Annotated in this window: 169 protein-coding genes, 3 tRNA genes and 2 other annotated features; of the genes, 59 read left to right on the forward strand and 113 right to left on the reverse strand. The window is 34.9% G+C overall.

The features are described 5' to 3' along the window. The 14 genes from T513_RS0101030 to T513_RS0101095 all read left to right on the forward strand — a co-directional run. The coding region (locus tag T513_RS0101030; protein ID WP_202961733.1) for a transposase at positions 1-210 on the forward strand (210 nt) is incomplete at its 5' end. Positions 211-422: 212 nt separating this feature from the next. Beyond that, complete coding sequence (locus T513_RS0101035) at positions 423-857, forward strand: cell division protein SepF (protein ID WP_029071179.1); 435 nt, start codon at positions 423-425, stop codon at positions 855-857. 35 nt (positions 858-892) lie between these two features. Continuing rightward, positions 893-1,639 (forward strand): YlmH family RNA-binding protein, encoded by a 747-nt coding sequence (locus tag T513_RS0101040; protein ID WP_029071180.1) that lies wholly within the window; start codon positions 893-895, stop codon positions 1,637-1,639. A 14-nt stretch (positions 1,640-1,653) separates the two neighbouring features. After that, on the forward strand, positions 1,654-2,100 hold the full coding sequence (locus tag T513_RS0101045; RefSeq protein ID WP_029071181.1) for a DivIVA domain-containing protein: 447 nt from the start codon (positions 1,654-1,656) through the stop codon (positions 2,098-2,100). Next, positions 2,068-2,269, forward strand: a binding site (T-box leader). Its footprint overlaps the gene before it by 33 nt. 39 nt (positions 2,270-2,308) lie before the next feature. Further along, on the forward strand, positions 2,309-5,047 hold the full coding sequence (gene ileS / locus T513_RS0101050; protein ID WP_031588563.1) for an isoleucine--tRNA ligase: 2,739 nt from the start codon (positions 2,309-2,311) through the stop codon (positions 5,045-5,047). A gap of 89 nt (positions 5,048-5,136) precedes the next feature. After that, positions 5,137-5,919, forward strand: a complete 783-nt coding sequence (locus tag T513_RS0101055) for a PhzF family phenazine biosynthesis protein (protein ID WP_031588564.1) — start codon at positions 5,137-5,139, stop codon at positions 5,917-5,919. Positions 5,920-6,071: 152 nt separating this feature from the next. Then, on the forward strand, positions 6,072-7,361 hold the full coding sequence (locus tag T513_RS11610; protein ID WP_051654339.1) for a D-alanyl-D-alanine carboxypeptidase family protein: 1,290 nt from the start codon (positions 6,072-6,074) through the stop codon (positions 7,359-7,361). Beyond that, the gene (locus T513_RS0101065; RefSeq protein ID WP_143452133.1) at positions 7,362-7,880 is read left to right on the forward strand and encodes a hypothetical protein; all 519 of its coding nucleotides are present in this window, start codon (positions 7,362-7,364) and stop codon (positions 7,878-7,880) included. 78 nt (positions 7,881-7,958) lie between these two features. Then, the gene (locus T513_RS0101070; protein WP_031588568.1) at positions 7,959-9,269 is read left to right on the forward strand and encodes an alpha-amylase family glycosyl hydrolase; all 1,311 of its coding nucleotides are present in this window, start codon (positions 7,959-7,961) and stop codon (positions 9,267-9,269) included. Positions 9,270-9,341: 72 nt separating this feature from the next. Further along, complete coding sequence (locus tag T513_RS0101075) at positions 9,342-10,211, forward strand: DMT family transporter (protein WP_031588569.1); 870 nt, start codon at positions 9,342-9,344, stop codon at positions 10,209-10,211. Between the two features lie 114 nt (positions 10,212-10,325). Further along, the gene (gene trhA, locus T513_RS0101080) at positions 10,326-10,997 is read left to right on the forward strand and encodes a PAQR family membrane homeostasis protein TrhA (protein WP_031588570.1); all 672 of its coding nucleotides are present in this window, start codon (positions 10,326-10,328) and stop codon (positions 10,995-10,997) included. 67 nt (positions 10,998-11,064) lie between these two features. Continuing rightward, a complete protein-coding gene (gene lspA, locus T513_RS0101085; RefSeq protein WP_029071188.1) occupies positions 11,065-11,556 on the forward strand; it encodes a signal peptidase II in 492 nt (163 codons plus the stop codon). Beyond that, positions 11,526-12,449, forward strand: a complete 924-nt coding sequence (locus tag T513_RS0101090; protein ID WP_031588571.1) for an RluA family pseudouridine synthase — start codon at positions 11,526-11,528, stop codon at positions 12,447-12,449. Before lspA ends, T513_RS0101090 begins: the two co-directional genes overlap by 31 nt. Next, positions 12,439-12,903, forward strand: coding sequence for a deoxycytidylate deaminase (locus tag T513_RS0101095; RefSeq protein ID WP_029071190.1), 465 nt, complete (start codon positions 12,439-12,441; stop codon positions 12,901-12,903). The genes T513_RS0101090 and T513_RS0101095 overlap by 11 nt, the downstream gene beginning before the upstream one ends. A 30-nt stretch (positions 12,904-12,933) precedes the next feature. On the opposite strand, the gene T513_RS0101100 is transcribed toward T513_RS0101095, so the two are convergent. Further along, the gene (locus tag T513_RS0101100) at positions 12,934-13,839 is read right to left on the reverse strand and encodes a ribonuclease HIII (protein ID WP_029073076.1); all 906 of its coding nucleotides are present in this window, start codon (positions 13,837-13,839) and stop codon (positions 12,934-12,936) included. Positions 13,840-13,930: 91 nt separating this feature from the next. On the opposite strand from T513_RS0101100, the gene T513_RS0101105 reads away from it, so the two are divergent. The 8 genes from T513_RS0101105 (at position 13,931) to T513_RS0101140 (ending at position 20,979) form a co-directional block, all read left to right on the forward strand. Beyond that, positions 13,931-14,509 (forward strand): CvpA family protein, encoded by a 579-nt coding sequence (locus T513_RS0101105; protein WP_031588572.1) that lies wholly within the window; start codon positions 13,931-13,933, stop codon positions 14,507-14,509. Positions 14,510-14,522: 13 nt separating this feature from the next. Beyond that, the gene (locus T513_RS0101110) at positions 14,523-16,820 is read left to right on the forward strand and encodes an endonuclease MutS2 (RefSeq protein ID WP_031588573.1); all 2,298 of its coding nucleotides are present in this window, start codon (positions 14,523-14,525) and stop codon (positions 16,818-16,820) included. After that, on the forward strand, positions 16,820-18,604 hold the full coding sequence (uvrC, locus tag T513_RS0101115) for an excinuclease ABC subunit UvrC (RefSeq protein ID WP_029071194.1): 1,785 nt from the start codon (positions 16,820-16,822) through the stop codon (positions 18,602-18,604). Before T513_RS0101110 ends, uvrC begins: the two co-directional genes overlap by 1 nt. 32 nt (positions 18,605-18,636) lie before the next feature. Further along, positions 18,637-19,785, forward strand: a complete 1,149-nt coding sequence (locus T513_RS11615) for a M15 family metallopeptidase (RefSeq protein ID WP_162176410.1) — start codon at positions 18,637-18,639, stop codon at positions 19,783-19,785. A 2-nt stretch (positions 19,786-19,787) separates the two neighbouring features. Next, positions 19,788-20,252, forward strand: coding sequence for a metallophosphoesterase family protein (locus T513_RS0101125; RefSeq protein WP_029071195.1), 465 nt, complete (start codon positions 19,788-19,790; stop codon positions 20,250-20,252). Positions 20,253-20,318: 66 nt separating this feature from the next. Beyond that, positions 20,319-20,395, forward strand: a tRNA-Arg gene (locus T513_RS0101130). A 215-nt stretch (positions 20,396-20,610) separates the two neighbouring features. After that, positions 20,611-20,687, forward strand: a tRNA-Arg gene (locus T513_RS0101135). A gap of 215 nt (positions 20,688-20,902) precedes the next feature. After that, positions 20,903-20,979 (forward strand) — tRNA-Arg (locus T513_RS0101140). 54 nt (positions 20,980-21,033) lie between these two features. On the opposite strand, the gene T513_RS0101145 is transcribed toward T513_RS0101140, so the two are convergent. After that, positions 21,034-21,549: a hypothetical protein gene (locus T513_RS0101145; protein WP_029070755.1), complete on the reverse strand. Its 516-nt coding sequence runs from the start codon at positions 21,547-21,549 to the stop codon at positions 21,034-21,036. A 151-nt stretch (positions 21,550-21,700) separates the two neighbouring features. Between T513_RS0101145 and T513_RS0101150 the strand changes: the two genes are divergently transcribed. The 10 genes from T513_RS0101150 to T513_RS0101200 all read left to right on the forward strand — a co-directional run bounded on the left by T513_RS0101150 (position 21,701) and on the right by T513_RS0101200 (position 34,334). Then, positions 21,701-23,395: a ribonuclease J gene (locus T513_RS0101150; protein WP_029070756.1), complete on the forward strand. Its 1,695-nt coding sequence runs from the start codon at positions 21,701-21,703 to the stop codon at positions 23,393-23,395. Positions 23,396-23,460: 65 nt separating this feature from the next. Continuing rightward, a complete protein-coding gene (locus T513_RS0101155; protein WP_031588576.1) occupies positions 23,461-25,761 on the forward strand; it encodes a DNA translocase FtsK in 2,301 nt (766 codons plus the stop codon). A gap of 129 nt (positions 25,762-25,890) precedes the next feature. After that, on the forward strand, positions 25,891-26,973 hold the full coding sequence (locus tag T513_RS0101160; protein WP_029070758.1) for a BMP family lipoprotein: 1,083 nt from the start codon (positions 25,891-25,893) through the stop codon (positions 26,971-26,973). 105 nt (positions 26,974-27,078) lie between these two features. Beyond that, the gene (locus T513_RS0101165; RefSeq protein WP_031588577.1) at positions 27,079-28,614 is read left to right on the forward strand and encodes an ABC transporter ATP-binding protein; all 1,536 of its coding nucleotides are present in this window, start codon (positions 27,079-27,081) and stop codon (positions 28,612-28,614) included. Then, positions 28,604-29,722: an ABC transporter permease gene (locus tag T513_RS0101170; protein WP_029070760.1), complete on the forward strand. Its 1,119-nt coding sequence runs from the start codon at positions 28,604-28,606 to the stop codon at positions 29,720-29,722. The genes T513_RS0101165 and T513_RS0101170 overlap by 11 nt, the downstream gene beginning before the upstream one ends. Then, positions 29,722-30,684: an ABC transporter permease gene (locus tag T513_RS0101175; RefSeq protein WP_029070761.1), complete on the forward strand. Its 963-nt coding sequence runs from the start codon at positions 29,722-29,724 to the stop codon at positions 30,682-30,684. Before T513_RS0101170 ends, T513_RS0101175 begins: the two co-directional genes overlap by 1 nt. Before the next feature lie 434 nt (positions 30,685-31,118). Continuing rightward, positions 31,119-31,340: a DUF896 domain-containing protein gene (locus T513_RS0101185; RefSeq protein ID WP_029070762.1), complete on the forward strand. Its 222-nt coding sequence runs from the start codon at positions 31,119-31,121 to the stop codon at positions 31,338-31,340. A gap of 63 nt (positions 31,341-31,403) precedes the next feature. Next, complete coding sequence (tkt, locus tag T513_RS0101190; protein WP_031588578.1) at positions 31,404-33,377, forward strand: transketolase; 1,974 nt, start codon at positions 31,404-31,406, stop codon at positions 33,375-33,377. A 92-nt stretch (positions 33,378-33,469) separates the two neighbouring features. Next, positions 33,470-33,679, forward strand: a complete 210-nt coding sequence (locus tag T513_RS0101195; protein WP_031588579.1) for a YneF family protein — start codon at positions 33,470-33,472, stop codon at positions 33,677-33,679. Beyond that, entirely contained in the window at positions 33,663-34,334 is a 672-nt protein-coding gene (locus T513_RS0101200; protein ID WP_238551710.1) for a histidine phosphatase family protein, read from the forward strand. Before T513_RS0101195 ends, T513_RS0101200 begins: the two co-directional genes overlap by 17 nt. Before the next feature lie 9 nt (positions 34,335-34,343). Here the strand turns inward: T513_RS0101200 and T513_RS12370 are convergent, their stop codons facing one another. The 3 genes from T513_RS12370 to plsY are packed head-to-tail and all read right to left on the reverse strand — an operon-like array spanning position 34,344 to position 35,552. Next, on the reverse strand, positions 34,344-34,493 hold the full coding sequence (locus tag T513_RS12370; RefSeq protein ID WP_201783580.1) for a hypothetical protein: 150 nt from the start codon (positions 34,491-34,493) through the stop codon (positions 34,344-34,346). Beyond that, entirely contained in the window at positions 34,490-34,954 is a 465-nt protein-coding gene (locus T513_RS11360; RefSeq protein WP_056995129.1) for a DNA alkylation repair protein, read from the reverse strand. The genes T513_RS12370 and T513_RS11360 overlap by 4 nt, the downstream gene beginning before the upstream one ends. Next, on the reverse strand, positions 34,923-35,552 hold the full coding sequence (plsY, locus tag T513_RS0101210) for a glycerol-3-phosphate 1-O-acyltransferase PlsY (RefSeq protein ID WP_031588581.1): 630 nt from the start codon (positions 35,550-35,552) through the stop codon (positions 34,923-34,925). The genes T513_RS11360 and plsY overlap by 32 nt, the downstream gene beginning before the upstream one ends. Before the next feature lie 111 nt (positions 35,553-35,663). Between plsY and parE the strand changes: the two genes are divergently transcribed. The 10 genes from parE to T513_RS0101260 all read left to right on the forward strand — a co-directional run bounded on the left by parE (position 35,664) and on the right by T513_RS0101260 (position 47,261). Next, positions 35,664-37,637 (forward strand): DNA topoisomerase IV subunit B, encoded by a 1,974-nt coding sequence (parE, locus tag T513_RS0101215; protein ID WP_035876436.1) that lies wholly within the window; start codon positions 35,664-35,666, stop codon positions 37,635-37,637. After that, complete coding sequence (parC, locus tag T513_RS0101220) at positions 37,627-40,194, forward strand: DNA topoisomerase IV subunit A (RefSeq protein ID WP_031588583.1); 2,568 nt, start codon at positions 37,627-37,629, stop codon at positions 40,192-40,194. Before parE ends, parC begins: the two co-directional genes overlap by 11 nt. Before the next feature lie 123 nt (positions 40,195-40,317). Continuing rightward, entirely contained in the window at positions 40,318-41,409 is a 1,092-nt protein-coding gene (gene yqeH / locus T513_RS0101225; RefSeq protein WP_031588584.1) for a ribosome biogenesis GTPase YqeH, read from the forward strand. Between the two features lie 9 nt (positions 41,410-41,418). Beyond that, positions 41,419-41,703 (forward strand): ribosome assembly RNA-binding protein YhbY, encoded by a 285-nt coding sequence (yhbY, locus tag T513_RS0101230; protein WP_029070770.1) that lies wholly within the window; start codon positions 41,419-41,421, stop codon positions 41,701-41,703. Then, positions 41,703-42,803: a nicotinate-nucleotide adenylyltransferase gene (locus T513_RS0101235; protein WP_031588585.1), complete on the forward strand. Its 1,101-nt coding sequence runs from the start codon at positions 41,703-41,705 to the stop codon at positions 42,801-42,803. Before yhbY ends, T513_RS0101235 begins: the two co-directional genes overlap by 1 nt. Beyond that, positions 42,796-43,140 (forward strand): ribosome silencing factor, encoded by a 345-nt coding sequence (gene rsfS / locus T513_RS0101240; RefSeq protein WP_029070772.1) that lies wholly within the window; start codon positions 42,796-42,798, stop codon positions 43,138-43,140. Before T513_RS0101235 ends, rsfS begins: the two co-directional genes overlap by 8 nt. After that, on the forward strand, positions 43,140-43,856 hold the full coding sequence (locus tag T513_RS0101245; RefSeq protein ID WP_029073088.1) for a class I SAM-dependent DNA methyltransferase: 717 nt from the start codon (positions 43,140-43,142) through the stop codon (positions 43,854-43,856). The genes rsfS and T513_RS0101245 overlap by 1 nt, the downstream gene beginning before the upstream one ends. A 1-nt stretch (position 43,857) precedes the next feature. Then, positions 43,858-44,550 carry a 5'-methylthioadenosine/adenosylhomocysteine nucleosidase gene (locus T513_RS0101250; RefSeq protein WP_029073089.1) on the forward strand — a complete coding sequence of 231 codons (693 nt, stop codon included), beginning with the start codon at positions 43,858-43,860 and terminating at the stop codon, positions 44,548-44,550. Beyond that, the gene (locus T513_RS0101255) at positions 44,550-46,841 is read left to right on the forward strand and encodes a U32 family peptidase (RefSeq protein ID WP_031588586.1); all 2,292 of its coding nucleotides are present in this window, start codon (positions 44,550-44,552) and stop codon (positions 46,839-46,841) included. Before T513_RS0101250 ends, T513_RS0101255 begins: the two co-directional genes overlap by 1 nt. An 84-nt stretch (positions 46,842-46,925) precedes the next feature. Continuing rightward, on the forward strand, positions 46,926-47,261 hold the full coding sequence (locus tag T513_RS0101260) for a helix-turn-helix domain-containing protein (RefSeq protein ID WP_029070776.1): 336 nt from the start codon (positions 46,926-46,928) through the stop codon (positions 47,259-47,261). A gap of 15 nt (positions 47,262-47,276) precedes the next feature. Here T513_RS0101260 and T513_RS0101265 read toward each other — a convergent pair whose 3' ends face one another. Further along, positions 47,277-47,837: a metallophosphoesterase family protein gene (locus tag T513_RS0101265; protein WP_031588587.1), complete on the reverse strand. Its 561-nt coding sequence runs from the start codon at positions 47,835-47,837 to the stop codon at positions 47,277-47,279. Positions 47,838-48,007: 170 nt separating this feature from the next. Here T513_RS0101265 and T513_RS0101270 point away from each other — a divergent pair, with 170 nt between their 5' ends. The 10 genes from T513_RS0101270 to T513_RS11620 all read left to right on the forward strand — a co-directional run bounded on the left by T513_RS0101270 (position 48,008) and on the right by T513_RS11620 (position 60,657). Continuing rightward, positions 48,008-48,322, forward strand: coding sequence for a PTS sugar transporter subunit IIB (locus T513_RS0101270; RefSeq protein WP_029070778.1), 315 nt, complete (start codon positions 48,008-48,010; stop codon positions 48,320-48,322). Between the two features lie 108 nt (positions 48,323-48,430). After that, positions 48,431-48,703 carry an ACT domain-containing protein gene (locus T513_RS0101275; protein ID WP_029073092.1) on the forward strand — a complete coding sequence of 91 codons (273 nt, stop codon included), beginning with the start codon at positions 48,431-48,433 and terminating at the stop codon, positions 48,701-48,703. Positions 48,704-48,713: 10 nt separating this feature from the next. Continuing rightward, complete coding sequence (locus T513_RS0101280) at positions 48,714-50,078, forward strand: PFL family protein (protein WP_031588588.1); 1,365 nt, start codon at positions 48,714-48,716, stop codon at positions 50,076-50,078. Between the two features lie 45 nt (positions 50,079-50,123). Beyond that, positions 50,124-51,347: an ATP-binding protein gene (locus tag T513_RS0101285; RefSeq protein ID WP_029073093.1), complete on the forward strand. Its 1,224-nt coding sequence runs from the start codon at positions 50,124-50,126 to the stop codon at positions 51,345-51,347. Between the two features lies 1 nt (position 51,348). Then, on the forward strand, positions 51,349-53,061 hold the full coding sequence (locus T513_RS0101290) for a GNAT family N-acetyltransferase (RefSeq protein WP_035876437.1): 1,713 nt from the start codon (positions 51,349-51,351) through the stop codon (positions 53,059-53,061). Between the two features lie 628 nt (positions 53,062-53,689). Beyond that, on the forward strand, positions 53,690-54,811 hold the full coding sequence (locus tag T513_RS0101300) for a DUF5050 domain-containing protein (RefSeq protein WP_031588591.1): 1,122 nt from the start codon (positions 53,690-53,692) through the stop codon (positions 54,809-54,811). A gap of 62 nt (positions 54,812-54,873) precedes the next feature. Further along, positions 54,874-56,973: a hypothetical protein gene (locus T513_RS0101305; RefSeq protein WP_155266049.1), complete on the forward strand. Its 2,100-nt coding sequence runs from the start codon at positions 54,874-54,876 to the stop codon at positions 56,971-56,973. Then, positions 56,958-57,821 (forward strand): ATP-binding cassette domain-containing protein, encoded by an 864-nt coding sequence (locus T513_RS0101310; RefSeq protein WP_031588593.1) that lies wholly within the window; start codon positions 56,958-56,960, stop codon positions 57,819-57,821. Before T513_RS0101305 ends, T513_RS0101310 begins: the two co-directional genes overlap by 16 nt. 131 nt (positions 57,822-57,952) lie before the next feature. Further along, entirely contained in the window at positions 57,953-58,654 is a 702-nt protein-coding gene (locus T513_RS0101315) for a response regulator transcription factor (protein ID WP_029070786.1), read from the forward strand. An 8-nt stretch (positions 58,655-58,662) separates the two neighbouring features. Continuing rightward, on the forward strand, positions 58,663-60,657 hold the full coding sequence (locus T513_RS11620) for a sensor histidine kinase (RefSeq protein ID WP_080703071.1): 1,995 nt from the start codon (positions 58,663-58,665) through the stop codon (positions 60,655-60,657). 109 nt (positions 60,658-60,766) lie between these two features. On the opposite strand, the gene T513_RS0101325 is transcribed toward T513_RS11620, so the two are convergent. From T513_RS0101325 to T513_RS0101425, 21 genes are all read right to left on the reverse strand, one after another. After that, a complete protein-coding gene (locus tag T513_RS0101325) occupies positions 60,767-61,657 on the reverse strand; it encodes a DUF5688 family protein (protein ID WP_031588595.1) in 891 nt (296 codons plus the stop codon). 59 nt (positions 61,658-61,716) lie between these two features. Next, positions 61,717-61,989: a hypothetical protein gene (locus T513_RS0101330; protein WP_031588596.1), complete on the reverse strand. Its 273-nt coding sequence runs from the start codon at positions 61,987-61,989 to the stop codon at positions 61,717-61,719. A 1-nt stretch (position 61,990) separates the two neighbouring features. Continuing rightward, positions 61,991-63,181, reverse strand: a complete 1,191-nt coding sequence (locus tag T513_RS0101335) for a phosphopentomutase (protein WP_029070788.1) — start codon at positions 63,179-63,181, stop codon at positions 61,991-61,993. Position 63,182: 1 nt separating this feature from the next. Beyond that, positions 63,183-64,076, reverse strand: coding sequence for a site-specific tyrosine recombinase/integron integrase (gene xerA, locus T513_RS0101340; RefSeq protein ID WP_031588598.1), 894 nt, complete (start codon positions 64,074-64,076; stop codon positions 63,183-63,185). Positions 64,077-64,097: 21 nt separating this feature from the next. Next, the gene (dinB, locus tag T513_RS0101345; protein WP_031588599.1) at positions 64,098-65,285 is read right to left on the reverse strand and encodes a DNA polymerase IV; all 1,188 of its coding nucleotides are present in this window, start codon (positions 65,283-65,285) and stop codon (positions 64,098-64,100) included. A gap of 40 nt (positions 65,286-65,325) precedes the next feature. Next, a complete protein-coding gene (gene recN / locus T513_RS0101350) occupies positions 65,326-66,975 on the reverse strand; it encodes a DNA repair protein RecN (RefSeq protein ID WP_031588600.1) in 1,650 nt (549 codons plus the stop codon). A gap of 15 nt (positions 66,976-66,990) precedes the next feature. Beyond that, on the reverse strand, positions 66,991-67,788 hold the full coding sequence (locus T513_RS0101355) for a TlyA family RNA methyltransferase (protein ID WP_031588601.1): 798 nt from the start codon (positions 67,786-67,788) through the stop codon (positions 66,991-66,993). Further along, on the reverse strand, positions 67,769-69,637 hold the full coding sequence (gene dxs, locus T513_RS0101360) for a 1-deoxy-D-xylulose-5-phosphate synthase (protein WP_031588602.1): 1,869 nt from the start codon (positions 69,635-69,637) through the stop codon (positions 67,769-67,771). Before dxs ends, T513_RS0101355 begins: the two co-directional genes overlap by 20 nt. Beyond that, positions 69,638-70,486 (reverse strand): polyprenyl synthetase family protein, encoded by an 849-nt coding sequence (locus T513_RS0101365; protein WP_031588603.1) that lies wholly within the window; start codon positions 70,484-70,486, stop codon positions 69,638-69,640. A 1-nt stretch (position 70,487) separates the two neighbouring features. After that, a complete protein-coding gene (xseB, locus tag T513_RS0101370; RefSeq protein WP_031588604.1) occupies positions 70,488-70,700 on the reverse strand; it encodes an exodeoxyribonuclease VII small subunit in 213 nt (70 codons plus the stop codon). Positions 70,701-70,709: 9 nt separating this feature from the next. Continuing rightward, positions 70,710-71,960, reverse strand: coding sequence for an exodeoxyribonuclease VII large subunit (xseA, locus tag T513_RS0101375; RefSeq protein ID WP_031588605.1), 1,251 nt, complete (start codon positions 71,958-71,960; stop codon positions 70,710-70,712). Then, positions 71,960-72,367 carry a transcription antitermination factor NusB gene (gene nusB, locus T513_RS0101380; RefSeq protein ID WP_031588606.1) on the reverse strand — a complete coding sequence of 136 codons (408 nt, stop codon included), beginning with the start codon at positions 72,365-72,367 and terminating at the stop codon, positions 71,960-71,962. Before nusB ends, xseA begins: the two co-directional genes overlap by 1 nt. Positions 72,368-72,465: 98 nt before the next feature. Beyond that, positions 72,466-72,810 (reverse strand): Asp23/Gls24 family envelope stress response protein, encoded by a 345-nt coding sequence (locus T513_RS0101385; RefSeq protein WP_029070798.1) that lies wholly within the window; start codon positions 72,808-72,810, stop codon positions 72,466-72,468. Between the two features lie 87 nt (positions 72,811-72,897). Then, the gene (gene efp / locus T513_RS0101390) at positions 72,898-73,455 is read right to left on the reverse strand and encodes an elongation factor P (protein ID WP_029070799.1); all 558 of its coding nucleotides are present in this window, start codon (positions 73,453-73,455) and stop codon (positions 72,898-72,900) included. A 97-nt stretch (positions 73,456-73,552) separates the two neighbouring features. Then, complete coding sequence (locus T513_RS0101395; RefSeq protein ID WP_051654343.1) at positions 73,553-73,840, reverse strand: hypothetical protein; 288 nt, start codon at positions 73,838-73,840, stop codon at positions 73,553-73,555. Then, a complete protein-coding gene (locus tag T513_RS0101400) occupies positions 73,827-74,186 on the reverse strand; it encodes a ComGF family competence protein (protein WP_238551712.1) in 360 nt (119 codons plus the stop codon). Before T513_RS0101400 ends, T513_RS0101395 begins: the two co-directional genes overlap by 14 nt. 122 nt (positions 74,187-74,308) lie before the next feature. Then, a complete protein-coding gene (locus T513_RS0101405) occupies positions 74,309-74,518 on the reverse strand; it encodes a hypothetical protein (protein WP_143452006.1) in 210 nt (69 codons plus the stop codon). Further along, complete coding sequence (locus T513_RS0101410) at positions 74,502-74,906, reverse strand: prepilin-type N-terminal cleavage/methylation domain-containing protein (protein ID WP_029070801.1); 405 nt, start codon at positions 74,904-74,906, stop codon at positions 74,502-74,504. The genes T513_RS0101405 and T513_RS0101410 overlap by 17 nt, the downstream gene beginning before the upstream one ends. After that, a complete protein-coding gene (locus T513_RS0101415) occupies positions 74,896-75,201 on the reverse strand; it encodes a competence type IV pilus major pilin ComGC (protein WP_029070802.1) in 306 nt (101 codons plus the stop codon). Before T513_RS0101415 ends, T513_RS0101410 begins: the two co-directional genes overlap by 11 nt. A 14-nt stretch (positions 75,202-75,215) precedes the next feature. Then, positions 75,216-76,214 (reverse strand): type II secretion system F family protein, encoded by a 999-nt coding sequence (locus T513_RS0101420; RefSeq protein ID WP_029073114.1) that lies wholly within the window; start codon positions 76,212-76,214, stop codon positions 75,216-75,218. Beyond that, the gene (locus T513_RS0101425) at positions 76,207-77,193 is read right to left on the reverse strand and encodes an ATPase, T2SS/T4P/T4SS family (RefSeq protein WP_031588609.1); all 987 of its coding nucleotides are present in this window, start codon (positions 77,191-77,193) and stop codon (positions 76,207-76,209) included. The genes T513_RS0101420 and T513_RS0101425 overlap by 8 nt, the downstream gene beginning before the upstream one ends. Positions 77,194-77,454: 261 nt before the next feature. Here T513_RS0101425 and T513_RS0101430 point away from each other — a divergent pair, with 261 nt between their 5' ends. Genes T513_RS0101430 through T513_RS0101440 form a run of 4 tightly spaced genes read left to right on the forward strand, consistent with a single transcriptional unit; the run spans position 77,455 to position 79,003 of the window. Further along, a complete protein-coding gene (locus T513_RS0101430) occupies positions 77,455-78,081 on the forward strand; it encodes an ABC-three component system protein (RefSeq protein WP_031588610.1) in 627 nt (208 codons plus the stop codon). Then, positions 78,035-78,151, forward strand: a complete 117-nt coding sequence (locus T513_RS12620; RefSeq protein ID WP_422723610.1) for an ABC-three component system protein — start codon at positions 78,035-78,037, stop codon at positions 78,149-78,151. The genes T513_RS0101430 and T513_RS12620 overlap by 47 nt, the downstream gene beginning before the upstream one ends. Further along, positions 78,144-78,584 carry an ABC-three component system middle component 2 gene (locus T513_RS0101435; RefSeq protein ID WP_031588611.1) on the forward strand — a complete coding sequence of 147 codons (441 nt, stop codon included), beginning with the start codon at positions 78,144-78,146 and terminating at the stop codon, positions 78,582-78,584. The genes T513_RS12620 and T513_RS0101435 overlap by 8 nt, the downstream gene beginning before the upstream one ends. Before the next feature lie 2 nt (positions 78,585-78,586). Next, complete coding sequence (locus T513_RS0101440; RefSeq protein WP_031588612.1) at positions 78,587-79,003, forward strand: ATP-binding protein; 417 nt, start codon at positions 78,587-78,589, stop codon at positions 79,001-79,003. A gap of 60 nt (positions 79,004-79,063) precedes the next feature. Here T513_RS0101440 and T513_RS0101445 read toward each other — a convergent pair whose 3' ends face one another. The 5 genes from T513_RS0101445 to T513_RS12625 all read right to left on the reverse strand — a co-directional run bounded on the left by T513_RS0101445 (position 79,064) and on the right by T513_RS12625 (position 86,376). Beyond that, a complete protein-coding gene (locus T513_RS0101445) occupies positions 79,064-79,759 on the reverse strand; it encodes a GIY-YIG nuclease family protein (RefSeq protein WP_031588613.1) in 696 nt (231 codons plus the stop codon). Between the two features lie 21 nt (positions 79,760-79,780). Beyond that, the gene (locus T513_RS0101450) at positions 79,781-79,996 is read right to left on the reverse strand and encodes a type I restriction enzyme endonuclease domain-containing protein (protein WP_031588614.1); all 216 of its coding nucleotides are present in this window, start codon (positions 79,994-79,996) and stop codon (positions 79,781-79,783) included. A gap of 1 nt (position 79,997) precedes the next feature. Next, positions 79,998-82,040 (reverse strand): protease Lon-related BREX system protein BrxL, encoded by a 2,043-nt coding sequence (gene brxL / locus T513_RS0101455; protein ID WP_031588615.1) that lies wholly within the window; start codon positions 82,038-82,040, stop codon positions 79,998-80,000. 12 nt (positions 82,041-82,052) lie between these two features. Beyond that, positions 82,053-85,739 (reverse strand): hypothetical protein, encoded by a 3,687-nt coding sequence (locus T513_RS0101460; protein ID WP_155266051.1) that lies wholly within the window; start codon positions 85,737-85,739, stop codon positions 82,053-82,055. 439 nt (positions 85,740-86,178) lie between these two features. After that, complete coding sequence (locus T513_RS12625; protein WP_080703073.1) at positions 86,179-86,376, reverse strand: protein NO VEIN domain-containing protein; 198 nt, start codon at positions 86,374-86,376, stop codon at positions 86,179-86,181. Here T513_RS12625 and T513_RS0101465 point away from each other — a divergent pair. Then, the gene (locus T513_RS0101465) at positions 86,362-86,802 is read left to right on the forward strand and encodes a transposase (protein WP_269082090.1); all 441 of its coding nucleotides are present in this window, start codon (positions 86,362-86,364) and stop codon (positions 86,800-86,802) included. The genes T513_RS12625 and T513_RS0101465 overlap by 15 nt on opposite strands. On the opposite strand, the gene T513_RS0101470 is transcribed toward T513_RS0101465, so the two are convergent. The 54 genes from T513_RS0101470 to gmk form a co-directional block, all read right to left on the reverse strand. Beyond that, positions 86,774-87,403: an MBL fold metallo-hydrolase gene (locus T513_RS0101470; RefSeq protein ID WP_029073116.1), complete on the reverse strand. Its 630-nt coding sequence runs from the start codon at positions 87,401-87,403 to the stop codon at positions 86,774-86,776. The two genes, T513_RS0101465 and T513_RS0101470, sit on opposite strands and share 29 nt — an antisense overlap. Before the next feature lie 35 nt (positions 87,404-87,438). Further along, positions 87,439-87,588, reverse strand: a complete 150-nt coding sequence (gene rpmG / locus T513_RS0101475; protein ID WP_029070498.1) for a 50S ribosomal protein L33 — start codon at positions 87,586-87,588, stop codon at positions 87,439-87,441. A gap of 197 nt (positions 87,589-87,785) precedes the next feature. Next, on the reverse strand, positions 87,786-89,840 hold the full coding sequence (locus T513_RS0101480) for a penicillin-binding transpeptidase domain-containing protein (RefSeq protein WP_031588618.1): 2,055 nt from the start codon (positions 89,838-89,840) through the stop codon (positions 87,786-87,788). A gap of 93 nt (positions 89,841-89,933) precedes the next feature. Next, positions 89,934-91,739 (reverse strand): translation elongation factor 4, encoded by a 1,806-nt coding sequence (gene lepA / locus T513_RS0101485; protein ID WP_031588619.1) that lies wholly within the window; start codon positions 91,737-91,739, stop codon positions 89,934-89,936. A 12-nt stretch (positions 91,740-91,751) separates the two neighbouring features. Then, a complete protein-coding gene (locus T513_RS0101490) occupies positions 91,752-92,090 on the reverse strand; it encodes a single-stranded DNA-binding protein (protein WP_029070495.1) in 339 nt (112 codons plus the stop codon). Positions 92,091-92,158: 68 nt separating this feature from the next. Further along, on the reverse strand, positions 92,159-92,494 hold the full coding sequence (gene acpS / locus T513_RS0101495; RefSeq protein WP_035876438.1) for a holo-ACP synthase: 336 nt from the start codon (positions 92,492-92,494) through the stop codon (positions 92,159-92,161). Next, positions 92,494-93,246, reverse strand: a complete 753-nt coding sequence (locus T513_RS0101500; protein ID WP_051550748.1) for a hypothetical protein — start codon at positions 93,244-93,246, stop codon at positions 92,494-92,496. The genes acpS and T513_RS0101500 overlap by 1 nt, the downstream gene beginning before the upstream one ends. Continuing rightward, a complete protein-coding gene (gene ytpR / locus T513_RS0101505; protein ID WP_031588621.1) occupies positions 93,243-93,848 on the reverse strand; it encodes a YtpR family tRNA-binding protein in 606 nt (201 codons plus the stop codon). The genes T513_RS0101500 and ytpR overlap by 4 nt, the downstream gene beginning before the upstream one ends. Before the next feature lies 1 nt (position 93,849). Further along, entirely contained in the window at positions 93,850-94,176 is a 327-nt protein-coding gene (locus T513_RS0101510; protein ID WP_029073119.1) for a thioredoxin family protein, read from the reverse strand. Next, complete coding sequence (trmB, locus tag T513_RS0101515; RefSeq protein ID WP_031588622.1) at positions 94,169-94,828, reverse strand: tRNA (guanosine(46)-N7)-methyltransferase TrmB; 660 nt, start codon at positions 94,826-94,828, stop codon at positions 94,169-94,171. Before trmB ends, T513_RS0101510 begins: the two co-directional genes overlap by 8 nt. A gap of 23 nt (positions 94,829-94,851) precedes the next feature. Continuing rightward, entirely contained in the window at positions 94,852-95,562 is a 711-nt protein-coding gene (locus tag T513_RS0101520) for a pseudouridine synthase (protein ID WP_031588623.1), read from the reverse strand. Then, entirely contained in the window at positions 95,552-96,031 is a 480-nt protein-coding gene (locus T513_RS0101525; RefSeq protein ID WP_031588624.1) for a hypothetical protein, read from the reverse strand. Before T513_RS0101525 ends, T513_RS0101520 begins: the two co-directional genes overlap by 11 nt. Before the next feature lie 62 nt (positions 96,032-96,093). Further along, positions 96,094-96,972, reverse strand: a complete 879-nt coding sequence (locus tag T513_RS0101530; protein WP_029070488.1) for an aldose 1-epimerase family protein — start codon at positions 96,970-96,972, stop codon at positions 96,094-96,096. 2 nt (positions 96,973-96,974) lie between these two features. Further along, positions 96,975-98,099: an N-acetylglucosamine-6-phosphate deacetylase gene (gene nagA, locus T513_RS0101535; protein ID WP_031588625.1), complete on the reverse strand. Its 1,125-nt coding sequence runs from the start codon at positions 98,097-98,099 to the stop codon at positions 96,975-96,977. Between the two features lie 110 nt (positions 98,100-98,209). Next, on the reverse strand, positions 98,210-98,545 hold the full coding sequence (rbfA, locus tag T513_RS0101540; protein WP_029070486.1) for a 30S ribosome-binding factor RbfA: 336 nt from the start codon (positions 98,543-98,545) through the stop codon (positions 98,210-98,212). Further along, a complete protein-coding gene (infB, locus tag T513_RS0101545; RefSeq protein ID WP_029070485.1) occupies positions 98,545-100,395 on the reverse strand; it encodes a translation initiation factor IF-2 in 1,851 nt (616 codons plus the stop codon). The genes rbfA and infB overlap by 1 nt, the downstream gene beginning before the upstream one ends. A 2-nt stretch (positions 100,396-100,397) precedes the next feature. Beyond that, a complete protein-coding gene (locus T513_RS0101550; protein WP_029070484.1) occupies positions 100,398-100,703 on the reverse strand; it encodes a L7Ae/L30e/S12e/Gadd45 family ribosomal protein in 306 nt (101 codons plus the stop codon). Continuing rightward, positions 100,693-100,947: an RNase P modulator RnpM gene (gene rnpM, locus T513_RS0101555; protein ID WP_029070483.1), complete on the reverse strand. Its 255-nt coding sequence runs from the start codon at positions 100,945-100,947 to the stop codon at positions 100,693-100,695. The genes T513_RS0101550 and rnpM overlap by 11 nt, the downstream gene beginning before the upstream one ends. Before the next feature lie 11 nt (positions 100,948-100,958). Further along, the gene (gene nusA / locus T513_RS0101560) at positions 100,959-102,320 is read right to left on the reverse strand and encodes a transcription termination factor NusA (protein ID WP_031588626.1); all 1,362 of its coding nucleotides are present in this window, start codon (positions 102,318-102,320) and stop codon (positions 100,959-100,961) included. Positions 102,321-102,336: 16 nt separating this feature from the next. Beyond that, the gene (locus tag T513_RS0101565) at positions 102,337-102,798 is read right to left on the reverse strand and encodes a ribosome maturation factor RimP (RefSeq protein WP_029070481.1); all 462 of its coding nucleotides are present in this window, start codon (positions 102,796-102,798) and stop codon (positions 102,337-102,339) included. A gap of 82 nt (positions 102,799-102,880) precedes the next feature. Next, positions 102,881-107,203: a PolC-type DNA polymerase III gene (locus tag T513_RS0101570; RefSeq protein WP_031588627.1), complete on the reverse strand. Its 4,323-nt coding sequence runs from the start codon at positions 107,201-107,203 to the stop codon at positions 102,881-102,883. A gap of 12 nt (positions 107,204-107,215) precedes the next feature. Continuing rightward, entirely contained in the window at positions 107,216-108,301 is a 1,086-nt protein-coding gene (locus tag T513_RS0101575) for a M50 family metallopeptidase (protein WP_031588628.1), read from the reverse strand. 1 nt (position 108,302) lies between these two features. Beyond that, positions 108,303-109,451 (reverse strand): 1-deoxy-D-xylulose-5-phosphate reductoisomerase, encoded by a 1,149-nt coding sequence (locus tag T513_RS0101580; RefSeq protein ID WP_029070478.1) that lies wholly within the window; start codon positions 109,449-109,451, stop codon positions 108,303-108,305. A 49-nt stretch (positions 109,452-109,500) separates the two neighbouring features. After that, positions 109,501-110,277, reverse strand: a complete 777-nt coding sequence (locus T513_RS0101585; RefSeq protein WP_031588629.1) for a phosphatidate cytidylyltransferase — start codon at positions 110,275-110,277, stop codon at positions 109,501-109,503. Further along, complete coding sequence (locus T513_RS0101590) at positions 110,274-111,020, reverse strand: isoprenyl transferase (protein ID WP_031588630.1); 747 nt, start codon at positions 111,018-111,020, stop codon at positions 110,274-110,276. The genes T513_RS0101585 and T513_RS0101590 overlap by 4 nt, the downstream gene beginning before the upstream one ends. A 115-nt stretch (positions 111,021-111,135) precedes the next feature. Continuing rightward, on the reverse strand, positions 111,136-112,470 hold the full coding sequence (locus T513_RS0101595) for an MATE family efflux transporter (protein ID WP_031588631.1): 1,335 nt from the start codon (positions 112,468-112,470) through the stop codon (positions 111,136-111,138). Then, positions 112,467-113,273: an MBL fold metallo-hydrolase gene (locus T513_RS0101600; RefSeq protein ID WP_029070474.1), complete on the reverse strand. Its 807-nt coding sequence runs from the start codon at positions 113,271-113,273 to the stop codon at positions 112,467-112,469. Before T513_RS0101600 ends, T513_RS0101595 begins: the two co-directional genes overlap by 4 nt. Positions 113,274-113,493: 220 nt before the next feature. Beyond that, entirely contained in the window at positions 113,494-114,039 is a 546-nt protein-coding gene (gene frr / locus T513_RS0101605; RefSeq protein WP_029070473.1) for a ribosome recycling factor, read from the reverse strand. 6 nt (positions 114,040-114,045) lie between these two features. Next, positions 114,046-114,762, reverse strand: coding sequence for a UMP kinase (pyrH, locus tag T513_RS0101610; protein ID WP_029070472.1), 717 nt, complete (start codon positions 114,760-114,762; stop codon positions 114,046-114,048). Between the two features lie 135 nt (positions 114,763-114,897). After that, positions 114,898-115,785: a translation elongation factor Ts gene (tsf, locus tag T513_RS0101615; protein ID WP_029070471.1), complete on the reverse strand. Its 888-nt coding sequence runs from the start codon at positions 115,783-115,785 to the stop codon at positions 114,898-114,900. Positions 115,786-115,846: 61 nt separating this feature from the next. Further along, the gene (rpsB, locus tag T513_RS0101620; RefSeq protein WP_029070470.1) at positions 115,847-116,671 is read right to left on the reverse strand and encodes a 30S ribosomal protein S2; all 825 of its coding nucleotides are present in this window, start codon (positions 116,669-116,671) and stop codon (positions 115,847-115,849) included. Between the two features lie 175 nt (positions 116,672-116,846). Then, complete coding sequence (locus T513_RS0101625; RefSeq protein ID WP_051654345.1) at positions 116,847-117,380, reverse strand: rod shape-determining protein MreD; 534 nt, start codon at positions 117,378-117,380, stop codon at positions 116,847-116,849. After that, the gene (gene mreC, locus T513_RS0101630; RefSeq protein WP_029070468.1) at positions 117,380-118,222 is read right to left on the reverse strand and encodes a rod shape-determining protein MreC; all 843 of its coding nucleotides are present in this window, start codon (positions 118,220-118,222) and stop codon (positions 117,380-117,382) included. Before mreC ends, T513_RS0101625 begins: the two co-directional genes overlap by 1 nt. A gap of 38 nt (positions 118,223-118,260) precedes the next feature. Further along, positions 118,261-118,980, reverse strand: coding sequence for a RadC family protein (gene radC / locus T513_RS0101635; RefSeq protein ID WP_238551714.1), 720 nt, complete (start codon positions 118,978-118,980; stop codon positions 118,261-118,263). Next, positions 118,980-119,144 (reverse strand): hypothetical protein, encoded by a 165-nt coding sequence (locus T513_RS12345; RefSeq protein ID WP_164474014.1) that lies wholly within the window; start codon positions 119,142-119,144, stop codon positions 118,980-118,982. The genes radC and T513_RS12345 overlap by 1 nt, the downstream gene beginning before the upstream one ends. Before the next feature lie 245 nt (positions 119,145-119,389). Next, positions 119,390-119,551 (reverse strand): hypothetical protein, encoded by a 162-nt coding sequence (locus T513_RS0101645; protein WP_155266052.1) that lies wholly within the window; start codon positions 119,549-119,551, stop codon positions 119,390-119,392. A gap of 159 nt (positions 119,552-119,710) precedes the next feature. Then, complete coding sequence (locus T513_RS0101650; RefSeq protein WP_029070466.1) at positions 119,711-122,332, reverse strand: valine--tRNA ligase; 2,622 nt, start codon at positions 122,330-122,332, stop codon at positions 119,711-119,713. Further along, complete coding sequence (locus tag T513_RS0101655) at positions 122,329-122,985, reverse strand: DMP19 family protein (protein WP_031588636.1); 657 nt, start codon at positions 122,983-122,985, stop codon at positions 122,329-122,331. The genes T513_RS0101650 and T513_RS0101655 overlap by 4 nt, the downstream gene beginning before the upstream one ends. Positions 122,986-123,016: 31 nt before the next feature. Then, positions 123,017-123,222 (reverse strand) — a binding site (T-box leader). A 35-nt stretch (positions 123,223-123,257) separates the two neighbouring features. Then, on the reverse strand, positions 123,258-123,557 hold the full coding sequence (locus T513_RS0101660) for a PTS sugar transporter subunit IIB (RefSeq protein ID WP_029070465.1): 300 nt from the start codon (positions 123,555-123,557) through the stop codon (positions 123,258-123,260). Positions 123,558-123,618: 61 nt separating this feature from the next. Further along, positions 123,619-124,206 (reverse strand): ribosome biogenesis GTP-binding protein YihA/YsxC, encoded by a 588-nt coding sequence (gene yihA, locus T513_RS0101665; RefSeq protein ID WP_029070464.1) that lies wholly within the window; start codon positions 124,204-124,206, stop codon positions 123,619-123,621. Between the two features lie 11 nt (positions 124,207-124,217). Then, on the reverse strand, positions 124,218-126,533 hold the full coding sequence (gene lon / locus T513_RS0101670) for an endopeptidase La (protein WP_031588637.1): 2,316 nt from the start codon (positions 126,531-126,533) through the stop codon (positions 124,218-124,220). 76 nt (positions 126,534-126,609) lie between these two features. Beyond that, positions 126,610-127,893, reverse strand: coding sequence for a trigger factor (gene tig, locus T513_RS0101675; RefSeq protein WP_029070462.1), 1,284 nt, complete (start codon positions 127,891-127,893; stop codon positions 126,610-126,612). Positions 127,894-127,965: 72 nt separating this feature from the next. Next, on the reverse strand, positions 127,966-128,886 hold the full coding sequence (locus tag T513_RS0101680) for a hypothetical protein (RefSeq protein WP_031588638.1): 921 nt from the start codon (positions 128,884-128,886) through the stop codon (positions 127,966-127,968). A gap of 89 nt (positions 128,887-128,975) precedes the next feature. Beyond that, on the reverse strand, positions 128,976-130,094 hold the full coding sequence (locus T513_RS0101685; RefSeq protein ID WP_029070460.1) for a 6-phosphofructokinase: 1,119 nt from the start codon (positions 130,092-130,094) through the stop codon (positions 128,976-128,978). 170 nt (positions 130,095-130,264) lie between these two features. Next, entirely contained in the window at positions 130,265-131,008 is a 744-nt protein-coding gene (locus T513_RS0101690) for a tRNA threonylcarbamoyladenosine dehydratase (RefSeq protein WP_031588639.1), read from the reverse strand. A gap of 3 nt (positions 131,009-131,011) precedes the next feature. After that, positions 131,012-131,605: a thiamine diphosphokinase gene (locus T513_RS0101695; RefSeq protein WP_031588641.1), complete on the reverse strand. Its 594-nt coding sequence runs from the start codon at positions 131,603-131,605 to the stop codon at positions 131,012-131,014. Then, positions 131,596-132,240, reverse strand: a complete 645-nt coding sequence (rpe, locus tag T513_RS0101700; protein ID WP_031588642.1) for a ribulose-phosphate 3-epimerase — start codon at positions 132,238-132,240, stop codon at positions 131,596-131,598. Before rpe ends, T513_RS0101695 begins: the two co-directional genes overlap by 10 nt. Further along, complete coding sequence (gene rsgA / locus T513_RS0101705; protein ID WP_031588643.1) at positions 132,233-133,099, reverse strand: ribosome small subunit-dependent GTPase A; 867 nt, start codon at positions 133,097-133,099, stop codon at positions 132,233-132,235. Before rsgA ends, rpe begins: the two co-directional genes overlap by 8 nt. A 42-nt stretch (positions 133,100-133,141) precedes the next feature. After that, positions 133,142-135,007: a Stk1 family PASTA domain-containing Ser/Thr kinase gene (pknB, locus tag T513_RS0101710; protein ID WP_051654346.1), complete on the reverse strand. Its 1,866-nt coding sequence runs from the start codon at positions 135,005-135,007 to the stop codon at positions 133,142-133,144. A gap of 1 nt (position 135,008) precedes the next feature. Then, positions 135,009-135,734: a Stp1/IreP family PP2C-type Ser/Thr phosphatase gene (locus T513_RS0101715; protein ID WP_031588645.1), complete on the reverse strand. Its 726-nt coding sequence runs from the start codon at positions 135,732-135,734 to the stop codon at positions 135,009-135,011. Between the two features lies 1 nt (position 135,735). Then, entirely contained in the window at positions 135,736-136,764 is a 1,029-nt protein-coding gene (gene rlmN, locus T513_RS0101720) for a dual-specificity RNA methyltransferase RlmN (RefSeq protein WP_031588646.1), read from the reverse strand. A 1-nt stretch (position 136,765) separates the two neighbouring features. Then, on the reverse strand, positions 136,766-138,007 hold the full coding sequence (gene rsmB, locus T513_RS0101725) for a 16S rRNA (cytosine(967)-C(5))-methyltransferase RsmB (RefSeq protein WP_031588647.1): 1,242 nt from the start codon (positions 138,005-138,007) through the stop codon (positions 136,766-136,768). A 2-nt stretch (positions 138,008-138,009) separates the two neighbouring features. Beyond that, the gene (gene priA / locus T513_RS0101730; protein WP_031588648.1) at positions 138,010-140,196 is read right to left on the reverse strand and encodes a replication restart helicase PriA; all 2,187 of its coding nucleotides are present in this window, start codon (positions 140,194-140,196) and stop codon (positions 138,010-138,012) included. Between the two features lie 58 nt (positions 140,197-140,254). Further along, the gene (gene gmk / locus T513_RS0101735) at positions 140,255-140,824 is read right to left on the reverse strand and encodes a guanylate kinase (protein ID WP_029070451.1); all 570 of its coding nucleotides are present in this window, start codon (positions 140,822-140,824) and stop codon (positions 140,255-140,257) included. 95 nt (positions 140,825-140,919) lie between these two features. Here gmk and T513_RS0101740 point away from each other — a divergent pair, with 95 nt between their 5' ends. Together T513_RS0101740 and pgeF are read left to right on the forward strand one after the other, a co-directional pair. Further along, positions 140,920-142,566 (forward strand): Rqc2 family fibronectin-binding protein, encoded by a 1,647-nt coding sequence (locus tag T513_RS0101740; protein ID WP_031588649.1) that lies wholly within the window; start codon positions 140,920-140,922, stop codon positions 142,564-142,566. Continuing rightward, complete coding sequence (gene pgeF / locus T513_RS0101745) at positions 142,566-143,324, forward strand: peptidoglycan editing factor PgeF (RefSeq protein WP_031588650.1); 759 nt, start codon at positions 142,566-142,568, stop codon at positions 143,322-143,324. The genes T513_RS0101740 and pgeF overlap by 1 nt, the downstream gene beginning before the upstream one ends. A 27-nt stretch (positions 143,325-143,351) precedes the next feature. Here pgeF and T513_RS0101750 read toward each other — a convergent pair whose 3' ends face one another. The 27 genes from T513_RS0101750 to T513_RS0101880 all read right to left on the reverse strand — a co-directional run. After that, a complete protein-coding gene (locus T513_RS0101750; protein ID WP_031588651.1) occupies positions 143,352-144,827 on the reverse strand; it encodes a bifunctional ADP-dependent NAD(P)H-hydrate dehydratase/NAD(P)H-hydrate epimerase in 1,476 nt (491 codons plus the stop codon). 66 nt (positions 144,828-144,893) lie between these two features. Then, on the reverse strand, positions 144,894-145,886 hold the full coding sequence (locus T513_RS11625) for a C39 family peptidase (protein ID WP_080703074.1): 993 nt from the start codon (positions 145,884-145,886) through the stop codon (positions 144,894-144,896). Between the two features lie 101 nt (positions 145,887-145,987). Further along, positions 145,988-147,259: an O-acetylhomoserine aminocarboxypropyltransferase/cysteine synthase family protein gene (locus T513_RS0101760; protein ID WP_031588653.1), complete on the reverse strand. Its 1,272-nt coding sequence runs from the start codon at positions 147,257-147,259 to the stop codon at positions 145,988-145,990. Positions 147,260-147,415: 156 nt separating this feature from the next. After that, positions 147,416-147,637 (reverse strand): DUF6465 family protein, encoded by a 222-nt coding sequence (locus T513_RS0101765; protein WP_029070446.1) that lies wholly within the window; start codon positions 147,635-147,637, stop codon positions 147,416-147,418. Positions 147,638-147,766: 129 nt separating this feature from the next. Continuing rightward, on the reverse strand, positions 147,767-148,810 hold the full coding sequence (locus T513_RS0101770) for a type IV pilus twitching motility protein PilT (RefSeq protein ID WP_029070445.1): 1,044 nt from the start codon (positions 148,808-148,810) through the stop codon (positions 147,767-147,769). 4 nt (positions 148,811-148,814) lie between these two features. Beyond that, a complete protein-coding gene (locus tag T513_RS0101775) occupies positions 148,815-150,491 on the reverse strand; it encodes a GspE/PulE family protein (protein ID WP_031588654.1) in 1,677 nt (558 codons plus the stop codon). Between the two features lie 6 nt (positions 150,492-150,497). Beyond that, on the reverse strand, positions 150,498-151,022 hold the full coding sequence (locus T513_RS0101780) for a hypothetical protein (RefSeq protein WP_031588655.1): 525 nt from the start codon (positions 151,020-151,022) through the stop codon (positions 150,498-150,500). 18 nt (positions 151,023-151,040) lie between these two features. Next, complete coding sequence (gene gspM / locus T513_RS0101785) at positions 151,041-151,634, reverse strand: type II secretion system protein GspM (RefSeq protein ID WP_031588656.1); 594 nt, start codon at positions 151,632-151,634, stop codon at positions 151,041-151,043. 1 nt (position 151,635) lies between these two features. Further along, the gene (locus tag T513_RS0101790) at positions 151,636-152,298 is read right to left on the reverse strand and encodes a hypothetical protein (RefSeq protein WP_031588657.1); all 663 of its coding nucleotides are present in this window, start codon (positions 152,296-152,298) and stop codon (positions 151,636-151,638) included. 3 nt (positions 152,299-152,301) lie between these two features. Beyond that, positions 152,302-153,204, reverse strand: a complete 903-nt coding sequence (locus tag T513_RS0101795; RefSeq protein WP_031588658.1) for a type IV pilus biogenesis protein PilM — start codon at positions 153,202-153,204, stop codon at positions 152,302-152,304. A 9-nt stretch (positions 153,205-153,213) separates the two neighbouring features. After that, positions 153,214-154,401 (reverse strand): type II secretion system F family protein, encoded by a 1,188-nt coding sequence (locus T513_RS0101800; protein ID WP_031588659.1) that lies wholly within the window; start codon positions 154,399-154,401, stop codon positions 153,214-153,216. Between the two features lie 116 nt (positions 154,402-154,517). Then, entirely contained in the window at positions 154,518-154,712 is a 195-nt protein-coding gene (locus T513_RS0101805) for a hypothetical protein (RefSeq protein ID WP_031588660.1), read from the reverse strand. Between the two features lie 12 nt (positions 154,713-154,724). Then, the gene (locus tag T513_RS0101810; protein WP_031588661.1) at positions 154,725-155,483 is read right to left on the reverse strand and encodes a prepilin peptidase; all 759 of its coding nucleotides are present in this window, start codon (positions 155,481-155,483) and stop codon (positions 154,725-154,727) included. Positions 155,484-155,488: 5 nt separating this feature from the next. Continuing rightward, positions 155,489-156,373: a pilus assembly FimT family protein gene (locus T513_RS0101815; protein ID WP_031588662.1), complete on the reverse strand. Its 885-nt coding sequence runs from the start codon at positions 156,371-156,373 to the stop codon at positions 155,489-155,491. Positions 156,374-156,376: 3 nt separating this feature from the next. Further along, positions 156,377-156,856: a hypothetical protein gene (locus tag T513_RS0101820; RefSeq protein ID WP_031588663.1), complete on the reverse strand. Its 480-nt coding sequence runs from the start codon at positions 156,854-156,856 to the stop codon at positions 156,377-156,379. A gap of 19 nt (positions 156,857-156,875) precedes the next feature. Further along, complete coding sequence (locus tag T513_RS0101825; protein ID WP_031588664.1) at positions 156,876-158,804, reverse strand: PulJ/GspJ family protein; 1,929 nt, start codon at positions 158,802-158,804, stop codon at positions 156,876-156,878. Between the two features lie 150 nt (positions 158,805-158,954). Beyond that, positions 158,955-159,383 carry a prepilin-type N-terminal cleavage/methylation domain-containing protein gene (locus tag T513_RS11875; RefSeq protein WP_080703075.1) on the reverse strand — a complete coding sequence of 143 codons (429 nt, stop codon included), beginning with the start codon at positions 159,381-159,383 and terminating at the stop codon, positions 158,955-158,957. A gap of 92 nt (positions 159,384-159,475) precedes the next feature. Continuing rightward, positions 159,476-159,991, reverse strand: a complete 516-nt coding sequence (locus T513_RS12550) for a prepilin-type N-terminal cleavage/methylation domain-containing protein (protein WP_051654348.1) — start codon at positions 159,989-159,991, stop codon at positions 159,476-159,478. A 94-nt stretch (positions 159,992-160,085) separates the two neighbouring features. Next, entirely contained in the window at positions 160,086-161,795 is a 1,710-nt protein-coding gene (dnaK, locus tag T513_RS0101840) for a molecular chaperone DnaK (RefSeq protein ID WP_031588667.1), read from the reverse strand. A gap of 21 nt (positions 161,796-161,816) precedes the next feature. Continuing rightward, positions 161,817-162,416, reverse strand: coding sequence for a J domain-containing protein (locus tag T513_RS0101845; protein ID WP_031588669.1), 600 nt, complete (start codon positions 162,414-162,416; stop codon positions 161,817-161,819). Continuing rightward, on the reverse strand, positions 162,403-163,239 hold the full coding sequence (locus T513_RS0101850; RefSeq protein ID WP_031588670.1) for a DUF5685 family protein: 837 nt from the start codon (positions 163,237-163,239) through the stop codon (positions 162,403-162,405). Before T513_RS0101850 ends, T513_RS0101845 begins: the two co-directional genes overlap by 14 nt. A gap of 2 nt (positions 163,240-163,241) precedes the next feature. After that, positions 163,242-163,634 (reverse strand): hypothetical protein, encoded by a 393-nt coding sequence (locus T513_RS0101855; RefSeq protein ID WP_031588671.1) that lies wholly within the window; start codon positions 163,632-163,634, stop codon positions 163,242-163,244. A 146-nt stretch (positions 163,635-163,780) separates the two neighbouring features. Continuing rightward, on the reverse strand, positions 163,781-164,866 hold the full coding sequence (locus T513_RS0101860; protein ID WP_236700943.1) for a S1C family serine protease: 1,086 nt from the start codon (positions 164,864-164,866) through the stop codon (positions 163,781-163,783). Positions 164,867-165,022: 156 nt separating this feature from the next. Next, positions 165,023-166,660, reverse strand: a complete 1,638-nt coding sequence (locus T513_RS0101865; RefSeq protein WP_162176412.1) for a diguanylate cyclase — start codon at positions 166,658-166,660, stop codon at positions 165,023-165,025. A gap of 92 nt (positions 166,661-166,752) precedes the next feature. Further along, positions 166,753-167,661 carry a LysR family transcriptional regulator gene (locus T513_RS0101870; RefSeq protein WP_029071325.1) on the reverse strand — a complete coding sequence of 303 codons (909 nt, stop codon included), beginning with the start codon at positions 167,659-167,661 and terminating at the stop codon, positions 166,753-166,755. After that, on the reverse strand, positions 167,661-168,428 hold the full coding sequence (gene murI / locus T513_RS0101875) for a glutamate racemase (protein WP_029071324.1): 768 nt from the start codon (positions 168,426-168,428) through the stop codon (positions 167,661-167,663). Before murI ends, T513_RS0101870 begins: the two co-directional genes overlap by 1 nt. Positions 168,429-168,710: 282 nt before the next feature. Beyond that, positions 168,711-168,966, reverse strand: a 256-nt coding sequence (locus T513_RS0101880) for a transposase (RefSeq protein WP_238551716.1), incomplete at its 5' end; no start/stop codon positions are given.

Consider the following 168,966-nt stretch of genomic DNA (forward strand, 5'->3'; position numbering starts at 1 on the left):
ATTCCTGTTTACAATGCTGATAATCCAAGAGAATATCAGTTTAGCGGCAAAAGAATACACAGAGGGCAATATAAAACCGCAAGCGGGAAAATAATCAATGCGGATGTTAATGGCGCATTGAACATCATGCGTAAAAGTAGCGTTGTGGATGTTAACATCCTATACGGTAGAGGCGAAGTGGACACGCCTGTAAGAATAAGGATTGCCTGACTTGTCGGGTGGAAACTTAAATATCAAACTTCTTAAATAGAACCGTCAGGTTCTTAGAAGCCACCTACCTTTAGGTGGGTGGTAGTTCACGTAATAGGGAATTATTTGATAGAGAAATCAAGAAGGAAGTAAAACATCAATATGTGACATAATATTTGAAACTAGGTAAAATTATGATATAATTATTAAAGAATATTTAAGGAGGAACCTTCATGGACAAAGTAAGAAAGTGGTTTTTTGAAGACGAATATGAAGATTTTGATGATTTCGATGAAGAAATGGTAGAAGACGAAGAAGAAGAAAATAAAACAAGTCTTTTTGAAAAAGCAAAATCTGCACGTACAAGTGAAGTTGTCAATAAATTAAATGCCAATAAAGACAGCAACCTCGTTCTTTTTGAACCAAGATCATATAGTGAAACACAGGACATCGCTTTATATTTAAAACAGAAGAAAGCTGCTGTTGTAAATTTACATCGTTTACAGAAAGAACAGTCTAAGAGAGTTATTGATTTCTTAAGCGGAGTAATTTACGCTATTGACGGAGATATTCAGCAGATTGGTCCAAAGATTTTCTTATGTACACCAAAGAATATTGCGGTTAGCGGCAATATTTCACTTGATGACGAAGAAGTCTCAAATAACTAAAGTATTAGCTGATTTATGCTAATACTTTCCTTTTTATGTTAGAACATTTCAAGGGAGACGAGGAATTTGTTCGTAAAGTACTAGATTATAAAACACAGGCTGTCGATAAATATAAGATAGTACTGACAAAGTTCCTCGATCCACATCTTCAGAATGTTGTGAAATCAGTAATTGGTGCTGATGCTGCAGTATATGAAGAAGGTGGATTTATAAACTGTGAAAACAAAAGACTAATTATCTGTCCATCTTTTTATGAGATTGAACCAGATGATTTCAAGATTAAGGTTTTTAGGGTTGAATATCCTGAAAAGTTTGGTGTATTGGAACATAAGGATGTCCTTGGGGCATTGATGAATCTTGGACTTGAAAGAGAATGCATTGGGGATATATGCAAGAACCCATTAGCTTTTAGCTGCGCAAGTGAGAATGCGGAGTATATTAGGCAAAATCTTAAGAAGATAAAAAGATTTACAGTTAATCTTGTAGAAGAAGATTTTTCTATAGCCATAGAAAACACGTTTAGAAAAAAAGAGTTTGTAGTTTCAAGCTTAAGACTCGATAAAATAATAAGTGCATTGTTTCATCTTTCAAGGCAAAAAGCCGCTGATGCCATTAGAGCTGGAGAGGTGAAAGTCAACCACAAAAATATTGAACTTATCGACTATTTATGTAATAATAGCGATATAATCTCGTTTAGAAGACATGGGCGAGTTAAACTTGTTGTTACAGATCGTGTAACAAGACAAAATAATCAAGTTGTAGAAGGATTATTTTATTTGTGAGAGGTGAGAAAAGAGTGGCTTATAGCAAACAATTTAGGGGATATAATATTGATGAAGTCAATGAAGACATTGAAAGCTTAACAACTGAACTTGAAGAAAAAGAACATGAAATCGATGATCTTCATAAACAGATTGAAGCGCTCAAAGAAGAAAATAATAAACTGATTTCACAAAATACTATTACCGAGAAAACAAATGAAGAAATTGCCAGACTTGCCTTGAAAGAGGCTAGTGATCTGATTACTAAAGCAAAGAAAAATGCGAATATGATTCTTAAGGAATCTATGGAATATGTCAGAGGTCTTGATAAAGAAGTGAATGGTTTCAAGGATGATGCCATTGATTTCCGTGCTGAAGTTGTAAACTTAAGCAAAGAATTGATTGATACTATTGACAAATCAGAAATTTTTAGTTTAATTAAGGAAGAAGAAAATACGAAGACAGAGACAGGTCTTGAATAGAGCTTACAGAGAAGCCGTGGTTGGTGAAAACGGTGAAGTGACTATTTTAGACGAATCACTCTTGAGTAGCCTCCTGAGTAGTTAGGGAGAGCCGTTGATCGCGTTAAGATTTTAAGCGCATATCTTTTGATATGAATAAAGGTGGTACCGCGTTAAGAACGTCCTTTTCTAGAAAAGGACTTTTTTATTTATAAGAAGGAGAAGGAAAATGGATTACAAGAACACATTATTAATGCCAAAGACTGACTTTGAAATGCGTGGTAAATTGCCAACTAAAGAACCTAAGTATGTTCAAAGATGGCAAGATACAAACATGTATGAAAAAGTTGTTAAAATGAACGAAGGAAAAGAACACTTTGTGTTCCATGATGGCCCTCCTTATGCAAATGGAAATATGCATGTTGGTCATATGCTTAATAAGATTATTAAGGATATTATCTTAAGACATAAAGGAATGGAAGGATACTATGTTCCTTATATTCCAGGTTGGGATACACATGGTCTTCCAATTGAAAATGCTATTCAGAAATTAGGGGTAGATCGTAAATCTATGTCTACTGCTGCATTTAGAGAAAAATGTTATGAATATGCATTAAAACAGGTAGAAAAGCAGATGGAACAGTGTTACCGTGTTGGTACATTTGCTGACTACAAGCATCCATATTTAACTTTAAATAAAGAATTTGAAGCAAGACAGATCGAAGTATTTGGAAAGATGGCTTTAGATGGATTAATTTTTAAAGGATTAAAGCCAGTTTACTGGTCTCCATCTTCAGAATCAGCTTTAGCTGAAGCAGAAGTTGAATATCATGATGTTAAATCTCCAACTATCTATGTTAAATTTAAAGTTAAAGATTCTAAGGGATTATTAGAAGGAGATGATAACTATTTCGTTATCTGGACAACTACTCCTTGGACAATTCCTGCTAACTTAGCAATCTGCTTAAACCCAGATTATACTTATGCATTAGTTAAGTCTGAAAAGGGTAATTTGATTGTTCTTGAAGAATTAGTAGATAGTCTTTGGGAAACATTCAAGTTAGAAGAAAAAGAAGTACTTAAGACATTTACTGGTAAAGAATTAGAATACATGACATGTGTTCACCCACTTTATCCTGAAAGAGAATCATTGGTTATCAATGGTGATCATGTAACAACTGAATCAGGTACTGGATGTGTTCATACAGCTTCTGGTTTCGGGGAAGACGATTTTAATATCTGTAAGAAATATAATCTTCCAGTTTACGTCAATGTTGATGCACATGGTCGTATGATGGAAGACTGTGGTGAATGGCTTGCTGGTCAGTATGTAGATGATGCCAACAAGACAGTTACTATGAAATTGGATGAATTAGGAATGTTATTAAACTTAACATTCATTACACATAGTTATCCTCATGATTGGAGAACTAAGAAACCTATTATCTTTAGAGCAACTGATCAGTGGTTCTGTTCAATTGATAAAATCAGAGATAAGTTATTAGATGAAATCGACAACAAGGTTGAATGGTTAAATGAATGGGGTCAGGTAAGAATCCATAACATGATCAGAGATCGTCAGGACTGGTGTATTTCTAGACAGAGAACTTGGGGTGTACCAATTCCTATCTTCTATTGTGAAGATGGTACGCCAATCATGGAAAAAGAAGTCTTTGATCATATCTCAGAATTATTCAGAGAATATGGTTCAAACGTTTGGTTTGAAAGAGATGAAAAAGACTTATTACCTGAAGGCTACACAAATGAACATTCTCCAAATGGTATCTTCAAGAAAGAAAAAGATATCATGGATGTATGGTTCGATTCAGGATCATCACATACAGGTGTGTTAATTGAAAGAGGATTAGGATATCCAGCTGATCTTTATTTTGAAGGATCTGACCAGTATAGAGGCTGGTTCAACTCTTCATTAATTGTTGGAACAGCTGCTCATGGACAGGCTCCATATAAGACAGTTCTTTCTCATGGTTTCGTATTAGATGGCAAGGGAAATAAGATGTCTAAATCTTTAGGTAACACAGTTGATCCAGTTAAGGTTGTTAACCAATATGGTGCAGATATCCTTAGATTATGGGCTGCATCAGTAGATTATCAGTCAGATGTACGTATCTCTAAAGAAATCATGAAAGGTATCTCTGATAACTATAGAAAAATCAGAAATACAATGCGTTTCTTATTAGGTAACTTAAATGACTTCACATCAGCTGATGTTGTAGCTATTAAGGATTTAGAAGAAGTAGATCAGTTCATGCTTGCTAAATTAAATGAATTGATGAAAGACTATAAAGTTGCAATGGATCATTACAACTTTGCAGATGCTGTACAGTCTATCACAAACTACTTCACTAACTTATTAAGTTCTTATTACATGGACTTCACTAAAGATGTGCTTTACTGTAATAAGTTCAATGATACAAGAAGAAGACAGATTCAGACTGTTCTTTATCATCATGCTAAGACAATGATGAAATTAATTTCACCAATCCTTGTCTTTACTGCAGAAGAACTTCATGATCATTGGAACTGTGATGATCACAAGGAAGAATCTATCTTCCTAGAAGCAGCACCTACTTTATTTGAAGTAGAAAACGAAGAAGCAATCGTAGAAAAATTCACTCGTTTCTTAGCTCTTAGAGATGATGTTATGAAAGCATTAGAAACATTAAGAGCTGATAAGATTATCAAGTCTAACATGGAAGCTAAAGTGACAATTGCTCTTAAAGATGAATATAAGGATCTAGTATCTTTACAGGATTCTATGAAACAGTTCTTCATCGTTGCTCGTGTTGTATTGACTGTAGATACTGAAGGCTTAGATGAATATGAAACTTCATTTGTTAAAGCTGAAAAATTTGCTGGTACACAGTGTCCAAGATGCTGGAACTACTATGAAGAAGATGAATTAGTAGATGGATTATGTCCACGTTGTGCTGAAGCAATGAAATAATGTTGAAAGCAGCTATTCTTTATGAATGGCTGCTTTTTATGTTATATTAAATAAAATAAATAATCTATTAAGATAGGGATGGTAATACGATGAAACAATATATTGTTGATGCATTTACAAATAAACCTTTTTCAGGAAATCCTGCAGCCGTTTGTGTGATGAAGTGCTGGCCTGATGAAGTGTTTATGAAGAAATTGGCCAGGGAAAATAATCTTTCAGAGACAGCTTTTATTGTGAGGGAATCAGAGGGGTATCATCTTAGATGGTTTACACCAGAAACAGAAGTTGAGCTTTGTGGCCATGCCACATTGGCATCTTCTTTTGTGATCTTAAATTATTATGAGAAAGAAAGCAGTGAAGTACGTTTTAATACTTTGAGTGGTGAACTGATTGTTCGTCGTAAGGGTGATCTTTTTGAAATGGATTTTCCTACCTATGAGTTGAAGAGTATCCCAGTGAATGATGAGATGGAAGCTGCTTTTGGAGTTAGACCGATTAAGGCTGTACTTGGACTTGACCTGGTTTGTGTATTTGAAAATGAAGATATCATAAGAACCATGAAACCTGATTTCCAATTGCTTATGAAACTTGAAGGGAGAATTCAGAATGTGACAGCTGCTGGTCGCGAGGTCGATTGTGTATCGAGAAGTTTTGCACCTAAACTCGGGATAGCTGAAGATCCGGTCTGTGGGTCGGCACATTGCCAGATTGCAGATTATTGGGCAAGACAATTGGACAAGAAGGAAATTGATGCTTATCAGGCTTCAAAGCGTGGGGGATTTCTTCACTGCGAACTGTTTGGTAATGGCAGAATAGCGATCAGCGGAGAAGCGAGTGTTGTGGCTGTATCTGAAATTTTGGCAAAGATGTAGTGTATTTTTAATTATATACAAAAAAGTGGCTTACCATTTAAGTATGGAGAAAATTACTATTTTATGATATAGTAATTTTTAGGGTGTTAAGCCACTTTTTTATTAATAAAAGGGGAACAAAAAAGAGAATCACATTTAAGGAGATAGTGAACATGAAATATAAATTTATTGGGCTATTCACATCGTTGCTGATGGTGGTGGGATGTATCATTCCTGTAAATGCCAAAGTGAATGTGAATACAAATAATCTATATTCGGAATATGCGTATGTTTATGATAATACGGGCGATAAGGTGCTCTATGATCATAAGGGAGAGGAGCGCATGTTTCCAGCATCAATGACAAAGGTACTTACAGTCTATTCTGCTTGTAAGCGAATAAAAGATATCAATGAATCAGTCACAATTGATCAGGAAGATGTAGCTCATGTCTATGAGCAGGATGCTTCTAGTGCTGGCTTTGTCGCTGGAGAAAAACTGACATATAAGGATCTGTTATATGGTGCGCTATATCCATCGGGAGCGGATGCATGCTGGGCGCTTGGAAGATTAATTGCTGGTTCTGAAAAGAATTTTGTCAAATTGATGAATCAGGATGCTAAGGCACTTGGCATGAAGGATTCTCATTTTGTTACTTCTACAGGGTTGCATGATGATAAGCATTATACAACATGTAAAGATATTTCTATGCTTTTGAAAGCAGCACTTCAAAATAAGATCTTCAGAAGTATCTTTACAGGAGATAATTACTATACGACAACAGATAAGCGTATTCGTATGATGAATACGTTGACACGTACAAGAGTCAAGGCTCACGCTGCTGCGCGATCTGAACTTTTAGGAGCTAAGAGCGGTTATACAAGCATCGCTGGACATTGTCTTGTGTCATTGGCTAAGGTTAATGGTCATGAGATCATCACAACTACTGCTAAGGCGTTCTCTACAAAATTTGGAGTTGCCCGTTTCTCTGCAGGTTGCGCTGTTCTTGATCATAATGTACTCGTTGGCAATGTGAAAGATCAGACTAAGAATGTCAAGATCATGAAAAAGAATGAACTTGTTAATACAATAAAAATCCGTTTTGGTGAAATCACATCATATAAGATTAAGACAAGTCGTGATGTAAGTCTGTTATTGGATAAGAATTTTGCTGGTGCGGTTAAGGTTTCCTTTAAAGGAAAGAATGTATTACAGGCACCAGTCAATAAGGGCGATGTTCTTGGCAAGATCATTGTTTCTTCTGATGGGCAGACATTATATAGTGAAACAGTAAAAGCTGATCGTACTATTCTCTTTGATTATAAGACATTATTCATTTATGTCCTCAAACGTGTACTTGTCGTCTTGGCTATACTTATTGTACTTGCAATATTATTAAGAATAAGAAATCATAAAAGAAAGAAAAAATATCAAAAATATAGAGAGAGGAGAAAAGGAGCGTAGTTGATACTACCTCCTTTTATAGAAATTATGGAATTATTACGTAATGGACAGATTCTATTGTGTATCGTGTTGGCATTTATTATGCTTACATATGAACTTATAAAAAGAAAGATCCCCAAGATTTATATCTATCCACTGTTTTTATTTGATAGCATACTGACATGTGCAAGTGTATATGTATTCTTATCCTTCTTTTCAAAACAGTTTATGGCTAGTGCCTTCATCTTATCGGGAGTTGTTCTTTTAGCAGGTTTTATAGGATTTATTTATGCGATCATGAAGAAGAAAAAGAATCCCTATCTGCTTTTATCATGGAGTATATTGTTATTTATTGAATTAGCAGGACTTTCTTATGTACCTATGTCCATCTATTCGTTATCATTGCTTCGTCTTGCAGGGGTAATGATTGCTAGTTATGGGTATTATGCTTATTTCAAGTCTGAAGAACGCGATGTTCGTCAATTGTTAATTCTTACAATCATATATGCATTAGTCTATTTATTAATGCTTTATCTATAGAAAAGTCCCTAAAGGGGACTTTTCATTTACCCTCGTTTCAAAATGTCTTATAATGATATTATTGAAGGAGGAAAACTTATGTGGTTTGAAGAAACAGTGTTTTATCAGATGTATACTTTAAATATGGTGGGAGCACCTTCATCTAATGATGGATTAGAAGAGGGAGAACATCGTATCTTAAAGCTCAATACTTTCGCCCCTTATCTTGAAAAGCTTGGTATCAAGGGTGTCTATCTTAATCCACTTTGTTCAAGTGATCGACATGGATATGATACTCGTGATTATAAATTGTTGGATGAACGTCTTGGAACAAATGAAGATTTTAAGGCCGTTGTAGAAAACTATCATAAACACGGTATTCGTGTAGTGTTGGATGGCGTTTTTAATCATGTCGGAAGAGGGTTCTTTGCCTTTAAGGATGTGCTTGAACATCGTGAAAACAGTCGTTATAAAGACTGGTTCCACATTGATTTTAATGGCAATTCAGCTTATGGTGATAACCTTTATTATGAAGGATGGGAAGGTCATTATGAATTAGTTAAGCTTAATCTTGATAATCCTGAAGTACAGGATTATATCAAAGATGTCATTCATTATTGGATTACTTATTATGATATAGATGGCATCAGACTTGATGTTGCTTATTTATTGCCAAGATGGTTTATGGGCATGATTTCAGATTATGCACGTTCTCTTAAAGATGATTTCTTTATGCTAGGAGAAGTGCTAGGTGATAATGCTGGGGACATGTTTACAGAAGGTAAGCTTGACAGCATTACTGACTATCCTGGATATAAGGGATTATGGTCTTCATTTAATTCATTGAATATGTTTGAAATTGCGCATACATTAAAGAGAAATATGTTTGAGATGTATCGCGGATACTCATTATGGACATTCCTAGATAATCACGATGTTGATCGTATTGCCTCTAAGCTAGAAGATGCACGAAAGATTCCATTAGCATTTGGTTTGCAGCTTGCAATTCCTGGTATTCCTTGTATCTACTATGGCTCTGAATGGGGCATTGAAGGAAAGAAGATTCCAGGTCAGCCTGATGATGATCTGAGACCGGCTATTGATGAGCCTGTTTCTAATGAATTAAGTGAAACAATTGCTAAAATGATTGCTGTTAGAAGTACGCATCCTGCTTTACAGAAGGGGACTTTTAAAGAGCTTCTATTAACGAATAAGCAGTATGTGTTTGAAAGAGAGGCAGAAGGAGAACGTATCATTGTCGCATTGAATATTGATGATGCACCTTTCACTGCACATTTCAATGCTAACAGCGGTACTGGAAAAGATCTTCTGACTGGAGATATTCATGATTTTGGTGCTGGTAGTGAACTTCCACCATTAAGTATTTCATACTGGTTAACTGAACATTAAGAGTCAAGGCCCGTAATCGGGTCTTGATTTTTTTTTAATATATATGTTACCATGTCCTAACTGGAGGTTAATATGGTACAAAAAGGTATATTCTACATTATTATTTCTTCCGTTTTATTTGGCATGATGCCACTGCTTGCTAGGATTGCTTACTCACATAATAGTAATGCCTATATGGTTGCTTTTCTTCGTTTTGCATTTGGTAGTCTTTTTCTTTTATTATGGGGAAGAAAGAAACTGTTTGTCATAAAAAGAAATGAACTATATACTTTTATGAAACTTAGTGTACCTTATGCATTGACACCGATATTCTTATATTTATCTTATAACTACATTGATGGTGGTACTGCAACAACATTGCATTTTACTTATCCGATCATTGTCATGTTAATGATGTTTCTTATTAAAAAGACAATAACAATTAGACAGCTGATATGCGCTAGTTTAGCTGGTGGGGGACTTGTCCTGCTTTATTCTCCTTCTTCTCATTCTTCATTATTAGGAAATGGTATAGCAATCTTTTCAGGATTTATCTACGCTATTTACATTGTTATGTTAGGAAGAAGCCATTTGAAGCATCTGTCTTCGCTTGTCACTGCCTTCTGGGTTTCCTTGTTTTCTGCTATTGAGATTGGAGGCATTGCCTTTATGCAAGGTCAATTTACTTTATCTTTTAATCTAGAAGGTTGGCTTGTACAGATTCTTATGGGACTTCTTGCGACTACATTGGCATTGATGCTCTTTCAGAAAGGACTTCTTCTTTGTGGAGAAATCAAGGCGTCTATGTTTAGTACCTTTGAACCTATTACCGGTTTATTGATTGGGGCGTTTTTCCAAGGTGAAGTACTATCTTTAGTAGAAATGTGTGGTATTTTGCTGATATTGCTTTCGGTCATTGTTTTAGTAATGCCTTTGCCTCAATATATAAGAAAGAGTGCTTAATTCTTATGGAAATAAGCGCTCTTTTTATTTTAAATATGATAATATCTAGTTTTTAATACTAGATAAATTGACATTGATATGCTTATATGATACCTTATTGATGGGGTGATAAATATGAAACGTACAAAACTACTCGATCGTGAATTGCCTTTCTATACGAGAGGTGAGGAAATTTTTAATATGGTAACGCATATCGTTGGTGCAGTGTTTGCTATCGGCGTGCTTGTCCTTTGTCTTGTGAAGTCAGCACTATATGGGGATGGCTATGGCATTGCTTCAAGTCTTGTCTATGGTATCTCTATGATTCTTCTTTATACAATGAGTTCCATCTATCATGGCCTTTCACCAAATCTCAAGATTGCTAAACGCGTTTTTCAGATCATGGACCATTGTTCAATCTTTGTACTGATTGCAGGAACTTATACACCAGTACTTCTTTGTGCTATTCGTTTGGCTTCACCAATGTGGGCCTGGATTCTTTTTGGAATCGTCTGGTCAGTAACGGTGCTAGGCATTACGTTAAATTCCATTGATATTAAAAGTTTCGAAAAATTTAGTATGGCATGTTATCTGATATTAGGATGGTGTATTGTCTTTAAGTTTAATCTTCTTCCTTCAACAGTAGGAATGAACGGTATTTATCTATTGGTACTAGGTGGTCTTTCTTATACTATTGGTACGGTGTTCTACAAGATGAGAAAGAAGTACATGCACAGCATCTGGCATCTATGGATTTTGCTTGGATCTTTACTTCATTTCTTATGTATTATTCTATATGTTCTTTAAACTCGATTCATTGAATTGAGTTTTTTCGTTTTTATAGGTATAATATGGCAGTGAAAGGAATGTCATAATGAAGAAAAGAATATTATTGATACACGCCACACTGCTCGTTCTTGTATTGGCGTTAGATCTTTATACCAAAAGTTTTATTCAGCATGCGATGAAACAAGGAGAAAGCCATGTACTCATCAAGAATTTTTTCTCGATAACTTATGTTAAGAATACTGGAGCAGCATGGGGAATTTTTTCTGGGCATACAGAAATCTTCTATCCTATCACTCTTATTGCCGCAATCGCTATTATCTATTATTTCGTAAAAAGCAAAAGTGCTCTTTCTCGTTGGGGACTTACACTTGTTTTTGCGGGATTGTTAGGCAACCTGTTTGATCGTGTGACATTGTTTTACGTAAGAGATTTCCTGGATTTCATTATTTTCGGATATGACTTTCCAGTATTCAATGTAGCCGATATGGGGGTTGTCATTGGTATGGGATGTCTCTTGCTGGAGATTATTATTGAGGAGTTTAAATTATGGAAATACAAACAATCAAAACAAGTCTAGAAGAAGTAAAGACGCGTCTAGATAAGGTTCTTATGTCCCATCTTGAAGATGTTTCTCGTACGAATGTACAGAACTGGATCAAGAATGGTAATGTGCTAGTCAATGGTGAAGCTGTTAAGGCTAGCTACAAGATTGAAGAAGGGGATGTTATTGAAGTTACTATCCCTGATCCTGTAGATACTGAAATCAAGGCTGAAGATATTCCATTGGATATTGTTTATGAAGACCATGATGTAATCGTGGTAAATAAGCCATCTGGAATGATTGTTCATCCTTCTGCAGGAATCTATAGCGGAACTTTAGTCAATGCACTTTTATATCATTGCAAAGATTTATCTGGCATCAATGGTGTCAATAGACCAGGTATTGTGCATCGTATTGACAAGGAGACAAGTGGTCTTTTGATGGTTGCTAAAAATGATGCTTCACATCAGGAATTATCTGCTCAGCTTCAGGAACATAGCGTGACAAGACGTTACGTGGCATTGGTTCATGGTGTCATCAACCATAACAAGGGACGTATTGTAGCACCAATTGGACGTGATCCAAAAGATCGTCAGAGCATGTGTGTTACTGCACATAACTCTAAGGATGCTATTACAAACTTTAGAGTACTTGAACGTTTTGATGATATGACGCTTGTAGAGTGCCGTCTTGAAACAGGACGTACACATCAGATTCGTGTACATATGCAATATATTGGTCATCCTGTCTATGGTGATCCAAAATATGGCTATCGTCATGATGATCAGAGTCATGGTCAGTTCTTGCATGCCAAGATTTTAGGTTTTACACATCCAATTACTAAAGAAGAACTTTATTTTGAAAGTGAATTACCTGATTATTTTAAAGAAAAAATCAATGAATTAAGAGGTGGAGGATATGAGTCATAGAATTATCAGCTGGGATGAATATTTCATGGGAGTAGCCAAGCTCTCTGCATATCGATCAAAAGATCCTAATACTCAGGTAGGAGCTTGCATTGTCAATGAAGACAACCGTATTGTCGGTGTCGGCTACAATGGTTTGCCTCGTGGCTGTGAAGATGATCTTTTTCCATGGGAAAGCAGAGAAGGGCATCTCTACGATACGAAATATCCTTATGTTGTTCATGCTGAACTTAATGCTATTCTAAACTCTATTCAAAAGCTAAAGGGATGCCGCATCTATGTGTCACTTTTCCCTTGTCATGAATGTACAAAAGCAATCATTCAAAGTGGAATCAAGGAAATCATCTATGAAGATGATAAATACAGCGGCAGTGAAAGTGACCGTGCTGCTAAGCGTATGTTAGAAGTAGCGCATGTCACTTATCGCAAGATTGATAAATTTGATGTTAAAATATAAAAGAAAACACCTATGCTTTGCGCATAGGTGTTATTTGTTTTCAAGAATTGCTTTTACTCGTTTAGTATTGGCAAAGTTCTGTTTAACAACTTTAGTCAGAATCTTTTCTCCATATTTGTTGGCAATCTGAGCAACAATCTGATCAACGTTTGTACCGCTTCCTCTTTCAAGAGGGATCTTAAGACTATTTGCCATACTTGCAAAATATTGAAGATAGGCATATCTAGAAATAATCTCTGCAGCCAGCACTGCAGCATATTTACAATCAGCATCTGTTTCAAACATAAGATCCTTAACAACGATGACTTCATTCTTTAAATAATTGAAGTATGTCTTAGGAGAAACAAATTGATTGATAACCTTAAACTCAACATTAGTTTTAGCTTTCTGTAATACATTAACAATGGACTGGTTAAAGAGACGGGATCTAATATTAGCTTGATTAATACCACTCTTGATCATTTTATTATAATGAGAATTATCTAAAACAAGTAATGAAGAGATAATATGCCCCTTGATTGTTTTTGCATAGTCGATGATTTCTTGATTTGATAAGGCGTTTACATCATCAATACCGAAATCATTAATAGTCTTAACATATTCCTGAGGAACATAACATGCAACTACGCATAATGGTCCGATATAATCTGCCGATCCGGTTTCTGCAGCGCCAATATGATGGACTTGACAAAGAGCATCGGAATTTTTTGCTTTTTCAATTCTTTGAGCAATCTTCTTGTTCCATCGTTTTGCTTCATGAATTGCATTCTGGCCTGTAAAAGTTGCGTTCAACTGATCATCAACCGCAATCTCACAGCCAATTGCCTGGGCATTTAAGAGTATGTGTTCATCCGCGTTCGAAATCATCTGACTATCATAATATTTATTCATTTTTTTTAAAGTACTTTTTGTTATTCCGAAACATATTGGTTCCACACAATCTCACCTCAACAATAATTCTAGCACAAATTTTCATTTTTTGACAGTATAAATTTAGTTTGATATAATAATTTCTGGTGATAAAGATATGAATAGATTAAGTACATCTTATATTGTAGATTTTTGTATTTTATTAGTATTTATTGTTGCAGTAATAAGAGGGTATAGACAGGGTTTCTTCGCAAGATTATATGATTTTATCAGTACAATTCTTGTTCTCATCCTGTCCTTTATTTTATCTGGAACATTGAGTGAAAAGGTGGCATTGTATAAAGGAGAAGCTAATCTTATTTTTTCATTTACTACGCCTGTCATCAATCGTATTGTCTGGTTCTTTATATTATTGCTGATTCTTTTTATCCTAAAAAAGATTATTGGTGGCGTCTTAAAACCATTCTTTAAGAAATTAGGAGAAAAGTTTACAATCACAAAAGTAACGAGTGGCATTATTGGAGCAGCCTTAAGTTTTGTAAAGACATTTGTGCTTGCTTATCTTGTATTGACATCATTGTTTGCTTTTTCTTCTTATAAGGATGTTTTAAACAATACGATGCTTGCTAAGGGGATTGTAGAAATATATCCGCTTTACAAACAAGATTTCGAAGGATATGTGCGTCATCTTGTAGAAAAGAACACACATTCTTTCATTGATCAATATAAAAAATAGAAAGTGAAGTTTTATGAAAGATAATTATGAAACATTAGAATATCCTGTTATTCTTGATCTTTTAAAGTCTTACTGCGTCAGCGAAGATGCGAAACTCAGAGTAAAAGATTTAAGAATGTATGAGGATCATGCTGAACTTAAGGAAGAACTTGAAAGAGTGCAAGAGGCGATGTTGGTACATCGTCTTTTAGGTCGTCTTCCTTTATCACATACACGAAATATTACTATGGCTTTAAAGAAAGCTGAAATGGATGGGACACTTTCAAGTGAAGAGTTATGGGATGTCTTCCTGGTACTTCGCAATGTGAGATCTCTCCATAGCTATTTCTCATCTTATGAGGATGAGTATGTCTATTTAAGAGATTTAGTAGAAGGTCTTCATGGTGATGATCATTTAGCAGATGAAATAGAACGCTGTATTGAACCTGATTTAAGCATCAGTGATCATGCAAGTCCTGAACTTTATCGTATTAGAAGACAGATACATTCATTAAATGATCGTATTCGTAAACAGATGGAAAGCTATCTTAAAGATAATAAAGATGTCTTAAGCATGGATAATCTGACTACGAAAAACAATCATCTCGTTTTGCCAGTCAAGGCGAATCAGAGTCATCAGTTTAAAGGTATTGTACATGCGACAAGTGCAACAGGGCAGACACATTTCATTGAACCTGAACGTGTTGTGGCAATGAACAATGAATTAAATGTATTAAAGAGTGATGAACAGGAAGAAATCCATCGTATTCTTTATTCTCTTTCACGTTATGTAAGAAGAGTAAAGATTCATCTTTCCTATGATCAGGAGATTATGAACACATTGGATTTCATCTTTGCAAAAGCACGCTTTGGTGTGGAATATGATTGTGTTAAACCAGAAGTTGGCAGTGCGACTTTAATGCTTAAGGGCGCACGTCATCCGCTTATCGATCAAGAGAAAGTTGTTGCCAATGATATCATCTTGGACAATCAGATGCTGATGATTACAGGTTCAAATACCGGTGGTAAGACAGTTACATTAAAGACAGCAGGTCTTTTATCATTAATGGCACTATCAGGTATGATGGTTCCTTGTATAGATGCACAAGTTCCGTTCTATGATGAAGTCTATGTGGATGTTGGCGATGAACAGTCCATAGAACAGTCGTTATCGACATATTCTTCTCATATGAAACGTCTTATTGAAATCACAAGACAGGCTGGTTCCCATTCACTTGTTCTTATTGATGAAATTGGTTCAGGTACCGATCCAAGAGAAGGGGCAGCATTAGCTAAGGCAATTATTTCAGCGCTTCTTAAGAAAGGCTGTACAATTCTTATCAGTACCCATTATGGAGAATTGAAGACATTTGGAGAACTTCATCCTGATATTGATCTTGCCTCTGTAGGCTTTGATCTAGAAAGTATGAAACCGACTTATAAGTTGAAGCTTCATACATTAGGGTTAAGCTACGCATTTGAAATTGCACAGTCATTAGGTCTTGACGAAGATATTATTCAGGAAGGTCAACGCTATAAGGAAGAATCTATCAGCAAAGAAGAACGTCTGATGGAAGATCTTCAAAAGCGAGAAAGTGCTATTAAAGAAAAAGAAGAACAGCTATTAAAAGATGAAGAAGAAACTAAGCTTCTTCTTGATAAATATGAAAGACAATTGGCAGGTGCTAAAAAAGAGAAGGAACAGATTCTCAAGAAGGCTAGAGATGATGCCAATAAAGTATTAGATGAATCTAAAGCTATGATTGATGAAGTGGTTAAGGAACTTCGTCAAAAAGGAACACTCAAGGATCATGAAGTTATTGCAGCTAAACATGATCTAGAAGAGCTTAAGTTCAAAGAAAAGAAGAAAGAAAAAGTACAAACGCATGTCTTTGCAATCGGTGATCAGGTACGTGTGGATTCAATGAACAGAGAAGGGGAAGTTGTCCGTATTGGCAAGAATGGAGAAGTGACTGTCTCCTTAAGTGGATTGCCTATCAAGATTAAGAATACGGAACTTACTTATCTTCACGGCAAAAAGAAGCCAGTAAAGAAGAAAGCTTCTACAAGAACACATGTGAAAAAGACAGGTTCATATGAAGTAAACGTTATTGGCATGCGCTATAATGAAGCGATGGAAACCGTGGATAAATTTATTGATGATGCTCTTATGCTCGGTTATCCTTCTATTCGTATCATTCACGGTATGGGTACTGGTGCATTAAGAAAAGGTGTTAGACAATTATTAAAACGAAAATCATTTGTGGATCATTTTACTGATGGTGGACTTAATGAGGGTGGATTAGGTGCTACGCTGGTACATTTTAAATAATGAATCCTAATATCGATTATATTAAGAAGAAACTCGCTTTATTGCCGCTTTCTCCTGGTTGTTATCTTATGAAAGACAAGAAGGGAAAAGTCATCTATGTTGGAAAAGCAAAGAAACTAAAGAACAGGGTTTCTTCTTATTTTACAGGGGTACATAATTACAAGACGACCAAACTGGTTGAACACATTCATGACTTTGATTACATTGTCACTGAAAGTGAAAAAGAAGCACTGCTTCTAGAAATCAATCTTATTAAAGATTATGCTCCTGAATATAACATCATGTTTATGGATAATACATATTATCCATATATCAAGCTCACAAATGAGAAACACCCTCGTTTAATGATTGTACGAAATGCAAAGGATAAAAAAGCTAAACATTTTGGACCTTACCCTGATGCCACTGCAGCTAGAAATACTTATAAATTATTGCAGCGACTTTATCCATTAAGAAAATGCAAGCATATTCCTAGTGAGCCGTGTCTTTATTATTCATTAGGACAATGTCTTGCACCTTGCATCAATGAGGTTACCGATGAAATGAATGATGCTTTACGTAAAGAAGTCATTGATTTTATGCAGGGTCATGTAGAAGACAAGATCAATGAATTAACTGAAAAGATGACTGTCGCAAGTGAAGCACTGAAGTTTGAACAGGCTCTTGAATACCGTAATCTGATAGAGTCAATCAAGTATGTCCTAAGTTCACAAAATGTCATGATGAACGATCACAAGGATCGAGATATTCTTGGCTACTATGTCAATAAGGGGTATTTGAGTGTAAATCTATTCTTTATGAGAGAAGGCAAACTGCTTTCTAGAGAGTTTGATCTTGTTCCTGCAAGTGAAGATATACAAGAAGATCTGATTCGTTTTCTTGTTACATATTATCAATCCAATAATCTTCCTAAAGAGTTACTGTTGCCAAGTGAAATGGATATTTCTTTAGTACAAGATATTCTTGAATGCAAGATTCTTCAGCCTCAGAGAGGAAATAAGAAGAAACTTGTAGAGATGGCTAATAAGAATGCTAAGGAAACATTGGATAAGAAGTTTATTTTAAAAGAACGCAATGAAGAAAAGACTATTCGTGCTGTTGAAGAGCTAGGACGTCTGTTAAATATCAATACGCCACATATGATTGAGCTTTACGATAACTCCAATATCCAGGGAGCCTATGCGGTTGCTGGGATGGTTGTCTTTAGAGATGGATTGCCATCTAAGAAAGACTATCGTAAATTCAAGATCAAGACAGTGGAAGGTGCAGATGACTACAAGTCCATGAAAGAAGTTATCTATCGTCGTTATTACCGCAATCTTATGGAAGGCAAGGAAATGGCGGATATGATCATTGTCGATGGGGGCATTGGTCAGATTCATGCGGCCAAGGAAGTTATTGATGCCTTGCATGTCCCCGTCACAATTTGTGGACTCCAGAAAGATGATAAACATTCTACTGCCATGCTGATTGATGAAAATGGCACACGTGTTCCTATTGACCGCAAAAGTCAGTTGTTCTTCCTGTTAACGAGAATGCAGGATGAAGTCCATCGTTATGCGATTACTTTCCATAGACAGGTGAGATCTAAATCATTATTTACATCAATTCTAGATCAGGTAGAAGGTATCGGAGAAGTTCGTCGAAAGAAACTGCTCAATCGTTTCAAGAGTGTCAAGAAAATGAGAGAAGCAACACTCGCACAGCTTGAAGAAGTTGTTCCAACTCAAGTCGCAAAGTCTCTTTATGATGTATTGCATCAAGAGGAAGACATTGAAAAATGATAAAGGTGCTATATAATAAAGTAGGTGATTTCATGAAAAAAACATTTCAGACAAGTTTGCTTTTTATTTTTATCATTGCTTTATTTATAGGCGCCTTTTTTACAATCAATCGGAAGTATGACCGTTTTTATCGTGTAAAAGGCATTGATAATGATAAGAGAGCGATAATTGAACAGTATTTATCTGAAAGTGAACAGAATTACCTGGTTCAAAATCAGATTCCGCTTACTGCTTTTTTTGATTATGTAGAATATGATCAGTTTGATCTAAGAAACTATCGTATTTATAATCTTCTGAAAGATACAGGTAGATACAATGACAATAATACTTTATTGACAATAGGAAATGATCTTCAAAAAAAGATAGCTAAAAATTTTAGTTCTAATAATTATGCGATTGCGCAGACGCTGATTGAAGATGATTTGGAATATGGCTATATAAACAATGATGATTTCAATAGTGAAGATATCAATCTATATGCTTTATTAAGACCGCTATATGGCAACGATGATGCTTCGTATGTAGATGATCTTAACAATTATAAAGAGGCTCTTACAAAACGTGGTCTTAATGAAAGTGATATTGTTTCATTTATGACTGATGTTGTTTCAGTCTATAAGAAAAACAGTCTTAAGCAGCTGATGACACAGGCAGAAAATACAGGCATGACATTAATAAGAAAGCCTAATGCACTTTCTATGTATCTTAATGCATCACGCTATATTGGTTCCTATGTACCAGATGATCTTGTGCTAATTCAGGATATCAAGCGTTATAGATATGCCATGTATCTTCGCTCTGATGCGTATAAAAAGCTTACAGAAATGTGCAAAGCTGATAAGACTATCAACAGTCGTCTGGTTATTTATAAAGCTTATACAAAATATGCAAGTCTCTCAGATGAAGAGAAGGGGCACAGTGAATATCAGCTGGGATTGACGCTGTCATTTACTGATCGCTATGTTGATTATGGAAGCTTTGATGAAACCAAAGTTTCATCATGGCTAAAAGAGAATGCCTATAAATATGGTTTTGTATTGCGTTATCCAAGTGAGCACGCTGATAAGACAGGGCATGCTTATGATGCGCATGTTTATCGTTTTGTAGGAGTGAAGCTTGCTAAAAAGCTTCATGAACAAAATAAGGTACTTGAGAATTACCAAGAGGAAAGTGAGGAGTAGTTATGAAAAAAATAGTCGTCATGTCTGATAATCATGGTGATGATTACGCTATGGAATGGATCAGGGAGTTAGAAAGTGATGCTGATTACTATGTTCATTGTGGAGATAGCGAAACAAGTGATAAAAGATTTTTAAATGGCTATATTTGTGTACAGGGCAATAATGACTGGACACTTGATCTTCCTCGCTTTGCGAAGTTCAAGGCTGAAGGATTGACATTCCTTGTGACACATGGTCAGTTCTATGGCTATTTTAAAAGAGAAAACTTGATGATGGTCGATCTTAAGAAATATAGATGTGATGTCATGTTGTCAGGACATTCTCATATTCCTCACTATGCCAAGATTGGTGATTATCAATTCTTGAATCCAGGTTCTACTACATTGCCTAGAGGCGGTTCTGCCCGTGGGTATGCTGTGATTTATGTAGATGGAAAAAATCTTTCTTATGAATTCAAAGAACTTTAAAAAAGTTCTTGCATTATGATGGCGCCTATGTTATATTATGTGAGCAGTCCGGGAAGGACATAAGAAGTCTACTTAGCTCAGCTGGATAGAGCACACGCCTTCTAAGCGTGCGGTCGGGGGTTCGAATCCCTCAGTGGACGCCATCTGAAAGCTACACCCTTCGGGGTGTTTTTTTCTTTTTGTAATATTATAGAGGAGAGCGGGTATTACTTTACATTGAGTGTGTTGTTACGCTTGATCTATTAAATTAGGCATACTTAAAGTAGAATATATTTTTGACAAAATATTTACAATTTCTACTTGCAATGTAGATGCGGTGGTGTTATTATATGTGAGCAGTCCGGGAAGGACGTAAGAAGTCTACTTAGCTCAGCTGGATAGAGCACACGCCTTCTAAGCGTGCGGTCGGGGGTTCGAATCCCTCAGTGGACGCCATCTGAAAGCTACACCCTTCGGGGTGTTTTTTTCTTTTTGTAATATTATAGAGGAGAGCGGGTATTACTTTACATTGAGTGTGTTGTTACGCTTGATCTATTAAATTAGGCATACTTAAAGTAGAATATATTTTTGACAAAATATTTACAATTTCTACTTGCAATGTAGATGCGGTGGTGTTATTATATGTGAGCAGTCCGGGAAGGACGTAAGAAGTCTACTTAGCTCAGCTGGATAGAGCACACGCCTTCTAAGCGTGCGGTCGGGGGTTCGAATCCCTCAGTGGACGCCATCTGAAATATACACCCTTCGGGGTGTTTTTTTCTTATATGTAAAAAGCGTTCAATCATAAGATTGAACGTACTTTTTTATTGAATGAGAAGATATAGATGAGTGTGACTATTTCACTTAAGCCATTGATGCAGGCAAATGTACATAGGATGATTGTCATTAGGCTTATATAGACCATAAATCTTTTGATCAGCTCAATGCATAATGGCATCATCTTGTTTTTAAGAAGATTGAGTATGCTTATCTGCAATAAGAAGATAATGACAATTGGAAATAAAGATGTATAGACATGAATGCGTGAGGCAAGATCCGCATTGTCTTTATAGATGATAAGTGATGATATACTTAAGGAGAGGGCACATAGTAATGAAATAAGAAGAAAAGTTTTCTTATGAGATACGATCTTTAGAAAGCTTAACTGCTGGTAGAATAAATACAATGCGATGAGGCATGTATAGATGAGGACAATAAGATGATACTTAGGTGAAGCTGATACAGAAGAGATATTCTTGAATAAAAGGCTCTGCCTTGAGGCAATGTAGATTGTCAATAATATAAAGATGTAATCCATGCGTTACTCCTTTCATTGTGATTTTACTATAAAAAGATGTAAACGGGAAGACTGTCTAGAAATTCATGAAACCCATAGGCTTAATACATTGAGATAAAGCTAAAATGTGCTATAATGTGTAAAAAGAAATTACATGAGAAAGGATTATTAGATGAAAGATATAATAAAGTTTTTGGCGTTAGGAGGACAGGCTGAAAACGGAAAAAGCAATTATTGTATTGAAATCAACGATAAGATTTTTATTGTAGATTCAGGTTTCCGTTTTCCAGACTCAGATAAATTGGGAGTTGATGTCATTATTCCTAGCTTTGAATATCTAGTTGAAAATAAAGAGAAGATTGCGGCAATCATAATTACGCATGGCCATGATGATGTAATGGCCAGTCTTCCATATTTGTTGAGGGATATTCATGATGTACCTGTATATGCTCCAAATCTTACTGCTGATTTAATTGAAGAAATGATTGGCCGTTATGAAAGGCATAATAGAGTAAAACTTAACATGGATTTGCGTCGTGTTAAGAGAGATGCAACTATCAAGATCAAAGGTGTTGAGGTTGCGTTCTTCCCAGTGACACATTCCATTCCTGGGAGTGTTGGCGTTGCTTTCTGGACAGATGCTGGCTATATTGTCTATGCGTCAGAATTCATTATTGATTTTGGTGCACCATTGGAATTTAGCTGCAATCTGCAGAAGATGATGGAAATCGGGAAACGTGGTGTCTTGGCGCTTCTTGTTGAGTCATCTTATGCAAATAGATCAGGATATACTTCACCTAAGCATAAGTTGACTGATAAGATTGAACATATTTTTGAAGATGCAAAGGGACGCATCATCATTACGTCTTATGCTCAAAATATTTTCAGAACAAGAGAAATTGTTGAATTGACTAAGAAGTATGGTCGTAAGATTGTCTTTTATGGACGTGATAAATATGATCCTACCAACAGTATCTTAAGACTTGAGAAGAAGAGTCATAAGACTGGTATCAAGGTTGATCGTAAGGTGCTTGGCAAGAAGGAAAACATTGGCAAGTTCCCTAGAGATAATGGATATGTTATCTTGTTATCGGGCAGACCTCAGTCAATCTATAGTGATATTGATGATATTCTTGATGGTGGAGATGATCTTCTTAAGATAAGAAAGGGAGATACTTTCATTGTTGCTTCACCAGTTCTTCCTGGTACTGAAAAGATTGCTACGAGAGCAAGAAATAATCTTTATCGTACTGAAGCTAATGTGGAAATTCTTAAGAGCAAGGAACTGTTATCAATGCATGCTTCTGAAGAAGATATCAAGGTTGTTATTCAGATCTTTAAGCCTAAGTACTATATTCCAATCAAGGGTGATTATCGTGCCTTTGTCAACAATGCGATGGTTGCAAGGGATATGATGATTGATGAAGATAATATTATCATTGCTGATAATGGTGAAACTCTTACTTTTAAAGGTGGAGAATTACAGAGCGGCAGAGGAAAAGTTGAAGTCAATGATGTCATGATTGACGGTAGCGGTATTGGTGATGTAGGAGCCAAGGTTATCGATGATCGTATTCAGCTTTCTAATGATGGTGTTGTCGTAGTTGGTGTCACTATTGATAAGAAGACAAAGAAAATCATTGCACAGACTGACTGTCAGACACGTGGTTTTGTCTACTTGAAGGATGCAAGCTATGTGATCAGAGAAGTCGTCAACATCTGTGAAAAGGCTGTTGCTACTTTAGAAAATGAACCTGAAACGGATATTCAGGATATTAGAAACATGATGCGTGAACAGAGCATGCGTTATATTGTAAAAGAAACAGGCAAGAAACCAGTATTTATTGGGGTCGTTGTTGAAGTTTAAAATAGAAGATGTGGGATGATCCACATCTTCTATTCATTTGGTTTTATTATAGAAGGGGGAAAATCATGGCTGCGAAAAAGAAAACGAATGCACGTAGAAAGTCGAATAAGAAAAAGACGACAAAGAAAAAAGCTCAGCCGATGTTGTCTGCATCATTAAAGCTGAGACTGACAGCTTTGATTTTAGGATTTTTAACAGTTGTTGCTTATTTGAAGCTAGGCATTATTGGTGTGCTTTTGCATAGTGTTTTTGCCTTTTTCTTTGGCAATGTACTTATTACGACAGCGTATATTCTGATACTTTTGATATTGCTTTATCTTTTGATAAATGCTCGTCTTCCTAAGATGAGTTCTCCTGAGGCGGTAGGAATCATGATGATTTTCTTTTCCTCATTGATGATTTCTTGTTATGGCAAGAATGATCAGGGAATAAAGCTTATTATGACTTATCTTCAATCAGGTCATTATATTCGAGGAGGCTTTATCGGTTATATCTTCTATGGTATTTTCTCAGCTCTTTTTGCACCGACTGGTGCTTTATGGGCTGGTATTCTCTTTATTATGATTGGTCTTGTTCTTTCTACTTTAAAGCTGTTTTTTAAGTATAAGGAATATAGCGAAAGAGAAAGTGAGATTATGGAGGAGGAAGAGGAAGAAAGTGCTCCTGGCAAGTTCTTTGATTTTCTTCATCGTGAAAAGAAGGAACGTGTCCTTTTCCCGGATCAGGCTTTTGAGGAGAAAGAAGAGAAGCCAGTTAAGGAATCAGTTATGGATGCCTTTATTTTTGATGAGGAAGAGGAAGAAAAACCAGCATTGGAATTTGATGAGCCTTCAATGAGACTTGATATTAAAGATGATGTCAAGAAAGAAGAAAAGCCGATTATTCATAATGAGCCCGTCAAGACAAAGAAGGGCGATTATCAGCTTCCTTCTTATAAGCTTTTAAATCCTGTCAAGAATCAAAAGCAGGGCAATGATGAAATGCGTAATGCCAAGATTGTCGGTAAAAATCTAGAGGAATTGCTTAAACAGTTTGGCGTTAATGTTCACGTAGAAGATCTGATGATTGGTCCTACTGTCACAAAGTATGAGCTAAAGCTTGAAATTGGAACACGTGTCAATAAGATTCTTTCATTGCAGGATGATATCCAGTTGGCTTTAGCAGCCAAGGATATTCGTATTGAAGCACCGATTCCAGGTAAGCCATATGTTGGTATTGAAGTACCAAACAAGAATGCGGCGATGGTGCCTTATAATGAAATATTCCAGCAGTCCATGCATGACAAGAGCTGGGAAAACAAGACAGCTGTACCGTTAGGAAAAGATGTTTCTGGACAGCTTATCGTAGCGGAATTAAATAAGCTTCCTCATTTGCTTGTTGCTGGGGCAACAGGTTCAGGGAAGTCGGTATGTGTAAACTCAATTATCACATCCATTCTTATGAAGGCGACACCTGATGAAGTTAAGCTAATTCTTGTCGATCCAAAGAAAGTAGAACTTTCTAACTACAATGGAGTGCCTCATCTTTTAGCACCGGTTGTCACTGATCCAAAGAAAGCAGCAGGGGTTCTTCAGGAAGTTGTTTCTGAGATGGAAAGACGTTATGAAGTGTTTGCGGCAAACAATAAGAGAAATATGGCAAGCTATAATAAGTTTGCCAAGGAACAAAATGAAGCCAATGGCGATGATGCTATGGAGGTTATGCCTTATATCATTGTAATCTTGGATGAGGTGGCAGATCTTATGATGGTTGCCAGCAAGACGGTTGAAGACTGTATCATGCGTATTTCACAGATGGCGCGTGCTGCTGGTATTCATATGATTGTTGCAACACAGCGTCCTTCTACTGATATTATTACTGGTGTTATCAAGGCTAACATTCCTTCAAGAATTGCTTTTGCGGTTTCTTCTAGTATCGATTCACGTACTATTCTTGATACAAGCGGTGCCGAAAAACTTTTAGGAAAAGGGGATATGCTCTTTTCTCCTATGGGTTCTTCATCACCGATTCGAGTACAAGGTGCTTTTGTGGATGATGCAGAAGTGGCTAGAGTTGTTGATTTTGTATCTAACCAGATGGAAGCTGATTATGATGACAAGTATGTCAATGCTAAAGAGGCATCCAATGGTTCTAGCGGCAGTGAGTCCGGTGATGATCTTGATGAAGAATATGAAGAATGTCGTGCTTTTGTTATTCAGATGCAAAAGGCAAGTACGTCTCTTCTTCAAAGAAAATTCAGAATTGGTTATAATAAAGCAGCAAGAATTATTGATGAACTTGAGGCTAACGGAGTCATTGGTCCACAGATGGGATCTAAGCCTAGAGAGGTTTATATTAAGAGTTATAGTGAAGAAGATGAAAATTAATTTCATCTTCTTTTTCCGCTTTATTCGATAATTTTTTATAGATTTTTTTAAATGGTAAAAAAATACTCTTTTAAATCTAAATATGAGGTGGTATTATGTGTATAGATCATTCGAAAGGGGAAAGAGTTTATGAAAAAATTGATTGCATCTTTGATGGTACTTTCAATGGTACTTGTGGGATGTAGCGGTTCTAACAAGAAAACAGAAATCGCACTTATTACTGATTCAGGAGGAATTAATGACAAGTCATTCAACCAGTCTGCTTGGGAAGCTGTAAAAGAATACGGCGAAAAGAATGACAAAGGCTATAAGTACTATAAGCCAGCATCATTCGATGATGAAGGTTATAAGAAACAGATCAAGAGCGCTGTAAAGAATGGTGCTAAGATCGTAGTTTTACCTGGTTTCAAATTTGCAAATGCAATGGGAGATATCCAGGAAGATAAGACTTATAAAGATGTAAAGTTTGTATGTATCGATTTCACTCCAACTAAGAAGGATGCAGCAGTTGATCCTGCAGAAAATGTATACTGCGCTTCTTATAAGGAACAGCAGCCAGGTTACTTAGCTGGATATGCCGCTGTAAAAGATGGTTATACTAAGCTTGGTTTCATGGGTGGTATCTCATTACCAGCAGTAATCAACTATGGTTATGGTTACTTACAGGGTGCAAATGATGCAGCTAAAGAATTAAACAAAAAAATTACTGTTAACTATACTTACACTGGTACATTCAACGAATCTCCATCAATTAAGACTCAGGCTACTGCTTGGTACAATGGTGGAACAGAAATTATCTTCTCTTGTGGTGGACAGATCTGTAACTCAGTATTTGCGGCTGCTGAAGATACTAAGAAATTCTCAATTGGTGTCGACAGTGACCAGAAAGATGATTCTAAGACAGTTGTTACATCTGCATTAAAGAACGTTAAACAGACTGTTGCTGATCAGATTACAGCAGTTTATGATAATAAGTTCAAAGGTGGGGCTTATGTTCTTGATGCTTCTGGAAGCTATATTGGTTTATCTTCTGATTTCTCAAGATTTAAGACTTTCAAAAAAGCTGACTACGAAGCTGAATATGCTAAGATTAAAGATGGTACTACAAAGATCTTAACTCATTCTGATGATGAATCAGCAAAAGGTAACCCAAATAAAACTGTTAAATTAAAAGCTGCTTTAACTAATGTAACAGTTAAATTTGAAGGATAAGAACAAGTGGAAAAGAACGTGTAAGCGTTCTTTTCTTTTTTTAATAAAAATTTCTTTATTTTAAAGCTATTTCATGTATAATTGTTTGGAAGAGGTGAAGGAAGAGTGGACTATGCTATTGAAATGCTTAATATCACAAAGGAGTTCCCTGGGATAAAAGCGAATGACAACATAACTCTTCAAGTCAAAGAAGGAGAAATACATGCTTTGCTTGGAGAAAATGGTGCCGGCAAATCTACCCTTATGAGTATCTTGTTTGGACTCTATCAGCCAGATGAAGGTAAGATCAAGATTCATGGTAAAGAAGTCTTGATTAATGATCCAAATGATGCAAATAAGTATAAGATTGGAATGGTACATCAACATTTTAAGCTTGTTCATAATTTTACAGTACTTGAAAATATTATTTTAGGTATTGAAGAAACAGGATTATTTGGCAAATTGAAGAATAGTGAAGCCAGAAAGAAAGTAATGGATCTTTCTCAAAGATATCACTTGAATGTCGATCCTGATGCAAAGATTGAAGACATTACTGTAGGTATGCAGCAGCGTGTTGAAATTCTTAAGATGTTATTTAGAGATAATGAGATCTTAATTTTCGATGAACCTACTGCCGTATTGACACCGCAGGAAATTGATGAATTGATGCATATTATGAAAGAATTGATTAGTGAAGGAAAGTCTATTATTTTCATTACGCATAAGCTAAATGAAATTAAGGCTGTTGCTGATCGTTGTACAATCATTAGAAAGGGTCGTTATGTAGATACAGTTAATGTGGCTGATGTCTCTAAGGATGTCTTATCTGAAAAGATGGTTGGACATAAGGTAAACTTTATTGTTGATAAGGATGAAGCAAAACCAACTGATACTGTATTGAAGGTTGATGGCTTGACTTATCAGCCAAAGGGTGCCAATAAGCCGCTATTAAATAATGTTTCATTTGAAGTCAAGAAGGGTGAAATTGTCTGCATCGCTGGTATTGATGGAAATGGACAAAGTGAGCTTGTTTATAATATTTCTGGTATCGAAAAGCCTACTGCTGGGCATGTTTATTTGAATGGTCAGGATATTACAACAACTTCTATTAGAGAAAGAAATGATTCTGGTATGGCTGTTATCCCTGAAGATAGACATAAACATGGTCTTGTATTGGATTATAGCGTTGCTGAAAATATGATTTTAAAGAGCTATTATAAACCAGAATTTGAAAAGCATGGCTTTATTGATTTTGATGCCATGAATGCTTATTCTGATAAGCTTATTGAACAATATGATGTAAGATCAGGTGAAGGTTCTAAATCTATTGCTCGTGGTATGTCTGGTGGTAACCAGCAGAAAGCCATTGTCGCAAGAGAAATTGAATCTGATAGTGATCTATTGATTGCAGTTCAGCCTACTCGTGGATTGGATGTTGGGGCAATTGAATTTATTCATAAGCAGATTGTCAAACATCGTGATAGCGAACATGCTGTATTGCTTGTTTCCCTTGAATTAGATGAAGTCATAACAGTGAGTGATCGTATTCTTGTCATGTATGAAGGTGAAATTGTTGCTGATGTAAATCCTAAAGACATTGATGTCAAGGAATTAGGATTATATATGGCAGGTTCTAAGAGGGGGATAGGTTATGAAAAATAAATCTGCAGGATTTTTTGAAAAAGATAGCACAAAGTCGGTTATCTCATCACTTATCGCTATCTTGATTGGTCTTCTTGTTGGTTTGGTTATCATCCTGATTGCCAATCCAGCTGATGCATTAGAAGGATTCTTGATCATGCTTACTGGTGGATTCCAGGAAGGTATGCTTTCTTTAGGTGATGTTCTTGCGTATTCTGTTCCAGTTATGATGACTGGTCTTTCGATTGCGTTTGCCTATAAGACTGGAGAATTCAATATCGGAGTACCTGGTCAGTATTATGTAGGTGCTTTTGTTGCATTGTTGATTGGTGTTAAGGCAACATTCTTGCCTGATGCTATTGCATGGCTTATCGCTATTATCTGTGGTGGTCTTGCTGGTGCTTTATGGGCATTTGTGCCTGGTATTCTTAAGGCTAAGAGAAATGTCAATGTTGTTATCTCTGGTATCATGATGAACTATGTGGGCTTATTGCTAGTTATTCGTGGTGTTAAGACTTTCATCTATGAATCAACTGGGGCTCAGTCGTTGACTGTTTCTACTGAAAGAGCTATTCCTAAGTTTGGTCTTGATGTGATCTTTGAAGGAAGCTCAATCAACTTTGGATTTGTGATTGCTGTGGCATTATGTATTGTGGCATGGATTATCATGAATAAGACTACATTTGGTTATGAGTTAAAGGCTACTGGATTTAATAAGGATGCTGCTAAATATGCTGGTATGAATGAAACTAAGGCTGTTATCATGTCACTTGTTATTGCTGGTTTATTTGCTGGTGTAGGTGGCGCTATCGCTTATTTAGGTGGTACTGGTAAAGCTATTCAGATCAGTGAAGTGCTTCCTCCAGAAGGATTCAATGGTATTCCAGTTGCATTATTAGGTTTCTCTAATCCAATCGGATGTATCTTTGCATCATTATTTATCGCTTATATCAATGTTGGTGGTAACTACATGCAGTCATTAAATATTGCGATTGAAGTTATCGACATCATTGTTGCAGTTATTGTTTATTTTGCTTCATTTACACTATTCATTAAGCTTATGCTTGATAAGTTTAGAAATTCAAAGAAACATAAAACGTTAGCTGCAAAAGAGGGAGGTAACAAATAATGAACATTGTCTATTTCTTATTTGCTCAGACATTATTATTTGCGATTCCACTTATGATTGTTGCGCTTGGCGGTATGTTTTCTGAACGTTCAGGTGTTGTCAACTTGGCGTTAGAAGGGATTATGATTATTGGTGGATTTAGTGGTATTTTCTATATGAACTTCATGCAGACTAATGATATCATGCATGGTATGCCACTGTTATTTACAGCGTTATTGGTATCAGCAGCAGTGGGATGTTTATTCTCTATGCTACATGCCTTTGCGGCTGTTAACTTAAGAGCGGATCAGACAATTTCTGGTACTGCCCTTAACATGTTAGGTCCTGCACTTGGTATCTTTATTGCCAAGACTTTACAGGATGGTCAGCAGAATATCGGCTTTACAAATGAGTTCAGAATTTCTTCTGTTCCTGTATTATCTGATATTCCTGTTCTTGGAGACTTGTTCTTTAAGAATTTCTATATTACTACATTTATTGCGATTGCTATTTTGATCATTAGCTATTTCTTCTTGATGAAGACTAAGACTGGTCTAAGAATTCGTTCATGTGGGGAAAACCCACAGGCTGCTGATGCTGCCGGTATTAGCGTCTATAAGATCAGATATCTTGGTGTTGGTTTATCAGGAATTCTTGGGGGAATGGGTGGATTAATCTACATTCTTCCAATCTCAACTGAATTTACTTGCTCAGTTGATGGTTATGGGTTCCTTGCTTTAGCAGTATTGATCTTTGGTAACTGGGCACCATTAAGAATTGCTGGTGCAGCATTCTTCTTTGGTATCACTAAGACATTAGCTTATGCTTATGGTTCAGTGCCATTCTTAGCTCATTTAGCTTTACCTGATACTGTTTATAAGCTAATTCCATATGTTGCTACATTGATTTTATTAGCATTCACATCAAAGAATTCTGCAGCACCACGTGCTGATGGGGTTCCATATGATAAATCTAAGAGATAAGAGGATGAAAATCCTCTTATTTTTTTATAATGAAAATATCCTTGTTTCACAATTGCATCTTTTATGAATTTCATGTTCTTTTAAAAAGTAAAGCGCTTTTATCCTTTATTTTGTTTAAAAATTTAGTATTTTATTAATTATTTTATTTTAATAGGTGGTAAAATTGTGACATAAAAAATGATGTTTATTACATTGCAATTTTGTTTCTTTCATCAAATGAAAAAGGATTATTGACAGGCAAAGGGACTATGTTATAATGTTCTTGACCTAAGAGCATATATGAATTTCCTACATATATTATAAGGGAACCTGATTGCTGACAGTGGTGTTGAAGACCTTCTTTAAGTAGGGATCCTAAAGCTTGTCACAAGGTGCCCACCTGTACTTAACAGGGATAATCCTAACTCTCTTAGGTCCTTTTATAAGGAGATTTTATGTCTAAAGATATGGATATGTTAATCAAAGAAATTAATGCTTTAGCAAAGAAAAGCAAAGAAGAAGGATTAACAGAGGAAGAAAAAAAGAAGCAGCATACTTTACGTCAAAAGTATTTGGAAATTTTTAGAGGGAATTTTAGAAATCAACTTGCTTCAATTAAAGTTGTAGACCCTAACGGGAACGATGTAACACCTCATAGAAAACATAAGATTCATTAATAGGAAAACGCGATTATTGTAAATATAACATTGAATGAGTAGAATTGGGGGACAAACGTACACATGAATTCGCAACTATCTATTGCAACGATTAGATCGTTAAACATTGATATGATCAACAAGGCTAAGTCTGGACATCCAGGTATGGCAATTGGATCAGCACCAGCATTATACACATTATTTACTAAGGAATTGAAAGTATTCCCAGAAGTTTCAAAATGGCAGAATAGAGACCGTTTTGTTTTAGCAAGTGGGCATGCAAGTGCTTTATTATACAGCTTATTGCATTTATCTGGTTATGATTTAACTATGGATGATTTAAAGCAGTTCAGACAGTGGAACTCACGTACACCAGGGCATCCTGAAATTAATGTTACTGATGGTGTTGATGCTTCATCTGGGCCATTAGGACAGGGTATTCCTATGGCAATTGGTATGGCTATGGCTGAAAAGTTCTTAGCTGAAAAGTTTAACAAGGAAGACGCTGATATCGTTGATCATTATACATATGCATTATGTGGCGATGGTGATATGCAGGAAGGTGTAACTTACGAAGCATCTTCATTAGCAGGACATCTTTCTTTAGGAAAGCTTATTGTTATTTATGATGCAAATAATGTCACATTGGATGGTCCTCTATCATACTCATTTAGTGAAGATGTTAAGAAAAGATATGAAGCCATGAACTGGCAGGTTATTGAAGTCAGCGATGGTGAAGATACAGTATCTCTTCATAAGGCTATTAAAAAAGCTAAGCGTGAAACATTTAAACCTTCTATTATTATCATGAAGACAGTTATTGGTAGAGGTTCTAAGAACGAAGGAACTAATGCTGTTCATGGCGCACCATTAGGTAGTGAAGATGGTAAGAATGCTAAATTATCTTATGGATTTGATCATGATGAATTCTTTGTACCTGAAGAAGTTTATGATGACTTCAAGGACAATGTGTTCAACAGAGGTAAACGTGCTTATAGTAAATGGGAAAGTACTTTAGAAGAATATAAAGAAAAGTATCCTGAAGATTATAAGCTTTATAATGATGCTATTGAAGGACGTTTCACATTAGCATATGATGAATTGTTAAAACAGTTCCCATATGGTTCTGCTGAAGCAACAAGAAATGTATCATTGAAGATTATTCAGGAAGTAGCTGCACAGAATCCTACATTCTTGTCAGGAACTGCTGATTTGGCTTCTTCTACTAAAACTACAATTGCTAATGAAAATAGATATTCATGTGAAGACTATAGCGGAAGAAACTTATACTTTGGTATCAGAGAATTCGCAATGGTTGCTATCATGAATGGTATGACTTTACACAAGGGTGTGAAGATTGCAGCCGGTGGTTTCTTAGTATTCAGTGATTATTTCAAGGCTGCTGCACGTATGGCATGTTTAATGGAATTGCCAATCATACTTCCATTATCACATGACAGTATTGCTGTTGGTGAAGATGGTCCAACACATCAGCCAGTGGAACAGTTAGCAATGCTTAGATCAATGGTAGGAATGAGAGTCTTAAGACCTGCTGATGCTAATGAAATGTGTGCAGCATGGAAACTTGCAATTGAATCTACTAAGAATCCTACAGCATTGATTCTTACAAGACAGGGTGTTGATAATATTACTAATGCGACTTTTGAAAATGTATCAAAGGGTGCTTATGTTGTTTCTAAGGAAGAAACTGAATTATCTGGTATTATCATTGCTTCTGGTTCTGAAGTTGGATTAGCTGTTAAAGCTCAGAAAGCATTATTTGAACAGGGTGATCGTGGGGTAAGAGTTGTTTCTATGCCTTCACAGGAATTATTCGATGCACAAAGCGTTGAATATAAAGAATCTGTATTGCCAAATGCTACTAGAAAGAGATTAGCTGTAGAAATGGCATCTCCATTTGGATGGCATAAATATGTTGGCTTAGATGGTAAAGTATTATCTGTCAATACATTTGGTGCAAGTGCTCCAGCAAGCAAGGTCATTGAAGAATATGGCTTTACAGTAGATAATGTTGTTGAAACTTATCGTTCATTATAAAATAGACTAAGATGAATCTAATATTAGATTCATCTTTTGTTTTACAAACGGTTTCAACAATGATATAATTAAAACACTCATGGAGGTGTATTATGTCAACTTTTATTACGACTTTTATAGCGTGTATTATAACAGCAGTTGTTGTATTCTTCTTTTCTAGATGGATGTTCAAGAATGAACTTAAGAAAAATCCACCTATCAATGAAAAGATGATCCGTGCTATGTTTAGAGAAATGGGACGTAAACCTAACGAAGCACAGATTAGACGTATTATGAAAAACATTAATGACTCATATAAATAAGGGGAATCCCTTATTTTTATTTGGTATGAAGATTTATATTACAAGACATTCCCGTACAAAGTGGAATGAAGAAAAACGTCTTCAGGGAAGAGAAGATTCTCCTTTAACTGAAGATGGTATCAAGAATATTTACGCATTAAAAGATCACATTAAAGATCTACATGTTGATCGTATTTATTCTAGTCCCATTAAAAGAGCATTAACAACAGCCCAAATGCTGTTCCCTGAAAGAGAAATCACTGTAGATGATCGTATTCAGGAAATGTGTTTTGGTATTTATGAAGGTATTCATTTTAATGAAATGCCTGAAGATATGAAACATGATTATGATGTTCTTTGGAATCATCCAGAAATTTCATCGGGCTTACCTGGTGGAGAATCATATGATGAAATTGAAAACAGATTACATTCTTTTATTGATGATATCAAAAAGAAAGATGGAGATATCTTCATCGTCACTCATGGTTTCTGTTTTACTGTTCTTGTTTCATTGCTTTTAGGTTATGAGAGAAAGGATTATGTAAAGATCAATAAACAGATTGTCAATGGCTGTTCATTAACGATATTTGATTATGATGGATCATTCCACATGGAAGCATACGGGCAAAATGATTTTCTTCCTGTAGTTTCAAAAGAAGCTTTTATTAAACAGTAAAGAAATCCCCTAATTGGGGATTTCTTTTAGTTTCTTAGGTTCTTCTTTTTGTTTAATTGCTTTCTGAATGTTTTTATTATCTCCCCAATGATCTAGCTTACGTTCTTTGATAAAAGGCAAGATAGCATCATACTGTGTTGCAAAATGCCAGGCAATCATAATGTTGATGAGGCTACGAGTTTAGGGTATTTAATGTTAAAGTCTTCATCTAGAAAATAGCACATAAGACAAGCAATGGAAAAGCGAAGAGTATGGACTTCATTGGAATTGAGCCATTCTTTAATATAAGGCAGAAGTTCATTTTTATATTTCTTGAATGCTTTTATATTAAGCTGATTACAGGTTGTCCAGTTGTTTACATAGGGAAGGAAGATATTGGCTTGTCTGATGGCTTCATGAAAGTCTTTTGTTTCTGATATCATGAAGGCATGAAGCTGATTTTCATCGTAATAGTGATGTGGCAGATGTGTTAGGAATAAACTGTGTTCATCACTTTTAAGCGGTTTTGCATGAAGATCTTGCAGCTTAAAGAGTTCATCATGTATATTTTGGCATAAAAAAATGACTCCTATAGGAGTCAAATTTATTTTAAAGCCATTGCACTTTACTTTCCGTTCCATTCTTGATTCGACTGATATTGGCATGATGCTTGTAGACAATAAGCGCCGAAATGACAAAGTTGGTAATGATTCCAACTGTACTATAATGCCAATGTGGTGGAATAAGTCCGATGAATGGTGCAATAATAGCAACAGACACAGAACCGATGATGGATGAAAGTGAGACATACTTAGTTGTTTTTAATGTAAACATGAAGACACATACAGCGAAAATAAATGCGTAGATGTTAGTCATCAATGTATAGGCGATAGCGGAAGACACGCCTTTGCCGCCTTTAAATCCTGCAAATATTGGGTAGCAGTGACCGATGATACATGCGAGTGCAGAAAAGTAGAATAAGTCATCAGATAGGTTGAAATGCGCAGCTAACAATCTTGTAATAAGAATTGCGACGATACATTTTGTACCATCAAGAAGAATGACTGCAGCTCCTGCTTTTTTTCCAAGCACTCTTCCTGCATTTGTTCCTCCTAGATTTCCTGAACCTTTTGTACGGACGTCGGTATTGTAGAATACTTTACCAATGACAAGCGCAAAGGGTACAGAACCATACAAGTATGCCATAATAAGACATAAAACGGATATTAAGATATTCATAGTGTCACCTCAAGAAAACATTATACATATATTAAATAGAAATGCAAAGTAGAATATGCAAATAGATTTCGTTTATGATATAATAGAGCAGTTAATGGAGGAGGTTTAATGATGCCTAATACACATTATGATGAATCTGATATTCAAATCCTCAAGGGATTGGAAGCTGTCAGAAAAAGACCTGGTATGTATATTGGGTCTACAGATGCAAGAGGGTTGCACCATCTTGTATGGGAAATTGTGGATAACTCAATCGATGAAGCCCTAGCTGGTTTTGGGAAAAAGATTGTAGTGACAATTCATAAAGATAATAGCATTACTGTAGAAGATGAAGGACGTGGTATGCCTACTGGTATTAATAAAGAAACAGGTCGTCCTACAACTGAAGTCATTCTGACTGTTCTTCATGCAGGTGGCAAGTTTTCTAGCGATGGCGGATATAAGACATCCGGTGGTCTTCATGGTGTAGGTTCTTCGGTTGTTAACGCGTTAAGTGAATATTTAGAATTAACTGTTTATCGTGATGGTTATACTTATACACAGAAGTTTGAAAATGGTGGATCAGTTATACATGATCTAAAAAAAGGAAAAAAGACAACGAAGACAGGTACTACAATTCATTTTATGCCTGATTCTAAGATTTTTAAGAAAATCAATTTTAATTTTTCTACTATCAGTGAACGTTTAAGGGAAGATGCGTTCTTATTAAAGGGCATTGAAATGGAGCTTCATGATGAACGTACTGATCGTCATGAAAACTACTATTATGAAAATGGGCTAGAAGAATTTATCAATTGGCTAAATAGCGGTAAGCATAAAAGCATATCGAAGGTATTGAGCTTTGATGATGATTCAAAAGAAATTGAAGTAGAAGTGGCCTTACAGTTTACTGATGGCTATCAGGAGAACATTGTTTCATTTGTCAATCTCGTAAGAACAAGTGATGGCGGTACCCATGAAATGGGCTTTAAGTCAGGTCTTACAAAGGTCTTTAATGAATATGCAAGAAAGTATGATTTATTGAAAAAGAAAGATAAGAATCTTGAAGGTACTGATGTAAGAGAAGGATTAACAGCTATTCTTTCAGTAAAGATTCCAGAAGAATATTTACAGTTTGAAGGACAGACTAAAGCAAAGCTTGGTACACCTATTGCTAGAAATATACTTGAACAGGTGACTCAGGAGTATTTGACTTATTATCTTGAAGAAAATAAAGATGAAGCTGATGCTCTTGTTGCTAAAATGATTAAAGCTGCAAGTGCTAGAAATGCAGCTAGAAAAGCAAGAGAAGCCGCCAGAGGGAATAAGGCGAAGAGAGAAAAGCAGATCTTAAGTGGGAAGCTTGCGCCTGCTCAGTCAAAGAATAAGAAAAAGAATGAGCTTTATCTTGTCGAAGGGGATTCAGCCGGTGGTAGTGCCAAACAGGGACGTGATCGTAAGTTCCAGGCTATTCTTCCTTTAAGAGGTAAGGTTGTCAATACTGAAAGAGCAAGCATTACTGATGTCTTGAAGAATGAAGAAATTGCGACAATGATCAATACAATCAATGCAGGATACGGCAGTGATTTCAATGTAGAAGATTCAGCATATGATAAGATTATTATCATGACCGATGCGGATACCGATGGGGCTCATATTCAGATCTTATTGCTGACATTCTTCTATCGTTATATGAAAGGATTGATTCAGGCAGGAAAGGTCTATATCGCTATGCCACCTTTATATAAGGTATCAAAGAAGAATGGCAAGAAGGAAAAGGTTGAATACTGCTGGGATGAGAAAGATCTTGAAGAGGCTAAGAAGATTGTCGGAAGAGGATACAATGTACAGCGTTACAAAGGTCTTGGTGAAATGAATGCAGATCAGCTTTGGGAAACAACCATGAATCCTGAAACCCGTACACTTATTCAGGTCAATATTGAAGATGCTGCATTAGTAGAACGTCGTGTTTCTGTTTTGATGGGTGATAAGGTTGAACCAAGACGAGAATGGATTGAAGATAATGTACAGTTCTCTATGGCCGATGATTTTGATGCCTTTACAATGGATCAAAAAGAATTAATAGGAGGTCACAATGGAAGATAATAAGATATTAAGAATGTCCCTTGATGATATTATGGGAGATCGTTTTGGACGTTATTCAAAATATATTATCCAAGATCGTGCGCTTCCAGATGTCAGAGATGGTTTAAAACCAGTTCAAAGACGTATTCTATATGCGATGTTTAAGGAAGGAAATCTTCCTACTAAAGCTTATCGTAAATCTGCTAAAACAGTCGGTAACGTTATTGGGAACTATCATCCTCACGGCGATTCATCTGTCTATGATGCCATGGTGCGTCTATCACAGGATTGGAAGATGAGAATTCCTCTTGTAGATATGCAAGGAAACAACGGGTCTATCGATAATGACCCAGCAGCAGCCATGCGTTATACTGAAGCAAGATTAGCGCCAATCTCTATGGAACTTTTAAAGGATCTTGATAAAGAAACAGTAGAGATGGCCTTAAACTTCGATGATACAGAATATGAACCAACAGTTCTTCCTGCTAAATATCCAAACTTGCTCGTCAATGGTGCAACAGGTATTTCTGCAGGTTATGCGACAGATATTCCTCCTCATAATTTAGGAGAAGTCATCGATGCGACTATTTATCGTATCAAGCATCCACAATGTCATTTTGATGATTTACATCAGTTTATCAAAGGTCCAGATTTTCCTACTGGTGCCATTGTAGAAGGGGCAAGCGATATTGCGAAAGCTCTTCGATGCGGTCGTGGAAAAGTCGTTGTCAGATCACGTTATGAATTTGTGGAAAAGAAGAACATGAATCAGATTGTCATAAGTGAAATTCCTTATGAAGTCAATAAGGCAGATCTTGTCAGAAAGATTGATGAAATTCGTTTTAACAAAGACATCGATGGTGTTCTTGAAGTAAGAGATGAGTCAGATCGTAATGGGTTAAGCATTGTCATTGATTTAAAGAAAGATGTAGATGTACAAAATACGCTTAATTATTTCTTCAAGAATACCGATTTACAGAAGAACTACAATTATAATATGGTCGCTATCAAGGATAAACGACCTGAACAGATGGGGATTGTTTCTATTATTGATGGGTATATCAATCATGAAATAGATGTTGTAACAAAACGATCAACATTTGATTTAAATAAGGCTAGTGCTCGTGAACATATTGTAGAAGGATTAATCAAGGCTGTTTCTATTCTTGATGATGTTGTACATACAATTAGACAATCAAAAGATAAGAAAGATGCCAAACTTAATCTGATGGATCAGTATGATTTTTCTGAAGTACAGGCTGAAGCTATTGTCATGTTACAGCTGTATAGATTAACAAATACGGATATAGTGGCATTAGAGGAAGAATTAGCATCTTTACATGAAGAAATAGAAAAATTAAAAGAAATTCTTGGCAGTGAAAAGGTTTTAAGACAGGTTATTATCAGTGAATTAAGAGAAATCAAGAAGAAATATCCTTCTCCTCGTTTAACAACAATCAAGGATGAAATCATGGATACTTCAATTAATGCACAGGCTATGATTGTATCTGAAGATTGCTATGTCTCAGTTACAAGAGATGGCTATATCAAGAAGATTTCTTTAAGATCATATAAGGCCAGTCAGAATACCGCCTTTGGCAAGAAAGACGATGATCGTCTTGTTTCACTTTGTCAAACAAATACGTTGCATACACTTTTAGTCTTTACTAATCGTGGTAATTATTGTTTTGTACCAATTCATAAGCTAGAAGAGTTCAAGTGGAAAGATCTTGGTAAGCATATCAGTTATCTTATTAAGCTTAATAATGATGAAAAGATTATCGCAACTGTGCTTGTCAAAGATTTCAAATCACCACAGTATGTGATGATGGCTTCACGAGATGGTGCAATCAAGAAAGTAGCTATTGCGGACTTTGAAGTATCACGTTTCTCTAGACCTATGAAATGTATGAATCTTAAAGCTGATGATGAGATGGTTTCAGTTCAGCTTTCTAGTGGTCATGATGGTGTCATTCTTGCCAGCAAGGCAGGATATGCTGCTTTATACAGTGAAGAAGAGATTTCAGTCGTTGGTATTAAGGCCGGTGGGGTCAAGGGTATTCGCTTGACTCATGATTCGCTCGCATTTATGCGTGTCTTTAATCCAGCCAATCCACAATCACTTGTGATTTTTACTAATCCAGTTGGTATCAAGCGTATTCATGTTTCTGATATTCCTGCATGCAAACGTGCCAATAAAGGAAACTTGATTTTTAAATCGCCTAAATCACGTCAGATTACACTTTATGATGGCTATATTATGGACACATATGATACACTGACACTCTATGGTGAATCTGGTTCGATTGAGGTCTGTGCTAAGGACTTTAATTTCACCGGATTAATTAATAGACCTGGTGGTATCAAGGCGTTTGAAGATAAGTCAATTGATTTTATCTATGATTCACGTCTGCTTATTGCCGATGGAAAGGTAGAAGAGGAAGGTTCTTTCAAGGAATTCTTCCAGGTAGAAAAGGAAAAGACTTTATTTGAAGAGGAAACTCCAATAAAGAAGAAAGAAGAGAATAAATTCAAGCCGATCTCGTTTGATGATCTGTTTGAAAATGATGATTTCTAATAAGGCTACATCCCATAAAGAAAGCATTTATGGGATGCCTTTTTTCTTGTAAATTTGTCAATGGACATTCTCTTTTCATGAGGAAAAAAATAGTGTACAATGAAGGGCGAAAAGGGTGATGAAATGAGTGAATTAAGATGTGGTGGCTGCGGAGCAGTCATTCAAAGTGAAGATAAAAATAAGCCTGGTTATCTGCCAGAAAACGCATTAAATAAAGATAAGCCTTTATGTCAAAGATGTTTCAAGCTTATGCATTATCATCAGAAGATGGAATCTCATCTTTCTAAAGAAGATTTTCTTAAGATCATTGCATCCATAGGAGACAAGGATTGTCTTGTAGTGTATATTGTGGATCTTTTTGATTTTAACGGAAGTCTTATCAGCGGCTTGACACGTCACGTAGGTTTTAATGATATTCTTGTATTAGGAAATAAGAGAGATGTTCTTCCTAAGTCATTAAAAGATCATCGTTTAAATATGTGGGTGAGAAGACAGCTTAAAAATGAAGGTATCAAGCCTGTAGATGTCATCTTGACAAGCGGAAAGAAGAAACTTAATTTTGATGAAATCTTTGATGCGATTGAAGAATACAGAAAAGGTCGAGATGTTTATGTGGTCGGTATGACCAATGTTGGGAAGTCAACTTTTATTAATGCATTATTAAAGCATTATAGTGATGTTGAACAGACAATTACGACAAGTGAGTTCCCTGGAACAACTTTGGATCTTATTCGTATTCCATTTGATGAAAAGAGTGCTTTATATGATTCACCAGGAATCATGAATGAAGCGCAGATGACTTCTCATGTGGCAGAAAAAGATCTTAAGACTATTGTGCCACAGTCGGAATTAAGACCAATGTCTTTCCAGCTGAATGCGAAGCAGACTTTATATATGAGCGGTTTAGCAAGAATGGATTATCTTGAAGGAGAGAAAGCAGGCTTTGTTTGCTACTTTAGTAGACAATTAAAGATCCATCGTACAAAGATGGCTAATGCGGATGCACTTTTTGATAATCATAAGGAACTCAAGCTTTATCCGCTTAGTGTAGATAAGATTTCACAGATGAAATCTTATGAGTTCTCATTTAAGAAAGGTGACAAGAAAGAAGTCTTTATTTCAGGTTTAGGCTTTATTAGTGTCAATACAAAAGGTAAATTACGTATCAGTGTTCCTGAAGGCGTTGATGTCTTTGTTAGGGAATGTTTAATTTAAGGAGATTATATGTTAACAAGTAAACAGAAGAAATATTTAAAAAGTGAAGCACATGCGTTAAAACCAATTTTCCAGGTTGGAAAAGATGGTGTTGGCATGAAGCAGGCTAACAGCATTAATGATGCTTTAAAGGCAAAAGAATTAATTAAGGTGAAATTATTAGATACATGTCCTCAGACTGTCAATGAAGCAGCATTAGAGATTTCAAGATTAACAAAAGCTGAAGTTGTTCATATTATTGGACATACTATTATTCTTTATAAGGCAAGCGAAAAAGGAATCTATCAGATCTAATGAAAGTGGGGTTGCTTGGGGGAAGCTTTGACCCTATCCATAAAGGACATGTAAGTATTGTTAAAGAGGCTATCAAGCACTTTGATCTTGACTGTTTCTATTTTATTCCAACGAAGAATAATCCTTGGAAGGATCATACTGTTGCAAGTGGAGAAGAACGTTATGAGATGATCGAAATTGCGACAAGTGATGAAGAGAAAATCAAGATTGATCGTATTGAGCTTGATGCTAGTGAAAATGGTAAGAATTATACTATTGATACATTAAGAGCATTGGTTAAGATGCACCCTGATGTGAGTTATTATTATTTAATGGGAATGGATCAGGCTGCTTCTTTTGATAAATGGGTAGAAGCAGAAAATATTTCTAAGCTTGTACAGCTGGTTGCATTTAATAGAGCAGATTATCCTAGTGATCATGAAAATTTAGATCGTTACCATTTTATTAAGATGAACAACGTGGAAATGAAAGCGTCTAGTTCTGAAATTAAAGAAGGGCATCTTGAGATGCTTGATGAACGTGTGCTTGCTTATATTTCAAGAAAAGGTCTTTATCTTGAAACGATGATTAAGCCTTATCTTTCTTTAAAGAGATATAATCACTCTCTTTCTGTTGCCAAGCTTACAAGAGAGTTTGCCAAGTGCAATGGAATTGATCCACAAAAAGGATATATTGCCGGATTGATGCATGATATTGCTAAAGAGATGGATCATAAGAAGGCTTCTTTAATTATGTCGCAGGAGTTTGCGCAGTTTATGGATAAGCCAGTACCAGTATGGCATCAATGGCTTTCTGCTTATTTATGCAAGAAGGATTTTCTTCTTGATGACAAGGAGATTCTTAAGGCTATTGAAGATCATACAACAGCATCTACAAGCATGAGTGTCCTTGGTAAATGTCTGTATTGTGCAGATAAGCTTGATCCACTACGTGGATATGATTCAAGCAAGGAAATTGAAATTTGTAAAGAAAACATACATGTAGGTTTTTCAAGACAGCTTAAGCAGTTCTATGATTTCTCTAAAGCTAAGAATAGAGAAATTGATCCACTGTTCTTTGAGGTTTATAAGACTTACGGTGAAGGAGATATTTATGACTAAATTAGAATGTATTGTTAAAGCTATGGATGATAAGTTAGCAACAAACATCGTAGCTATCGATATGCGTGAAGCTAGTCCTATCTTTGATACTTTTGTATTGGCCACTGCCAGCAATGCACGTTTGTTGCATGCGATCAAGGATAGCGTTGAAGATGCATTAGCTGAAAACGGATATGAAGTAAAAGGTATAGAAGGATTAAGAGATTCTAAATGGATCTTAATCGACTGTGGAGATATTGTGTGCCATATCTTTGAAAATGATGAAAGAGATGCCTATAATCTAGAAAAATTATGGAGTGATATGCCACGTTTAGACGTAGCATCAATGATTGACTAATGAGTTATCAGGAATTTGCTTATTATTATGATAGCTTGATGGATCCTGCTTTTTATGATGAATATGTTCATTTCTTAAATGAACATATTCATTTTCAGGTAGGATTGGAACTTGGCTGTGGGACTGGTGAAATGACCCTTCGTCTTATTGAAGAAGGAAAACAGATTACGGCGACTGATCTTTCTAATGATATGCTTGAAGTGCTTTTTGAGAAAGCCGCATTTAAGCAATATCATTTTCCTATTTATCGTATGGATATGTGTGACTTTAGTGGTCATGACGATTTTGAAGCAGTGCTTTGCTTTGTGGATTCTCTTAATTACATCATTGAACAAGAAAAAGTGCAGAGTGTCTTTAATAATGTTTATGAATCATTAAAGATGGGCGGTGCTTTTGTTTTTGATGTCAATAGTCTTTACAAGCATAATGTTATACTTGATGGCTATAAGGAAGAAAACGATGATGAAGATTTCTATTTTGAATGGGATGTTTCTTCTGATCATCAGGGTAACATTACTCATCATGTAGTCATTGAAGATAAGGAAAGCAAAGAGAGAGTAGAAGAGATTCATCATCAGAGAACTTTCTCTATGGAAACTTATCAGGAAATGCTGAAGAAGGCAGGCTTTTTAGATATTGAAGTCTACAGTGATTTTGAGGATTACCATGAGAAATGTGAACGTTTGATTTTTATTTGTAAGAAGGAGGCACACTAATATGCTAGGAATTATTGGAGCGATGGAAGAAGAAGTTAATGAGTTATTAGCTTTGATGGATGTCAAGGAGACTAAAGAAGATCTTGGCTATACTTTTCATATTGGTACATTAGGCAATAAGGAAACTGTTGTTGTACAGGGTGGTATTGGCAAAGTGAATGCGACTGTCTCTTGTACACTTATGATCAAGAACTTTAATATTGATCATCTTATCAATATTGGAACTGCTGGTGGTCTTTGTCAGGAAGAAGAAGTTGGAGATATTGTCATTGGTGAAAGAGTATGCCATCATGATTTCGACTTGACAGGCTTTGGTAGACCGATGGGACGTATTCCTAATCTTCCTGAAGTTTATATTCATGCCAATGAGGACATGGTACGTGTGGCTCAGGAAGTCTTAAAAGATAATGATGTAAGAGCGCATACAGGTATTATCGCATCAGGTGATCAGTTTGTTCATACAAAAGAACAGGTAGATAAGATCTTGACTCATTTCCCAGAAGCGATGTGTGCTGAAATGGAAGCTGCCAGCATTGGACAGACTTGTTACTTGTTCCAGGTTCCTTTTATCATCACTCGCGGCTTAAGTGATATTTTTAATAAAGGAAATAACTCAATACAGTTTGATGAATACTTAAAGAAAGCTTCTAAAGTATCTGCCAAGATGTGTTATGAGTTAGCGCAGAAATTATAATGAAAAGAATTGAATTATTGGCACCAGCAGGTGATTTTGAATCTTTGAAGGCCGCTATTGCCAATGGTGCTAATGCTATTTACTTAGGTGGCAATGCTTTTTCGGCACGTGCTTTTGCAAAGAACTTTGATCGTGATGAATTAGAAGAAGCTGTAAAATATGCGCATCTTCGTGGTGTTAAGATTCATGTGACAATCAATATTCTTTATAAAGATGAAGAGTTCACGCATCTGTTTGACTATATTGATTTTCTTTATAAGATACAGGTAGATGCTCTCTTGATTCAGGATATTGGATTATTGAAAGCAGTAAGAGCACGCTATCCTGATTTTGAAGTTCATGTCTCAACGCAGATGACTGTCAATACGCTTGAAGCGTTACGTTACTTTGAAGAATTAGGAGTAAAACGTGTCGTTCTTTCTAGAGAGAATACAATTGAACAGATGAAATATATCTGTGATCATACTTCTCTTGAAGTAGAAGTCTTTGCTCATGGCGCCATCTGTGTAGCTTATTCAGGACAGTGTCTTATGAGCAGCATGATTGGCAAGAGAAGCGGTAATAGAGGGGCTTGTGCCCAGCCTTGTCGTCTTCCTTATCGTCTTGAAGAAGATGGAAAGATTTTAGATGAAGAGCAGTTCCTCATGTCTCCTAGGGATTTATGTACCATTGAAAATGTGGAGGAATTCATAAAGGCAGGTATTACTTCTTTAAAGATAGAAGGGCGTATGAAAAAGCCTGAATATGTTGCTGCGGTGGTGCATGCCTATAAGAAAGCTATTGATCATGTATATGATCATCATCTAGAAGATATTGATAGTGATGACATCGATAACATGAAACGCATGTTTAATCGTCATTATACAAAAGGGTATGCTTTTCATGATCATAAGATTGTAGATCAGGATTATTCTGGTAATAGAGGAATGCATCTTGGCTATGTTAAAGGATATTCTAAAAAGAAGAAATGTGTTTCTATTATGTTAGAGGATACTTTATCCCAGCTTGACAGCATTGTTTTTGAAGCTATTGATAAAGGAAGACCTGTCAATAAGATTTATAAGGATGGGATGCTTGTCAATGAGGCACACAAAGGTGACGTTGTAGAAATTGAATTTAACACACCGGTCTATGAAGGAGCTGTCAATAAGACAGTATCAGTGAAAACAATAGAGGCATTAAGAAAGACCTTCATGAAGGAAGGAAAGTTCCGCTATGTAAGTTTCTCATTCTATGCTTATTTGAATTCACCAATGATGCTCATGGCTGAATGTGATGGTGAACATTTCGAGGTTATCAGTGAGTATACATGTGAAAAGGCCCTTCATACACCAACTGATGAAATGCGTATTGAAAAGCAGTTAAGAAAGCTTGGTGGCACAATCTATGAAGTAGATAGTGTCAGTGTGGATATTGCTGAAGAGATCAATATACCTATTTCTATTCTTAATAAGATGAGAAGAGAAATGGTAGATAAGATGAATGAACATTTCTCATCACGTGTTATTCATCATGAAGGAATCAAAACTTATGAAGTAAACAAAAAAGAAAATGTAAGTGGAAACTTTTATGTTTGTGTACGTACATTATCACAGCTTAAGTGTGCACTAGACTATTTTGATCATGTCTACTACTATTATCAAAGCAACTTGGATGAAGCTTTGAATCTCTTTGATCAATATGAAAAGGAAGCGGGTATCTATCTTCCACGTATTACTACTGATAAAGAAATAAAGGAAATTGTTCAATCGATACCAGCGACAATTAAGCATTTTATTGTTAATGATTATGGTTTTTATCGTCAATATAAGGATAAAGATGTTATCTTGGGAACAGGGTTAAATATCTTTAATCATTATAGTGCCTCTTCATTTGATGAATCTTTAATTGTCAGCTATGAAACAACATCAAAACAGATTGAGACTATTAAGGATTATGCAAAAGAGACCATTGTTCCAATCTATGGATATATAGAAAACATGATCTCTGACCATTGTGTCATTTCCCAAAGATATTTCGGGAAAAAGGTACCACATTGCTCATTGTGTAAAAAGCATTCTTATCGCTTGATTGACCGTAAGGATGTAGCTTTTTCAGTATTTACTGATGATGCTTGTCGCAATCATATTTTAAATGCTTATCCACTATATTATTCTCATTATCGTAAGTTTAATACATCATATTTTATGATGTTTACAATTGAAGAGGATATTCAGGATATTATTGAATCTATTCTTAAAGGGCAATCGCTTTCAAAATATATACAAACAACGACAGGGTATCTTTCTTGATATCCTGTTTTTTTATTTTTTCTAAATTCCTGATTTGAAAAAGGAAATATTTTGTGTTATAATACTAAACAAGGAGTGAGTCAAATGTCGTTAGATTTAGAATTAGCACAAAGATTGAAAGCATATCGTAATTTTAAGCATTTAACCCAAAAAGAAGTTGCTGCGCATCTTAATGTACCTCATTCTGCTATCTCAGATATCGAAAATGGCAAGAGAGATGTTACAGTAGGAGAGCTTAAGGTTTTATCACATCTATATGGGCGTAGTGTAGAAGAAATTATGAGCGGTAAGAAATATGACTATTATAATATCGCAAATATTGCAAGATTATTATCAGAATTACCTGATGAAGATCTTAAAGAAGTCATGTTTATCATTGAGTACAAACGTAAAAGAATTGAAGAAAAGAATTCATTATAAAAGAGAAGACCGAGACTATTGTCTTAGGGTCTTCTCTTTTTCTATTTGTGCAACCAGTTTTTTGAATTCTTCTAGAAGAGTTAAGCCTTCTTCAAGAACATAATCTACACACTCATGCGTTGTATGATGATAGAAATGACAGCTGAAATGATTTTTGTCTATTTCAACAATCGCGTATGTACCATAGCCGTATGATCCTCTGTTGATCATGGTGCTTCCTGGATTGATAAAGGTAATGCCTTCATGAATCTGTAATGTAGGTACATGTGTATGACCATGAAAACAGTAGTGTACATTGTTTTCTTTGCAGAGTCTTATGAGTTCATCATAGTTTTTGTAGACATTATAGAGGTGTCCATGGGTAATGAGATAGTCATCATGTGTTATGAAGGTTGGATAGCTTTCATCATAATCATGGTTTCCTTTTACTATATAGTCTATTTTTTTATAACGTGTTTTATAGGGAAGAGAAGTGTCTCCACAATGAACAATGAGATCACATTCTTTTCTGTAGGCTAAAATGTCTTCTAATATTCCATTTTCCATATGTGTATCACTTAGTATTAAAATTTTCATAGTAAATAGCCTTTCATGTAGGTAAAGATATTATCGATATATTCATATTAATTCTGATTTTGTGATTTCGTCAATATGTAAGGTAAAAAAAATTGAAACAGTAAGGGTTTACATTAGGGCATATTTGTTTTAAAATAGTCTTATAGATATAGGAAAAGGAGTAATTTATAATGAAAACAATTTTATTAGTTTGTTCAGCTGGTATGTCTACTAGTTTATTAGTTACAAAAATGGAAGCAGCTGCTAAAGAAAAAGGTGTAGAAACAAAGATCTTCGCATTACCTTTCTCTGATGCACCAAGAGTATTAGAAGAAGTTGATTGTATCTTACTTGGCCCACAGGTTAGATTCCAGAAAGCTTCAATCGAAAAATTAGCAGCTTCAAGAAAAGCAGGTCAGATTCCTGTTGATGTAATCGATATGAGAGATTACGGTACTATGAACGGTAAGGCTGTATTAGAAAAAGCTTTAAGCATGTTAGACTAATAATGAATAATACTGCGATATATGTGCTATCATATATCGCTTTTTTTTTGTAGCATTTGTACTTCTGTTTTGTTATAATGAGAAAAAAATAGGGGGAAAGATACGATTATGGAAAAAAGTATTATCACAGTTGTTGGAAAAGACCAGGTAGGAATTATTGCTAAGGTCTGCACATATTTAGCAGATTCTAACGTCAATATTTTGGATATTTCCCAGACCATTTTGGATGGTTACTTTAATATGATGATGATCGTGGATACACACGGTGCAAATAGAGAGTTCTCTGTTTTAGTAGAAGAATTATCACAGTTAGGGGATAGCATTGGTACAAAGATTAAGCTTCAGCATGAACAGATCTTTGATATGATGCATAGAATTTAAGGAGAGCACTATGATAAATTTATTTGAAGTTTCTGAAACAAATAAAATGATTGAACAGGAGAATCTTGATGTTCGTACAATTACAATCGGGATTAGTCTGTTTGATTGCATTGATGCTAATGTAGATACATTATGTGACAATATTTATAAGAAAATTATGACAGTTGCTAAGGATCATGTTCCTACAGCTGAAAGAATTGAAAAGAAATATGGTATTCCTATTGTCAATAAGCGTATTTCAGTTACGCCTATTGGTACAATTGGAGCTTCAGCATGTCATTCCATTGAAGATTTTGTGAAAATCGCAAAAACATTGGATAAATGTGCTCATGAATTAGGCGTTAACTTTATCGGAGGATACAGTGCTATTGTATCTAAAGGGATGTCTAAATCTGAACGTCTATTGATTGAATCTATTCCATCAGCAATGAAGGAAACTGAGCTTGTATGTTCAAGTGTAAACGTAGGTTCTACAAAGACTGGTATTAATATGGATGCTGTGAAATTATTGGGTGAAATAGTTTTAAAGACAGCTGACATTACTAAAGAAAATGATTCGATTGGATGTGCTAAGCTTGTTATCTTCTGTAATGCACCAGATGATAACCCATTTATGGCAGGGGCTTTCCATGGTATCACTGAAACTGATGCTATCATCAATGTTGGGGTAAGTGGTCCTGGGGTAATGAACAAGGCTATTGCACAGGCTAAAGGAAAGTCTTTTGGTGAACTTTGTGAAACTATCAAGAAGACTGCTTTCAAGATTACTCGTGTTGGTCAGCTTGTTGCTAGAGAAGCATCTGAAGCATTAGGTATTCCTTTTGGTATTATCGATTTATCATTAGCACCAACACCTGCTATGGGAGATAGTATTTCTGACTGTCTTGAAGGTATGGGACTTGAACGTACTGGTGCACCAGGAACAACTGCTGCATTGGCAATCTTAAATGACCAGGTTAAGAAAGGTGGCGTTATGGCTTCTTCTTATGTTGGTGGTTTATCAGGTGCCTTTATTCCAGTCAGTGAAGACCAGGGAATGATTGATGCTGTTAATGCTGGTTCATTAACATTAGAAAAGCTTGAAGCTATGACTTGTGTATGTTCAGTAGGTCTTGATATGATTGCCATTCCAGGTAATACAAAAGCGACAACTATTTCAGGTATTATCGCTGATGAAATGGCTATTGGTATGATTAACCAGAAAACAACAGCTGTCAGATTGATTCCAGTTATTGGTAAAGATGTAGGGGATACTGTTGAATTCGGCGGTTTATTAGGATATGCACCAATCATGCCTGTAAACAATTTCTCATGTGATGATTTTGTTAACCGTGGTGGACGTATTCCAGCACCAATTCACAGCTTTAAAAACTAATGAAAAGACGAGTTTCTCGTCTTTTTTTAACAGGGAGAATATATTATGAAACTAAATGATCTTATCGTATATGATCGCATTTCAGATGATCAGGATGTTCTTTATGTACTAAAGAGCATTGAACATCTTCATCATGAAGATATCCAGCATGAGTTTATGACTCATATGTTAAGACTTGCAGAGCGTTATGATCTTCATGATCATCTAATGCAGGGATTGATTACTTATTTACTCGCAATGCATGAAAATGCCTTTACATTATCATTAGAAAGAAATGTTACTGTAGAAGATAATCTTAAATATCTTGTCATGGAAGATCTTCATTATTTCTTTGATTTGATGCATGAAAGCTATCAGGAATTAGCTGAAGGAAGTCTTAATTTATTAAAGAACTATAAGCATTCTAGACCAATCATCAATAAAGAAATTTATGAACTATTATCTGATCTACAGGAAAAATTAGCACAAAGCAAATCAGTTGAAGAATTTTATGAGATTCTCTATAATCATTATATGCACTACGGTGTGGGGAAATATGGCTTAAATAAAGCATTCCGCTACCGTGATGACAAAATCGTATCTATAGATCATATCGATGATCATACACTAGAACAGCTTATTGGTTATGAACGACAAAAAAAGAAGCTCATTGCCAATACTGAAGCATTTATTAATGGCAAAAAAGCTAATAATGTTCTTCTTTATGGTGATAATGGAACCGGTAAATCTTCAAGTGTAAAGGCGTTATTGAATCGCTATTATAAGCAAGGATTACGTATGGTTGAAGTGTATAAACATCAGTTTATCCAGTTGCCTCAGATCATAGGAGAACTTCAGAATCGTCATTATAAGTTCATTATCTTCATGGATGATCTTTCCTTTGAAGAATTTGAGACAGAATATAAATATCTCAAGGCTGTCATTGAAGGTGGATTAGAAAAGAAACCGGATAATATTCTTATTTATGCTACAAGCAACAGAAGACATCTTATCAAGGAAACTTGGGAAGATAGAGAAGGTTCTGAAATCAATATTAATGATGCAAAACAGGAGAAGCTTTCTCTTGTGGCAAGATTTGGTGTACAGATTCTTTATACGCATCCAAACAAGAAAGAATATCTTGAAATCGTGGATGGTCTTGCAAAAGAACACGGTCTTAATGTGGATGAAAAAGAGCTTCATCGATTGGCTATGGAATGGGAACTTAGAAATGGAGGCTATTCCGGGCGTACTGCAAAGCAGTTTATAAACATGATGCTTGGACAATAACATGCAACCCTTACAACTTACCGATTATGATCGTATAAAACCATATTTAGAATTAGGAGATTATGAAGGCTATAATTCTAACTTTGTAACAATGATGATGTGGAATCATGAATATCATATCGAATATGAAATTCATGATCATTTCCTTATCATGTTACATAATTACAAAGGTACAAAATATTTTGCGATGCCTTTTACATCAAAAGAATATTATCAGGAAGCAATGGACTATATGATAGATTATGCTAAAATGAATCATTTTCCATTTATGATTGACTGTGCTGTTCCTGCCTTTGTAGATGAAGTCAAGAAACTTTACAAAGGTCGTCTTATATTTGAAAGAACAAGAGATTATGATGATTATGTCTACGAAAGAGAAGCCCTGGTTTCTTTATCAGGGAAGAAAATGCAGAAGAGAAGAAATCATTATAATCAGTTTGTGAAGAGTTATCCTGATTATGAATATCGTTCTTTATCTCTTAATGATGATTTTGACTTAATTATAAAATGTCTTGCGGAATGGGAAAGCGATCAATCTGCAAGTGAATCACTTACTTCAGAGATTTATGGTATTTTATTTCTTTTATCAAGTAATCATCTTCTGAATATTAAGATGGGTGGTATTTTCATTAATAATGAATTAAAGGCCTTTACCATTGCTTCTCCATTGTTGCACAATACTATTCAGATTCATGTAGAAAAGGCTGATAAGTCAATTAGAGGATTATATCCTGCGATTGCTAAAGAATTCCTTGAACACGAATTTACTGATTATGCTTATGTCAATCGTGAAGAAGATATGGGATTAGTGGGATTAAGACAATCAAAGATGCGTCTTCATCCTGTACATATGGTAGAAAAGACCCGTATTTTTATAGATGATACTTATATAAGAATAGCTAAACAAGAAGATGAAGAAGCTATCAGGGCATTATGGCTTGATCGTTTTGAAGATGAGGATGAACAGTCAACATCGTTCTATTTTGATCATATTTACCCTCATGCGAAAACATATGTTCTTTGTTTTCATGACCGCATTATTTCAGCTATTTCTGTTGAACAATTTGTCGTTAACGGATATGAAGAGTCCTATTATGTGATGGGCGTATTGACAGATCGCAGTTTCGAAGGGCAGGGCTTCATGAAAAGGCTATTCAATGTAGTCTTAAATGACTATAAAGAAAAAAGATTATATCTTACGGCTTATCATCCTGAAGTCTATAAGAGTTTAGGATTTTTACCCTCACACTTTATGAATAAAGTGAAGATTGATAAGAAATATTATAAAACAATGGAAACTGACTATTCATTATCTCATGAAGTGAATGCTGAAGTGATGTCATCATTATATGATAACTATGTCTCTTCCTGTTTAGAATACAGAATAAGAGATATCAAAAGCTTTGAATTGCTTCTTGATAGAACAAGAGCTTTTCATCAGGAATGTGTCATTCTGATGAAAGATAATCAGCCATCTGGTTATATGATTTATGAAATATCAAATGACAATGTTGATATTGTAGAAATCATTTACAAGAGAGAAGATATTGATGCCATTGTATCTTGTATTGTTCAATCATTTAAAGGTAAGTCTATCAATATCATTATTGATAAAGAGGCCCATATAGAAGGAAAAACATCTTCCCACATCAGCATGCTTTGTAACAAGGAAGATGGTCATGATCATGGAATTATGATCAATGAAGTCTATTAACTACTATAGCGAGGAGCATTTTGCTCTTCGCTTTTTTATAAAAAGCATTTTCAATATTTAACATACGATTTGGTCTTTTTTTACTCGTTCATTCTATAGAGTTCGCTGATTATATTGAGTATTTTAAAAAAACACTTTTAAAATATATTCTTTATAAAATTTATACCAACTTTTACAAAATACTTTAATATCTAAATTAATAATGATATCATTTAGATATAGATTAGGCACGGAAAATTGAAAGGAGATTTTTATGAAAAAGTAATCTATTCTATTTTTGGAAAACTGAGTTCAGATGAAAAGAAATGTTACATTTCACAATATGTAAATGGTGCTGGTAAAATCACAACATATATTAAGTGCTACGAAAAAAATGTTGTGACTGGTTATCATTTACATAAAGATGATTCTACTGTATATAGTGGTGCTGGTCGAAAATTCCATTTTAATGCATCTCCAGGATACAAATTTGTTTTATCGTATAAAAAGGTTAATGGTAAAGTCTGGATTACTAGAAACAATACTACAAAACTTGCTGAATCATTAATATCTTATTAATCATAAATTTTATGAAGTTATAAGATACTATTTATCAATTGAATTACTATTGATGTGAGAGGAGAAGTTTATGAAGAAGTTTTTTTCTTTGTTATTGTTAAGTACATTACTTGTAAGTGGTTGCAATGCTAATAATAGTTCTTCTAAAAAGAAGAGTGTGTCGCAGCGTACTAGTTCAGCTAAAAATGAAGTTATTAACTACACATTCAACTATGAAACAGATGCCCAACCTGATATTGGACAGACACCTGATGAAGCTTATACAAAAAATGGTGTTTATCATGTTAAATATGTGAATGATGATGATTATTATCAGATTACTTTTACTGATAAGAAAAGCAAGAAGACGGTACCTTTATGTACGAAACCTAACTGTTCTCATAAGACAATTGAATGTGATGCCAATTTACCTTCGGATGATTCAGAGTTAAGTAATGGTGAATCGTATGTAGGAAACGGATATATTCAATATTATAAAGGGTCTTTATATGCACCTTTTAAATATGGTGATTACGTCTATCTAGAAAAGATGAGTGCTGATGGATCTACAAGAAGCAGATATATGAAGTTATGCCGTTTTTTACAGGTTAAGAGCATTCAAGATGGTGCTGAGAATAATTCAACTTATTATCCAACAATTACTATTCATCGGGGATATGTCTATTTTACCAATGATGAAATTCATGGTACGTCAGCTACACTGTATAGAATGAAGCTTGGATCGGATAAATTAGAGGTTATTAAAGCTATGAAAAAAGGACATCCTCAAATTATTCGCATTCATCCCTATGGAGATAGTGTCTACTTCATTGCGGGAGAAATGAGCGAAGATGGCTATAAGTATACAGGCAATCTATATAGATATAATACTAACTCAAATAAAGTAAGTGTTGCTGGTCAATCTGTTATTCGCAATTATACAGTAATGAATGGGTATATTTATTATGAAGATAAAAAAGGAGACGGTACTATCTATAGAAAGAAAGCAGAAGATGGTAAATCAGAGCGTATTGTTTCAGTTTCATATAATCAAGAGGATCAGACTCTATTAATGTGGCAGTATGATGGTGATCTAATTTTATCCATTGAAGATGATACAAGTGGAAATATTATAAAACAAATTCGCATACATGATAGTAAGAAGATTGAGACTGTTAATAAAAAGAAATATAGTCCCTATACTAAGTTATGATGGAATTAAGAAAAATACTTTTTAATAAACGGTCGTTTATTTCATTTTTTTTGATAACTATTATGACCTGTTTTGTATTTGCAATACAAAACAGGTCTTCTTATTCGAATAGTGCAATTGAAACCTTCAATAGAAATGAACTTGCTTACCAAAAACAATATAAGACTTATGTACAGAAAATCATGGCTGTCAGTGAGTCTTATTCGGGAATAAGTATTTTCGAAAAAACGAATACGTTTGCGAAAAAGAGGGGAGAAATCACTAGCAGAAGATATAAGCGTATTGCAGGTGTGCAGTTGAAACAGACACATGGTGCAGGATTGGTTTCAGTATTTAAGTTTATGTTAGTGAATGTGCTGATCTTAGTATTTATGATAATGATTGTTTTCTCATATACGGATTATGAGCATCTGTCTTTAAGGTTGATTATTGCCACGACACCAAAGGGACGCACGCGTCTTGTCATAAGAAGAATTTTCCTTCTGACATTTATCAGCATTCTTATGCATGTTTTTCTCTATACATTGTTGCTGATGGAATCATGTGTATTATTTAAAGAGATTCCTTCCTTTTTTGTAAGTGTACAATCCTTATCTTACTTTAAAGATTTTACATTTCCTATGTCTATCGGGAATGCTTTTATTCTTTACATTTTAATGAGTGCAATCTTGAAGGTAATGGTCGTAATGGTATTATGGATGATTCTTGTATTATGTTCTCACAAAAGTATAGCTAGCGCTATTTTTAGTGGATTGGTGGCTATTGAATATTTAGTATATGTGACATTATCTCAATCTCATCCTTTTTCTTTATTGAAATATAATAATCTTTATCTCTGCTTAAATAGCATTGATCTATTGAGAAGCTATAGAACTTATTCTTTTATGAATCAGGTTATAGAAGCACAGCGCATGTTTTTGTGTCTTTTTATCATAGTATTTATGATATTAATTGGAATTCTTTTATTTAAAGGGCATACTCAAAGAACATTTCATCAATCTTATATTATGACAAGTATTGAGAGGATACTTGAGAGTATTCATTCATATATAAAATTGATAATAACTAAGTTTCCTTTAGTCTTTCATGAATTTTATAAAGTTATTATTACTCAAAAGGGGTGGATATTTTTTTTATGCTTTATTGTTCTGTTTATCAAGATGCAAGATACTTCTCCTTATTTAACGCAAGGATCAATAGAACAACAGAAAGCTATTTATTCAAAATATGGTGGTGTTTATAGTAAACGCATTTTCGTGGAATATATTGATCCATGTAAGAAGAACTATGCTAAAGAAGTAAAGAGATATAAAGATGTTTTAAAACGTTATGAAGAAAAGAAGATAAACAAAGATGAACTGTTTGATGCACAAATGAGAATGGATAATATTCAAAATGAATATAATTTAGTAAAAAGTATAGAGGTTCATGTTAATAAAGTTAAGAAGAATAAGAAAGCCTGGTTAATTGATCAGAATGGATGGAAGATGCTTTTAAGTAAAGATGGTCATTATGCTGGTGAAGGGTTTCTTACAATGGAGAAAGAAGCGATGCTTATTGTTGCTTTTATATGTTTCTTCTTTTCAAGTATATGGGATTATGATCAAAGAAGCGAGATGAACCTTATCTTGAGAGCGACTGCCAAGGGAAGAACATATCTCTACAATAAGCGTATATTGATGTATTTTATTGTCTCTGTTCTATTGACAATTGTTTGGACAGTAGTTGATTTTTATGTACAGGCAAAAGTATATCCTTTAACATTTTTTAGTGCGCCTCTCGATAGCTTGCTTTTCTTCAAGAATGTTCCCATTTCTTTATCTATTAATGTCTTTATTGTATTATTAGCAATCTATAGAACGTTGTCTCTTTTTGCATTATCAATGATCATCAATTTTATTTTAATGAAGATAGGTAGCTTTAAAGGAGGCTTTCTAACTTTGATATTGTTTGTAGTGCCACAGTTTATTTCGATGTTTAATATTGATGTACATTATTTATCATTAATACAGCCAGTCATGATACTTCCTCTTATTCATGAAGTAGGATTCGTCTACACAAGCTGGATCTTGATGATATTCTATCTGATTGGATTTATAGCATATAAAGCAGGAAAAAAATTATGGAGTGGGAAGGGGATGAATTTATGGAAATCAAAATAGAAGATTTAACAAAAGTCTATGGCAGTCATGTCGCTTTAAATCATGTCAGCTTGACACTGAATGAAGGCATTTATGGCATTCTTGGTGAAAATGGAGCAGGTAAGTCTACGCTTCTTAATTTATTGACAGATAATTTAAAAAGGAGCAGCGGCAGCATTCTTCTGGATGGGAAAGACATCTTAAAGATGGGAAAAGACTATCGAAAGATGATAGGCTATATGCCACAGCAGCAAGGTTTCTATGAGGATTTTTCTGCATTGCAGTTTCTTTTATATATTGGAGAATTAAAAGGAATCAGCAGAAAACAATGCAATAAGCAGGCTCTTAAGTTATTAAAAATGGTGAATCTCTATGATGTCAGACATCACTCAATTCGTTCTTATTCTGGTGGAATGAGACAAAGAATATTGCTGGCACAGGCCTTATTGGGGAATCCTGATATTATTATTTTAGATGAACCATCGGTTGGTCTTGATCCAAGAGAACGTACGCACATGCGTAATATTATTTCTCATTTAGGAAGAGAGAAGATTGTGCTTATTTCTACACATATTGTATCTGATGTAGAAAGCATTGCTAGTGATATATTATTGATGAAGAAAGGAAAGATTATCAAGAATGATACACCAACGTCATTGATTCATTCTATAAAAGGCTATGTGAAAGAGATTCCTATTGATGATCTCTACTATAAGAAAATAAAGAATCATTATAAAGACGGTGTTTTTATGCAGCGTTCAGGTGGTCTTCAATATCGCATTGTCACTGATGATAAAATGGATTCTCAATTTACACTGGATGAAGAACACATCAACCTTGAAGATGTTTATCTTTATTATGTTCAATAAAGCAATCCCAAAAGGATTGCTTGTATTTATTTACAGGAACGAATATAATTTTTTTGTTTAGATTTTTTTAAGATTTATATCTACATTTTCTTAATTTTTATTTCCTATACTAATAGACGAGGAGGGATGATATGAGTAAAGATAAAGTTCTTGTAGTAGAAGATGAAGAAGGAATCAGAAATACCTTGAAGATATTTTTGAAATCACAGGGATATGAAGTTGTAGAAGCAACCAATGGCAAGGAAGGTCTGTCATTATTGAATGATGATATTTATCTTGCCATAGTGGATATTATGATGCCCATCATGGATGGCATAAGCATGGTCACAATATTACGTAAGCAGTTTGATCTGCCTGTTATATTCCTTACTGCCAAGACAGAAGAAATTGATAAGATCACTGGTCTAAATTTAGGTGCTGATGATTATGTAACTAAGCCATTTGAACCAATGGAACTTATGGCAAGAGTCAATGCGCATATTAGACGTTACAAAAGAATGCTAGAGCGTATTGAGAATCATGAATCTAGTGATCATATTATTAAAGTAGGAAGTCTTTCACTGGATCTTCATACGAGAGAAGTATGTGTGAGAAATGAATTTGTACGGCTTACGAAGAAGGAATATGAGATTCTTGAACTATTGATGAAATCACCAGGAAGAATCTACTCAGCTGAGCAGATCTATGAAAGCGTATGGAAACAGGAAGCAATCAATACTGAAACAATTATGGTTCATATTAGAAAATTAAGAGAAAAAATTGAGTTAAATTCTAAAAAACCAGAATATTTAAAAGTAGTCTGGGGTCTAGGATACAAAATTGAGAAAATGTAGGTGAGAAAATGATGAAAAAAAAGTTGATTGTATCATTTTTAATAATTGCGATTTTAACTGTGCTATCTTCATTATCAGTACATGTCTATAAAACAGTTGCATATAGTGGCAATAGTATAGATTTAACTGATTCTAATCTTGCTTTTAGTTTACAGCAATTAGTTCTTTACGGTGATTCACGAATGCATCCTGAACATTCGCAATTGGTATTTCCTGATAAGATGACTGAAGATAAAAGAAATGAAATAAGTCAGCAATATAAAGACATACTTGATAGTAAAAGTTATTTATTTGATGAAGTGTATTATAAATTTACAAATACACAGAATGGTTCTGTTGAAGATAAACTCAATATAAACAAAAAGAATAAGAGATTTCACTTAGAATTAACATATGATCATAATGGAACACTACATATTAATAAATCTGAGTATTATGATTTATTCACAAATCAACTTATTGACGGTGCTTTAGAAAATATTGATAACGATGGCGATATTAAGATTGATAACCCAAAAAATTTAAAAGTAGAAATTCAGATTCCTAAAGTAATTACAGATAGAAAATTGTTAGCTCAAGTTTCTGATTTGGAGGCAGTGCTTGGATTCTTCTCTATGACCTTATTTTGTGGAAGTATTCTTATTATTATATTTATGTGTTTTATTCCTATTGAAATACTTAAAGAACTTAATCCATATAAGACAATGAAAGATTGGTTCTTCATCGTTAATGCTGTTATCATATCTTTAGCCTTAGGTATTGCCGGTAGTGCAATGATTGCAATGATACAAGGTGATTTAAGTAATCAAGTACCATTATATTTCATTAAAACGAATACGCAGTTTAATTTAAATATCGCATTATTCACCTTATTCATGATCTTCTATCTCTTCGCATCTATTATTGGATTTGGCTTGAAGTATATTGTTAGTGAAGGCGTATTAAACTATTTTAGTGAACATACATTCATTCATTTGTTCTATAAGTATGTTAAAGAAAAAAATGAACAGCTGTCAGAAATGGCAATTAGTGAGATTGAAAAGAAGAATCTTGCATTGACTTGTTTTGTTTCTATTCTTTTCTTAAGTTTATTATCATTTGTTCCTTATATTGGTATTCCTCTAATGGTTGTCTATGGTGTATTTTTATATCTCCATTTAAATAACAAGTTGATTGATATAAAACAGCATTATCAGCAGCTTATTGATCAGACCAACCGTATGATAGAAGGGGAGTTTAAAGAAATCACTGAAGATTTGGGAAGCTTCAATGATTTAAGAGACTCATTAAATAAGGTCAAAGATGGATTTGAAAAAGCGGTTGATAAAGAAGTCAGTGCTTCTAAGATGAAGACTGAACTGATCAGTAATGTATCACATGACCTAAAAACACCATTAACTTGTATCAAGAATTATGTTGTTCTTCTTCAAAATACAAAAGATGAGCAGGAGAGAGAAGCATATTTAAAGGAATTAAACCATTATACAAACAGAATGACGCAGCTGATTGAAGATCTCTTTGATGTAGCAAGAGTCAATTCCGGTGAAATGAATATTAAGAAAACAGAGTTGGATATTGTATCCTTATTAAACCAGGCCTTGATTGAATCAGATGAAATTCTTTCATCAAAGAAATTACAGATTATCAAGAACAGCAATGTTGATAAACAGATGGTCATGCTTGATGGAGAAAAGACATATCGTGTTTTTGAAAACCTCATCAATAACATCGGAAAATACGCTTTAGATAATACAAGAGTCTATATCGACTTGAACGTCGATGAAGATATTACAATTTCATTCAAGAACATTTCCAAAGAAGAAATGAATTTCACATCAGAAGAAATTGTCGAAAGATTTAAACGTGGTGATAAATCCAGACATCAAAGTGGCTCAGGTTTAGGTTTAGCAATTGCTAAAAGCTTTACTGAAGTCCAAGAGGGAAAATTTGATTTAACAATAGATGGTGATATGTTTAAAGTAGTTCTTCATTTTAAAAAATAGAACTGAATAATATGAAAAAGGACAGAACAATGATTGCTCTGTCCTTTAATATATAATATATATTCTACTTCGCATAATGTATATTATGTAAAATTAATATATGAGAATATTAGGTATTTAATCGTTGAAGATACTTCTCACCAAGCTCAAATAGCTGTTCTTTATGATCATAATGATAAACACTGTCAGTTAATTGATCAATTTCATCAACTTCATTCTCATTGACTTCCTTAACCATCACTTGAAGATCTTCTAGACGAAAATGTCCATTGTCAGGAACAATTAATACTTCATGTATACTTGATGGCAATAAATAAAAATCTCCACCAGCTTTTAATGATGCCTGTTCCATAAATCCTTTATAAGCTATAACGCATGCTCCATGTATCTTATCAGCAACACTTGCTATAAAGATTCTTTCTTTTGTAGAATAATCTTCATTCATCATTTCAGATAACACTTCACTTAAATCATTGATGATCATAGGATTAATGATTTGAGCATTCTTGATAGCATCATTATGAAGTGTATTTTCATCAATATTTAATGTATGCAGAATCTGATTTGTAATTAAGATGGATGCACGTCCATTATCATTATTTAATAAAAATCGATATACGATGGCCATATCTTCAATTTGTTTATATGGAACACTTTCAAGAAGATCTATATTGCTTTTAATTGAAATAATTTCTATAAAAAGCTTATTCTTCATGACATTATAATCATATAGTTCTTTCATATCAATATTTGGCTTATTCCTAAATCCTTCTTCAATGATATGAATAGCCCTCTGATAAGCATAATCATAAGAATTATCAAGATACATTCTATATTGTTTATTCAGGTTAATATTGATACCAATATTGTCTTTGCTGATGGTCATGGCATCATAACTTTCATTGATCTTATAAATCTTATTAAATGAGATATCAAATTCATTGTTTAGCTTATTTTCTAGATCATCGATAAGCTTTGTCTTAAATTCATTGTAGTTCATATACATCAATCCTTTCTTTTTTTATAGTTGAATACAAAAAAGTCAGCGTTTGCTGACTTTTAGAAATGATTGTTAATCATATAGATTGATGTTAAAAGAATAAATGCGATATCTACAATAATCAGAAATACAAATAATATTTTCTTATATTGTTTATAGGTCTTTATACATGATAATAGTGTTGTAATGAGCAATAATATTGAGATGCCATAATAGATGCTATCTACTATGATATTGTTATGTGAGATGGTAATACCAAACATAAACAATAAGGTACTCATCAATAGCCCACCAAGTGTTACGACTAATCTTCTTTTTAGTTGCTGATCCATATTAATCTCTTTCTAATTGATTCAAGATTGATGTACCAATACCAGGATTTTCTACACCAAAGTTTTCAGCAATTGTAGCACCGATAACACCATAGCTTTCTAATAATCCAAGGTTTCTTGGATTTGTAAGATTTTTAGCATACATGATAAGTGGTACATGTTCTCTTGTATGATCTGTTCCTGTCCAAGTTGGATCATTACCGTGATCTGCAGTAATCATGATTAGATCATCATCATTGATATACCCCATTAATTCCTGAAGCTGTTTGTCAAATGCTTCAATAGCATCTCCATAGCCAATCGCATTTCTTCTATGTCCATAAACAGCGTCAAAGTCCACTAGATTTACGAAAATAAGACCATTCTGTTGCTGTTTTGCTAATTCGATTGTTTTATTCATACCATCTTCATTTGAGACTGTATGAATGCCCTTAGTAATTCCTTTATTGACAAAGATATCTGGGATCTTACCAACACCATAGACATCAAATCCATTTTCTTTAAGACTGTCTAATACAGTCTTTCCAAATGGTTCTAATGCATAATCATGTCTGTTGGATGTTCTTTTAAATTCACCCTTCTTCTTGCCAACAAAAGGTCTAGCGATAACACGACCGACTTTCCATTCATCTCTCATTAGAAGTTCTCTGGCAATTTCGCATGCCTTATATAATTCCTCTAAAGGAATGATGTCTTCATTAGCAGCAATCTGGAAAACGGAATCTGCAGATGTATAGACAATCCAATCCCCTGTCTCAATCTGATGTTCTCCCCAGTCATCAAGGATGACAGTTCCGCTTTCAGCATAGTTACCAACACATTTTCTTCCTGTTTTTTCTTCAAATAAAGAAATAAACTCCTGAGGGAATCCTGTTTCTGTAAAAGTCTTAAAAGGCTTTTCTACCTTTAATCCCATCATTTCCCAGTGACCAGTCATGGTATCTTTTCCGTTAGAAACTTCTTTTAAGCTAGCTGTAGTACCCAACTGACAGTTATGAGGATGAATACCTTTAAAATCTCCAAGATTTCCTAATCCAAGACCTTCCATATTGCTGACATGCAAACCGCCTTTTGCTTCACAGATATGTCCAATTGTATTGGCACCTTTATCTCCAAATCTTTCAGCATCTTCTGCATTGCCAATACCCATAGAGTCACAAACAATGACAAATATTCTTTTGTATGGTTTCATATTATTCTCCTTCTTTCTTCCTATCTGGAAAAAATCTTTCATAGTCATTTTGTATTTTTTTATTATTAACATGTGTATAAATCGTTGTTGTAGAAATATCACTATGTCCTAATAATTCCTGGATGCTACGAAGATCAGCATGTCCTTCAAGCATCGTTGTGGCATAAGTATGTCTTAACTTATGGGGAGTAAAATGCGCTTTTACTCCTGCTTTTTTAGCATATTTATTTAATATCTGATAGAAGTTCTCTCTCGTGACAGGTTTCCCTCTTTGCGTTAAAAATAAAAGATTCATACCTTCCTTATTAAAAGACCTTCTAGCTTCATACATGTAATCCTTGATAATATCACAAGTCATATCGTCAATTGGAATCAATCGTTCTTTATCCCCTTTTCCTCTAACAAGAATGTTTCTTGCATGAAGATTGATCTGCTTTACTGTCAGATTAACCATTTCACTTACACGCATGCCCGAATTCAGCAATAAAGTAATCATGCAGTAATCTCTTTGTCCAACCATCTTATTACGATCAATACAGGATAACAGCTTGCTTGCTTCATTGAGTGACACAGTCTGGGGCAAAGTTCTTCGCTGTTTAGGAAGATCAAATTGTTCCATGATGTTATGGTCAATGACCTTTTCTTTTAAAAGAAATAAAAAGTATTGTCTTAATGAAATAATCTTTCTTTGTATAGATGTCGTTGCATAATGATCATCAAGAAAACAAAGATATTCATTAATATCATCAGCATCAATATCTTTGTTATGTGATTTACGGACATGAACAAAGAAATCATCTAGATCTCTAAGATAGTTTTCAACAGTATTCTTGCTTAATCCTTTTTCTACTATCAAATACATTTTATAGTCTTTCAAAGTATCTTGTATTTCCATGTAATCACCTTATTCATTATATCACGAAGATGTCTTTTTTAATAGTGAACTTGCTTTCATCAAATGCGTATTGTTATTCTTGTTAAGCTGTTTAATAATATCATCAACTTGAACTTCTCTGCTTTCACGATCTGATTTTATTTCAGTGAAGAAAGAAAGCTGCTCATTGATCTGACCTTCTTTTTTTAGATTATTGATAGATAACCCAATAAGGCGAATAGGCTTATAGTCATAATGTTTTCTTAATAACATCATGGCATAGCTGTAGATTTCTTCATAACTGTTTGTATAATGATCAATGTTCATCTGCCTATTGATTGATTTAAAATTACTATATTTTAAAGTAATGACAATCGTGTTTGTCAGCAGTCTGCTTTTGATGGCACGCTGATGTACAGTCATTGCCAATGGTCTAAACTCTTCTTCTAGTGAAGAAAGATCATTAATATCATTTAAAAATGTTGTTGAATTGCTGATGGATTTCAAATCATAGTCTTCATAGATGACCTTAGAATCATCTTTTCCATTTGCTTTATAATAATAAAGAAGAGCATGTCTTCCAAGAATGCTTCTTAATGTCTGATAATTATCATAGTTGGCAACATCGCCAATAGTTTGTATGCCAGCTTCTTTTAGATAAGGCGCTGTTTTTTTGCCAATACCAAACATCTCATCAACTGGCAGTGGCCAGAGCTTTTCTCTAATATTTGATTTTGTCAGCATCACAATGCCCAATGGTTTTTTCATGTCACTTGCCATCTTTGATAAAAACTTGTTTGGTGAAATACCAATAGAACAAGGCAAGTGAATCTGTCTTAAAACTTTATTTTGAATTTCTAATGCTAAATCAGCCGGATGAATATGATGCGTTGTAATGTAGTCGCTCATATCAATATATCCTTCATCAATGCTCGCAATTTCCAATTTTTGACTATAGCTCAATAGAATATTAAAGAACTGATGGGATAGCTTTTTATATAGATCATAATGTGGCTCTACAATGATAAGATGTTTACATTTTCTTTTTGCTTCATAGACCGGCATGGCAGAATGAATCCCATAGGCACGTGCTTCATAAGAGGCTGTTGAGCATACACTTCTTTTGCTGTCATGAGCAATGACAATGGGTTTATTAGCTAATTCCGGATGACGCGATATTTCTGCATTGGCAAAGAAAGCATTGAGATCTATATGAAATATGACTCGCATAAAAACTCCTCCTAAAAAAGCATATAGGATCACTATATGCTTATCTCTTTAATAATGTACGCGCATTATCCAACGCTTCTTTTGTAATATGATCACCAGAAAGCATTGTCGCAATTTCATTGATACGTTCTTCTTCATCAAGAAGTTTCGTATTTGAATAAGTCTGTCCATCTTTATCCTGTTTAAGAATAGAGAAATGATGGGATGCATGTACTGCAACCTGTGGAAGATGGGTAATACAGATAACCTGCTTTTCCTGTGCAAGCTGTTCCATCTTAGAGCCAATAGCATCAGCGACCTTGCCGCTAACACCGGTATCGACTTCATCAAATATGATAGTATCTAGTGACGAATGTTTTAATGTGATTGTCTTGATGGCAAGCATCAGCCTTGAAAGCTCCCCTCCACTCGCTGATTCATTAAGTGGAGCAAATGACTGTCCGGTGTTCATTCTGATCATAAAGATGACATCATAGCCGCCAGCTTTAGTGTATGCTGCTTTTTCAAAGTGTACTTTGAAAGCTGCATGAGGAAGATAAAGATCATCAAGTTCCTTCTTGATATCCTTTTCAAATTGTTTCGCAGCTTGCTGACGCATATTTTGAAGAAGCATTGCATCTTCTTCTACTTTCTTTTTAGCACTCTTTAATGACTGTTTTAATTTCATCAAGACATCATCTCTATTTTTAGCAGTATCAATCTTTTGTTTTAAAGTATCTCTTGCTTCATAGATATCATCTAGACTATAGCCATATTTGTTTTTAAGTCTAGATATTTCATAGAGTTCTTCTTGTACTTCATTAAAACGATATTCATCAAATTCATAACGTCCAAAGGTATCAATGATGTGATTATGTACATCCATTAATGAATAGTAAAGATTATAGAGGTTATTATAATCTTCTTCATATTCATCCATATCCTTGATTTCATCTAATTCATGTAATGTTGCGTCAATCTTTTCAAATGCACCATCTGATGAAGAAAGCAGCTGATCAATTGCATGAACATGTGTATGAAGCTGCTCATAGTTCTTTAAGATGTCAGCTTCATTTTCTAGTTCCTGTAAGGACTCTTCAGTATAGGAGAAATCTTTGATTTCATTATACTGTTTTTCATAATATTCAATCTGTTCATCACTGAATTCTTCTTCTTCAATTCTTCTGATTTCTTTTTCAATAGACTTCATTTCTTTATAAGAATGCAAATACTGCTCTTTTAAAGGAAGAATGTCCTTGCCGATATATTCATCTAGAAGAACGATATGATTTTTCAAGGAAAATAATGATTGCGTCTCAAACTGTGAATGAATATGCAACAAGTAAGGTGCAAGCATCTTAAGTGCTGCATTAGTAAGTGGGCGATAGTTCATCTTGATAGTAGATTTACCCTGAGAAGAAATCTCTTTTGTAATGATGATTTCATCATCTACATCCATGCCAAGTTCTGATAAAACATTTGCGATCTTCTCATTGTCAGTTAGAGAAAACACACCTTCGATTATCGCCTTGTTTTCCCCTTTTCTCACTAATGATGCAGAAGAACGATTTCCACATAATTGTCCTAGTGCATCTACAATGATTGATTTACCTGCACCTGTTTCACCTGTCAGTACAGACATGTGATCATCGAAGTCTATTGAGACTTTATCAATAATCACAAATGACTGTATATAAAGACTTTTTAGCATGAATGTCACCTCTTTCTAGAAATGATTATGAGCCTGATCAACAATCTCATCAATGTCTATTTTAGCATTTTCTTTATTGTCGAAGAGGAAATATCCTAAAAATTCGATATTGCCTTCTCCTCCAGTAATTGGAGAATATGTTAAACCTTGTATAGAGAATCCTGATTCATTGGCATAAGAAATGACATTTTCAATGACTTTCTTATGAACTTCTGGATCTCTGATGATACCATGTTTACCAACTTCTTCCCTTCCTGCTTCAAACTGCGGTTTGATCAATGCAGCAACTTGACCATTTTCTACAATCAAGTCAGCTAAAGCCTTGAAGATATGTGAAAGAGAAATAAACGAAACATCAATGCTGGCAAACTGAATATCTCCTCTTTTAAAATCTTCTTTTTTTGCATAGCGGAAATTATATTTTTCCATGACTTCTACACGTTCATCATTTCTTAATTTCCATACTAGCTGATTAGTTCCTACATCAACCGCATAAACCATCTTAGCGCCATTCTGTAAGGCACAGTCAGTAAAGCCACCAGTAGAGGAACCGATGTCTATCATAATCTTATCATGAAGATCAATAGGAAAACACTGTAATGCTTTCTCTAATTTCAATCCTCCACGAGAAACGTACTTTAGTTTTTCACCTTTGATAGCTAATTTTGTATCACGTGGAATCTTCATGCCAGGCTTATCTAGACGATCGTGTTCGTCGTGAACAAGACCGGCCATAATCGCTCTTTTTGCTTTTTCACGTGATTCAAATAATCCTTGTTCTACACAAAGAATATCAACTCTCTCTTTTTTCATTATTTAACTCCTGAATACGTAATTCGACATCATCCATGGATAGCTTTTCTTGCTTAAGAAGATTTTCAATATCTCCATGAGTCACATAATGTTCACCAATGCCCATAAGAGAAATATTTACATTCAGATGATGTTTAGCATAATGTAAAACAATTGCACTTCCCAATGAACTATTTACCATGCATGTTTCATACACAATAATATTCTTATCTACAATAGAATTGAGCATCTCTTCATCCATTGGATTAATAAAACGTGCATTGATCAGATCACAAGATAGATTGTGAGATCTGATTCTTTCTTCAATTTCATTGACATGATCACCATAAGTAATAACGACAGTTTTGGCATCACTATGAATGCGATATTCCCATGATCCAATTTCAAGACGTTCATCATTATGCAATGAAGTCTTAGAAATACTGTTTTTAGAATAACGAATAACATAGGGATGATCATGATTATAGTAAGCTGTATTAATCATAGCTTCAGCTTCTTTTTGAGAAGAAGGAGCCATCAATATAAGATTTGGAATACCTCTCATAAAGCTAATATCAAATACCCCATGATGAGTAGAGCCATCGCTTCCTACTAAATCAGAACGATCGATGCCAATAAGACATGGAAGATCCATTCTTGCTACATCATGATTAAGCTGATCATAAGCGCGTTGTGCGAATGATGAATATATACTTAAGAATGGGAATTTCCCTCCAACAGATAATCCTGCTAAAAATGTCATAGCATGCTCTTCAGCAATACCGACATCAAAGCTACGATTTGGATAGGACTTAAAGATATGATTTAATTGACTGCCACTAATCATCGCAGGGGTAATGACACATATGTCATCATGTTTACCCATCATATATTCGATATGATTAGCAATCGCTTCACTCCATTTTTGTGAGTGAGTGTTTGTTTTATTTAAAATGCCCTTCTTTAAATCAAAAGGAGGAACACCGTGATAAAGCCCTATTTTATCCTGTTCAGCACGAGGATAGCCTTTTCCTTTTATAGTTTTAACATGAAGAATAACACTATGATCCAGCTTCTTCGCAGTTGTTAAGGCATTAATCAATTCTCCCATATCATGCCCATCGACAGGTCCAAGGTAATCAATGCCAAACTGCTGGAACAAGGAATCAATCATGACTCTATGTTTGATTTTATCTTTAACTTTTTTTGTAGCTTTATAAATTTCCTTACCAGTCTTTGTTTTCATCATAAACTGCGTATAATTATCTTTTACTTCATTATACTGCTTTGAAACACGAATATCTGATAAGGCTTTAGAAAGACCACCGACATTTTTTGATATAGACATATCATTATCATTTAAGATAACGATAACTTTCGTATTAGAACTTCCTAAATAGTTTAATGCTTCTAAAGATTCACCACTTAATATAGCAGCATCTCCAATGATCGCAATAACCTGAAAATCTTCTTTGTTGAGATCTCTTGCTATCGCAATACCAGTAGCACCTGAAATAGAAGTAGATGAATGTCCTGCTTCCCATGGATCATGTTCACTTTCATGGCGACGCTGGAATCCACTTAATCCATTATATTGTCTTAATGTAGAAAAATCCTTAGCTCTTCCTGTTAATATTTTATGTACATAAGATTGATGTCCTACATCAAAGATAAATTTATCTTTAGGAGAATCAAAAACATAATGCAAAGCGACAGTTAAATCAGTAATACCCAAATTACTAGAAAAATGCCCTCCTGTTTTTGAGACATTTTCCATAATAAAAGTACGTATATCTTGAGATAGATGCTCTAGCTCATTGATACTTAACTGCTTAATCTGTTTTGGATTGTCTATCTCTTTGATATTCATTTATTTCACTCTTTTCATAACTTTTTCAATAATCTCAATCATTAGTCCATGATTAAGTGTTAAAGCATATATCTTCTCTAGACAGGATTTAAATAGCTTATTGGCATAATCCTGTGACTGTTCAATTCCAAGTAGAGTGACATATGTTGATTTGTGATTATCAATATCACTACCTACTGGCTTTCCTAATGTTTCTGTATCACTTGTCACATCAAGAATATCATCCTGAATCTGGAAAGCTAAACCAATGGTAAAACCTAAATCTTTTAGTGCTGGCACTTCGTTTTTGTTGGCAATAAGTCCAGCTAGAATTAGTGGTGCACTAAGGAGACATCCAGTTTTATAATGATGAACATCTTCAAGCTCTTTTAAATTTGCCTGATGATCTTCAAAATAAATATCCTGCTGCTGACCATAGATCATCCCATTAACACCAGAATGATCATATAGAACTTTCATCATATCTACTTTTAATGACGAATCAATATCCATATTTAATATGACATTCATGCTTTCATTTAATAAGCCATCACCGGCTAAAATAGCAGTGGCTTCATCAAATTGAATATGACAAGTTGGTCTTCCTCTACGTAAATCATCATTATCCATGCCAGGAAGATCATCATGAATCAATGAGTAAGTATGAATCATCTCAATTGCACAGGCAACATCAATGTAGTCATGATAATCTACACCGTAGCTTTTTAACGTATAACAAAATAACAATGGTCTTAAACGTTTACCACCAGCCATCAATGAATAAGTCATTGCCTCTTTCACATTGCCATCTTTTAATGAGGACATAACTTCTGTTAATCGTTCATTGATTTCATTGATTATTGTATCCATATTATTCACCTTCATAGTCTTTTAATTGCTGATCTTCATAGATCTTAGTGACTTGATTTTCAATTGATTTTAGTTTCGCATCGCAATAGCTTGCAAGCTCTACTCCTTCTTGATAAAGAGCTATGCTGTCATCTAAGGATACTTTATTATTTTCAAGCAAATTGATGATTTCATCAAGTCTAGCCATTGCTCCTTCATATGTTTTCTTTTCCATGTCTTTCACCTACTTTATTTCCGCTTCCACATGACCATCTTTTAATGTCAGTTCAACCTTGTCTCCTTTAGAAAGCATATTGACTGAATCTACAAGCTTATCATCTTTTTTTACAAGAGCATATCCCCTTGCAAGAGTCTTTAAAGGACTCACAAGATCAAGCTTTTCAACTTTCTTCATATAAGAAAATTGTTCTTTGGCCATTGTCTGGTTCATGAGATAGCTTAGTGTCTGTAATTTTTTCTTGATGATTGATTGATGTGAAATCATAAATTTATCATGGAAAGCATCAAGTTTATTTTTATATTGCATCATCTTTAATAGATCATTTTCAATAAGACGATGTGGATCCTTAAAGAAATAATGACTTCTTAAATGATTAAGATGCTGACGTTCAATTTCAAGACGTCTTGTTAATAGCGTCTGTAGCTGTACTTTCTTATGTACTACACTTTCTGTAAGTTCATCGACATGCGGTGTCGCAGCGACAGCTGCAGCCGTAGGCGTAGCACAACGCAAGTCACTGACAAAATCGACAAGCGTAAAGTCTGTTTCATGCCCAACACCAGTTATGATTGGTGTCTTAAGTTCATAGATGCAGCGCACTAATGCTTCTTCATTGAAGTTCCACAGATCTTCAATGCTGCCACCTCCACGTACGAGCAGTATTGTTGAGAAGTTGAGCTGATCAATGCCTTTTAATGTTTCTATGATTTTAATAAATGCCCCTTTTCCTTGTACAGGAATAGGGAAAATGATTATTCTTGCTGCGGGAAAACGTCCCTTTATTGTTCTAAGTACATCCTGTAAGGCTGCTCCCTGCTTAGCAGAAAGGACTGCAATCCTTTGAGGGATAGTAGGAATTGGTTTTTTATGTTCTTCATTAAAAAGGCCTTCACTTGAGAGCTTCTTCTTAAGTTCTTCAAATTGAATAAAAAGGTTTCCTAATCCATCACGTGACATTTCACGAATATAGAGCTGATATTGTCCTGTCTTTTCATAGACAGATACATATCCTCTTACAAGTACTTTATCCCCGTTATTGGCATGAAACGCCATCCTTTTTGCATTAGAAGCAAACATGATGGCGTTTACACTTGCATTTTCATCTTTCAATGTAAAATACATATGTCCGCTTGGATGTGGTCGATAATTAGAGATTTCTCCTTTAATCATAACATCCTGCAGCTGATAATCACTATCCATTCTTGCTTTAATATATTTATTGAGGGCAAAGACGGATAAATATTTTTCGTCCATTAACTTACGACCTTATGTAAGATCCCATTGATGAATTTGTAAGAACCTTCATCACAGAAAGATTTTGCATTGATGACAGCTTCGTTGATGACAACTCTTTCATCAGTTTCAGTATCAAGGATTTCAGCAGTAGCTACTAGTAAAATAGCCTGTTCCATTTTGCTTAGACGATCAAAAGTCCAACCTCTCTTTAAATACTTTTCAATAAGTTTGATATATGATTCTTTATTTTTTAATACAATATCAATAAGAGATTCACAGAATGTCATGGCTGATAACCCTTCTTTTAGTACATCATCATGTTTTACATAATTCATGATATCCTGTTTATCAGCACCAACTGCTAAATTCTGATATATACCAATAATTGCTTTTTCTCTTGCAACTTGTCTAACTGTTTTTTTCATATTTTCAAAGACCTCCGTAAACATTGATATTCTATCATAGTCTTATAAAAAAAGGAATGAAAGATAAAAAAGAAAAGCAAGAAAATGACTCGCTTTTCTTAGAATTCAATATTAACAACTACAATATCAATTGTTTTTACACTTACGTTTGTATAATTCTTAATTGATGATGCAATTTTTCTCTGAATTTCTTTAGTTTTTTCAGAGACATTTGTGCCATATTTTACACTGATATGAACTGTAATATAAACTTCATTATGATCAATACGACAGCTGACAAGATTTTTTGTTCCTGAAATTGAAAAGCCCTTTGTCTTATCCAAGCTTACATCTGGATCTTCTTCAAAGACCTGTTTAACAATGATATCGAAGACCTGTACGCTCATCATGATATCGCCATTAATTGGACTTTCCTTGTATGTGTAATATTCGATATTAGCCATATGATATACCTCTCTTTACCTTTTTATTGTATAAGAAAATGAAACTGATTACAAGACTCTTTAATGATACAAAAAAAGAGCTTATGATTAAGCTCTTCCTACATATTTACCGTCAGTTGTGTTAACAATAACAGTTTCACCTTCACTGATGAATAAAGGAACTCTGATAGAGAATCCAGTTTCAATTACAGCGTTCTTAGTAGCACCTGTTGCAGTATCACCTTTAACTGCAGGTTCTGCTTCAATGATCTTGAATGGAACATTGACTGGTAAAGCTACACCTAATACTTCACCTTCGAACTGAGTAATTTCAACTTCATCAGATTCTTTCATGAAGTTCATTTCCCAAGTTAAGTTTTCAGATGAAATTTCAATCTGATCATATGTTTCAGTATCCATGAATACTAACATGCCACCATTGTCATATAAGTACTGCATTTTTCTCTTTTCGATATGTGCTCTTGCAACTTTTTCACTGTTACCGAAAGTAGTTTCAGTAGTTGTTCCAGTTCTCATATTCTTCATTTTAACACGAATATTTGCAGCTGCTCTTGCAGTCTTGTTATGAGAGTATTCTAATACTACAAATAAATTTCCGTCAAGCTGGAAAGTCATTCCAGGTCTTAAATCACCAACATTAATCATCGTAATGATCTCCTTTCAAGTTTTTACCGTAGACATTATAGCAAAATAATGCCTTAATGTAAAAGCCTTATTCAAGAAAGATGAAGAATATAATCAATTAGGCCTTATACTTCAGTTTTCTTACTCTTTGATCATCCACATAGATTTCAAGATAAAGCGAGTATTGACCTGATTTAAGCTTAATCTGTGATTCAATGAGATAGTAATCTCCCATATTATCAACTGTATAATGAATAGATTCTTCATTATTTCGTATTGTTCCAGATAAAAGCATATCTGTAGCCATTGTTTTCTTAAAGAAATAAACAAGTTCAATTTCTACTAATCTTCTTTGATTTAAAATCTTTTCTTGTCCATAAAGAAGAATCGTACTACGAACAATCATTGATATGGAAAGAATAAAATGTAGCAGTACTAAAAAGATGATCAATACAATCTGTAGAATACTGCCATTGTTGTTGCGTAGTTTCTTCATCGCTTTTCTCTCCATGATACAAGTTGCCGATAAGATAAGTATAAGAATGATGATTTCTTTCTAGTCCTAAATAGATATAGTTGTTTTTAACATAGAAGTTAGCACAATCAATATTGGTAATCAGTGTTTCATAGCCCGGTCTTTTTACAAGTCGATGATTGTCATATTCGATGATGTTTTTCTCTTTATCTTCATCTTCATAGATCAGCTGATCATTTACTTCTTTAATATCCCCTGCAAGCAGGTACTCACTCACCTGTTTTACACCAATGGAAATATCAAAGTCATGATCAGCTTTCTTTATTTTTACAAGATGCAAGATGGAAGTCATATTGACGACTATCAATAATGTTATTGATAAAGAAAGGAGCACTTCGATTAACGTAAATCCTCTACGAGATCTGATTTTGGATCATCTCCCCTGCTTTTTAATTCAATTTTCTGATTTTCTTTCCTGTTTTCTTTGATCTTATACATACTTCTATTTTGAATGGTCAATAATGACACAAAGAAGATAATCAAAGTAACATAGATAGAAAAAGCAAACAATGCTTCAATAAGTGTCATTCCCCTATTGTTCTTCCACATAAAAAGTACCTGATCCTAATTGAAAAATAAAATCATAGCGCTTATGAGGCGTTTCTAGCTTTATGGTTTTGGCATGCTTGATTCTTCCGGTATTATTGTAGCTGAAATGATGACATGCTAAAAAGCGATAGCCCTGTCCTAAATGAATTTCACGGTTCATATGTTCACTATAGATATGCAGTGATTTATCTGAAACATCTACATCGGTGGTTTCTTTTTTTGTGCTTGCATGCATCCTCGCGTAGGTAAGTACATTGACAATCAAGTTCAGCTCTTCATCATCGCTTACCTTTGGAAGTCGACAAGTAAAGCCAAATGCTGATAGGATTAGTATTACTGATAAACTCAGCAGCATTTCTACAAGGGTAAACCCTTTTCTATTTAACATAGGCCTGTCCATCACTTATATAGATTGATTTGCCATTAGGACAAGTCGCCTGTTTTTCTGTTAGATAAGGCTTGCTGCCAGATGTCAATTGACTGATGCTTGTTGGCAACTGTTCATGTTCTATTTCATATAAGATAATCTGCGAGTTGACAACTTCGATCTGTGCCTTGCAGCTCTTATTTTTAACAATATCATTTTTGCTTGTTACATAAGGTATAACCAGCAATAAGATAACAAGGATTATCGATAAACAAAAAATCAGTTCAATAAGTGTAAAGCCCATATTTCTTTTCATAAAAGCTTCCTCCTTTAAAGATCTCCAATTATATTCATAAGTGGCAATACAGCCGCAAGATAGATTGAAATCACAAATATCGCAACGAAACTATAGACTGCTGGAACAACAATTTTGACCATTTTATTGATACGTACATGAACCCATTCCAAAGTTAAATCTATATACCCCTGCAGTGATTTTACATCTTGAGGACTCTGTAAAAAAAGCTTATACATAAGTATAAACAGTGGATCAAAATATTCGAGATTGTACATTCCTTCTTCAAACGATAGACCATTGTTCATTTTCGTATAAATTTCATAGATCATAATCTTAATATCACTGTGATTCATCTTCTCATTAAGCAATTTCATAATTGAATGTGCATCAATATGATCCTTTAATAACTCATTAAAATACACCGCAAACTTTAATGTAAAATACTTCTGCAAAAGAACCTTGATGCCTTTGACTTTAAGATACTTTTCAATGATCAGATACTTCTTATTCTTCAAGGCATAAAGAAGATAAAGAAACAGAAACGTTATCACAATAAATGAAACTATAAATAGAATAGGAATCATTTTCATGATATAGATCATTACAATTAACAAGAAAGGACGTTCAACTGAAAAAGAATCAAAAAGCATTGATACTTTTGGAAACAGAATAGTTGTCGCAAAGATAGAAAAACCAATCATAAATACAATTAACATCAATGGATAAGTCATATCCTTGCGTAGCTGCTTCTTTATTTCTTTTACATGATCACAAATATCAAGACTGTTCTTAATTGCTAAAGCAAGAGTAAAACGTTCTGAGAAGAAGTCAAAGAATTCAAGAAACAGTGTAGGCAGTGGTGCTTCCATAATAATCTCTTTGACATCCATTCCTATTTTCATTTGATCTATCATTGTATCTACATAAGGAAAACGTGTGATATCCTCACAGATCAGTAAGGTTTCTTCTAGTCCATAACCCTGTTTTAATAACATATAAAAGGTTCTTAAAAAGAAATAATCTTTATCCATTCAGTTCTTCCTCAAAAAGATAACGATCATAATGTTTCTTATTAACAAGCATCAAAGCATTCTCTTTGAAAGTATGATAGTTTACTTCACGATTATGAAGAAAGACATCTATTTCTTTTTTCGTTAATATCTCTGGTAAAAGAATGACCTTGTGCTGTTTTTCATCATATTTGATTTTTTGAGAAGCAATACCAATCAGAATATCCTGCAGGTCTGAAAGACTCACTTTCATATTTAATAATCGCTTAATGACAAGCAATGCGGATGAAGCGTGGATTGTACTTAATACAAGATGTCCCGTTAATGCGCATGTCACTGCTAATGCAGCAGTCTTTTCATCACGAATTTCTCCAATCATGATAACATCAGGATCATGTCTTAATATTTGTCTTAGTGTATCAAAGTACGTAATGCCTAATGATTCATTAATTTGAATCTGTAGACAGTGATCCTTGATCATTTCAATAGGATCTTCAAGCGTAATGACATTTTTTCCACCCATTTCAATAATACGATCAAGAAGTGCATAAAGCGTTGTCGATTTCCCGCTTCCAGTAGCTCCACTTACAAGAAATAGACCAGATTGCTTATGACATATTTCATTGAGAAATCTTGAATAATCTCCTACTTCTGATAATTCATTGATTGTTATTTTTTCATGATTATTCAATATTCTTATAACTATGCTTTCAAAATCAATGCCTGGAAGATAAGAAACACGAAGAAAGTAGATATGATCACTAATATAATAATTAAAAGAACCTGTCTGAGGCATCAGACGATAGTTTACGTTGATAAAGGACTTATATTTTATATAATTCATGATCCTTTCTCCTAATTGTTTATCATAAGTCTGATAGTGCCTTAACTGTCCATAAATACGATAATAAATCGCTAAGTCTTTCTTTAATTTCATATGAATATCTGTTGCTTCATTTTTCAATGCCTTATAGATCAGAGTTTCAAATAATTCATCCATAAAATCATCTCCTATTATTATATTCTTGATAATGGATTTTTTTTCTCATAAAAAATAAAAACAATTCAGATTTTTTTGAATTGTTTTATCAGTAGATAGTAATGTAATTCTCTAAATAAAAATGGATATAACCCCTTTTCATTTGGAGCTATAGCAAGTAATACAATAGATAAGATATGTAGAGGAACTGATGAATTCCCAAAAAAGCATGCTCAAGCTATAGTTAAAAACTTAAGATCCCCTCTAGCTTTTGCAGACTTGTTGAATGAGCATATTAATGATGATCGTTTAGACGATTTAGTAGCACAGTTGAATATAATAGAAAATAAACTAATAGATCCCATGCTTGCATTTAATTATCTACAAGATTGGTTCATTTCATTTCTAAAGAATCGTGCTCTTATTAATTCTCAAAATCAAACCCTCGTAAATATTGTAAAAATACGTGAAGTCTCTGAGTATAATGGAATGATTTATGTAGATGGAAAAGAATTAAAAATTTCTAAAGATTTATCTAGCCAAGAGGTTGATACTGATATGCTTCCATATAAACATGAACTATTAAGAGCGTACGGAGATGCAGAAAATACAACTGTCAAAACTGAAAGTGAACTTAATAATATACCTGAAATGTATTTGATGGATTACAAAGAGCAAAGACATAATTTTTTAAATGCTGAATATGTACGAAGATCTTTCAGAGAAATATTTGTTGATGCTGATGCAAACTTCGATATTTTGAAGAATGAGCTTATTAAAAACCTTAATAAAGTAAGAGGACCTTTTGAAAATGGATACGATAAGGAGTGCAAAGTTTTAGATAGAGCAACATTAGCACCGCTTGATAAATCACTATTATTTAAAAAAAACAAATCTTATTGGTTATGACGAACGCTTAGGTCTCTGTCATATGTTAGTTAACGATGGAAAGTTAAAATGGGTAGAAGAACATGAGTAACGTACTTTTTAATATGCCTTTTGAATATGCAATGCGACTTTTAATGATATTAGGAGCAGATTATCAATCTGAATTCAGTTCATCAAGACTAGCTTCACTGGATTTTATGATTACATATTCCAAGTATTTTAAAATAAATGAAATAAATTTGCACCCGGATAGTCAATACAAGTTTAGTGAGTATGCTGCAAGATTACAAATTCTCTCTTCAGCAATTAATTATCTCGTTGTAAATAACTTAATTAATGTTCAAGATTCACAAGAAGGTTTTCTATATAAAATTAATGAAAGAGGATTAACAATATATTTCCAAGTTGAATCCGAATACTATGATACCTATGCTCTTATTGCATCGGATACTATTGAAAAAATGAAACGCTTTACTAATCAATTACTTGTCGAACACATCAGAGAGCGAAGATACGGAAGGTAACAATGATGAGTTTTTATTTTAAAAAATTAACTATTTCAGGTATAGGAAAGCCTGAGCCTGTTATTGAATTTAATGAAAATTTGAATATCATCCATGGTCGATCAAATACAGGTAAAACTAGAATGTTAAAATGCCTAGATTATGTAATGGAATCTAAGGACTTTCCTCTAGATGAAAGATTGGGATATAACACTATAACAGTTGATGTTTGTACATCTACCAATGAAATAATTACATTTATGCGCATCGACACTGATAACCTTATAAATCATAGAAATGAAGGACAAGTCATTATTGTTGAAAATACTAAAAATTTACCAACTTTAAATTACGATCAAGAAGGTATAAATATTCTCTCTTTTACACATGACAAAGAAAAAGGTCGTTATGGATTACTCCCAGACGTATTTGAAGATTAAATTTGCAAAAAAAGCTCTCCAAACACTGAATCGTCAGTGCTTAGAGAGCTTTTTATATTATTATTTTCTTACATATCCACGTGATTCTTCTTCAAGACGTGTTCTTAAATTATCTAAAATTTCCCCATTATATGAGAAACACGCTGGGCCCTGTACTGGAGAATTAATACCTTTTAAACTTCTTAACTCCTGTGCTAAAGCAGACAGTGAAGTTGTTTTGCCTTTCCACTCGATATGACGATCATCAACAACCTCAGGTGTTATTGAAGGGTCATCGATATAGACAACCTTTTCTCCTGGTTTAATATTTACAAGACTAAATCTAAATGGAGCACGCTTTGATTCTTTTTTAGCTTCTTCTGCTTTTTCTTCATCTTGAATCTCAGTAGCTGTTGGATTTACCAAATGTAATCTATCCTCAGTACCACTTATTTCAGCTATAGCTTGTAAAATAAGATATGCCTTCTCTTTTGTCATTTCGTAGAACTCTTTAGTACGTTTCTTACCATCGAAAGTTTCTATGGTTCTTAGATCAGGATCCAGAGTATCTATTAACATATGAAGTTTTTTATCTGTTAATTTATGCGTAACTTCATATACGGCGTATGCTCTAAATGCATATGGAACAGAAGCTGAACGATTTAATTGTTTTAAACGCTGATTAACATTCTTAGCGTATCCAATCTTCACATACTCAGGGAAAGATGGATTTGTAAGAATATAGATATAACCAACACTCTCTTCTTTATTTGTCATTAATATTCTCCAATACTCATATTAATATACATCATTAACGTACATAACATTATCAGTCCAAAGCTCGCACTGACTGATTACAGTTTCTAAAGCATCCTTTGTTTCTTCAGGGGGATAGTCATATTTCTTTAGTAATCGTTTAATCATTCGTCGCATTTGAGCTCTAGCTGACTTTTTCTTTTGCCAATCTATAGTTTGATTCTTTCTTAATGTTTCCGTAAACTTTTGTTCATTCATATTAAATATTCATAGCAATTTTTGCAGCATCAATTGGTGAAGAATAGAACATAGGCTGTACTGATTTACGAATATTCTCAGGTATATTTTTCATATCAATTACAGCTGATCTAGGAAGCAATAGTTTCGTAGCGCCAGCATTAGCACATGTTCTAAAGATTTCCTCGAGATCCTTCAATTCATCAAGTGTACCCGATAATTTAATATCTCCGACAATCACAAGAGATTCAGTTACAGATATTCTTATTGCTGCAGAGCACAATCCTACAAATTCAGCTACTGACACCTGTGAACTTAACCCTTTATTTTGTAAATCAGCATAATATAAAAGATAATCTTTATTACTATATGATTCCCAATCAGCAACTTTTTTAGAATTATTCTGGAAGTACATCCATGCTGATTCAATAGATTCTCGAACAGCTTTAGTTGTAACACCTTGTTTTTCAAATCTACCACTACCACGTATAGCTTTGTTTTCTAATCTATATACACACATTTCACCCGATGATTGACTTCTTCCCATTGTAAACACATGACCAAATGGAAGTGTTGCATTAGTTATTAGATCACCAGATTTTTGCTCTGGAACTGAAACAACATATTCTTTATGTTCATCATCATAATAACCTAAGTTAACATCAGCAAATTCATTTCCAGCAATTAGCTTAAGCTGTTCTTTTACTCGTCTTCTTCCTTCAATTGCATAATCAAGAAGAATCTTTGTTTCTTCTTTGTTAATAATCCCATTAGGGAACAACACTTTACATAATCCTGAAAATGTTTTTCTAACCGCATCTTCATCACGTTTATTGAAGTCTCTGTTTAGATGATAATAATTATCTAGTAATGCAGTAAAATCTTGTTTTCGCATTTCTTTACAGAACTCTGATAAGCAGTCAGTTATTAAGCCATAATGCTTTGTGATAATATCCGATCGCATTTTTGGTACTTCCCATCCAGGCAAGTAATAATGCATACGGTCAAAGAATGCTGTATCCTTATTGAACTCTGGAGGAAATGGTTCAAATAAATTACTTCTTTTAAGTAAATTCGAAACAGAATCATTAATATTTCCTACGTATACCATAGAAGCATCTGCATTTATCTCCTCTTTCCCACGCGCGAATGATCCTGAAGCCATGTAATCTTTTAAAATCTGAATTGCATTCTTATCCTTAAAATGCATACCTGCAACTTCATCAAAAGCAACAGTATCCCAATGTCCAACTAATCCAACTCTATGATTTGACAAGTTATAAAACAGGTTAGCCGTTGTAGTTTGACCACCGGACATAAGGATTGAGTATGGTGAAATTTCTTTGTAAACATGCGATTTGCCTGTCCCTCTAGGTCCTAATTCACAGAAATTATAATTACGTTCAACAAGTGGAACTAACCTTTCTATGAAATGAAACTTTTGTTTATTATCTAACTGATCAGGTTCATATCCTGACGATCTAAGAATTAGATCCATCCATTCTTGATAGTTAAAATATTTTCGTTTTGAAATTAAATCATCTAAATTTAACGATGGCATCTGTATTGGTTTTACACCTACAAGTTTAAACGGAGATTCACGCCTCTTTCGTTTACCTTCAAAATCTTCACCTTGTGGTACATATGCAATTTTTGCCATACACCACATACCACCAGTCAGAATTTTTGAATACTGTGTTACATAATCTGATGATAACTCTAAAGGAGAAAATTCTAAATTAGAGAATCTTGAATAGTATTTATCCACTGTTTCATCTAACCATCCAGTTAATTTGTCAATAACAGTATATTGTCCTCTTTCCCTAATTCTAGATTTAATTTTTTCTGATTCATCAGGTCTAACATAATTCTCAGTAAGAATTGTCTTAATCTTTTCAATTCCTGCTGCAATAACATCTTCATCATCTGATGAACAATACATTCCTAATAAATATTCAAGTACAAATGTAGGTACATTAGCACCTCTTTTAAGAAGACTCGTAAGATCCTTTCTTACAACTCTTCCTGGAAAATTTTGTATTAACGCTCTATCTAAATTATCCATTATTATCTCCTGTTAAAAATCAAAATCTGATGTAAATACAATATCGATTTTACACTTCTTTTCTTGTAGCACTTTACCATTATTCTTGTTTATAAGAACAATCTTGTAATCTTTTGTTTTATCGAATGTTGTCCCTGCTTTAAGTGTAAGTGTTACTTTACGATTAGCATCATTTGTATTAATTTCTTTGGTATCACTCATTGTAGAACCAAACTCATCTTTGATTGCTATTGTATAAATACAGTCATCTAAACTTGTATCAGTAATTGAATAATTAATCGTAAAGATACTATTAGTAATGAGTTTATGATCTTCTTCAATTTCTACTTTCTTCTTGTCATGATTATCATTCAACACTTCTGAAGTATTACTCATATCTTCTTTTTCTATGATTTTTGTCTGACGCATTGCTAAGATAGCCTGTATTTCTTCATCAGATAATGGGCCAAGTCCATTATCTTTAAATATGTTATCTGACTTATTTGTTTTTTCTGCATATAACTCTCTTAAACGCTGTATCTCTTTATTGATAGAATCCAAATAGAACTGAGAATCATTATATCCATGTAAAGCACTAAAGAGATCCTGTACTTTTAAGTAATCCTGAACAGTCCTTGATTTCTTATACATGTCTCTTGCTGTCTGATATTTCTTTTCTTTTCTATCTTTTATTGCATTCATAGAATCAATATGTTTTTTACATTGATTCATATACTTATAAGCATCTTTATATCCATCTAATTCTTTAAATGCGTAATATAATTTGTCATATATTTCTAATGTATTTGCATTAGTGTACTGATTAACGAGATATTCATATAAACCTATACGTTTATCATTGTTGTCTCTTAATACATTAATTTTCTTTCGAAGATCATTTACATTTGTATAAGATGATATTGACTCACAAACTATTAACGCTTCTTCAAACTTATGGGCATTAGCCAAATCAACTGCATGATTATATTCTTTAGAAATCATGCTCTTCTTCTTTTGTTCGTGAGCTACTATATATTGATATATGTCTTTATAACCACTTAATTCTTTAAGTAACAACAGATTATCATCCAGTTCCTTGATTGATACTGAATCTTCATAACGTTTTAACGCAACCTCATAAAGCTCCTTAAGATCATGTACACCTACAAGATTATATTTACGAAGCTTATTATTAACAGCTTTCTTGATATTCTCTTGATGTGCTTTTACCGACGCATAACCTTCAGCATTTAAAAATTCATCATATGCTAAGTTTAACGTATATAGAGTATTTCTTAATTCATGTTTTAAAGCGGATTCATAATAACTTTTACTTTGGTCAGCATTACTAAGCCCTTTTGAAGAATCTTTAATATGAAAATTATACTTAGTATCCTCTTTTTCAGAATCATATATTGACCATTTTCCATCAGTGCATGAATTTGCAACATCTAAATAGTCAGTCTGATGATTAAAGAAATCATTATAAATTTTTTCAGGATCTCCATCAATTGAACTTGTAAGTTCCATTGCAGTTTTATGTTTTTTAGTTCTCAAATACTTATATACTTCATTATTACAAATATTTGCGTTTTTCTGTGTATCTAAATCCGAATTTTCATATGCGTCAACGTTATCGTACAATTCCAATAATTCTTTATGGTTTTCATAAAACAAAAGAAAGGAATCATAATATTCTTTGATATGATCATAATATTTCATCTCTTCTCTATAATGATATATTGCTTTGATTATTTGATTATCCCCCACAAAACCATCATAGAAATCAACTTTCGGCTCAATTGAATACTCTAACTGAGATTCACTCAAGTTTGCTTTGAATTCTTCAGCCTCATTCATGATTGTGTGCGATACATTACCACGAATACAAAATCTTTTCGCTAATGTATTTTCATCATATCGAGATAAAAGATCATCTACACTTTCTACACCTTCATTACTCATCTCTTCAAACAATTTACTTGAAACACTCTTTAACTGTTCTAATGAAGTATCTTCTAAGATTTCGTCAATCTTATTGTCTTTGATAAATTGATATTCATAATCAAGGTCATCTTTTGCATTTTCCTTTGCAGTTGCAAGATATTTCTGTAGATCCTCTTTATCATATGTAAGAATATCAAAATATGACTCTCTGTCTCTCCTAACCACTTCTTTAACAGCTGGTTCTTTAGCTTTTATTTGACTTTTTTCTTTATCAGCTTCAAAGTTAAATGGCGAATTCTTTATATACCAATACTCACCAGTAATATTAGTTGCTAATTTTAAGTATTCATCAAGATGATCTTTAAAATCCAGATATATCTCCTGCATATTATTATTTGGATCATATGCGAGTATATGGGCATTTAACTTGAATTCCTCACTATGTAAATAATCAGTCACTTCGTCATTTACCTGTATAACGCGTTTTTTATCTTCGTCATTCAGTAAACTGAACTTCACGTCATCTTCATAGAATTCAACTTCGTTAATATGTTCCTTATAGTAATCAGAAAATACCTTATAGAAATCATTTAATGCATTTCCTTTTTCAATAAATTCCCTATATCCATAAATAGCTTCAATCATCCCATTATCATCAAAGAATCCATTTTCATAATCAACATTATAATCCATGAAATATTTCATGTTTGCATTCTTTAATTGATGAATTATAGAATTGTAAAATTCGAATAATTTCTTTGCATCTGAAAAACTAATATTACAAGAACGAGCCAAGTCATTCTCATTTTCATATTTCTTTAAATCATATAATGTGTAAACATTATTTTTAGAAAGTCTTGAAGTCACCTTAGCATCAGGAATAAATGGCTTAAGATCCATTCCCTTTAATGCTATACTAATCTTATCATCTTTAATGATATTAAAGATATCTAATACTGAATCTTCGCCTTGTAATTCTAAATCAGTTAACTGATTAGCCATGTCTGTTTTAGCATTTCTAAACTCTTGACAGATAGACGGTTTGACTCTTTCAAATTCATCTTCAAATATTGTATCTTTCCTTTCTAAGATTTTATGTAATGTTTCGATACCATCATTTAAAGGTACAAATAAAAGTATAAATAATATTAAGGGTGCAAAACTAACTTTGCTATAGGTAGTTAAAAAGATGTACGTAATGATGTACGTAATAAAGAAAATAAATATTAAATCTAGTAGCAACATAAACCATTTAAAACTACGGTCTTCTTTATTTGCATGAATATCATTTCTTATTTTTTTTCTATTCTCACCAAATATCATTCTCTTAATAAAAAAGAAATCTACTATACCAAACACAATATGCCATCCCATCGTCAACCCTAAAAAAGAAGATAATCCATTTTTGCTTTGAATGTTTGAAATATGTATTGAGTTATCATTACATATAGTAATCACCTTAGCAATCCATGCTTCCGTAATAAAAGATATTACCATAAAATATGACATCTTATTCAATGTTGATATACAAATTTTTTCTCGCTTTTCTTTATCTATAGAAAATAATTTAGAGAATTGGTCAACTGCAACACAAACAGGTAAATAACTTACAATTACAGTTACCATAAGTTCACTAGAAACATGTAAATTTCGATAGGCATTACCATAATCTAATAAAACTGGATTGATTCGATGATAGCATCCATCGAAAATTGCATACAAAATATAGACATCAATAGTCAAAATAATTAAATTTGCAAACTTACTTTTCATATACTTTCCCATATCTTCCATAAAAATTCTTGTATTATTATACAATATTTGGTACCGAAACACTATGCATATCTATTTCAAGATACAAAAAAAGAACAGATATCAGGGAACCAACCATCATCTCATTGCACAAAGGAACCAACAAAGTGCAATATAAGAGCGTCGCTGAGTCGGATAATCACTCAACAATCTTTATTATAAATATAAATTTAGTAAATATCTATTTTATGGATTATATAACAATAAATAAATTTCTTTAGGTTCATTTAAGTTTAAAAATAAAAACACAGCATATGGGAGTTTGCTGCGTTAAATAATGAGACTTATCTATGTTAATTGGGATATGGGAGTTGATAAGTCTCTAGAATGGTGGATCCCTGGGAATTGGGAACGTTAAAATTATAACTCTTTTTAATCTGCAAATGTAAGTATAAAGCTTTTATTTTGTATATACCTTATATGACACTGGTACTACTCTAAACTCATCATCTGTTAACGGTGTTTTGTAAATCTTCAATTTTGCTGTCTTCTTTTCTTTATTAAGATCGTACACACGATAAATATAATATTCTGAATCTGTTCTCTTTGAAGTTTCTAATTCATTAGATGATAAGTAAAAACCATCGATACGAAGTATGGTCCAATCACAATCAAGATGCCAAGAGACAGACTTGGACTTTTTGCGTCATCGCTGATTCCTGCATATGTGAGACGTACAGAAGGTACGGAAAGATCCGTCATCGACCTTTTTGACCTGGGACTCACAAACAGTGAGATCACTGAGGCAGTTGATAGAATGTTTGGCGCCAAGGTCTCAAAGGGTACTGTCTCTAACATCACAAACAGAATCATATCCAACATCGATTCATTCAAGAATCGTACTATGGCAAGCGAATATGCCGTAATCTATATTGATGCGACTATGATGCCTCTTAGACGTGATACGGTGCAGAAGGAAGCAGTGCATATCGCATTAGGAATTCGTACCGATGGAACCAAGGAAAATGTAATTCTCAAAATAAAAAGGAATGCCATCAATAGCCATTCCAATCTACGTTTTTAATATAATAATTATGTTCACGTTCATAAGATAACGTTGTCTTTTCTCCATGACCAGGATAAATATCTGCATCAAATGGAAGATCTCTTATTCTCCTGATTGTCTTCTTTAAAAAGCCCAAGGAAGATGTTGGAAAGTCATGGCGGCCTACACAGCCCTTAAACAATGCATCACCGGTAAATAACGCATTTTCACTTTTAATATAGAATGCTTCATCTCCAAATGTATGACCAGAAGCATCAATAACATCTATTTCAAATGAACCCAAACTCATATGAGGTGTCGTTGTCGTTAAAGGTGCCTCAGGTACAAACGGAGAAGTCATCATATCTGAAAGATTCAATTCTGAATTATGTATGATGATCTTATTACGAGCTGATGTGTAGACAGGCACATTATAACGTTCTACTAATGGATCAATTCCTGCAATATGATCAAAATGTCCATGTGTAATAAGAATACCAATAAAAGTAAGTTGAGAGTTGTCAATAATCTCTGAAATAAGATCCACCTGTTCCCCTGGATCAATAACAATCAATTCTTTATCATTGGATACAATGTACGTATTGACATCCATAATACCATTTTGAAGTGTTTGAATCATTTTGCTTTACCCTATAAAAAAATAAGCCATTAGGCTTATTTCTTTTCCTTGTGAACTGTTTTCTTCTGACATCTTGGACAATACTTTTTGATTTCCTGTCTTTCAGGATGTTCTCTCTTATTCTTAGTACCAATATAGTTTTCTTCACCACATACTGTACATTTATAAGTTACGTTTTCTCTCATTTTAACACCTCCTGTTAAACTTGCTTTTATATACTAACATATCACTTAAGAAATTGCTAGTCCTTTTTACGTGTTTTTATCTTAATGAAGACATAATACACATGCATATTATAAATTGAAGATAGCCGTTAAACAAGAGTAAATTACATGTTCAAGTAAATATTTTTAAAAAGAAAGAAGACCTTTAAAAAGGTCTTCTATTTCTTATAGCCATATTTCTCAAAATACTGTGATACCGCATATTTCCATACCGATGGTGCAGAGTTGTTATTCTTCTGTCTTTCTACCATAACTGTACATACAATCTGTGGATTATCAACACTTGAATAACCAATCAACAAGTGGTTTGGATAATCGGTATTGCCTGAATGTGTATAGTCTTCGGCAGTACCTGTCTTAGCCGCAACCTGATATGGGAAACCTTTGAATTGACCAGATACAGTACCATAATCAATGACAGCTTTCATACCAGCTCTAATCTGTTTAAAGGCTGTCTTTTGATCACTCATGTCATCGACAATCTTCTTCTGATATGTATCCAAGGTAACAATGTTGCCATCGTCATCATAAGTAAATGAGCTCTTATATAGATGAGGTGTAATTTTAACCCCCATATTGGCTAATGTAGTAGCATAAGTTGCTAACTGCATATTTGTATAGGTATCATACTGCCCGATTGAGAAATCAAGCAGATTACCAGCATTCTGAGCATTACCACGATATCCTAATGCTTCACTATCGACATCGATGCCAGTCTTGACACCAAGTCCTAATTCACCAGCACCATTACGTAATTTTGTAAAGGCATCCTTATTGATCTTCAATGGCTTATTGTATTGATACTTGCCACCAGCTAATTTAATGATGACCTGCATCATCCAGATATTTGATGAATAAGCCAATGCTGAAACTTCATTAAGATGACCCAATCCTTTTTTCCAAGAATACTTTGTCTTAGTACCAGCAATCTTTAAACCTTGTGGTGTATCATCTTCATAATGGTTAGCTTTAATAACTTTATTCTTGAAGGCAGTATAAATAACTGCAGACTTCATTGTAGAACCAATACGATAAGCACTTAAATAGTTACCAGCTGAATAGTCAGTAATCTTTCCTGTCTTCTGATCAATTTCTCTACCAACCATGGCGATAATATCACCCGTTGTTGGATCTTCTAGAATACAGTAGATATGATCATTAAATGGTTCACTACGATGAGCAAGAAGTTCTTTATCAATAAAATCAGAAATCTTTTTCTGTAGATCCCAATCAATTGTCAGCTGAATATTGGCACCGTTGGTACCTTCCTGACTTAGTTTGACTGTAGGTGTTCCATTGGAGTCATAAGATATAGAATATGTTGAGCTGACCCCCTTAAGAATATCTTCATATTGACCTTCAATACCTGAAGTCCCTACTCTTGCATCATTGGTATAATCAAGGGCAATCAGTTCATCCTTTTTAGTAGAAGGAAGCCCCTGTTTACGTGTTGTAAGATTACCAAGAGTTCTCTTTAAAATCTTATCTGTTGTCTTACGTTCCCAATCACTTGTTACCTGAATTCCTCTTAACAGATCACTGTGTTCTCCAATGATACTTGCTTCCTTGATAGAAATATCAGATAGCACAACTGAAGACCCAGAAGTACAAGACTTAATCGCATAGAATATCTTATAGTACTTGATATCATCATCAGATAATTTCTTCTTTAGAATATCATCTGTAATATAATGCAGCTGCAAACGAGTTAAGTCACTCTTTTCACTATCTAATCCTTTGATAGCATTGAGTTCTTTCTTTGGAATCAATGATGTAACATATTTCTCATCTTTCATTATAAGAAAGTCTTTCTTCTGTCTTGTAGTGACTTCAGAAATATCTACATTCACATTTTTCATCAAGAACTTTGTCATTGCATCAATCTCTTCATCCTTGATGCCTTTAACAGCATAATAAGTCGCACAAATGACAGTCTTGTTTTGTACAAGCGGCTTATAATTACGATCCATTATTTCACCACGCTGGGCATCTACCTGAAAAGTATTGGTATTGTACTGCGTCAGTTTAGCATCATAATAGTCCTTTTGCCTGATCTGCGTAGAAAAAAGCTTCAAACTGAAGATAAGACCAATGACAATAATGACAATCATCATAATCTTTAAACGCTTCTGCATCAGCTGTTCTAGATTTTTTCGTTTTTCTAATTTAATTTCACGTTGTCCATGAAAATGAATGGGTGTTTTATTAAACAAACCTACCACCTCGCTCTTATCTATTATACCTAAGTTTGGTATGAAATCAATCTTTAAGAAAAGACAAAAGACAGAGTCAATACTCTGTCTTTATTAATCATCATCAACAGAAAGAATAGCCATGAACGCTTCCTGAGGAATTTCAACACTTCCTACAGCCTTCATACGTTTCTTTCCTTCCTTCTGTTTTTCAAGAAGTTTCTTCTTACGAGAAATATCTCCACCGTAGCATTTAGCTAATACGTTCTTTCTGACAGCTTTAATATTAGTTCTAGCGATAATCTTTCCATTAAATGCTGCCTGAACAGGAATTTCAAACTGCTGTCTTGGAATAATTTCTTTTAGTTTATTACAGATGATCTTTCCTCGATCATAAGCAAAATCTTTATGAACAATGGTACTTAAAGCATCTACGACTTCACCATTAAGCATAATATCCATCTTCTGCAGACGACTTGTACGATATCCTTCTAATTCATAATCAAATGAAGCATATCCCTTTGTACATGATTTCAATTTATCAAAGAAATCATAAACAATTTCAGATAAAGGAATAGAATAAATAACATTTCTTCTTGTATCATCAAGATATTCGATATTTACATATTCCCCTCGTTTATTTTGACAAAGCTCCATGATCGGACCAATAAACTCTTCTGGTGTCATAATAGAGGCTTTGACATAAGGTTCTTCTATATGATGAAGTTCAGTTGGATCAGGCATATCTGCTGGGTTATCAATGGCGACCATAGTCCCATCAGTACGATAAGTGTGATAAATAACAGATGGTGCAGTGGCAATAAGATCAAGATTAAATTCACGTTCTAATCTTTCCTCGATAACATCCATATGTAATAGACCTAAGAAACCACATCTAAAGCCAAATCCTAAGGCCTGTGATGTTTCTGGTTCAAAGACAAGTGAAGAGTCGCTTAAAACAATCTTTTCCAATGCTTCTCTTAAATCACCATAACGGGCATTATCTACTGGATAAAGACCGCAGTAAACCATTGGATTCATGCGCTTATAACCTGGCAATGGATCAGCAGATTGATTTTCTACTGTAGTGATTGTATCACCAACGTGAACATCCTTGATTGTCTTAATGCTTGCAGCAATCCATCCAACTTCACCCGTAACAAGTTCATCCTGTTTCACTTCTTTTGGCGTATTGACACCAAGTTCAGTTACTTCATAAGTAGCACCAGTAGCCATAAACTGAATGTGATCACCAACTTTGATCTTACCTTCCTTGACACAGACAATAATGATTACACCACGATATGAATCATAATATGAATCAAAGATCAAAGCCTGCGTAGGATTGTCAATTGAACCTGTAGGTGCAGGTACATTCTTGACGATATCTTCTAAGACATCTTTAACATTAAGACCAGTCTTAGCAGAGATTCTAGGTGCATCTTCAGCAGGTAATCCAATATCATCTTCAATTTCCTTGATGACACGATCTGGATCAGCACTAGGTAAATCAATTTTATTGATAACTGGAAGAATTTCAAGATCATTATCTAGTGCCAGATAGACATTCGCTAAAGTCTGAGCTTCAACACCCTGTGCTGCATCTACAACTAAAATGGCACCTTCACAAGCAGCTAAGCTTCGTGAGACTTCATAAGAAAAATCGACATGACCCGGTGTATCAATCAAATGAAATAAATATGTTTTCCCATCATCGGCCTTATAGCGCAACTGTACAGCATTTAGCTTGATGGTAATGCCTCTTTCTCTTTCAAGTTCCATATTGTCTAACAGCTGATCTTTCATTTCACGATCACTTACAGTATCCGTTAACTGAAGAATACGATCAGCTAATGTACTCTTTCCATGATCGATATGGGCAATAATGGAAAAGTTTCTAATCAATGATTGATCTATCATATCGTAACTCCTTTACTTCAAAAAATAACTTTTTAGTTCCTCATCAAGAACACGAATTGTTTCAGCTTTAATATAAGTAATATACATATGCTCATATAAAGGCTGACCCTTCATATTCATCAATCTTCCCTTTACAGAGATAAAGCTTCCAGGCTGACAGATGTCTTTGATCATCTCAGCTAAAGAATGCCAGCAAACGATTGAAACAATCTCTTCAGGCTTGCTATTGAGGTCCATATCATAAGGCAAACCTACCTTGAGATGAAACAATGCATCTCCATGGGGACTCTGTAAAATCTTAAAATCAGGAACATCGACTAATCTTCCTATAAGAAATACTTCGTTAAACATAAAAACACCTCCACTAACATCATAGAATATTTTTATGTTAACGAATAAAATTTGTAGAAATTGACAGCCTATTTGCAGGAATTGACAACAACCATCGCTACAGCGTAGTCTTTTTCATGAGAAATAGAAATCATGGCGTTCTCATCATTTAGGTAAGGACTGCCATCTTCATGATTAAGAATCTCAATATCATGAAAAGCAATACCGCCAATTCCTTTATGATAAGCTTTCAGATAAGCTTCCTTCCCTGCAAAGCGGCCACCAAGAAATTCTCTTTTTCTTTTTTCTGAGTCTAGTTTCATAAAACAAGCATATTCTTTGCTTGAAAGAATATGCTTAATAAATCTCTCGTTTTTTAAATCAAAACGATTAAGATCGACAATATCTACACCAATGCCATTCATTATTCTTTGAATTTCTTTTCATATAGATTCATCAATTCGTCTAGACTCATATTATCATCAATTTCATCGATCAAGGAATCTTCCTCAGTCTTGAAATCTAATTTAAATTTACCAGTACGTTCTTCAATGATCTTAAGATCATCCTGAGTTTCTTCAGTTAAGGAAGCAATATTACGTAAACGATTTTCTACTGAATCGATAACTTCATCATTTTTCTTTTCTTTCTTTTCTTCCTTAACAACTGGAACTTCCTGTGTTTCATCAACTGCTGGTTTAGAAACAGCAGGTTCTTCAAACTTTTTATATTCCTTAGTTTCCTCTAAGTCCTTCTTTTCATTTTCTTCTTCATCAGGACCGTAGAATGGAGAAATAACGGGAATCAATTCATCATTATTAGTTCTGAATTTCTTTTTTCTAATCGCTTTTTTCTTAACGATAGGTGCTTCTTCTTCACTGACACGCAAACCACTAAAAGGAGAAATAATCTGTGTCATAACATATTCTTCACTTTTATCTTGAGCAGGTGCAGGTTTAGCCTTAGGCTTTTCAACTTCCTTGACAACCTTTTTAGGTTCTTCTTTTACTGCCTTAGGCGCAGGTTCTTTCTTTTCTTCAAATTCACTGTTATAAATCAGTGGTTCACTAAACTTTTCTTTTCTTCTTTTTTCAACGATAGGATCTAGAATAGGATCTAAATCTTCATCTTCGTCAAAATCATCGGATCCAAAAAGCCATTCTTTTAAAAAACTCATCCTTTCATCACCTCGAAATAGTGATCACCTTCATGGTAATCGTCTTCATCTAAATACAGTAAACCAGTCTTATCGCTAAGACCTAAATCTTTTCTGGAGCAAAGCATTCCTTCAGAAGGAACTCCCATCAATTCAGATGCTTCAATGACAGTACCATCTGGCATAACAGCTCCAGGCAATGCTACAACGGCTAGCTTTTCTTCTTTAAGATTACGAGAGCCACAGACAATCTGTACTTCCTGATCACCTAAATCTACCTGTGCAATATGAAGATTCATAGCTTCAGGATGCATCATAACTTCAGTAATATATCCAACTACAAAGTGATCATCGTAGTCACTTGAAACGCTGTCTTCTTTATAAGTTGAAAGATACTGATTAAGTCTTTCTACAAACGCTTCATTAATCTTAACTTTGCCTTCTTCAAGATGATCAAAATGCATTGATGCATTAAGAACATTATAACCAATAACTTTTTCATCATCCTTCAAGATTACAAGATCATCTTTCTTCTCATAAGAAACAGTAGTTCCTTCATTAAATAATCTTACAAGTAAAATATCTCCAACGCTTTCTTTTCTATAAAAAGCATGTAAATTCATGTTATTCTCCCCTTACTTCATTCACAAATTTTTGCACTTGTTCACGTGTCTTTCTTAACTTATCAACATATCTGGCAACCTCTTTACCATCCTTATAGGCAATAAACGAAGGAATACCAAGGATATTAAGATCAATGCATAAATCTATCATCTGATCACGATCAACATAATACCAAGTGAAATCTTTATTTTCATCTACAATATCATTCATAAATGTTTTTGCAAAAATACAATCAGGACACCAGTCAGCACTAAACATGATAATTGACTGATTCTTTATTGCTTCTTCAAACGCTTCTAATGATGTAATCGCAATTAATTTATCCACGAATCTTCTCCTTATCTACCACCACATCAGCTCTATAGATAGGTCCACGTGGTGAAAATTTTCTTTCATATTCAGTCTGAATATTATCATCGTATCCTTCAGAATGATGAAGATCCAGACAGATATCTTCAAAAGTTAAACCGTAGTTCGCAAATGAAGATAAAGAATATTCAAACAAGCCACGATTATCTGTCTTAAAAACAAGATGACCCTGATCTTTAATAAGCTTCTTATAGACATCCAAGAAACTCTTATAAGTCAAACGTCTCTTTGTATGTCTCTTCTTAGGCCAAGGATCACTGAAATTCAAGAAGATTCCATCGATTTCTTCATCATCAAATACTTCATTCAATCTCACCGCATCTTCTTTAAGATAACGTAGATTGCTTGGAATTTCATCATTCTTAGCTTTCTTGACCGCAATCGTTAAAACTGTTGAATATTTTTCAATCCCGATAAAGTTCTTATCAGGATATCTTTTTGCATTTTCTAAAATGAAATCTCCTTTTCCCATACCAATTTCAATGAAAATAGGATTATCATTACCAAAAATCTCATGCCACTTCCCTTTCACGTCAGTGGGATTTATATATACTAGTCCTTCCTGGGATAATAAATAGTCTAATGCTTCAGGATTATTTCTTAATCTCATGAGTACCTCCAAATACTTTCCTATTATAACATAGTTTTACCATATAAGCTATTGATTTCATCCGTAGTTAAAGGTCTATATTCCCCTTTCTTTAAAGATGAATCAAGTTTTACATCCCCCATCTGGATACGCTTAAGAGAAAGGACAGGTTTTTTAATATAGACAAACATTCTTTTGACCTGATGAAACTTGCCTTCGTGGATTGTCACATGACATTTCGTCTTATTCTCTTTAACTTCTATAATACGTAAATCACTTGATTGTGTCGTAAAATCCTTAAGAGGAATTCCTTTTTTAAAGACTTCCTGATCTTCTTCATTGACAATACCATCTGCAAGAACCTCATAGACTTTAGGAATATGTTTCTTTGGTGCCGTCAAAAGATGACCAAGTTCACCATCATTAGTCATAATCAAAAGTCCCGTTGTATCAATATCCAATCTTCCTACTGGAAAAAGTTCATGAATTGAAGGAATAAGTTCACATACAACCGGATGACTATCATCCTTTGTCGCACTAATATAACCTTCAGGCTTATAGAGCATATAGTATTCAAATTGACTATAATGGATCACTTCACCATCGAAAGCGATGATATCCTTTAACGGATCAATCTGTGTCTTATCTTTCTTGATGATTTCACCATTCACACTCACTCTTCCCTTCTTCAGGAAAGTCTTGACTTCCTTTCGAGAGCCAATCTTAGTGTTCGCTAAAAACTTATCAATTCTCATTTACAATCTCCTTATATGAAGTTTTCATCTTCTTATGATCCTTATCTTCATAATAGCGAATAAAAACTCTAATGCTCGTTTTCTTATACACCCTACCAGAAATCGCAATTCCTTTATAGAAATACTGCTTTTTATCTATCTTATTTAAAACAAGATGATAAGGATGACTATCAAAGAACCCAATCGATGGATGATATTCATCCTTGATTTCAGGACTATACGATAAAGCTTGGATATTATACATACTCTCTTTAGGATTATCGATAATAACATTATAACTGTAATAATTACCAAGCTTATAGTACTTCACTTTAATATCACAAGGACATTCTGTATCAGCATGCCCTTTTTTTAGTGTCTTCACAACACTATTGTATCTATCTAGCTGTTTTTGATTAACATCGGATGATGATTTCGTACATCCTGTACATAGAATAATAGACAAAAAGAATAGCAGTAGTTTTTTCATTTTTATCACCTTTACTAATTATAGCATGAAAATAAAAAGAAAGACTAATTGTTTTAGTCTTTCTACTGATTAATTTCAATTTTAAATTGACAATGGAAACGTTCCCCTTTATTCAAAGTCACAATACCTTCTTTATCCTTGAACTCTCCATTAAAATCAACATAGTCAGTATGACCTACCCATGGTTCAATAGCCAAGAGTCCACCGACATGGTTGCTTGTCCATAATCCCAGATGATCAAATCCTTCCATATGGAATACCAATGACTTATCATGATTGATAGATTTCAATGCGACAGATTCACTTTTAAAATGTGGCACAACAATCGCATCAGAATTAAAGAGTGCCTGTCTTATAAAGAAACGTCTTTCATTTTCAAATAAAGGCTTTAATTCATGTGACATGCCACCTCTTGCAGGATAAATGACCTTTGATGAAACAGTTTCATTCTGAGAGAACTCTACATAATAATCATTAGCACTTTCCCCTTCCATAAATGGACAAGCGAAAGCAGGATGTCCACCGATCTGGAACATGATATGATCATCTCTTTCGTTGACTACTTCAAGATCAGCCTTTAATATATTATCTTCTAATGTATAAGTGACATATAGATCAAAGCTGTAAGGATACATTGTTTTGGTTTCTTCGTTTTCATGAAGATGAAAAACAACATGTGTATCATCACTTTCTTCTACTTCATAAACACTATTTCTAGAAAAGCCATGCTGATTCATGGAATAAGACTTTCCTTCAATATTTGTCTTGCCGTTCTTTAAAGCTCCTACAATTGGAAATAAGATAGGTGCACTATGTCCCCATAATAAAGGATCCTGTTTCCACATATAGTTGATATGATCTTCATTGCCAATCACTTTCGCAATTTCTGCACCCTTAGGATCTAATTCTACCTGTAAATAATTATTTTTTAATATCACCATTATTATAGCCTTCTTTCTCCATTGATATAAACCTGATTGATAGTAAGATCATCATCAAAGAACACAAAATCCGCCTGACATCCTTTTTCTAGACGACCTATCTTTTCATTATGAATACAATTGGCTGGATTACGTGATGCACAATTGATTGCTTCACATAAACTCATGCCTAAATGATCACGTGCATTCTTAATGGCCTCATTCATCGCTACGACACTGCCAGCCAAGGTTCCATCTTTAAGTCTTGCCTGGCCATCTTTTACAAAGACTTCCTGTCCCCCTAAATGATAAACGCCATCTTCCATGCTGGCGGCTTCTAATGAATCAGTAATAAGCACAAGATGTTCAGGTCCTTTCATTTTATAAAGAATAGTAGCTGCTGGATAACTGACATGAACACCATCAAGAATCAGTTCCGCATAGACATCATGAAGCATGCTTGCACCAACTACTCCAGGATCACGATGTTTCAATGGTGTCATCGCATTATAAGTATGTGTTGTCGAATTAGCACCAGCTTCTATAGCTTTTAATGCTTCAGTATAAGTAGCATTTGTATGTCCAATAGAGACACTTACTCCCTGACTTGTTAAATAAGGAATCAGTTCTTTATCTTTTACAACTTCTGGTGCTAAGGTAATCTTCTTGACTAATTCATGATGAGCAGTCAACTTCTTATAATTATCCAAGGTTGGCTCAATAATACAGTCTTCAGCTTGAGCACCTTTATAGATCTTATTAATAAATGGTCCTTCAAGGTGAACCCCGCCAATCTTGGCTCCTGTTACTTTATCCTTCATCTGACTTATGACATCAATAGCTTGAGAAATACGTTCAACAGGCATTGTCATTGTCGTTGGCAAAAAGGTAGTGACACCAGTCTTAAGATGTGCATTAGAAAGCTGATCAATCGTATCTGTAGTGACATCCATCGTATCAATACCACCACGACCATGGGTATGTATATCTACAAAACCTGGGGAAACGTAGCTATTGGCAGCATCGATGATTGTTTCATCACAAGGTACACGATTAGAGATTTCTTTAATGATGCCATCTTCAAAATAAAGATTCATATTTACAATCTCATCTTTGAGAATTAATTTACTATTAATAATACATTCCATAAATACTTCCTCCTTTTCATATTATAGCATCTTCATCTTATTAATAGTCACATAATTTCTTTATGTGAAAGCAAAAAAGAAGGATATGAATTTCATATCCTTCTCATCAATTATTTTTTATTAAGGTTGGCAAGTAATTCTTCAATGTGATTACCGTATTCAAGTGATTCATCCTTCACAAAGTTAAGTTCAGGACATTTACGTACATTTAATTTTTTAGATAACTGAGAACGAATAAATCCTTTAGATCTCTGTAATGCTTCTAGACCACGTTTAGAATGATTCATAAATGTAACATAGACTTTTGCATAAGAAAGATCATTAGTAACTTCTACTGCTGTAATTGTACAGTTCTTTACAAGTGGATCTTTTACTTCATTTCTTAAGATTAAAGATAATTCTCTAAGAATAAAAGTATTCATTCTTTCTGTTTTAATTTTTTTCATTAGTCGCGTTCAACTTCTTCCATGATATAACCTTCAACGATATCTCCTTCTTTGATATCATTGTAGTTTTCAATAGTTAAACCACATTCAAATCCCTGTGCCACTTCTTTTGCATCATCCTTGAAACGTTTAAGTGAACCAAGTTTACCTTCATAAACAACAACACCCTGACGAATCAATCTGACACCACAATCTCTTCTGATAAAACCATCAGTGACATAACATCCAGCGATGTTACCGATACGTGATACCTTGTAGATTGTTCTAATTTCTGCTTCACCAGTAACCTTTTCTTCATATTCTGGAGCAAGCATACCCTTCATAGCAGATTCAATTTCTTCAACCATCTTATAGATGATATTGTGAAGTCTGATTTCAACACCTTCTTCTTCAGCCTTACGTCTAACGTTAGCATCAGGACGAACGTTGAAACCATAGATAATTGCACGTGATGCACTTGCAAGAAGAACATCAGATTCAGAAATAGCACCTACTGTAGAACGGATAACATTAACCTTTGCACCTTCAATATCAATCTTTTCAAGTGAACCCTTAACAGCTTCTGCAGTACCGTTTACGTCCGCTTTAACAATGACATTCAAGTTAGCGACTTCACCATCTTTGATATGGTTGAATAAGTCATCAAGTGACATAGCACTTGTCGCATTTCTTTCTTTTTCCTGCTTGATCTTAGCACGTTCTTCACCGATATGACGCGCTTCTTTTTCAGATTCAAATACCATAAAACGATCTCCTGCTTCAGGAACATCATTTAAACCAGTAATTTCCACTGGAGTAGCAGGTGCCGCCTTCTTGATAGGCTTTCCTGTATCATCAAGCATCTGTCTTACTCTACCGAAAGTAGAACCAACAACAATTGGATCACCAGTTCTTAAAGTACCATTCTGTACTAATAAAGTAGCAACTGGACCTCTACCTTTATCTAGACGACCTTCAATGACTGTACCATAAGCATAACGTTTAGGGTTAGCTTTTAATTCAGACATTTCTGCTACAATAGTAATTGTTTCAAGAAGTTCCTGAATACCAATTCCTTTTTTAGCTGAAATGTTGCAGTATACAACATCTCCACCCCAGTCTTCTGGCATAAGACCAAGTTCAGCTACTTCAGCCTTGATTCTTTCAGGATCTGCGCCTTCTTTATCAATCTTATTAACTGCAACAATGATAGGTACACCAGCAGCCTTAGCATGATCTACCGCTTCTCTTGTCTGAGGCATTACACCATCATCAGCTGCAACAACGATAATAACAATATCAGTAACCTGAGCACCACGAGCACGCATGGCAGTGAATGCTTCATGACCTGGAGTATCTAAGAAAGTGATCTTCTTTCCATTAACTGGAACCTGATAAGCCCCAATATGCTGAGTGATACCACCAAATTCACCCTCAACGACCTTAGACTGTCTGATTCTATCAAGTAATGTTGTTTTACCATGATCGACATGTCCCATAATTGTAACAACTGGTGGACATGTTTCAAGATCAGCAGGATCATCATTGATTTCAAGATCTTCAAAGTTCAATTCAGTAACCTTTACTGTCTTCTTAGCTTCATATCCATATTCAAGACAAATTAATTCTACCTGTTCATCAGTCAATGATGAATTGATAGTGACCATTGTCCCAAGCATAAATAACACTTTAATGACATTGGCAGGTGTCTGTCCAATCTTTTCAGCTAATTCTTCTACTGTGATGCCATCTTCATATTCAACAATGCCATCATTTAAGATTTTCTTTTCTTCTTTCTTGTTAGGAAAGTTGGAAACCATCTTCTTTTTTCTATTATTTCCCTTTTTCTTTACAATTTTCTTCTTTGCCATAATTAACCTCCTAACTTTTCTTTAAGCTTCTTCGCAAAGCCCTGGTCTTCAATCGCAATAGCCATACGATTAATTTTACCAATTGCCTGCGATAATTCTGCACTTGTTCCCCATTCCATAATGTCCACTTCATAGAAGGCACATTTGTCATGGAACTTCTTTTTCGTATTAGGACCAGCATCTTCAGCGACAATCACAAGCTTGGCAGTCTTTGATTGCACAGCCTTCAAAGCTGATTCACCAGTAGAGAGTTTTCTTGCTCTTTCTGCAAGTCCTAGAAAATTTAAGATATTTTGTTTATTTTGCATATTTTAATAGTTCTTCGTAGATTTCATCAGGAACTTCAATTCCTAGTGTACGATTAAGAACACCTTTCTTTTTTGCAAGCGCAATAGCTTCCTCAGATTTCTTCAAGTAAGCACCGCGCCCATTCTGTTTTCCTGTTGGATCTACAAAAACGTCTCCCTCTTTATTTTTCACAACGCGAATCAGTTCCTTCTTAGGAAGCTGTTCCCCAGTTGCTACACATCTTCTTAAAGGTATTTTTTTCATAAGATCACCTATTAATCATAATACTTGTCATATTCATCATAATCAATGTCTTCATCGAACTTTGGATCATATTCAGGTTCATTTTCTTCTTCAAAAGCTTCATCTTCTTCAGCAATAACCTTTACATAATCAGTATCTTCTTCTTCATGTTCTTCTCTTAAAGCTTCAATATCAACATTGATTGATTCTTCTTCATCAAAAGATTCTTCATCAAATGATTCAGCTACTAAAGCATCATCCTGATGAGTTTCTTCCATAGCTGCAAGCAATTCATTGTTCATTGCTTCATCAGCATCAAGATCAATACCTTCTTCAGCAATTTCACTTTCAGACTTGATATCAATCTTCCATCCAGTAAGTCTTACAGCCAATCTTGCATTCTGACCTCTCTTACCGATAGCCAATGATAACTGATTATCTGGAACAACAACTAATGCGCTGTTTTCTTCTTCATTGATCTTAACAGTAGCTACCTGAGCTGGAGATAAAGCATTAGAGATGAATGTAATAGGATCTTCATCCCAAGAAATAATATCAATCATTTCTCCATTAAGTTCAGTCACAACATTTCTAACACGAGTTCCCTTAGGACCTACACAAGCTCCGATTGGATCGATATCTTCATTATCAGTAAATACCGCAATCTTGCTACGTTCACCAGGTTCTCTTGAAACAGATTTGATCTCAACAGTTCCATCATAGATTTCAGGAACTTCCATTTCAAATAATCTCTTAACAAGACCAGGTTCAGTTCTTGATACACCAATATGTGTACCCTTAGTTGTCTTTTCAACATCACTTACATAAACCTTAAGATGCTGACCTTCATTGATCACTTCTCCAGGAATCTGAGCATTAAGAGGAAGCAATGCTCCAGTTTTACCAATATTGATAATGGCAAATCTTTCTTCTACACGATCAACAATACCAGTAATGATATCATCTTTCTTATCTACATATTCATTATAAAGTGCTTCTTTTTCAGCTTCTCTGATCTTCTGACGTAGAATCTGCTTAGTCTGAATGGCAGCTAGACGACCAAATACTTCAGGAGATACTTCAGTAATAACATCATCCCCTACTTCATATTTAGGATCAATTTCTTTTGCTTCTTCTTCAGATAATTCATAATCTTCATCCATGACATCATCAACGACATGTTTGATTTCAAATAATCTGATTTTTCCTGTCTCTTCATCAATTTCAACATTAACAATTGAATCAGGACCAAGATAGTTCTTCTTATATGATTTTTCCAACGCTTCCTTTAAAGCATCAAGAACAGTTGCTTTTGTAATGCCTCTTTCTTCTTCAAGTGCATCAAGTGCTTTAATAAATGCTTTAGTTGCAGCATCCACTTTTTTTCTAGCCATTATTCAATAATCCTCCTTAAAACTTAACAGCCAATCTTATGAAACGTACATTATCATAAGGAATCTCAATTTTCTTTTTTCTTCCTTTCACAAAATACTGTAAAAGAATGATTTCATTTTCTGCTGAAAGAATAGTACCTTCTACTTCATGCATACCTTCCTTAGGATCCTTGAAGTCAATGTGAACATACGAATCAACATTTTCAACAACTTTTTCCCATGTTCTCAAAGGCTTCTCAATCCCCGGTGATGACACTTCAAGATAATATTCATCCTTGATGACATCAATTTCATCAAGCTTTTCACTGACAGCTTCACTGACAGCAACGCAAGTATCCATATCTAAGTTATCTCCATTCTTTTCAATGTAGACACGAAGATACATCTCTCCTGCTTCTTTTTCATAGACAAGATCATCTAAATAACAATCCTGTGCTTCAATTAATGGAACAATTGCAAGTTTGATTTTTTCTAGCATAAAACCTCCAGTTCAATAAATAACGAGAGGGTCGCCCCTCTCGTTGTAATCTTATCACAAGAACACTATAGCATAATTAATACTACAAGTCAAATATAGATAACTGATCACTTTCAGATAAATGATCAAGCACGCCCATACGACTTAATGTCTCGATATGTGTATTAGAAAGCTTTGTACGCTTCTTGACATCTTCCACAGAAGTAAACTCATGTTCATTTCTCGCCGCAATCACTGTATCCCCTACAGAATCACCAAGACCATCAATAGATGTAAATGGTGGAACAATCGCAAATGGATCATCTTTATCTAAAGTAAAGGAACGAGAATCACTCTTATCTAAAGATAATGGTGAAAAATGATAGCCACGATCAAACATTTCCATGCATACTTCAAAAACTGTAATCAATGCTTCATCCTTATTTGAAGTCTTGTTTTCAGACTTCAAATGAAGAATTTCCTGATATCTATTCCATGTTGCTTCTTTCCCATTGATCATTGTCTCAATCTCATAGGCATCACAACGTGTTGTAAAATAGACCGTATAATATTCTCTAGGATAATAAAGTTTCCACCAGGCAATACGCAAAGCAGAATATACATACGCTGCCGCATGGGCCTTAGGGAACATGTATTTAATCTTCAAACAAGAATCAATATACCATTGTGGAACATTGTTCTTCTGCATAAGTTCCACATATCCCTTATCAGGGAAGACTTTTGGTGCTTTCCCTTTACGGGTAACTTCCATGATATCAAAAGCGTCCTTGTTAGGAAGACCTTTTTCAATAAGATAAACCATGATATCATCACGACACCCAATGACATTGGACAATGTACAAGTTCCCGTCTTGATCAAGGTTTCCGCATTTCCCAAGTAAACATCAGTACCATGGGACAACCCAGAAATAATGACAAGGTCATTGAATGACTTAGGCTGAGTTGCATCAAGCATACTGCGGACAAAACGCGTACCGAATTCAGGAAGACCAATAGCCCCACTCTTGCAGTTCATATAAGACAGATCAATACCTAATGCCTTAGAGCTTGTAAATAGACTCATGACATAAGGATCATTAGTAGGAATAGTCATTGGATCAATTCCTGTTAAATCCTGTAGTTTACGTGTAACAGTAGGATCGACATGTCCTAAGATATCGAATTTAAGAACGTTGTCATGGATCTTATGGAAATCGAAGTGCGTTGTCTTCCATGCTGCATTGACATCATCAGCTGGATACTGATATGGCGTGAAGTCAAAGACTTCCATATCATCTGGAATAACGATAATGCCGGCTGGATGCTGTCCAGTTGTACGTTTAACACCCTGACATCCGTCTGCAAGACGCTGCAGTTCCGCACCGCTGATGGTATCTTCGATACCTAAACGTTCAGCATACGCTTTAGCATAACCATAGGCTGTCTTTTCAGCGACAGTGGCAATGGTACCGGCTCTAAAGGAATGAGCTTCTCCAAAGATTTTTCGACAGAAGGCATGTGCCTTTGGCTGATATTCACCTGAGAAGTTCAGATCGATATCTGGAACCTTGTCCCCGTTGAATCCAAGGAAGGTTTCGAATGGAATATTATGTCCATCACCTTTCATATATGTACCACAGACCGGACAGCGTTTATCTGGTAAATCGAATCCGTTGGCAATCTCACCATCTTCAAAGAACTCAGAATGCTGACAATGTGGACAACGGTAATGTGGCGGCAATGGATTCACTTCAGATATACCTGACATTGTGGCTGCAAACGAAGATCCAACGGAGCCTCGTGAACCTACTAAGTAACCATCATCATTGGATGCATGAACTAGGAGTGCAGATATATAGTAGATAACGGCGAATCCATGTTTGATGATACTTGACACTTCTCTTTCAAGTCTCTTTTCAACAACTTCAGGAAGCTCCTTACCGTAAAGACGATGAGCTGTATCATAACAAAGATCCTTGAACTTCTGATCTACGTTTTCAATGTGTGGTGGATACAGCTTATCTTTAACAACCTGAATCTCATCATCACAAAGATCAGCAATCTTATTGGTATTTGTAACAACATACTCATAAGTCTCTTCATCACTCAAATAAGGGAACAGCTTCAACATTTCATCTGTTGTTCTAAAATAACAATCAGGAGTCAATGCCTTTGGATCCCCTCTTACAAGAAGTGGATGAGGACGACCATTGATCTGCAGCTTATCATTGGAAATAAAGACATCCCTAAAAATCTTATCACTTGGATTTAAGAAATGAACATCCCCTGTTGCGACAATGATCTTTCCTTCTTCCTTGGCTACCTGAATAATACGTTCATAGATCTTCTGAATATCTTCCAATGATTCATAGCGATGTCTATAGACAAGACATTCAGCATTCACCAATGGCTGTATTTCAATATAATCATAGAAACGAATTTCTTCACGTAATTCTTCAATATTTCTTGTAGCAGCAATTTCAAAGACCTTCGAGTTAAGACATGATGAACCATAAAGCAAGCCATCACGATAATGTTCTAGTTCAGCTCTAGGAATACGTTCACTTCGATAGAAGTACTTTGTATTAGCCAAAGAAATAATTCTAAACATATTCTTTAATCCATCATGCGTCTTGGCGATAGCGGTCATATGATAAGGGAAAGCATGCTTATAGCTTTCTTCAATAGGAAGATCATTGATCTCATTGACATCCTGGATGCCTCTCTTCTTCATATCTTCCACCATACTGTTAAAAGCTAACCCCAATACTTCCGCATCATAGTCAGCACGGTGTGCTTCTTCCCCATCATAAGGAATCTTATAATAATTACATACTGCTCCTAATCGATAAGAACGCATCAAAGGAATAAGATGTCTAGCTAGAGGAAGCGAATCAATCCAGGTATTTTGAATTGGTTCTTGTCCCATATTGCGTAGATCCTTATCAAGCATACCAATATCGAATTTACCATTATGCGCTACAAGCAGATGATCACCAAAGAATTCAAGAATCTTAGGCATAAGCTCTTCGATAGTAGGTGCATGCTTGATATCTTCATTGGTAATACTTGTCAACTCCGAAATCTTAGGACTGATTGGCTTTGGTGATTTTACAAAGCTTTGCATACGATCTACAATCAATCCATTCTTGATCTTGACTGCACCAAATTCAGTGATGTGGTCATCAATCTGCGATAGACCTGTCGTTTCCAAATCGAATGAAACAAAGGTTAAATCATTAAGAGGAATAGAACTTACATTCATGACACTTGTAAAGTCCATATCAATCATATTGAGTTCTACCCCATAAATCATCTTGATATTATTGCTTTTAGCAGCTGATTGTGCATCTGGGAATGACTGTACGTTACCATGATCAGTAACCGCAACAGCCTTATGTCCCCATTTTGCAGCCTGCTTTATATAATCCGCAACGGGATTCATACCATCAAGTGTAGACATGTTGGAATGCATATGCAATTCAACACGTTTCTCTTTTGCTTGATCTTCTCTTTCTTTTGGAGAAGGAATAATCTCAATATCACGAGCCATGATAATCTGTTCCTGCGAGAATTTATCATATTCTACCTGACCCTTGACTCTGATCCATTTGCCACCTTTTTTAAGCTGATCTAAATCTTCCTTAGTGACACGTTTACTTTCAAAACGTTTTACAATAATACTATCAGTATAATCAGTCACATAAAGTGTCTGAAGATGCTTTCCGCTTTTCAACTGCGTTGTTTCTTCCTTGAAGCAGTACCCTTGTACCATCGCATCTCTGATATTCATATCAACTTCACACATCTTGACATGTGTATATTCTTTCTTATAAGAACGCTGTTTCCCCTTTTCAAAAGAATGAGAAGGTGCAGGTGCACTTGATGAGACCATCTTTAATGCTTCAGGACTAACATAAGCATCAGCAGGATGATTAAGTTCTTCTTCTAATGCCTTATAATCCTCATTGTTTTTATCAATGTAAGTCTTAAATGAAATATGAAGACCAAACATCTGGAAATAATGTTCAAATACAGGATACAAGTTTGTAAACTGATTCACCTGTATCACATTGATAGCCTGTATCAATAGCACATTATTCTTAAAAGACAAATCCTTCTTTTCTACTGTCGCAATCTCTGGATATCTGATTGCGAGCTTCTCAAAGATAAAAGCAGAGTATTCAAGAACCTCTGCTTCATCAAAGCTTTGTTTTGTTTCAAAGAAGAATTCAGTTGGATATGGGAAGTGATTACGTGAATCTAATAGACGTGTCACTTCATCTAATGGCAATAATTGAGCAGATGAAATGAAGAAGGTGTAATGATCATCATGATGTACGATAACACGCTTTATCTTTGAAGATAAAAGATGTGGTACATTGCTTAGCTCTAACTGCTTAAGCAAGATCGCCATTTTGTCCATGTAAATTCCTCCTTAAAATAGTTTGATAATATCCTGGAATGTAATATAGAACATCAATAATAAAATTAAACCAAGTCCAGCAGCCTGTAATGCATACTTCACATTAATTGGCAATTCTCTACCAATAACCCCTTCGATAATCGCAAAGAGTGTCTGAGCACCATCTAGACCAGGCACTGGCATCAAGTTAAAGATACCAATATTGACAGACAACAGTGCCATCAAATAGAAGATTTCAGCTACCTGTCCATTTTCAGTAACTGAAGCAGTTACCTTATAAATACCAACTGGTCCACTCATCTGTTTTACAGTTGAAGTGAAATTGACAACTAAAAGCTTCAAAGCATTAAAGATAGCTAAAGACATTGTACCAATTGTCGTAAATGTATTAGTAAATGCTTCTCCAATACCAAGACGACGTGTCTTTTGCATAATGCCAAGCTTATATCCTGCTGCATCTTTTTGATAAGTTACACTCATTGGGACATCCTGTTTCTTCCCATCTCTTTTGATAGTGACAATAAGTGATACCGTCTTTTCATTGTTATGGGCATCACCAGTTAAAGCTTTATTTAATCCTTCAATACTCTCAACAGGAAATTCCTGATGCGTATTCTGATCAGTAATCGCAACAATCTGATCATTGACTTTAAGCCCTGCCTTCTGTGCTGGTGTATCATTTAATACTTGTCCAATAACACAGTTATTGACTGGTGTTGTACCAACGCTCACGTTTAAGACGAGCATAATAACAATGGCCAAGACAAAGTTCATGAAAATACCAGCTAAGAAGATGATGACTTTCTGATAAGTCTTCTTGCCTTTTAATGTTCTTTCAACAGGAAGATCCTTGAATTCCTCATTGTCTTCCTGATCAGCTTCTCCAGCCATTGACACAAAGCCACCGATAGGAAGAGCACGAATCTGAAATTCCGTTTCCTTTCCTTTCTTATGAAAAATCTTAGGCCCCATACCAATAGAAAAGGCACCGCAGTAGACTCCAAAGATCTTTGCAGCAATGAAGTGTCCAAATTCATGAATGGATACAATAGTAGTTAAGATAAATAGAAAAACAATAAGGTTAATGATAATCTGCATGTTATGCAACACCTGCTTTCTGTTTTACATATGCTCTTGTTTTTTGATCAATGAGCAATAGTTCATCTAGTGATGGGTTTTCTACCACTTCATGATGATCCATAGCATCCTTAACCAAATCAACAATTTCAAGGAATTTAATATGTCCTTCTCTAAAAAGTAAATTGGCTACTTCGTTAGCCGCATTTAGTACACAAGGCATACTGCCTCCTGTTCTTCCTGCCTCATAGGCAAGTTTCAATGCAGGGAAACGTGTAGTGTCTGGTTTTCTAAAATGAAGTGTACCAATATCCGATAATGAGAGACGTTCCGCTTTTAAGTCACAACGATTAGGATAAGTCAAAGCATACTGAATAGGAAGACGCATATCAGGTGTTCCCATCTGACCGATGACTGCAGTATCGCTAAATTCTACTGCTGAGTGCAGAACACTTTCAGGATGAATGAGCACTTCAATATCATCATAGTCTACATCAAAAAGCCATTTGGCTTCCATGACTTCTAATCCCTTATTAAACAAAGTGGCACTATCAATTGTAATTTTAGCACCCATGCTCCAGTTTGGATGATTGAGGGCCTGTTCTACAGTGGCATTCTTGAGTTCTTCAAGACTCTTATCTCTAAAGCTGCCCCCACTGCATGTCAATAGAATCTTACTGACTTCTCCATGATGACCTGCTCTCATAGACTGCCAGATGGCACTATGTTCACTATCAACTGGTAAAAGTTCAATGCCGTATTCTTTAACAAGCGGCATAATAAGATGTCCAGCCACAACAAGTGTTTCTTTATTGGCAATGGCAATATTTTTCTTTGCCTTGATAGCTTCCATTGTAGGCAATAATCCAGCAAATCCAACAATAGCATTTAAGACAATGTCAGTTTCTTCTAATGTTGCGATTGTTAATAGTCCTTCATCACCATAATAGAAATGACGATCAGGATATTCTTTAGATAATGCAATCGCATCCTGTTCATCAATAACCGCAATATGCTTTACTGGAAGCTTTGCCATAATGTCTTTTAAGACCTTCATATTATGTCCAGCTGACATGGCAATGATTTCAAACTGATCAGGATGTTCTAAGACAACTTCAACAGTCTGTGTTCCAATGGATCCAGTAACGCCAAGAACAGTAATTTTTTTCATAAAGTGACCTCCTCAAATTAAGAGAATCTCTTAATAAATAAGAGATTCATTATAGTAAAATATTAAGCAATAGTCCTAATACCATCGCATTGAAGATAATTGAATCAAAACGATCAAGTACCCCACCATGTCCAGGGAAGATCTGCGAATAATCCTTGACATCAAAGTAGCGCTTGATGCTGCTGAAAGTTAAATCACCAATCTGTCCTGTAGAAGATAAGACATAACTTATTACAGCTAACTGCCATAAAGATAATGGCATTTTCATTAAGAAACCAAAAGCTAATGCTAAAGTACCACCACAAATGATACCGCCAATAGAACCTTCAATTGTTTTATTAGGAGATAATCTTGGATTAAGCTTATGCTTACCGATAGAACGACCTACAAAGTAAGCGAAAGTATCAGCTCCAAGAGTAGCAATAGCCAATAATAAGACATAAGATAAACCAAGGTGCATACGCATGACATAGACCATATGCAATCCTAATGCGACTAGTGTTCCACCAGTAAAGTAATAGCCTAATCTGGCAAAATCAATGCCGGCATCAAAGATGCCGCAGACAAGCAGAACAATCAAGTAGATCGCAATATTGATGCTTGGTACAACTGTCTTATTGCTTGTAAAGATACTATAGAACAAGAAGAAGCCAACTATCCCATATAGATAGATATGCGCTTTAGGATTCTTGCATATAGATAATAGTTCAAATGTTGCTACACCAGCGATAAGTGCCATAGCGATCTGAAAGCTGACTGATCCTACAACAACGACTGGAATCAACACTAGGGCTAGCAGAAGACCCGTTATGATACGCTGTTTCATTTAAGTACTCCTCCGAATCTTCGTTCTCTGTTTTGGTAATAGTAAATGCATTTATGAAGCTCTTCTTCATTAAAGTCAGGCCATAGAGTATCTACAAAAATAAATTCTGAATAGCTTAACTGCCAAAGAAGATAGTTTGATAAACGGCATTCTCCACTTGTTCTGATCATAAGATCAACAGGAGGAAGACCTGCTGTCATCAAATGATTCTCAAAGAGGTTTTCATCAATATCATCCATTGAAATCAATCCATCTTTATATTCCTGTGCAATAGCTTTTGTAGCCTGTACAATTTCATCTCTACCTCCGTAGATGAATGCAAAGACAAGTGATAATCCTGTATTATCTTTTGTCTTCTCAATTGCAGCATTGATAATATCCTGCGTTTCCTTAGGTGCCCTTTCTAAATGACCAATAAGCTGAATTCTTACATTGTTTTCAATAAGTTCTTTTAAATACAATGAGAAGAATTCTTTAGGAAGACGGAAAATATAATCTACTTCCTTCTGATCTCTCTTAAAGTTTTCAGTAGAAAAAGCGTAAACAGTCATAGCCTTGACACCAAGACGATTCGCTTCTAATGCTAAAGAACGAATAGTTTTTGTTCCTTCATGATGACCAAATGTTCTTGGCATCTTTCTTTTTTTAGCCCAACGACCGTTTCCATCCATAATAAAAGCAATGTGCTGAGGAATATTATTCATATCTAAGTCGTAGGATTTTGTTTTTTTCTTAAAAATCATAGATTTCCACCTCTTTTGCCATTATATCATACTGAAAACTTCAGGCAACATGAAATAACTTGAATGGCCTATCTTTTTAAAAAAGAAGTCAATATGATGATTGACTTCTTTAATATCAGATTACGCGCATTGTCTGCCATTTTCCTTGTTTATAGCGCCAAATAAAGAGAACAGCTCTTACACTCCAATCACATACCATTGCCCATGCGATGCCGATGACTCCCATTTTCATTACGACACCAAATAAATAAGAGAGCACAAGGCGAACGACAATTGTTGATGCAACTGAAACTATCATTGTAAAACGAACATCTCCTGCTGCGCGTAGTCCATTACCAAGACATCCTGAAAAAGGAAATGCGAAGGCATTGAAGATATTATGAATGACGACTAGCATAAGTGTTAATGCAACTGTTTCACTATTTAAACTGTAAAATCTAAGCATGAGTGGTGTTAATAAAAATACTATCGCATTCCAGGCTACAGAAAAGAGCACGGTAATTTGTGTTAATTTTTTAAAATAGAACGATGCTGATTTAACATCGGATGCGCCCATACACTGTCCAATTACAGTGATATAAATGGGACCAAATGTAGCACCGGCAAGAGCTGCTAAAGACCATATGCTTTGTGCTATTCCATTAGCTGCAATCTGATATGTACCAAAAAGTGCAACGATACTTGATAGTGCCACCTTGACTAGCTGAAAGATTCCATTCTCAATGCCATTAGGGATAGCGATACGAAGAATTTTATTTAACATCGTGCGATTGATCTTAAATATTGATTCCATCTGATAACTAATAGCATATCGCTGATTAAAACAAAGTACAGTTATGATAATCGCAGCAACTGTTCTAGCAATAAATGAGGGATAAGCTACCCCTGCTACACCAGCATGTAAAATATAGATTCCAATGTAGTTACCGATCACATTTATTATGTTAACGACAATAGAAGTATACATGGTAACACTTGTCTTTCCCATGCTTCTAAAAAGTGCTGCTCCCGCATTATAGCAAGCTAATGCCGGATATGAGTATGCGGAGATTCGAAGATATGTCTCACAGGCATCCATGACATTTTTTTCTACGTTTCCAAAAAGAAGCTGTAATATTATTCGGTTGCCAATTAAGACGAGGAACATAAGCATAATAGAAAAAATCATGGAAAACATCAGTAATTGTCCTGATGCTTCACTAGAACGAGCCTTATCCTTGTTGCCAAAATATTGACTGATAACAACAGCACCGCCAGAGGCAAGTGCTGTAAAAAGATAAATAAACACAGTATTAAACTGATTAACTAAAGATACACCTGCTACCGCCGCTTCGCCAGCCTGACTAATAAAGAATGTATCCGCAATACCGACAAGCATCACCAGCAGCTGTTCTAAAAACAATGGAACAATCATGGCGACAAGTTCTTTTCTAGTAAAAGTTATTTTCATAATTGATAAGCCTCTCCAGGCACAAGAACTTTCAGTCGCTCAGGATTAGTTACTGCTTTTTTTAAAGCGATTGGATTACCGTTGAATGTAGACCAGTCTGGAGCATCAACGCTTCCCCAATGAATAGGAATAAGTACTGCATTTGGATAAGTCTCACAAAGCTTTAATGCTCCTTCAAATGTGATATGCCATTCATTGTCTGAGAAGTCCAACAAAATCACATCAGGTTCTTTATAAGAAAGCTGTTCATCTAAAAGCTTTGAGTCACCTGGCATCCAAATTGTTCCATCAGGTGTTTCTAGATAAAAACCACAATAATCTTTTTTTTCCCATTTTCTATACTGCCATTTCTGATGCTCGTTTTGCCAGTTGTGAAGTGCTGGCGTTAATTTGATTTGAATGTGATCAATTGAAAAAGTTTCTCCAATATCATGGCCAATACCTTCAACGCCTTCTTTGACCATTTCCTGTGCCACATACTTTGGGGCGTGCCAGCTTTTTGTATGAGATTTTGTATCATTTAATGTTGCTCTTGAAAAGTGATCATTATCTATGTGTGTCACAAGATAACCGTCTATTTTTTTAACGTCATGTATTGCCAGAGGGATTTCACAAGCAAGAGGCATATCAAATCCTTCTAAAACAGGATCAATCATAATAACAGTTCCCCTGCTATTAATCATCGCTCCTCCACCAGCTAACCAACGTACTTCTGTACCATCAATTCTATCGAAATCTTGCTTGGAAATATGTTCTACTCTTTCAGGGACAGCCTGTCCTTTTTTATTAATGATTACATTCATTTTATGATTCTCCTTTTATTATTGACACCGTGTCAATAACATTATATCAATTTATTTGATTTTGTGTCAACAAAAGGAAAAAGGACTGAGATCAGTCCTTTACTATTATTATAATTCAATATTCCAGATAAGTATCATGTCTTTTATATCTGATGTTTTATATGCTCGTATCATAGTATTCTCCTAATGAAAAAGGCTGATGTTACCACCAGCCTCATTTTTATACAGTCATTAAATCTTTTTCTTTTTCTTTAGCGATGTCTTCAATTTTCTTAACATATTTGTTAGTTAAATCCTGAACATCTTTTTTACCCTGCTTGATAGCATCTTCAGTTTCGCCTGATTTTTCTACATCATCATTAGCAGCTCTTCTGACGTTTCTTAATGCTACTTTATCTCTTTCAGCAATCTTTCCAACCTGCTTAACTAATTCTTTACGACGTTCTTCTGTTAGAGGTGGAATATTGATTCTGATAACATTACCGTCATTTTGAGGAGTTAAGCCTAAATCAGCTTCATAGATTCCTCTTTCGATATCTTTCATTGAGCTTTTATCGTAAGCTTTGATTACTAACTGACGACCTTCAGATACGCTGATACCTGCAACCTGGTTTAATGGTGTAGGTGCACCATAGTATTCAACCATAACTGATTCAAGCATTGAAGGATTAGCTCTACCAGTACGGATGTTTAATAGTTCTTTAGAGAAATTAGCGACAGTCTTCTCCATCTTTTCTTCTGCTTCTAATAATACTTCATCAATCATTATTTATTATTCTCCCTTCGAGATGATAGTTCCATCTACTTTATTTTCGCAAGCTAAAGCAATATTGCCTTCTTTTTGCATATTGAAAACTGATAAATCAATATCATTGTCTTTACATAATGTAATAGCTGTCTGATCCATGATCTTTAAGTCTTTGTTTAAGACATCTAAGTAAGTAAGCTTATCAAACTTAGTTGCTGTTGGATCAATCTTAGGATCTGCTGAATAAACGCCATCAACACCGTTCTTAGCCATAAGAATAACATCAGCATTGATTTCAGCTGCTCTTAATGCAGCAGTTGTATCTGTTGTGAAGTAAGGGCTACCTGTACCACCTGCAAAGATAACAATTCTACCTTTTTCAAGATGTCTAACAGCTCTTCTTCTAATATATGGTTCAGCAACTTCTTTCATTTCAATAGCTGTCATACAGCGTGTATGTACGCCAAGAGCTTCAAGTGCGTTCTGTAATGCAAGACCGTTCATGATAGTTGCTAACATCCCCATGTAGTCAGCATTAGCTCTTTCCATGCCCATGTCTGCACCAGTCTTTCCTCTCCAGATATTTCCACCACCGCATACAACAGCGATTTCTACACCTAGATTTTTTGCATCTCTAATTTGAGCAGCGATATCTGCTACAACTTTAGGATCAATACCTGTACCTTTTTCACCAGCTAAAGCTTCCCCGCTGATTTTAAGTAAAACTCTATTATATTTCATAAGAATCTCCTTTTCTCATACATACATTCTAATTGAATATTAGAATCACGTCAACAATTTATAGACTCAATAAAAAAGCCTATACTAGCAAATGTTTGCGTAAAAAAAGAGAGACAAAAAGTCTCTCAATCAATTTTAAAGTCCAGCCTGTGCAGCTACTTCAGCAGCGAAGTCGTCTTCTTTCTTTTCGATACCTTCACCAACTTTGAAACGTGCCATTTCTAATACTTTACCTTTACCTAAGTATTTTTCAACAGTCTGATCTGGATCTTTGATGAATTCCTGATCATTTAAGCAGATTTCTTTGAAGTTTTTCTTTAAACGACCCATGATGATCTTTTCCATGATCTGAGCTGGTTTTGGTTTAGCAGCTTTTGCATTTTCTTCTTCAGCCTGAGTTTTTAATACAGTTAATTCTCTTTCACGAATGTCTGCAGGGATATCTTCTTCAGAGATGAACTGAGGAGCACTTGCAGCTACGTGCATAGCGATGTCTCTTGCTTTTTCAGCATCATCAATTGAAATCTTAACTAATGCAGAAACAGATCCACCCATGTGTGAGTAAGCACCGAATGCTTCTTCATCAGTTTTTTCCATAACAGCGATTCTTCTTAAAGATAATTTTTCACCAATCTTACCAGTCTTTTCAGCGATTACTGTTTCAAGATCTTTACCATCTACATCTAATTTTAATGCAGCTTCAACATCAGCGCATTTATTATCAGCAGCAACGTTAGCGATTAAGTTTACTAATTCTTTGAATTCTTCATTCTTAGCAACGAAGTCAGTTTCAGAGTTTACTTCTACTAATGCAGCAGTATTTCCTTTAATTGCGAAAGCAGATAAACCTTCAGCAGCGATTCTATCAGCTTTCTTAGCTGCCTTAGCGATACCTTTTTCTCTAAGCCAGTCAAATGCAGCTTCGATGTTACCGTCAGTAGCATCTAATGCTTTTTTACAGTCCATCATACCTGCACCAGTTTTTTCACGTAATTCTTTTACTAATTTTGCAGTTACAGCCATTTCTTTTTCCTCCGTTAATATAATGATAAGGAAGCGGAAGCTTCCTTATTTGTGAACGTTATTAGTTATTTCTTGGTCCTCTATTGTTTCTACGAGCGTTCTTGTATCTTGGACCTCTGTTTCTGTTTTCTTCAACAGAAGCAACAGCATCGTTCATAGTTACTTCTTTTTCTTCTTCATCTTTTAAGTAAGCAACAGTTGTTGGTTCACCTTTTGCTTCACAGATAGCATCTGCCATAGAAGCAACGATTAACTTAACAGCTCTGATAGCATCATCATTTGCTGGGATGATGTAATCAACTTCATCAGGATCACAGTTAGTATCAACGATACCGAATACAGGGATACCTAAAATTTTAGCTTCAGCTACAGCGTTATGTTCAACTTTAGGATCAACTACGAATAAAGCATCTGGAAGCTTCTTCATATCTTTGATACCACCTAAGTTTCTTTCTAACTTAGCTTTTTCTTTCATCATTAAGATAGCTTCTTTTTTAGTATACTTTTCTAAAGAACCATCTTCTTCCATTTTTTCTAATTCGATTAATCTCTTGATTCTTCTAGTGATAGTTTTGAAGTTAGTTAAAGTACCACCTAACCAACGAGAGTTAACATAGTAAGAACCAGATCTTTCAGCTTCAGCCTGTACAGCTTCCTGAGCCTGTTTCTTAGTACCTACGAATAATACTTTTCCACCTTTAGCAGCGATATCCATCATTGCTTTGTAAGCTTCATCGATCTTTTCAGAAGACTTCTTTAAGTCAATGATATAGATTCCGTTTCTTGATGTGAAAATGTATGGAGCCATTTTTGGGTTCCATCTTTTTGTCTGATGTCCGAAATGAACACCAACTTCTAATAGTCTTTTCATTGAAATTACTGACATGTGTAATTTCCTCCTTTTCGTTTTTTCCTCCACTGCTTCTAACTTTTGACACCCTTTCAGGCACTCGTCAAGAGAATTCACAGTGTGTGTATTTAAAACACCTCAATGAATATAACATAATCTTATAAGAAATACAAGCATCATTAATAAGAAATATAAAAAAGATAGGTGTCCCCTATCTTTCTAAATATGTATTTCCTTCTTTACTAATACCAAGCTTTGGATAGATGGCATACACTAACAATGAAAGAATGCCATTGATTAACATTGTTGGCAAGAGTCTTTGCAAAATAAAGAGATAGAATGCAAACGAAGTTGCTCTCACAATAAATTCAAGCACGTAGATAAAAACTTCCTTGAAAGCAACAATTGACATAGCAAATACCGCAAACTGCATAAAACCAAATCTGTTGGTAGAGAAAAACTTCGTACGTACAAAAGCGATAATAATATAAATCAATACATAAGCTGCTAGCGCATTAGAATAGACAATACTGTAGTAAAGTCCACAGATTGCTGAAAAGAAATATCTTTCAGTACTGTCATCTAGATCATTAACAAGCATAGTAAAACAAATAAGACCTAATGAAGGTACAATAATTGCGCCCTGTCTTGTAAATGGATATGGCAACAAGTAGACAATCAGACCATCGATGAGATAAGCAATTACCATAATAATAAAACTACGAATCAATCTGTTTCTCATCATTATTTCCTCTTTACAACAGCAAGATAATTTAGATTATCAAAATCTGCGCTTGGCTTAACAGCAATGATTTTCCCAGTAGATGCATTATCATTAGTAAATCCCTTAACATTACCAACCAAAATACCCTTAGGTGTCTTATCGCTGCCACCAAGACCGCTTGTTAACACCTCAGCATTGGTTTCAACTTTAGAAGCTGTCGATAAAAGCTGAATCTTAAAACAGTGAGTTCCTGTATCATAACCATTAAGTAAGCCATAAAGCGTATCCTTGCCGCTTTGAATCATCACTGGAAGCTGGAATCCTGTGTTCTCTGTACATAATAGACGCACTTCAGATGAAACAGCACCTACACGTGTAATCACACCAACCATGCCATTAGCACTCATGACTGCCATACCTTTCTTGATGCCTGACTGGCTTCCTGAATTGATCATAACTGTACTATCCCAGGCCTCAGAATCTCTCTTGATTACAGTAGTATATGACAATGTATATTCAGTAGGCAAATTCTTAATGTTCGTAATAGATTTTAAATCATCAAGTTCCTTCTCAAGCTGCTTATTATAAGCTAGCTCTCTTGCATAATTATCCAAGGATTTCTTTAATTTCTTGTTTTCATTATAGACATCTTTCAATGCAGCATATTCAGATGCCAAATTGCCAAGTCCATCAATTGGTGCCTTAAAAATATAATATTCAATATTAGAAACTGCATCTTTTACAACCCCAAATCCAGGTACAACATTCGTACTTGTCAAAAGGGAGATTACACTCGCCCCAACAAGGACAATCGTCACGATAAACATTCTCTTATTCGCTTTTTTGTTTTTATCGTTGAACACATTCCTCACCTCGTGGGACTATTATAAAATATACACTGCTAAAATGCAATTACATCATGTTCATTATAAAGACGCTTTCCTACAAAACTATAGAACTCATTCCATCCTATAATGATATGATCAAGAACCTTCACATTCATCATTTTCCCTGATTCCATCAGTCGTTTCGTCACTTCCTCATCCTCAATGCTTGGTCTTGCATCCCCACTAGGATGATTGTGAATCGCAATCAGCGCAACGCCGTTAAAAGAAAGTGTCTCTAAAAATATTTCTCTCATAGAAATAAGTGACGCATTGATACTGCCAATAAAGAGCGTCTTCTTCAAAATCAAGCGATGCTTCTGATCTAAAATGAGTATCACAAAATGCTCTTGCTTAAGATGCATCATTTCACTTTTCATCAAATTAAATACCGCATGCGGAGAATCAAAGATCACCGGTATATCAGTTGCCTCATAAATACGTTTACCAATTTCTAATATAGCCATCAATTCTACGCCTTTGGCTTTCTTGATGCCCTTCATGGAAATCAGTTTACCATAAGAGGCATCTTTTAAATGCACGATTCCTCCTATTTCTCCTAAAAGTCTTTTAGATAATTCGATAACATTCTCACTCTTATTGCCTGTCCTTAAGACAATAGCCAATAACTCTTCATCACTTAATTGATCAATTCCTATAGAAAGTGCCTTTTCTCTAGGATGCTCTTCAATAGATAACGTTTTAATCATAGGTAAAGCGAGTGGGCGTTTGCCCACTAGTCGCTCCCCCATTCTAACTGAATGAATTTTGGAATAGACACACGTCCACGCTTAGAACGCCATAGCTTATAGAAAGCTGCCCCAAAGATCGCATAAATAATGTACTTAAGTGTTCCTCCTCCATTGACCTGCATCATTTCCTGTTCAGATAATTCATACATGCTTTCTCTCCTTTCTGAAGTTTTGCCCCTATTTATTTATTCATCAAATAAATAATAATTACTAAAAAAAGAACATAATCATGTTCTTCTTCTAGAATCTTATATCTTTTATTCTTTCATAGATCTTCTTATTCCCACTTAACCCAGCAACAAAGTTCCAATTGACATATAATCCAATTGACATATAAATAGATGACTTCCCCATTTGTTAAAAGAGTCTTATCCGTTGAGAAGATTTCAAAAAACTAACACGATTGTGTAGTGAACATCTTAGATGATATAAATTCATCATTTTGCATATCTACATTTTCAATAGTATTCCATTCAATTGTTTTCCAATCTTTTAAGACAATATCATTCTTTGTGATTTGAAATTCTTCTTTTGTTAATGAACAGTAATTAGCCATAGAATCTCCTGGTTCTTTATTTTCATCATAAATTACACCTTCTGAAAGAATAATGTAAAAACTTCTTTTGTCCATATTTTAATTGGAGTACTGCTTCAATTGCATTGTTTTTTTAAGATTGAAATTTATATAAAAAAGGAATGTTCAAATGAACATTCCTTAGTCGAAGTTTGCAAGCTTTTCTTTTGCAGCTTCATACTTAGCTAAGTAATCAGCCTGTTTTGCTTTTTCTTGTTCAACCTTAGCTGCTGGAGCCTTGTTGACAAAGTTTGGATTTGAAAGCATCTTCTTAGATCTTTCAAGTTCCTTTTCAAGAGCTGCAATTTCTTTTTTCGCTTTTTCTTTTTCAGCTTCCATATCGATATACTGACCTAAGTCAATATGAAGAGTATTACCACCCTTGATCACTGAGTTAGCACTGTTTTTAGCAACATCCATATTATATCCTGCACAGATTGCATTACATAATTTCTTGATGAATGGTGCCATATCATTTAATAGTCCTTCAAGTCCATCAGTGTTAGTAGTGATTGTGTAATCAACTTCTACACTGTTCTTGATCACATACTGATGTCTGATTTCACGAATACCTTTAACAATATCAATCAAGTAAGTGAACTGGCTATCGATAGTCTTATTAGAGAATGCTGGATTCACTTCTGGCCATGAAGCTAATACGATTGATTCTTTAGCATGTGGAATTGACTGGTAGATTTCTTCAGTTACAAATGGCATAAATGGATGAAGAAGTCTTACAATGCTATTAAGAACATAAACAAGAGTAGACTGAGTTGCTGCTTTAGCTTTTTCATCATCACCATTTAATGTTTCTTTTGCTAATTCAATATACCAGCTACAGAATTCATTCCAGATGAAGTCATAAAGTTCACTTCCTACATTACCAAATTCAAATTTGTCCATGTTAGCATTTGTATCTTCAATGACTTCATTTAATCTATTTAAGATCCACTGATCAGGAAGATTTAAGTTTTCAAGCTTAACATCATCCCAAGTCATGTTTTCATCAATGTTCATTAATACGAATCTCGCACTGTTCCAGATCTTATTGATGAAATGAGAAATAGCTTCAAGCTTAGCAGGAACATATCTCATATCCTGTCCAGGAGCAGTGTTGTTAGTTAAGAAGAATCTTAATGTATCTGCACCATATTCATCGATAACGTCCATTGGATCTACACCGTTACCAAGTGATTTAGACATCTTTCTACCCTGTTCATCACGGATAAGACCATGAATTAGAACATGTTTGAATGGTCTCTTCTTAGTAAATTCTAATGACTGGAAGATCATTCTTGATACCCAGAAGAAGATGATATCATAACCTGTAACTAATGTATCAGTTGGGAAATATCTCTTGAAGAGTTCAGCATCTTCATTAGGCCATCCCATTGTAGAGAAAGGCCATAATGCAGAAGAGAACCATGTATCCAATACATCTGAATCCTGTGTCCAGTTTTCAATATCTTCAGGAGCATCTTTACCTACATAAACTTCACCAGTTTCATTGTTATACCATGCTGGAATCTGATGACCCCACCATAACTGACGTGAAATACACCAGTCTTCAATGTTTTCCATCCACTGGCTATATGTCTTTTCAAAACGATCAGGTACGAATGTAACCTTGTCATCTGTTTTCTGATTAGCTAATGCCTGCTGTGCTAATGGTTTCATTTTTACGAACCACTGTTTAGATAAATAAGGTTCAACAATTGCATGTGATCTTTCTGAATGTGCAACTGGGTGAACGATTTCTTCAATATGATCAACAACACCTGCAGCTTCGAAGTCTTTAAGTAATGCTTCACGACATTCGAAACGATCCATGCCTTCATATTTACCACAAAGTTCATTCATTGTACCATCATCATTCATACAGATTGGCATAGCCAAACCATATTTCTTACCTAAAGCAAAGTCATTAGGGTCATGAGCTGGTGTACATTTCATAACTGAAGTCCCTTTGCCAAGTTCAATATAGTCATCAGCCATGATTGGTAATGCCTCACCATTAGCTGGGTTGATTGCTTTCTTTCCTACTAAATGAGTATATCTTTCATCATCAGGATGAACAAAGATAGCAGTATCCCCAAACATTGTTTCAGGTCTAGTAGTAGCTACTACTACTTGTTCATCAGAACCTTCAATCTGATATTTGAAGTAGTACATCGCACCCTTAGTGTCTTCATGATAAACTTCAATATTAGAAAGAGCTGTACGCTGTACTGGATCCCAGTTGATGATACGTTCTCCCTGATAGATTAGTCCTTTATTGTATAAAGAAACAAAGACTTCCTTAACTGCATCAGATAAACCTTCGTCTAATGTAAAACGTTCTTTAGAATAATCCAATGCTAGTCCTAGTTTAGCCCACTGTGAGCGAATAATAGAAGCATATTCTTCTTTCCAAGACCAAGCTTTCTCTAAGAACTTTTCTCTACCTAAATCATAACGAGAAAGACCTTCTTCTCTCATTCTGGCTTCTACTTTAGCCTGTGTAGCAATACCAGCATGATCCATACCTGGTAGCCATAGAGCATCATAGCCCTGCATTTTTTTATAGCGGATAATCATATCCTGTAAAGTTGTATCCCATGCATGACCTAAATGTAATTTACCAGTAACATTTGGTGGTGGAATAACAATAGAATAAGGTTTCTTTGAAGTATCTCCTGCTTCAAAATATCCTTTTTCTACCCAGGTCTTATACTTGCCTTCTTCTACTTTTTTATGATCATATGAACTTGCTAATTCTTTCATCGTTCGTCTCCTTTAAATAATGCTTTGTTTAAACGAATATAAGAAATGACTTTCTTATTAAAATTAGTACCTGCAATCAATGTCTTATATTCATGGGTAAAATCTGAGAAATTATAAGTTGCATAATCTCCTTCTTCATTATCTTCTGCGTCATTTTCTAAAACATCATAAAGATGCTTAGCCCCTTTCAATAATGAAGCAATGTCATGAGCGCCTACTCGTTCAAAACAGTTTTCTATATCATCTACATAATCAGATAATGCCGGTGACATAAAAAAAGAACGAATTCCAGAGTTTCCTCCGATAGTCTGGTTAAGCTGATAAATGCCATAGATTGTTTTTTCTACCTCATTTAATGATTCATAATAATGATCTTCATCTTCTTCCTCTTTACGTTGACATTCAAGAATGACAGCACTTGGAAGCTGATCATCGGCACAATCATCAATTTTTTCAGGTGTCAAATGCGAATAGCATTCTTTCAGTGTCTGATATTCCTGCTCAGCTTTTTCATTCGCAATGCGTCTTTTCTTTCTGATAGCAGAAATACGTGTAATAAGAAACACTGCAATGAATGCCATTATGACAAAGAAGAAAATCCAGATAATTGTGATAGCCTGCTCATTTCTTTGTACTCCTGTTAAGATAACCATATGTCCTCCTTACAAAAAAAAACGAGCAATCGTAAAGGACGATTTGCTCGTGGTACCACCTTTTTTTACATAATGTGAATTATGCCTCAAGACTTTAACGCAGTCATACGAACTCTACTACTTCATTCATAGAATTGGCTCCAAGGCTACCTTCCACTTTCCTCTTTATTCCTTTACACCAGCCAGGAACTCTCTTGAAAAGAAAATAAGTGTACTCCTCCTCTTCATTGCGAATTCAATTTTATCAAAGTGGCACGTAAATGTCAAACGCATTATTGAATAAGAGATAGTGCATGCTCAAGCACACTTTCTCCATCCATCATGCCATAATCCCTCATACTGATCAGTTCACAAGGCGTATCCCCAACAAACTTCATAATCTGATCCCTAGCGTAACGCGCCTGAGGACCAAGAAGGACGACATCAGCCTTCTTAACCTGTTCTGAAATTTCATTAGCATTGACAGCCCAGATGTGCACGTCAATGCCTTTTTCATTTGCTGCTCTTTGCATCTTCTCGACAAGAAGGCTAGTAGACATTCCCGATGCACAGCAAAGTAAAACGTTAACCATATGCTCTCTCCTCTTTTGATACCTTTATTATAAAGGAATATATAAGAAAAAGAAAGGTGACTTAGTCACAAAGCTTAAGAATTGTATTCCAAACTTCGTCGACACCTTTCTTCTTTAAGCTAGAGAATCTAATGAAATAATCATTTTCATCAAAGCCTAAATCTTCCTTGATACGCTTTTCGTTTTTAACAAGATCATTGCGCTTTAGCTTATCTTCTTTTGTTGCAACAACAATGACGGGAATATGATAATATTTCGCATATTCGTACATTGTAATATCATCATCTTTAGGTGGATGACGATAATCAACAAGAAGACACATAGCCTTAAAATTCTTTCTTTCAGTACAATATGTTTCAAACATCTCACCAAACTGCTGCTGAATACGATCAGGCACTTTAGCATAACCATATCCAGGTACATCGACAAGACGTAATTCATCATTGACATTAAAGAAATTTAAAGTACGTGTCTTACCAGGTGTCGCAGACACCTTGGCAAGACCGTTAACATCAGTAATTGTATTAATAAAGCTTGACTTTCCTACATTGGAACGACCAGCCAATAAAAACTCTGGCAATGATTCATCTGGCCACTGAGATGACCAGGCAGCACAAAGCATAAATTCTGCTTTCTTAATTGTATACATAGGCTTATCTCCTATACAATCGCATGTTTAAGTACTGTATCAATGTGATCAGCTACAATGATAGTAAGTTCTTTCTTCACTGATTCAGGAATATCATCGATATCCTTTTCATTATCCTTAGGAATAATGATAGTAGAAATACCAGAACGATGAGCAGAAATAGATTTTTCTTTTAATCCACCGATTGGAAGTACTTCACCAGTTAAAGTGATTTCACCAGTCATTGCTACATCATTTTTAACAGCTTTCTTAGTAAATGAGCTATAAAGTGCAGTTGTTAAAGTGACACCAGCACTTGGTCCATCTTTCTTGACAGCACCTTCTGGTACATGAATATGAATATCCTGATTTTCGAAATCTTCTTTAGAAAGACCATATTTAGCAGCATTGGCTTTCATGTAATCCAATGCAATTGAAGCTGATTCTTTCATGACATCACCAAGCTGTCCGGTTACATTGAATTTACCTGAACCTGGGAAATGGTTTACTTCAATTGGAAGAATATCTCCACCAAACTGTGTCCATGCTAAACCAGTAACAACACCGATCTGATTATCTTTAAGTTTTTTAGTATGATCAAATGGTGCTTTTCCTAAATATTCCTGTAAATCTTCAATCTTCACATCAACATTTGCTGCTTTATCCTTTAAAATCTTAAGAACAGCCTTACGACATAATGAAGCAATAAGACGTTCAAGCTGACGTACACCAGCTTCTCTTGTATAGTGCTGAATGACATAAAGAACTGTTTCATCAGAAATAGTGAACTGTTCTGCAGTCAAGCCGTGGTTCTTAAGCTGTTTTTTGATCAAGTGATTGCGAGCAATCTGTACTTTTTCCTGTTCAGTGTATGAAGACAATTCAATAACTTCAAGACGATCTCTAAGTGGACCTGGAATGCTGCCAAGATCATTAGCAGTCGCAATAAAGAGAACTTTAGATAAATCATATGGTTCTTCAATGAAGTTATCAGAGAACATACTATTCTGTTCTGGATCTAATACTTCAAGCATTGCACTAGTTGGATCACCTTTATAATCAGATGACATCTTATCAATTTCATCAAGAAGGAAGACTGGGTTAACTACCCCTGCCTTCTTCATACCCTGAATAATACGACCAGGCATAGATCCAAGATAAGTTCTACGATGACCTCTGATTTCTGATTCATCAGTCACACCACCAAGTGAAGCCTTGATGAATTTTCTACCCAATGCATGAGCAATAGACTTAGCTAAAGAAGTCTTCCCTGTACCAGGTGGCCCAACAAGACAGATAATTGGAGCATTTAATGACTGTGTCATCTGTTTAACCGCAAGATGTTCTACAATTCTTTCTTTTGGTTTTTCTAATCCAAAATGATCATCATCAAGAATCTTTTCTACATCTACGATATCTTCATTGTCATCAGTCTGTTCCCACCAAGGGAGTTTTAAGACCCAATCAATGTAATTTCTTACTACATTAGCTTCAGGTGAAGATGCTGGCATCATTTCATAACGCTGCAATTCTTCAATTAGTTTATCTTTAATATTCTGAGGATAAGGATTTTCCTTGATCTTCTTACGAATCTGATCAACTTCATCTTCTCCGTTAGGAGTATCCCCTAATTCTTCCTTGATTGCTCTTAAACGTTCTCTTAGATAGAATTCCTTTTGATTTTCATCAATGCTCTTCTTGACCTTATCATTGATAGTAGATTCAATCTCATTGATTGTCTTTTCTTTTTGCATGCATGCAAGAACAAGAAGAAGACGTTTATTGACATCAGCTTCATCTAGAATCTTCTGTCTTTCATTAAGATCAATATTCATATAATGGCCAATTGCATCAGCCAATTCAGATGCGGATAATCCTTGTGAAATATTCGCAAATAATTCTCTTGGGAATAATCCAGCAGTACGGTTGATAAACTGCATCTGTTCAGTAATCTTACGAACTAATGCGGTTTCTTCATTTTCATCACCAAATACATCTTCAAGGTATTCTACCTTAGCATAATAACATCCATCTTTTTCATAAAAAGAATGAATCTTAGCACGTTTTTCTCCGGCTACTGTCAATTTGATTGTTCCATGATTATCCTTCTTGACTTTTCTAACAACGCTACAAGCTGTCCCCACCTTATAGATTGTATCAATAGAAATTTCTTCTTCTAAGGGATGAATCTGTGAAACAAACAGGATATGAGAATCGTACATATCGACAGCATCATCGATAGCTTTAAGACTAAAACTACGTCCTACATCGATGGCCGTATCATGACCTGGGAATACAAGCATACCTCTTGTACAGATCACAGGAAGCTCTATGATATTTGTATCCATGTTATTACCTCCTTTAATTAGTGAAAATAAGACGCTTGACGTAAGCGCCTTATTCTCTCTTATTTGTAATTATTTATTATTTAGAAACATTTTCTTTGATGAAGTCAACAGCCTTCTTGTTAGCAACATCAGCTTTTACTCTATATTCCTGACCAGCGAAGATCTTCTTGATTTCTTCAACATCTCTGCTGTAGTAAGCAGCGATTTCTTTATACTGTTCATCTAATTCTTCATCAGTTACTTCGATGTTTTCAGCTTTAACAACTGCATCAATGATTAACTGGAACTTAACACGTTTTTCAGCCTGATCAGCCATCTGAGCTTTCATATCATCTAAAGACTGACCTGTTAACTGAGTGTAAAGATCCATGTTTAATCCCTGTCTAGAAAGGTTTTCAGTCATTTCTGAAACCATAGTCTGTACTTCAGTATCTACCATAGCCTGAGGTACTTCAACTGGGTTAGCTTCAACGACTGCTTCAAATACATCTTCGTCGAATTTTCTTTCAGCTTCAGCTTTCTTCTGAGCTCTGATATCTTCTTTGATATGATCTTTTAACTGATCTAAAGTTTCAATACCTTCGATGTTAACATCTTTAGCTAATTCATCATCTAATGCAGGTAAGATCTTAGTCTTGATTTCATGAACTTTAACTTTGAAAGTTGCATCAGCGCCAGCTAATTCAGGAGCCTGATATTCTTCTGGGAATTTAACATTGATTTCTTTTTCTTCCCCAACTTTCATACCGATTAACTGTTCTTCAAAACCAGGAATGAATGAACCTGAACCGATTTCTAATGGATAGTTTTCACCTTTTCCACCTTCGAAAGCAACTCCATCTTTGAAACCTTCGAAATCGATATTAGCTGTATCACCATCTTCTACTTCACCGTCTTCTTTTAATTCTAATTCAGCGAATTCATTCTGGTATGATGCTAATCTTTCATCTACTTCTTTAGAAGTAACTCTTACAGCTTTTTTCTTAGCTTCTAAACCTTTGTACTGTTTTAATTCAACTTCAGGAGCTACTGGAGCTGTGAAAGTGATCTTTAATTCATCTTCAGTCATAACTTCCACGTTTGCTTCTGGCTGAGCTACTGGTGTGATATTATTTTCAACAAAGATTTTAGCATAGCTTGTAGATAAAATTTCATCTACTGCTTCAGCTAATAAAGCTTTAGTTCCAACTTTAGCTTTGATAAGTCCCTTAGGAGCTTTACCTTTTCTAAAACCATCAAGGTTAGCATTCGCAGCTACTTTATTTAACGCACGATCCTGAGCAGCTTTCCATTCTTCTTTTGAGAATGTAGCTTTTACTTCTACCATGCTTTTTTCTAACTTATTTACAACTGTTTCCATATTTGTTTACTTATCTCCTTTTTATATTCCGCTAGTATTATACATGAATGTGTATCCATTTGCAACAATTTATCACTCTATTTCTCTGAGTGCTAATATTTGTCTTTCTACATCCTTGAAATCTACATAATAATCAATTTCAATATCGTCTTTATCTACCTCAATATTTTGTAATGTCGCAACATAGTAATGCAAAGCTGCGGCAATTACACTGAAGTCTTCTTCATAGATTTCTTTTGGGTAAATGTGATATAGATAATATTCAAGATAATCTACACACTGATTAAGCAAAGTTGGATTTTCATCTTCCAATGCACTCTGAAGCTTCTTACCAATTCCCATATAAGCAGTCTGTGCCAAGACAAGTGGCATATAGCTTGGATTAAAGTCATAGTAAGTATTGTTTTTAGCAACTTCAAATTCTTCATCGATCTGCTGTTCAATCATCAATTCCATCATTAGCGTCTTAGCAAATGGTGGCTTGTTTGGATCACGCAGATAATTGCGAATGCTAGGAATAAGCATTCTGATATTTAACTGCTGCATCTGATCCAATGCCATATACAGCAAGTCTTCATTGACATCATCCCTTTGCAGGATCAATTCAATTTCCTCAGTAGAGAAAATCTGACTCTTGCTTTCTAGATCATAGTTAACTTCCTGCTTAGCAAGAAGGATTTCATCATATGCAGCATTGAATGTACTTTCATACTCATAAGGAATATATGGCATCGAAAGCTCTTCAACTAAAATATTGATAGCTTCTTCAAAATCACCAGTTTCCTTCAATGTCATGACATACTGAGCAACGACATCATAGTATGTATCCCCTGCCTTTGCTTTTGCGAGCATACCTTCAGTCTTAGCCTGCTGATATTCACCTAAGGCATTAAGGCAAACCAATCTTAAAAGTCTTGTCTTCTCATCACTGAGATCATTCAGTTCTCTTAAAGCGGCACTATATTGGCCTTCATTGATTAATTCTTCTATCATATGTACTCCTTTGTCGTATATCTTATCAAAGTTCTATTATATACGCAAATAAAACGAAAACAAACCCCATTTATTTATGGGGTTTGTCATTATTCATCACCAAATGAAATTCCAATAGCCTTAGCCGCCTTAACAAGTTCACCATTAGGATCTACATGTTTTTGCTGGCCGATTTTCGCTGCACCAATTACTTCTTCTAATGATGTATAACCCATTTTATCACCATTGATTGTAACAACATTGCCAAAATGACCTTCATTGATAAGTTCACAAGCTGCAACACCATAACGTACTGATAAAATACGATCATACGCTGAAATGTCTCCACCACGAATAATATGACCAGGATTAACAGAACGCACTTCATGATTTGGAATCATTTTTTCTAAATCATTTTCAAGCTGCTTAGCAATACCACCTAAACGAACTGGATCAGGTGAATCCTCTACAATCTTACCGATGACCTTAGTACCATCTGCATATTTTGCACCTTCAGCTACCGCAATGACAGTATAAGGAAGCCCCTGTTCATCACGACGCTTTACAGCCTTAACAATATTTTCAACCTTGAATGGAATTTCTGGAATCAGACAGATTCCAGCATTACCTGCAAGACCTGCATATAAAGTAATCCATCCAGCATCTCTACCCATCAATTCACATAAGATAACACGATGATGAGATTTCGCAGTTGTCTGTAAACGATCAATAAACTCAGTACCAACACTCATGGCACTCATAAAGCCATAAGTCACGTCAGTTGAAGCTAAGTCATTATCCATTGTTTTAGGCACACCGATAACATTAACACCCTTACGAGAAAAATCTCTCGCACTTGTCAATGTACCATCTCCTCCTAATACAACAAGAACATCAACCCCAGCTTTCTTTAAGTTTTCTACACCAACATCAGAGACATCTTTTTTCACTTTGCCCCCTTTGCCGTCATCTACAAGATAATCAAATAAGTTATCCTTGTTAGAACTATAAAGAATAGTTCCACCTTCTTTATAGATATTTTCTACTTTTTCTACAGTCAAATCTACATAATTATTATTATAAAGACCACGATAGCCATAGACATAACCAATGACTTCCCAGCCGTATTTTTCAATTGCTGTCTTAGTAATAGTTCGAATTACAGCATTTAAGCCTGGACAATCTCCTCCGCCAGATAATAAAGCAATTTTTTTAATATTCTGTTCCATAATGAACCCCCTAAAATAATAGCTAAAATTGTGTGTAAATGTACTCCACTTTTTTTATTCTATCAACTAACTTTAAAAAATACAAGCGCTTACTTTAAATTCATACCATAAAAAAGTAAGCGCTTTTCCCATCATCAATAGAGGAATTATTAAAATCAGAAAAAAAGATCTTACAGAAGCCCTGTAAGATCTCTAATAACATAACCACCAATCATTAATCCAGCTACCGAAGGCACAAAAGAAACACTGCCGGGAAGAGCACGTCTAGACCCGCCACTGGCCTTCATTTCTGCCATTTCCCTATTTACAAGAGCACTTTCTTTTGGCTTAAGAGGATATTCAGTAGAAAAGAGCACCTTGCATTTTTTAATGCGTCTTTTCTTCAGTTCCGTTCTCATAACTCTTGCAAGAGGATCAACGGATGTCTTATAAATATCAGTAATTTGAAGCTTTGATGGATCAAGCTTATTGCCAACACCCATACAGCTGATGATTTTCGTCTTTGTCTTTGTACATTCTTCAATGATATCAATCTTCGCCTTGATTGTATCAATAGCATCAATAACATAATCATATGAAGAAAAATCAAATTCATCTTTCACTTCAGGAAGATAAAACATCTGTTTCTTCTCAATGATCGCATCTTCATTGATAGAAAGAATACGCTTTGCAACTAAATCAACCTTGTTCATTCCTATTGTATCCAAGGTTGCAATAATCTGACGATTGATATTCGTCTTAGAGACAGTATCATTATCCACAAGGACAAAGTGTCCAACACCAGCTCTTGCCAAGGCTTCAGCCACAAATCCGCCTACACCGCCTAATCCAAATAGACAGACTTTCTTGTTCATCAATGAATCAACAGCGTCTTCTCCTAAAAGAATAGCTGTTCTAGAAAATTGTTCTTTCATATACTAATTTCTTCTTTCTGATTGAATAAAATAAAGATAGGCATCATTGTCAATATGTACCTTCTCATCACTTTCATTAGATACACATAAAGGATCATCTCTTCTTAACTGATAAGAAGATAATGGATACTCACAATGAGACAGACTCACTTTGCATTCATCAAGTGCAAACAATGAAAAATACTTAGAGTGAACCATCAATTCATGATGTCCTGGCTTTAATATTGAAATAATATTAGTCGCATCAATAACCCTTATATCAAGATCTTTATACTGCTCAAGAAGACACATGATGGAGAAGAAATGATCAATTCTTCCTCCAGTTACACCGTAAATATCAATTTCATCATAGCCCTTGTTAATCGCATATTCTAAAGCCAGCTGTGTATCTGTCTGATCTTTTCTTGAAGGATACTTCTTAATCTTAAGATCATCTAAAATCTCTAGATCACAAAGCGAATCAAAATCCCCAATAGCCAAAGTAGGATGAAGCTTATACTTCAATAAATGAGAAACACCTGCATCAGCACCAATGTAAGGGATTGTGCGGTCCAATACATCCCCTACATCCATACCCGCATAGATGCCTATTCGCATAATAATGATGCGATCGCATCACGACGTGATGCTGCCTTAAATACATAGCTTCCTGCAACAAGAACATCACAGCCAGCTTCTACGCATAGCTTTCCTGTCTGTTCATTGATGCCGCCATCAACTTCAATAATAAAGCCATATTTTCCTTTTAGACTATTTAATGTCTTAATCTTTTCAACAGCAATATCATTGAATGACTGACCGCCAAATCCCGGTTCAACACTCATGACAAGAATCATGTCTACATCATTTAAATAGGGAAGAATAGCGTCTACATGTGTACCTGGTTTAATAGAAATACCAACCTGTACATTTGATGCATGAATATGATTGATAAGTTCCATTGTCTTTTCTCTTGATTCCATTGCTTCAATATGGAAAGTGATCATATCTGCTCCAGCTTTGATGAATTCATCTACATAAAACATAGGATCAGTGATCATTAAATGAACATCTAAAAATAAGTCAGTTGCTTTTCTTACATTAGCTAAGATGCTATATCCAAATGAAATATTAGGAACAAAATGTCCATCCATTACATCATAATGAAGCCATTTAGCTCCTTCTAATGTATCAATTTCTTCTTTTAATTTTGAAAAATCCGCCGATAAAACAGATGGTGCGACTTTAGTCATACTTCTTTGCCTCTCTCTCTTTGACTTCTTTTAAGAAAGTCAGATAATGTTCATAACGTTCTTTCGTAATCTTGCCTTCTTCTACCGCCTGTTTAACACCACAATGAGGCTCACTATCATGAAGGCAGCCACGGAACTTACACATTGTAGCATATTCTCTAAAATCATGGTAGCTTACAGAAAGATCAATAGGATCCATTTCCAATGTCAAAGATGAAAAACCTGGCGTATCAGCTACATAGCCGCCATGCATGCGAATAAGTTCCGTATGTCTTGTCGTATGCTTCCCACGACCAAGTGCCTTAGAGATTTCATTGGTATCAATGTTCAAATGAATATCCAATGCATTAAGCAGACTGGATTTCCCGACACCACTTTGTCCTGTAACTACGCTTGTTTTTCCTTTGAGCACCTCTTTTACTTCGTCAATTCCAATATTCTCTTTAGAACTTACAAAAATTGTATGATAAGCATGGTAATCACTCTTGATTTTCTCAATGAGAGTATCATCTAGATCAATCTTTGTCACAATGATAATTGGTTCAATATTTTCATTTTCAACCATTGCTAAAAAGCGATCTAGAAGCAGATTATCAAAATCAGGATGCGTGATTGAAAAGACAAGAAGAGCCTGATCAACATTACAGATCGGTGGTCTTCTTAATTCATTCTTTCTTTTTTCTAAAGATAAAATATAGCCTTCTCCATTATCTTGTACATCAATTGTACAAATATCACCTACCAAAGGTGTCTGTTTTGTTTTTCTAAATTTCCCTCTTGCCTTGCAAGTGTAAACCTGCCCTTCTGCTTCCACATAATAGAAGCCAGCAAGTGCTTTGATGATTCTTCCTTTAAGCATATATCTCCTTTATAAAGAGCCTCAACTCTAATGAGCGAGGCTTTATGTATTATTTGTCGTATTGTTCTGATTATTTGAATTATTGTTATTGGAATTATTATTGTTAGTATTGTTATTGTTATCAGTGTTATTATCCTGATTTGGAGTAACCTGTGTATTGTCAGTCTCTACTTCAGGCACTTTATCATAGTAATAAAGCGTAATTGTCGTACCACGCTTATTGACAGTTGAATAAGGTGCAAGCGACTGTCTAATAACAATATTGATCTTATCCTTAGTAATCTTAGCACGTTCATTGGCATCAGATGGCAAGCTTAAGACTTTCGTCTTAACCTTAAATCCAGCACTTTCCAATGTCTTGGTAGCAGATTTAATAGTATCACCATAAAGATAAGGAACCATGATTGTAACGCCCTTGGAAACAGTAAGTGTAATAGTCTTATTTGTTTCATTAGGATCACGTTTTTCACCAGGTGCAATTGATTGTCCAATGACACGTCCTTCTTCAACATTATCATCAGACTTTTCATATTTCGTTACCGTGTAGCCTAAATCTTCCAATTCCTTCTTGGCCGCTTCATACGTATAATTCGTATAGTCAGACATAATATCATATTTGCCCTTAGATACAGTAATAACAATGGCTGTATCTTTTTCCATATTCTTTCCAGCTTTAGGATTCGTACTGATCACATAGTTCTTATCATACTTATCACTCAATTCACTTTCATAAGTGATAGCACCCTTAAAGCCATTCTTCTCAAGCTTCTTTTTCGCATCTGATTTAGAAAGTCCTACTAAATCGGGCATCTTATATGTCTTATTGGCATCCATGTAATAGAAATAACCGATTCCAAAACCAAGCAATACCAAGGCAAGAAGCACTACAATAAGCTTCGCCTTAGATTTCTTCTTTTTAGGTTCAGCAGTCTTGCTGCGGGAAACACGCGTTGTTGTCGTGGTTGGTTCTGGTACTTCATTTTCCACAATACCTTCATTTTTTGTTTTCGTAAAAAACTCAGTATCCTGTGCAACGATTGTTGGCTCTTCTACCGGTACATCAAATGTCAGCTTCTCTTCTTCTGTTCTTACGAGACAAGTCGCAATATCATCCAACATATCCAGTGCTGAAGCATAACGATTCTCTACATTCTTAGCTGTTGCCTTGATAATAATATTCTCAACAGACTGAGGAATTGAAGGATTAAATGCTCTTACTGAAGGAATGCTGTCACGCATATGTTTCAAGGCAATATTGACAGGCGATTCCCCGTTAAATGGCACCTCACCTCTTAACAGTTCATAGAAAACAATACCCAATGCATAAATGTCCGACTGTGGCGTTGCCTTTTCTCCTCTTGCAATTTCAGGAGCAAGGTAATGCAACGATCCCATGATTGTATCCGTCTGTGTCACTTGAGACAGCGACTGAATCGAAGCAATTCCGAAATCGGCGATTTTTACAATTCCAGAATCAGTGACTAATATATTTTGTGGCTTCAGATCGCGATGTACGATGCCCATTTCATGGGCAGTCGCTGTTGCACTGACAACCTGTTTCATAATATCTATCGCTTCAATATAATGAAGCGCACCCCGGATATTAATTAATTCTTTAAGTGTTTGTCCTTTGACATATTCCATGACGATGTAATAGAGGTCATCTTCATCTCCAACATCGTAGATAGCGACAATATTTTTATGATTGATTGCGGCAGCAGCGCTTGCTTCACGATGAAATCTTTTGATGTAGATTGGATCACCAGTCAATGATGATCTAAGTATTTTTACAGCAACAGTTCTACGAAGAACTTTATCTTCAGCAAGATAAACATCCGCCATTCCGCCTTGTCCAATTAATTCCCCTAACAAGTAACGGTCTGCCAGTAATCGATTCACTTCACTCATACTATGCGCCCCTTTCTATAAGAATAGTGCTGATGTTGTCCAAACCACCAAACTGTTTGGCCGTTTCCATCAATTTCTCATTTTTTTGTTGAATAGTCAAATCTAATTTTAAAATTTCCACAATTTGATTATCACTTAATGAATTATATAATCCATCTGAACAAAGCAGAATGGTATCTGCATGAACAACTGCAAATGATACATTCAGTAAGTCTGTTACCCCAACAGCCTGTACAAGAATGTTTCGCTGTGGATGATTCTTGGCTTGTTCTTTATTGATATACCCCTTTTCCAATAAAGCATTGACCAATGTATCATCCGTTGTTATCTGTTCTAAGCTCTCAGATGTAACGATGTAGGCACGACTATCTCCAACATGAGAGATATAGATGCATTCATCAACAATATACGCCAATATGACTGTAGTGCCCATATCACGATAAGCGCTGTTGTCTGCCCCTTTTTCATTAACAAGACGATTGGCATTCTTGATCAGGCGATAAAACCAATGTCTGATATCTTCCTGACAAGTAAAAGGTTCATGATCTTCAAAATGATCCATCATATAATCACACGTTAACTTAGCAGCAACTTCACCCGCATTATGACCACCCATTCCATCACATAAAACCGCATAAGCTTCATGTTCATTGATGATCTTATAATTAATGCAATCCTGATTAATATCTCTGAAATTGCCGATATCACTTAACGCAGATATGATCATTTTAAAGTCTCCTTTCCTTCTTCGCTCTTAACTGTCCGCAAGCTCCATCAATATCTCCACCATGTTCTTTTCTTAAAGTACAATTGATTCTTAAGCGGATCAATTCATCCTTGAACGCTTCAATTCTTGAAGCTGGAGATTTCTTAAAGCCATGTTCATTGACTGCATTATAAGGAATCAAATTCACATACACATTTAATCCTCTTAAATAATGCGCAAGCTGGCGAGCATTTGTTACATCATCATTGACATCTTTTAATAAAATATATTCAAGAGTAACTCGTCTGTTTGTCTTTTCAATATAATCCTTGATTGCTGTTCTTAACACATCCATAGGATATGACTTATTGATAGGCATCAATTCATTTCTGATTTCATCATTTGATGCATGAAGAGAAATCGCAAGATTGACCTGAATGCCTTCATTTGCAAAATCGTAGATCTTTGGTACAAGTCCACATGTCGATAATGTGATATGACGCGCACCAATAGCAAGACCCTTAGCTGCATTAATAATATAAATGAAATTCATGACATGATCATAATTATCAAAAGGTTCCCCAGTCCCCATGATCACAACATGTGTTACACGTTCATTTTGATCATGTTGAACAGTAAGGACCTGCTGAACCATCTCTGCTGCTGTAAGATTTCTTTGTTTCTTCAAAAGACCAGAAGCACAGAACTTACATCCCATATTGCAGCCTAGCTGAGAGGTTACACACAATGACTTACCATAAGGATGAATCATCAGTACAGTTTCAATATAACCACCATCTTCTAACTGAAGAAGATATTTAGTCGTTCCATCACGAGAAACCTGCTTTTCTACAATCTCTAATAGATCAGTAGAATAATTATCACTAAGTTTAGCTTGAAGGTCTTTAGAAAGATTTGTCATTTTAGAAAAATCATAGACATCTTTTCTATAGATCCATTCAAAAACCTGCTGAGCTCTAAATTTCTTTTCACCAATACTTAAAAAAGCATCAGTCATCTGCTCAGGCGTTAAACCATAAATCGAATTCATATTAATCCTTTCTTAATCTGCACATATAAAAACCATCACTATGTAATTCATATGGCAATACTGTTCTTTCTTCTAAAATATGCATATCAGGATGAGCCTTAATAAAAGCTTCTACCTGTTTTTCATTTTCTTTCTTATTAAGAGTGCATGTACTATAAACAATGATACCCTTATTTTTACACAATGTATAAGCATTTTCCAATAATTTCTTCTGTAAAAGTATTATTTCGTCCATTGCATTAGAATCATGATAACGAATTTCCGGTTTTCTTGCAAGTACACCAAGCCCTGAACAAGGTCCATCTAATAAAATATAGTCATACTCTCCTTCAAAACAATGGATATCGGTAGAATCTCCTACATGTGTAGTAAGATTAGTTACCCCAAGTCTTTTCGCATTATCTTCTACCAGATGAATCTTATGCGCATAAAGATCATAAGCATCAATAGATCCCGTATTATCCATAATCGCACTTAGATGTGTAGTCTTAGATCCCGGTGCACAGCACATATCCAATACTCGACTTCCTTTATCTGGTGATAAGAAACGACCAACAAGCTGTGAAGATTCATCCTGGATGGTAACCCACCCATTTTTGAATGCTTCGCTTTCTGCAATTGTCCCACCCTGATAGAAGACACAATCTTCACTGTGTGAAGAAGCGATAAAGCGATGATCTTTTTCTAGAAGAGCCTCTCTTGATATCTTTAACGTGTTGACTCTTGCAGATTTTAAAGGTACTTCATTGTTGGCATGTAAGATCTTCTCACATGTTTTAAAGCCATACTGCTTAATAAACATCTTTACCATCCATAAAGGATGACTTGTCTCAATGCTGAGTCTTTCTTCTTTCTTAAGATCATCAAGACTTCTCTTATGTTCAAAACTGTTTCTTAATATCGCATTGACAAAAGATGCAGCCTGTCTGCCTCTTTTCTTCTTAACAATTCTAACAGCCTCATTCACAATAGCATAATCTGGCATATTCATATAAAGATGCTCATACATGCTCATCAATAGAACCATGCGTTCAAATAGCTTAATACGTTTACCTTTGACACTAGGTTCTAATTGATATTCAAGCATCAATCGATGCTGAATGGTACCATAGACAAGCGCTGTAACAAGCTCTTTTGAAAAATCTTTCTTTTGTACTTGAAATGCATGATTTAATGCGATATTCAAGAATGTCTGATTACGTTCATAATCAGACAGAATCATTAAAGCTAATTCTCTTTCCATTATTAAATCAAAGTGTATGGATGAAAATCACATACCATACTTACCTTTCCATTTTGTTTTTTATTATAGAAGTCATTGAGTGATTCTAAGATCCTATAGACCGGTTTTGCATCTTTATACTTTACAAGAATACGTTCACGATAAGTATCTTTCATCTTAAAGATACCAGCTTCACTAGGACCAATGATTTGTGCGTCATTCAATGATTTCACTAAATGATACTTTATTTCCGTAGCTGCACGTTTTACAACAGCATCACTTCTGGATTGTACAACAATTGCGAGAAGATGGCAATATGGAGGATAATTGGCCAATTTACGATAGGCCATCTCCTTCTCATAAAAGTGTGCATAATCATGCTTAGCTGCTAATGCGATAGCATAATGATCAGGGTTATATGTCTGAATGACAACACTGCCGCTCTTCTCTCCACGCCCACTTCTGCCTGCGACCTGAGTAAGCAACTGGAAGGTACGTTCACTCGCGCGATAATCAGGCAATGTCAAAGTCAGATCAGCGGAAAGCACACCGACAAATGTGACATTCTCAAAATCCAGTCCTTTGGCAATCATCTGTGTTCCGACAAGAATATTTGCTTCTTTATTGCGAAACGCTTTTAAAAGCTTAGTGTGACTGTTCTTATTTCTTGTTGTATCATAATCAAAGCGCATCACTTTAGCATTAACAATATGTGATTGAATATACTCTTCAATACGCTGTGTCCCATATCCAATCTTTTTTAAATGCGTAGAATGACATGAAGGACATTCTCTTGGTACACTCATACTAAAATCACAGTAATGACATTTTAATCGATCTTCATTTTTATGATAAGTCAAGGTAACATCACAGTGAGGACATTTCACAACTTCCTGGCAATCCGTACATTTTATAAATGAAGCATACCCTCTTTTATTTAATAAAAGTATCGCCTGTTCACCTCTATCAATTGTTTCCTGAAGTCTTGACTTCATCAATTGTGACATATAGCCATAGTTGCCCGCTTTTGTCTCCTCTTCCATATTGACAATATCCACATGAGGAAGAGGCTTCTTATTGATACGTTCAGGAAGTTCAAAGAGATGATAGAATCCTGCCTTCGCTCTTGCATAGCTTTCTACTAGCGGCGTTGCACTTCCTAATACAATACGGCATTTATGAGTTCTTGCACGCATCTTAGCCACCTGAAGGGTTGCATAGCGTGGCGTATTTTCCTGCTTATAGCTTGAATCATGTTCTTCATCCATTATGATAAGACCAATATCTTCCAATGGTGCAAAGATTGCAGAACGTGCTCCCACCACAATGCGTACTTCTTTTCTTGTGATTCGTCGATATTCATCATATTTCTCTCCTGCTGATAAGCGGGAGTGAAGAATAGCAACCTGATTGCCAAAGCGTGATTTGAATATCTTGACCATCATCGGTGTCAGAGATATTTCAGGAACAAGCATAATGACATTTTTTCCCTGTTCAAGAATATGTCTCGTCAGATCAATATAGACTTCTGTCTTCCCTGATCCTGTTACCCCATGAATAAGAGAAATGCTTTCTTCTTTTGTAGCAAGTATGCCTTCTACCACTTTCTTTTGTGAATCAGTCAATAAGACTTCAGAAGAATCCACATTTTCAACTTCTGGTGTTCTCAATATTTCCTGATCATAGATTTCTATTAGTCCCTGTTCTTCAAGCTTAGAAATCAATGCACGAGAATAAGGGACATCATGAAGAAAGAAATCTTTTGATCTTAATATCTCTAAACACTCATTCTGTTTACTCGTCTTCGCCTTTTCATCACTGATGACACGAATAGCTTTCAATGTCTTAATAGCAACCCGCTTCACGCTTTTTGGTTTTAGATTTCCTGGCAGCATGACCTGAAGACAGGATATCAATGGTGAGACTGTTGCTTTTGAAAGACTCTTGGCAAGACTCAATAATTCTTCATTTAAGATAGGTTCTTCATCTATCAGTTCATTAATATAAGCAAGTCTAAAGCCATATTCGATTTCTAGCTCTTCTTTTGTCTTTGATGTATATTCAACATTTAAAATGTATCCCACAATACGTTGATGATTAAAGAAGATGGACACACGTACACCTGCTTTAACTGGCTTTTTTGATAAGTAAGTAAAACTACGATCAAGAGCATGTGAAGAATGCTCTACTAACACATGTGCAATATACATGCTACCACCTCCATTGTTATTATCATATCACATATGGATTTCAAACAAAAAGCAGCACTTAGTGCTGCGCAATGTTTTCTTTAATGATTTCAGCAATTTCGCTAGCTGCCTGTTCTACAGTATTATTGACAACTACATGTTTGTAATTATCTTTAGTAGCAATTTCCTTGGCTGCTTTATTTAAACGTTCCTGAACAATATTCTCTTCTTCAGTACGTCTTCCACGAATTCTTTTTTCAAGTTCTTCCATTGTTGGAGGAACAAGGAAAATGGTTAATGCATCAGGAGCTTTATCCATAACCTGAAGTGCACCCTGTACTTCAATTTCAAGAAGAACATTTTTCCCTTCGCTTAATAGCTGATCGACATAAGCTTTAGGTGTCCCATAATAATTACCAACGAACTGTGCATGTTCAAGCAATCCACCTTCTTCAATCTTCTTTTCAAACTCTTCTTTTGTAACGAAGAAATATTCTCTTCCATTTTTTTCTCCTGGTCTAGGTGAACGTGTTGTCATGGAAATAGAATATGCAAGATTCAATGTAGCATCTTCAAACAGCTTTTCTCTTACCGTTCCTTTTCCAACACCGCTAGGACCGCTAAGAATAATCAATAATCCTTTTTTCATGTTAACTCTCCTCTTAATTAGGTCTATATTATATTTTCTAAGGGATGATGTCAAACATTTTCAAGTATGTTATACTATTTTTTGGGTGATTAAAAATGGCTTTTGATGGAATTGTTCTTTCACGTGTTGTAGAAGCCTTAAATAAACGTATTGCAACTGGAAGAATATCAAAAATATATACTATATCTCAAAACGAGCTTTTGATGAATGTCAGAGCTCACAACAAGAATCAAAAACTGCTTGTATCCATCCATCCAATGTACGCGAGAGTACAGCTTACAGACTTAAACTATCCTACTCCGGATAGTCCTAATGCATTGACAATGTTAATGCGAAAACATATGGATGGTGCATTTATTGCAGACATTGAACAAGTCGGTCTAGATCGTATCTTAAAGTTAACTTTAAAAGGACGCAATGACTTCAAGGATGAAGTGACATACTATGCTTATATTGAAATTATGGGGAAATACTCCAACTTCATTTTAACGTATGAAAACAATAAGATCATTGAATGTTTAAAACGTGTCTCTCCAAGTGAATCTTCACGTATCCTACAGCCTGGTATTATCTATGAATACCCTCCTCTACTTGAAAAGAAGAATCCTTTCGTAGATTTCTATACACCAACTGATCAGCTGGTAAAGACATATGCAGGCTTTGGAAAAGATCTTGCCAATGAAATTACACATCGTATGCATCTTGGCATGATGTTTGATACGATTATGAATGACATCAAAGAAAGCGATAAACTTTATATTGTGCATCATAACAATAAAGACTACTATCATGTTCTCCCTTTAACTAACTTAAGTGAGGACTATGAAGTCTATGATCTATTTGAAGGATTGGATGTCTTCTATGATAAAAGAGATCAGAAAGACCGCATTAAGCAGCAGACCAATGATTTATCACGATTTATTCGTAATGAATATACAAAGAATGTCAATAAGCTCAAGAAGCTTGAGATGACACTCTTTGATTCACAGAACAGTGATGACTTACGTATTAAAGGTGATCTTCTTTATGCTTCATTGCATCTTATTAAAAAAGGAATGAAGGAAGTCACTGTAGATAACTACTATGATGGAACAAAAATGACGATTCCTCTAGATGAACGTTATGATGGGAAAACCAATGCCAATAGATACTACAATAAATATCAGAAGGCTAAGAATTCCTTGAAAGTATTGCAGGAACAGATTGATCTTACTAAAGAAGAAATCAATTATTTCGATCGTATGATGACACTTATTGAAAATGCGGATTATTATGATGCCATGGAAATGAAAGAAGAATTGGAAAATCTTGGCTATCTTAAAAAGAAGATGTCTAAGTCAATCAGAAAGAAGAAAAAGCATCCTCATTATCAGACACTTAAAACGAAGGATGATGTTCTTTTCTACGTAGGCAAGAACAATATTCAAAATGATTATGTCACATTCAAAAAAGCGAAGAAGACGGACTACTGGTTCCATGTCAAAGATATGCCTGGTTCTCATGTCATTGTACATAGTGATAATCTTGATGAATACACTATTCGTTTAGCAGCTGGTGTAGCTGCCTACTACTCAAAAGGTAAAGACAGTTCAAGCGTACCAGTTAACTATACACAGGTTAAGACTTTAAAGAAACCTGGTGGCAATAAGCCTGGTCTTGTCTTGCTTGGACATTATAAGACTATCTATATTGATCCTGATTCTTCTGTACTTAAAGAATTAGAGAAAGTTGAGGAAAGATAATGAAATTATTGCCTTGGTCAATGAACAATGATTTATTTGAAGGATATACTGTTGCTGGATATCAGGATGGAAAACTCTTTGATATGCAGTTTCATGATGGCAATGATGAAGAGATCATCGCCAATAGAAAACGTTTGGCAGAAGCTTTACACACCGATTTAAAGCATATGGTTGCACCAATGCAAAGACATACTACGAATTTTCTAAAAGTCAGTCTTAAAGATGGCGGTCGTGGCATTACCTCCCTAGATGATGCCTTCGAGCCAATTGATGCCACTTATACTAGAGATACTGATCTTCTGCTTTATACATTCCATGCGGATTGCTGTCCGGTGCTTCTTTACCATGAATCGCATCTTGTAGCAGCTATTCATTCAGGATGGAAAGGTACTGTTACACAGATTGTGTCAAAGGTTGTCTCTTATCTTATTGCCAATGAAAACTGCGCTCCTGAAGGATTTTATGCTTATATTGGTCCTTCTCTTGAGATGAGAAATTTTGAAGCGATGGATGATATTATTGATCAGGTAAAGAAGATGGATTTTGATACATCTTCTTTCTACAAGAAGATAGATGATAAGCACTATCTTCTTGACAGCAAGTCCCTCATCCTTCAGCAATTGTTGAATCTTGGTGTACCTAGAGACCATATCGAAGTTTCACCATACTGTACAACTGAACATGAAGATCTATTCTTCAGCTATCGAAAAACAAAGACAGCCTGTCGTAATATATCAATCATTAGACTTAAGAAGTAAAAAGCATGTCGTGATGACATGCTTTTATTATTCTTCAATTTTCTGACTTAAAATATACATAGCACAAGGAATCTGTTCCGCCAGCAATTCAGGCATCACAGTATAACGTTTACGCGCAAGAATATCACCCGTAAACCCATGAATATATGTTCCAAGCAACGCCGCTGACAAAGGCGCATAGCCTTGCCCTAGAAAAGAAGTAATCATGCCGGCGAGTGTATCGCCCATCCCCCCTACGGCCATCGCCTTATTGCCAGAGGCAATGCGATAGTGTTCTGTTCCATCAGTAATGATGGTATGAGGCCCTTTTAGGACGAGGATAACGTCATAGGCTTTCGCAAAGGCAGTGGCTTCTTCCATAAGGTCTGCCCCTTCTTCGTAAGGCCACATGCGTTTAAATTCGCCGATATGAGGCGTGAGGATGACGGGTACGCTTATATCCTTTAGTAGTGACATGTTCGTTGAAAGGATGGTTAAGGCGTCCGCATCGATGACTAATGGTGAGTTGGCATTGACTAGCACATCTGAAGTGAGAAGATAGGATTCTTTTTCTAAAGAAAGACCACATCCAATCAGTATTGCATCATAGCCCTGAAGTTCTTCTTTGGTTATTGGCTTATATCTTGAAATACCAATGCACTCTGGCAGTGACAGCGGTAAAAGATCAATAACCTTTTCATCGCTCATGACCTTTATGATTCCGGCTCCTGAATAGAGAGCGCCCTTGGCAGAAAGAATAGGTGCACCACGATACTGATGCGATCCACAGATAAGCAGATCAATGCCGTACATATTCTTGTAGCCATCATAGCGTCTTTGTTTGATCATTGATTGCGCATCCTGTTTATCAAAGAGTGCATAGAGTCCTGCTTCCATGAAGGGATTATCAATAGCTAATTCTTCTACAACAACGTCTCCAGTAAAGACCTGGCTTTCAGGATTAAGGAAACCTTCTTTTAAGGCTGAAAGTGCAATGGTCTTTTGTGCAAAGAGTACAGTGGAATAAGGTGTTCCTGTATTGCAGTTGAGTCCGGTTGGACAATCTACTGCGATAACGTCTCCTCTATAAGAAAGGTTAATAAGATCAATGACACTTTTATAAAGTCCCCTTGGTGCACTATTTAAGCCAAATCCAAAGAAAGCATCCACAATGACATCATGACGATTAAGTTCTTTTTCATCAATGAAAGTTTCATCAAGATTGATCATTCTTAATTGATCTAGACACTGATTAAAATAATAGCGATTGCCTTGTGAGAAACGTGAGTAATCACCAATATAATAGATGCATACATCTTTGCCTGTTTCATCAAGCTTCAATCCTAGAGATAGACCATCAGCACCATTATTGCCTGGTCCTACTAAGATTCCAATATGCTGATAGGAAGATATATGTTTCAATAATGCGTCACTCGCATAATCGATGAGCTGTTCTATCGTATAGCCATGTTCTATAAGATAGGCATCATAAGCTTTAAGTTGATTTTGTGATCCTACATACATACAAATGACCTCCTTAAGTTATTATATCAAATAAAAAAGGAATACGAGCATTTTCTCGTATTCCTTTTAGATCTTGTAGCCAACAACAACCTTTGTCTGTCTTGCGACACGATTAACGTCCCAGAGTTTGTTTGTATTATTGACACTGTTTGGATCATGTATGATGAGTTTGCCATCAGTGTTGATTCCTGCAATAACAATGTAATGACCACTTGTCGTAAAGTCACCTTTTTTTACATTAGCGATGAGAACATAGCCACTGCGCAAGTAAGATTGGATATTCTTAGGCTGCTTGTTTAGAACTCTTGCTTTTAGTCCTAACTTGCTTGCACCTTGAATAAGAAAATTAAAGGAAGATCCTAATCCTTCACGATAGTATCCTTGCTTTAAGGCCCATTGTCCTAATGTGTAAGGATCCTTGTCAGTCTTGCCTGTTAATCCTGAATAGATCATGGACATACATGTAGGTCCACATCCTCTTGGCGCAAATAATCCGGCACTGAATGTACGATAGCCCCATCTTTGATCCCACTGAATAAATTTAGGAATCGTACCTTTCTTGACTTCTCCAGTAATATCAATGCTTTGTGCATTGAAAGTAGAAGCTTTCGTCTTGTACTCATATGCAAATTTAGCAATTTCAGGATACTTTTGTGTATATGTGATTAATTCACTTGGGCATCCTTGCTTCTTTAACATATCAATTGTAATATCTTTTGCTTCTAAAGTTTTCTGAACAGTCTTTTTCTTAACAGTCTTGGCTTTTACCTTCTCTGTTTCCTTTACTGTTGTTACAGTCTCTGGTTTTTTCTTAGAGAACTTAGAAACTGTGAAGAATCCCATTCCGATAAAAAGGAATAAAACTAATGCAGCAGATATAACACGTTTAACTCTTAAACGTTTTCTTTTCTTAGGCTTAGTAGGAAATTGAGAATAGGCATGAAGTTTTCTTTGACGAGCATTAGGGTATCTTAATGAGCCCTTACTATTTCTATGCCTACTTGAAGTTGACTTGCGACGCTGTGCATTCTTTCCTGTCATCTTATCATCCTTTCGCATTCCCACTTAGTTTACCATATAAATAATTTAATGCAAATTGAAAACACGATGAGAATCCTCTAATTCAAAGAGATTATAGGATTTTATCATTAATTTGACAATTAATCTTCTAATGCCTGTTTTAAATCTTCAATGATATCTTCAACGTTTTCGATACCGACTGATAAACGAACCATATCTGGCATAACTCCACCAGCTTTTAATTCTTCATCAGTCAACTGACGATGTGTTGATGATGCTGGATGTAATACGCATGTATGTGCATCAGCAACATGTGTTGCGATCATCGCAACTTTTAATTTTTTCATAAATATTTCAGCAGCAGCTCTTCCACCTTTTACACCAAAGGCGATGACACCACAAGTACCATTTGGCATGTATTTTTGTGCTAGATCATAATATTTATCTGATGAGAGTGATGGATATGAAATCCATGAAACATGTTCATTCTTTTCTAGGAACTGTGCTACTTTAAGTGCATTTGAACAATGAACAGGAATTCTAACTGCTAATGATTCTAATCCAAGATTTAAGAAGTAGGCATTCATTGGTGCCTGGATTGCGCCAAAGTCTCTCATAAGCTGACTTGTACATTTTGTAATGAAGGCTCCCTCTTTACCGAACTTAGTTGCATATGTTAAGCCATGGTAGCTTTCATCTGGTTCACATAATCCAGGGAATTTTTCTTTGTGTGCCATCCAATCAAATTGACCATGATCAACGATGACACCACCAACTGTTGCATCATGTCCATCCATATATTTTGTAGTTGAATGAGTGACAATGTCACATCCCCATTCAAATGGACGACAGTTGATTGGAGTTGCAAAAGTGTTATCCACGATTAGTGGTACACCATGCTTATGCGCAGCATTAGCAAATTTTTCAATATCAAATACAGTCAAGGCAGGATTAGCGATTGTTTCTCCGAATACTGCTTTTGTATTTGGTTTAAATGCTGCATCTAATTCTTCTTCACTGCAATCTGGATCAATGAAAGTAAAGTCAATGCCCATCTTTCTCATTGTGACATTGAACAAATTGAAAGTTCCTCCATAGATGCTTGTAGAAGCGATTACATGATCACCAGCATTGGCAATATTAAATACCGCAAAGAAGTTAGCAGCCTGACCACTGCTTGTAAGCATGGCAGCAGTTCCCCCTTCAAGTGCTGCAATCTTATTAGCGACAAAATCATTAGTAGGATTCTGTAATCTTGTATAGAAATAACCAGAAGCTTCTAGGTCAAATAATTTACCCATATCTTCACTTGTATCATATTTAAAAGTCGTAGACTGAATGATTGGAATCATTCTTGGTTCACCATTTTTTGGCGTATAGCCTGCTTGTATACATTTCGTTTCTTGTTTCATAAATTCTCTCCTTGCTTTTTTAAAATAATTATAGACATTATCCTATTAACATTCAATATAAAAAAAGAGCATCTTCTTTACGATGCTCATAAAAAACCGTATTTTTCCATAATAAATTATATTTATTAGGAAAAACATAAATTTAAAACTACTTTCTCAATAAATATAAAGTGGGGTATTCCCTGTGCCAACAATTTTCTTTCCTTTTAAAGTGGCAACATAATAGATTGCTTTCTCATCTAGCTTATAATAAATGTTAAGATTTTCAATATCCCTTATTTTAACATTTTTTTCTTTAAGGTCCTCTTTAACTAACCTTTCGATATCTTGACTAGATACATTGAAAAAATCATACTGAATTTCTACATTAACCTTCATATTACCCACCTCCACAATATCATTATAGCTTTTCTATGCTTTTTATACAAGAAAATACAAAAAATATAAAAAAAGATAGTTAAATTTATGTTTATTATAATTTTATCCGTCAAAATAAAAAACAAGAACTCAGATGAGTTCTTGTAATTCTTTAGGATTATCCGCATACTTCAATGCTTCATCCCTACTTATATAGCCTTGTTGGACAAGTGTCATCAAAGAATGATTCAAGGAGATCATTCCCTGAGCAGCTCCTGTCTGTATCATAGAATTGATCTGATGCCCCTTGTTTTCTCTTATGAGGTTTCCAATGGCATCATTGACAAGCATAACTTCAAATGCTGGAATACGACCACGTCCGCCTTGCATTGGCAGAAGTGTCTGAGTGATGACAGCTTTTAGAACACCTGCCAACTGAATTCTTACCTGCGCTTGCTGATGCTGTGGGAAGACATCGATAATACGATCAATGGTCTTGGCTGCTCCAATGGTATGTAATGTAGAGAAGACAAGATGCCCAGTTTCAGCTAATGTAATTGTTGCCTGAATGGTTTCAAAGTCACGCATTTCTCCTACCAGGATAACATCTGGATCTTCACGCATCGCACTTCTTAAGGCGGTGTTGAATGAATCTACATCCCTATTCAATTCTCTTTGGTGAATAAGAGCCAAGTCTTCTTTATAAAGATATTCGACTGGATCTTCAATCGTAATGATATGACAATGACGATGATGATTGATTTCATCAATCATTGCCGCAAGCGTTGTAGACTTACCTGAACCAGTTGGTCCTGTAACTAGCACTAGTCCACGCGGTTCTTTAGTAAGTGTACGCATGATTTCAGGTAGTTTTAGTTCATCTATTGATCTAATATGTTCATAGATGACACGAATAGCAGCTGTACGCTGTTCTTGCTGAAGATAGACGTTTACACGATAACGCATGCTGTTTTCTACATAGACAAAGTCTAAATCGACACCTTTGCTAAGAACAGATTGATCCTCTTTTTCACAGAGAATATCCAGCATGTTCTTAGTATCTTCTTGAGAATATCCTTCTACTAGTTTCAATGCACCATTCTCACGAATGGTTACTTGTCCTTTTTCATCAATATGGACATCAGAGTAGCCTTTAAATCTTGCTTTTTCTAATAGTGTATCCAATACGTTCATATGATTACTCCTCATAGTAAGAAATACGTTTTAGTTCAGCCATTGTTGTCACACCTTCTTCTACGAGATCCTGTGCGGCTTCAAAAAGTGATTTATAATTCTGCGTTTTCTTTACATAGGCCTTAATATCATCCAATGATTTCTCTTCTGAAATCATTCTTTTTACGTGACGGTCAATGAGTACAATTTCATGAATAGCTGTTCTTCCTGAATAGCCTGTATGATTACATAGATTACATCCGTGAGCATGAGAGACGTAAGGAATCTTCTTAGTCAAGATCTTTTCTTCTTCAGGTGTTGGTGGTTCCTGTGTGGCACAGTATGGACATACCTTCTTGATAAGTCTTTGAGCCACTACACCAACTAGTGAACTGGCAATCATATATGGTTCTACGCCCATATCTTCAAGTCTGACGATTGTAGATAAGGCATCGTTGGTATGTAATGTACTAACGACAAGATGACCTGTAATAGCCGCTCTAACGGAAATATCAGCTGTTTCATTATCACGTGTTTCACCTACCATGATAATATCTGGATCCTGTCTTAAGATAGCTCTTAGTCCAGCTTCAAAGCTCATTCCCGCCTGATTGTTGACTTGTACCTGATTAATACGTTCCAATTGTTCTTCTACTGGATCTTCAATGGTTGTGATATTGACCTGTCTTTTAGCTAAGGCCTTCATGACCATATACAATGTTGTTGTTTTCCCTGAACCAGTAGGCCCTGTTACATAGATGATGCCATTTGGCATTTCCATCATCTTGTTCATCTTGGCTGCATCTTCATCATGCATGCCATAATTGTTTTCAAAATCAATTTCAGCATTGGAGTTAAGATAACGCATAACAATCTTTTCTCCATGAACTGTAGGAATAGTAGATACACGAAGGTTCATCGTAATCCCATTGATTGTTGTGATAATATGACCATCCTGAGGAATACGTCGTTCAGATATATCCAAGTTAGATAAAATCTTGGTACGTACTACCAGCGGTGAATGAATAGTTGATTGTAACTTCATGCTGTCAAGTAACATACCATCTATTCTTGTACGAACTAATGTTTCATCTTCAAATGGTTCAATGTGAATATCTGATACATTATCTCTGTATCCTTTAATAAGAATAGAGTTAAGAAGCTTTACTACAGGAGAATCGTCATCATCTACATTAAAGAGTTCTTCATCTTCAAAAGCATACAAGTCCGCATTCTTGTTGATGTCTTCAGAAGCAGTACTTGAATTGAGTTCACTATAATAATAGTCAATCGCATTGGAAATATCTTTTTCCATTGCCAAGAATAATTTAATATGCTTGCCAGTTACCAAGCGAATATCTTCAATACCATAGTAGTTTAGTGGATCATTTGTAACAACAATTAAGCCGTTTTCTTCTTTACTCTGAATCGCAATCATATTATATTTTCTTGATAATTCTTCTGGTATAAGGCCTACTGCCTCTTTATCAATCTCATATGTTTCAAGAGAAATCAAAGGCAGATCCATCTTCTTTGAAAGAACGACCAGCATTTCTTCTTCCTTGATAAAGCCAAGGTCAATCAAGTGTTCACCAATCTTCTTTGAACGATCAGCCCTTTGTGCCTGTAAAGCTTCTTGTAGCTGCTCTTCAGTGATATACCCTGCTTCTACAAGCATATCTCCCAATCGTAGATTCTTCATAACTCTTTACTCCTTATAGTAATAAATCTTATTGTGATGATTTTCATTGATATCCAGATTATACGATTCAGTAGAATCTGGAAGATTTGTATCTAAATGATTCTTTAGTTTAAACTTAAGTAATTCTAATGTCTGTTTTTGAGCATAATCGTACTTTCCTTCCATTTCATATTTAAAATCAATTCTACTTTTTGATCTTATGTATCCCAAAAAATGGATGGAAAGCTTATGTCCCTTATAAAAAGATTTCTTAAATACTGGATGGTTGTTTTTATAAAGCATTCCATTTTTTACATACAGTGCCTGCCACTTATGTTCATTATCAGGACTTGCATTAGTGAAGGTAAGATATGGTGTATAAATAAGTTCATCGTGAACATATTTAATCACCTTTTCTGTTTTTTTCTGTATGCGTTTTTCGTTATAGTGCAATGCATTATCGACAATCCTATAAAACTTAAATGAGCTATATCCTAAGATGCAGAAGGTAATAAACATCAGTAGATAGATCTTTATCTTCTTTAGTTTCATAGACTAACCCTCAATTATCTATTCTTCATTTAACATATAGATCTCTAGCACAGTGTTAAATCTTACAGATGAAGTAGAATCATTATCTACGCTATAACTAAATGAAGAGATATACGCACTCTTGATACGACTTCTGATCTGGTCAATAAATTTTAAATAAGATTTGCTGTCACCATCACAGATAATAGATACTGTGCTTAATGTGATATTCTTTGGCAATGTTGTTTGTTCACTGCCTTCCTGATCATTTGTCTGTTTTTGTCCAGATGTCATATTTAATGAAACAGGTGTAAGCTGACAGTTTTGAATTTCAGTTGTGATTGTTTTACTCAAATTTGTATTTGATGTCTTTTTATAATAACGTTGTGTCAATTGTTTATGATTATTTTTCTGAACGCTCAACTGTGTAGAAGCATTCTGATAAAGCTGCAGCTTAGACTGCAGTTCAGTCAGTTCTACATTTCTTTTGGCAATGGTTTCCTTGTTTTTTTGATAGCCATCAAGCTGTGGCTTAATGAGACCAAACCATCCTCCCATAATCAATAGGAAACAAAGAAGAACGTAAAGCATAATCTTTTCTCGTTTCGACATAGACTGAAAAATCTCTTTCACTCTACATTCCTCCTTTCAATTGAAAACTTACTGAATAATGATAAGTGTAGTTAGAAGGCTGTGTTGTATTCTGATTGCCAGTTGTATCTTCTTCAGTTGCATTTTGATCAGTTGTATTTTGTTGCGTAGTATCCTCTTGTGATTTATCAGATGTATAACCATTAAAAGTCACTTTATCATAATGCGTGTTCTTTGAAATCTCATCTACATATTCATTGACATTCAATGCTGAGATTGTAGTCCCCTGCACTGTTACTGCATTGTTGTCTTTTGAAAATGTCATCTGTGTAATCTGACAATCAGACTTTTCTGCACGATTATAGAGATCGTCTCCTATTTTTTGTGTAAAGGGAACATAGTCATCAAGTGACTTGTTGAACTTTGTGATTTTCTGGTTATCAGAAATCAAAGTTTTTGTTTCCTCATAGGACTCTTTATCAGCCACAGATAATGCCCCTTTTGTCTTTCCTATCTGACGATTTACATCATTTAATTCACTTTGAGTTGCCAATCTCGCATACAGTGCTGTTCCAGATGCAACAAGGACCACAAAAACAATTCCGGCGATTGGCAAAATTATTTTGTATTTATCATATCTATGCGGATCTTTAAACGATTCCTCGTATACCGCAAGAATATTTATTCTCTTGCTTTTGATTCCCATTCCTTACTCCCCTATCAGATAACCTAAAGTATTAAGATAATTATTCAAGGAAACTTCTTCCTCATTTTCCTTGTCATAATAAATACCTTTTGCTTTTGGCAGCATCATGCTTTCTATTTCTAAAATGTTTGATATTCTCTCACAGACAAGATCACTAACATCCGGACTCAATCCTGAAAAATAAACTGTTGAGAACGGTGCATTATTTTTCGGACTGTTCGCAAACTGCTGAAGCTGAGATATTGCTCTAACAATATCTGAGCCAAAGCTCTGTGTATCGCTGATATCAGAGAATATTCTGTTTCTTGTCGTTAAAACATAATTTCCCTTTGAAAATACTGATGAAATAATTTCATTTCCATCAACTCTTGTAATAGAAAATGAACCATCTGTCATATTAGGCAAATATTCTTTTAATCTAATAAGAATATTGATTGAAAAGTCAATATCGACTACATTTATTTCAAGACTTTCAAATAGATTAAGATATGTCGTAATCAAGTCTTTATCAATCCCCACTCCTAATATACGCACTGCTTTTTTTATTTCTTCATCTTCTCCAATGTAACCATAATCATAGAGCATCTCTTCATCACCTTCATAAAGGGTCGCAAACTCATTTTTAAGATGTTCTATGATTCTTTTCTTTGACATCTTTGGAATAACCAATGATCTTGCGATGATCTTATTACTATCTAGAATCAAGATACACTCTTCAATATCATATTGACTCTTTAATTCAGCCAAGGCTTCCTTGATGCTTGTATCATCAATAATGACACCATTGATAATGGCATTATCATCTATTTTAACATGTGCGTGATGGGCGATGTTAACCGCATCTCTTTTACGTTTCCCTTGAATAAATTCAATACTTTGTGTCTTTATTAAAATAATATTTTCCATAAGAATCCCCTAATTTCCAATGCTGCCATATAGTGAATACAATGGCAACATGACAGATATGATAATAAGTCCAATCATTGCCCCTAACACAATGATAAGAACTGGCTGTAGAATCGTTATCATCTGGTCTGTCGCAATCTCTGCTTCGAATTCGAAATCATCACTGATGCTGTCGAGCATCGTATCAAGACGACCTGATTCTTCACCAATGTAGATTGAAGCAGAAAGTTTTGGATCAAAACCTTCAACTTTATCTAATGCCACAGATAGATTTTGTCCAGAACGTACATCCAATGCTACCTGTTCAAACTGCGATTCAATGTAGACATTGTTGATGGTCTTTCTTGCCAACGATAAAGACTTAATCATTGATACACCACTTGTATACAACGAACTTAAACTACGAGCAAAACGTGCTGTGTAAATGATACTGATCAAATGACCAATCAATGGCAGTTTAATCTTTAAGCGATCCCATTTATATCTTATTGAAGGTGCCTTCAATGATGCATTGACTGATGCTATTAATGATAATAAAACAATTAATATCCAGTACCATGAATGAATCATGATTTTAGAAATACCAAATACAATCTTTGTGATTATTGGCATCTCATATCCATGGAAGACTTCAAAGAACTGCGGCATGATTACTGTAAATACTACAATCATAACAATAACTGTAACAGTAAATAGAATAATTGGATATGTCATTGCAGATTTGATTTTCCCATTTAATCTATTATCTCTAGTAAACTGGTCAGCTAATTTCAAGAATGCCTGATCAAGTTTACCTGATGCCTCTGCACTTTTGATCATATTGATCATTAATGGTGGAAACATATCATCCTGCATGGATAAAGCTGTACTCATTGGAAAACCTTGCTGAAGCTTAACGTAGACATTACGATAAATCATTTTTAGTTTTGCATCATGTTCACGTCTTACAACAATGGACATTGCAGAAATAAGTGAGATCCCTGATTGAATCATAGTTCCCATCTGACGACAGAAATCTGAAGCTGCATCATTCTTGATAACTTTTTTCTTCTTATCATCTTTGGCTTCTTTGGAATAAATTAAAAACAGCCCTTCTTCTCTTAAATGATTAAGAAGTTCTTCATAATTATCAACTTCCACTTTGCCAAAGTGGTGTTTAGAATAAATATCTTTTGCACAATATCTAAATACAGCCATTTTCAATCATCCTCCATATATACAATTATAACCCAAATATTACTTTTTTTGAATACACAGTCAATTATTAGTCAAATAATATTAGCAAAAAAGTGAGATCTTATCGACCTCACTTTTTATTTCATGTATTTTTTTAAATTAAAATGTTCCTTTTTAGCAAGTTCAAGAAGCTGCTCATTTGATGCATCTTCTACCTTGCACATATCAAGAAAGCCAAAGACTCCTGAAAAGCTGACCATCTGTGCTCCATACTCATTAATCAGATCTTTTTTTAATCTCTTATAATCAATTTCTTTCTTTGATGAAAACATGTTATCACCGACTTATAGATGAAGATTAAAGAAAGACAAATACAAAAGCAATAATTGCCATCCATACAATGAAGAAATAAATGCACCAAAACAAATGAACGGACCAAATGCCATATGTTCCTGCAATTTAATATTATGAGTTGCCAACAAGAAAATAGCCCAAATGCCAGCTAACACAATCGCAATAAATATACCAATAAGCATAAGCTTATAGCCTAGCAGAAAACCAAGCACCGCTGTGAGTTTAATATCGCCTCCGCCAAAGGCGCCATCCTTGATGTAACATAAGCCAAGCATCGGCAGACTGACACAGAAGAATCCAATCACCTTTTCAATAAGAGGAACATCTGCAACAAAAATCGAAAGAATACCCATTATCCCTAACGCTATTACAAGTTCATCCGGTATTGTCATAGTATCAATATCAATAAACGTAATAGCCAAAAGGATCATGTAGCATACAAAAACAAAAGGTGTCACAATATCAAAATAGAATGCATGTAAACAGATCAAGCCAATACATCCTCCCATTATTTCAATGAGCGGCGTACGCCAGCCAATCTTTGCGCCGCAATAGCGGCATCTTCCTCTCAAAAGAACCCAGCTTACAATTGGTATGAGATCATACCATTTTAATTGTGTCTTGCATTCATCACATCTGCTTCTTCCTTTGCTTATTGATATGCCTTTAGGCAATCTATCAATAACAACATTAATAAATGAAGCGACACATGCCCCTACTATAAATGCATAAATATATACTAAAATCATTTTTATCACCCGTATATTTCTGAGTTTGTTAAATATTTAGTTAACCAATCTTTATATTGTTGTTTAGTGGAATTCTTGGCATTTGAATAGTTTCCAACATATGTCCATGAATATTTTCGAGCATCTTCTGGTGTGCTGCTTCCTGAATAGCCAACTGCATCCACATTTGATCCATTATATTTCAAATCACAGCAGTAGATATCATCGCTACCAGAGTTCTGATTAACGACAAGATCTCCTTTTAAATATGTAGAATTTGGATCAAAAGCTGGATTCATTAACTGCCAGCCACTTAACGCATTGCCAGGAGATAAGGTATCATTTACTTGTTTCTCTTCAATCTTAATATCAGAAGAAATATTTTTCCCAGTAACAACCCAATCATCAGTCTTAGCTACCTTTAAATAGATTTTATTATTATAAGTAACATAATCACCTATGCGATATCTATTGTCACTTACATAATCTCCTTGATCAAGTTTACTTCCATCTTCTCTTACACAATCAATAAACTGTATACGATCATAAACGGTAAATGTAACAAGATTCGTATCAACTTTATGCAATGATACAGTATCTACATTCTTCTCAAATGCTTCAAAACGCTGCATCAGGATATCAGGCTTAATTATAGATTTCTCATAAATCTGAATTTCCTGTTCATAATTCTGATCACCTACACGAAAAGATATTTTCTTATTGCTTTTAGTTGCTTCTGTTTCCTTTTGAACCTCGGAGAATGTCGAATCCACATTTCTCTTTAATTTATTAGACTGAACCAATTGATGAGAAAACGACAGCACAGCTGTCAATACAGCTGAAAAAATAATGGCAAGAATACAAAATGAAATCACAACTTCTATAAGTGTAAAACCTTTATTGTTCTTCATTTTCTATTCCTCCTTTAACTTTGCAGCATCTTTACCGACATGCCAATGCTTTTCGTTATTATAAGATACATAAGCCTTATATGAATCAGTCTGTCCACGATAATATACTTTGACATAAACCACAATGTGCAATGTATCCTTATTTCTTGTAATAGTACATTTTTTTACTTTCCCTAAAGAATAATCACTATCATCAAGGTGAATATCAGTAGGATTGATTGTAATATCATGACTCAATTTCATTAATGATAAAGCATCTTTAAAATTTCCATCATTTTTTAGATTATCTTGATTATTAACAATATAGGCAGATAGACTCTCTGAAATACTTTTAGCATTCAAGTAAGCTTGCCTTTTGGAATAGTTATTTACAGATTGACGATAATAACTACCACCTAAAGAAATCATTCCTACCAAAAGTATCGTTACAATCAATCCTGCTATTATTGTAAAAGTTAACGCAGATCCTTTATTATTATTCATTCAAACCCCTTCTCACTCATTAATTTGGTTTCTTCCAGATAGAATCTCGACACTCAAGCTTTTTCCCATTAACCCATTCCGTAATCTCCTGCAAGATAAACTGATTAACTATATCCCGTTCACCATAACCTGACATATACGAATGCTTATCAATATTGCAAGTTCTCCTGCTCGCAAGTGTCAATGAAGAATATTTATTATACATATCACCACCAAAGCATATTCTATAGTCATGAATACCATCAGCTACATTATTTCTCATTCCCGTACGAACCCAATCACCTTGTTCATACGAACTATATGGCTGATATTCATTCTCTAATAATTTCCATCCTGATAATAAACCATGTGAATGTTCATCATGATTCTTATTACCAGGTTCATGCGTTGTACCTGATTTATAGTAATCAGTAAAGATCTTTACATAAAGCTGATAATAATCATGATTATTACCACCATTATAGATCTTAACCTTAACAACACTACCTTTCTTATAGTCGCCTTGCATATCCTTCAACGTATCATATTCCTCAATACCATTAAACTGTGTTTCATATGTCGGATAATTTAGCTTATACTTATTTTTTCTTTGTAAAATCAATGAATTTGTAGGAGCTTCGATACTCATTCTCTTATTTCCATTTTCCTCATTATTATCAAGAAACATGTGCTCATTGTAAATATTAGAATTTGCAGTTGGCATTTGTTCAGCTTCTCTCCAATAGAGACTCCAAGGTCCAATATAAGGAACGGCATCATTGCTTGCTTCTAACGGTGTCCTTTGATAATATCGGTTATTATATTTAATAAATTGACCGGACTTAATTGACGCTGCCTCTTTTGAATCATTAATAGTCTTTGCAACTTTAGAAAGTGTTTGAGTAGTCAAAACATTCCATTGTGTAGAATTTTGATTAGTAAATGATACAGGATCAATACCCTTGTTATGCCAGTTCCAATCACCAGTCCACTTATAATATTGACCATCACTACCTCTTACAATATCACCTTTAACATATCCAGAATTATTATCATAATTCTCATCAAGTTTTTCCCAACAAGAATTAGGTTTATCAGGAGCAACATTATCGTTTGTAGATTCTAATAAAATATACCAATATCCCTTATAAAATACATAATCACCTGCACGATAAATTGATTGAATTGGATAATTATCATTAAAATCAGCAGAATGTGATTCCTCTGGTTCATAATATCCCATATTCAAATAAGGTGTCATAAGATACAGTTTATCTTTTACCGTGTAAGTATAAGTAGGAGTAACATCACCAGGATCAGGTGTTGGTGTTGGATTAACATCCTCTATTGTTTCTGAAGAAGAATAATTCGTAGAACGATAATACAATCTTTTAGAAGATAAACTTTGCTTTTCACTAAACTTATGATATTGAAGATTAGCATCAACACTTAAATCTTCCGTCAATGTCTCATTAAGATTACTCATATGAATAGTATCTTCTTTATCATACTTCTCATTACTATTAAATAATGAATAATACAAATTAATAAAATTATGAGGCGTATGCCCACTTGTTCTAATCACATTCGTAAAAGAAATAGACAACTTATTTTCTTTCCCATTATAAAACCCATCAGAAAATAACTGTTTAGCTTGCTTAGTAGCATCATTTGTCCAATAAAGTCTACCATCTTCTACATACATGCATCTCCACTTATCTCCACTATGAAGTTTCTCTGGAATCTTATCAAAAGATTCCACATACCATGCATCAGTAGAATATTCTAATTCTTTTCTAAAATACTCAACAACATTATCCAGACTCCTTTTTCTTAAAGTTGTATCAGAATAAACTCCAAATAATCGAAACGTATTAACCAATACAGATCCAGCTACAAATAGCGCAATAGATCCAATCGCAAGTGATACAATTATTTCTATGAGTGTAAATCCTTTCTCATTTTTCATAAGCAAAATCTCCCATAATTATTCAGCATTATTATATCATATTAACGTCAAATAAATAAATTAATTAACAAATTAATGATATAAATAAAAACCTCATTGTATTAAACAATGAGGTCGGGTTTCTATAGTATTGTGTAATTGAATTATTTATTATGCATCTTTAACTTCAACTTTTTTGTTAGTATCGATAGTTACTTCTTTTGTTGGCCCATCAGATTCAATCTGAATTTTGCAAACAACCTTTTGAATATCTTTTTCAGCAGCATCAGTTCCACCAGAAACAGTAATTGCAGTCTCTTTAACGTCATTTACACCAGTATAAGTTTTATTATCGATATAACTTTGCGCAGCTTGTTTTGCTGCATTTTCATCTTTACCATCTGCAACTGCTTTTGCATACTGAGTCTGAGCATCAATTAATACAGCTCTTGCAACAGTCTGATATTTAGCATTTTTACCTTCATTCATGTAAGACATAACTGAAGGAACTGCAACAGCCATTAATACAGCTAAGATTACGATAACAACGATAATTTCAATTAATGTGAATCCTTTTTTATTTTTTAATTTTTTGAACATGGTATAAAACCTCCCTTTCGTGATTATTTTACCATAATTTGACTTTTACGCAACAGATTTTCAGAAAATAAAATAAATTATTTATAGCGCTTTCATTGATCTTTTGCAATCATTACTTCGAAAAAAGGATCCTTTAAAAGTATCGGACTACTTGTACTCCATTTTCTATCAATGCGGACATTCTTATTAGTATCAATTCGAAAAATAATACATTGATCATGGTATCGATCTCTTGTATTTCTATCATCACTATTTACACCATCTGGATAAATTGTGGCACTTAAAGCATCGACATTATGGTCAGCAGTGACATGAATACGAATATGATTGACATTCACTCCTTTGAACTTAGATCTAGGAATTTTCAATTCACTGTTTCTATCCTTTCCCTTAGGATCTCTGCCATGTTCCATATAAAATTTCATATATTCATATTGAACTCTCTGAAAGACAGCTCTCGCACCTGCTTCATACTTTGCATCCTTGCTGGCAACAGTATATTGCATAACACTAGGAACTGCCACTGCCATTAAAACTGCCAATATTACAATGACTACAATAATTTCTATTAGTGTAAATCCTTTCTTACCCTTCATTCTTTCCAACATATAAACCACTCCTACTCTCACCGCCATTATACCATAATTTCACTTTATTTTGACATAAATATTACTATTGACAGAAAAAAAACAGCGAATATATCTATATATTCGCTGCATGTTTTAGCTTATCTAAGTGTTCACGTAACTTTTTAAAATCACTTTCAGAACACTTGTCTATTTGAACTTTTTTTAAAGCTTTTTTATATTCATTTATTTCTTTTTTAAGATGATCATGCTTTTCTGCAAGAAAGGCATCTGATTCATTCTTAAAGAGAATTCTCTCTTTCTTACTAGCATCATCTTTTTCATATTTCTTTGCTTCTTCCATTGCTTTTTCTATTTCTTCTTTGCTCATATGTGATGAAGATTCAATAGTAATGGATTGTGCATGTCCCGTAGAAAGATCTTTTGCACTTACATTAACAATACCGTTTGCATCAATATCAAACGTAACTTCTATCTGAGGGACTCCTCTTAATGCAGGTTTGATATGTTTTAATTTAAACTTTCCTAATGACTTATTATCTTTAGCAAGCGGTCTTTCTCCCTGCAGTACGTTGATTTCTACTTGTCTTTGGAAATTGGTACTTGTAGTAAAGATCTGCGAGTAAGTTGTTGGAATAGTGGTATTACGAGTAATTAGTGGCGTAGCCACTCCTCCTACTGTTTCTATTGATAATGTCAACGGCGTTACATCTAATAAAAGAAGATCCGTTGAAGTTCCTGTGCTTGAAAGCACAATCTGTCGCGAGAGTTTGGCTGCCTGGATTGCAGCGCCTTTAGCGACACATTCATCAGGATTTAAAGAATGGGATGGTTCTTTCCCAATGACTTGTGCTACTCTCCTAATGACTGATGGTATACGTGAAGCTCCTCCGACCATAATGCATTTGTCGAGATCACTTGGTGTGAGTCTTGCATCGTTTAATGCATGCTGCATAGGAAGGACACAGCGTTCTACAAGTTCTTGTGTCAATGTTTCAAAGACAGCTCGATCAATTGTCATTTCTAGATTCTTTACTCCCAGTCTATCCTGATAGATAAATGGCAATGAGATTGTTGTTGAAGACATAGTAGACAGATCAATCTTTGCTTTCTCTGCTGCTTCAAGCACTCTTCTTTTTGCTACAAGATCTTTTCTTAAATCCACATGTTCTTTCAGTAGAAAATCTTCAAAGATAAATGTAGCTAACGCTTCATCAAAATCATCTCCACCAAGATGATTATCACCACTTGTAGATAAAACTTCAATAACCCCTGCTCCTATTTCAATAATAGAAACATCAAATGTACCTCCTCCTAAATCAAAGACCATCACTTTCTGACCAAAATGATTTTCAAGTCCATAAGTCAAAGCAGCTGAAGTCGGTTCATTTATTATACGAATAACATCAAGGCCTGCAATACGTCCTGCATCCTTTGTAGCTTGACGCTGATCATCATTAAAGTAAGCCGGAACAGTAATGATTGCCTGTGTTACTTCTTCATTAAGATAATGCTGAGCATCCATCTTAAGCTTCTGAAGAATCATAGCTGAAATCTCCTGAGGCGTATAGTGATTGTTGTTAAGCGTTACTTTTTGATCTGTTCCCATCAATCTCTTAATGGACATGATGGTATTATGTGGATTCATCGAAAGCTGTCGCTTTGCCAATTCACCAACAAGACGCTCTCCATCTTTATTAAACGCCACTACTGAAGGGGTTGTCTTCATCCCTTCACTATTAGGAATAATGGTTGTATGGCCATTTTCTGAAATCGCCATACAGCTATTGGTTGTCCCCAAATCAATTCCTATGACTTTTCCCATTAATGACAATCTCCTTTCTTTTTAACAGCATCCAAGACATCTTAAACACATCAGTGCGTAGCAACATGAAAATGGTGACATTGTTCTTCCATAACTCTGTGAGGTTGTAGTATATGCCCTTTGACCACCTGTCAATTGCTGAAGAAGAATCAGATACTGCAGATTCATTGGATTCATATTATAAGCTGTTGAAGCATACTCCTGTGCTGCAATTGGATTACCTAATCCCTGCTCACATATAGCCGCATAATAGAACCACACATCCGTTCTGTTTCTGATACCATTTAAGACACCCATCGCTTCACTAAATCTCTGGGCCTGAATAAAGCCAGCTGCTTCTCTATATGCTTCTTCATCAGTTCCTGTAAACGACGAAGAATAGCTGCTATCATAGCTTTGCGACTGATTCGTATACGTACGATTTGTAAATCCACGTTTACGATCATCCATAATCGTTTTATAGGCAGTCTGTACCTGCTTAAATTTTTCTGTATATTCTTCCTGATGAGGATTTCCAATATTAGCATCAGGATGATACTTCTTAGAAAGACTGCGATAAGCCTTCTTTACCTCATCATCACTAGCAGAAGATGGGACTCCTAAAATATCATACGGATTCATTCATATTACCTTTCTTTCTTTTATTCTTAACACTTTCAAATCGAGACCAGACCCCAGAATAAAGAACATTTCTTAAAATGTCCCCATTTAATAAAATGGGCAGTCTTTCAAAAGCCATTGTGGCTTCACTTATAAATAGATTCAATAAAGATTCTACATATTCATCAAACTGATCCTGGTGATAGTTCTCCTTAAAAGGATTATAAGTCTTCTTCTTGATATCATCTTCAATATCATCATAAGCATCCATCAAATAAATAAACTTACCAAGATTCGCTCCTAGAATATAAAGATCATCTTTCCATATGTCATCATCATAGGCAAAGATTTCTCCCATTACTACACTAAAAGCATTGCACATCTGATCAAGATTCGTGCAGCCCTCTTTTTCTAATTCGTTGATATGATTTAAAGCCTTCTCTATACGCTCAATCTTTAAAGGATATTTCTCTTTCACTTTTAAAAAAGGCTTAGTCAGTATTTTCAACTGACGATGATGACGATTTTCATCATGAAAATCATCAAGTGCCTTATAATAGGCAAGCACAATACTCATATCTGCTACATAATGATCATACTGATGTCTTACCTGCTTATGTTTCTTTAAAGGATGCATCACACAAGTCAACTCATCATGAAACAAATCAGGTTCATATAAGCCAGCCAAGATTATACTTAAAAACGTCATATCATTAGAATGAAACATTGTGACTTTATGTCCATAATCATTTTTAAGACAATCACAAAGACCACAATAAAAAGAACGATACTGTTCTTTTTGACTAGCAGAAATCTTATCATTTAAAACAACATAACCAAACATAATTAACTTCTCTTATCAAAATGTGTATGACACTTTGGACATACCACTTCAACCTTTCCACGACCTCTAGGGATACGGACAAGCTGATGACACTGTGGACAACGATAATAGCGATGATCTCGATCACTTAATCTTTTCTTATAAAGAGTAACCGTACGAGAAATAGGTGCAATCATTTTCATGTAAGCTTCATTCTCACTATATCGTTTATAGATATTCTTAGAGAAACTACGATATATTTCTAAAATCAACAGTGCATATGATAAGAGTGAAATAACATATGAATGTACAAATATATTAATGACGATCAAGAATAAAACAAAGAACATAATATGTGTATTAAGTGTATCTGTTCCATATCTTCCCATCATAAAATGCATAAGTTTTTCTCTCATAATTCTCGCTCCTTTTAATTGAATTATAAGTATTCTTTGTGAATCTCAAATGAACTCATAGTTTAAGTATAATGTTTTTCAATGAAAACGTAAACATAGAATTTTACAATAAAAAGCTCCTAAAGCTTTCACTTTAGGAGACTTCTTTATTTCATTAATTTCTGAGCAATAGTCTTTACAGTATTCGAATGAATCGCAAATGCAAGTCCTTCTGAACCACTTTGTACAGATTTTGCACTGACAAGTCCAATTAAATTTCCTTTTGCATCAAATAATCCTCCACCTGAGTTACCTGGTGAAACAGCGGCATCAGTCTGGATAACTGTTAGCTTGATTGTATTTTGATACATAGAATTAGAATTTGATCCAGTTGCCACTTCAATAGAACGAGAAGTAGCAGAAATGATACCTGAAGTAATAGAGTTGCTTAGACGTCCTTCTGGATTACCTACGGCATAAGTAGTAGCACCCTGGACAATCTTTGAACTATCCGCAAATGTAGCAGGAGTTAAATCAGTCGCATCAATTTTTAATACGGCAATATCCTGTGAACTATCTGAACCAATTAAAGTTGCTGAATACTGCTGCTGATCTGAAGTTGTTACCACGATCTTTGAAGCACCATCTACAACATGGGCACAAGTCACAATATATCCATCTTTTGTATAGATGACACCTGAACCAGCACCACTTGATACTTCATTACCATATCCATAGTTATAAGTGCTCATCTTTTCTGTTGTAATTGCAACAACACTTGCTGACATCTTTTTAGCAACTTCTGTCGCATTGGTAGATGTCGTTGTTGTAGTAGAAGGATCAACACTTGTAATAGTGTTTCCTAAGTAATTCGTGTAGACATATGCTCCACCAATTCCTCCTGCAAAAGCAAGTACTAAAACAACAAACAATTTTATAAAGGTCTGTGAGAAAACACTCTGCTTATTGTAAGGAGGCATTCCTGACTGGCCATTCTGAGATGGTCCTTGCTGATAGGCTCTTTGCTGATTGGCATGCTGGTAAGCTCTTTGCTGATTGGCATTTTGATAAGCTCTTTGATTGTTATACTGATAACCATTATTCTGATAATTCATTCTTTGCCCGTTGTATGATCCCGCCTGATTAAGTGGACGAGACTGACTTTGTGCTTGATTTGATTGCATATTGCTATTCTCAGAAGAATGCATACTTTGACTATTTTCAAAAGAATTGTTCTGATTTCTATTTTCCATACGTTTCTTCCTTTCTTTATACACATAGTATAAGAATCAATTAATCTTATATTATGTATGAAATATGTGAAAAAATGTTAGAAGGATATACCTTTAACCTAAACATATCATAACACAATTTAAAAAAATGGGAAAATTTTCATTTCCCATTTTCGTCTAGAAGAAGTCTTCTCGCATTCTCTTTTTGTTCTCCTGCTTATTGCGATACATTTCAAAGTCCGCTCTAGCAAAGACATTCAAGAACGTATCTCCCTTCTTATAGATCCCCATTCCTGAAGCGATAGATACTTCTATCCATGGTTCAAGAGAATATCTGATGCTCGCTTTTTCTCTTGCCTTTTTAAACAGTTCATCTCTATTCCTGTAATCACTGTTTTCAATAATAACCACAAATTCATCTCCACCAATACGATAAACCGGTGAATGATCATAAAGTTCACAAATAAAATGACAGGTATTCTTGATTGCTTCATCACCTCGATAATGACCATAGTTATCATTAATTATCTTCAAGTTATTCATATCCACAAGCACAATCCCAAATTCCGCATTATCTTCCTTGATCTTTATTTCAAGCTCATTCTTCTTTTCCGAATAAGCCGCATGATTTTTCACACCCGTCAATTCATCACGATAGACACGATTTTCCAATCTGTTAAAATAGATCTTCAACTGCTTAGCAGTCATATTGAAACTTTCCGCAAGTGAACCCATTTCATCTTTTGATTTATACTCAATACGAACATCATAATCCCCTTCTGCAAGCTTATGAGAAGATTTGATAATCTCTTCAATAGGCTTAACATAACGTCTTTCAATCCAGAAAGGAACAATGCTGAAGACAATCGCAATAATCACACAAATCACAATCAATGATTTAATAGAAAGATTTCGATCCTTAAACAGATCCTCTGTCTCATCAGTAAGGAACAGTTTCATTCCATTAGATAAAGTCACAAAGACAAGCGCATGATCTTCATCATTAAAACTATAGTAAAGCATGCGATCTTGTGATGTACTGGTTGTTAAATCCTCCTTTAAGGTATCATACATCTTAAAATGATAATTTGTCCCATAAGGATAAAGATAATGCCAATACATCTTCTCTTTACCATCACTTAAGAATGCATATCCTTTATCATAGACCTGAATATTTCTTACAGGATGAATAAAATCATTGAAGTCTAAATCAACACCAACAACACCAATCATTTCACCTTCGACAAAGAAAGGTGAAGCATAACTTATGACCTGCTTATTAACCACTATGTTCTTATGTGGCTCAATCCAGGTATCATTCTTTATAGACAATGTCTGATAATACCATTGAAACTGTTCATCATTTTTGCCTTCATCATTCATAGTTCTATAAGATACATTAGAAAAACTCTTACGCAAAGAATCTCTGGTATGATAAAATCCTTCATTCTTTATGTTTGCTCTAGCATAACGAAAATAATAGCTACGTATAATATCACTATCACCAATGATCTTATTAAATGTGTTGACCATCTCATATTGCAATTTATTTCTTACATTTTCATTCTCAATTTCATTGGGATTTTCTACAATCTGCTCAGCGATTGTCTTGACTGAACGAACAGCTGATCTCGTTCTTTCAAGCTTCTGATCTAGATAGTAAGCATTACGCTCACAAAGCAGATTCATAGTCCTACATACATACCCATCTGATAACCTCTGTATTTCATAGAATGCAATACCACCGAGTCCCACTTCTACAAATAACAATGCAGTGATTATCAATAAAAGCATTTTATTTCTAATCGACATCATAATAATCACCATCTCTATAAGGTTATCATATCATTTCTTCACATGAATTCGTAAAAAAAAGGTCAAAATTTTAAAAAAGGTACTTCGATTTGTTAATCGAGTACCTTTTGACATGATTTTTTTAGTAAATCAAGATATTTTTGAGCCAATGGCGTTACAAAGGACTTCTTATGGAGAATGTATCCTACTTCAATATAATCATCAATTTCAAGTGGAATAGCTGTAATCTCTGGGTTAAGTTCATTAAAGACAATACCAGTGGAGATAGTATATCCCTGAAGTCCAATCATCAGATTGAACAATGTACCACGATCGGATACCTTAATTGACTTTGTATGAGGATATGTTGATTGTATTTCTTCCATAAAATAGAAAGAATTTGTTTCTCCCTGAAGATAAGATAAATATGGATAATCATCAAGTTCTTCAAGCTTTACTGATTTTCTATGTGCTAGTGGATGCTTCATGCTCATAAAGACATGAGGTTTAGCTACAAATAGTGAATGGAATACAAGCTTGGATTCATGAAGAATCTTGGAGATGACATCATGGTTGAAGTCATTCATGTAAAGGATTCCTACTTCACTTTTCATATTCTTTACATTCTCAATAATTTCATTTGTCTTAGTTTCTTCAATAGAAAAGTTGTATGTATCATAGCCAACTTCTTCAAGAAGTTCTACGAACGCATTAATCGCAAAAGAATAATGCTGAGTGGAAACAGAAAAACTAATCTGTGTATTCTTTTTATCAAGGTAACGCTCTTCTAATAATGCATACTGCTCTACTACTGCTCGTGCATAGCCTAAGAAAGCTTCCCCATCATTGGTGACTGTGATGCCCTTGTTTGTACGATGAAACAATGATAATTCAAGTTCCTCTTCAATATCCTTAATCGCATTAGATAAGCTTGGCTGGGAAATGAAAAGATTCTTGGCCGCTTCATTAATTGATCCATCTTTAGCAACCTGAAGGACATACTTTAATTGTTGAAGTGTCATTAAGCTTTATAAATCCTCTCATATAATGATAATTCTTCTTCTGTATCCCGAGTAGATGCAAAAATAAGATCACCCTTCTTTTCATCAGTATTAAGAAGATTAAATTCTTTTAGCTTTCTTTCTAGCTGTCTGCTCGTTCCTTCTCCTCCATCATAACAAGGAATATCTCCTAATATATTAAGAATATTCTTTTTAACATGAGGATAATGAGTACACCCTAAAACAACGCTATCTACATGTCCGACATGATCCGCAAGCTTTTCTTTTAGGTAATTGTCAACGACATCATCATCGAGATGTCCTGCTTCTAAGATATCAGCTAACCCATTACATACACATGGAATAATAGTCGCATTGCTGCCGTATGTACGTGCTAGCTCATGGAATTTATCAAGTTTCAAAGTATTATCAGTCGCCATCACCAAGACATGATGATGAGACTCAACTGCTGGCTTTAATGCTGGTTCTACCCCGATAATAGGAATCTCTGGATAGACATTGCGCAATAGATCAATAGCGGCACTTGTAGCTGTATTACATGCAATCACAACAGCCTTAACACCTCTTAATACGAGCTTATTGATCATTTCTATTGTACGATCTTGCACTTCCTTGATGCTCTTTTGTCCATAAGGAGCATGTGCTGAATCCCCAATAAAATAAAAGTTTTCTTCCGGTAAACGACGAGTCAGTTCCTTTAGTACGCTGATTCCTCCAACTCCTGAATCAAACACTCCTATATAGTTTTCTAAATCTCTCTTCATCATTCTACCTCCTGATTATTAATCATAATCATTTAAAAGATAAAAATCAATCTCTTGCATAGAAAAATACGCAATGATAGTTTATCAGAATCTCATAATACAAGTAACGAGTAAATTCACATTCTTTTATGATATCCAAGATAAAAATTGAGTACTCATAGATACTGTTATATAATTATTTCACAACTATACATAGTGAACTACCACCCACCTAAAGGTAGGTGGCTTCTAAGAACCTGACGGTTCTATTTAAGAAGTTTGATATTTAAGTTTCCACCCGACAAGTCAGGCAATCCTTATTCTTACAGGCGTGTCCACTTCGCCTCTACCGTATAGGATGTTAACATCCACAACGCTACTTTTACGCATGATGTTCAATGCGCCATTAACATCCGCATTGATTATTTTCCCGCTTGCGGTTTTATATTGCCCTCTGTGTATTCTTTTGCCGCTAAACTGATATTCTCTTGGATTATCAGCATTGTAAACAGGAATGTCATCTCTATCCCAGAATGATGATTTTGATGTATAGGACTCTTCC

It is taken from the genome of Kandleria vitulina DSM 20405 (assembly GCF_000702065.1).
In the GTDB taxonomy this organism is placed as follows: Bacteria; Bacillota_I; Bacilli_A; order Erysipelotrichales; family Coprobacillaceae; genus Kandleria; species Kandleria vitulina.

Coding starts and splice junctions, on each gene's coding strand:
- T513_RS0101035 (WP_029071179.1), top strand. CDS start 423: ATGGACAAAGTAAGAAAGTGGTTTTTTGAAGACGAATATGAAGATTTT.
- T513_RS0101040 (WP_029071180.1), top strand. CDS start 893: ATGTTAGAACATTTCAAGGGAGACGAGGAATTTGTTCGTAAAGTACTA.
- ileS (WP_031588563.1), top strand. CDS start 2,309: ATGGATTACAAGAACACATTATTAATGCCAAAGACTGACTTTGAAATG.
- T513_RS0101055 (WP_031588564.1), top strand. CDS start 5,137: ATGAAACAATATATTGTTGATGCATTTACAAATAAACCTTTTTCAGGA.
- T513_RS11610 (WP_051654339.1), top strand. CDS start 6,072: ATGAAATATAAATTTATTGGGCTATTCACATCGTTGCTGATGGTGGTG.
- T513_RS0101070 (WP_031588568.1), top strand. CDS start 7,959: ATGTGGTTTGAAGAAACAGTGTTTTATCAGATGTATACTTTAAATATG.
- T513_RS0101075 (WP_031588569.1), top strand. CDS start 9,342: ATGGTACAAAAAGGTATATTCTACATTATTATTTCTTCCGTTTTATTT.
- trhA (WP_031588570.1), top strand. CDS start 10,326: ATGAAACGTACAAAACTACTCGATCGTGAATTGCCTTTCTATACGAGA.
- lspA (WP_029071188.1), top strand. CDS start 11,065: ATGAAGAAAAGAATATTATTGATACACGCCACACTGCTCGTTCTTGTA.
- T513_RS0101090 (WP_031588571.1), top strand. CDS start 11,526: ATGGAAATACAAACAATCAAAACAAGTCTAGAAGAAGTAAAGACGCGT.
- T513_RS0101095 (WP_029071190.1), top strand. CDS start 12,439: ATGAGTCATAGAATTATCAGCTGGGATGAATATTTCATGGGAGTAGCC.
- T513_RS0101105 (WP_031588572.1), top strand. CDS start 13,931: ATGAATAGATTAAGTACATCTTATATTGTAGATTTTTGTATTTTATTA.
- T513_RS0101110 (WP_031588573.1), top strand. CDS start 14,523: ATGAAAGATAATTATGAAACATTAGAATATCCTGTTATTCTTGATCTT.
- uvrC (WP_029071194.1), top strand. CDS start 16,820: ATGAATCCTAATATCGATTATATTAAGAAGAAACTCGCTTTATTGCCG.
- T513_RS11615 (WP_162176410.1), top strand. CDS start 18,637: ATGAAAAAAACATTTCAGACAAGTTTGCTTTTTATTTTTATCATTGCT.
- T513_RS0101125 (WP_029071195.1), top strand. CDS start 19,788: ATGAAAAAAATAGTCGTCATGTCTGATAATCATGGTGATGATTACGCT.
- T513_RS0101145 (WP_029070755.1), bottom strand. CDS start 21,549: ATGGATTACATCTTTATATTATTGACAATCTACATTGCCTCAAGGCAG.
- T513_RS0101150 (WP_029070756.1), top strand. CDS start 21,701: ATGAAAGATATAATAAAGTTTTTGGCGTTAGGAGGACAGGCTGAAAAC.
- T513_RS0101155 (WP_031588576.1), top strand. CDS start 23,461: ATGGCTGCGAAAAAGAAAACGAATGCACGTAGAAAGTCGAATAAGAAA.
- T513_RS0101160 (WP_029070758.1), top strand. CDS start 25,891: ATGAAAAAATTGATTGCATCTTTGATGGTACTTTCAATGGTACTTGTG.
- T513_RS0101170 (WP_029070760.1), top strand. CDS start 28,604: ATGAAAAATAAATCTGCAGGATTTTTTGAAAAAGATAGCACAAAGTCG.
- T513_RS0101175 (WP_029070761.1), top strand. CDS start 29,722: ATGAACATTGTCTATTTCTTATTTGCTCAGACATTATTATTTGCGATT.
- T513_RS0101185 (WP_029070762.1), top strand. CDS start 31,119: ATGTCTAAAGATATGGATATGTTAATCAAAGAAATTAATGCTTTAGCA.
- tkt (WP_031588578.1), top strand. CDS start 31,404: ATGAATTCGCAACTATCTATTGCAACGATTAGATCGTTAAACATTGAT.
- T513_RS0101195 (WP_031588579.1), top strand. CDS start 33,470: ATGTCAACTTTTATTACGACTTTTATAGCGTGTATTATAACAGCAGTT.
- T513_RS0101200 (WP_238551710.1), top strand. CDS start 33,663: ATGACTCATATAAATAAGGGGAATCCCTTATTTTTATTTGGTATGAAG.
- T513_RS12370 (WP_201783580.1), bottom strand. CDS start 34,493: ATGATTGCCTGGCATTTTGCAACACAGTATGATGCTATCTTGCCTTTT.
- T513_RS11360 (WP_056995129.1), bottom strand. CDS start 34,954: ATGGAACGGAAAGTAAAGTGCAATGGCTTTAAAATAAATTTGACTCCT.
- plsY (WP_031588581.1), bottom strand. CDS start 35,552: ATGAATATCTTAATATCCGTTTTATGTCTTATTATGGCATACTTGTAT.
- parE (WP_035876436.1), top strand. CDS start 35,664: ATGCCTAATACACATTATGATGAATCTGATATTCAAATCCTCAAGGGA.
- parC (WP_031588583.1), top strand. CDS start 37,627: ATGGAAGATAATAAGATATTAAGAATGTCCCTTGATGATATTATGGGA.
- yqeH (WP_031588584.1), top strand. CDS start 40,318: ATGAGTGAATTAAGATGTGGTGGCTGCGGAGCAGTCATTCAAAGTGAA.
- yhbY (WP_029070770.1), top strand. CDS start 41,419: ATGTTAACAAGTAAACAGAAGAAATATTTAAAAAGTGAAGCACATGCG.
- T513_RS0101235 (WP_031588585.1), top strand. CDS start 41,703: ATGAAAGTGGGGTTGCTTGGGGGAAGCTTTGACCCTATCCATAAAGGA.
- rsfS (WP_029070772.1), top strand. CDS start 42,796: ATGACTAAATTAGAATGTATTGTTAAAGCTATGGATGATAAGTTAGCA.
- T513_RS0101245 (WP_029073088.1), top strand. CDS start 43,140: ATGAGTTATCAGGAATTTGCTTATTATTATGATAGCTTGATGGATCCT.
- T513_RS0101250 (WP_029073089.1), top strand. CDS start 43,858: ATGCTAGGAATTATTGGAGCGATGGAAGAAGAAGTTAATGAGTTATTA.
- T513_RS0101255 (WP_031588586.1), top strand. CDS start 44,550: ATGAAAAGAATTGAATTATTGGCACCAGCAGGTGATTTTGAATCTTTG.
- T513_RS0101260 (WP_029070776.1), top strand. CDS start 46,926: ATGTCGTTAGATTTAGAATTAGCACAAAGATTGAAAGCATATCGTAAT.
- T513_RS0101265 (WP_031588587.1), bottom strand. CDS start 47,837: ATGAAAATTTTAATACTAAGTGATACACATATGGAAAATGGAATATTA.
- T513_RS0101270 (WP_029070778.1), top strand. CDS start 48,008: ATGAAAACAATTTTATTAGTTTGTTCAGCTGGTATGTCTACTAGTTTA.
- T513_RS0101275 (WP_029073092.1), top strand. CDS start 48,431: ATGGAAAAAAGTATTATCACAGTTGTTGGAAAAGACCAGGTAGGAATT.
- T513_RS0101280 (WP_031588588.1), top strand. CDS start 48,714: ATGATAAATTTATTTGAAGTTTCTGAAACAAATAAAATGATTGAACAG.
- T513_RS0101285 (WP_029073093.1), top strand. CDS start 50,124: ATGAAACTAAATGATCTTATCGTATATGATCGCATTTCAGATGATCAG.
- T513_RS0101290 (WP_035876437.1), top strand. CDS start 51,349: ATGCAACCCTTACAACTTACCGATTATGATCGTATAAAACCATATTTA.
- T513_RS0101300 (WP_031588591.1), top strand. CDS start 53,690: ATGAAGAAGTTTTTTTCTTTGTTATTGTTAAGTACATTACTTGTAAGT.
- T513_RS0101305 (WP_155266049.1), top strand. CDS start 54,874: ATGACCTGTTTTGTATTTGCAATACAAAACAGGTCTTCTTATTCGAAT.
- T513_RS0101310 (WP_031588593.1), top strand. CDS start 56,958: ATGGAAATCAAAATAGAAGATTTAACAAAAGTCTATGGCAGTCATGTC.
- T513_RS0101315 (WP_029070786.1), top strand. CDS start 57,953: ATGAGTAAAGATAAAGTTCTTGTAGTAGAAGATGAAGAAGGAATCAGA.
- T513_RS11620 (WP_080703071.1), top strand. CDS start 58,663: ATGATGAAAAAAAAGTTGATTGTATCATTTTTAATAATTGCGATTTTA.
- T513_RS0101325 (WP_031588595.1), bottom strand. CDS start 61,657: ATGAACTACAATGAATTTAAGACAAAGCTTATCGATGATCTAGAAAAT.
- T513_RS0101330 (WP_031588596.1), bottom strand. CDS start 61,989: ATGGATCAGCAACTAAAAAGAAGATTAGTCGTAACACTTGGTGGGCTA.
- T513_RS0101335 (WP_029070788.1), bottom strand. CDS start 63,181: ATGAAACCATACAAAAGAATATTTGTCATTGTTTGTGACTCTATGGGT.
- xerA (WP_031588598.1), bottom strand. CDS start 64,076: ATGGAAATACAAGATACTTTGAAAGACTATAAAATGTATTTGATAGTA.
- dinB (WP_031588599.1), bottom strand. CDS start 65,285: ATGCGAGTCATATTTCATATAGATCTCAATGCTTTCTTTGCCAATGCA.
- recN (WP_031588600.1), bottom strand. CDS start 66,975: ATGCTAAAAAGTCTTTATATACAGTCATTTGTGATTATTGATAAAGTC.
- T513_RS0101355 (WP_031588601.1), bottom strand. CDS start 67,788: ATGAAAAAAGAGAGAGTTGATATTCTTTGTGTAGAACAAGGATTATTT.
- dxs (WP_031588602.1), bottom strand. CDS start 69,637: ATGAATATCAAAGAGATAGACAATCCAAAACAGATTAAGCAGTTAAGT.
- T513_RS0101365 (WP_031588603.1), bottom strand. CDS start 70,486: ATGGATACAATAATCAATGAAATCAATGAACGATTAACAGAAGTTATG.
- xseB (WP_031588604.1), bottom strand. CDS start 70,700: ATGGAAAAGAAAACATATGAAGGAGCAATGGCTAGACTTGATGAAATC.
- xseA (WP_031588605.1), bottom strand. CDS start 71,960: ATGGACGAAAAATATTTATCCGTCTTTGCCCTCAATAAATATATTAAA.
- nusB (WP_031588606.1), bottom strand. CDS start 72,367: ATGAAAAAAACAGTTAGACAAGTTGCAAGAGAAAAAGCAATTATTGGT.
- T513_RS0101385 (WP_029070798.1), bottom strand. CDS start 72,810: ATGGCTAATATCGAATATTACACATACAAGGAAAGTCCAATTAATGGC.
- efp (WP_029070799.1), bottom strand. CDS start 73,455: ATGATTAATGTTGGTGATTTAAGACCTGGAATGACTTTCCAGCTTGAC.
- T513_RS0101395 (WP_051654343.1), bottom strand. CDS start 73,840: ATGATTGTTCGTAGTACGATTCTTCTTTATGGACAAGAAAAGATTTTA.
- T513_RS0101405 (WP_143452006.1), bottom strand. CDS start 74,518: ATGTGGAAGAACAATAGGGGAATGACACTTATTGAAGCATTGTTTGCT.
- T513_RS0101410 (WP_029070801.1), bottom strand. CDS start 74,906: ATGTTAAATAGAAAAGGGTTTACCCTTGTAGAAATGCTGCTGAGTTTA.
- T513_RS0101415 (WP_029070802.1), bottom strand. CDS start 75,201: ATGAAAAGAAATATGGGCTTTACACTTATTGAACTGATTTTTTGTTTA.
- T513_RS0101420 (WP_029073114.1), bottom strand. CDS start 76,214: ATGGATAAAGATTATTTCTTTTTAAGAACCTTTTATATGTTATTAAAA.
- T513_RS0101425 (WP_031588609.1), bottom strand. CDS start 77,193: ATGGATGAATTATTTGAAACTCTGATCTATAAGGCATTGAAAAATGAA.
- T513_RS0101435 (WP_031588611.1), top strand. CDS start 78,144: ATGAGTAACGTACTTTTTAATATGCCTTTTGAATATGCAATGCGACTT.
- T513_RS0101440 (WP_031588612.1), top strand. CDS start 78,587: ATGATGAGTTTTTATTTTAAAAAATTAACTATTTCAGGTATAGGAAAG.
- T513_RS0101445 (WP_031588613.1), bottom strand. CDS start 79,759: ATGACAAATAAAGAAGAGAGTGTTGGTTATATCTATATTCTTACAAAT.
- T513_RS0101450 (WP_031588614.1), bottom strand. CDS start 79,996: ATGAATGAACAAAAGTTTACGGAAACATTAAGAAAGAATCAAACTATA.
- brxL (WP_031588615.1), bottom strand. CDS start 82,040: ATGGATAATTTAGATAGAGCGTTAATACAAAATTTTCCAGGAAGAGTT.
- T513_RS0101460 (WP_155266051.1), bottom strand. CDS start 85,739: ATGAAAAGTAAGTTTGCAAATTTAATTATTTTGACTATTGATGTCTAT.
- T513_RS0101470 (WP_029073116.1), bottom strand. CDS start 87,403: ATGATTCAAACACTTCAAAATGGTATTATGGATGTCAATACGTACATT.
- rpmG (WP_029070498.1), bottom strand. CDS start 87,588: ATGAGAGAAAACGTAACTTATAAATGTACAGTATGTGGTGAAGAAAAC.
- lepA (WP_031588619.1), bottom strand. CDS start 91,739: ATGATAGATCAATCATTGATTAGAAACTTTTCCATTATTGCCCATATC.
- T513_RS0101490 (WP_029070495.1), bottom strand. CDS start 92,090: ATGTTTAACGAAGTATTTCTTATAGGAAGATTAGTCGATGTTCCTGAT.
- acpS (WP_035876438.1), bottom strand. CDS start 92,494: ATGAATGGCATTGGTGTAGATATTGTCGATCTTAATCGTTTTGATTTA.
- T513_RS0101500 (WP_051550748.1), bottom strand. CDS start 93,246: ATGAGTTTTTTAAAAGAATGGCTTTTTGGATCCGATGATTTTGACGAA.
- ytpR (WP_031588621.1), bottom strand. CDS start 93,848: ATGAATTTACATGCTTTTTATAGAAAAGAAAGCGTTGGAGATATTTTA.
- trmB (WP_031588622.1), bottom strand. CDS start 94,828: ATGAGATTAAGAAATAATCCTGAAGCATTAGACTATTTATTATCCCAG.
- T513_RS0101520 (WP_031588623.1), bottom strand. CDS start 95,562: ATGAGAATTGATAAGTTTTTAGCGAACACTAAGATTGGCTCTCGAAAG.
- T513_RS0101525 (WP_031588624.1), bottom strand. CDS start 96,031: ATGAAAAAACTACTGCTATTCTTTTTGTCTATTATTCTATGTACAGGA.
- T513_RS0101530 (WP_029070488.1), bottom strand. CDS start 96,972: ATGGTGATATTAAAAAATAATTATTTACAGGTAGAATTAGATCCTAAG.
- nagA (WP_031588625.1), bottom strand. CDS start 98,099: ATGGAATGTATTATTAATAGTAAATTAATTCTCAAAGATGAGATTGTA.
- rbfA (WP_029070486.1), bottom strand. CDS start 98,545: ATGAAAAAAATTAAAACAGAAAGAATGAATACTTTTATTCTTAGAGAA.
- infB (WP_029070485.1), bottom strand. CDS start 100,395: ATGGCAAAGAAGAAAATTGTAAAGAAAAAGGGAAATAATAGAAAAAAG.
- T513_RS0101550 (WP_029070484.1), bottom strand. CDS start 100,703: ATGCAAAATAAACAAAATATCTTAAATTTTCTAGGACTTGCAGAAAGA.
- rnpM (WP_029070483.1), bottom strand. CDS start 100,947: ATGAAAAAAATACCTTTAAGAAGATGTGTAGCAACTGGGGAACAGCTT.
- nusA (WP_031588626.1), bottom strand. CDS start 102,320: ATGGCTAGAAAAAAAGTGGATGCTGCAACTAAAGCATTTATTAAAGCA.
- T513_RS0101565 (WP_029070481.1), bottom strand. CDS start 102,798: ATGCTAGAAAAAATCAAACTTGCAATTGTTCCATTAATTGAAGCACAG.
- T513_RS0101570 (WP_031588627.1), bottom strand. CDS start 107,203: ATGGACAAAATGGCGATCTTGCTTAAGCAGTTAGAGCTAAGCAATGTA.
- T513_RS0101575 (WP_031588628.1), bottom strand. CDS start 108,301: ATGCAGATTATCATTAACCTTATTGTTTTTCTATTTATCTTAACTACT.
- T513_RS0101580 (WP_029070478.1), bottom strand. CDS start 109,451: ATGAAAAAAATTACTGTTCTTGGCGTTACTGGATCCATTGGAACACAG.
- T513_RS0101585 (WP_031588629.1), bottom strand. CDS start 110,277: ATGAAACAGCGTATCATAACGGGTCTTCTGCTAGCCCTAGTGTTGATT.
- T513_RS0101590 (WP_031588630.1), bottom strand. CDS start 111,020: ATGATTTTTAAGAAAAAAACAAAATCCTACGACTTAGATATGAATAAT.
- T513_RS0101595 (WP_031588631.1), bottom strand. CDS start 112,470: ATGAAAATAACTTTTACTAGAAAAGAACTTGTCGCCATGATTGTTCCA.
- T513_RS0101600 (WP_029070474.1), bottom strand. CDS start 113,273: ATGAATGTAATCATTAATAAAAAAGGACAGGCTGTCCCTGAAAGAGTA.
- frr (WP_029070473.1), bottom strand. CDS start 114,039: ATGATTGATGAAGTATTATTAGAAGCAGAAGAAAAGATGGAGAAGACT.
- pyrH (WP_029070472.1), bottom strand. CDS start 114,762: ATGAAATATAATAGAGTTTTACTTAAAATCAGCGGGGAAGCTTTAGCT.
- tsf (WP_029070471.1), bottom strand. CDS start 115,785: ATGGCTGTAACTGCAAAATTAGTAAAAGAATTACGTGAAAAAACTGGT.
- rpsB (WP_029070470.1), bottom strand. CDS start 116,671: ATGTCAGTAATTTCAATGAAAAGACTATTAGAAGTTGGTGTTCATTTC.
- T513_RS0101625 (WP_051654345.1), bottom strand. CDS start 117,380: ATGATGAGAAACAGATTGATTCGTAGTTTTATTATTATGGTAATTGCT.
- T513_RS12345 (WP_164474014.1), bottom strand. CDS start 119,144: ATGTATGAATTATCTGAACAGGAAATGATGCAGGTCAATGGAGGAGGA.
- T513_RS0101645 (WP_155266052.1), bottom strand. CDS start 119,551: ATGGCTAATTACTGTTCATTAACAAAAGAAGAATTTCAAATCACAAAG.
- T513_RS0101650 (WP_029070466.1), bottom strand. CDS start 122,332: ATGAAAGAATTAGCAAGTTCATATGATCATAAAAAAGTAGAAGAAGGC.
- T513_RS0101655 (WP_031588636.1), bottom strand. CDS start 122,985: ATGGTTATCTTAACAGGAGTACAAAGAAATGAGCAGGCTATCACAATT.
- T513_RS0101660 (WP_029070465.1), bottom strand. CDS start 123,557: ATGGTTAACGTTTTACTTTGCTGTGCATCGGGAATGTCTACTAGCCTT.
- yihA (WP_029070464.1), bottom strand. CDS start 124,206: ATGTATACAATTAAGAAAGCAGAATTTATGCTTTGTGCTGCCTGGTCA.
- lon (WP_031588637.1), bottom strand. CDS start 126,533: ATGGATACAAATATCATAGAGCTTCCTGTGATCTGTACAAGAGGTATG.
- tig (WP_029070462.1), bottom strand. CDS start 127,893: ATGGAAACAGTTGTAAATAAGTTAGAAAAAAGCATGGTAGAAGTAAAA.
- T513_RS0101680 (WP_031588638.1), bottom strand. CDS start 128,886: ATGATAGAAGAATTAATCAATGAAGGCCAATATAGTGCCGCTTTAAGA.
- T513_RS0101685 (WP_029070460.1), bottom strand. CDS start 130,094: ATGGAACAGAATATTAAAAAAATTGCTTTATTATCTGGCGGAGGAGAT.
- T513_RS0101690 (WP_031588639.1), bottom strand. CDS start 131,008: ATGAAAGAACAATTTTCTAGAACAGCTATTCTTTTAGGAGAAGACGCT.
- T513_RS0101695 (WP_031588641.1), bottom strand. CDS start 131,605: ATGCGAATAGGCATCTATGCGGGTATGGATGTAGGGGATGTATTGGAC.
- rpe (WP_031588642.1), bottom strand. CDS start 132,240: ATGACTAAAGTCGCACCATCTGTTTTATCGGCGGATTTTTCAAAATTA.
- rsgA (WP_031588643.1), bottom strand. CDS start 133,099: ATGCTTAAAGGAAGAATCATCAAAGCACTTGCTGGCTTCTATTATGTG.
- pknB (WP_051654346.1), bottom strand. CDS start 135,007: ATGAGTGAAGTGAATCGATTACTGGCAGACCGTTACTTGTTAGGGGAA.
- T513_RS0101715 (WP_031588645.1), bottom strand. CDS start 135,734: ATGATCATATCTGCGTTAAGTGATATCGGCAATTTCAGAGATATTAAT.
- rlmN (WP_031588646.1), bottom strand. CDS start 136,764: ATGAATTCGATTTATGGTTTAACGCCTGAGCAGATGACTGATGCTTTT.
- rsmB (WP_031588647.1), bottom strand. CDS start 138,007: ATGGAAAGAGAATTAGCTTTAATGATTCTGTCTGATTATGAACGTAAT.
- priA (WP_031588648.1), bottom strand. CDS start 140,196: ATGTATATTGCACATGTGTTAGTAGAGCATTCTTCACATGCTCTTGAT.
- gmk (WP_029070451.1), bottom strand. CDS start 140,824: ATGAAAAAAGGATTATTGATTATTCTTAGCGGTCCTAGCGGTGTTGGA.
- T513_RS0101740 (WP_031588649.1), top strand. CDS start 140,920: ATGGCTTTTGATGGAATTGTTCTTTCACGTGTTGTAGAAGCCTTAAAT.
- pgeF (WP_031588650.1), top strand. CDS start 142,566: ATGAAATTATTGCCTTGGTCAATGAACAATGATTTATTTGAAGGATAT.
- T513_RS0101750 (WP_031588651.1), bottom strand. CDS start 144,827: ATGTATGTAGGATCACAAAATCAACTTAAAGCTTATGATGCCTATCTT.
- T513_RS11625 (WP_080703074.1), bottom strand. CDS start 145,886: ATGCGAAAGGATGATAAGATGACAGGAAAGAATGCACAGCGTCGCAAG.
- T513_RS0101760 (WP_031588653.1), bottom strand. CDS start 147,259: ATGAAACAAGAAACGAAATGTATACAAGCAGGCTATACGCCAAAAAAT.
- T513_RS0101765 (WP_029070446.1), bottom strand. CDS start 147,637: ATGAAGGTTAATGTAGAAATTCAGTATGATTTTTTCAATGTATCTAGT.
- T513_RS0101770 (WP_029070445.1), bottom strand. CDS start 148,810: ATGAACGTATTGGATACACTATTAGAAAAAGCAAGATTTAAAGGCTAC.
- T513_RS0101775 (WP_031588654.1), bottom strand. CDS start 150,491: ATGAAGAATCTACGATTGGGAGATATGCTTGTAGAAGCAGGGTATATC.
- T513_RS0101780 (WP_031588655.1), bottom strand. CDS start 151,022: ATGAAACTAAAGAAGATAAAGATCTATCTACTGATGTTTATTACCTTC.
- T513_RS0101790 (WP_031588657.1), bottom strand. CDS start 152,298: ATGGGAATCAAAAGCAAGAGAATAAATATTCTTGCGGTATACGAGGAA.
- T513_RS0101795 (WP_031588658.1), bottom strand. CDS start 153,204: ATGGAAAATATTATTTTAATAAAGACACAAAGTATTGAATTTATTCAA.
- T513_RS0101800 (WP_031588659.1), bottom strand. CDS start 154,401: ATGGCTGTATTTAGATATTGTGCAAAAGATATTTATTCTAAACACCAC.
- T513_RS0101805 (WP_031588660.1), bottom strand. CDS start 154,712: ATGTTTTCATCAAAGAAAGAAATTGATTATAAGAGATTAAAAAAAGAT.
- T513_RS0101810 (WP_031588661.1), bottom strand. CDS start 155,483: ATGATTTTAGTATATATTTATGCATTTATAGTAGGGGCATGTGTCGCT.
- T513_RS0101815 (WP_031588662.1), bottom strand. CDS start 156,373: ATGAAGAACAATAAAGGTTTTACACTTATAGAAGTTGTGATTTCATTT.
- T513_RS0101820 (WP_031588663.1), bottom strand. CDS start 156,856: ATGAATAATAATAAAGGATCTGCGTTAACTTTTACAATAATAGCAGGA.
- T513_RS0101825 (WP_031588664.1), bottom strand. CDS start 158,804: ATGAAAAATGAGAAAGGATTTACACTCATAGAAATAATTGTATCACTT.
- T513_RS11875 (WP_080703075.1), bottom strand. CDS start 159,383: ATGTTCAAAAAATTAAAAAATAAAAAAGGATTCACATTAATTGAAATT.
- T513_RS12550 (WP_051654348.1), bottom strand. CDS start 159,991: ATGTTGGAAAGAATGAAGGGTAAGAAAGGATTTACACTAATAGAAATT.
- dnaK (WP_031588667.1), bottom strand. CDS start 161,795: ATGGGAAAAGTCATAGGAATTGATTTGGGGACAACCAATAGCTGTATG.
- T513_RS0101845 (WP_031588669.1), bottom strand. CDS start 162,416: ATGAATCCGTATGATATTTTAGGAGTCCCATCTTCTGCTAGTGATGAT.
- T513_RS0101850 (WP_031588670.1), bottom strand. CDS start 163,239: ATGTTTGGTTATGTTGTTTTAAATGATAAGATTTCTGCTAGTCAAAAA.
- T513_RS0101855 (WP_031588671.1), bottom strand. CDS start 163,634: ATGAGAGAAAAACTTATGCATTTTATGATGGGAAGATATGGAACAGAT.
- T513_RS0101860 (WP_236700943.1), bottom strand. CDS start 164,866: ATGGAAAATAGAAATCAGAACAATTCTTTTGAAAATAGTCAAAGTATG.
- T513_RS0101865 (WP_162176412.1), bottom strand. CDS start 166,660: ATGATGTCGATTAGAAATAAAATGCTTTTATTGATAATCACTGCATTG.
- T513_RS0101870 (WP_029071325.1), bottom strand. CDS start 167,661: ATGACACTTCAACAATTAAAGTATGTCCTTCAGGTTGCTAAAGATGGA.
- murI (WP_029071324.1), bottom strand. CDS start 168,428: ATGATGAAGAGAGATTTAGAAAACTATATAGGAGTGTTTGATTCAGGA.